The sequence below is a fragment of the Micromonospora eburnea genome (assembly GCF_900090225.1).
GTDB lineage: Bacteria > Actinomycetota > Actinomycetes > Mycobacteriales > Micromonosporaceae > Micromonospora > Micromonospora eburnea.
Genome location: NZ_FMHY01000002.1, coordinates 1 through 222,587 on the forward strand (window position 1 = coordinate 1; position 222,587 = coordinate 222,587).

Here is a 222,587-nt window from a genome sequence, read left to right on the forward strand (position 1 = left end):
CCAGAGCGCGTTCACGACCGCCTGTACGTCGCCCTGATGGACCACCAGGTCATCGTTGCTGGCGCCTTTGGGCAGGGGCTGGTCGGGCCGCCGGGTCGCGTCGTTCAGCTCGACGATGATCCCGGTGCCGGTGAGCGCGGTGAAGCCGGCCGCCTCCCGGCTCGCGGCGGCCCGGTCCCGCTGCGCCTTGATCGGGCCGTCCGTGTCGGCCAGCGCGGCGGTCTGCTCCTCGACCTCGGCGCGCAGCCGGCGGCCGTGGCCTCGCTCGCCGCGACTGTTCGCGCCGGTCCTCGATCAGCTGGGTGAGCTGGGGTCGGCGGTCCTCCCGCAGCGAGGTGCCGCCGGCGGTGGTCGCGGTCGTGGTGAAGAGTAGCCCCGCCGCGGCGGCGATCAGGGGTACGCCGAGCGACCAGCCGGGCCGGCGCTGCCGTGCCCGCCGGGGCAGCAGGACGACGACCGCGCGCCGGAGGACCTTGCGCCAGGATGCGGCGCCGGACGTGTACTCCACCGGGCGTTCCCTTTCCCGTCGTCTCGTTCCGGCCCACCACGACCCGAACCGTGGGCTGAACCCGAAAAGTCCTACCCATTTCGGTCACTCCGTGCACCGGCCTGACCCTATTCATGGCTTGGACGGTCAGTCCGGACTACGCTAGCTGTCGAACATTATTGGCCATGGACCGTCGCCCCCGCGCCCGGTTGTCAGGCCGGACGAGGTCGTACCCCCCTCTGGAGAGCGTCGTGCCCAAGTCTCAGGTCCGCAAGAAGAAGGTGTACACCCCCCGACGGACGTGCGTCCGACGGCCACGGCGGCGACGCGCAAGCCCAGCCCGGTCTGGCTGCCGATCACCGCCGTCGCCCTGATCGTCGCCGGCATCGGCTGGTTGGTGGTGTATTACCTCTCCGAGCAGGCGTACCCGGTCATGTCGTGGGGCTACTGGAACCTCGCGGTGGGCTTCGGCGCGATGGTCGCCTCGCTGATTCTGCTCTCCCGCTGGCGCTGACCCGGTCGGCGGCCGGCCCGGTTTCCCGGGCCTCGGCTCAGCGCGTCCGACGGCGCGCGGAGAGTCGAGGTCGTCGCGGAGCCGGGCCGCTGACCTGTCTCACCCCGAACGGCCGCCGCTGGGCGGTTCAGCGCCGCCCCGGACATGGACGTAGGTCACGCCCGGACGCCCCTGCCCGGCATGCGGGCTCCGGTGCACCTAAGGTGTCGGCAGGGCGGCGTGGCCAGTGCGAGATGTCTCACGTTACCGATCGGTAACCTTGCGCGTAGGCTGCACTGCATGACCGAGCGGAGCGAGGTCATCGACCGGTCGGGTCGGGGTGGCGGTAGCGGCGGAACACCGCCCGCGCCCTGAGTCGGTCCCGGCCGCCGAGCCGCTCGACCACGCAGCAGACCGGGGAGGCCAACTCGATGGGCAGCGTCCAGATCGTCACCACGATCCTCGCGGCCGCCATCACCGCGGTGGCGGTGTGGCTTGCGGTACGCGCGGTCATGAAGATGGTGGCCGTCATCCGCCTCGGGCAACCCGCGCCGGAGCGGTTCACGGACAAGGGCACCCGTGCCACCAAGATGCTGGTGGAGACCGCCGGTCACACCCGCATGTTGAAGTGGAGCGTGGTGGGGGCCGCGCACTGGTTCGTGATGGTCGCGTTCATCGTGCTGTCGCTGCTGGTGCTCGAGGCGTACTTCGAGGTGGTCACGCCCGGGGGCGAGCTGCCGATCATCGGATCCTGGACGGTCTTCGGCCTGGCCACCGAGATCATCGGCGTGTTCGGCCTGCTGGGCATCCTGGTGCTGATGGCGATCCGGTTGCGCAACCGGCCCGCCCGACCGGGTAACCGGTCCCGGTTCACCGGCTCGACCATGTGGCAGGGCTACTTCGTTGAGTGGGTCGTGCTGCTGGTCCTGATCTTCGGCTTCCTGATCCGGGGCTTCAAGGTCGCCACCGGCCACTTCGAGTACCCGGTCTGGGCCGCCCCGGTCAGCCACGCCCTCGGCAACGCCCTGCCGGCGTGGGCGGCCGGCGTCAGCGTCGCCGCCCTCATCAAGATCATCATCTCGATGACCTGGCTCATCGTGATCTCGTTGAACGTCACCATGGGCGTCGCCTGGCACCGCTTCCTGGCGTTCCCCAACATCTTCTTCAAGCGCGACCCGGAGAAGGCGGCCGGCTCCGGCCTCGGCCCGCTGCGGCCGATGATGAGCGACGGCAAGCCGCTCGACTTCGAGGAGGCCGATCCGGAGAAGGACCAGTTCGGCGTCGCCCAGGTTGAGCAGTTCACCTGGAAGGGCCTGCTGGACTTCAGCACCTGCACCGAGTGCGGCCGCTGCCAGTCGCAGTGCCCGGCGTGGAACACCGGTAAGCCGCTGTCGCCGAAGCTGCTCGTGCTGAGCCTGCGCGACCACGCGTACGCGAAGGCCCCGTACCTGCTGGCCGGCGGCGGCAAGGACCTGACCGGCGAGGAGAAGGCCAGCCAGGAGCAGCTCGCCAACGTCGACGTGCTGGCCCTCGCCGAGGCGGACCGGCCGCTGATCGGCACCGCCGAGGAGGGCGGTGTCATCGACCCGGACGTGCTCTGGTCCTGCACCACCTGCGGCGCCTGCGTCGAGCAGTGCCCGGTGGACATCGAGCACGTCGACCACATCGTCGACATGCGCCGCTACCAGGTGCTGATCGAGTCGAGCTTCCCGTCCGAGGCCGGCGTCATGCTGCGCAACCTGGAGAACAAGGGCAACCCGTGGGGCGCCCCGCAGAACACCCGGGAGGACTGGACCAAGGGCCTCGGCTTCGAGGTGCCCCGGGTCGGCGAGGTCGAGGACTTCGAGTACCTGTTCTGGGTCGGCTGCGCCGGCGCGTTCGAGGACCGGGCCAAGAAGACCACCCGCGCGGTCGCCACGCTGCTCAACGAGGCGGGCGTCTCCTTCGCCATCCTCGGCGAGGGCGAGACCTGCTCCGGTGACCCGGCCCGCCGGATCGGCAACGAGTTCGTTTTCCAGATGCTCGCCCAGCAGAACGTCGAGACGCTGAACGAGGCGTTCGAGGGTCGGGAGAAGAGCAAGCGCAAGATCGTCGCCACCTGCCCGCACTGCTTCAACACCCTCGGCAACGAGTACGGCCAGCTCGGCGGCGAGTTCGAGGTGGTGCACCACACGCAGCTCCTGGCCCACCTGGTCGCCACCGGCAAGCTCACCCCGGTGCAGCCGGTCGACGGCGGCCTCACCTACCACGACCCCTGCTACCTGGGCCGGCACAACCGGGTCTTCACCCCGCCGCGCGAGGTCCTCGGTGCCGCACTCGGCTCGGCCGAGATCACCGAGATGCCGCGGAACAGCGAGCGCTCCTTCTGCTGCGGCGCTGGCGGTGCCCGGATGTGGATGGAGGAGAAGATCGGCAAGCGGATCAACGTGGACCGGGTCGAGGAGGCCATGTCCACCGGGGCGAAGACCATCGCGGTCGGCTGCCCGTTCTGCTCGACCATGCTCAGCGACGGGGTCAACGGCAAGGGCGCCGGGGAGCAGGTCGAGGTGATCGACGTGGCCAGCGTGCTGCTCCGCTCGGTCAAGCCGGAGGCCCCGGCGGGCGACAAGGAAGCCGAGCCGGTCGCCGGCTGAGGCGTACGCCGGGCTGCCTGACCCGCGGCGGTGGCACCTCGTTGGTGCCACCGCCGTCCGCGTCGGTCAGGTACTCGCCACGAAGGCGGCCGTGGTGGCCGCGGTGGTGGCGATCAGCAGCGCGGCCTGCGTCTGCTCGATGGCCTTCTTCGCCGCAGCGGAGGCCCAGTCGCCGGCGGCGATCTCGTCGAGGCGGGACTTGAGTCGGTCCTTCGGCACCTCGGGGAAGAGGCGGCGGTGCAGCCCCACCGCCCGGGTCAGCGCCAGCAACCCCGCCGTTCGGGCGTCCACCGGGCCGTCAACCGTCAGTGCGGCCGTCATCCGCTGCCGGGCCGCCGTCTCCACCGGGGGCTCCCCGCCGTCCGGCGACGGATAGCGGGTACGCGGGAAGACCCAGAGCACCCGGTCCGCCTCCCGGCGCAGGACACCCGCCGCGACGAGACCCGCCAGCACCTCGTCGGGCAGGCCCTTGGCCAGCCGGGGGATCCAGTCCTTCGGGCTGCGTCGTCGTCGGTCCGCGCCGATCGTGGCGAGAGCGGCGTCGAGCAGCGGGTGCCCGGTCGGGGCGGCGTCGCGGACCACGAGCCGGTCGTCGACCAGGTCGACGCGTCGGGCGAGCGCCAGTTCGACCAGCACCGCGCCGGCCAGGCCGTGGTCGAGGGCAGGGCTGCCGAGCCGGTTCACTCCGGCGTCGTCGTACGCGAGCAGGACGAGTTCGTCGGCGAGGGTGAGCCTTTCCATGCCGACCACGCTACGTCCGGGTCGCCAGGGCGCCCACCGACGCACTCGTGCCCCGGGCGGACCCGTGAAAGAATCCCGTCCGAGGTGAGGCGATCATCGATGCCCTGTTGGTCACCACGGTGTTGCCCCTGGTCGGCTTCGTCCTGCTGACCACCGGCAACGCGTTCTTCGTCGCGGCCGAGTTCGCCCTGGTCACCGTGGACCGCGCGGAGATCGACCGGCGGGCCGGCGAGGGGGACGGCCGGGCCGTCACGGTACGCCGGGCCCTGCGCGAGCTCTCCTTCCAGCTCTCCGGCGCCCAACTCGGCATCACCATCACCGCACTGCTCACCGGCTACCTCGCCGAGCCGGCCCTGTCCCGGATCTTCGCCCCGCTGCTGCGCCCGGCGGGCGCGGACCGGTTCGGCGGGCTGCTCGCGCTGGCCCTGGCCACGCTGATCTCCATGCTCTTCGGCGAGCTGGTGCCGAAGAACCTGGCTCTGGCCCGGCCGATGCCGGCCGCGCTCGGCACGGCCGGCCCGATGCGCGCCTTCGCTCGGGCGTTCGGCTGGCTGATCAGGTTGCTGAACGGCGCGGCGAACCGGTTGGTCCGCCGGCTCGGGGTGGAACCGCAGGAGGAACTGGCCAGCGCCCGGTCCCCCGAGGAGCTGGGGCTGCTCGCCGCGATCTCGGCCCGCGCCGGCGCGCTGCCGCCCGACACCGCGATGCTGCTGCGCCGCACCATCCGCTTCGGCGACAAGCGGGCCGCCGAGGCGATGACCCCCCGGGTGGACGTGGTCGCGCTGCGCGCCACCGCCACGGTCGCCGAGCTGCTGGACCTGTCCCGGGAGACCGGCCATACCCGGTTCCCCGTCTACGAGGAGACGCTGGACCTGGTCACCGGCGTCGCGGGGGTGCCGGACGCGCTCGGTGTGCCGCTGGCGCTGCGGGCGGCGACGACCGTCGCCGCGGTCGCCCGCGAGCCGGTGTTCGTCCCGGAGAGCCTCGACCTCGACGGCGTGCTCGCGGCGCTGAAGGGCGCGGGCGCGGACCTCGCCGTGGTGGTCGACGAGTACGGCGGAACCGACGGGGTGGTGACCGTGGAGGACCTGGTCGAGGAGCTGGTCGGTGAGATCGCCGACGAGTTCGACCCGGACGCGGTGGACGACCTCGGGCCGGTCGAGCTGACCGTGCCGGGCGGTGAGCGGACCATCCTGGTGGACGGCGTGCTGCGCGCGGACGAACTGGTCGAGCAGACCGGCTTCCGGCTGCCCGAGGGGCCGTACGAGACCCTGGGCGGGTTCCTGATGGCCCGACTCGGGCACATCCCCGCCCCCGGCGAGACCGTCGAGGAGGGCGGGTACGAGTTCACCGTCGTCGAGGTCGACCGGCACCGGATCGAGCAGGTTCGGGTGGTCCGCCCCGAGGAGCCCGACGACGATGCGTGAACTGCTGGTCGCGGTCCTGCTGCTGCTCGGCAACGCCTTCTTCGTGGGCAGCGAGTTCGCCCTGATCGCCTCCCGGCGTACGGTGATCGAGCCGCTCGCCGCGGGCTCCAAGCGCGCCCGGTGGGCGCTCGCCGCGATGAACCAGATCCCGCTGATGATCGCCGGGGCGCAGCTCGGCATCACGGTCTGCTCGCTCGGTCTCGGCGCGATCGCCGAGCCGGCGCTGGCCCACCTGCTGGAGACGCCGTTCGAGGCGCTCGGGCTGCCGGCCTCCGGGGTGCACCCGGTGGCGTTCGTGATCGCCCTGGGCGTGGTGGTGTTCCTGCACACCGTGGTCGGCGAGATGGTGCCGAAGAACATCACGCTGGCCGGCCCGGAGCCGTCGGCGCTCTGGCTCGGCCCGGCGATGCTGGCGTTCTGCCTGGCCACCAAGCCGCTGCTGCTGGCCATGAAGTGGTCGGCCCGGCAGGTGCTACGGCTGTGGCGGGTCGAGGCGACGGACGCGGTGAAGACGGTGTTCACCGCGGAGGAACTGGCCGGCCTGGTCTCCCAGGCGCGTACCGAGGGGTTGCTGGACGCCGAGGAGCACGCTCGGATCACCGGTGCGCTGGCCCTGCACAGCCGTACCGCGGCGGACGCGCTGCAACCCTGGTCGACGGTCACCACCGTGGCCGAGGACGTCTCTCCGGCCTCGCTGGAGGTGCTGGCGACCCGTACCGGCCGGTCGCGCTTCCCGGTGGTGCAGCGGTCCACCCGTCGGGTCCTCGGCTTCGTCCACGTGAAGGACGTGCTCGGGTACGCGGGCGCGAGCCGCCGGACGCCGGTGCCCGCCGAGTTCTACCGGCCGCTGGCGGTCGTGCCGCCCGACCGTACGCTGGCCGACCTGCTGCTCTCGATGCGCCGCGAGCGACGGCACATGGTCCTGGTGAGTGACGGCCGCCGGCCCCTGGGCGTGGTGACTCTCGACGATGTATTGACGGCTATTGTTGGCAGCTGAATGAATACCCTTGGTATTCAATTGATTGCGCACATGTGATTGAGTGATACCTCGCCTTGATTCCACCCGGTCGTCTTCCCTAATGTGGGGCACCGACCGCTGTGGTCGTCTGCCTCGACCTTCCCTCTCGCGAGGCGCCCAGCGGTCGGTTGCAAAGGAGTCCGTGCCGGTGGCAACCATGCCTCCTGATCGTCACGCCCGGCGCCACCCCCCGCTTCGACCCACCGGAGCGCGCCGGATCGTACGTCGTCTCCTCACCCTGGTCGCGGCCGCCGCGGTCGGCGCCGGGCTGCTGGCGGCTCCGGCGCACGCGGCGCCGTCGGTGGACGAGATCGACGCACAGATCGACAAGCAGTGGGAACAGCTCGAACCCACCATCGAGAACTACAACAAGGTCCGGGCTCAGCTCAAGGTCAACAAGAAGAAGTCGGCGGACCTCGAGAAGAAGATGGTGCCGCTGGAGCTGGAGTCGGCCCTGGCGATGAACCGGGTCGGTGACATCGCCGCCCGCTACTACATGACGGGCCCCTCCCAGGAGATCGGCGCCCTGCTGGTGAGCACCAAGCCGGGCACCCTCGGCGAGCAGCTCGTCATCCTCGACCGGCTGGCCCAGCAGCAGCGCAAGCAGGTCGCCGGCGTGCTCGCCATCCGCGACAAGTACAACGCGCAGAAGCAGAAGCTGGACGCCCTGATCGCCACCCAGACCAAGCAGGAGCAGGAGCTGGCGGCGAAGAAGAAGGAGATCAACGCCGAGATCAAGCGGCTGACCGCGATGCTGCCGAAGACGTCGATCCGGGTCGACGGCTGCCCGAGCGTCGACGGCGTGGTGAGCAGCGCCGCGCGGACCGCGATCAAGACGGCCTGCGCCCAGGTCGGCGACCCGTACGTGTGGGGTGCCACCGGCCCGAACGCGTTCGACTGTTCCGGCCTCACCCAGTACGCCTACAAGGCGGCGGGCATCTCCCTGACCCACTTCACCGGCGCGCAGTGGAAGGAGGGCAAGGCGGTGAGCCGCAGCGAGGCTCGCCCCGGTGACCTGGTCTTCTTCTACAGCGACCTGCACCATGTCGGGCTCTATCTCGGCGACGGGCTGATGGTGCACGCGCCACGGACCGGCAAGCCGGTCCAGGTGACCCAGATCAGCTACATGCCGGTCGCCGGCTTCCGCCGGCCCTACTGACCGCCGGCTTCCGCCGGCTCCGACCAGCACGAAGGCCCCCCGTCCACCCGGACGGGGGGCCTTCGCCTCGTTCGGGTTGCCGTTACCGGGGCGCGCCGACCGCCCCCGGCTGGATCAGCACGTCGTCGAGGTTCACGTACATGATCCGGTGGCCGAACTGTACCTGCACGTACTGGTTCTCGCCCCGGACGACCGTCCGGTCATCCGGCGCCGAGCCGTCGAACGAGACGGCCCGGTAGTACTCGCCCGGCAGAACGCCGCCGACCGCGTACCGCTGGCCCGCCGGGAAGGTGTACTGCAGCGGGGCGATGGCCTGGTACGGGATGGTCGACGGGTACGCCGCCTGCTCCGGGTAGGCGCGCCCGTACACCGGGATGGTGGCCTTGCCCGGCTTGGGGGTCACCACGAAGCCGTTCGCCCACTTCGCCGTCGGTGCCGAGGCCGGGTTGTGGAACCACGCCTTCTGGCCGAGGTACCAGATCGCCGTCCAGTCGCCCTGAACACCGGCGAGGGCGTACGTCTGACCGGCCGAGGCACGGGCGCCGTGGTCGGAGATGTACATGGTGTTCGGCGCGCCGTTCGGCTGCAGCCCCCGGTCGTTGACCAGCGGCGCGTCGATGCTCGGCGCGGTGCGCAGGATGACCGAGGAGGAGCCGCGCAGCGGGCAGGGCTGGATCGGCGGCAGCGGACTCGGGACGCCCGGCGGCTGCCGGTTGCAGCCGGTGAAGGCGGGCTGGTTGCTGGCGTAGTCCGGGTCGATGGTGACCAGGCCGGTGTGCGGGGTCCCGGTGCCCTTGAACGGCGCCTTCATCAGGTCGAAGTAGTGCGACCAGTCCCAGTACGGACCCGGGTCCCAGTGCATCCCGGCCACGTTCCCGGGGAGAATGCCGGGCACGTTGTCGTGGCCCAGGATGTGCTGCCGGTCCAGCGGGATCTGGAAGCGCAGCGCCAGGTGCCGGACCAGCTTGGCCGAGGTGCGGTACATCGCCTCGGTGTACCAGGTGCCATGGCCGGCGAAGCCCTCGTGCTCGATGCCGATGGACTTGGCGTTGACGTACCAGTTGCCGGCGTGCCAGCCCACGTTCTTCGCCTTGATGTGCTGGGCGACGTAGCCGTCCACCGAGCGCAGCGTGTAGTGCCAACCCAGGTAGGTCTTGTCCTGGACCAGCCGCACGCTGGGGCCGAAGTAGCCCTCGGTGTCGTGGATGATGATGTACTCGATCTTTTGCTGGGCCGGCCGGTCGGCGAGGTCGTGGTTGCCGTAGTCGCCGGAGCCGGGGCCGTACTGCTCGTAGGGCGCGGGGATCCACTCGCAGGCGAGGCGGACCGGGCACTCCAGGCCGTCCGGCCGCTCGGCGCGGCGCAGCCCGAGCTTGTGCAGCCCGGACTGGTCCGGCGTCACCGCCGCGGCGGCGAGGGTCACCTGCTGGCCGTCGTCGGTGGTCCGGCTGGCGCCCTGGCTGATCTGGTCGTACACCTCGTCGGCGAAGGCCGCCGCGGCGTCCTCGGTGTCCGCGCCGGAATACCGGGCCACCGCGCCGTACCAGGCCGCCGGGTCGCTGCCGGCGCCGACCGGCCCACCCAGCTCCTCCTGGTACGAGGCGAGCAGCGCCGCGCCGCCCCGGATGTTGGCGACGGCGTCGCTGCGCAGCGTCTCCTTCGACTCGCCGGTGAGCTCGGCGGCGGCGTCGAGGGTCTGTAGCGAGGCCTGCGGCAGCACGTCACCGCTCGGCCGGGCCGCGGTCGCCGGGTCGAGCGCGAGCGGCCGGGAGTCGTCGCCGCGCGGGTCCTCGTCCTCGTCCACGTGGGCGCTGGAGGGCGTCGAGGCGACCTGGGCGGCGTCGGTCAGGTGCATCGGGCCGTAGCCGCCGCTGGTGCTCGGCTGGCCCGGGTGGGTGTCCCAGCGGGACTCCAGGTAGGAGACGCCCAACAGGACGCTCTGCGGCACACCGTACTCCGCCGCCGCGGCGGCGTACTGCTGTTGGCGGTCCGGGTTGTCGGTGGTCGCGCCGGTGAGGGGCGCCGCCGCGGTGGGACCGCTGGTCGCGAGAGCGGTGGCCGCCGCTACGGCGGCGGCCAGCAGTATCCGTCTGCGCGACGGTAGGGCTGAGAGGTGCATCGAACCTCCAGATCGGGATGGGGGTCACTGCGTCCTCACCCTCGCTCCGCGCATGGCTCCTGGTCAATACCTTTCCAGGAAACGGTGTCTCCCGTAAGAAACCTTCACGCACCGCCGGTCGTGGCCGCGAATTCGGATACGGAGTGTCACGGCGTCGTGGGTTGCGGATTGATAACGACGATCTCTACTCTGGTCAGTCGTCGACCGGTAGGTTCACCGCCCAGCCCGGGTGGTGGCGGTCGGACACCGCCGAGTCGCCTCCGGGCGAGCCGGGGACCCAGGTACCTGGGGTGAATCCGCGCCGTGGTGCGGTAGGGCGGCTCCCTTCCCGCCCGAACCCGTCAGCTAACCCGGTAGGCGGTCCAGGAAAGAAGGAGTACGGAGCCCGGTGGCACACCATGCCCCGCGGCGACCGTCGGTCCGGTCGTTCGGCCGGTCGACGGCTGCGCCGCGTATCCGCTGGTCCCGCTTCACCACCGCCCTCGCCGCCCTGGTCGGCGCCGCCGTCGTGCTGACCGGCGGCCCCACGGCGGTGCACGCCGAACCGTCGGTCGCCGAGATCGAGCGCCAGATCGACGAGGACTGGAACAAGCTCGAACCGATCATCGAGCAGGTCAACGCCACCCGCGAGGAGCTTGCCGCCAAGCGCAAGCAGGCCGCCGCGCTGGCCAAGCAGATCGCGCCCTTGCAGGCTCGGGTCGACGAGGCCCTCGGACAGGTCGGCGGGCTCGCCGCCGACGCGTACAAGGGCAACAACATCTCCACGGTCAACGCGCTGCTGGGCAGCCGGTCGCCCGGCGAGATCGTCGACAGCCTCGAGTTGCTCGACCGCTTCGCGCACCGCCAGCAGCAGCAGGTGCAGGCCGTGGCCGAACTGCGCGACCAGTTGGCCGCGAAGAAGAAGCCGCTGGACGACATGGTCGCCCAACTGGCCCGCACCGAGGCTCAGCTCGCGGCCAGGAAGAAGCAGATCGACGCCGAGATCGCCCGGCTGCAGAAGTTGCGGCTCAAGGTGTACGGCAACGGCGGCGGTGGCCCGCTACGCCCGGCGCCCTGCCCCGCCGGCTACCCGGGTGGCCCCGCCGGGGTCGCGGTCAAGTTCGCCTGTGCCCAGATCGGCAAGATCTACGTCTGGGGCGCCGCCGGCCCGGACCACTACGACTGCTCCGGCCTGACCATGGCGGCCTGGGCCAAGGCGGGCGTCTCACTGCCGCACAACGCCCGGCAACAGCACGACGTCACCAAGCGGGTGAGCCGCGACCAGCTACGCCCCGGCGACCTGGTCTTCTACTACGGCGACCTGCACCACGTCGCGATGTACGTCGGCGGTGGCTGGGTGGTGCACGCCTCCCAGTCGGGCAAGCCGATCACGATGAAGCGCGTCGAGGACGGCCAGATCAACAGCTACGGCCGCCCCGGCTGATGTGAAAGGAGGGGCCCCTTCTTAACGCCTGAGGTAGAGGAAGGGGCCCCTGTTAACACCCGGTTGATGCGGTCAGCGGGTCGGCCAGGTGCGCCAGTTCTGCCACGACCGGCTCGGCGTGGGCCCGCGCTGCCCCTGGTAGCGCGAGCCGTAGACCGCCGAGCCGTACGGGTGCTCGGCCGGCGACGAGAGCCGGAAGATGCAGAGCTGGCCGATCTTCATGCCCGGCCAGAGAGTGATCGGCAGGTTCGCCACGTTGGAGAGCTCCAGCGTGACGTGCCCGGAGAAGCCCGGGTCGATGAAACCGGCGGTCGAGTGGGTGAGCAGACCGAGCCGGCCGAGGCTCGACTTGCCCTCCAGCCGCCCGGCGAGCTGGTCGCCGAGCGAGATCACCTCAAGCGTGGAGGCGAGCACGAACTCGCCCGGGTGCAGTACGAACGGCTCGCCCTCGGGCACCTCCACCATCGAGGTCAGGTCGTCCTGCTGCACGGCCGGATCGATGTGGGTGTAGAGGTGGTTGTTGAAGACCCGGAAGAGCCGATCGAGGCGTACGTCGATGCTGGACGGCTGCACCAGCGCGGGCTCGAAGGGCTCCAGCGCGAGCGTGCCCGCCTCGATCTCGGAGGTCAGGTCGCGGTCGGAGAGCAGCATCGGAACACCATAGCGACCGGTACGGGTGACCTGCGTGTCGGACTGCGTACTCGTACACGTGTTCGATAGAATGTCCGCATGGCTTCCTGGTCCGAATTCGCCGCCGACGAGCCCCGACTCGCCGACGAGATCCGCCTTCTCCTGCAGCAGTACGGGCCGGGCTTCGGCTACCTCGCCACGGTCCGGGCCGACGGCGGTCCCCGGGTCCACCCGGTCTCCCCGGTCATCACCGACGAGGGGCTCTACTGCTTCGTGATCGAGTCGCCCAAGCGCCGCGACCTCGAACGCGACGGCCGCTACGCACTGCACTCGTTCCCGCCCGAGGACCGCGACGACGAGGCGTACGTCGCCGGCCGGGCCCGCCCGGTGACCGACCCGGCCACCGTGGCCCGGGTGGCCGCGCACGGCCGGGCCGCGTCACAGGTCGACTGGTGGCTGTTCGAGTTCACCGTCGACGTGGCGATGCTGACCCGGCGTGACCAGGCGACCCAGCTTGGCGCGGGTCGGCCGCAGGTGCGGGTCTGGCTCGATCCGCGGGCGACCGACCCGACGCGGCATTCCGACGTCGCGTCGCCCGAGGTCCGGCGTGGCCGCCACGGGTTCGACACCCGCCGCCCGGCCGCCTGAGCCCGCAACAGCCGGTGCCGGCCCCGTCGTCGGACGGGGCCGGCACCGTTTGCCGTGCTGTGGCTGCTACGCCGCGCGGTAGGCGTTCCACGCGGTCAGCATCCGGCTGGCCTGCCCGGGGGTGAACTCGGACATGCACGAGTCGTAGGTGTAGTCCATGAAGTTGTGGATCGGGTCCGCGCCGGGCGCGGTGCAGGTGTCCCGCCCGGTCGGGCACTGGTAGGCCGGCGACGCCTCGGCGGGGGTGTCGCTGACCTGGTCACCCTGGCCGGAGCAGCCGCCCTGGAAGGTGTGGTAGAGGTTCAGCCAGTGGCCGATCTCGTGGGTGCCCGTGTCGCCCTGGTTGTAGTTGGTGGCGCTGCCGCCCGGCAGTGACTCGTTCAGCGCGACCACGCCGTCCATCTTGTCCAGCGTCTTCTTCGGGAAGGTCGCCCAGCCGAGCAGGTTGTCGCTCAACTCGCCCAGGTACATGTTCAGGGTGTTCTTGCCGCCCTCGCGCAACGTGGTCTTCATGGACCGCTCGGCGGAGGAGCCCGAGACGATCGGATACCAGGACGGGTTGGTGACCCGGTTGATCTTCTGGAGCTGGAAGCTGAAGGCGGTCGGGGCGCCGCCGGTGCCCCCGCTGTAGGCCTGGTTCAGCACGCTGATCTGCTGGGTGATCATCGAGTCCGGGATGTTGCCGCCGGCCCGGGTGCTGTCCCGCTGGATGACGTGGACGACGACCGGGATGGTCACGGTCGCCAGAGGCGCGATCCCGGCGTCGACGCGGAGCCTGGACCGCTCGGCCAGGACGGCGGCGAGATCCGCCTCCCGCTCCCGCACCTGCGCGGCGGTCAGCTCGTTCGGGTCGTGCTTGGCGTGTGCTCCGGCCTTCACCCGGGCGCCCGGGTGGACGTCGGCCGGCTCGGCGCAGCTTCTCGTCGGGGCGGCGGAGAAGGCCGATGCGGCCGGGACGACCCCCACCGCAGCCGTGCTGAGCAGCAGCGCGAGGGTCGTCGACGCGACGCCGGCGGTACGCCGGGTCAGCAGGTTGGGACGGAGTCCCATGGGCCCACCTCTTTCTGGCGGCGTGACAGGGGGTGTGTCACGCCGTGGCTGAGAACGTGGAGCAGACGTTACAGCCGATTGATAAATTTGAAAACGCCCATGGATTGCGGTGGGGAAACCCCTCGCCCGGTCGACGGCATGGTGGTGGCCCAAGATCGTGCCGGGGTGATCTCGCGGGGGCGGGAGGCGCGCCGCGGGGGTACCTGGATGCACGACGGCGGTGACCTCAGGTACAGTGGTGCCGCCTGCGGGTGTAGTTCAATGGCAGAACATCAGCTTCCCAAGCTGACAGTGCGGGTTCGATTCCCGTCACCCGCTCCACGCGAAAGGCCCTGATCAGGACGCAAGTCCTCGGTCAGGGCCTTCGATGTTCCACGGGCCGCCAGCGCCCGACGGCCCAGCCGCGGGCCATCAGCCACGCTTTCTTGCCGGCCGCCCTTGCCCTTGTCCGTGGGGCCGGGCCGCCGACTTTCACCGCTGCTTGCGCGGCCGTACCCGTCCCGGCCGGTCGAGATCGTGCTCAAACACGGAAGTAGTGGCCGCGTAGGCGATGGGAGGCCACTACTTCCCGGATCGAGCACGATCTTGGGCGCCCGTGCGTGGCCGAGCGCGAGCGCCAACCTGGCTCGCCACCTCGCCAGTCACCCTCAGTTCAGCGCCCGAGGCTTCCGACTCACCAAGCGGGCCACCTCGGACGAGTCAGGAAAGGTATCGGACGTGCCGCAGGCCGGGCTGTCCGCCGACCAGAACCTCGCCGACCGGGACGAACCCGGTACGCCGCAGCACCGCGAGCGAGGCCGGGTTCGCCAGCGCGGCCGACGCGACGAGCTGGCGTAGCCCGTACTCGTCGCGGGCGAGGTCGCAGGCGCGGCGGACGCCGTCCTGGGCCACGCCCCGCCCGGTCGCCCGCTCGGCGACCCGGTAGCCCAACTCGGCGCTGCCGTCGGCGACGTCGACCAGGTTGAACCGCCCCAACACGGCACCGTCGTCGTCGACGAGAAGGTGGAAGTGGCACTCGCCGGTGGCCTGCTCGGCGAGTAGCTCCGCGTGCCGGGCGGCGAACTCGGCGAAGTAGTCGTCGCCCCGATCCGGCACGAATCGCGCGAAGTACGCCCGATTCTCCTGCTCGAAGCGGAGCAGCGCGGGGGCGTGACGGGCGTCGAGCCGCTGCAGTTCGGGCATCGCGCCACGTTAGCAACGGCCCGGTGCCCGGCGACAACGGCTATTGCGGATACCAGCGCAGCTCGACAGTGTTGCCGTCCGGGTCGCGTACGTAGATCGAGGTGGCGGTGCCCCGTGCGCCGAAGCGCGGCACCGGGCCGATCAGCACGGTGAACACTCCGGAGTCGATCACCTGTTGCCAGTCGAGCGGCTCCACCACCAGGCAGATGTGGTCGACGTTCGACCCGGTCGGCTCGCCGCGTACCAGGTCGATGATGGTCTCCGGGCTCACGCGCGCCGACGGGAAAGGCACCTCGCCGGCCCGCCAGCGGTCGACCCGTACCGGCTCCAGGCCGAGGGTGCCGCAGTAGAAGTCGAGGGAACGTTCCACGTCGGCGACGGTGAGGACCAGGTGGTCGAAGGCTGTCACCCGTACCGCGCTCATCGTGCCTCCAGGGCGTACGCCTGCCGGAGCCAGCCGGTGAACAGGTCCGGGTCGATCTCGTCGAGGGTGCGCAGCTTGACCGAGGCCATCCGCCGCGCGCCCGGGACGAGCCGGCCGGAGGCGTCGTCGACGTCCTGTCCGCGCCACAACCCGAAGGTGACGTACGACGAGTACGCCTTGACCAGGCAGACCGGCGTGCGCCCAGGCTGGTCGCCGAGGCCCCAGACGGGGTGGCCGTGCCACACCGCGGCGGTGGCCTCCGGCAGCGCGGCGTCGACGACGGTACGGATCTTCTCGCCGACCTCGCGCAGTGGGACGTCGAGACCGGCCAGATAGTCGGTGACGTGATCCATCGTTGCTCCTGTCCTCGAAGGGGTCGCCATCCAGCCTCGTCCTGGCCGTGCCGTGGACCAAGACGCGATCGGACTACGATCGTTGACTCGGATTCAACGGTGGGGGTCGACGTGCTGGAGCGGTACGAGGTCGAGACGTTCCTGACCCTGGCCGAGGAGCTGCACTTCGGGCGTACCGCCGAGCGGCTGCGGGTAACCACCGGGCGGATCAGTCACGTGGTGCGCAAGCTGGAACGCCGGATCGGCGCGCCGCTGTTCGAGCGGACCAGCCGGGTCGTCCGGCTCACGCCGATCGGCGCCCGCCTGGCCGACGACCTGCGCCCGTTGGCGGCCGGGATGGCGGAGGCCGTTCAGCGCGCGGTCGAGGCCGGGCGGGGGCTGACCGGGGAGCTACGGGTGGCGTTCGTCGGTGAGTCGACCGCGCCGGTCCTGCTCCGCGCCGTCGCCCTGTTCTCCGAGCGTCATCCGGACTGCGTGGTGCACGTCCACGAGGCGCCGCTGGCCACGACCCGGTCGAGCCTGCGGGACGGCACGATCGACGTGCTCATCGCGTCGTACCCCTTCGACGGCATGGCGAACGGCCCGGCGCTGCTGCACGAGCAGCGGGTGCTCGCGGTGGCCGCGAACCATCCGCTGGCGGGCGCGGAGTCGGTGTCGCTGGAGGCGCTGGCCGAGCATCCGGTGGTTCAGTACCCGGCGGTGACCTCGGCGGAATTCAAGCAGGACCGTACCCCGGACCGGACGCCGTCGGGCCGGCCGGTGCCGAAGGGCCCGTCGGGCGACACCTTCTCCGAGATGCTGTCGCTGGTGGCGATGGGCCGGGGGGTGCTGCCGGTGGGCGAGCAGACCCGGCGCTACTACCCCCGGCCCGACCTGGCGTACGTGCCGATCCGCGACGCGCCGCCGATCCGGCGCGGTCCGGTGTGGCTGGCCAGCAACTCCACCGCCCGGGTACGCGAGTTCGTCCGCGCCGCGGTCGACGCCAATCCCGCGCCCGTGGACTGAGCGACAGCCGCGAGCCTCAACCGGCGTTGACGATCAGCGGCCGGAGGTCCCTGCGGGGGATCAGCGCGACGACCAGCAGGGCCAGCGCGCAGGCGGCGCCGACCAGGAACAGCAGCGAGCAGGTCGGCTGCCCGAGCCACTCCCAGAGCGGGTGCCAGGTGGGGTGCGGCTCGCCGAGGTGATGAGGGAACAGTGACGCCGTGGAGAGCAGCGCGGGCGCCCACCACAGGAAGAGGGCGATGGCGAGCAGGGCGGCCACGCCCCGGCGGCCCTCGGTGCGCCGGCTCGCCCAGGCGAACACCAGCCAGGTGAGCACGCCCCCGGCCAGGCCGGCCAGCACGGCGGCGGGCAGCACCGCCGGCGGCGTCGCCCGCTGCATCTCCACCCCGAGGTACGAGTTGTAGGACGCGTCGTGGAAGGTCGCCCGGAGCACGGTGTCGTCCCGGTGAGCGATCAGGGTGGTCTGGACCGGCTGGCTCGCCCGGTGGCAGGTCGCCGAGGCGCACACCTCAAGGACCTCGGTGGCCGGCGCGTACACCTGCCAGCCGCCGGCCTGGAGGCGCTGCCGGGCGGTTGCCAGGGCCTCCGCCTCCGACATCGGTGCGGGGCCGGCCGCCGACGCGACGGCCATGCCCTCCTGGTATTCGCCGCCGTCGCCGAACAGCACCGGCTTTAGCGACCGCCACGTCAGCGGATTGTTGTAGAAGACGAAGAGCGCCGGGGCGGTCATGATGTCGTCGTCGAGCTGATGGCCGGGGAACGCCTCGGCGAAGACCGCCGCGACCTCGTCCCGGTCCGGCTGCGGCCGGGACGTCTCCCAGGCGATCCGGGCGGCCAGCGACGCGGTGAACAGGCCGCAGATCAGCGCGGTGAGGACCGCCCAGGCGCCGACGCTGGTGCTGGCCGGCCGGCCGAGGCGGCAGCGTAGGCCGCCACGGACCAGGTCGAACGCCTCCCGTACGGTCGGCCGGGTCCGCCCGGCGGGTGCGGTGTCGAGCAGCAGGCCGAGGATCTCCTCGCCGCGTTCCCGCCGGTACGCCCTGGGATAGGCGAGCAGTAACCAGCGGTAGTAACGGGTGAGCGACATGGTCTCCCCTTCGTTCGGGAGCGCGGGCGGGCGGCGAGCGGGTCAGGCGGTGTGCGGGCGCAGAGCGCGCAGCCGGGTCTCGGCCGCGGTGGCGAGCTGGCGCATCCGGGCGGTCTCGGCCTGTAGGGCGTCGAGCCCACCGGGGGTGAGCCGGTAGTAGCGGCGCAGCCGCCCGTCCACCACCTCTTCCCGGTCCGGCTCCACGAGTCCCTGCGCGGTCAGCCGGTCGAGCGCGGTGTAGAGGGTGCCGGGCAGCAGGGTGCCGCGCCGCCCGGAGAGCACGGCGACCTCCTGGATGATCCCGTAGCCGTGCCGGGGGCCGGCCGCGAGCGCGGTGAGGATCAGGAACGTCGGCTCGCGCATCTGGCTCACGCGGACAACATATATAAGTGATCGATACATGGGCAACACCTTGACCCTTACCTTGGGGCAAGGCCGAGCGTGGTCCGTGCCGGTCGCCGTGACCGGCACGAGGAGGATGCGTCCGTGGAGCTGCTGACCATCGGGGCGTTCGCCCGCGCGGCGCGACTGACGCCGAAGGCGCTACGGCTCTACGACGAGTTGGGGCTGTTGCCGCCCACCGCCGTCGACCCGCACACGGGCTACCGCTACTACGAACCGGCGCAGCTCGGCCCGGCCCGGCTGATCGCCGCGCTGCGCCGGGCCGGGATGCCGCTCGCCGACATCCGGGCCGTCTGCGCCCTGCCGCCGAGGGCAGCGGCCGAGGCGGTCGACGCCTGGTGGCGGCGGGTCAGCGCGGACACGGCGGCCCGCGGTCGGGCCGTGGCGCTCCTCGTCGGTCAGCTCGCCGAGAGGGAGTCCACCATGTCCGAAACCACCTTCCGGTACGCCGTCCGCTGCGAGACCGGTGCGGTCCGGGATTCCAACGAGGACACCGCGTACGCCAGCCCGAACCTGCTCGCCGTGGCGGACGGCATGCGCGGCCCCGGTGGCGCCGCCGCCAGCGCCGCCGCCGTCGAGGCGCTCCGGCCGCTGGAGCTGACCGACGTGCCGGCCACCGAGCTGCTCGCCACGCTGGCCGACGCGGTGACGTCGGCCGACCGCACGGTACGCGCCGCCGCCACCGAGGGGCACCAACCGGTCACCACCCTCACCGCGATCCTGCGCCGCGGGTCGCAGCTGGCCCTGGTGCACGTCGGGGACACCCGGGCGTACCTGCTGCGCGGGGGCGAGCTGTTCCGGCTCACCCAGGACCACACGTACGTGCAGTCGCTGGTCGACCAGGGCCGGCTCAGCCCGGCCGGGGTGGCCGGGCACCCACAGCGGGCCCTGCTGGTGCGGGCGCTCGGGGCCGGTGCTCAGGTCGAGGCCGACCTGGCGCTGCGTACCGCCCTGCCCGGCGACCGCTACCTGCTCTGCTCCGACGGGCTCTCCACGGTGCTCGAACCGGCGGCGCTGCACGGCGCGCTCGCTGCCGACGACCCGGAGACCGCCGTCGGGCGCCTGGTCGACCTCGCCTACGCCGAGGGCGCGCCGGACAACGTCGCCTGCGTGGTCGCCGACGTGGTGCCCGCGTAACCCTAGCCACTGCTTCCCTGTTCGAGCACGACCTTCACGTCACGGTCGTACGCCTGGTCGTACTCTGGCGATCATGCGGATTGGCATCGTGATCCTGCCCGACCAGCGCTGGTCGGAGTCGCGGCGGCGCTGGCAGCAGGCGGAAGAGTGGGGCTTCGACCACGCCTGGACGTACGACCACCTGGGCTGGCGGGATCTGGTCGACGGCCCCTGGTTCGACTCGACGACCACGTTGACCGCCGCTGCGACGGTCACCTCGCGGATCCGCCTCGGCACGCTGGTCGCCTCGCCCAACTTCCGGCATCCGGCGGCGTTCGCCCGGCAGGTGACCGCCCTGGACGACGTCTCCGGCGGTCGGCTGCTGCTCGGCCTCGGCGCGGGCGGCATCGGCTTCGACGCCACCGTACTCGGCGGGGAGACCCTGCCGCCGGGGCGGCGGGTCGACCGGTTCGCCGAGTTCACCGAGCTGCTGGACCTGATCCTGCGCGAGGACGGCACCACGTGGCGCGGCGAGTGGTTCGCCGCCGTGGACGCCCGGAACAACCCCGGCTGCGTGCAGCAGCCCCGGGTGCCGTTCGTGATGGCCGCGAACGGGTCCCGCTCGATGCGGCTGGCAGCCCGGTTCGGGCAGGGGTGGGTGACCACCGGCCTCGGCGGCGACGACCTGGAGAGCTGGTGGTTGTCCGTCGAGGACCTCTCCGCCCGGATGGACGTGGTCCTCGACCGGGCGGGCCGCGATCCGGCCACCCTGGACCGCTACCTGTCGCTCGACTCGGCGCCGGCCTTCTCGCTCACGAACGTGGACTTCTTCGCCGAGCAGGTCGCTCGGGCCGCCCGGCTCGGCTTCACCGACGTGGTGACGCACTGGCCCCGCGCCAGCAGTTGGTACGCCGGTGACGAGGCGGTGCTGGTGGCGGCGGCCGGTCTGCTGCCCGAGCTGCGGCGGCTCTGACGCGGCTCGGCTCTTGGTGGTTAAGAAGGGGCCCCTGCTCTACCGGAGGCGTTAAGAAGGGCCCCCTCCTTACACCTCAGGTGCCGAGGTCGCCGGTGCTGATGCCGCCGTCCCCGGCGGAGACCAGGCGGAACCGGATGCAGACCACCTGCGAGTCGTCGTCGACCGGAAAGCCCACCGAGGCCCAGAAACGGCGGTGCCCCTCCCGCCACTCCTCGATGGACCGGTCACCCTCCCCTTCCGAGCGGGCGAAGTCCCAGGACACGTCGGCGAACCGGACCACCTCGACGCCGGTGACCTCGACCACGCCCACCAGTGCGTCGTGGTCGTCGACCAGCACCAGCCGTTCGCCGACGTGTTCCAGTTCCTCGTTCTCGTCGGCGTACTCGGAGGTGAGCAGGCCGGCGGTGGCGGTCTTCACGCCGGCCAGCACGAGGGTGTTGAGGTTGGTGCGCAGCTCGCCGGGTGAGCCGAGGGCGAGGGTGCGAAGTCCTCCGATGCGGGGCCACATCCTGCCGAGGCTAGTAGCCGGCCGTCCGCCCGTCGCGGGATTTCGTCCGCCCCCCGGGACAGCGCCTCGACCGCCATCGGCCCGCGGTCGGACAGCCCGTCCCGGTATTCCGGGCCGGTACGGTGCAGCCGCTGTTACGCCTCGTCCAGGATGTCGTCCGCCATGTGGCGATCCTCGAAGTTGAACCGACCTTCAGGTCAACCCGGCGTCGCACGTTCGAGGTCGTCTCCGGTGAGCAGGGCGCGTAGCCGGAGCCGCTCGGCGACGTACGGCGGGCAGGTCGCGACGAGCGCCGCCGTACCGACCAGCTCCGCCCCACTGGCCTGGACCAGTCGGACGAGCGCGTCCAGTTGGGCGCCGGTGGCCACCCAGTCGTCGACGAGCAGCACCCGGTCGCCGGGGCCGAGCCGGTGGCCGTCCACTCCCAGCCGTAGCCGGCGGCCCCGGTAGTCCGGTGTCGTCTCGGTCCAGCGCATCGGGCCGACCCGCCGGCGCTGGCCGCCCTCCTTGTACGCCGGCAGGAAACCGGCGCCGGCGGCCACCGCGACCAGCGGGCCGAGCAGCAGCCCGGTCACCTCGGGCGCGACCACCACGGTCGGCCGGGCGGCCGGGAACAGGCCGGCCAGGGCCGGTCCGATGCCGGCCAGCACCTCCGGATCCCGCCACCAGCCGGAGGCGTCGCTGACCAGATGACTGCTGTCCGGGCCGGGGTCGACCCAGCGGAACAGCTCGACCAGGCGTCGGCTCAGCACGACACCCATCCTCGGACACCGCCGCCAGTCGATCTCCGCATGGTCAGTGGCCAGCGCTCCTTCCTCCGTTCGGATGAGCAAATTTCACACGAGTGGATAGACGTATCAGGGTAAATGTGAGCATAGCACCATGATCACGTTGACTTCGGAAGTGCTTCTCTCGTTACGGTCCGAGCCGGTTTGTTCAGCTGACGAAAGGACCGGTCGGTGGCTGGTAGGCATCTCCGTACCCGCAAGCTCTCCTCGCCCGCCGGCATCGCCGCCACCGCGGCCGTCGGCGTGCTGCTCGCCGTCGGCGGCACCGTCGGCGCGGTCCAGCTCACCTCGGGCGAGCCGGCCGCCGACTCCGCTCTCGCCGAGCCCAGCGTCGTCGCGGCTCCGCCGAGCACCCTCGCCCCCAGCCCGGCCTCCCCCTCCGCCTCGCCCAGCGCGTCCACCTCGCCGAGCCTCAGCCCGTCGCCGAAGGTCACCCCGAGTCCGAAGGCGACCCGGACCCAGGCCGCCTCGCGGAGCATGCCGCGCACCACGAGCCCGAAGCCGAAGCCGACGGCGACGAAGACCACCCCCGCGGCGAAGGTCGTCGACAGCGGCTCCTGCGGCGCGTCCTTCTACGACGAGGGGCAGATGACCGCGAACGGGGAGACCTTCAACCCGAACGCGCTGACCGCCGCGCACAAGACCCTGCCGTTCGACACGAAGGTCCGGGTGACCAATCCGGCCAACGGCAAGTCGGTGGTCGTCCGGATCAACGACCGCGGCCCGTTCATCGCCGGCCGGTGCCTGGACCTGTCCCGCGCCGCCTTCGCGGCCATCGCCGCGACCAGTTTCGGTGAGGTGACCGTCCGGTACGAGGTGCTCGGCTGATCCCGTGACCGGCGGCGATCGGGCCAGGAAGGCGATCCGGCCGGGCAGAACGTCCTCAGACGACGGGCCAGGTTCATTCACCGGTTCACCTCCATCAGGCATGCTGTCCGGTATACGCACGCAACCCTTCCAGCCGGGCCGTGGCCCGCTGAGCCCCGGATCCCGCGCCGGCCTCGGCGCGGCCCTCGCGCTGCTCGCCCTGGTCTCCGCCATGGAGTTGGCCGACGGGTCGAACGCGCACTACATCGCGCTGATGGTGACCGCCCCGTTGCTCGCCGCCGCGCTGGGATCGTGGCGGGTGGTGCTCGGGGTGGGGGTCCTCGCCACGGCGATCGGGGTCTCCTTCGCCCTCACCGAGCAGCCGCTGTCCCTGGTATCCGCCGTCAACGTCACCGGCGTCGCGCTGGCCACCGGGATCGCCGGCGCGGTGGCGGCGGTACGCCAGCGCCAGTCCGAGAAGATCGCCGAGCTGTCCCGGCTCGCCTCGGTCGCCCAGCAGGCGGTGCTCCGGCCGATCGGGCCGCAGGTGGGCACCCTCGCGGTGGCCGCCCGCTACATCTCCTCCACGGCCCGGGCCGAGATCGGCGGCGACCTGTACGAGGCCATGGACACCCCGTACGGCGTTCGCATGATCATCGGTGACGTGCGGGGCAAGGGGTTGGACGCGGTCCGGCTCGCCAGCATCGTGCTCGGCTCGTACCGGCACGTCGCGTACGAGCGGGCGGACCTGCGCGCGGTGGTGACCGATCTGGATCGGGCGGTGGCCCGCAACGTGGGCGACGAGGACTTCGTCACCGCCGCGCTGGTCGAGGAGCGCGGCGGCACCCTGACCATCGTCAACTGTGGGCACCCGCCGCCGCTGCTGCTGCGCCGGGGCGCGGTGATCCCGCTGGAACCGCCCGCGCCCGCGCCGCCGTTGGGTTTCATGCCGGTGGTCCGCCCCCGGGTGGAGCGGCTGGAACCGGGCGACCGGCTGCTGCTGTTCACCGACGGGCTCGGGGAGGCGCGCCGGGACGGCGAGTTCTTTCCGACGGCCGAACGGGCCTGGCAGCTGCTCGGCCACGGCACGGTCGCCGACGGCCTCGCCTCGCTGGAGACGGCCCTGGTCGAGTGGGTGCACGGGCGGCTCGACGACGACATCGCGCTGGTCCTGATGGAGTACACCGGCCCGCGTAGTGAGGTGACGGCCGCCGTGCCGAGCTGGGAGGTCGGCACGGCGGAGAGCTGAGCCTCCGGTCGGTCGTCGCTGAACCGGTGTAATGGCTGTCACTTCCGGGATCGGCTTGTGATTGCTACCGACGAGTAATACAGTTTGGGTTACTGATCGGTAACAGCTGTTCGGAAGCGGGGCCAGCGAGCATGACCCACTACAAGAGCAACCTTCGGGACCTTGAGTTCAACCTGTTCGAGGTCTTCGGGGCGGACCGGACATTCGGCCAGGCGCCGTACACGGATGTGGACGCCGACACGGCCCGCAGCTTCCTTTCCGAGGTCGACCGCCTGGCCCGCGAGGACCTGGCGACCAGCTACGCGGACAGTGACCGCAACCCGCCGATCTTCGACCCGGCGACGCACACCGCGCCGCTGCCGGCGTCGTTCAAGAAGTCTTACCAGGCGTTCATGGACTCGGAGTTCTGGCGGCTGGACCTCCCGGAGACCCTCGGCGGCACCAACGCCCCGCGCGCCCTCTGGTGGTCCCTCGCCGAGCTGGTGCTCGGCGCCAACGCGCCGATCTGGATGTACGCCTCCGGCCCCTCGTTCGCGCACGTGCTGCACGTCGAGGGCACCGAGCGGCAGCGGGAGTGGGCCAAGCTCTTCATCGAGAAGCAGTGGGGCTCGACCATGGTGCTCACCGAGCCGGACGCCGGCTCGGACGTGGGCGCCGGCCGTGCCCGGGCCATTCCGCAGCCGGACGGCTCCTGGCACATCGAGGGCGTGAAGCGCTTCATCACCTCGGGTGAGCACGACCTCTCCGAGAACATCGTCCACTACGTGCTGGCCCGCCCGGTCGGCGTGGAGGGCGTCGGCGGCCCGGGCACCAAGGGCCTGTCCCTCTTCGTGGTGCCGAAGTACCACTTCGACGAGGAGACCGGCGAGCTGGGCGAGCGCAACGGCGTCTTCGCCACCAACGTCGAGCACAAGATGGGCCTGAAGGTCTCCAACACCTGCGAGATGACCTTCGGCGAGCACGGCGTCCCGGCCAAGGGCTGGCTGCTCGGCGACAAGCACGACGGCATCCGGCAGATGTTCATGATCATCGAATACGCCCGGATGATGGTCGGCACCAAGGCGATCGCCACCCTCTCCACCGGCTACCTCAACGCCCTGGAGTACGCGAAGAACCGGGTGCAGGGCGCCGACCTGATCCAGTCGACCGACAAGACCGCCCCCCGGGTGACCATCACCCACCACCCGGACGTGCGTCGCTCGCTGCTCATGCAGAAGTCGTACGCCGAGGGCCTGCGCGCGCTGGTCTGCTACACCGCGAGCTGGCAGGACAAGGTCGCGATCGCCGAGGCGGCCGGCGACGAGAAGGCCACCAAGCTCGCCAAGCGGGTCAACGACCTGCTCCTCCCGCTGGTCAAGGGCGTCGGCTCGGAGCGGGCGTACGAGCTGCTCGGCCACGAGTCGCTGCAGACCTTCGGCGGCTCCGGCTTCCTCCAGGACTACCCGCTGGAGCAGTACGTCCGCGACTCCAAGATCGACACCCTGTACGAGGGCACCACGGCGATCCAGAGCCTCGACCTGATCTTCCGGAAGATCGTCCGGGACAACGGCAAGGCCCTGCTGGCCGTCGCCGGTGAGATCCAGGAGTTCATCACCTCCGAGGCGGGCAACGGCCAGCTCAAGGAGGAGCGGCAGGCGCTCGGCAAGGCGCTTGCCGAGATCCAGAACATGCTCGGCGTGATGACCGGCTGGCTGGGCGAGGCCCAGGGCGGCGAGCCGCGGGCCCTCTACAAGGTCGGCCTGAGCAGCCGCCGGTTCCTGCTGGCGGTCGGCGACCTGGTGGTCGGCTGGCTGCTCCAGAAGCAGGCGGACGTGGCGCTGAAGGCCCTGGCCGGCGAGGTCTCGGCCGCCGACCGGGGGTTCTACACCGGCAAGGTGGCCGCCGCCCGGTTCTTCGCCCGCGAGGTGCTGCCCCGCATCGGCGCCGACCGGCGGATCATCGAGGGCGCCGACCTGGAGATCATGGACCTCCCGGAGGAGGCATTCTGACCCCCGGTGGGGTTCGAACCTGACGACGGCGGCCGGCGAGCAACAGCTCGCCGGCCGCCGTCGTGGTTTGCCCCTGAAGCGTGTGCTGTGGGCGGGTTGCGGCAGGGGGCGGTGTCCGGGCGGGCCGATAGCGCAACGTGCCGCAACCGGGGGCGGAGTCCGGGGAAATGGCGGGGCGGAGCGGGTAGGCCGGCTGTGTGACGGGTAACCGTCGCGGACCACGACAAGGGCACGCCCAACGGCCACCGCACGAGGGAGTGCAGCGCACATGGGCATTGGTAGTGGAATCTTCCTTATCGCGCTCGGCGCGATCATGACCTTCGCGATCCGGGCCAACGTCTGGTGGATCGACCTGCGCGCGGTCGGCTGGGTGTTCATCCTGGCCGGGCTGGCCGTCCTACTCACCACACTCTGGTTCTGGCAGGACCGGCGCAAGCGGGCACGCACGCTGATCGTGGAGGAGAACCGGCTCTCCCACCCGACGGCGATGATGCCGCCGCCGCCCGACCCGCCGCCGCCCACGGCACCGCCGTCCTGACCGCGTTCCTCGCCCGAAGGGCCCTTCTTCGCGGCTGAGGTGTTAGGAAGGGACCCCTCCTTCGCTGAGGCGTTAGGAGGGGTCCCTTCCTTGCACCTCAGCCGCGGGCGGTGTGCCGGGCGGTGATGGGGGCGGCGGCGGGCGCGAGGGCGCCCCACCGGGTGGTCGGGCGGTGTACCACCAGGTCGCTGGTGCGCAGCCCGTCCGGATCCGCCCGCTGCGGATCGAGCAGGCCCGAGAGCAGCGAGACACCCGGGTTGTGGGCGATCAGCAGGATGGTGCCGGTGTCCGGCGCGACCCCGCGGACCAGCTCCAGCAGGTCGTCCGGCTGCGCCTCGTAGACGGCCGCCTCGTAGCGCACCATCGGGGCGGATCCCGCCGGTCCCCCCTCCGGCGGGGATCCGGTCATGCCCAGCGCCACCCCGTGCCAGGTCTGCCGGGTGCGCCGGGCGGTCGAGCAGAGCACCAGGTCGGGGAGGAGAGCGTGCCGGGCCAGCCACGCGCCGGCCGCCGCCGCGTCGGCGTGCCCCCGCGCGGTCAACGGGCGTTCCGCGTCCGGTACGTCCCGGTACTGCTCGGCCTTGGCGTGCCGGAGCAGCACCAGTGTCCGTTGCTGGTTCCTGCCGTCCGTCATGGGCACAGCTTGCCTGATTGGCGATCGGAGCGCCTGGGTAAGTCAATGGTGCCGCTACCTCATCCATGGCCGCGGCGGGTGGGAAACGCCAGCAGAAAGCCAAGGAGGCGACGTCATGGGCATCGGTGCCAGCATCTTCCTCATCGCGCTGGGCGCGATCTTCGCGTTCGCCGTCGACGCCAACCTGGGATGGCTGAACCTGAACGTCGTCGGTTGGGTGCTCATGCTCGCCGGCGTCGTCGGCCTGATCACCACGCTCTACTTCTGGAACAGCCGGCGGCGTACCGTGGTCGCCCCGCCGGTGCGCGAGCAGGTCGTCGCCGAGCCCGTGGTGCCGGCGCAGGACGACCGGGTCGTGCGCGAGGAGTACCGCGAGGTACGCCGTCCCGGTTACCCGGCCTGAACCGGCGGCCGGATCGATGTCGAGGGCCCCGCGACCGCGGGGCCCTCGAACCGCCGCCGGCCATCAAGACCGGTGCTGGTCAGCCGGCGGGCGCGGCCGTGGTCAGGCGAAGAGCGCGAAGTAGATCGCGATGTGGTGGCAGATCGCCGCGAGCAGGGTGCAGGCGTGGAAGAACTCGTGGTGGCCGAAGATGGTCGGCCACGGGTTCGGCCGGCGCAGCGCGTAGAAGACCGCGCCGACGCTGTAGATCGCGCCGCCGACGATCAGCAGCACCAGGGCGGTGACCCCGCCGGAGCGCAGGATCTGCGGCAGCATCGCCACCGCGACCCAGCCGAGCGCCAGGTAGAGCGGTGCGGACACCCAGCGCGGCGCGTGCGGCCAGATGAGCTTGAGCGCCACCCCGGCCAGCGCCCCACCCCAGACCAGGCCGAGCATGATGGTCGCCTGCCGGGTGTTCAACAGCAGGGAACAGAACGGGGTGTACGTGCCGGCGATGAACAAGAAGATCATCGAGTGGTCCATCCGGCGCATGATCTGGTAGCCGCGCTGCGACCAGACCCGGCGATGGTAGAGCGCGCTGGTGCCGAAGAGACCGCACACGGTCAGGCTGTAGATCAGGCAGCTGACCAGGGGCGCCAGGCCGGGCCGGACGGCGGCGATCGAACAGAGCACGATGCCGCAGACGAGTGCGACGAAGAACGCGTAGGTGTGCAGCCAGCCGCGCATCCGGGGTTTACCGATGTCGACCGGCTTGAGCCGAAGCGGTGCGGAGGTGGTCACGGCAATAGGCTACGGCACCGTAGGTTACCTGTAGGTAGTGTCCACTGTCACGACTTCGAAACGGCCGGAGGACCCTGGTCAACGGCTCGGTCCACGAGTATGGCGGGCCGCTGACCACCCGCCGGCCCGGCGCGCCGGACGGTGGGCCCTGCCCCGTGCCGGCGAACTCGTGGCATCCGGTAATCGGGGTGGTGGACGACCACGTGACTCCGCTCGCGCCGGCCCGCCCGGGACTACGGTGACCTTTCATGGACCTCAACGCTGACCTCGGTGAGGGATTCGGCATCTGGCGGCTCGGCGACGACGAGGCACTGCTCGACCTGGTCACCTCGGCCAACGTCGCCTGCGGCTTCCACGGCGGCGACCCGTCCACCATGCACCGGGTCTGCGCCGGTGCCGCCGCGCGTGGGGTCGCGGTCGGCGCCCAGGTCGGCTACCGGGACCTCGCCGGCTTCGGCCGGCGGCACATCGCGTACGGCTTCGCCGAGCTGCGCGACGAGACGATCTACCAGCTCGGGGCGCTCGACGCGTTCTGCCGGTTGTTCCGCACCCGGGTCCGCTACCTCAAGCCGCACGGCGCGCTCTACCACGCGGCGGCCGGCGACGAGGCCCAGGCCGCCGCGCTGGTCGCCGCCGTCAGCGCGTACGACCACGAACTGCCCCTGCTCTGCCCGCCCGGTTCGGTGCTGGCCCAGCTCGCCGTCGGCGCCGGGCTGCGGGCGGTCGCGGAGGGCTTCGCCGACCGGAACTACCTGCCCAACGGCACACTGGTGCCCCGGAGCGCGCCGAACGCGCTGGTCACCGACCCGGACGAGGTGGCCGTCCGGGCCGTCCAGATGGCCACCGAGGGGACCGTGGTCGCGGTCGACGGCAGTGTCGTCCCGTGCGTGGTCGAGTCGATCTGCCTGCACGGCGATACCCCGGGCGCGGTGCGCTGCGCCGAGCTGGTCCGGGCCGCCCTCATCGACGCCGGTGTCAGCCTCACTCCGTTCGGCTGAAAGGAAGGGCCCCTTGTTAACGCCTGCGGTATAGGAAGGGTCCCCTCCTAACACGCTGCGAGGCCGGGGTCAGGACTCGTCGAGGCCGCGGAGGATGAGGGGGAGGCGGGTGGCGCCGGCGGCGACCACGCGGATCGGGACGCCCCAGTCCTGCCGGGTCAGGTGGCAGGCGGCGTGCTCGACGTCGGCGTCGCAGGTGGCCGCCTGGGCGGTCACCTGGAGCACGCCCTGCGCCACCGCACCGTTGACCACCAGGCGGCGGGACAGCTCCGTGCCCGTCCCGGCCCCCTCGACCAGCAACTCGGGCGGGGACGCCGAGACCACCAGCCGGGTGGACGGCCCGTACGTCTCGTCCAGCTTCTGCCCCGGCGCCGGTGCGAAGATCACGTCGAGGGTCAGCTCGCCCGCCGCCACGTCGGTCGGCTTGCGTTCCAGCCTGTGGCGGGGGCCGTCCACGGTGCTCGCGCCCGCCGCGCTGAGCGCGCCCGGGGCCAGTCGGGTCAGCCGGTGGGCGGCCGACTCGACCACGAACACCTCGCCCGCACCGGTGAGCACCACGTCGCTCGGCTCGGCCAGCCCGTCCGCCACCGTGGCCACCTGGTCGGTCGCCGGGTCGAAGCGGCGCACCGCCCCGTTGTACGTGTCGGCGATCAGCACCGAGCCGTCGGGCAGCGCGCACACCCCCAGCGGGTGCTGGAGCAGCGCCCGGTCGGCCGGGCCGTCGACGTGCCCGAAGTCGAAGAGCCCCTGACCGACGGCGGTGTGCATCATCCCGCCCTCGACGTACCGGATCGCGCTGGTCTCGCTGTCGGCAAGCCAGAGCCGGGAGCCGTCGGCCGAGACGGAGAGGCCGGAGGGCTGGGCCATCCAGACTTCCGGCAGCGGGCCGTCCTTCAGCGCCTCGACCGTGGTGCCGGCGTACATGCCGGCGGTCCGCTTGATGGGGTCGAACCACCAGAGCTGGTGGATGCCGGCCATCGCGACGACGACCCTGCCGTCGTACCAGGCGACGTCCCACGGGGAGGAGAGGTCGATCGAGCGCGCGTCGTGCGGGTGGTCGTCGACCGTCGACCGCCACTGCCGCCCGGTGCCGGCCACGGTGACCACCTCGCCGGTCGCCAGCTTCACGCCGCGCAGCAGATGGTTGACGGTGTCCGCGACGACCAGGTCGTACCCGGCCACCTCGGCGACGTGCGCGGGCAACAGGCAGAGCCCCTGCGGCTCGGAGAAGGTCGCGACCTCCGCCGGGCCGTCGGCGTGGCCGCGGGTGCCCGCGCCGATCCGGCGCAGCACCTTCTCGCCGTCGGGGGCCAGCTCGACCAGACTGTGCCGGGCCGAGTCGGAGACCAGCAGATTGCCGCCGTCGAGCACCACGGCCTTGCCGGGGAAGCGCAGCGTGGTCTCCGGTTCCGCCGGCGGGACGTACGGGCCGTCGCCCCGGTGCAGGGTGCCCTTCGCCTCGTGGGTCGCGATCAGCTCGTCGATCAGCCGGGCCAGCCCCTCGGCGTGCCCCTCGCCGGCCATCGAGGCGACCACGTAGCCCTCGGGGTCGACCACCGACAGGGTCGGCCAGGCCTTCGCCGCGTACTGCTGCCACATGTCCAGCTCGGGGTCGTCGAGCACCGGGTGGTGCACCCCGTACCGCTCGACGGCCGCGGCCAGCGCGTCCGGGTCCTTCTCGTGCTCGAACTTGGGTGAGTGCACGCCGATGACCACGAGCACGTCGGCGTACCTCTCCTCGAGCGGGCGCAACTCGTCGAGCACGTGCAGGCAGTTGATGCAGCAGAAGGTCCAAAAATCTAAGATGACGCAGCGGCCTCGAAGATCCCGCAATGTCAGGTTTCGTCCGCCTGTGTTGTGCCAAGCGCGGCCACGAAGCTCGGGCGCGCGGACGCGGGGTGAAGCGGTCATAGGGCAAGCCTGTCACGGCGTCGCCGAGTGCCGTCCGGCGACGTCCTAGCCCGCGTCGTCTACGAGGTCGCGCCGGTGCTCGGATTTCCACGCCGTGGCTTCGACTCTTTGCGCGTCCGGATCATCTTGGCCGAGGGCGAGCACGACCCAGAGGGCTAGGCGTGTAACGACCACGCCCGAGGCTCAGCGCCGCGCCGAGATCGCGGCCGAGGAGGCATCTTGAACATGTAACGCGTAAAAGCCCAACCCGGCGAGATCCGGACGCGCTTCTGGTATCGCCAATCAGGTTTCTAAATGTCCTCGACTGTTGCCTGCAAGCTAATCGGCTCGCTCTGCGTGCGAACCTCATCCATGGACTCCACGGCAGTGGCTAGCGCGGCGAAGGCACGTTCTGGCGACGACTGAATCTCTGGGAATCGCTCAAGTGCCCGGACCTCCATTTGGGACAGGTTCCGAACGAGGATGACCGACTCGCCCACAGCCTGATACTTGACGATAAAGATGGACCCCACACGCATGCAGGCGCGAGGGATGTCCTGAAGCGACTCAATCAGCTTGTGAACTGCTTCCGCCTCAGTGCTGTCGTAGGCGGCTTGCCGGCTGTCTACGACCGTCAGCTCAACTGCCCGCTCCAGCTTCACAAGCCGGTCTTGAACCTCGCGGGAGGAAAAGGCCCGCCGTGCGGCTGCCCGGGACCGTCGAAAAATCGACCCCCAGCGGATCTCGACGTTCTCTTCGGGGCCGAATCCTGCAAGCTGGCGAAGGGCATCCACCCGTTCAAGCGTGCGAGCGATGGACTCCTTGTCGTCGGTATCGAGATAAACGACAACCGAGATGTCGTCTAGGTCTCGCTCTTCTTGACTCAGCGACTTTGGCCAGGGGCTGCCGACATAGAACGTCGTCCGCGTCCTGGAGGTTGAGGCGCGAACCCTCGGCGAGCGCAGCGACTTGTCGGAAGAGACAACGGAGGGCTTTCCCGAGTATCGCACCAGGTCAACGAGCGGCTGATGCATGGACGAAGACCTCGGCTTCGCCCTGCGCTTGTCGTCGGCGGCGGCCTCGCGGGCCCTCCTCTCCGATTCAGACTTAGCTGCCCGTCGGGTGAGTTTCCGCTTGACGTATTTTCCCATCTGAGCGCTTCGCTGCCCGATGATCCGTTGACCCCGCGCCTTGCGTGCCGCTGCCCTTCCGGGAGCTGGGCCCTGAGGCAGCGCCCTCGTCCGCGTGATGGGCGTTCTCCGGATTCGTCACACCGCCAGGTTACATCGCCGGTCATCGTTGGCCTGCTGGCTGAACGGTCCGTCGCGTTTCTCCACTCGGCGGCGTGACACAGCCGACGCGGACGCCACGGGGCGGCGCGTGGGTAGCTGGGCCGAAATGGGGCGACCCTTCAGGGCGGGCATCACTCTGCGTAGCGCAAACCCGGATGGCGAGGCCGCTCTGCGACCCCTATGCCCGTACAGAGGCCGCGGCTCTATGCCGCTTCGGTGACGGGGTTCAGCCCGAGGGGTTCACCCCCAGGGGTCACGAAGCGTGAGTACATTCAGCGTCACAGTCGCCGGGCCGCCGGTTGGGCCGTTGCAGTCGCCTTTCCGGGGTCCGCCTTATTTGTTGTCAGGGCGGGGTCTGTCAGGCGTCCAGGGGCGCGGGGTCGGATTCATGGGCCCACGTGAAGCGAAGGCGGGCGTGCGGGTCGAACCGGTAACCCCGGCGGCCGTTCGCGGGGAGAACCGTCACGGCGTTCAGGGCCAAGCGGAGGAGGTCGCGGCGGTCAGGGACGGTTGCGACCTCCCACACCTCGCGAGATAGGACCGGGTCGAGTAGCGGGGAGATATCCGCCTCGGGTAGCGGGAAGTCGGCAAGGTTGCGGCGTAGCCCGGCGACGCGGGCGGTCAGGCGTTCGTGTAGGCGGGTCCATCGCTGAACCGCCTCGGGTCCGACGAACTCGCCGCGCAGGTACCGGGCGTCTTCCAGGTCGGCGAGGGCGGCATTCGCGTCGTCCAACGCGGTGGTGATCGTGTCGCGCTCCCGGACGACCTCGGGGTCGTGTCGGGCTACCCACCGTTTGGCGACGGCCTCTAGCAGCGGGTCGCCGGGCTCGGTGGCGGCCAGGCGGGTAATGAACCCGTCGGCTACGGCGCGGTCTACAGCAGCGACAAGCGCCGTGGTGTGCGCCGGGCACGGGTGGCCGAGGCGGCGAGCCTGACACACGTAGGACTTCCCGAGCGCCGACATGCGCCCGCCACAACCGCCGCACCGGAGAAAGCCGGTCAGGAGGTGCGAGACCTGGGCGCGGACGCCCCGGGCGCGGCCGAGCGGGTCGGTGGCGGTGCGCTCTTCAAGGACTCGCACGATTTGCAGTTGTTCGGCGGGTGTGATGATTCCCCGGCCTATCACGACCGTCTCGCCCGTCTCGGGGTCGCGCCACGGGACAACCTTCGTTGTGTACTTTCCGTCTTTCTTGACCGTCTCGGGCAACAGCCCGGCGAACGCGGGAGACTTGAGCACTTGCGACAAGGTGCCGACGCTCCACTTCCCGCCGCGCGGAGACGGAATCTCCCGGGCGTTCAGGTCGCGGGCGATACGAACCAGCGGCTCACCGTCCATCGCCCGCTCGGCAATCTCCCGTGCGGTTGGCGCGGTGTGCGGATTGTGATCAAGCCGGCCGTCCTCGGCGACCGCCAGGCCGTACGGCGGCTGACCGCCGATCCACTGGCCCCTGCTGCGAAGGTGTGCCTTCGCCGAGGCGACGCAAAGGCCGATGTTGGCCGATTCGCTGCGGGCGACCTCTGACAGCAGCGCCAGAACGAGGCGGGATTGCTGATGCGACGTGTCTAGGCCGTCCTGCACGAAGACAATCCGGCCGCCGACCTTCTCGACCTGATCGAGGACCTGGCCGACCTGGCCCATTCCGCGCCGGGAGAGGCGGTCGACCTTCCAGACGACGAGGGTCCCGACAGTGCCGGTCGTGAGGGCGGAGATCGCGGCATCGAACCCGGCGCGGTCTACGGCTTTGTAGCCGGACCTGCCCCGGTCAATGTGGACCGAGCGGACTTCCAGCCCGTTGCGGGCAGCCCAGGCCCGGCAATCGGCCTCCTGGCGCTCGATCGCGGTCTTGCCCTCGCGGTCGAGGGATAGACGTAGGTACAGGTCTGCTAGGTGCTCATGGTGGGACATGCCGAGGACGGTAGATGCCGCGGCCGGCGAGTTGCAAGCCTCTTCTAAGACTTCCAGAAGTCCAGCAATACGATCTTGCCCCGCAGGTCGGCCAGCGTGACGGCCTTCCCGCCGGTGTTCAGCCAGCTCCGGCCTGGCCCCGGCGCGGGGAGGATCACATCCGAAACGTACGACGGCGGGGTCACGGACCGCCGTGACCCCGCCGCTGCGGACTGCTACTTGTCGGCCGGCTTGAGGCAGAGCCAGCGGTTCCCCTCGACGCCCTGAAGCTCAACGCTCGGCTGCGCCGGGTCGGCGCACTTGTCCTTGCCCTCGGCCTTCGAGACGACCTTGAACGCGCCCGGCTCGGCGCAGTCGGCCTTGGCCGCGCTGTTGCCGGACTGCTTGACGCAGGAGCCCACGGCCGGGTTGAACGGAGCCGGCTCGTTGTCGTCGCCACCGATCTTGCCGAGCAGAGTGAGCAGGCCGAGCGGGATGGCCAGGATCAGCACCGCCGCGACCAGTACGGCGATCAGCACCCGGCCGTTGCGGACCTTGGGGGTGGGCGCCTCGGCCTGCGGCTCGGCCTCCGGCTTGAACGCGTCGAAGCGGCCCTGGTCCGGCCCGTTGGCCTGGCCCTGCGACCACTCGGGCGGCGCCGGTTGGGCCGGCGGCGGGAAGCCGCCCTGGCCCGCCTCACCCATCGCCCCCGGCCCAGGTACGCCGACGGACGCACGACCGCCACCAGCCGCGCCGAACGGGTCGGCCTGGCCGCCGGGACCGCCGAAGGGGTTGGGCTGGCCGCCGGGCCCGCCGAAGGGGTTGGGCTGGTTGCCGGGACCGCCGAAGGGGTTGGGCTGGCCGCCGGGCCCGCCGAAGGGGTTGGGCTGGTTGCCGGGACCGCCGAAGGGGTCAGGCTGGCCACCGGGCCCGCCGAAGGGGTCAGGCTGACCGCCGGGCCCACCGAAGGGGTCAGGCTGGCCACCGGGCCCACCGAAGGGGTCAGGCTGACCGCCGGGCCCACCGAAGGGGTCAGGCTGGCCACCGGGCCCACCGAAGGGGTCAGGCTGGCCGCCGGGCCCGCCGAATGGGTTGGGCTGGCCGGCGGGACCGCCGAACGGGTCGGGGCGAGCGTCGTTCTGTGGGTGCACCCCGTTGACCGGCCGGTTGTTGCCGGCCGGGTCGACGAAGTTCGGCACGCCAGGCGGGAACGGCGGCGGGCCGGCGGGGGAGGACGGCACCGCGGGGGCCTCGGCGTAGGCGTTCGGGCCTGCGGGGTGGTCCGGCTCGTCGAAGCGGGCCTGCGGGCCGGGCTCGTCGAAGCGCGGGCCGGACTCGGAGAAGCCGTTCGGGGCGTCCTGGCCGGGGGGCTCCTCCGGTTCGGGGCGGGTCGGCCGCCCGTACACCCGCGGCTGCGGGGCCGGTACGCCGGCCGGGTGCAGGGGCTGGTCGGTCGGCGGCGTCACCCGGCTGCTCATCGGCACCGAGGCGCTGGCCGAGACGGCACCGGCCGCGCCGGAGTCCGGCGCGGTACGCGGGCCGGGCACCACCGGCCCGGCCGGCGACTGCGGCTCCTCGCGCGCCGGTTCCGGCGTGCCCCAGCCGGCCTGCTCCGGCTCGTACCCCTGGGCGGCCGGCTCGAACTGCGCCGGCGGCGCGTAGTCGGTGGGCGGCGAGGCGGCCAGGGCCGCACCCGGCACCCGCTGCTCCTGCTGGGGCAGCGGCACCGCGTTGGCCGGGGAAATGCCGGGGCCCGGGGCGGGCTGGTAGATCGGGGACTCCTCGGCGCGGGCTGGCTCCCAACCGTTCGACGGCGGCTCGTCGGGGCCGGGCTCGGCGGACCGGCCCCACGCCTCACCCGGTGCCCACGGCTCGGCGTCCGGGATGGCGGGGCGCTCGGGCGTCCACTGCGCCGGGTTGTCCTGGTTGCCGGGCCGGGCCGACGGGGCGTCGGCGGCGGGCACCGAGACACTGGCGCGGGCCGAGGCCCGGCCGGCCTGCGCCGGCTCGTCCGCCGGTCGCCCCTGGTCGTGCTGCTGGGCCGCGTCCCACGCGGGGCGCTGCTCGTCCGGCGCGCCCCACGGCTGGGCGGCTTCGGGCTGCCCGGTGGCCCAGCCGCCGGACCGATCCGGCTCGTCCTGGGCGGCCGGCCAGCCGCCGTCGGCCGGTGCGCCCGGCACCGACACCTTGGCGGCGGCGCGGGCGGTCGGCTCGGCCGAGGCCCAGGCCGGCGCGGCTGCCTCGGCCGGCTGGCCCCAGGCTGGCGGGTCGTCCTGCGGCGGCCCGCCCCAGCCGCCGGACCGGTTCGGGTCGTCCTGCTGCTGGGCGCCGGCACCGGCGGCCCAGCCGCCGGAGTGGTCCTCCTGCGGGCCGCTCGCGGCGGGCCAGCCGCCCGACCGTGCCGGGTCATCGGACTGCGGACCGTTCGACGGGTTCCAGCCGCCGGTATTGGCCGCGTCCTGCTGGCCGGCGTTGGCTGCCCACGGCTCGTGCGGCGCGGGAACCTGGGCGGCTCCCCGGGCGCTCGGCTCGCCGGGCTGCGCCCAGGCCGGCTGCTCGCCCTGCGCGGCGGCCGGCGCGGGGGCGGCACCCCACGCGGACCCGGCCTGCTCGGCCGGCGTCGACCAGGCGGGCTGGGCCGGTTCGGGGGAAGCGTTCGGCGGGGCGGCGGCCCACGCGGGCGGCGACTGCTCCCCGGACGCCGCCGGTGGGGCGGCGGCCCAGGCGGGCGTCCCCTGCTCCGGCGCGCCCCAGGCCGGCCCGGCCTGCTCGGGCGCGCCCCAGGCGGGCTGGGGGGAAGCGGCCCACGGGCCCGGCTCACCGGCCGGCGGCACCTGCACGGAGGCTCGCGCGGCGGCGGGCTGGCCGCCCTGCTCCGCCCACGCGGGGCGTTGGTCGTCGGGGGTGGCCCAGGCGGGGGCCGGCTGGGCGGGTGACCCGGCCGGCGGGGGTGGGGCCCAGCCGAGGTCGGCAGCGCCGGGGTGCCCGTTGTCCTGCTGCGCCGGGCGGTCGCCGTACGGCGCCGGTCCGCCGGCGCCCGACGACACCTCGCCCGGCTCTTGGCCAGGTCGGTGCGGGGCCTCGGACGTCATGGGTGCGCCTCCTCCATCACATGTCGGCCGCCGATGCCGCTCGGGACCGTCGGCCGGGGTCGCCGGCGGGTACCGGCCGTGCGGGCTCCCCGCACCGTATCGGGTGGCCGCCGGGGGCGCCCGGGGGGAGCACCGGTCGTCACTCGCCGTCACCGGACGTTGTCGATCGGTTTTTGTCGGCGCGATCGATCCGGGGGGCGGGCGGGTGGCGACCGAGCCCCACCGTACCGGGCGTCGCTGCGAGGTGGAATCCCGGTGTCTATCGACGTGAGACGCCGAAGACCCGCCCGGTTGAACCGGGCGGGTCTTCGGACTGGAGGAGGTGAGAGAGGTATGGAGGCGTCAGCCGAGGTGACGCTGGGCGATGACGAGAAGCTCCTCGCGGACCGCGGGGGAGTTGGCGGAACGCAGCGCGTGCTCGATGGCGCGGGCGCGGCGGTTGGCGTCGCGACGGTTGCGGATTCGCTCGATCATGCTCATCTGGGTCTCTCCTCCTGGCTATTCGGTTGTCAGCCCCTTGATGTCTCTATTGAAGCGCATAACGCGGCCAACTTCCATCGATTGTTAGGTGAGCTGAACCACGTACCTAAGGATCGTAGGCTGAGGGCCTTGTTGAGCCGAAGATCTGTCCCCCAACGGCAACGGCCGGTGTGCCGGGCGTTAACCCCTGGCACACCGGCCGTCGCCGGGTGTCGTGGACCGTCAGGTCCAGGCGAGCAGCGCCGCCTCCGGATCGGCCAGGAAGTCCCCGATGTCGCGGAGGAACTTCGAGCCGAGTTCACCGTCGATGATCCGGTGGTCGAAGGAGAGGCCCAGCGTGGTGACCAGGCGCGGCTTGACCTTGCCCTTGTGCACCCACGGCAGCTCCCGTACCGCGCCGAAGGCCAGGATCGCGGACTCGCCCGGGGGCAGGATCGGCGTACCGGTGTCCACGCCGAAGACGCCGACGTTGGTGATGGTCAGCGTCCCGCCGGACATGTCGGCCGGAGAGGTTTTGCCCGCCTTGGCGGTCTGCACCAGCTCGGTCATCGCGTCCGCCAGCTCGCGCAACGAGAGCCGGCCGGCGTCCTTGATGTTCGGCACGATCAGGCCGCGCTCGGTGGCCGCCGCGATGCCCAGGTTGACGTACTCCTTGACCACGATCTCGTCGCCGGCCCAGGTCGAGTTGACCATCGGGTGGCGCTTGACCGCCAGCAGCACCGCCTTGGCGACCAGCAGCAGCGGAGAGACGCGTACGTCCCGCCACTCGCGCCGCCCACGGAGCCGGTCCAGGGCCTTCATCGCCCGGGTCACGTCGACGGTCAGGAACTCCGTCACGTGCGGGGCGGTGAACGCCGAGCGGGACATGTTCTCGGCGGTGAGCTTGCGTACCCCCTTGACCGGGATGCGCTGCTCGCGGTCGGCGCCGAAGCTCGCGGCCGCCGTGGCCGGGGCCGTGACCGTCAGCGGCTCGGCCGCCGCCGGGGCCGAGGCCGCCCGCTGTACGTCCTCCCGGGTGATCGAGCCCAGCGGACCCGAGCCGGTCAGCGTGGCCAGGTCGACGCCGAGGTCCTTGGCGAGCTTGCGTACCGGCGGCTTGGCCAGCACGAGCCCACCGGACCGGCCGGTGCCGTTCACCGCCGGCGTGGCCTGAACCGGCACCGGAGCGGCCGGAGCGGCCGGCACCGGAGCGACCGGCACCTGCGGCGGGACGCCGCCCTTGCGCGGGCGACGCTTGGCCGCCGTGGTCCGCGGGCCGTAACCGACCAGCACGGCGGTACGCCCACCCGGGGCGACGCCCCCGATCAGGCCCGGCTCGACCATGCCCTCCTCGGGCGCGACCTCGACGGCGGCCAGCGAGGCCGCCGACGGGGCGGGCCGGGACTCCTCGATCGGCCCGGCGCCCGGGTCGGTGTCGATCGCGATGATCGGGGTGCCGACCTCGATGGTGGCGCCCTGCGGGTGGAAGATCGCGTGCACCTGGCCGGCCCACTTCGCCGGGATCTCGACCGCCGCCTTGGCGGTCTCCACCTCGACGATCGGCTGGTTCAGCTCGATGACGTCGCCCACCTCGACCAGCCAGGCGAGGATCTCGCCCTCGGTCAGGCCCTCGCCCAGGTCGGGGAGGTTGAACTCCTTGATCCGTGACATCCCACTCACCAGCCGAAGGTGCGGTCGACCGCGTCGAGCACCCGGTCGAGGTCGGGCAGGTACTCCTCCTCGACCCGGGCGGCCGGGTACGGGGTGTCGTAGCCGGTGACCCGCAGCACCGGGGACTCCAGGGAGTAGAAGCACTCCTCGGTGATCCGGGCCGCGATCTCGGAGCCGAGGCCCAGGTTGCCCGGGGCCTCGTGGACGACCACGCACCGGCCGGTGCGCCGCACCGACTCGTACGCGGCGGAGAGGTCCAGCGGGGAGAGCGAACGCAGGTCGATGACCTCCAGCTCCTTGCCGTCCTCGGCGGCGGCGGTGGCCGCGTCCAGGGCGGTACGCACCATCGGCCCGTACGCCAGCACGGTGACGTCGGTGCCCGGCCGGGCGACCCGGGAGGAGTGCAGCGGGTACGCGTCGGACAGCGGGGCGTCCAACTCGACCGGGCCCTTCTCCCAGTAGCGCCGCTTGGGCTCCAGGAACACGATCGGGTCGTCCGAGGCGATGGCCTGCTGGATCATCGAGTACGCGTCCTGCGGGTTCGCGCAGGTCACCACCTTCAGGCCGGCGGTGTGCGCGAAGTACGCCTCCGGCGACTCCGAGTGGTGCTCGACCGCGCCGATGCCGCCGCCGTACGGAATCCGGATGACCATCGGGATCCGTACCTTGCCCTGCGAGCGGTAGTGCATCTTCGCCACCTGCGACACGATCTGGTCGTACGCCGGGTAGACGAAGCCGTCGAACTGGATCTCGCAGACCGGCCGGAAGCCGCGGATGGCCAGGCCGACCGCGGTGCCGATGATGCCGGACTCGGCGAGCGGGGTGTCGATCACCCGCTGGTCGCCGAAGTCCTTCTGGAGGCCGTCGGTGATCCGGAAGACGCCGCCGAGCTTGCCGACGTCCTCGCCCATGATGACGACCTTCGGGTCGTTCTCCATGGCCTTGCGTAGACCGGTGTTGAGGGCCTTGCCGAGGGTGAGCGTCTCCGTGGCCATCAGTGCGCGCTCCCCTCGAACGACGCCATGTACTTGTTGAACTGCGCCCGCTGCTCGTCGAGCTCGGGCGACCCGTTCGGGTAGACGTGGTCGAACATCGTCACCGGCTTCGGGTCGGGCATGGCGAGCACCCGCTCACGCAGGTGCACGGACTCGGCGCGGGCCTGCTCGTCGACCTCGGCGAAGAACGACTCGTCGGCGAGCTGCTGCTTGGTCAGGAACGCCTTCATCCGGGCGATCGGGTCCTTGGCCTGCCAGGCCTCGACCTCGCTGGCGATCCGGTAGCGGGTGGGGTCGTCGGAGGTGGTGTGCGCCCCCATCCGGTAGGTGTACGCCTCGATCAGGCTCGGCCCCTGGCCGTGCCGCGCGTTGTCCAGCGCGTGCCGGGTCACCGCGTACGACGCGAGCACGTCGTTGCCGTCCACCCGGACACCGGGGAAGCCGAAGCCGCCCGCACGCTTGTACAGCGGGACGCGGGTCTGCCGCTCCAGCGGTTGGGAGATGGCGTACTGGTTGTTCTGGCAGAAGAACACCAGCGGGGTGTTGAAGACGCTGGCCCAGACGAACGACTCGTTGACGTCACCCTGGCTGCTGGCGCCGTCACCGAAGAAGGCGATCACCGCCTCGCCGTCGTCGCCGCCGGTCTTGCCGTCCATGGCGACGCCCATGGCGTACCCGGCCGCGTGCAGGGCCTGCGCCCCGATGACGATCGTGTACATGTTGAACTTGAACTCGTTCGGGTCCCAGCCGCCCTGGTCGACGCCGCGGAACAGGCCGAGCGGCATGATCGGGTCGATGCCCCGGCAGTAGAGGACGCCGTGCTCCCGGTAGGTCGGGAAGGCCATGTCCTGCGTACGCAGGGCCCGGCCGGCGCCGACCTGCGCCGCCTCCTGGCCCAGCAGGCTGGCCCAGAGGCCCAGCTCGCCCTGGCGCTGCAGGGCGGTCGCCTCGGCGTCGAGCTTGCGGACCAGCACGAGGTCGCGGTAGAGCCCGCGGTACTCCTCGTCGGTGAAGTCGACGCGGTATTCGGTCCCGTCCGGGCCGAGCGCGCTTTCGATCCGCTCGCCCTCGGGCGTGAGCAGTTGTACGAGTTCCGGCTCGCCTGCCGCGGCGGCACGCTTGGAACGGGGTGCGGCCCGCCGGCCGCGGCTGGTGACCCCGGGGTCGCCCTTTGCCATCCGTCTCTCCCTGTCTGGTCTGCGCCGGCGCCGGGGGTGACCCGTGCCGGCGCACATCATGCGCCGCCCGGCTTGAGCCGGGCTGGTTCCTGGCGGCCGCGCCTAGCCCCGGTGAGGGTTGCCGCGCGGCGTGAGCCGGGTTCATGGAGCGACCCGGCCCGGGAGCGCCGGCGCCGTTCCGCACCAGCCGCAGGGTGCGCGGAGGTGGCGGCTGCGTTGCCGTCGTGCCTGAATGATTGCAGAGGTGGTGAGGGGTCCCACAGTATGGCCTCCCCCACCCGTGGGTTTCCGTCTGGTTCGCGACGCATGGAGGTTTTGTCGCTTGAGTCGGCCCTCGACGACGGACAACAGGTGTGTCGACACGCTGTGGCGCCTGGTGAACTGAGGGTTACTGGGGCAAGCTGCTGGTGTCGATTCTGTCCCTTTAGGGCGGAATGCCTGTTGACGTACGAGGAGTGGGTGCCGGTGTCCGAGCCAGCGGGCGATCCCACAGCGTCCGTCCCCGGCCGCCAGCGGTCGGCGCCACCGGGTGGCTATCGCCGGGTGATCGGGGCGCACCGCGCGGCCGGCCTGGGCGGCCCGAGCCGCGGCTATCTGTTCACCGTCGCGCTGCTGGCCGGCACCGCGTCCATGCCGATCCTGACCGCGATCAGCACCGGATCGGCCACCGTGGGCCACAGCGCCCTGCCGGACAACAGCACTCCGTTCATCCCGACTCCCTCGGTCGGCCCGGTGCTGGTCCCCCTGCCCAACGGGACCCAACCCCCGCTCCCGCCCAGCCGGACCCCCGGCGCCACCGGCACGTCGTGGCCCGCCCGGGTGCCGGCACCGGGCGCCCCGGCGCTGCCCGACGACGGTGACCTCGGCGGGCGCCGGAGGCCCCGGCCGGCCGAGCCGGTGTCCACCCCGGGCCCCGTCCGCACCACACAGACCGCCGCGCCGCGCCCGCCACGCGACTCCCCGCCGCCGCCGTCGGCCTCCCAACCGGCCACCCCAATGCCGTCACCGAGCCCCACGGGCGAGCCGACCAGCACCTGCCCCGGGCCGGCGGGCGGTCCCCCGACGACCAGAGATGGGCGGCCGCCGCCGACCGGCCCCGCCGGCTCCCCACCGTCGGCAGGCGCGTCGACGGACCGCCCGCTCAGGCCGGGTCGTCGGTGAGGCGGTGCCGGTTGGCCTCGATCCAGGCGTCCAGCGCGGCCGGGTCGTCCGGATCCACACCGTCGGCCATGAGCTGGGCGACCGCGGCCGTGGCCGGGCTCCGCCGCTCTCCGGTGCTGTAGAGCCGGGCGAACTCGGGGATGATCTCCTCGATCGCCTCGTCCGTACGCCGGGCCGCCGCCGCCGGCAGCCCCCGCTGGCGGGCCGCGTACGCCGCCCAGCCGCGCAGCACCCTGGGCAGCAACGCGGCGTCGTCCATGTCCAGCACGGCCCGGCGGTGCACCCAGTCGAGCAGGAACAGCTCGGCGACCGTGGGGCTCCAGCGCATCGGATCGGCGTCCGGGAAGCTCGCCGCGTGGTCGAGCAGCAGGCCCAGGCAGAAGTGCAGCGAGGCCAGGTCCGCGTCGGCCACCGCGTCCAGGCCGAACCGGGCGGCCTCCGGCGAGCCGAGGAAGGCCCGGACCAGCCGGGTCCGCTCCTCGTCGGTGGGCGGCGGAACCTCCCGCGCCCCGGCGGCGACGGCCCGGCCGGGCAGGGTGGCCAGCCGCGCGCCGACCAACGCCCGGTCGGTGGCCAGCGAGCCCTGGGCGGGCAACTCCCCGAGGTCGTCGGTGACGCCCAGGTGGCGGCTCACCTCGGTGTGCATCCGGGCCGGGTCCTCGGTCCGGAACCAGGTGAACTCGTCCTCGGTGCAGATCTCCCGGGCCTGCTCCACGATCCGCCCGGCCGGTCCGCCGACGAAGACGTCCTTGGTGATGCCGATGTTGTGGTCGACCAGGGCCACCACGGCGTGCTCCGGCCCACCCTCGTCATCGTCGTAGGCGAAGGTGGCCAGGTAGGAGGTCTGGTCCCCGTAGACGTCCCCGTACGCCCAGGCGCCGGTGAGGTGCACCCGCCCGAGCTGCCCGGCCCAGGCCGGGGAGTATGCGCCGGGGCGGACCCGGGCGGCGCCCTCGGCGTCCGGGACCAGCGCGGCGAAGACGGCGCGGATGGTGGTCGCGGTGGCGCTGCGCCGGCGCGACGTGGCGGCGAGGAACCCGGCGACGAACTCGCGGACGGCGGTCTCCCGGTCGGTCTCCGCGACGGCGTAGACACTGCCCAGCAGCGCGGCGCCGAGCATCTCCGCGTCGAGGGCGGAGTCGAGCCTCGTCACGTCGCGAGCGGCGTGCAGCACCGCCTCATAGGGGGTCTGTGGCGTGGCCATGCCCCGACCCTACGCCGCTCGGCCGGCCCGGGCACTGCACAGCACGCCGGGCTCAGCGCCGGGCTGCCTCCCGCAGCGAATCCCGGGCCTCGGCGTACCGGGCCAGCACCGCCCAGACCGGGTCCAGCACGTACTTCTCGCCGACGCTGCCCACCGAGGTCGTCAGCCGGCGTTCGGCCCGCTGCCGGGCGCGCCGCGCCGCCCACCCGCTCACCGGCCGGGCCACCGCCGCGACCAGCAACCCGGCGAGCAGGCCGCCGACGAGCAGCACGGTGGGCCACGGCACCTCGCCGAGCCGTGGGTACGCCAGCGCGGGCAGTCCGAGCGCGCGCAGCACGTAGCCGAGCACCAACCAGCCCAGCCCGGCCACCGCGGCGACGGTGACCAGCCACTGGAGGCCGCCCACCACCCGCCACCAGGCCGGGCGCCGGGCCATGCCCAGATCGGTGGCGGCCACCGCGTGGTCCAGCGCGTCCGGCAGGTCGGCCAGCCGGGACCGGGCCGCGGCGGTCACCGCAGCCGGCCAGGGTGCCGGCAGGTCGGCGGCGCAGCGGTCGGCCACCGCGCTGATGGCCAGGTTGAGCGCCGAGCGCTGCGCGGCGGTGGGATCGGGTACGGAGGTCGCCGCGACGAGGCTCTCCGCCGGCGCGTCGGCGCCCCCGGAGGTGAGGTGCAGCCGGCGCAGCGGGTCCGGCCGGAGCCGCCGCCAGCCGCGTACCAGTGGCCAGCCCGTCGTCCCGCCGGCCCGGTGCCGGTACGCGGCCTCGACCGCCTCGGCCACGGTCGGCACCCCGGCCGCCCCGGCCAGCGCGGCGGTGAGTTCCCGCGCCGAGGCGTCACCCGGGCCGGTACGGGGCGCCTCCGGCCCGACCAGCGGGTCCAGCCCGGCCACCACGGTGTCCACGTCGCCGGCCAGCCGACGCAGCGCGGCCTGCCGTTCGGCGACCGTACGCTCCAGCTCGGGGCGGAGCCCGTCCAGCCCGGCCGGGTCCACCGCGACCGTGGGCAGCAGCGGCACCCCGGCCAGCCCGTCGGCGTCCAGCAGCCGGCGCAGGTCGTCGAGGACCCGGGGCAACTCGGCCGGGGGCAGCCGGTCGGCCTGGTTGAGCACCACCACCGTCACGTCCCGGTGTCGGTGGAACTCGCGCAGGTAGCTGTTGTGGATCACGCGGTCGGCGTACTTCTGCGGGTCGACCACCCAGACCACCAGGTCGACCAGCCCGAGCAGCCGGTCCACCTCCAGCCGGTGGCCGCGCTGCACCGAGTCGAAGTCGGGCAGGTCCAGCAGGACCAGGCCGCGCAGGGTCGCCTCGTCCTCGCCGTCGAGGGCGCTCTCCCGGACGAACCGGTGCCGGGGCAGCACCCCGATCCAGTCGAGCAGCCGGGACGCCCCGTCCAACGGCCCCCACACGCAGGCGTGCGCCACCCCGGTCGTCGGCCGGCGTACGCCGACCGGCGAGAGGTCCAGCCGGGCCAGGGCGTTGAACAGGCTCGACTTGCCGCTGCCGGTCGCCCCGGCCAGGGCAACCACGGTGTGGTGCCCGGAGAGGGCGAGTCGGCTGCCGGCCCGTTCGACCACGGTGTGCGCGGCGACCAGTTGGGCGTCGGGCACCTGGCCGTCCACCGCCTGAAGGAAGCGCTGGAGCGCCCGCAGGCGCGCGATCAGATCGTCCGGGTCGACGCGCTGCTCGCCCCGGAACGCCTCCCGGATCCGGTCGGCGATGTCGCTCACCCCCGCACACCTTCGGATGAAAGGAAGGGCCCCTTGTTAACGCCTCCGGTAGAGAAGGGAACCCTTCTCACCCCGGGTAGCTGTGGTGTGGTCAACGGGCGCCGCCGGGGTTGATGGGGGGTGGTGTCGGGCGGCCCGGGTGGGTCAGGCCGCTGCGGTGGCGGGCCTTCTCCACCGCGCCGGCGGCTCGGTGCAGGGTGGCGCCGGTCTCGGCGGCCGGCCGGGCCGCCTCGGTGCGGGCGAGGAACCGGGCGGCCTCCTCGGCCAGCAGCGCGCCGATCCGGTCGAGCAGGTCGCTTCGGGCCTTGGTCGCCAGGTTTCGGACCGCCTGGTCGCCGAAGATCGCCTGGAGGACCGCCTGCCCGGCGACCGCGGTGCCGGCGCCGGTGGCGACCTCCAACCCGGTGGGGATGAACGCGGTGGAGGCGAAGACCGCGATCATGACGGCCAGCCCGGTGGCGTTGACCGCGTACGCGGCCGTGCGGGCCATGAAACGGCGGTCGCCCCCCTCGCTCTGGACCAGCTCCAGCACCGTCCGCTGCCAGTCGCGGACCAGCCGCTCGGCACGCCCGGGCAGGTCCTCGGAGGCGTGGGCGAGCTCCGGTTCGAGCAACTCCGCGCCGGCCGGGTGCGCCTTCCACCCGGTGTACGCGTTCTCCGCCGCCTCGGCGGCCACCCCGCGCAACAGCGTCACGAGCTGGGACTCGATCGCCGTACGCAGCTCGGCGGCGGGGGCCGGACGCCCGGTGACCGCGGCGACCACCCGGTCGCGCAGCCGGCCGATCCGCGCCTCCAGGGTGCGGAAGAACTCGCCGGTGCCGACGAACTCCTGCCAGCGGGCCAGCACCTCGCCGCGGAGCAGCCGGCCGTCCCTGAGCCCCTGGTCGACGGTCCGCTCCGCCGCTCGGTACGCCGCCCGTACCCGCTCGTCCAGCGCGTCGGCGGCGGCGACCTGCTCGTCGGCGGCCCCGGCCAACTCCAGCACGGCGGGGTGCAGGGCGCCCAGCGCACCGTCCAGCGTCTGCCGGACCACGGCGGACCGGGCCTCGACGTCCGCGGCGAGCCGGGCGAACCAGGCGCTAAGGGGGGCAGTGACCCGCTCGGGCAGCAGCCCCTGCCCGTCGACCCGGGTCTCCGGCAGCACGAAGAGCGGCGCGGCGGCCAGGTCCTGGGCGGCGAGCATCTCCGACAGGTGGGCGGTGATCTCGTCGATCGCCTCCGGGGGCACCCGGTCCAGGACCATGGCGATCACCGTGCCCCGGGCCCGGGCGCCGCGCAGCAGCTCCCAGGGGACGGCATCGGCGTACCGGGCGGCGGTGGTGACGAAGAGCCAGAGGTCGGCGGCGGCCAGCAGCTGCCCGGCGAGCGCCCGGTTGGCGTCGACCACCGAGTCGATGTCGGGCGCGTCGAGGAAGGCCAGCCCGGCCGGCAGCGCGGGCGCGGTGACCAGGTGCAGGCTGCTCGGGTCCTCGCTCGGCTCGTTGGTCCGGGTCAGACCGGGCAGCAGGTCGCCCTGGCGGAACCAGGAGGCATCGGCCGGGTTGCAGACCAGCACCGGCGAACGGGTGGTGGGGCGCAGCACCCCGGCGGCGCTCACCCGCGCCTGGACCAGGCTGTTGACCAGGGTCGACTTGCCCGCGCCGGTCGAGCCGCCGACCACCACCAGCAGCGGGGCGTCGAGCCGGGCGAGCCGGGGCAGCAGGTAGTCGTCGAGCTGGTGCGACAGGCTGGTGGCGGCGCGTCGGGCCGGCTCCGCCGAGGGCAGGGCCAGCGGGAACCGGGCCGCCCCGATCGCGGCCCGCAGGCCGGCGAGCGCGCCGGGCAGACCGTCCGCGTGGGTGGCGGGCGGGTCGTCCCCGGTGGCGGGTCCGATGCGGGCTGCGACGGCGGGCGTGCCGGTACGGGTGGCGGAATCGCCATGCGTCGTCACGGCTAAAGCGTGCCCGACCGACGCAAGTTAAGACAACCAGACGGTAATAACGACCAGGTTGCGTCGGGTCGACTCAACCCCGACTTGCGCTTTGCCGGCGGCGTGGCACTATTGAGTCAAGTTCACTCAACTTGTGGTGCGGTCGCTGCGGGCGGCCCGCCGGGGCAGGCCCCTGACCTGCTCACCCGTTACGAAGCGAGGAAGCGAACATGGCACGTGCGGTCGGCATCGACCTCGGCACGACGAACTCCTGCGTCAGCGTTCTCGAGGGCGGTGAGCCCACCGTCATCGCCAACGCTGAGGGCTCCCGGACGACCCCCTCGATCGTCGCGTTCGCCCGCAACGGCGAGGTGCTCGTCGGTGAGGTCGCCAAGCGTCAGGCGGTGACCAACCCCGACCGGACCATCCGCTCGGTCAAGCGGGAGGTCGGCACCAACTGGACCGTCGACATCGACGGCAAGAAGTACACCCCGCAGGAGATCTCGGCCCGTACGCTGATGAAGCTCAAGCGGGACGCCGAGGCGTACCTGGGCGAGCAGATCACCGACGCGGTGATCACCGTCCCCGCCTACTTCAACGACGGCCAGCGCCAGGCCACCAAGGAGGCCGGTGAGATCGCCGGCTTCAACGTGCTGCGGATCGTGAACGAGCCGACCGCGGCCGCCCTGGCGTACGGCCTCGACAAGGGTTCCAAGGAGCAGACCGTCCTGGTCTTCGACCTCGGTGGTGGCACCTTCGACGTGTCGCTGCTGGAGCTGGCCGAGGGCGTCATCGAGGTCAAGTCGACCAGCGGTGACAACCTCCTCGGTGGTGACGACTGGGACCAGCGGATCATCGACCACCTGGTGAAGACCTTCCGCGGCGAGCACGGCATCGACCTGTCGCAGGACAAGATGGCCATGCAGCGGCTCAAGGAGGCGGCCGAGAAGGCCAAGATCGAGCTGTCCGCCGCCACCACCAGCAACATCAACCTGCCGTACATCACCGCCGGTTCGGCGGGTCCGCTGCACCTCGACGTGACCCTGACCCGCGCCGAGTTCCAGCGGATGACGCAGGACCTGCTGGACCGCTGCAAGGGCCCGTTCGAGCAGGCCGTGAAGGACGCCGGGATCAAGGTCTCGGACGTCGACCACGTCATCCTGGTCGGTGGCTCGACCCGTATGCCGGCCGTGACCGACCTGGTCAAGCAGCTCATCGGCAGGGAGCCCAACAAGGGCGTCAACCCGGACGAGGTCGTGGCCGTCGGCGCCGCCCTCCAGGCCGGTGTGCTCAAGGGCGAGGTCAAGGACGTCCTGCTGCTCGACGTGACCCCGCTGAGCCTGGGCATCGAGACCAAGGGCGGCATCTTCACCAAGCTCATCGAGCGCAACACCACCATCCCGACCAAGCGCTCCGAGGTCTTCACCACGGCGGACGACAACCAGCCGTCGGTGCTGATCCAGGTCTTCCAGGGCGAGCGGGACATCGCGGCCTACAACAAGAAGCTCGGCACGTTCGAGCTGACCGGCCTGCCGCCGGCGCCGCGTGGCGTGCCGCAGATCGAGGTCACGTTCGACATCGACGCCAACGGCATCGTCAACGTGCACGCCAAGGACCTGGGCACCGGCAAGGAGCAGAAGATGACGATCACCGGCGGCTCGTCGCTGCCGAAGGACGACATCGAGCGGATGCGCCGGGACGCCGAGGAGCACGCCGAGGAGGACAAGCGCCGGCGTGACGACGCGGAGACCCGCAACGTGGCCGAGGCCCTCCAGTGGCAGACCGAGAAGTTCCTCGCCGAGAGCGGCGACAAGCTGCCCAGCGAGAACCGCGACCAGCTCAACGATGCCCTCGGCGAGCTGCGCAGCGCCCTCGGCGGCCAGGACATCGACAAGATCAAGGCCGCGCACGAGAAGCTGGCGCAGGTCTCCCAGCAGGCCGGCTCGCTGCTCTACTCGCAGCAGGGCGAGCAGGCTCCGGGGGCGACCGGGCCGGGCGAGGGTGCGACCGGTGGCAAGCCGGCCGGCAGCGCCGACGACGTGGTCGACGCGGAGATCGTGGACGAGGACAAGAAGTGACGTTCGGTCCCGGACACGTTCGCACGGCAGAGGGACGAGGTAACACATGACGGAGAAGCCACGAGCCGCTGACCCGGCTGCCGCCGGGTCGGCGCCGGGTGGCTCCGCGGGCGCCGGGCAGGACGCCGGCGAGGAGCCGCGGGTCGTCATCCGCGACAAGCGCAAACTCAAGACCGGGGAGCGGAGCGGGGCGGCCGCCACCGCGGCCGACGCCGCCGCCGACGCACCGGCCGAAGGGCTGGTCGAGGAGACCGAGGTCGTGGTCGACGAGATCGAGACCGAGGCCCCCGTCTCCGGCCCGCCGGTGGTCGATGCGCCGGCCGAGCCGACCGAGGAGGCGGCCAAGCCGGAGGCGCCGCTCGGCGCCGAGCTGGAGGGGGTACGCGCCGAGCTGGAGGAGCGGACCCGCGACCTCCAGCGGGTGACGGCCGAGTACGCCAACTACCGCAAGCGCGTCGACCGGGACCGCAACCTGGTCCAGGAGCAGGCGATCGGCACGGTGCTGACCGCGCTGCTGCCGATCCTCGACGACCTGGACCGGGCCCGCGAGCACGGCGACCTGGTGGGCGGGTTCGGCTCGGTGGCCGAGCAGCTCACCACCGCGCTGGGCAAGTTCGGCCTGACCGCGTTCGGTGAGCAGGGCGACCCGTTCGATCCCACCCTGCACGAGGCGGTGGCCCACCAGACCTCCGCCGATGTCACCGAACCGACCTGTGTGCAGGTCATGCGCCGCGGTTACCAGCTCGGCGATCGGCTGCTGCGGCCGGCCATGGTCGCGGTCGCCGACCCGGAGTAGTGCCGACCCGTGCCGTCCCGTCCGCCCGCACCGGGCGGGCGGGACGACCGGGGTACGTCCCGTGGAAGGGGGTGGACGGATGAGTTCCAAGGACTGGATCGAGAAGGACTACTACGCCGTGCTGGGCGTGGAGAAGTCCGCCTCCTCCGACGAGATCAAGAAGTCGTACCGGAAACTGGCCCGGGAATCACACCCGGACCACAACCCCGGTGACCCGAAGGCCGAGGAGCGGTTCAAGGCCGTCTCCGAGGCGTACGCCGTGCTCGGCGACGAGAAGAAGCGCCGCGAGTACGACGAGATGCGTTCGCTGTTCGGCTCGGGCGCGTTCCGCCGCAACGCTCGTGGCGGGGCCCAGCCGGGTGGCATGCCGTTCGACGTCTCCGACCTGTTCGGCGGGGCGGCCGGCGGTGAGGGCCGGTTCGGCGGCGGCGGTCTCGGCGACCTGTTCGGTTCGATCTTCACCGGCGGCGGTGCCGGCGGTGCGGCCCGCCCTCGTGGTCCGGCGCGCGGCCGGGACGTCGAGACCGAGGTGGCGCTCGACTTCACCGACGCCGTACGCGGGGTGACCCTGCCGTTGACGCTGCGCTCCGCCGGGGTCTGCGAGACCTGCCACGGCACCGGAGCCAGGCCCGGCACCCAGCCGAAGGGCTGCCCGGTGTGCCACGGTGCCGGGGTGACCACCCGCAACCAGGGCTCGTTCAGCTTCTCCGAGCCGTGCCGCAACTGCCAGGGCGTCGGCACCGTCGTCGAGGACAAGTGCCCGGAGTGCCAGGGCAGCGGTGGGGTCACCAAGACCCGTACCCTGAACGTCCGCTTCCCCGCCGGGGTGGCCGACGGCCAGCGCATCCGGCTCGCCGGCCGGGGTGAGCCCGGCGAGCGTGGCGGGCCGGCGGGCGACCTGTTCGTGCAGGTGAAGGTCCGCCCGGACGAGCTGTTCGGGCGCACCGGGGACGATCTCACCCTGACCGTGCCGATCACCTTCGCGGAGGCGGTGCTCGGCACCGACCTGCGGGTGCCGACCCTGGACGGCACGGTGACCCTCCGGGTGCCGCCGGGTACGCCGGGCGGCCGGGTGCTGCGGGCCCGGGGCAAGGGTGTCGTACGCAAGGACGGCCGCGCCGGTGATCTGCTGGTCACCCTCGATGTGGTGGTCCCCGCGAAGCTGTCGGACGAGGCGCGGGCGGCGCTGGAGGCGTTCACGGAGCACACTCCGCCCGCCGCACGGGAACATCTCGACGCACGGGTGCGTCGTTTCAGTTGACCGGTGAAAGGCAGCGGAGGTGAGCGGGGATGTCGGACGAGTTCGTCGGCTCGGGTGACCCGGCCTACGAGGCCAAGGTCCTGATGATCTCGGTGGCGGCACGGATGGCGGGGATGCACCCGCAGACCCTGCGCCAGTACGACCGGCTGGGCCTGGTGCAGCCGGGCCGGGCGGCCGGTGGCGGCCGCCGGTACAGCGTCCGGGACGTGGTGCTGCTCCGCGAGGTGCAGCGACTCAGCCAGGACGACGGGATCAACCTGGCCGGAGTCAAGCGGATCATCGGCCTGGAACGGCTGCTGGAGGAGGCCCAGCAGCGGGTGGCCCGGCTGGAAGCGGAGCTGGACGCCGCCTACCGGCGGATCGCCGAGCTGGAGTCGCTGGGCGGCTTTCCGCGCGGCGACCTCGTACCCACCAACCGCACCTCGACGGCGCTGGTCGTCTGGCGCCCCCGCCGCTGACCGGCTCCCTGCCCCCTCCCTCGAAGATCTTGGTAGGAAGCGGCCCCTGGCCGGCCGAACGCTGCCAAGATCTCGGGGCGGTGGCGCGGTGGATTGGGGAATTCGGGGGTGTGGGAGGCGGCGGCTCGCTAGCCTCTGAATCAGGGCCAACCAGCTCAATCCGGACTCCGAACCTGGCAGGGGGAGCCATGGCGGAATCGGCGAAGAAGGTGGCGCACACGGCGGAGGACCGGCTCGAAAAAGTGGCCGAGAACGTCCGCGAGCGATTTGCCCGGATCATCGACGCCACCTTCACCGACAGGATCAAGGACGGGCTCTTCCTCGACCAGGTGGACCACGGCATCGACCGGGCCAGGGCCGACGAACGGCGCCGGAAGCAGGGCGGATCGCCGAGCTGACGATCCGTCGACGTGCGGGCCGGGACTCACGGGGGGTCCCGGCCCGTTCGCCTGCCGACGACGTGCGGGCCGATACGCGGTGAGGCCGTGAGGGGTCCCAGGGCCGGGACGGCGGACGCTAGAGCCGTCGGTTCTCGCGGACCAGGCCGCCCTCGCACCAGTCGCGGTAGACGAAGAGGTCCGGGCGGGCGAGCAGCACCCGGCCGTTGTGTGCCCAGTTGCGCATCAGCTCGTCGCCGGCTCGCTCGGCCTGCTCGACCAGCTTGCGGAAACGGCGCTTCGGGTGGGCCCGGAAGTTCGTCCGGATGCCGTCGGCGGCGTAGATGTAGAGGCAGTGCAGGGCGAATCGGCGGGCCGGGCAGGTGGTGTCCATGGCCAACTCGAAGAGCGTCCCCACCAGGTGGTCACCGGAGACCAGCAGGTCCCAGTCCGGGGGCATCGAGGTGAGCGGCACGGAGTTCGGCTGATAGGCCCACGTACGTAGCTCTGCCGGCGACGGATCGACCGGATTGGCGAAGCCGCGGAACGTCTCCTGCTGCACGCTCACCGGCCAACCTTCCGTATCCGCTGGCGGGGGCGTTGGGCATCCCCGCGGAACTGGCTGCTGGGGCGAAACGGTAACGCTGTTTCGCGTATCGGCGGTAGACCTTCCCGGAACCAATTCGGCAACCGTTGGCCGGGCCGGGTCGACCATAAGGCCGACCCGGCCCGACGAGCTCAATCGGTGGCCGGCACCGGTGCGGGCGGCTTGGCGGCAGCGCGACGGCGCAGCCAGCGCTTGAACCAGGCCATGTCGGGCAGCCGGGCCAGCAGCGGCCCGGCCACCACGGTGATCAGCACGTACGCGGTGGCGAGCCCGGCCAGTTTCGGCTCCACCGGGTGCGCGGCGGCGACGGCGAGCCCCGCGATGACGATGGAGAACTCGCCGCGCGGGGTGAGCGCGAAACCGGCCCGCCATCGACCGGGTTCGGCGATCCCGGCCCGCCGGGCGGCCAGGTAGCCGGTGAGCAGCTTCGTGCCCATGGTCACCACGGCCAACGCCAGCGCCGGCAGCAGCACCGGGGGCATGTCCCTCGGGTCGGTGACCAGCCCGAAGAACAGGAAGAACACCGCCGCGAAGAGGTCCCGCAGCGGCGACAGCAGTTCGGTGGCGTGGTGCGCCACCGGCCCGGAGAGGGCGATGCCGACCAGGAACGCGCCGACCGCCGCGGAGACCTGGAGCCTGGCCGCGAGGCCGGCGACCAGCAGGGTCAGGCCGAGCACCCCGAGCAGCAGCGCCTCCGGGTCCTTCGCGGAGAGCGCCGCGGAGATCAGGTGGCCGTACCGGATGGCGACGAACAGCACAGCGACCACGGTGAACACCGCGACGCCGAGCGCCAGGCCGCCCTTGATCAGGCCGATCCCGGCCAGCAGCGCGGTGAGCAGCGGCAGGTAGAGGGCCATCGCCAGGTCCTCGATCACCAGGACGGAGAGGATCACCGGGGTCTCCCGGTTACCGACCCGGCCGAGGTCGCCGAGGACCTTGGCGATCACCCCGGACGAGGACACCCAGGTGACGCCGGCGAGCACCACGGCGGCGAGCCAGCCCCAGCCGAGTATCAGCGCGAAGGCGAAGCCGGGCAGCGCGTTGAGCACCGCGTCGATCAGGCCGGCGGGGGCCGCCGCACGGAGGTTGCCGACCAGTTCGCCGGCGCTGTACTCCAGGCCGAGCATGACCAGCAGCAGGATCACGCCGATCTCCGCGCCGACGGCGAAGAATTCCTCGCTGGCGTTGAGCGGCAGGATGCCTCCGGTGCCGAAGGCGACGCCGGCGAGCAGATAGAGGGGGATGGGCGAGACACCGAAGCGGCGGCTGAGCCGGCCGAGCAGGCCGAGCAGGAGCAGCAGCGCCCCGACCTCGATGAGCAGAGTTGTGGTTTCGTGCATCCGCGCCTCAGCCGTCCGGGTCCGCTTCGGCGAGGATCGCGCTCACCCCGTCGAGGCCCTGCCGGGTGCCGACCACGACCACCACGTCACCGGCGGCGAAGCGGAAGGTGGGGTCCGGCGAGACGATCACCTCGCCGTGACGCAGCACCGCGACGATGGAGGCTCCGGTCCGGGTACGCGTCTGGGTCTCGCCCAACTGCCGGTTGACGTACTTGGTGCCGGCCGGAATGGCGATCTGCTCGGTGAGCAGCCCGGCGGCCTGCTCGCGCAGCCCGGAGAGTTGGCTGAGCATCAGGGACGCGCCGAGGATGTCGGCGAGTGCTTCCGCCTCGTCGTCGGTCAGTGGTATGTCTGCCTGGCAGGCGTCCGGATCGTCCGGATCGTAGAGAACCAGATCGCGACGGCCGTTGCGGTGGGAGACCACGCCGAGCCGGCGGCCGGATTCCGTCACCATATCGTGACGTACGCCGATCCCCGGTAAGGCAGTCTGTTCAACACGTACTCGCACGCGGGCGAGGCTACCTTGCGTTGGAGGTGTGGTGAACCGGCGATCGGGCTGGGTGGCGGTGCTGTTGCTGACCGTACCGGTGCTGCTGGCCTGTTCGGTCGGGGATGTCCGGCGTCCGCCGCCGGACCGGACGTCCCCGTCGTCCGGAGCGGTCGCCACCGTTTCGGCCCGGCCGACGGCCGCCGACGTCCACGAGTCCCGCATTGTCCGGGTCGCCGTACCCGACCGGTACGATCCGCCGTTCATCGAGTTCGTCGACGCCGAGCAGGCGTACGCCCTCTTCGCCACCTGCGACGGCCGGCCACCCGGCCGGGACTGCCCGGCGTTGCTCTTCGCCACCCGGGACGGCGGGCGGTCCTGGCGGGCGGTGCCGCATCCCCGGCCGGTCGCGGAACACCACCAGCTCTTCGCCGCACCGGGCCTGCTGGTGCTGGCCGCCGAACCCTTCGCCTGGTACGCCTCGACCGACGGCGGCGTCACCTTCACCCACTACCCGGGGGACGCGCCGCCGCCGGTGCTAACCGGTGCCGGCGGCCGGTTCCAGGTGGCCGAGGACATCGGCAAGGTGGCGCGCTGGGACGGTCAACGGCTGCGCCCGCTGCCGGCCCAGCCCGACCTGCCGGCCGTGAACACGGTGCGCGAGGCGGGGGACCTGCTGGTGGCGGCCGGCGCGGCCGGCGGGCGGCCGTACGCCGCGATCTCGACCAACCAGGGGCGGAGCTGGCAGCGGAGCCCGGTGCCGGCACCCGACGGCGAGGTGGGGGTGCTGCGGGTGATGGTGGCGCCCGACGGCGAGGCCTGGTTGATCGGGGAGCGCCCGGACCGGACAGGTTTCCCGGCGCTCTGGATCTATCGGGGTAACTGGGAACTGGTGCGGGCCGCCGGCCACCCGGACGAGATGCGTTCGGTGGCCCCGGTCGGCGCCGGGCGGGTGGCGGTCACCGGACCGCACGGCGTGGGTGTGGTGGCGATCGGCCGGTACGAGCGGGTGAGCTGGCCGGTCGGCCCCGAGCATTACCTTGCCCTGCTCGATGACGGCACGCTTGTGGCCAGAGGTCCGGGCGAGGTCGTCCTCGCCGTCGGCCCGGTCGGTGCCCGTCAGTGGATCAGGGTGGCCCTGGTCGGCGACTGACGCCCGGCGGCCAGCTCTTGATCGACTCCGTGTGCGGGATGTGGTGGTCTCGACGGTGCTGCCAACCGCCGTTTGCGCGACATGGAGTGCACCACCGGAGTTCACGACCGCAGGTGAGTTTGACTGGCGCTGGAAGCAGTCGAAAGTGAGCTAGGTCACATCGCTGGAGTTGAGCGGAATAGACTCAACTCTGGTTGTGTCGGTTCCAGTGGACACGCCGATCCGGGGGAGCCCATGAACACGGAACGCCTCACCACCAAGAGCCGCGAGGCCATCACCGGTGCCGTCGCGCTGGCGAACCAGCGCGGTCACGCCACCGTGGAGCCCTGGCACCTGCTGCTGTCACTGCTGGACACCGAGGGATCGACCGCCGCGGGCCTGCTGCGCGCCGCCGGGGCCGACCCCGCCGAGCTGCGTCGGGTCGCCCAGCGCTCGGTCGACGCCCTGCCCGCCGCGCGCGGCTCCAGCATCGCCGAGCCGACCCTGGCCCGTGAGTTCGTCAACGCCATCGGCGCGGCCGAGCAGATCGCCCGGCCGCTGGGCGACGAGTACACCTCCACCGAGCACCTGCTCGCCGGGCTGGCCCGGGTGGGTGGCGCGGTCTCCGTCGCGCTGAAGAACGCCGGCGCCACCGAGGAGAACCTGGTCGCCGCCTTCCCGACCGTCCGCGGCGGGGACCGGCGGGTCACCACGGCCGACCCCGAGCAGACCTACCAGGCCCTCGCCAAGTACGGCGTGGACCTGACCGCCAGCGCCCGCGAGGGGAAGATCGACCCGGTCATCGGCCGGGACTCCGAGATCCGCCGGGTGATCCAGGTGCTGTCCCGGCGTACCAAGAACAACCCGGTGCTGATCGGCGAGCCGGGCGTCGGCAAGACCGCCATCGTCGAGGGCCTGGCCCAGCGGATCGTCGCCGGTGACGTGCCCGAGTCGCTGCGCGACAAGAAACTGGTCTCGCTCGACCTCGGCGCGATGGTGGCCGGCGCGCAGTACCGCGGCCAGTTCGAGGAGCGGCTGAAGTCGGTGCTGGAGGAGATCAAGAACTCCAACGGCCAGGTCATCACCTTCCTTGACGAGCTGCACACCGTCGTCGGCGCCGGCAAGGGCGAGGGCTCGATGGACGCCGGCAACATGCTCAAGCCGATGCTGGCCCGCGGCGAGCTGCGAATGGTCGGCGCGACCACCCTCGACGAATACCGCGAGCACATCGAGAAGGACCCGGCGCTGGAGCGCCGCTTCCAGCCGGTGGTGGTCGGCGAACCGACCATCGAGGACACCATCGGCATCCTGCGCGGCCTCAAGGAGCGTTACGAGGTGCACCACGGCGTACGGATCACCGACGCCGCGCTGGTCGCCGCCGCGGCCCTCTCCGACCGCTACATCACCGACCGGTTCCTGCCCGACAAGGCGATCGACCTGGTCGACGAGTCCGCGTCCCGGCTCCGGATGGAGATCGACTCCCGCCCGGTCGAGGTGGACGAGATCGAGCGGGCGGTGCGCCGGCTGGAGATCGAGGAGATGGCGCTGGCTAAGGAGCCGGACGCCGCCTCCGCCGAGCGGCTGGAGCGGCTGCGCCGGGAGCTGGCCGACAAGCGTGAGCAGCTCACCGCGCTCTCCGAGCGCTGGCAGCTGGAGAAGGGCCACATCACCAAGCTCTCCACGGCCAAGGAGGAGCTGGAGCGGCTCGGCGGCGAGGCCGAGCGGGCCGAGCGCGACGGCGAGCTGGAACGCGCCGCCGAGCTGCGGTACGGCCGTATCCCCGCACTCAAGGCCGAGCTGAAGCAGGCCGAGGAGGAGCTGGCGCGGCTCCAGGCCGACGGCGCGATGCTCAAGGAGGAGGTCGGCGCGGACGACATCGCCGCCGTGGTCGCCTCCTGGACCGGCATCCCCGCCGGCCGGCTGCTGGAGGGCGAGACGGCCAAGCTGCTCCGGATGGAGGAGTCCCTGGCCGCCCGCGTGGTCGGCCAGTCCGAGGCGGTCGCCGCGGTCTCCGACGCGGTCCGCCGCGCCCGGGCCGGCGTCGCCGACCCGGACCGCCCGACCGGCAGCTTCCTCTTCCTCGGCCCGACCGGCGTCGGCAAGACCGAGCTGGCCAAGGCGCTCGCCGAGTTCCTCTTCGACGACGAGCGGGCCATGGTCCGCATCGACATGAGCGAGTACGGCGAGAAGCACTCGGTGGCCCGCCTGGTCGGCGCCCCGCCCGGCTACGTCGGCTACGAGGAGGGCGGCCAGCTCACCGAGGCGGTGCGCCGCCGGCCGTACTCGGTGGTGTTGCTGGACGAGGTGGAGAAGGCCCACCCGGACGTCTTCGACGTGCTGCTCCAGGTGCTCGACGACGGCCGGCTCACCGACGGTCAGGGCCGTACGGTGGACTTCCGCAACGCGATCCTGATCCTCACCTCGAACCTGGGCTCGTCGATGACCAGCGAGCTGACGCTGACCGAGGAGCAGCGCCGGGAGGGCGTCCTCGCGGCGGTCCGGTCGCATTTCAAGCCGGAGTTCCTCAACCGCCTCGACGACATCGTGGTCTTCGCCGCCCTCCTGGGCGAGGACCTGCGGGCCATCGTCGACATCCAGCTCGACCGGATGCGGAAGCGACTCGCCGACCGCCGGTTGGCGCTGGTGATCAGCGACTCCGCCCGGGCGTGGCTCGCCGAGCACGGATACGACCCGATCTACGGTGCCCGCCCGCTGCGGCGGCTGGTGCAGTCGGCGATCGGCGACCAGCTCGCCAAGGCCCTGCTCGCCGGCCAGATCCGCGACGGCGACACGGTCCGGGTGGACCTGGCCGACAGCAAGGAAGCGCTCACCGTCACCGCGGCCTGACCAACTCCCGTCACCCGGCCGGATCCGCACCGGCGGATCCGGCCGGACCCGTCACGCAGGACCGTTCTCTGCGCGAACCCCTCGATCGACAGGTATCGGGGCGACGCCGGTGGGGAAACAATGGGGCATGGCGGAGATCGGGAAGTGGGAGCGGCAGTTGGACGCGGACGTCCGGGAGATGGCGAAGGCGGACACGCTCGCCTTCGGCGGGGTGGGGATCGTCGGGACGCTGCTGCCCGCGACGGAGGCGTACCACCGGGTGGAGCGGGCGCTGGACGAGCACCCGGCGGAGGCCCGGCAGCAGGTCGACTGGTTGCTTGAGCACGGCTCACCCGCCGGAAAGGCGTACGCTGCCGCGTTGCTGGGCACCGTCGACCGGGCGGTCGGTCGGGCGGCCTGGCGCCGGCTGCGCGCCGACGGCGGGGAACTCACCACGTTCACCGGCTGCCTGATGGACCAGACCACGCTGGGCGCGTACGCCGCGGAGCGGCTCGCCGACGAGTGATCCCACTTGGCATGGTGGTCGATCCGTTCGACTCTGCCGGCGGTGGCGGGCAGCCCGTACCTTGCCAGCCATGACCTCCCCCGCCGTCGCCGCCCGGCCTGCCCGGCCCGCCGTCGTCACGGTCGCCTTCTGGTTGCAGATCGCGACCGTCGCCGTCCTGCTCGTCCTGGTCGGCATCGTGGTCTTCGCGGCGGTGCGCTACAACGCCCAGATCGACGAGGCGGTGCGGCGGGTCCCCGACGCCGATCCGGCGGAGGTGTCGGGCGAGCGCTCGGGCAACGTCTTCACGGCGGGGACCCTCGGCGCCCCCGCGCTGCTGCTGGCGGCCTGGCTCGCCGCCACCGCGTTGCCCCTGCGCGGTGGCAGCAATCCCGCCCGGATCCTGGTCTTCGTCGCCGCCGGGGCGCAACTGCTGCTCTGTTTCGTGCAGAGCTGCGGCGGCCTGCTGGTGATCCCGCTCATGCTGGGACTGGGCGGTCCCGACTACGACCCCGCCCTGGACCCCGAGTTCGACGGCACCGACTGGGAGCAGTCGAAGTTCCTCGACGCCCTCTACGACCAAGGAGATCCGGAGGCGTTCTTCGCGATCGGCGGTATCGGACTGGCGCTGGTGCTGGCGCTCACCCTGGCGGTCGTGGTGCTGCTGCTGGTCCCGGAATCGGGCCGCTGGTTCCGTCCGGCGTCGTCGGCCCCCGTGCCGCCCGTGCCCTACGGCTACTGGCCGGGCCACCCGGCCGCCTACCCGTCGGGCTATCCCGCGGCGGCATACCCGCCGGGCCACCCCGCCGCCGCATATCCGCCGGGTTATCCCGTGGCGGGCTATCCGCTCTGCCCTGATCCGGCCCTGCACCTGGCCCAGCCGCCCGCCGGCCCGTGGACGCCCGCCCACCCGCCCGCCGGCCCGTGGACGCCCGCCCAGCCGCCCGCCGGCCCGTGGGCACCCGCCCAGCCGCCCGCCGGGCCGTGGGCGGCCGCGCCGGGCGCCGGCCCAGCGGGCCCGACGCCGGGCGGCGGTCCGTCCGTGGAGCCGGCCAGGGACGATGCCGGCCAGCCGGGCGGGAACGACGCCGCCCCGGACGCCACCGGGCCGTCCACCGACCCGGGTTCCGGTACGCCCGGTAGCTGACCGTTGACTCAGCGGAGGAGTTGTTCGGCGAGGTGACCCGGGTTGTTACCGTCTCCGCCGACGCACGTGGGGAGGCGGCCTGTGAACAGTTCGATGGCATATCTGGTGGCGGCGCTGGGGTGCCTGGTCGCGGTGGGCGGTGTGGTGATCGCCGTGGTGGCGCTGCGCAAGGCCCGCTCCGGGCCACGCCCGCAGCCTGCCGGTGACCCGTTCCGGGACCGGGACGCCGACGTCCTGCGCGGCGACCCGCGCCGGCTCAAGCCCGGCGACATCGTGGAGATCCGCCAGGTCCCGTACACCGTCCGCGGCTCGGTGCACCTGGTCGAGGGTGGCTGGAGCTGGGCCGAGCACCTGCTTGACGACGCGGGTGGGGTCAAGCGCTGGCTCTCCGTCGAGGAGGACCCGGACCTGGAGTTGGTGCTCTGGACCGGCGAGCCGTCCGCGACCGTCACCCCGGGCGCACCCACTCTGGACGTCGCCGGCCGCCAGTACACCTGGGACGAGTCCGGCCAGGCGCGCTACACCGCCACCGAGGGCACCGGCCTCGACCCGCGCGGCACCATGCGCTACCACGACTACCAGGCTCCCGGCGGGGCCCGGCTCTCCTTCGAGGCGTACGGGGAGGCCGGCTGGGAGGTGGCGCTCGGCGAGAAGCTGCTCCGCGCCGAGGTGATGATCTACCCGCAGGGCGGCCCGGAGCAGGTGTCCTGAGCGTGTTGGTCGTCCTGGACGCCCCGTACATCGACACGCGCGCCGCCGACCTGAGCCTCGCCCTCGACAGCCCCGAACGCCCGGCCCTGCACGTTCGGGAGCTGGCCCTGCCCGGCGGTGTCCGGCTGCGGCTGCGCCTGCTCGGCGCCTCGCACCAGGTGGTCTGCGGAGACGTCACCGAGACTGTCGCCTGCCTGCCGGGCCACCCGCCACACCTGCCCCGCACCCTGCACGACGAGAGCGTCGGCTACCGGTTCACCGCCACGGTGCTCCGGCCGGACGGCGACGGCCTGCGTACCCGGGTCGCCGCGCTCCGCGCCGAACTGGCCGACGACCCGTACGCGCTGGTCGGCGTCTTTCCCGGCGACGCGGACGCGATCACCGCGCTCTCCGTACGCCCCGACCCGCCGGACGGCTCGGTGGCCTGGCGCACCTGGCACGCGTATCCCCAGACCAACGAACTGGTCCTGACCGAGACGGTGGTGGCGCGATGACGTACCGACGCTGGTTCGTGGTGGGGTTGGCCGTCGCCGTGGTCGGCGTGCTGATCGCGGCCTTCGCCATCTTCTACGGAAACTTCTCCCCGCGCGGTTACGTCCAGGACCGCTACACCCGGGCGGCCAGCCGGGACGTCGGCCGAGACGCCCTGGCCTACACCTCGACGCGTACGCCGAATCAGGTCGCCAAGGAGATCACCGACGCCTGGAAGCCCGCCGACCGGTACGTCGACGGCAGCGGGGTCTACCTGCGCTACGACGACGACTCGGTGGTGATCCTGCCGATCGCGGCCGGCTCGCTGATCCTGCTCGAACGGATGACCACCGCGTACCCCCGCTACCACAGCGTCGTCGGCAACAGCTGGGGCTGGGGCCGTGGTAGCACCGTCCGGGGCGGCGGCCCCGGCGCTGGGAAGTAGCCCGTCCGACCCCTCACCCTGGAGTTCCCTGTGCGGCACCTTGTCACCGATCTGCTGGTCACCCTCGCCTACGGTGTGGTCGGCGTCATCCTGATGGGCATCGGCTACCTTCTGGTCGACCTGGCCACCCCGGGCCGGCTCAACCAGCTCATCTGGACCGAGCGCAACCGCAACGCGGCACTGCTGCTCGTCTCCAACCTGGCCGGGGTCGGCGTCATCGTGGTCGCCGCGATCGTCGCCAGCGCCGACGACTTCGTGCTCGGCCTGGTCGGCGCGGCCGCGTACGGGATCCTCGGTCTGGTCATCATGGCGGCCGCCTTCGTGCTGCTGGACGTGGCCACCCCCGGCAAGCTCGGCGAGCTGCTGGTCGACGCCGAGCCGCACCCGGCGGTCTGGGTCTCCGCCATCGTGCACCTGGCCACCGGCGCGATCATCGCCGCCGCGATCATCTGATGCCCGGCGGCGAGCAGGCGGTCGGGCCCGCGCCCGAGCCGACGTACCCGGGAGAGGGCGTGACCACCGACGTGCCGGCGCGGCCGGGCTGGCGGCCGGCCCGCGCGGCGGTACTGCTCGCGGTCTTCGTCTGCGCGGCCTGCGGCCTGGTGTACGAGCTGGCGCTGGTCGCCCTGGGCAGCTACCTGATCGGGGACGCGGTCGGCCAGGCGTCGATCGTGCTCGGGGTGATGGTCTTCGCGATGGGCGTCGGTGCGCTCGTCGCCAAGCCGTTGCAGTCCCGGGCCGCCGCCGCGTTCGCCGCGATCGAGCTGGCCCTGGCCCTGCTCGGCGGGCTGTCCGTGCTCGGTCTCTACGCCGCCTTCGCCTGGCTCGACCTGTACGGGCCGGCGCTGGTCGGCACCGCGTTCGTGCTCGGCCTGCTGATCGGCGCGGAGATCCCGCTGCTGATGGTGCTGCTGCAACGCATCCGCGCGCAGTCGGCCGGCGACGCGGTGGCCGACCTGTTCGCCGCCGACTACGTCGGCGCGCTGCTCGGCGGGCTGGCCTTCCCGTTCCTGCTGATGCCGGTCTTCGGCCAGCTCAAGGGTGCGCTGGTGGTCGGCGCGGTGAACGCCGTCGCCGGCCTCGCGCTGGTCTGCACCGTGTTCCGGGCCGACCTCGGCCGCCGGGCGCGGCTCGCGCTGGGCGCCGGCTCCGTGGTGGTCGCCCTCTGCCTCGGGTACGCCTGGATCACCGCCGCCGACTTCGAGGTGACCGCGCGGCAGCAGCTCTACCGCGACCCGGTGGTGCACGCCGAACGCAGCCGCTACCAGGAGATCGTGTTGACCCGGTCGGTGCGGGAGATCGGCCATTCCGACACCGACCTGCGGCTCTTCCTCAACGGCGACCTCCAGTTCAGTTCCGTCGACGAGTACCGCTACCACGAGTCGCTGGTGCATCCGGCGATGCGGGGCCCGCGCGGCGAGGTGCTGCTGCTCGGCGCCGGTGACGGGCTGGCGCTTCGGGAGATCCTCAAGTACCCGGACGTGCGCCGGGTGACCCTGGTCGACCTCGACCCGGCGGTGGTGCGGCTGGCGACCAGCGAGCCGCAGCTACGCGAACTCAACCACCACTCGCTCGCCGACCCCCGGGTCCGGGTGCTCAACCTGGACGCGTTCGGCTGGCTGCGTACCGCCACGGAACGCTTCGACGTGGTGATCGCCGACCTGCCCGACCCGGACGAGACGGCCACCGCCAAGCTCTACACGATCGAGTTCTACGCGCTGGTCCGCTCGGTGCTCGGCGAGGGCGGGCGGCTGGTGGTGCAGTCCGGTTCGCCGTACTTCGCGCCCCGGGCGTACTGGTCGATCGAGCGGTCGGTACGCGAGGCCGGCTTCGCCACCGTGCCGTACCACGTGGACGTGCCGAGCTTCGGCGACTGGGGGTTCGTGCTCGCCGCGCCCGGTGTCAGCGCGCCGCCGCTGGAACTGCCCGCCGACGCCCCGCCGCTGCGCTTCCTCACCCCGCCGGTGCTGGCCGCGGCGGCCAGCTTTCCCGCCGACCGGGCCCGGCTGGACGTGCCAGCCTCCACGTTGTTGCAGCCCAGGGTGCTGGAGTATGCCCGCGCGGAGTGGCGCGGGTACTGACCGGACCGGCAGAGTGTCCACGTGTTCTACGACGGTGTGACTCTCCGTCGGGCCGCGCGGCGGGTCCGGTTCTCGTGCCGTGCCCACCTCGTCCGCGCTGGCTACGGTGGTCGTGTGATCTAGGGAAGGAGAATCATGGTCGATACCTCGGGAGGGCCGCCGCCCCGCGTCCGTCCGGGCGTGGTGACGGCCTCCAGTTGGCTGCTCATCGTCGTCGCCGCCACCCAGGTGGTGAATCTGATCCTGACGTTGTCCACCATCGGCACGCTTCGGGAAGCGCTGCGAGAGGCATACCGGGGCACCAGCGCCGAGCCGGCGGCTGATTTCGCCGCCGGGATCGCGATCGCCGGGGGTGTCATCTCCCTGCTGATCGCGATCGGGCTCGTCGTCCTCGCCCTGCTCAACAACCAGGGGAAGAACGGCTCCCGGATCACCACCTGGGTGCTGGGCGGCATCCTGTTCTGCTGCATGGGCTTCGGCCTGGTGGGCAACGCGAGCGGCGGGCTGGCGAACGGCAGTTCGACCAGCGGCGACCTGCCGAGCAGCCAGGAGGTCCAGCGCCGGTTGGAGGAGGCGCTGCCGTCCTGGTACGGCCCGCTCACCACCGCGATCAGCGTGCTGGCCCTGCTGTCCGTGCTGACCGCCCTGATCCTGCTGGCCCTGCCGAAGTCGAACGAGTTCTTCCGCAAGCCGCAGCCGGTTTGGGAGCCCCCGGTGCCCGGCGCCGCCTACCCGGGCTACCCGCCGGCGCCCGGCTATCCACAGACTCCGGGCTACCCGCAGACCCCGGGCCAGCCGCCGGCTCCCGGCTACCCGCCGGCCGGCGGTCAGCCGGGTCAGCCCGGTCAGCCGGGTCAGCCGGGTCAGCCCGGTCAGCCCGGTCAGCCGGGGCAGCCGGGGCAGCCGGGACCCGGCGGGCATCCCGAGCCGCCCTCGGGAAGTTGACGCTCCGATAACAGCGACGCCGACGATCCCTCCGAGTAGGTTGCAAGCCGACGCCTACCGGAGGGATCTGTCGTGTCGTATCCCGTTCAGGCACCGCCCCGCCGCCCGGGGGCGGTCGTCTCGGCAGCGGCGGTGCTGCTGCTGATGGCGGCCGGCGCCGTGGCGTACGCGGTCGCCAACCTGCTCATCACGGGTGGCACGGTGGACCGGTTCCGCGCGGCGGCGTCCGGGACCGGAGCCGACGGCGGCGAGATCGACACCGTCGTGTCACTGCTGCGCGCCTCCACCACGCTGGCGGCCGTGCTCGGCGTGCTCATCGCGCTGGTGCTCGTCGGGCTCGCCCTCGGCCTGCTCTCCGGCCGCTCCGGCGCCCGCACGACCACCTGGGTCGTCTCGGGGCTGGGCCTGTTCTGCGGCTGCTGCGGCCTGGCGATACTGGTCGGTCAGCGGGCCGCCCCGCTGCGTCTCGGCGCCGACGAGCAGGTCACCGCCGATCTGCTCGCCCTCGTCGGCGAGGCGTACCCGGCCTGGTGGATTCCGCTGAACGCGGCCGTGTCGGTGGCGCAGCTCCTCGGGTACGTGGTGGTCGCCGCGCTGCTGGCCCTCCCCGCGGCCGGTGCGTTCTTCCGTCGCCCCGCGCCCGCCGCGCCGCCCTCCGGCCCGATGCCTCCGGCCGGCCCGATGCCTCCGGCCGGTCCCATGCCTCCGGCCGGGCCGACCAACGTCGGAGCCGGTCCGGGCTACGGTCCGTCGGCTGCCGCCTCGGCCCCGCCGTCCTACGGCCCGCCGTCGGGCGCCACTCCGCCGGCCTACGGGTCCCCGTCGCCCTGGGCGGCCCCGCCCGGGTCGCCGGGCACCCTTCCGCCCACGTCGACCCCACCCCAGGAGGACCGGCCGTGACCGATGCGACCCGATCCGCCCCGCACCGCGCGTTGATCACCGGTGCCAGCCTCGGCATCGGCGAGGCGTTCGCCCGTCGGCTCGCCGCGGACGGGTGGGACCTGGTCCTGGTGGCCCGGGATGCCGGCCGGCTCGACGCCACCGCCGCCGAACTGGACGCCCGGTACGGCTGCCGGGTCGAGAGCATCGCCGCCGATCTGTCCACCGAAGACGGCTGCGCCACGGTGGAGCGCCGGCTCGTCGCCGATCCGCCGATCGGCCTGCTGGTGAACAACGCCGGGACCAGCCTCAACACTCCGTTCGTCCGGTCGACCGTCGAGGATGAGGCCCGGCTGATCCGGCTGAACGTGCTGGCGGTGCTGCGACTGACCCATGCGGCGCTCGAACCGATGATTCGGCGAGGCAACGGGGCAGTGATAAATGTCTCTTCCGTTGCAGGTTTCGGCGTGCCGATGCCGGGTTCGACCTACTCGGCCAGCAAGGCGTGGGTCACGAATTTCAGTGAGTCGATCGGCCAATCGGTGGCGCCGCTGGGGGTGCGGGTGATGGCCCTGTGCCCCGGCTACACCCGTACCGGCTACCACGAGCGCGCCGGCATCGACATGTCGCGTACGCCGGCCTGGATGTGGCTGCGGGCCGACGACGTGGTCGACGAAGGGCTGCGTGACCTGCGAAAAGGCAAACTGGTCAGCGTGCCGAGCTGGAAGTACAAGGTGGCCGTCGCGGGTCTGCGGCACGCGCCCCGACGGCTGCTGCGCGGCGTCTCCCGGGACACCAGGGGGCGGGTCGCGGGCGACGCCGACTGACCCCGGGGCGGGTCGGATGTGCTTCGCGGCAACGGTGTCGGCCGGCGCGACCCGGGTGGACGGTCGCACAGCGTAGTCGGATATAGCCACCCTTCGGTCGCCCGCAGGGTTGACCCACGGCGGACCCGACACACACCTCCCAGAGTTGCGCAGTACCCTCTATCGCCATGGGGGACCACGACGACCTGCGTAAATTCATCACCGACCTGGCTGTGGTCCACGGACGCGTGGTGCTCTCATCGGGCCGTGAGGCGGACTGGTACGTCGACCTGCGTCGCGTCACGCTCCATCACCGGGCGGCGCCGTTGGTCGGCCGGGTGATGTGTGACCTCACCGCCGACTGGGCACACGACGCGGTCGGTGGACTGACCCTCGGGGCCGATCCCGTCGCGGCGGCGATGCTGCACGCGTCGGCCGAGACCGACCGGCCGCTGGACGCGTTCGTGGTCCGCAAGGCGGGTAAGGCGCACGGTCTCCAGCGGCGTATCGAGGGGCCGGACGTGGCAGGTCGCCGGGTCCTGGCGGTCGAGGACACCTCGACCACCGGCGGCAGTGTGTTGGCCGCGGTCGAGGCGTTGCGTGAGGCCGGGGCCGACGTGGTCGGAGTGGCGGTTATTGTTGATCGAGGCGCCGGCGACGCGGTGCGAGCCGCCGGCCTGCCGTATCGGGCAGCCTATACGTTGGCTGACCTCGGCCTTGTGGCGTAAAAGTTTGCCGATTCGGATCTGCTGATATGCAGGCGGATCGATGCTGCTGGTGGAAGGATGGAATACGTGGGAACTGCGTTGGCTGAAATGACCATGCCTCAGATCTCGCCGCTCGCCGGCGAGCCAATCGAACGGGCCGATGCCGAGCGGCTCGCGGGGGTGCTGAAGGCCCTCGCCGACCCCGCCCGGCTGCGGCTGCTCAGCCTGATCCAGTCGGCACCCGAGGGAGAGGCGTGCGTGTGTGACCTCACCGCACCGCTCGGCCTTTCCCAGCCGACGGTCAGTCACCACCTGCGCATCCTCACCGAGGCCGGCTTGCTGGAGCGGGAGAAGCGCGGTGTCTGGGCGTACTACCGGCTGGTGCCGACCGCGATCGCCACGATCGCGGACCTGCTCACCCCGCCGCGAAAGCGGGCCACCAAGAAGGCCCGCTGAAACCGGACGCGCCCGAGGTCCGGTTGGCTGACGGGTGGCGTACCAGGGGTGGCGCCACCACTGGACGGTGACGGCTGTCCGTCATCCGTGCCATCCGTAGATCGAAAAGCCGTTGCTGATGGCCGGTCCCACATCAGGGGACCGGCCATCAGCGCTGTCGGTAGAGGCCCGTACGGGCCCTGAATCAGCGGCGGTGCTGGCCGCGCCGGCCGCGCCGCGGGTCGTCGTCGTCCCCGGACTCCCGCCGGATCGCCTCGGCGGTGCCGGCCGCGCTGGCCGCGGCGACCACCGTGACCGCCTCGCCGCGCTTGCGCGCGCGCCGGTCACGGAGGAACTCGAAGAAGATCGGCAGTACCGAAATCACGACGATCAGGGCGACCACCGGCAGGATGTACCGGTCGATCTTGTCGCCGATCGCGTTGTAGATCTGGTCGGCGAGCAGGTAACCGACCAGCAGGATGCCGTCCACCCAGAGGATCGCGCCGACCACGTTCCAGATAAAGAACTGCCGGGCCGGCATGCCGAGCACGCCGGCCACCGGGTTGAGGAAGGTCCGCACGATCGGAATGAAGCGGGCCAGCACGACCGCCTTCGCCGGGCCGAACTTCTGGAAGTAGTACTCGGCCTTCTCCACGTACTCCCGCTTGAACAGGCGGGAGTTGGGCTTGTCGAACATCTGCCGGCCGTACCGGGCGCCGAGCCAGTGGCCGAGCTGGGCACCGGCGATCGCGCAGAGCGGCCCGCCGATCAGCAGCGCGATCAGGTTCAGCCGGGTGCCGGCGCCGAAGATCGCGTCCGCCACCGGCGAGGCGGCCACCCCCGCCAGGAAGAGCAGCGAGTCACCGGGGAAGAAGAAGCCGACCAGCAGGCCGGTCTCGGCGAAGAGGATCGCCCAGACACCGAACAACCCGAAGGTGTGGATCAGGTCCTTCGGGTCGAGCGGGTTCAGGGCGACACTCTCGGAGAGCAGCCGGGTCTTCTCTGCTGTGTCCACGGCCACAAAGGGTACCCGGGTCCGGTCCGGCGCCACGCCGGACCGGACGTACCGGTCACAGCCGGGGGTCGACCGGCTCGGACTCGCAGGCCAGGATCGCGAAAACCAGCTCGTGCCGTCGCCAGAGCGGGGCGTCCTCGGCAAGCGCGTCCAGGGCGGCCAGGCCGAGGCCGTGCTCGCTCAGGGCCAGCCCGCGCTTGCGGCCCAGTGAGCGCTTACGCAGCGCGGCGAGCTGCCCCGGTTCGGTGTACCCGGGACCGTAGATGATCCGCAGGTACTCCCGGCCCCGGCACTTGATACCCGGCTGGAGCAGCGACCCCTTCGGTGACCGGGCGGCGAGCCCGGCGTACGGCTTGACCACCATGCCCTCGCCGCCGGCCGCGGTGAGCGCCAGCCACCACTCGGTCGCCGCCGCCACCGCCGCCTCGTCGGCCAGGTCGACCACCTGCCGGCGGGTCGGCGTGAAGAACTCCGGGTCCGCCGCGCACAGCCGGTCGGCCAGGCCCAGGTGCCAGCCGTGGTCCCGGTCGGCGTAGCTCACCCCGGCCCCGGCCAGCACGGCGAACGGGGCGAGAGTCACCCCGCGTAGCCCTTCGGTCGGCCCGACGTACGACCGGTACGCCACCGAGTACGCCTCGATCTCGGCGCCCCGGTCGGCCAGCCGGTCGCGCAGCTCCCCGACCGGCAGTCCCCGGCCGGCGGCGGCCTCCAGCGTGGCGAGCGCCGCCGGCAGGGCGGCCCGGCCGGCGGCGCCCACCCCGGCGTACTGCTCGCGGATCAGGCTGCCCGCCTTCGCCGACCAGGGCAGCAGCTCGCAGTCGAGCAGCAGCCAGTCGGTGTCCAGCTCGGCCCAGAGCCCGGCCGCGCCGATCGCGGCGCGGACCCGGGCCAGCAGCTCGTCGTCGAGCGGCGGGCCGAAGAACGGCCGGCCGGTACGCGTGTGCGCCACCCCGCCGCCGAACCGTCCTGGCTCCCGCTCCACCAGCACCACGGCCCGCGAGCCCATGTGTTTCTCCTCGCAGACCACCCGCTCGACACCGGCCGAGCGGTAGTCCGCGAACGCCTGCGCCGGGTGCTCCAGGAACCCGTCGACGGTCGACGTCGAGCAGGGCGCCATGGTCGGCGGCAGCCAGACCAGCCGGCCCGGGTCGACCGCGTACCGGCTCATCACCTCCAGCGCGGCGGCGGCGTTCTCGGCGGGCACGGTCAACGTCCCGTACGCGTGGCTGAGGTGCCGCCGCCCGGTGACGTCGGCCAGGTCCAGCACCGTGTCCGGGCGGGTCGGCGTGGGCGCGACCAGCGGGCGGGCCGGGGCGTACCACTCCTTCACCGCCGGGACGGAGACCAGCTCCTTCTCCGGGTAGCGCAGCGCGGTGAGCCGGCCGCCGAAGACGCAGCCGGTGTCGACACAGATGGTGTTGTTCACCCACTCCGGCTCGGGGGTGGGGGTGTGCCCGTACACGACCATGGCCGAGCCCCGGTAGTCGCGGGCCCACGGGTAACGCACCGGCAGGCCGTACTCGTCGGTCTCGCCGGTGGTCTCCCCGTAGAGCGCGAAGGCGCGGACCCGGCCGGACGCCCGGCCCTGGTACGCCTCCTTGAGGCCGGCGTGCGCGACCACCAGCCGGCCGCCGTCCAGCACGTAGTGGCTGACCAGGCCGTCGACGAAGGTCGCCACGTCCGCGACGAACTCCGCCGGCTCCGACTCAAGCTGGGCCATCGTCTCGGCCAGGCCGTGGGTGAGCCGCACGTCCCGGCCGCGCAGCTTGCGCAGCAGCTTCTGCTCGTGGTTGCCGGGCACGCAGATCGCGTGGCCGGCCGCCACCATGCCCATCACCAGGCGGAGCACGCCGGGGGAGTCCGGGCCGCGGTCCACCAGGTCACCCACGAAGACCGGGGTACGCCCGGCGGGGTGCACCGCGTCCACCGGGCGGCCCGCGTCGTCGTGGCGCAGCGCGTAGCCCAGCCGGAGTAGCAGCGCCTCCAGCTCCTCCCGGCAGCCGTGCACGTCGCCGACGATGTCGAACGGCCCGGTCAGCTCGCGCCGGTCGTTGAAGAGCTTCTCGTAGCGGATCTCGGCGGCGTCGATCTCGTCGACCCCGCGCAGCACGTGCACCTTGCGGAAGCCCTCCCGGGCCAGCCGCCCGTACGACTGCCGCAGGTCCCGCTGCATCCGGGCGAGCACCTGCCGGCCGTGCGTCCGGTCGGCCCGACCCTGCGTACGCTCCCAGGCCAGCGCCTCCGGCACGTCCAGCACGATCGCCACCGGCAGCACGTCGTGTTCGCGGGCCACCCGTACCAGGGCGGCCCGGGCGTGCGGCTGGAGGTTGGTCGCGTCGACCACGGTGAGTCGGCCCCGGCGCAGCCGCAGCCCGGCGACGTGGTGCAGCGCGTCGAACGCGTCGCCGGAGGCGGATTGGTCGTTCTCGTCGTCCGCCACCATGCCCCGGAAGGTGTCCGAGGAGAGCACCTGAGTGGGCGCGAAGTGCCGACGGGCGAAGGTCGACTTGCCGGAGCCGGAGACGCCGACCAGCGCCACCAGGGCCAGCTCGGGAATGTCCAGGACGGTCATGCGCTGATCTCCTCCTTCCGGGCCGAATCTTCCGTTCTGGTGAACACCGCGAGCTGTGTGGGGCTGCCCACCTCGGGATCGTCGTCGCCGACCCCGGCAAGGGTGGCGGTGTAGCCGTGGGCCGCCGCCACCCGGTCGACCCAGGCGGGGAACTCGGCCCGGGTCCATTCGAACCGGTGGTCGGCGTGCCGGAACCGGCCCGTGCCCAGCCCCTCGTACCGGACGTTGTACTCGGCGTTCGGGGTGGTCACCACGACCGTTCCCGGCCGGGCATGCCCGAAGACCGCGTCCTCCAGCGCCGGCAGGCGCGGCGGGTCGACGTGCTCGATCACCTCCATCAGCACCGCCGCGTCGTATCCGCGCAGCCGGTCGTCCCGGTAGGTCAGCGCCGACTGCCACAGCTTGATCCGGTCCCGCTGCCGCTCCGGCAACCGGTCCAGCCGCAGCCGCCGAGCGGCCAGGGCGAGTGCCTGACTGGACACGTCGGTGCCGACGATCTCGGTGAACCGCCGGTCGGCGACCAGCGCGGTGAGCAGCGCCCCGCCACCACAGCCCAGGTCCAGCACCCGGGACGCCCCCGTGTCGCGCAGCGCGGCCAGCACCGCCTCCCGCCGGCGTACGGCCAGTGAGGCGCGCTTACCGTCCGTCTCCTCCGTCGAGCCCACCGGCTCCACGCTGTCGTCGACAGGTGCCTCGTCGGCCAGCCGCAGTTCGGCCAGGCGGGCCAGCGCCTCCCCGGCGAGGGCCCGGCGGTGCGCCAGGTAGCGGCGCGTGATCAGGGACCGTTCCGGGTGGTCGGCCAGCCAGCCGGCCCCGGCCCGGAGCAGCTTGTCCACCTCGTCCGGCGCCACCCAGTAGTGCTTGGCGTCGTCCAGCACGGGCAGCAGCACGTACAGGTGGTTGAGCGCGTCGGCGACCCGCAGCGTGCCGGTGAGCGTCAGGTCGACGTAGCGGCTGTCGCCCCACTCCGGGTACGCCTCGTCGAGCGGGATCGGGGTGGCGGTCACCGCCCAGCCGAGCGGGGCGAAGACCCGTACGGCCAGCTCGGCACCGCCCCGGCAGCGCAGCACCGGCACCCGTACCGCCAGCGGGATCGGGGTGGCGGCCAACTCCGGTCGGTCGCGGGACTCGCCGCGCAGCGCCGACCGGAACACCTTGGCGAGCGCCGAGGAGAGCAGGCTGGACGCGGCGTACGGGCGGTCGTTGACGTACTGCCCGAGGATGAAGCTGTCCGGGGTGGCCGCCTGCCTGCGGCCCCGGCCGCTGCCCAGCTTGAGCGGCTCGATCTCGACCAGCAGTGCCGCCGTGCACCGCTGCTCGTCCGCCTCGGGGTAGAGCACGTGCGCGGTGCCCGCTGGCAGGTCGAAGCTCTGCACGCGGTCCGGGTGCTTGACGAGGAGGTGGCCGAGGTCGGTCGCGGGGCGGTGGGTCGTGGTCAGGGTCAGCAGCACCCGTCGATGGTGTCAGTTGCGTCGATCATGCGTCGTCCGGTTTTCCCAGCGGGACGGCATGACGTCGCGCAACGGCGACGCCCCGCCGACCGGTGCCGGTCGGCGGGGCGTCGGGTGGTGCTGTTGTTACCGGTCAGGCGACGAACCGGGTCTTGCGACGGCGGGCGATCACGTAGCCGCCCACGCCCGCCGCCAGCAGCAGCGCGCCGATCCCGGCGATCAGCCCGGTGGCGGTACCGGTGATCGGCAGCGAGGTCGGCTCCGTTTTGGCCGGTGACCTCGACCCGCATAAGCCGCTCCGCTGTCCCGGTTGCCCGGTCGGTGCGCCGGACCGGATGGAAGGCTGATCGACCGGTCGTGCAATCTTCGGCTGTCCTCAGCCCGTCAACAGGGCGGGACACCGGGAGGTGCAGTGACGTACGAGGAGTTCGCCGATACCCGGCTGGGCGCCCTGCTGCGGTACGCGGTCATGCTGACCGGGGATCCCCACCAGGCGCAGGACCTGGTGCAGGAGACCATGGTCAGGGTCCAGCTCAACTGGCGGCGGGTGGCCCGCAGCGACGTGCCGGAGCGGTACGTCCGCCGGATGCTCACCAACCAGTACGTCGACTGGCGGCGCGGCTCGTGGGCACGCCGGGTGCTGCTCCGTGGCGAACCGGACGAGGTGCCCGCGTCGACCGACCACGCCCAGTCCGCGGTGGACCGGGACGAGCTGTGGTCCTGGCTGTCCCGGCTGCCCCGCCGGCAGCGCGCCGCGCTGGTGCTCCGCTACTACGAGGACCTGCCGGATGCCGAGATCGCGGAGGTCCTCGGCTGCGCCGTCGGCACGGTCCGGTCCTGCATCTCCCGCGCGCTGGCCACCCTGCGAGCCGAGTACGTGGAGGTCTGCTCATGATCGAGGACGACCTGCGGGCCGCCTTCGCGCGGCTGGAGGTGCTGACCCCGCCCACCGGTCCGATCCGCGCCGCCATCGAGCGGGCCGCGGGCCGCCGTCGGCGCCGACGCTTCCGGCTTCGGCTCGGTGGTACGGCGTTGGCGCTGGTCGCCGCCGCGGTGGCCGGCTTCACGGCGATCGCGCCGACGCCACCGGAGGCCACGCAGCTGCTGGGCGAACCGTCGCCGCCGTCGGCACCCACCGGCGCGCTGAACGTGCTGTTGGTCGGCATCGACTCGACGTCGGATCGGCGCCTACCGCTGGCCGACTCGGTGCTGCTCGTGCACATTCCCGCCGATCGCAGCCGGCCGTACCTGGTCTCGCTCCCGCGTGACCTGGAGGTCGACATCCCCGGGGTGCAGCGGGACAGGCTCAACGCCGCCTTCTACTTCGGCGTCAGGTCCGGCCCTCTCGACCTGAGCCGGGGCTACGAGCTGATCCGACGGACCGTCGCCGGTCTGACCGGCGTACGCCTCGACGCCGGCGCCGTCCTGACCTACCCGGCGCTGCGGAAGGTGACCGACGCGCTGGGCGGGGTGGAGGTCTGCCTGCCGCAGAAGATCACTTCCGTCCACACCCGCCGGGTCTTCCCGGCCGGCTGCCAGCACCTCGACGGACCCGCCTCGGTCGACCTGCTGCGGCAGCGGCTAGGGCTGCCCGACGGCGGCCTGGACCGGGAGCGCAACGCCCAGCGCTACGCCGCCGGCCTGGTCCGGCGGGCCGGAGCGCAGGACATGCTGCGCGACCCGTTGCGGCTCTCCCGCCTCGTCGCCGAGGTGGGCCCGGACCTGACCATGGCCGGCGGATCGGCGCTGGACCTGCTGCGGGTGGTTCCGGAGTTGGCCTCGGTCGAGCCGGTCGGGCTCAACCTGCCGATTGAGCCGTCGGGGGGCGTCAACGGGCGGGTGCGTGCGGATCCGAAGAACGCTCCGGCCTTTTTCGCCGCATTGCGGGAGGACCGGCTGGCCGAGTGGGCGGCGGCGAACCCGGACCAGGTCACCCCGGTCCGCTGACCGGCAGCGCTGCCCGGCGTGACCGGCCGGGCAGCGCGTACCCGGAGCGCGGCACGCCTTCGGGGCGGGTGTGCCTGCCGCCGAAACGGCGTCAGCGGTAGTCGTCCTCGTCGGCGACGATTACCCGGGCCTGTTCCATCGCGTCCCAGTCGGCGACCTCCAAGCCGCGGTGCGGCTCGGTCTCCCCGTCCTCAGGGTTGATCACCGCCGCCTGCTCGACGGCGTCGGCCGGCTCCGCCTCCAGGTCCCGTTCCTCCGGAGCGAGGTGGTCGCTCGGGGCGAAGTCCTCGTCGGGCTGACCCATCGTCCCTCCCTGAATCTCGGTACGGACGGTCACCACACACCGTACGGGCTGGTTCCGGTCCCCGCTCGGTGCCGGGCCCAACGGCGTGGGTCCCGGCGGAGTCGGCTGATCGCCCCTCCCGGCGAAGTGACCGGTGCCAGGATGGTGGGGTGGGCTTCCTGATCCGGCTGGCGATCACCGCGATCGCGCTGTGGATCACCACCCTGATCGTGCCAGGAGTGGAGGTGACCGGCCGTAACACCACGGACACGGCGGTCACCCTGCTCGTGGTGGCGCTCATCTTCGGCGTGGTCAACGCGGTGCTCAAGCCGGTCATCAAGGTGCTCGGCTGCGTGTTCTACCTGCTCACCCTCGGTCTGTTCGCGCTCGTGGTCAACGCCCTGCTGTTCCTGCTCACCGGCTGGATCGCCCGGCAACTACAGCTGCCGTTCCAGGTGGACGGCTTCTGGGCCGCCTTTTGGGGCGCGATCGTGATGGCCGTGGTGAGCTGGCTGATCAGCATCGTGGTGCCGGACCGGCGGGAGGCCCGGTGAGAGCCGTTCCCGGGTCGGTTGTGCCCGTCGCCGCCTTCTACGGGATACTGCCGGCGGTGGACAGCGCGGTCCGGCGCACCAAGGAAGACAGCGGCCTGCACGGCCGAGAGCGGTAAGTAAGGAGCGTTCGACATGCCCATCGCTTCCCCCGAGGCTTACGCGGAGATGCTGGACCGGGCCAAGGCCGGCCGGTTCGCGTACCCCGCGATCAACGTGACCTCCTCGCAGACCCTGAACGCGGCGCTCAAGGGCTTCGCCGACGCGGAGAGCGACGGCATCATCCAGGTCTCCACCGGTGGGGCGGAGTACCTGTCCGGGCCGTCGGTCAAGGACATGGTCACCGGTGCCGTCGCGTTCGCCAAGTACGCCCACGAGGTGGCGAAGCACTACCCGGTGAACATCGCGCTGCACACCGACCACTGCCCGAAGGACAAGCTCGACAAGTTCGTCCGGCCGCTGATGGCCATCTCCCAGGAGCGGGTCAAGGGTGGCGAGGAGCCGCTGTTCCAGTCGCACATGTGGGACGGCTCCGCCGTGCCGGTGGCGGAGAACCTGGAGATCGCCGAGCAGCTCCTCACCGAGGCCGCCAAGGGCAAGATCGTCCTTGAGATCGAGGTCGGCGTTGTCGGCGGCGAGGAGGACGGTGTCGAGAACGCCATCAACGAGAAGCTCTACACCACCGTCGAGGACGGCCTGGCCATGGTCGACGCGCTCGGCCTCGGCGAGAAGGGCCGCTACATGGCGGCGCTGACCTTCGGCAACGTGCACGGCGTCTACAAGCCGGGCAACGTCAAGCTCCGCCCCGCGGTGTTGCACGACATCCAGGTGGCCGTCGGCGCCAAGTACGGCAAGGAGAAGCCGCTCAGCCTGGTCTTCCACGGCGGGTCCGGCTCGCTGCTGTCGGAGATCCGCGAGGCGCTGGACTACGGCGTGGTGAAGATGAACATCGACACCGACACCCAGTACTGCTTCACCCGGCCGGTGGCGGACCACATGTTCCGCAACTACGACGGCGTGCTGAAGGTCGACGGCGAGGTCGGCAACAAGAAGATGTACGACCCGCGCGTCTGGGGCAAGGCCGCCGAGGCCGGCATGGCCGCCCGCGTCGTCGAGGCCTGCGAGGCACTGCGCTCCACCGGCACCAAGATGAAGTGACGCTGTGAAAGGAGGGGCCCCCTATTAACGCCAGGCGTTAACAGGGGGCCCCTCCTTTCATTCGGTCAGCAGGCGGACCGCCTCGTGCACGTCGTCGGTCAGGTGCACGGTGGTCGACAGGTCGCCGAAGGGGGACGCGGCCAGCAGCGGGCGCAGCAGCGACTCGACCGGCAACTCCGTGGTCCAGTACGCCCGGCCCAGGAAGACGTACGCCCCGCTCGCGCCGTCCGTGCCGTAGTAGGTCTTGGTAGCCGCCTGGAACACCTCCTGCACGGTCCCGGCCCGACCGGGCGCGAAGACGATCCCGCCCCGGGCCAGCCGCAGGATGGTGTCCTCCCGGATCGCGTTCGAGAAGTACTTGGCGATCCGCCCGGCGAACAGGTTCGCCGGCTCGTGCCCGTACAGCCAGGTGGGGATGGCCAGCCCACCCGAGCGGGCCCACTCCGTACCGGCCGCGGCCGGCCGTGGCGTGGGCAGCCCCGGGCCGGCCGAATACCGTTCCCGGACCCGCAGCGCCACCTCTGTGTAACGGTCGTGGTCGGTGAAGTCGGGCGCGGTGGCGAGCAGGTCGATCGCCGCCGTCAGCTCCTCCGCCGGCCAGGCCGCGAGGAAGGCGCCCAGGTTGGCCGCCTCCATCACGCCGGGGCCGCCGCCGGTCACCACCAGCCGGTCGGCTCGCGCCAGCTCCCAGCCCAGCACCGCCGCCATCCGGTACGCGTCGCTGCCGCGCGGCACCGCGTGCCCGCCCATCACGCCCACCACGGACTGCGGCCCGTGCACCGCCAGCCAGGCGCGGGTGGCGTCCGCCAGGGCGTTGTCCACCCCGTGGTCGTGCAGCCGCTGGCCGAGCGCCTCCCGGACGTCCGGCAGCGCGCCGCCGTGCGCGCGGAAGTGCGCGTACACCCTGGTGTCGTACATTCCGGCGAACCCCGCCTCCGCGAAGCCCGCGGCCAGGTCGTCCGCGCTGTAGAGATGGGCCGGCTGGGTCGGGTAGGGCAGCCCGGAGAAGGGCGGGACCACGTTCGCGCCACGCCGGACCAGGTCCGCGCCGACCTCGCGGCCGGCGAACCGGCAGCCCACGAAGAGGGTTCCGGAAACCTCGACGCCGCGCAGGTCGGGGACCGGATCGAGATCGAGGCGCAGCCCCTGCACGGTCAGGCCGGCGAGGGTCCCCTCGGCGAGCCGCCGATCGAACTCGGCCCGGGTCTCGATCTCGTGGATGCTGGTGTCGTGCGGCTCGATGACGTCCGCGGGAGGTGGGGTCGGCACGAGATCATCCTGCCCGGGCCCGGCAACCCCCGAACCCGACGGAACGGACCCGGTCGACCCGGCAAAGCGGGCAGGAGCCCGGCGGCCAGGCCACCGAGCTCCTGCGTATCCGGTCCTGGGGAGGCTCCGGACCTGTAGTTGTAGCGGAAAACATCGCACCCCGGCATGGGCCGCCGGTATCCGCGCCGGCACCGCAGGCGTGACGAAACCCTCAGCCGTTCAGCCCAACCGGCTCGCCGACCCTCTCGCGCACCCGGCCGAGAAGCGGGTTGAATGGGGCGATGCAGAACCTGTTGCCTGAGCCACCGGCCACCCTTCTGCCCGCGCACTCCGACGCCGATGCCGCGCTGGCCGCTGCCGCCGAGCAGGACACCGACGAGGCGTACGCCGAGGTCGCGGCCAGCTTCCCCAGCCACAGCGCGGCCTGGGCGGCGCTCGGGGCCCGGGCGCTCGCCGCGGGCCAGGTCATCACGGCGTACGCGTACGCGCGTACCGGTTACCACCGGGGCCTGGACCAGTTGCGCCGTAGCGGGTGGAAGGGGCACGGCCCGGTGCCCTGGTCACACGAGCCCAACCAGGGCTTCCTCCGCTGCCTCTACGTGCTCTCCCGCGCGGCGGGCGAGATCGGCGAGGCGGACGAGGCGGCCCGCTGTGCCCAGTTCCTCCGCGACTGCGATCCGGCTGCCGCGGACGCCCTGGCCAGTCACTGATCCGTCAGCGCGCCCTCACCGGGTGGTCGCTGGCAAGATCGCGCTGAACCCGTGCAGTAGTGGCCTCCCACCGACTGGGAGGCCACTACCGCGGCGTGAAGCACGATCCTGGTGAACGGCGTTTCGCGTCGTCGAACAGACAGCTCCCTAGAGCCCTTCGGCGACCGCTGCGGCGATCTTCAGCCAGGCGTCCCGGGTCGCCGAGGAGAGCTGGCCGTACCGGATCGGCTCGCCGGTGTCGATGAGCCGCTCGTACGGCGCCAGCAGCACCGCCCGGGTCCGGGCCGCGAAGTGCTGTTGGATCGCCGGCAGGTCGATCTCCTTGCGCGACGGCGGCATCGACACCACCGTCACCGCCTGGCGGACCAGCCGCTGCCGGCCGCTCTGCTCCAGGTGGTCGAGCATCCGGGCGGCCGTCTCCGCCGAGTCGTTCCGGGCCGACATGGTGACCACCAGTTGGTCGGTGGCGTCCATCGCGGCCTGCCAGTTCTGGGCCCGGACGTTGTTCCCGGTGTCCACGAAGATCAGCTTGTAGAAGCGGCTGACCACCTCGCGGATCTCGGCGAACGCGGCGGCGGTGAGCATCTCCCCACCGGTCGCCGACTCATCCGAGGCGAGCACGTCGAACATTCCCTCGCCCTGCGAGCGGACGTACTGCGACAGGTCGCCGACCCGGCCGTGCGGGCCCTGGAACTGCCCCAGGTCGCGCAGCATGTCCCGGACCGTACGGGAGTGGAAGTCCTGCTGGGCCCGCATGCCCAGGGTGCCCTGGGTCTCGTTGTTGTCCCAGGCCAGCACGTATCCGCCGCGCTTCTGACCGAAGGTCATCGCGAGCAGCAGAATGGCGACGGTCTTGCCCGCGCCGCCCTTCGGGTTGACCACGGTCACCTGGCGCAGCCCGCCGAAGTTGCGCCGGACCATCTCGATGTCCCGCCTCACCTCCTGCTCGTGCCGTCCGGGCGGAAGCCGGACCAGTCCCATCCGGTTCACCACCGCCCGGACGCCCATGGTGGCCACCGGGTCGGCCGGTCTGGCCTGGCGGCGGCGGGCGAAGTCCTCGGCCGTCGGAGTGGCCCCGCTCTCCGGGGTCCAGGCCGGCGCCGGATACGCGGCGGCGGGCACCGGCTGCTGCGCGGCAGGCGGGCCGGGCTGCTGCGGTACGGCGAAACCCTGCTGCGGCCACGCCGTCGGGTACCGGTCCGGCGGTGGGGCGGACCCGCCCGCCTGCGGTGGTGGCGGGTACGCCGACGTCGTCGGGTGCCCGTACCCGACCGGTCCCGGCGGATACGCCGTGCCGTCCCCGTACGGCGGCTGCATCGGTACGCCCGGCGCGGGCGGGAACGGCCCGAGGCGCGGCGGCGATCCCCCGTCGCCCGCCGCGGTTGCGGCCGGCCGGCCGTCCGGCCCGGGTGGGGGCGCCTCGGCGGCGGGAGGCATCACCGGGTCGGGTGCGGTCATGTCGGCGGCCGGAGGCATCACCGGCCCGGGCGGGGGCGCCTGGGTGGCCGGAGGCGTCACCGGGGCGGTGGTGGCCTCGGCCGGTGGCGAGGTCGGGGTGCCACCGGACGGTCCGTTCGCCGAGTTGGAGAGCCGCTGCGGCGGCTGCGCCCACGGCGACTCGTTCCGGCTGCCCGCCGTCGCCGTGGCGTCACCGCCCCGGCCAGACCCGCCCGCCGCCTCGTCGGCCGTGGGCGGGACAACAACCGTCGTCGCGTCGGCCGTGGGTGGGACAACCGTCGTCGCGTCGGACGTGGGCGGAACAACTGTCGTCGCTTCGGCCGTGGGCGGGAGCCCGGCCCCCGCCTCGCCAGCCGTAGGCGGAGTGGTCGCCGTCCCGTCGGCCGCGGGTGGAATGACCGCCTCTGCGGCTGCGAGCGGGACGGCAGCCTCGGTTGCCGGCCCGTCGGGCGTGGCCGGGACGGCAGCTCGGGACGAGCCCGCCGCCCGGCCGTCAGGGGCGGCCGGCGGGTGGTCGAGGGTGAACGGCAGGTCCAGGTCGACCGAGGGCTGCACCGTGCGGGCCACGGCCGTCCCGTTGCCGGTGTTCGACGGGATCCGGTCCGGCGGTGGCCCGTCGGCCGGCTCGACCGGCTGTGGCGGGGCCGGTGGCCAGGCGGCCGACGCGGGCGGGGTGGGCCAGGCCGGCGCGGCCGGTTGGGGTGCCGCCCACGGCGGGGCGGCGGCGTCCGGGTCGGTCGGATCCGGCGGCCAGAGCGGTTCGATGTCCCGCTCGGGTACGTGCGGCTGGCCCGGTACGTGGGCCCGGTCGGCGTTCTCGTGCACCACGGTTCCTCCCCATTCCTCCCGCCGAGGATAGGCCGTCCGGTTCGCCGAGGAGCCCGACCGAATCGACGGAGGTCAGGCTGTCCAGACCGCCCAGGCGTCCGGCTCGACCCACCAGGACCGCTTACGGCTCAGCTCGCCCTCGACACCGTCGTCGAGGAAGGGCACCTTCTCGTCGCGCGGTACGACCGCCACCGCCCGTCCCCGGGCCCGGCGCACTTCGAGGCGTACCCGCTTCCGGCCCAGCGCGGATCGGGTGACCACGGGCACGGCGACCGCCACCTCGACCCGGCCGTCGGTGGGGTCCGGGTCGGCCAGCAGGGTCACGTCGTCCAGCCGGGCGTACCCGCCGGCGTTGCCGATCGCGCAGGCCAGGATCGGCTCCTCGCCGTCGGAGAGGACGGCGCTGTCGACCTCCACCCGGGCCCGCCAGCGCAGCGGTCGGCCGGCGTCGTCGGCCGCGCCGAGCAGCGCGCCGTCCAGGGTCACCGAACCGCCGTCGTTGCGCAGCAGGTCGAGCCGGCGGGCCGTGCCGTCCAGCACCGCGGCGGCCACCGCCGCCGGATCGCGGGGCAGCCCGAGCTGCGCGGCCAGGTCCCGCGCCGTCCCGCTCCGGGCCGGGTCGAGCGGGAGTACGCCGACCGGCGGCAGATCGGGGACGGTGCGGTTGCCGGCCAGGTCGGCCGGACGGCGGCTGGGCGGCGGAGCGTACCGCCGGACCAGCCGGCGCAGCACGGCGCGCAACTGCCCGTCGCTGGCCGTGGCGATTACCAGCCGGGTCTTGGTGTCCGGATCCGGCCAGGTGAGGCCGTCGGGGCGCGGCGGCCCGTCGAGGCGGGCGAGCACCTCGTCGATCTCGGCGTCCGAGCGCGCGGTCACCGTCTCCACCCGGGCACCTCTGGCGGTCAGGGCGTCCGCGCAGGCCAGCACCGGTACGCGCGGCGTCTCGCAGCGCTCCGCGGGCATGGCGTCGGGGGCGGCCTCGTCGGCGCCACCGCAGCAGGCGCCGCCGCTGCCGCAGCCCCCACCGGACCCGTCCCGCTCCGAGCCGAGGGTGAGCAGCACCACGTCGTACACGAAGGAGCCTCCTGCTTCTCGACGAACCCCTGCCGGTCCCGCCGTCCTTACTTGTTAGCCTGACACCCCGGGCTCGCCAACCGGTCGCCACCTGGCACCCGAGCCTTCTGGAGGCGGAGAAGATGCCAGCGATCGTGCTCATCGGTGCTCAGTGGGGCGACGAGGGCAAGGGCAAGGTTACCGACCTGCTGGGCGGGCGGGTCGACTACGTGGTGCGCTACTCCGGCGGTAACAACGCCGGCCATACGGTGATCACCCCGGACGGGCAGAAGTACGCGCTGCACCTCATGCCGTCCGGCGCGCTTTCGCCGAGCGCGATGATCGTCATCGGCAACGGCGTGGTGGTCGACCCGAAGGTGCTGCTGGAGGAGATCGACGGGCTCGCCGAGCGGGGCGTGGACGTCTCCCGGCTGCGGATCTCCGGCGACGCGCACCTGATCATGCCGCACCACCGGGCGCTGGACCGGGTGGTCGAGCGCTACCTCGGCTCGTCCCGGATCGGCACCACCGGCCGGGGCATCGGCCCGGCGTACGGCGACAAGGTCGCCCGGATGGGCATCCGGCTCCAGGACCTGCTCGACCCCGGCATCCTGCGCAAGAAGCTGGAGTTGGCGCTCCGCGAGAAGAACCAGGTGCTGTTCAAGGTCTACAACCGCAAGGCGATCGACGTCGACGCGACGATCGAGGAGTACCTGGGTTACGCCGAGCGACTCACGCCGTACATCGCGGAGACCCGGGCGATGCTCTGGGACGCCCTGGACCGCGGCGAGATCGTGCTGCTGGAGGGTGCCCAGGCGACCATGCTCGACATGGACCACGGCACGTACCCCTTCGTCACCTCGTCGAACCCGACGGCCGGCGGGGCGTGCGTGGGCGCGGGCATCCCGCCGACCGCGATCACCAGGGTCATCGCGGTGAGCAAGGCGTACACCACCCGGGTGGGCTCGGGTCCGTTCCCGACCGAGCTGTTCGATGACAATGGCCAGCACCTGCGCAAGGTCGGCCACGAGTACGGCACCACCACCGGCCGGGAGCGCCGCACCGGCTGGTTCGACGCCGTCGTGGCCCGGTACGCCTGCCGCCTCAACGGCGTCACCGACCTGGTCATCACCAAGCTGGACGTGCTTACCGGCCTGCCGAAGGTGCCGATCTGCGTCGGGTACGAGATCAACGGCAAGCGTTTCGACGACATGCCGATGACGCAGACCGACTTCCACCACGCCACTCCGATCTACGAGGAGCTGGACGGCTGGTGGGAGGACATCACCAAGGCCCGGACCGAGGACGAACTGCCCGAGAACGCGCGCCGCTACATCGCGAGGATCGAAGAGCTCACCGGCACCCGGGTGAGCGTCGTCGGGGTGGGCCCCGGCCGCGACGAAAACGTCCTCCGCCACCCCCTCCTCCCCGCCTAAGCCTGGTTGATCAAGGAGTTTGCGTCTGGATTCGCTGCCGAACAGACGCAAACTCCTTGATCAACGTGAGCGGTGGGCGAGGTTGTCCACAGGGTTATCCACAGGGGTGGTGGCAGGCTCCGGATCAGGCAGAACCGCCTGGTCAACGCCGGCTGGACGATCCTCCGCTTCACCTGGTCCGACACCCTCCGCCCCGACTACATTCCCGCGACCGTCAAACAGGCCCTCCGCCACCGTCTGAGTTGATCAAGAGGGTTCGGTCGTCCGGAGCCGAAAGTGAGACGCGAACTCCTTGATCAACGAGGCGCGGTGGTGGGGCCAGTAGGATGCGGGCCGTGCGGGTTCTGGTTGTGGGTGGTGGGGGGCGGGAGCATGCGCTCGCGCTCGGGTTGGCCGCGGATCCTTCCGTCGAGGTGTTGGTGGCGGCACCGGGTAATCCCGGGATCGCTGCCGTCGCCTCGCTGCGGGAGGTGAACGCGAACGATCCGGCGTCCGTCGCGGCGCTCGCGGTCGAAATGGGCGCCGACCTGGTGGTGATCGGGCCGGAGGCGCCGCTGGTGGCCGGGGTCGCCGACGCGGTACGCGCCAAGGGCATCCCCGTGTTCGGCCCGTCGGCGGAGGCGGCCCGGCTGGAGGGCTCCAAGGCGTTCGCCAAGGACGTGATGACCGCGGCCGGGGTGCCCACGGCTCGCGCGTACACCTGCACCGACCCGGAGAGCACCGCAGGGGCGCTGGACGAGTTCGGGCCGCCGTACGTGGTGAAGAACGACGGGCTGGCCGCCGGCAAGGGCGTCGTGGTGACCGACGACCGGGCGGTCGCCGAGGCGCACGCGGCCGAGTGTGGCCGGGTGGTGATCGAGGAGTACCTGGCCGGGCCCGAGGTCTCCCTCTTCGTGGTCACCGACGGGGAGGCGGCCCTGCCGCTGCTGCCCGCCCAGGACTTCAAGCGCGCCGGCGACGGCGACACCGGGCCGAACACCGGCGGCATGGGGGCGTACGCGCCGCTGCCCTGGGCGCCGCCCGGCCTGGTCGACGAGGTGATGCGCGACGTCGTGCACCCGACGCTGGCCGAGATGCGCCGCCGGGGCACCCCGTTCGCCGGCCTGCTCTACGTCGGCCTGGCGATCACCGCCGCCGGCCCCCGGGTGATCGAGTTCAACGCCCGCTTCGGCGACCCGGAGACCCAGGTCGTCCTCGCCCTGCTGGAGACGCCGCTCGCCGGGCTGCTGCACGCCGCCGCCACCGGCACCCTCGCCGCGCACCCGCCGCTGCGCTGGCGGGACGGCGCGGCGGTCACCGTCGTGGTCGCGGCCGAGGGATACCCGGCGGCGCCGCGTACCGGCGACGTGATCTCGGGTGCGGACCGTGCCGGGGTCATCCACGCCGGCACCCGCCGGGACGCCGACGGCATGCTGCGCTCCGCCGGGGGCCGGGTCCTCTGCGGTACGGCCACCGGCCCCGACCTCGCCGCCGCACGGGACGCCGCCTACGACCTGGTACGCGGCATCGAGCTGACCGGCTCGTACCACCGCACCGACATCGCCGCCGCCGCGGTGGCGGGCCGGGTCACCGTGCCGTCCTGACGGGCCCTGTCGTGCCACCGGGCGCCGTCCCGCTGGCACGACAGGACAGGTCGAGCCGGAGCGCGGCGGATCAGGGCCGGGCCGGTGCGGTGGGAACGCCGCCCGACGAGCGAGCGATCATCCGGTCGAGCACGTTGGCGGTGGCCCGTTCGATCCGCGCGTCCCGGAGTCCCGGCCGGTTCAGCGCCATGGTCCAGCCGAGGGTGCCGGTGGCGAAGACCACCGCGCCCCGCGGCGTCTCGTACACGTGGGTGTTCTGTACGCGGCTTCCGCCCTGCCGCGCCTGATACGGCGACGCGCTGAGGACGGCGGCGTCGACTCCGGTGGGTCGGGCCGTCCTGGCGATGAGGCCGTCCGCCTCGCCGGCGACGACCTGGGGGATCCGGTCGCCGTCGGCCACCCCGGTTCCGGCCCACACCCAGTGGTGCGCCGACCGGACCACCAGCGGCTTCGGGGACCGGACGATGCCGTTGTACTGCACGCCGAGCAGCGCCTGCTCGGGCTGCAGGGCCCTGCGCCAGGTCACCGTCGGGCCGGACCCGTCGTCGCCCGGGTCCGGCGACGTCTTGGCGCAGGCGAACACCCGGTCGGGCCGGCCGTCGCCGGTCGGGCGGACCCGGATGCGCCAGTAGACGCTGTTCGCGCCGAAGTAGGCGAGGCTGGTGCCGTGGGCCAGCGCCGCCTCCGCCGCCCGGCGCATCTCCGGGGACCAGTACTCGTCGTGCCCGCAGAACACCAGCCCGAGGTGCCGCTGTGGGTCGAGCCGCCCCGAGTGCAGGTCGAAGCTGGTCGCGTAGCTGACGTCGTAGCCGTTGCGTTCCAGCCACTGGATCGCGTCGTGGTCCCGGATGAAGTGGCTGGGCTGGCCCGCGTTGGCGTACGGGCGGTCGAAGGAGACCTCCCGCGCCCGCAACGCCGAATCCCGCCGCCCGGTGGCGTCGTACCCGTTGTAGAGGCTCTTGCCGGTCACCGCGTTCTCCGGCCACTGGTTGTACGCCTGCCAGGTGGTCACCGGCAGCACGACGCAGAGCGCGGCGGCCCGCCGGTCGTCGCGTACGACGAAGGGGGTGCACGCCCGCCAGCCGGCGGCCGAGGTGAACACCGCCTGGTAGAGGCCGGAGGCCCAGCCGTCGGGCACCCGAAGGGTCCAGGACACCGGCCAGCGGCAGGCGATCATCCCGGTCGCCGGGTCGGCGGGCGGCACCGGCTGCGGCACCCCGGCCAGGTCGGGGCTGGCCAGCATGGTGCGCGCCCCCGCGCCGCCATACCAGCCGAGGCGGTGGATGGTGATCCGGAAGGGGCCGGCCGGGTTGACCGCGACGTGGAAGTCGATGGACTCGCCGGGGGCGACGCTGGTCGCCGAGGCGTACCCCTGGATCTGCCGCCGGCGATCGTCGGACGGGCGGCCACCGACCGGCGGCCACCAGGGCTCGCCGGCCGCCTGGTTCTCCACCTTCACCGGCGAGGAGGACTGGTGGCGGGTCAGGGTCGCGGCACGGTGCCGCCCGAGGCTGGGCTCAACGGTGCCGAGCGCGCTGGCGGAGACTCCGCCCAGCAGGAGGCCGAGTGCCCAGCGCCGGCGAAGTCGGACCATCGGACTGCTCCCGGTCGAGTGAACGAACCTGCCGGGACAGCCGGCGCTGGAAAGGTACCACCGGGGAATTGGTCCCGTCCGTCCCCTGTGCCGTCGGCGTCAGCCGTAGTAGCGGCGCAGTTCGCGGTTGAGGACCTTGCCGGTGGCGTTGCGCGGCAGGTACTTCACGAAGACCACGTCCCGGGGCACCGAGAAGCGGGCCAGGTAGCGCCGCACGTATTCGCGGACCGCCTCCGCGTCGAGCGTCTCGCCGGGACGCAGCGCCAGGAACGCGGCGAGCCGCTCGCCGTACTCGGGGTCGGGTACGCCGATCACCGCGACCTCGCGGACCTGGGGCAGCCGGGCGATCAGGTCCTCCACCTCGGACGGGAAGACGTTCTCACCACCGGAGACGATCATGTCGTCGACCCGCCCGTTGACGAAGAGCAGGCCGTCGGCGGTGAGCCGGCCCAGGTCACCGGTGTCCAGCAGACCGTCGCGGCGCTCCCGGCCCGCCCCCGAGGTGTATCCCTCGAAGAGCATCTCGTTGCCCACGAAGATCCGCCCGACCTGGCCGTCGGGCACGGGGTTGCCGGCCTGGTCCAGGATCTTCAACCGGGTGCCGTGCGGGGGCCGGCCGGCGGTGTCGGGCGCCCGGCGCAGGTCGGCCGGGTCGGCGATGGACGCCCAGGAGACCTCGGTCGAGCCGTACAGGTTGTGCAGGACATCGCCGTAGCGGCCCATGAACGCGGTGGCCAGCCCGCCGGGGAGCGCGGAGCCGCTGACCGCGACCACCTTCAGCGGCGGGCGGGGGTCCGGCGGCGGCACCTCCATCAGCCGTTGCAGCATCACCGGTACGGCGAACAGCGCGTCGCAGGGCCGCGCCGCCAGGGCGGCCAGCGTGGCGGCCGGGTCGAACCGGCGGTGCAGCACGATCGTGGCGCGCAGCGCGAAGGCCACCTGGAGGGCGGCGTATCCCCAGGTGTGGAAGATCGGCGCGGCGATCATGACGGTGTCCCGGACGTGCAGCGGGATCCGGTCGATGATGGACACCAGCGGGCCGAAGCCGTTCGGTGTGGGCCGCCGGGCGCCCTTGGGCGCGCCCGTGGTGCCGGAGGTGAGCACGATGGCCCGGCCGTCCCGCTCCGGCGGCTGGAGCTGGTCGCCGGGGAGGGCGGCAGCGGTCATCTCCTCGCGGCCGCGTTCGTCGATCCGCAGCACGTCGGCGGGGAGGCCGAGGAGACGCTCGGCGAACTCGTCGTCGTGCACCAGCACCCGCAGCGCCTGCTCCTCGGCCACGGTGGCGAGCTGCGTCGCGGAGAGCCCGGTGTTGACCAGTACGGCGTCCGCGCCGAGCAGCATCGCCGCGACGATCGACTCGATCAGTCCGTGGTGGTTGCGGCACAGCATGCCGATCCGGTCGCCGGCCCGGACGCCGAGCCCGGCCCGCATCGCGCGGGCCAGCCGCTCGGCCCGGTCCAGCAGTTCCTGGTACGTCAGCGTGCCGCCGTGCTCGTCGACCACGGCGGTACACCCCGGATCACGCGCGGCGGCCTGGCGCAGCTCGCCGGCGAGGCTCCAGCCCCACCTGCGTAGCGCGCCGAGCTGGGCGGCGACCCGGATGGGCCGGCCCGGGGTGAGCAGTCCACGGCGGGTCAGCGTGGCGACGACGAACGGCAGGTCCATGCCGCAGCCCTCCTTCGCCGACCGCCGGTCAGCGGATCTGCATCCCGGAGACGGCCCGGGAGATGACCAGTCGTTGGATCTCGGAGGTGCCCTCGAAGATGGTGTAGATCTTGGCGTCTCGGTACCAGCGCTCGACCGGGTGGTCGCGCAGGAAGCCGGCGCCGCCGAGCAACTGGACCGCCTTCTCGGTGACCGAGACCGCCACCTCGCCGGCCTTGAGCTTGGACATCGAGCCCTCGCCCGCGGTGAATGGCCGGTTGTTGCGTCCCATCCAGGACGCCCGCCAGACCAGCAGCCGGGCCGCGTCGATCTCCATCCGCATGTCGGCGAGCGCGAACGCGACCGCCTGGTTCTCGATGATCGGCCGGCCGAACTGCACCCGTTCCCGGGCGTAGTCCAGGGCGTACTCGTACGCGGCGCGGGCCACGCCGAGCGCCTGCGCGCCGACGGTCGGGCGGGACAGCTCGAAGGTGCGCATCGCCGCCTGGCCGGAGGCGCGCTGCCCGGAACGCGCCCGGTCGAGCCGGGCCAGCAGGGCGTCCCGCTCGCCGAGCAGGCACCGCCCGGGCACCCGTACGTCGTCGAGGAAGACGTCGGCGGTGTGTGACGCGCGTAGCCCGAGCTTGCGTAGCTTGCGGGTGGCGGTCAGCCCCGGCGTGCCCGGCGGTACGACGAACGCGGCCTGCCCACGCGAGCCCAGCTCCGGCTCGACCGAGGCGGTGACCACGTGCACCCCGGCGATCCCGCCGTTGGTGGCGTACGCCTTCTGCCCGTTCAGCACCCACTCGTCGGTGGCCTCGTCGTAGACCGCGCGGGTACGCATGGCTCCGACGTCGGAGCCGGCCTCCGGCTCCGTGGTGCAGAACGCGGCGACGGCGGGCTGGTCGGCGTCGCCGAAGCACTGCGGCACCCACTCGACGAGCTGGTCGGGCGTGCCGGCGCCGTAGATGGCGGCGACGGCCAGCGAGGTGCCGAAGATGCTCAGCCCGATGCCGGCGTCGCCCCAGAACAGCTCCTCGCTGGCGATCGGCAGGGAGAGGCCGGTGGGGTCGGCCCAGCAGGTGGCGAGAAACTCGAAGCCGTACAGGCCGACCTTCGCCGCCTCCTGGATGATCGGCCAGGGGGTCTCCTCGCGGGCGTCCCACTCGGCCGCGGCGGGGCGCACGACGTCGCTGGCGAAGCCGTGCACCCAGTCGCGGAGGTCCCGCTGTTCCTCGTTCAGGTCGAGCGAGAACTCGGCCATGTCAGGCCTTGGGGATGTCGAACAGGTTGGCGATGTTGGCGGCCAGACCCAGGTCGCCCTTGGCCTTGAGTTTGCCGGTCATGAACATCATGACCGGGTTGCCGCCACCGGAGACGATCTTCAGGAAGTCGACCGGGCCCATGGTGAGGCTGAGCTTCGGGTCCCGCTCCGGGGCATCCGAGACGGCGCAGGCGCCGTTCTCGATGACGATCTCGTAGGTGTCGGTGCCGCCGTCGGCGCGGCCGGTGATGTTCCAGTGGATGACCGCGTTGGTGGAGCCGGCGCGGTCGGCCCGGAACAGCGACGGCATGCGGCCGAAGACCTCGCCGAGGATCTTGCCGCGCATGTCGCCGGACATGACCTCGGCGATCTTGTCGTCGGGGGTGGACTTGACCAGCTGCGCGAACTCCTTCGGGCTGACGTTCGCGAAGTTGGCCGGGTCGAAGTCCGTCATGGGGTTGCACCTCTCGGGGCGGGCCAGCATGGTTACTCAGGCGTAACCCTACGCAGGAGTAGGTATGCTCGCAAGGTGTCCGGCACCCCCGCCTTCAAGCGCCTACCCCGGGCCGTACGCGAGCAGCAGATGCTGGACGCGGCGGTCAGAGTGTTCTCACGCAGGGGTTTCCATGCCGCCAGCATGGACGAGATAGCCGACGACGCCGGCATCTCCAAGCCGATGGTCTACGCGTATCTCGGCACGAAGGAAGAGCTCTTCATCGCCTGCCTGCACCGGGAGGGCGCCCGGATGACGGCGGCCATCGCCGGGGCGGCGGCCCCCGACCTGCCCGCCGACGAGCGGCTCTGGCGCGGGTTGCGGGCCTTCTTCGGCTTCGTCGGGGGGCACCGGGACGGCTGGGCGGTGCTCTATCGGCAGGCCCGTGGCTCCCAGCCGTTCGCCACCGAACTGGCCGCCATGCGCAACCGGCTGGTCGAGGTGGTCGCCGGCATGCTCGACCACGCGCTGCGGGCCAGGGGGCGCGAGGTGAGCGCCACCGACCTGGAGGTCGTCGCGTACGCCCTGGTGGGCGCGAGCGAGTCGCTGGCCGACTGGCTCGCCGACCACCCGGAGGCCGACCCGGAGCGGACCGCCGGCCGGATGATGAACATCGCCTGGCTCGGCGCCGACCGCCTCCTGCACGGCGCTAGCTGGGAAGAAGGAAGGGCCCCCTCATAACGCCTGCGGTAGAGAAGGGAACCCCTCTAACGGGCGTGGGGCGTTTGTGTTCGGCGGTGGGGCCGTGGGAGGTGAGTAGGAGTGGGGAGGCCAGCTCGGTTTCGATCGTTGTGGGCCAGTTGGTGGGTGGGGTGTCGTAGAGCGGGCGGGCGCGCAGCAGGCGGGCGGTGAGCGCGGCCTGCCGGTCGAGGTCGCCGGCCGGGCCGGGCACCAGCCGGTCCAGGATGTCGTAGCGGCGGCAGATCCGCAGCTCCGGGCCGGCCAGGTCGAGGTGGGTGAGCGCCAAGCCGTCCACCCCGCCGACGACGTCGAGGGCGTACCGGTGGGCGACCGCGTCGAAGTGGCCGAACCGGAACCGGCCCTGCCAGGGGTTGGTCGGGTTGCGCGGGTCCGCGTACGGCAGCGCCGGGTCCTCGGTGACCAGCGGCCCGGGCCCGTGCCGGGTGGTCGTCACCCGCAGCACCCCGAGCCGGCTGGCGGCGCCGGCCAGGCCCGCCTCGGCGAGCAGCGCCTCCGCGTTGGCGAAGGTGGTGGTGCTCCACGTCGTGTACGGGTGGAAGCCGTGCCACTCGTCCAGCAGCACCCCCTGCGCCCCCTCGAAGACACAGGTCCCCGCCCGCAGCACCCCGGCCAGGTACGCCCGGTCCACGATCGCCACCCGCTCGGCGAACCCGGCGTACGCGGGCAGGCAGTCGGCGACCGGCGGCGCGTCCAGCGGGCCCAGTTCGGCGGTGAGCCGGTCCCGCAACGCGGCGAGCCGACGGCGCAGCACGGTCGGGCGGCGGCAGTCCGCCACCCTGGGCGCCTCGTCGGGGTGGGTGAGGCCGTACGCGACGGCCTCACCCACCCCCAGCCCGCAGGAGCCGTGCCGGTCGGCTCCCCGGGCGATCTCCCGGGCCCGGTTCGCGGCCCGGTGGTACGGGGTGGCAAGCAGCGCCTCGCCGTCCACGGTCAGCCGGTCGAGCGCGTCGGGCACGCCGACCTCCGCGAGGTGGTCGGCCTCGGCGGCCAGCGCCAGCGGGTCCACCACCACGTGCCGCGACAGGTGCGTACGCACCCCGGGGCGGAACGTCCCGGCGCCGAACTGCGCGAACGTGTGGTGTCGTCCGTCGCGCAGCACGACGTTGTGCGCCGCCTGCGCGCCCCCGTTGAACCGGACCACCGTGTGCACCGGCCGGGTCGCGCAGAGCCAGTCCACGACGGTGCCCTTGCCGGCGTCGCCGTAGCCGAGGTCGACCACCATCACGTGCCTCACAGCCGGGTGACCCCGCTTCCGCCGGTCGGGGTGAACGGCAGCGTCGCCGCCGACGTCCGCCGGCCGCCGCCCAGCCTCGCCAGCGCCTTGGAGACCGTCCGGCCGGCGGTCGAGCCGGCCCGGTCCAGGTCGCGCAGCCCCTCGTCCAGGTCGATGGCCTGCTCACCGAGGCCGACGGTGAGCGCGATGGTCTCGCAGACCGCGTCCAGGTCGTCCAGCTCGACGGCGTTCTGCCCGAGCAGGCCGCGCCAGAAGTCCAGCACCTTCCGGCTGCCGGCGTACGCGCTGCCGGCCGGGAGCAGATAGTAGGTGTCCCAGCGCCGGGTCACCTCGTCGACGATCTGCCGCAGCGGCACGCTCTCGTGCAGGTCGTCACCGATCAGCCGGGCCACCTGTCGCCGGTCCACCCGCTGGTACGCCAACTCGTCGCCGATGATGAACAGGTAGCCCCGGCGCCCCCGCTTCTCCCAGCAGTCGGTGACCGTGTGCCGGGCCATGAAGTACATCGCCAGCTCGTACGACTCGGTCATCTGGCCGCCACCGCCGCCCTCCAGCACGATCCGGCCGAGGTCGTCGTCCATCCGGTTGTCCGACTCGAACTGCCCGATCTGCAACGGCACCCGGTCGCAGGTGGCGTCGCCGATCGCGCCGAACATGAGCTGCGGGTCGCGGGCGTACCCCTGGCGCAGCAGCAGCCCGAGCAGCTGCGGCAGCTTGGTCTGGAGCGCCCGGGGGACGTGGCCCATCGAGCCGGTCACGTCGAACAGCACCGCGATGGCGGTCGACTGCGGGTGCTCGTCGGAGTCGCGGCTCTCCCGAACCGCCCCGCGCGGGTCGAGCGCCGGGTGCACGGTCCGCGCTCCGCTGTCGCTGTAGGAGAAGGCGCTCGCGCCGGTGGCCCGCCGGTAGCGGTCGGCGGCGTCGTACACGTCGGTGGACCAGATTCCGCTGCCCATGGCAGCCTCCCTAGGGGTTGAGGGTGAAGGGCCGGAAAATGCGGGGGCCGTAGAGCCGCTCCAGCACCTCGTCGAGTTCGCCGAGCAGCCGCCACGCGTCGTCGGGCCGGGCGGCCAGCTTCGGGCGCTGGCAACCGGCCGCGAAGGCGCGCAGCTCGCGCGGGGCACGGTCGGCCATCAGCCAGGTCAGGCAGCGGGCGGCCAGCGCCAGGTCGGTGCCGGGGCCGCAGGACCGACGCCCGGTCACCTCCGGCGGGTACCAGTCCTCGTCGCCGGGGGCCAGTGCCGGGACCACTCCGCCGTCGACCATCGAGAAGCACCAGTCGACCAGCACCAGGCCGTGCGCGTCCGGCTCGATCAGCACGTGCCGGGGGAGCACCGCGCCATGCACCACCCCGGCGCGATGGGCCAGGCCGAGGGCGACCAGCAGCCGCCGCCACATCCAGGCCGCGTCGCGCGGGTCCAGCCCGTCCGGGTACGCCCGGCGTACCTCCTCCAGGCTGTGCAGCCCGGGCGCGGCGGCCAGCACGTTGGCCAACCGGTCCGCCCCGGTCGCCGCGTCCCGGATCCGGAGCGAGTCGACCAGCCGGGGCACGTACGGCAGGTAGCGCGGGTCGCCCCGCTCCGCGATCACCCGCAGGGCGCGCGCCTCGCGGGCCATCAGGTCGTTGTCGGCCGGGTCCCGGGGCAGCTTGAGCAGCCGGTCCGCCCCGACGTCGTACAGGTCGGCCAGGTCGCCGGCGTACGCGAGCCGGCGGAGCGCGTAGTCACCGAGCATGGTGCCGCCTCCTCCCCGCCATCGGGTGGTGACCTCGATCAGCGCGTCGGTGGCGGCGGCGCGTACCGCCGGGTCGGCCGCGCCCAGCCGGTCGGGGTGCAGGGCCGCGACCAGCCTGCGATAGCGGTGGGTGGACATGTCGGCGCCGAACAGGTCCGCGTCGGTGCGCGCCTCCGTGACCAGGCGGATCGCCTCCTCGGTCCTCACCGGACCGTCTCCTCGCGGGCGGGACGCAGCAGCGCCGGGTGGAGCAGCCGGGCGTCGCCGGCGCGGTAGAGCTTGGCCCGGGGCCCGCCGCGCGCGCCGCCGCGCTCGGTGCTGGCCCCGGTGCTCTCCACGAAGCCGGGCACCGAGAGCACCTTGCGGTGGAAGTTTCCGGCGTGCAGCGGGTGCCCCCAGACCGTCTCGTAGACGGCCCGCAGCTCGGTGATGGTGAACTCGGGTTCGAGGAAGCGGGTGGCCAGCGGGGTGTATTCCAGCTTGGACCGGGCCCGCTCCAGCCCGTCGTCGATGATCCGGGCGTGGTCGAAGGCGAGCTGCCGGCTGGTCAACGCGGTCACCGGCAGCCAGACCGCGTCCTCGGCGTCGGTGCCGGCGGACGGGTCGGGCAGGTCGGGGGCGAACGCCAGGTGGGCGATCGAGACGACACGCATCCGGGGGTCGCGGTCGGGAGCGCCGTAGCTGCCGAGCTGCTCCAGGTGGACGCGGCGCAGCCGTTCGCCGCCGAGCCCGGTCTCCTCGGCCAGCTCCCGGCGGGCACCGGTGGCCAGGTCCTCGTCCGGGTGGACGAAGCCGCCGGGCAGCGCCCAGTGCCCCTCGTACGGCGGGGCGCCCCGGCGGATCAGCAGCAGGTGCAGCGCGCCCTCGCGGATGGTCAGGGCCACCACGTCGACGGTGACCGCGACCGCCGGATAGTCCCGAGGGTCGTACGCGGCGAGGAAGTCCTGCTCGTTCACGGCGTCTCTCTCACTATGAGAACAACTCAATGTGAGAACAACTTAGCGTACGAGGGGTCGACTGCCAACCCCCTTTCCTCCTCAGCGGACGGTGCCCACCAACTGCGGCGCGCCGGACCGCGCGTCGTGCAGGGCGAAGTCCCAGGCCCCGCCCGTAGCGGTGGCGCCGAAGGCCACCGTGGACGGCAGCGGCACCGGCAGCTTGAACGCCACCTCCACCGTGTACGCCTCCGGCAGTCGGCCCTCCAGCGCGGCCAGGCAGCGGGCCTTGCTCCACATTCCGTGCGCGATCGGGCGGGGGAAGCCGAACAGCCGCGCCCCGAGCCGGGAGGTGTGGATCGGGTTGTGGTCGCCGGAGACCCGGGCGTATTCGGTCCCCACCCGGGGGGTCACCTGCCATCGGGCCGAGGTGGCCGGCGGGGCCGGACGGTCGCCCCGGTCGCGCCGCGGGCCGCCGCCCGCCGTCCGCTCCCTCCCCAGGTACGTCGAGACGCCGCGCCACACCTCCTCGCCGCCGACCGAACCGATCAGCACCACGTCGAGCTGCCGACCCCGCTCGTGCGGGCGCAGGCGCTCCGCGTACGTGCGGAAGTCCAGGGTCTCGCCGGCCTCGACCGGCCGGTGCACGGTGATCCGGTTCGCCACGTGCACCACCCCCGTCAACGGGATCGGGAACTCCGCCGCGGTCATCAGCCGCAACGCCAGCGGGAAGCCCAACACGTGCGGGTACGTGGCCGGCAGCCGGTCGGCGAGCCGGAACCCGCAGACCCGGTCGTAGTCGGCCAGGTGCGCCCGGTCCACGGCCACCCCGCTGACACCGAGCTCCACCTCGGGCAGGCCCGGCCCGCGCCGCCCGCCCGTCCCGGGCAGCGCCCCGAGCAGGGCACGCCGGTAGAGCGCCCCGGCCGCCGGCATCCGGGGCAGGTCGATCCGGACCCGCTCCCCGGCCGCTGGCCCGGCGACCGCCGCCGGCTCCCGGGTGACCGCCGCGGCCGGCCCGGACAGGTCCCGGGTGACCGCCGCGGCCGGCCCGGACAGGTCCCGGGTGACCGCCGCGGCCGGCCCGGACAGGTCCCGGGTGACCGCCGCGGCCGGCCCGGACAGGTCCCGGGTGACCGCCGCGGCCGGCCCGGACAGGTCCCGGGTGACCTCGGCGGCCAGGCCGGAGAGGTCCTGGGTCTCCTCGGCGGCCAGGCCGGAGAGGCCCGCGGTCTCGTCGGGCGACCGCCCCGGGCCGCCGCCCGCCGCCGCGACCGCGTTCCGGGCCGCGGTGAGATCCTGGGTCGGGCCCTCGATCAGCTCGTGCACCGACAGCTCCTCGGCCGGCTCATCCGCCCGCCGCTGCTTCCGCCGCGCCATCACGCCCCCAGCAGACTCTGGCCGCAGACCCGGATCAGGTTGCCGGTGACCGCGCCGGTCGCCGGCCAGGCCAGCCAGCCGATCGTCTCGGCCACATCGACCGGCAGGCCGCCCTGGGCCATGCTGTTCATCCGCCGGCCCGCCTCGCGCAGCACGAGCGGCATCCGGGCGGTCAATCGGGTCTCGATGAACCCGGGCGCGACCGCGTTGAGGCTGATGCCGCGCTCGTGCAACACCGGGGCGAGCGAGTCGACCAGGCCGATCACGCCGGCCTTGCTGGTCGCGTAGTTGGTCTGCCCCCGGTTGCCGGCGATGCCGGCGATCGAGGAGACCGAGACGATCCGCCCGCCCGTCGGGATCAGGTCGCGTGCCAGCAGCACGTCGTTGATCCGCTCCTGGCTGGAGAGGTTCACGTCGATGACCGAGTCCCAGCGGTCGGCGTCCATCCGGCCGAGGGTCTTGTCCCGGGTGATGCCGGCGTTGTGCACCACCGCGTCGACGTGCCCGTGCCGGCCGGCCAGGTGCTCGGCCAGTCGATTCGGGGCGTCCGGGGCGGTCAGGTCGAGCTGCACCGCGCTGCCGCCGATCTCGTTGGTGACCGCGGCCAGCGCGTCCCCCGCCTCCGGAACGTCCAGCGCCACGACCCGGGCGCCGTCCCGGGCGAGCACCCCGGCGAGCGCCGCGCCGATGCCCCGCGCGGCCCCGGTGACCAGGACGACCTGCCCGTCCAGCGGCCGGTCCCAGTCGGCGGGCACCGTGGCGGTGCCGGCGCCGACCCGGACCACCTGCCCCGACACGTACGCGGACCGGCCGGAGAGCAGGAAGCGCAGGGTGGCCTCCAGGCTGACCGGGGTGCCGGCGCCCCCGGCCGCCGTGACGTACACCAGTTGGGCGGTGACGCCCCGGCCGAACTCCTTGCCGATGCTGCGGGTCAGCCCCTCCAGGGCGCGCTGGGCGGTCGCCTCGCGGGGCGAGCCGCATTCGGCCGGCGGGGTACCGAGCACGACCACCCGGCCGCTGGACCGCACGGCCCGGGCCTGCGGGTGGAAGAAGTCGTAGAGCTGACGCAGCTCGGTGGAGTCGGTGATGCCGGTGGCGTCGTACACCAGGGCGGCGAAGCGCGACGTGGCACCGGGGGTGGTGGTCGGGTCGGCCAGCTCGACCCCGGCGGCGGTCAGGATCTTGCCGACCGGCTCGGCGAGCCGGCCCCCGGTCGCGGAGCCGAGCAGGACCGGCCCGGGAACGAGCGGGTCGCCCGGCGTGTGCCGGCGCAGTCGAGGCGGATCGGGCAGCCCGAGGCGCTTGACCAGCGCGCGACCGGCCCCCGATTGGACGAAGCTCGCGTACCTGTCGGTCATAGGCGTAGCCTACTGGCGAGTAGTTCCACCCTCGCCCCCGTGATCGGGCCCGAGTAGCAGCCAGAGGTAGTCGCACCCGCTCGCCGTGCTGATCTGCTTAGCGATCACCGTGATCCGGCGCGGCGCCCGGTTGTCGCGCTCCCAGTTGCGCCATGAGTCGACTGGGAGGCCGCACGCTTTCGCCGCCTCGGCGATGTTCCCCCAGCCCATGCGCTGTCTGACCAGGGCCAGGCGAGCGCCGAACGTCGAGTCATCGGCGATCCACCCTGTGGACTGCCGGACCGTCGTAGCCATCGTCATGTCCGGAAGCGTAGCGGCACCGCGCAAAGATCGCCATATCGCGCATTGATTGACACGCGGACGGGTTTCTGACGGAAGAGCGCGCGAGTGACGCTTGACGGCACTTCCGTCCGTGGCTACGGTCTGCCGCATGGCGTCAAATCGAACGTTGCTAAGCATTCCCGAGGCATCTGCGCGTCTGGAGGTCTCGCCGTCGACCGTCCGCCGCTGGGTGAGGGCCGGCAAGCTCCGGTCCGTACCCATGCCGGGCGGGCGTGCCAAGGTCCGCGCAGACGACGTGACCGCGATCCTCAGTGGATCGCAGCCCGAGGCGGTGGCGTCTTGAGCCAGCGCGACATGTTCCCGGCGGCCGCGCGTCCGGCCGACGAGCCGCACCCGCCGTCGTGCCCGTGCCTGCCGTGCATTGACGCGCTGATCGCCGACGTCACCCGGCCCCTGGTGATGCCCGAGCCGCGTACCGACCCGGCCGCCGGCGACCGGAAGGACGCCGCGTACGGCGACTGGCTGGCCAACCGGCCGAACCTGCCCACCGCCGGCGGGCCCGTGCCGGAGCCGCGTACGGAGTACGTCGACGACGTCACCCGGCACGACATCTGGCCGGACGGGTGGCGGCCCGGCGTCGGCTACGTCGAGCCCGAGGCGAACCGGGGCACCCGCGGCCCGGGTACGGGTGGCGGTGCCGGCCGGCGTCCGTCCGGGCCCGGCCGCCGGCGTACGCCCGGCACCGCCGGCGGTGAGGGCCGGCCGGGCGGCTGCGCGTCCGCCACCACCGCGCTGGTTGCGCTCGTCCTCGTCGCCATGGCGGCCGCGGCCGGCCTCGTCTGGCTGGCCGCCCACTGATCCCCGGCGGCCGGCCGTGACCACCACAATCCGGCCGGCCGCCGGGCGCGTACGCGCGCGCCGGGCCCGATACGGCCCACGTTCAGCCGTGCTTCCCCCGGGCCCGGCGCGCGCCCTCATCTCTGACTCAAGGAGTGATCATGACGTATCCGACACCGACACCGGACAACCCCCTGCTCTCCGGCGAGCTGACCGCAGCCGATCGTGACCTACTCGCCGCGGTGCACTGCTGGGCCCGCACGCACGGCTGGACCGCGCACGACTGGATGGGGTGGATCAACGCCGCCGACTCCAGCCAGGCGACCGCCGGCGTACGTATCGAGCGGGTGGGCGGGTGCGGTGTGTCCGTGTTCACCCGCCCGACCAAGGACCACCCCTGGCCGGTCCGGGCCATATTCCGTCCGGTGCGCAGCGTCGGGGAGGGCGTCGACGCCTTGATCGACCTCGGGGTTCTGCCGCCGTTCCCGTGGGACACCGGCACTCGCACGCCTCGCTACTGGCCGACCGCCGCGGCGTACACCGCGCTGGGGGCGTGACCGATGTCCGCCACGCTGCTGATTTTCGTGTGGACCGCGGCCGCGACCGCCGGCGCGTACCTGGTCGGCTTCGCCGCCGGGCGGTGGTCCAAGGCATGACCCCGGTCCGCTGCCGGCTCTGCGGCCGGCTGTGCACGTCGCCGACGTCCAGGGCCCGCCGCATCGGCGACAAGTGCTGGCGCAAGCTGCGCCGCCAGCACCACGTCCAGGACGAGTTGCTGCCCGTCGTCGACGTCCATGTGCCGGGGGTGAGCTGATGGCGCGCACGATCGGCCGCGCGATCGGCCTGGAGGTGTGGGCGCATGGCACCTGGGACGAGATCGCCCAGCTGCGCGCCCAGCTGGCCGCGATGGGCCTGATCGTCGTGCCCGAGCCGGACTCGACGGACACCCAGGCGTGCCGGACCGACCCGATGCCGCCGACCCCGATCGCCGGCGAGCGGGGCCGCTACCGCTGGTATGGGCGGGTCCGTGTCCGCAAGGCCTGAGCAGCACCACCCAGCGCAACCCGCACAACTCCAGGAAGGCACCGCCCCGTGTGGCTCCGCATCGACGACAAGCTGATTACCTCGGTCAAAATCCGTGGCCTCGTCGATGACGGGGCCACCGGCGTACGCGCCACAGAACAGCGATGCGCCACGATCGGCCATTGGCTTCAGATCGTGACCTGGGTGGCCGGTGCCGGCACTGACGGGTTCGTCCCGGCCGACGTCGTCGACGAGTACGGCACCAAGGCCACCACGGCGCGGCTGCTGCGCGCCCGGTACGGCCGGGCGCCGCTGCTGCACGTACGTAACCCGGACGGAACGACGCCGGCGTGTCCGTGCCTCGACGGCCGCACCTGGCACGCCGACTACGCCTACGCCGTACATGACTACCTCGACCGCAACCCGAGCCGCAGCGAGAACGACGTCCACCGCGCGAAGAAACGCGAGCTGCGCGACGCCAAGCTCAAGCGGCAGGTACGCGACCGCGACCGGGACCGGTGCCGCTACTGCGGCCGCCTGTGCAAGCACAGCGACAGGATCACCGACGAGGGCATGACGTTCGACCACGTTGACCCCGAGGTGGCCGCCGGGATGGACAACCTTGTCGTGGCGTGCCGCGGCTGCAACAACCGTAAGAACCGGCGCACGCCCGAGCAGGCGGACATGGTGCTGTTGCCCGTACCTACCACCGACCAGACCAACGACGGAACCTACGACGGACCTACGACAGAACCTGCGACCGTCGCAGGTCCGGTCACAGGTGCAGTCGCGTGTCCGGTCACCGGTGTGCGCGCAGATCTACGCCCAGACCAGGGACGGTCACAGGAGCGGACCTCTCCCGGACGGGACGGGGCGGGCATCGTCACAGGTTCATCGACGAGGCTCGGGCCTCCCGATACTGTCCGACCAGCCGGCAGGGCATCCCCGTACCTGCGCCCCCGCGTACCCAAGGCCGGGCATCCCCCGGACGTTCCTCGCCCTGGCATGGATGAACCGTGACCGGATACTTGGATCATGTCGGCAAGCTGGGCGAGCGGGAGCACCAGGCGGTGGAGAACCGTGCGCGCGTTCGTGCTCTGGCGCGACGGCTACCGGTGCCGGGCGCACGCGGACGGCTGGTGCGATCGGGTGCCCGGGTCGCATCGGTGTACGGGCCGGGCCGAGTTGACCGGGCCGAACGCGGGGCACGCGCACCACACGCGCGGCCGCGCGGTGACCGGCGATGATCCGGCGTACATCGTGGCCAGCTGCGCGGCGTGCAACCTGCATATCGGTGACCCGACCGAGCACGTCGACCCACCGAACAGGCCGGTGACTCGATGGTGAGATCTCGCTTCCTAGGACGCGATGCGCGTTCGTGCACGCGGTCGACGCCGGCGCGAGCGCGACCGCGCAGCGCGGCGCGAAAAGTTCGGAGCCTGACCCCAGGGACACCCGCGCCCTGTCCTTTTCTCTCCCCCCGGGCCTCCGGAGGCCCCGGTTTTTCGCCAGAGCGGGGCAATTCGTGACGATTTCCAGCAAACTTCGCCTTGCGTTGCAGGAAACGCCCCGGTTGCCTCGGGATGCCGCCACGGTGGAGCTCGCGTTGACGTACGCCCGCCAGTTGGACCGGCTGATCAAGCGGTTGGGCGAGGAAGAGGCGATCGACTCGCCGGTGCACCACAAACGGGTGATCACCGAGGTCGACATCATCGGTCGCAGGCTTGAGGCCACGCTTGACCGGTTGGGGATGAGTCCGGGCGCCCGGCCGGCGGTGCGTGGTGGAGGACAGGAGGCCGGCGGTGACCCTGCAAGCGGTCAGCTCGACCAGCTGCGAGCCGACGCCGCCGCCGGCGGAGGTGGTGCCGCTGGGCTCGATTACACCGAGGCTGTGGACCCGGCCGTTACGGCCGCTGACGCCGGAGACTAGCTACGGCTTCCGGGTCATCTGGTTCGCCCGGGAGATCCTGCGTCAGCCGTTGGACCCGTGGCAGCAGTGGTGCGTGATCCACCTGGGCGAGTTGCTGCCCGACGGGCGGCCGCGGTTCCGCCAGATCCTCATCATCGTCGCCCGCCAGAACGGCAAGACGCACCTGTGCAAGGTGTTGGCGTTGTACTGGATGTTCGTCGAGCGGCAGGCCATGGTGTTCGGCACCTCAACCGACCTGGAGCAGGCCAAGGAGGCGTGGGAGTTCGCCGTCGAGCTCGCCCAGCAAACGCCGGCGCTCGCCGCCCGGGTGCGCTCCGTCCGGATCGGCAACGGGCAACAGGTCCTGTCGACCACCGACCGCTGCGCGTACAAGATCGGCGCGGCGACCCGCAAGGGCGGCCGCGGCAAGACGATCCGCCGGGCGATCGGTGACGAGCTGCGCGAGCAGCACACCTGGGAGGCGTACAACGCGGTCACGTTCGCCACGAACGCGGTGCCGGAAGCCCAGATCGTCTACATCACCAACCAGGGCGACGTCCGGTCGGTGGTGTTGCGGGCCCTGCGTACCGCCGCGGTGAAGTTCGTCGAGACCGGCGAGGGCGACCCGCGGCTGGGCATCCTGGAGTATTCGGCCCCGCCCGGTACGCACATCACCGACCCGGCCGGCTGGGCTGCGGCCAACCCGCAGCTGGGCCGGCGGATGGACCCGGACGTCATCGCCGGCGCCGCCACGCGCCTGGCCATGCCGGGCGCCGACCCGGAGGAGGTCGCCGGGTTCGTCACCGAGGTCCTGTGCATGTCGGTGCCGAAGCTGAATCCGGCGCTCGACCCGACCGGCTGGGGCGAATGCAAGGTGCCCGGAACCCTCGACGACGCCCGGTCCCGGCTCGCGCTGTGCATCGACCTGTCCCCGGACACCACGCACGCCGTCCTTGCCGCGGCGGCCGTTCTCGAGGACGGCCGGGTCCGAGTGGAGACGGTGCACGAGTGGACCGGGCCGGCGGCCGCGGCCGCCATGGAACGCGAGCTGCCCGGCTGGGTGGCCAAGCTGCGGCCCCGGGTGCTCGGCTGGTTCCCGACGGGCCCGGCGGCCGCCGTGGCGGCCCGGGTCGCGGACCGCCGCAAGGCCGGCGTGCGGGACTGGCCGCCGCCCGGCGTGACCGTCGCCGGGATCCGAGGCGAGACGTCCGCCGTCTGCATGGGGCTGGCGAAGGAGGTCAACGGGCGGACGGTGGTGCACTCCGGTCAGGACATGCTCGACGCCCAGGCCGAAGCCGTCGAGAAGAGCCCCGGTGACGCCTGGGTGTTCGTGCGCGCCGGCGGCAGCGCCGCCGCGGTGTACGCCGTCGCCGGCGCTGTCCACCTGGCCCGCACGCTGCCGACGCCCCCGCCGCCCCTCGCGGTGGTGACCGCGCGCCGGTGACGCGATCCTCAATTCCGGAATTCGATCACACGAGATACCCTTCCGGTTATGGGGTGGAGGTTGTGGCGTCGCCGGCGCCCGGCGCAAGCGCCGAGTGACCTGGTCAGCATCTCTGACCCCGCGCTGGCCGAGTATTTCCGGATCGGTGTCGGCAACTACTCGGGCGTGCCGGTGGGGGAGGCCACCGCGCTGGGCCTGTCGGCCATGTGGCGCGCGGTGAACCTGGTGTCCGGGACCATCGCCATGCTGCCGATGCCCACTGTCCGCGAGGTCGACGGCGTGGTGACCCGTGTCCGGTCGGTGTTCGACGATCCCGGCGGGGTGGTCGGCATGACGCCGTTCGAGTGGAAACAGACCGTGATCGCGCATCAGATGATGCACGGTGCCGCGTGTCTGGCCCACGTGTACAACGTGGGCGGTGCCCTGGCCGGCCTGGTGCCGATCCACCCGGGAAGCGTGCAGGTCGACCCGCCGCCGAAACAGGCGGCCAGCGAGCTGTCCACGCCCTACCAGCGCACGTATACGGCGTTCTTGCAGGACGGGTCCCGGCGCGAGTTCACCGACAAGACCATGACGTACTGCCCGGCCCTGTCGTTGGACGGCCGCCGCGGCGTCGGCCTGCTCCAGGTCGCCGCCAACAGCCTGGGCATCGCCGTGGCGGGGGACCGGGCCGCGGGCAAGATGTTCTCCGACGGCGCCCTGATGTCCGGCCTCGCCACCCCCGAGGAAGGGGAACAATGGGGCCCGGACGACGCCCAGCACATCAAGCAGGACCTCGACCTGAAAACGGCCGGGTGGGAGAACGCCTCCGGGATCGCGGTGATCAACCGGCGGATCCACCTGCAGAAGTGGCAGATGACCAACGAAGAGGCGCAGTTCCATTCCTCCCGCCAGTTCCAGATCGAGGAGATCGCACGCTTCACCGGCGTGCCGCCGCATCTGCTGATGCAGACCGAGAAGCAGACCAGCTGGGGCACCGGTGTGGCCGAGCAGAACCGCGGCTTGTCCCGCTACACCCTGGCCCACTGGACGGCACGCCTCGAACAGCGGCTGTCCCGCCTGCTCGCCGCGCCCCGGTCGGTGCGGTTCGACTACCACGAGTGGGAGAGGCCGACCCCCGAGCAGGAGATCGACCTGCTGATCAAGCAGACCGGCAAGCCGATCCTCACCGTGAACGAGGCTCGTGCCCGGCTCGGTCTGCCGCCCATCGCCGGCGGTGACGTGTTGGCGCTGCCGTCGCCGCAGCCCGGCCAGCAGCCCCAGGAGGTACCGGCGTGACCGTCCGCGAGCTGTTGCCGCCCGAGCTGCTGTCCCGCTGGTCGACCGCGGCCGGCCGTACGCAGCGCGGCGCCGGCGGCTGGTACACGATCCGCAACGAGGCCGACCGCGCCCTGGTCGAGCTGTACGACGTGATCGGCGAGTGGGGCATCTCCGCGCGCGAGTTCGTGCGTGACCTACGCGGCATCACCGCCCCGGTCATCGACCTGCGGATCAACTCCCCCGGTGGCCTGATTTACGACGGGTTCGTGATCTACAACGCGCTGCGCGACCACCCGGCGCGCGTCGAGGCGACCGTTGACGGCCTGGCCGCGTCGGCCGCGTCGTGGGTCCTGCAAGCCGCCGAGCATCGCGTCATGAACCGGCACAGCGAGCTGATGATCCATGACGGTCTGGCGCTCACCATAGGCAACGAGGCCGACCACCTGGAGACCGCGGCGCAGCTGGGCCGGCTATCGGACAACATCGCGTCGATCTACGCCACCCGCGCCGGCGGCAGCGCCGACGACTGGCGGGCCGCGATGCGGGCCGAGACCTGGTACACCGCCGCCGAGGCGGCCGCCGCCGGCCTGGCCGACGAGGCGATCGACGACGAACCCGCATCCAACATCCTGCCGCGTACGCAGCTGGTCACAGCTCGGGCGCGCGCCCACCTGGAAAGGACACCCGCCCGATGACCGACGCCCCGACCCCGGCCGCCGAGGACACCCCCGACCGGCCGCGTACCGCACCGAAGCTGCCCGACCAGGCGACCGCCGACGTGGACGACTGGGAGCAGTTCCAGCAGGTCTACGCCGGCTGGGTGGAGAGGGCCACCGACGACGAGCTCCTGGCCGAGATGGCCGCGCTCCCCGTCGACGGCCGCCCGCTCAGCCCGGCCGAGGCGTGGATGTACCACCAGTGCGAGCTGCGCCGCCGCCGCCCGACCAACCAGCGGGCCGCCGCTGGCCGTAAGAGGGGATGACACCGATGGACCCGAAGGCGACCCCGCTGGACGTGGCTCGCTTCTTCAACCGGGCGCCCGCCCGCCCGCCGGCGCCGCCGGCGAACCGGCCGGCTCCGCCGGCGGCCGGCGACCCCGCGGCCGCCACCCAGCCACGCGACGAGCCGATCCCCGCCACGATCGACGAGATCATGGACGAGATGTCGGCGATCGCGGCGAACACCGACACCCGCGCGCTGACCGACGCCGAGGCCAACCGGTACGAGCGGTTGGAATCCGCGCTTGCCGGCGCCCGCCGGTCGGAGAACATCCGCCGGCGCCAGGAGGCGTACGAGACGCCCGTCCCTGGGGACCTGGCCGTCGCCGCGTACGCGGGCACCGCACGCCGCGACGACACCTACAACCAGGCGTTCAACCACTACCTGCGCTCGGGCAAGCCCAACTCCGACCTGATGAACGCCCAGCAGGTCGGCACCGACAGCGAGGGCGGCTACCTGGTATCGCCGCAGTTCCGGCAGAAGCTGGTGGAGGCGCAGAAGTCCTATGGCGGCCTGGCCGCCGAGGTCGACGGCTTCGCCACCGACCGGGGCGGCGAGGTCGAGTACCCGTCGGTGGACGACACCGCGTCCGAGGGTGCGATCACCGCGGAGGAAGCGGCATTCGCTGGCGGTGCCGACCTGGCGTTCGGCTCCGTCTCGCTCAAGGCGTACAAGTACACCTCGACCGGGGCCGACCCCAACGCCGGCCTGCGCGTCTCCGTCGAGCTGATTCAGGACGCCGAGTTCGACATCGAGGCGCTGTTGGCTCGGGCGCTCGCCACCCGTATCGCCCGCAAGCAGGCCCGGGACTGGGTGACGGCCGACGGATCCGGCAAGCCGTACGGCATCGCGCACGCCGGCCTCACCGCGGACGTGGTGCTGGCCGCCGGCAACGCGATCACCTATCAGAAGCTGCTCGACATCGAGTCCGCGCTTGACCCGGCGTACGAGCAGTCCGCGAAGTGGGCGTTCAGTAAGAACACGTGGCAGCGCATCCGGGCGCTGGTCGACAGTGCCGGCCGGCCCCTGGTCGACCCGCAGCAGAGTTCGGGCATCGGCGGCCGGCCGGCCCGCGAGCTGCTCGGCTACCCGGTGGTGATCGACCAGGGTTTCCCCAACATGACCACGCTGAACGCGCGGTGGGGTGTGCTCGGCGACCTGCGGGAGGCGTACACGATCCGCCGCGTCGCCAACTTCACGATGATCGTCAACCCGTACTCGCGGGCGAACTACGGCCAGGTGGAGTACGTCGCCTGGGAGCGGGCGGACGGCAACGTGCAGAACCGCAAGGCGTACGCGCTGGCCCAGGCCAACGCGGCCTGACGGTGGGGGGAGTCGGCCGCGATGGTCTGGAAGCCTGACTACGTCACGTTGGTGCAGTTGCGGGACTTCTGCACCCGCTCCGGTGTGACCGCTGACGACGAGTTCCTGACCATCGCGGCCGGTGCCGCGTCCCGCGCCATCGACACGCACACCGGCCGGCAGTTCGGCAAGGTCGACGCTCCCCAGACGCGCCGGTACACCGCCGTGTGGGATCGCCGCCGCCGGCGGTGGGTCGTCGCGATCGACGACCTGTACGACGTCGACGGCCTGGTCGTCAACGTCGACGCCGGCCCGGTCGATCCGGCCGACCTCGACCTGGAACCGGCCAACGCCATGCAGGACGGCATGGTGTACGAGCGGTTGTTGATCAAACCGGGGTACCCGATCGTGGGCCGGGCCGAGTACGGGGTGACCGTCACTAGCGGCAAGTGGGGCTGGCCGGAGGTCCCCGTACCGGTGGTGCAGGCCGCGCTGTTGCAGGGCTCCCGACTGGCGTGGCGCCGCGATGCGCCCGCCGGCGTCGCCGGATCACCCGACCAGGGATCCGAGATCCGGCTACTCGCCCGGCTGGACCCCGACGTCGCGGTCAGCCTGGCCGGCCTCGTGCGCTGGTGGGCGGCAGGGTGAACCTTGCCGCAGTGATGGACGAGGTCGCCGCCTGCATGGGCCAGGTGGACGGCCTGCGCGCGTACGGGTGGCCGGTGGGGAAGGTGTCGCCGCCGGCCGCGGTGGTCAACTACCCGACCAACGCGAGCTACCTGATCGACGGCGCGAACTGGCGCATCACCCTGCAGTTGGTGATCTCCTTCGGTCCCCCGAACGAGCAGCAGACACGGGACCGGCTGGCGGCCTACCTCAACGCCTCGGGACCGGCCAGCGTGTACGCGCTGGTCGAGGCGTACGCCTGGACGTCGTGCGACGAGGTGACGTGCACAGAGGGCGACGTCGACGTCGTCACGATCGCCGGCGTCGACCAGCTGGCCGCCCTGTTCACCCTCGACGTCATCGGTTCGAAGAAGTAGGAGCGTGATCCCATGAGCGCGGTTCACGGCAAGCACACCGTGGTGACGGTGGCCACCAAGGACATCTCCGCGCACTGCAAGACCTCGTCGTACGAGGGCTCCGCGGATGTGCACGACACCACCGGGTACGGCAAGAAGGCCAAGACCAAGTCCGGCGGCCTGCTTGACGGCAAGTTCACCTGCGGCGGCACGTACGACAGTTCCGAGACCACCGGGCCGCGCGCCGCGATCAAGCCGCTGTTGGGCGAGACGGTAGCCGTGGTGCGCAAGCCGGAGGGCACCGGCGCCGGGAAGCCTCAGGACAAGTTCGACGCCGTCGTGTCCAAGTACGTGGAGACCAACCCGGTCGACGACATCGTCAGCTGGTCGGCCGAATTCGAGATCTCCGACGAGGTCGACGACACCCCCCAGGCGTAAGGAGAGCACGACCCATGGCACACCTGACCCGTGACCAGATCCTGGCCCGCAAGACCGGCCGGGGCGTCGCCACGCTGCCCGACGGATCCACGGTGGCGGTCCGGGCGCTGACCCGCGACGAGGTCCTGGCCGCGCAGGACGGCCGGTCGACGGCCGACCGCGACACGTACTACATCGCCACGGGCATGACCGACCCGAAGATGACCGAGGACGAGGTAGCGGCGTGGGCGGCCGCCGGCGACGCCGGCGACCTGGTCGCCGTGTCCGACGCGATCGCCGAGCTGTCCGGCATGAAGCCGGGCGCCGGCAAGGAGGCAACCAAAAGCACTTCTCGACGACGATGACGATCTGCATTTCGAATTCTTCCTGGCGCAGAAACTGTCGATGACCGTCGCGGAATTGCGGCAGCGGATGAGTCAGGCGGAATTCCTGTACTGGTCCCGGTACTACGCGCTGAAAGCGCAGCGGGAAGAACTCGAACGGGCGAAAGCGGGGCTGTGATGGTCGCGAAGATCCACGTATCGGGGCTGCGAGAGTTTCAGGCGCAGCTTCGGGCGATGGACGCTGGCCTGCCCCGGCAACTGCGCCTGGCGCTCAACGCGGCCGCCGAGGAGATCATCGACTATGCGGAGCCCCGGTTTCCCCGCCGGTCCGGTCGGGCCGCCCGGTCGCTCAAGGCTCGCTCGACGCAGCGGGTAGCGCGTATCGCGCTGGGCGGCCGCGCGGCCCCGTACGCGCCATGGCTGGACTTCGGTGGCGAGGGCCGGATCAAGGGCCGGCCGTCGAAGCGTCCGTTCATCCGGGAGGGCCGGTACGTGTACAAGGGCCTGGAGGTGCGCCGGGATCGGGTCACCGAGATCATGTCCGATGCGCTCGCCCAGCTGGCCCGTGACGCCGGGCTGGAGGTCAGCTGATGCCCAACCAGGTGACGTTGACGTTCGCCGGAGAGACGAAGGGCGTCGAGGACGGTTTCTCCCGGGTCGGTGGTGCCGCCCGGGACATGTCCGCGAGGTCGACGGCGCCGCGGCGGGGTTCGACCGGGCCGGCGAGGCCGCGGACTCCATCGACACCAAGGCGATGGGGTTCCGCGACACGATCACCGGTCTGCATGATCTGCGGCTCGGCTTGAAGGGCGTCGACGAGGAAGGCAAGAGCCTCGGTCTCGAAGAGCAGCTACTGATGATCGGATTCGGTGTCGGCGACCTCGCGTCCGGGTTCTACAACCTGCTGATCCCCCAACTGAAGTCTGCCGTCGGGTGGTTCGCGCAGACCCGGGTAGGCGCCCTGGCGGTGGCGGCCGCGCAAAAGGCCTGGGCCGGCGCTCAGGCGCTGCTCAACCTGTCGCTGTGGACGTCGCCGATTACGTGGATCGTGGTGGGCGTCATCGCGTTGATAGCCGTGATCGTGCTGATCGCCACCAAAACCGACTGGTTCCAAAAAGCCTGGCGCGCGTCGTGGGGATGGATCAAGTCGGCCGCGTCGAGCACGTGGGATTTCATCAAGAAAATCCCGGGCTGGATCGGGTCGGCATTCTCGCGGATCGGTGACGCGATTTCGCGGCCATTCAAGGCGGGATTCAACGCGGTGGCCACCGGCTGGAACCGCACGGTAGGCCGGCTCAGCTGGACCGTACCGTCGTGGGTGCCGGTCATCGGTGGCAACTCCATCAGCGTGCCGCACCTGCCGACCTTCCACGCCGGCGGCCGCGTACCGGGCGCTCCCGGCCAGAACGTCTTGGCCATGTTGCAGGCCGGCGAGACGGTCAACTCGGCGGCCGGCAGCGCCGGCGCGACGCTGACCATCGACACCGCCGGCTCACGCCTCGACGACCTCCTGGTCGAGATCCTGGCCCGGGCCATCAAAAAGCGCGGCGGCTACGTGCAATACGTGCTCGGCGGCCGCGCATGAGCAAGCTGTTCCGGACCAAGGTGGAGCTCCACCTTGGCCCGGTGCTGGGCTGGGTGGATATCACCGCCGACGTCCGCGGCCCGGTCACGATCACCCGCGGCCGCACCAGCGCCGGCGGCCGCGCCGAGTACGGTCGCTGCTCGCTGCGCCTGAACAACCCGGACCGGTACGCGCCGCGCAACCCGACGGGCCCGTGGTACGGGCTGATCGGCCGGAACACCCCGCTGCGCGTGTCCGCCGGCCCGCTCGCCGGCCCGCTGGTCGCCCGGTTCGCCGGCGAGGTGTCGGAGTGGCCGCCGCGGTGGAACCTGCCCGGCACCGACCGGTACGTCGACGTCGAGGCGTCCGGGATCCTGCGCCGCCTCGGGCAGGGTGAACAGCCGAAGCTCTCGCCGCTGCGCCGCACGGTGGCCGCGTCCGCCCTCGCGTACTGGCCGCTGGAGGACGGCGCCGGCGCGTCCGTAGGCGGGTCGGCGCTGTCCGGCCAGTCGCCGATGCGCGTCGCCGGGACGGTGGCCTGGACGGACATCACCAACGTGGTGACCGGCGCGACGGTGCGGCGGGGCACAGACCGTATCGCCGACGTGTCCGCCGGCGCGTCCCTGGTGGGCGACGTGCCCGCCAGCGTCACCGCGTCGACGGCGGCCGGCTGGTCGGCGATGGCCGCGGTCGAGTTGACCGACATCGCCGCGATCACCGGCGACGTCGTCCTCCTGGACATCACCACGCCGGGCGGCACGTACGTGCGGTGGCAGCTGACCGCCAAGATCGTGGGCGGCCTCGACATGCGGCTGGTGGCCTACAACGCCGACGGCGCGGCCACGTTGGTCACCACCGGGTTCGGTGTCGTCACCAGCTTCTACCTGGCCAACGTGTCCGTCTGGCAGAACGGGAGCAACATCTCCGCCGGCGTCCGCTGGGCCGGGGCGAGCTACATCGAGGGGACCGGGTCCGTCGCGGGCACGCTCGCCGGCGTGACCTCCATCGGGGTGAACACCCGGCGCGCGACGTCGACCAAGCCCCTCGGCTTCGGGCACGTCGCGGTGTGGGCCGGCCGCCCGTTCCCGATCGGCGGCAGTCTGGTCGACTACCCGTCGCTGCCGCCCGGGTTCCGGCTGGGCCCGCTGGACGGCTACTGGTACGAGACGGCCGCTGATCGGTTGGTGCGGGTCGCCGGCGAGGAGGGCGTTCCCGTCACTGTGATCGGGTCACCGGCGGCCGGCCGGCTGGGCTACCAGGCCACGGCGTCGCTCAGCGAGCTGGCCGATCAGTCCGTCGACGTCGACGGCGGCTACCTGTACGAGCAGCGTGACGTCCTGGGCCTCGTGTACCGCACCTGCGCCAGCCTCTACAACCAGACCCCGACTCCGATCGCCTACACGGGCCAGCTGGCCCCGCCGTTCGAGCCGATCGACGACGCCGACGCGGTCCGCAACGACGTCGTCGTGAAGAGGCCCGACGGCAGCTCGGTCCGGGCGGTGCAGACGACGGGCCCGCTGGCCGCGGTGCCGCCCCCGGCCGGCGTCGGTGTGTACCGCACCGAGGTAGAGCTCAACTGCGCTGGCGACGATCAGCTGGCCGATCAGGCGTCGTGGCGGCGGCACCTGGGCACCGTGGACCGCCCCCGGTACGAGGCCCTGTCGGTGGAGCTGAGTTCGCCGGAGTGGCAGGCCGCCCCGGCCGCCATGGCCGCGCTGCTCGCCGTCGACGCCGGCGACGTCCTGGAGGTGACCGGCCCGCCGGCGTGGGCCGCCGGCGACATCCGCACGCTGGCGCTCGGCTACACCGAGACGATCGCCGAATACACGTGGAAGATCACCTTCTCAGGGGTGCCCGCCCAGCCGTACGACATCGCCGTCGTGGACGGCCCGGCCCGGGTGGGGATCGTGGGCGCAACCCTCGCCGCGCCCTGGAACGGCGCGGCCACCATGCAGCTGGCCACCACCGCGGCGTCCGGCCGGTGGACGACCAACCCGGCCGCCTTCCCCCTCGACCTGCGCGTCGGCGAAGAGCGGGTGCGGGTGTCCCTGATCACCGGCGCGGCGTCCCCACAGACCGCCACGGTGGCGGCCCGCGGCCTCAACGGCGTCACCGCGGCGTGGCAGGCCGGCACCCCGGTAGATGTGTGGCTGCCCGCGGTTCCCGGGCTGTAGGGAGGAGACAGCATGGCTGGTGGGTTCCTAGCTGGGGAGACGATCACGGCGCCCAGGTCGAGGATGATCCTGACGGGGTGGTCCGGGGTGGTCCCGGTGTCGTTCGTCGGGGCGTCGAGTGCCACCGCGGCGATTGTGTTTCCAGCGCCGTTCGCTGCGCAGCCGGTGATCGTTACCCAGGTGGTGACAGGGGCCGGGGCTGCGGTCAAGTCCACGGTTCTGGTCTCGGTGCTCTCGGCCGCCGGTGCGACGGTCCGGGTGGACCTGACCGCGGCACAGACCATGACCTTGAACGTGCACTGGGTCGCGGTGGAAGCGTCGTGAGCGCGCCTCCGTACCTGGCGCCGGCGTTGACGGTGCTGCGCGACGAGATCAACCGGCGGTGGCCGCGCCGGGACCGGACCTCGGACGGGTGGATCGGCGACGCCCGGCACCAGGCGACCCGATCGGACCACAACCCGAACGAGCGCGGGTCGGTCGACGCGATCGACGTCGACGAGGACGGCGTCGACTTCCCGACGATTTTCGCAGCGATCAAGCGGCATCCGTCCGCCCGCTACGTCATTTATGAGCGGCGTCTCTACCACCGGCTACGCGGCTGGAAATCCGAGCCGTACGACGGGGTGAACCCGCACGAAAAGCACTTCCACCTCTCGATAGACCAGACGCGCGAGGCGGAGCAGGACACCCGACCATGGGGACTCTTGGAGGACACAGACATGCTCGACAGGGCAACGGACACCCCGATCATTCAGGCCGCCCTGCACAACACGATGATCGGCCGATCCGGCGTCACGGTCGGCGTGGCCCTCGACCAGCTGCGCGCCGTACCGGCGGCAGTGGCCAAGCTGGCCACCCGCGTCGACGAGCTCGCCGCGCGGCCGGCCGGCGGTGCCATCGACTACGACCAGCTTGCGGACGCGATCGTCCGCCGGGTGCTCACCGGAGGGCCCGCGTCGTGAACCCGCGTTTCATGTGGGCCGCCGTGGTGCTCGCCGGCCTGGCCGTCGCCGCGGCCGCCGTCATGGCCATCGCCGGGGTGTCGACGGACACGATCGTGGTCGTGATGTCTCTGCTCGTCGTGCCGGTGCTGACCGCGATGGTCGCCGCCCAGGTCGCCGATGTGAAGAGCACGACCAGCCAGGTCGCCCAGCAGACCAACGGCAACGTCACGCGGCTGATGGAGATCATCGCCGAGCAGTCGCGGCAGCTGGCCGCGTCCAAGCCGGTCACCCCCGACCCGGCCCCGGGCCAGTCGAACACACGTACAGAACTTCCTTAAAAGCTGACCGGCCCGGTCGCTATCGTGCGACCGGGCCGGTACCGTCGGTGGTGCTATCTGGGGCTCTCGTCGGGCTCTTTGGTAACCGGAGTGGGCAGTGATCTGATGGCTAGTCGGCGCTGCCCGCTCCGTACCTTCGTGTAGATCTGGGTCGAGCTGACGGACTGATGTCGCATCGACTCCTGGACCTCCCGCATGCTGTTCCCGGCGTCCAGCAGCGCCGTACCGAACCAGTGCCGGAACCGGTGCATGTGTACCCCGGGCATCTCGATGCGGCGGAAGTGCGCCGCCTGGTGCTGCGACAGCCACCGGCCCGTGATGGTCTGCCCGGACGGGCCGCGCACGAGCCGGCCGGGCGGCCGGTCCCGTACGTGCGCCCAGATGACCGGGTGCGTGTACACGGCCTCGGGGTCGCCGCCCTTGCCCACCAGGCGAATGATTTCCTCGGTCACGTCGGCCCGGTCGAGTCGGGCGATCTCGCTGACCCGTAGGCCGGCGTGAGCGGCGAGCAGGATCGCCGTGTGCCACGGGTCGGCCGACCGCGCGAGGGCCTGGACGAGTTCGTCGTCCGTGACCGGGTTCGGCAGGCACTTCGGGTTGCGGGGCTTGGCCATGTCCGCTGTCGGGTCGCCGTCGAGGTGCCCGGCCGCCGACGCCCACCGGTAGAAGCCGCGGATGTGCATCGCGTACGTGGCCCTGGTCCACCTCGACCAGGCGGGGTTGCCGCCGAGCCAGGCGTCCAGTTCGTCGGTGGCCGCGTACGCGAGTCCGTACGGCAGTTCGTGATGGAGACGGCGCAGCAGATCTGCGCGCGCCTCGACCGTCCTTCCGCTCTTGGCACTGGCGCGTAGGTGCGCCAGATGCAGATCGATCAAGTAGCTCATTGCTTGAGGATCGTTGCTATCTGAAGCAATTTGCAAGGTGGTAAATCCCATGGTCACCCCACGTATATGAAACCAGCGAGATTGATTCGAACGTTTGTGCGAAGAGTGATGTGCCGTCCAGGGCTATGGGACGGACTGGTCACATGTTGGACGCGCCGCGCACGCCTCCAACACGTCCGCCAGGTGGTTGACCTCCCACTGGCGTTCTTCCGCCTCGGTCGCGGGCCGGATGTGCTGGACCCGGTGCGCCGGCGCGGGCGTCGACGGCTGGGTGACACCGGCGACGATCAGCGCCCCGCCGATGCACACCGTGATGACCAGCTGGAGCACGGCGGCCGCCGTCTCCGCGCGCCGGCCCATCACCGGACACCCCGGCCGGCCGCGCGATCTCGTTTGTCTTTCAGCAGCGCGCGCACTACCGCCTGAATGTCCGCCCCGGGCATGTTGATTAGCTCCAGGACGCTTTCCAGCGAGTCGATCCCGCCGTGCAGTAGGCCGAGTTCGTACCGGTCGATCGGCGGCGTGGCCGCGGTCGTCGTGGTGTCGGTCCACCGGCCTTCCGACATCATGCCCATCACCGGATCGCCTCGGCATAGAGGGCGTCGAGCAGCCGCCGCAACGCCGCCGTCTGCCGCCGTGCGGCGCGAAATGCCCGGTCGGACTTATCCCGGTCGTCCCCCAGGTGCCGCGCGTTGTCGTAGTTCGAGGCGGCGAGCCGCATCGCCATCTTCTCCGCCGAGGACCGAAGGGCGTTGAGCCGTTCTTGCCGCGCATACTTCCGGTCGATCGCCCGCCAGCGTCGTTCCTTGGCCGTGAGTGTGCTCATGCCGCCACCGCCGTCCGCGGCCTGGTGCTGCCGGACGGGCGTCGCGGCTGGGTGCGCCGCACGGGCCTGCGGCTGGACGGCGCGGCCGGGTCAACAGCGGCGACGAGGCGTGCCGGCTGGAAATACTGGCGAGTAGGGTACGGGCAACAGCTTCGAGGAGGCCGATCGTGCAGACTGTCCGGCGGGTCGCGGTCATCGGCGGCAACCGCATCCCCTTCGCCCGGTCCAACTCCCACTACGCGCGGGCGTCCAACGCCGACCTGCTCGGCGCGGCGCTCGACGGCCTGGTCGCCCGGTTCGGCCTGGCCGGGCAGCGGATCGGCGAGGTGGTCGCCGGCGCGGTACTCAAGCACTCCCGGGACTTCAACCTCGCCCGCGAGGTGGTGCTCGGCTCGAAGCTCGACCCGCACACCCCGGCGTACGACATCCAGCAGGCCTGCGGCACCGGGCTCGAAGCCACCATCCTGGTCGCCAACAAGATCGCCCTCGGGCAGCTCGACGTCGGCATCGCCGGTGGCGTCGACACCACCTCGGACGCGCCACTGGCCCTCAACGAGGACCTGCGCCGTACGCTGCTCCAGCTCAACTCCGCCCGGACCGTCGGCGAGCGGCTGAGAATCGCCGCGCGGCTGCGCCCGCACCAGCCGTTCAAGCCGGAGATCCCGCGCAACGCGGAACCGCGTACCGGGCTGTCCATGGGGGAGCACGCGGCGCGGACGGCGCTGCGCTGGCACATCGACCGGCAGGCCCAGGACGAACTGGCGCTCCGCTCGCACCAGCGGCTCGCCGCCGCGTACGAGAAGGGGTTCTTCGACGACCTGATGACCCCCTACCTGGGGCTGACCCGGGACCAGAACCTCCGCCCGGACACCAGCCTGGAGAAGCTCGGCTCGCTCAGGCCGGTCTTCGGCACCAGCGGGCCGGACGCCGAGCAGGCCACCATGACCGCCGGCAACTCCTCCCCGCTCACCGACGGCGCGTCGACGGTGCTGCTGGCCAGCGAGGAGTGGGCGCGGGAGCACCACCTGCCGGTGCTGGCCCGGTTCTCCTGGTCGGAGACGGCCGCGGTCGACTTCGTGCACGGCGACGAGGGGCTGCTGATGGCCCCCGCATACGCGGTGCCCCGGATGCTGGCCCGGGCCGGCCTGACCCTGCGGGACTTCGACTTCTACGAGATCCACGAGGCGTTCGCCTCGCAGGTGCTCGCCACCCTGGCCGCCTGGGAGTCGCCGGAGTTCTGCCAGGAGCGGCTGGGCCTGGACGCGCCGCTCGGGCCGATCGACCGGGACCGGCTCAACGTCAACGGCTCCTCGCTGGCCGCCGGGCACCCCTTCGCGGCCACCGGCGGCCGGATCGTGGCCACCCTGGCCAAGCTCCTCGCCGAGCGGGGGAGCGGGCGCGGCCTGATCTCCATCTGCGCCGCCGGCGGTCAGGGCGTGACCGCGATCCTGGAGCGCTGAGCCGGCGGGGCGCTGTCTGCCTTCTCGCAGATCCGGCAGGTGCGCCCCACCGGGGCAGCCTCCAGGTCCACCACGACGCGCGGGTGGTCCTGCTGTCCCAGGAGGTTCCCGTCTGGCACCCGGAGCACACCGCCTACCGGGCCTATCAGGCGCACGTGGACCGGCTCCAGTCCCGTGGCCTGAAGGGCATGCGCCCTCGCTCAGCGGGCTGGGCCTGCTGGACGCGACCACGCTGCGCACCCCGGTGGGACGTATGTCCCAGGGCCAGCAGCGGCGCCTGGAGCTGGCTGGGCCGAAGCGGGAGTGAGCGCTCCCGCCCCAGGTGCCACCTGTCCGGCTCCCGGACACGCGGCGGCCCGGTCGGCCTCCACCGACCGGGCCCGCAGCCGGGCTGTTGGGCGCGGCGCAGGGTGGTCCGGGTGTCACGTGTGCCGGGCAACCCCCGACCGGTATTCGTCCGTCCCATGGGCATGAGGCGAACGAGGGATTCCGGACCGTGAATCGGGCCGACGAGGACGAGTACCAGCAGTTCGTGGTCGCCCGGCTGGAGGCGTTGCGCCGCACGGCTTACCTGCTCTGCCGCGACTGGCACACGGCCGACGATCTGGTCTCCATCACCATCGGCAAGCTCTACCGCCACTGGCGGCGGGTCCGCGCGGCAGAGAACGTCGATGCGTACGTGCGGGGGATGCTGACCAACGCCTGGTTGGACGAGCAGCGCCGGCCCTGGCGGCGTGAGCGGGCCACCGACGAGGTGCCGGAGCAGATCGACTTGGCGTTGCCGCAGGCGGCCCTGGCCGACCGGCAGGCGCTGCTCGACCTGCTGGGTCAGTTGCCGGCGCGGCGGCGGGCGGTGATCGTCTTGCGCTTCTACTGCGACCTGTCCGTGGAGGAGACCGCCGAGGCGTTGGGGATCAGCCCCGGCACCGTGAAGAGCCAGGCGGCCCGCGGCCTCGACACGCTCCGCGTCCTCGGCACCAACGCGTCGGGCCGACCCATGGAGGAGTGGGCATGAGCTACCGGCAGCTTCTGGACGAGGCGATCGGCGACCCGCCGGCCTCGGCCATCGACATTGAGCAGGTGATCGGGCGGCAGCGACGCAAGCGCAGGTTGCGCCGCTGGGGGGTCTGTGGTGGCGCGGCGGTGGCGGTGCTGGGCGTGGCCGCCACGGTAGCCCTCGTACTGCCGCCGGCCGGACGGCTGCCAGCCCCCGCAGGGCCTCCCCGGATCACCACCGTGGCGGGCACCCCGGAGGACGTCGCGCGCCTGGACGCCGCGGTCGCCGCAGCGGTGACCCACCAGGCGCCCAAGGTGAAGTGGAAGGACGAAATCTCCCCCGGCCGGCCACGGTGGCATCACGGCGGGGAGTCCGGCACCGAGCTGCCGAACACCATCGACCACTACTTCGCGCAGGGGGGGATCGCGGTCGACGGGAACGAGGCGCACCTCATGGTGCAGATCGAACGGTTCGCGAGCCGGCGAACGCGGATGTGTCCCTACACGTCCCCGTCGTACACCTGTCAGGACAGTGTGGGACCGAACGGCGAGCGGATCGAGGTGCTGACCGGCGGCCGGACCGACCAGGGATCGGCCGGCTCGATCCGGACCAGCTCGCAGGACGTGCGGGTGGTCCGGCCGGGCGATCTGCTGGTGTCGGTGACCTTGATTAGTTGGTCGCACCTCTTCGACGGCGCGCTGCCGCTCACCGTCGAGCAGCAGACCGCGATCGCGCTCGATCCGGCCATCGCCCTGGCCCCGGTACCGCCAGGAGTGGCGGTGACCCTGCCGCCGGTGCCCTCGGAGGCGCCGTCCGCGCCGCCGTCGAGCCCTTCCCCACCCAGCGGCCGGTTCGACGCGGCGCAGCAGCAGCGCATCGACAACGCGGTGTTCGCGTCGCTGCGTAGGCAGGTGCCGGGGGTCAAGGCTGTACACGGTGCCGGCACGACCCCGGCCGACCTGGCCTCGGTCTGGACGGACGATGGTCGTGGGAACACCGCCGACGAGTACTGGGGGAAGGGCCGGCTCCTGGTCGACAAGGCGACGGGGCTGTTCTCGGTGCAGATCTGGCGGACCGACCCGGGCTTCTACGGCGATCTGACCTGCGCGAAGCCGACCAAGGTCTACAAATGCACGGCGGGGGTCGGGCCGCACGGCGAGAAGTACCGCACCGTCACCAATACCGGCGGCTCGGCCGAGCGGGAGGTGAACGTCCGGCGCGCGGACGGCTCCTGGCTGTCGGTGACCCTCGCCGGCGACGGGGGCAAGTTCCCTCTGACCCCGGCGCAGCAGCAGGCCATCGCATTCGATCCGGCGATCGCTCTGGCACCGGTGAAGTAGTGAGCAGACCGGGGCGGGCGGCGCACTGCCCGCCCCGGGGCCTCGTCGGCCCGGCACTGCCGATGGTGCCGCTCGCCGCTACGGGCGACCGGTCAGGCGGTGGCGCCGCCGTCGACGGCGATCGCCGCCCCGGTGATGTGCCGGCCACCCTCGCCCACCAGGTGGCTGACCGTCGCCGCCACGTCGTCCGGCGTCCCGTACCGGCCGAGGGCGATGTGTGACCGCTGCTTGTCCGAGGTGGCGCTGTCCGACCGGTTCATGTCGGTGTCGGTGGAACCGGGGAGGACCAGGTTGACGGTGATCCCGCGGGGGCCGAGTTCGCGGGCGAGGGCCCGGGTCAGGCCGTTGACCGCGGTCTTGGTCATGGCATAGACGCTGACGCCCGGGTCGGGGACCCGGTTGGCGAAGCTGCTGCCGATGTTGACGATCCGCCCGCCGTCGCCCATGTGCCGCACCGCCGCCTGGGTCGCCAGGAACGCCCCGCGTACGTGCACGGCGATGGCCAGGTCGAGGTAGTCGAGGCTGACCTTGTCGATCGGCCCGGCCGAGAAGACTCCCGCGTTGTTGACCAGGATGTCGAGCCGTCCCAGCTCGGCGACGGTCCGCTCGACCGCGTCGACCACGGCCGTACCGTCGGCGCTGTCGGCCCGGATCGCCAGGCCGCTGCGGCCGTACGACTCGATGTCGGCGACCACGGCCTTCGCGCTGTCCTCCGCCGAGCGGTAGGTGAACGCGACGTGGGCTCCGTCCTCGGCCAGCCGGCGTACGACGGCGGCACCGATCCCGCGGCTCCCGCCGGTGACAAGGGCAACCCTGCCGGTAAGTCTGGACACGCTTCCCCGATTCTGTCGGTCGACTTAGGAGCGTGGTCACCCTATCCGCCTAGCCGGGCCGACCGAGGGGTCCGTCCCCGCACCCACCGCGATGATCCGATGCCGGTGGGGCGGCGACCGGCGGGTACGGGAGAATACGGGGCGTGACGACGATCCCGAACGTGCTCGCCCACCGGTACGCCTCGCCCGAACTGGTCGCCCTCTGGTCACCCGAGGAGAAGGTACGGATGGAGCGGCGGCTCTGGCTCGCCGTGCTGAAGGCCCAGCGGGACCTCGGTGTGTCGGTGCCGGACGGGGTCGTCGAGGCGTACGAGCGGGTCGTTGACGACGTCGACCTGGCCTCGATCGCGGCGCGGGAGCGGGTCACCCGGCACGACGTGAAGGCGCGGATCGAGGAGTTCAGCGCGCTCGCCGGGCACGAGCACGTGCACAAGGGGATGACCTCCCGGGACCTCACCGAGAACGTCGAGCAGCTCCAGGTCCGCCGCTCGCTGGAGCTGATCCGGGACCGGGTGGTCGCCACCCTGGTCCGGCTCGCCTGGCACGCCCACGAGTATTCCGGCCTGGTGATGACCGGCCGGTCGCACAACGTCGCGGCGCAGGCCACCACGCTGGGCAAGCGCTTCGCCTCGGCGGCCGAGGAGCTGCTGATCGCGTACGAGCGGCTGGAGGACCTGATCGACTGGTACCCCCTGCGCGGCATCAAGGGCCCGGTCGGCACCGCCGCCGACCAGCTCGACCTGTTCGACGGCGACGCCGACAAGGTGGCCGAGCTGGAGCGCCGGGTCGCCGAGCACCTCGGGTTCAGCCGGGTGCTGGACAGCGTCGGCCAGGTCTACCCGCGCTCGATCGACCTGGCGGTGCTCTCCGCGCTGGCCCAGGTGGCCGCCGCGCCGTCGTCGCTGGCCACCACGATCCGGCTGATGGTCGGCCAGGAGCTGGTCACGGAGGGCTTCAAGCCCGGCCAGGTGGGCTCCAGCGCGATGCCGCACAAGATGAACACCCGCTCGTCGGAGCGGGTGAACGGCTTCGCCGTGATCATCCGGGGCTACCTGTCGATGGTCGGCGAGCTGGCCGGCGACCAGTGGAACGAGGGGGACGTCTCCTGCTCGGTGGTCCGCCGGGTCGCCCTGCCGGACGCGTTCTTCGCCGCCGACGGGCTGTTCCAGACCTTCCTCACCGTGCTGGACGAGTTCGGCCCGTACCCGGCGGTGATCAACCGGGAGCTGGAGCGCTTCCTGCCGTTCCTGGCCACCACCAAGATCCTGGTGGCGGCGGTGCGGCGGGGGGTGGGCCGGGAGGTGGCGCACGAGGCGATCAAGGAGCACGCGGTCGCCGTGGCGCTGGCCATGCGGGAGCAGGGCGCGGCCGAGAACGACCTCTTCGACCGCCTCGCCGCGGACGCTCGCCTCGGCCTGACCCGCGCCGACATCGACGCCCTGGTCGCCGACCGCAACGCCTTCGTCGGCGCCGCCGGAGCCCAGGTCGATCGAGTGACGGCGCGCATCGCCAAAATCGCCGAAACCCACCCCCAAGCCGCCGCCTACTCCCCACCCCCCATCCTCTAACCCCACCCCACCCTTTCGCCGGTTGATCAAGAGGTTTGCGTCTGCGAGGAGATCAACTCGGGCGCAAACCTCTTGATCAACTGGGTGTGGGGCCGGGGGCTAGGAGTTGCGGGTGGGGGTTTCGGCGGCGGAGGAGAGGTTGGGGGCGCTCGCGGGCTCGGCGATGCCGCCGGGGGCGGACGCGATCTCCGGGTCCTGTGCGGTGTCGGCCGCGACGATCGGCTGGTCGGGGGGCATCACGTCCGGCATCTTGGGTACGACGATCACCGCTGTCCCGTACGCGCAGATCTCCATCCACATCTCGCCGCAGTCCCGGCTGTCGAAGCGCATGCCGATCACCGCGTTCGCGCCGAGCCGGCGGGCCTCCTCGCCCAGCCGCGCCACCGAGTCGGTACGCCAGCGGGTGAGGTTGTCCGGTGCCATCGGGTCGTATGCGCCACCGCGGAGGTTCTTGACCCCCTCGCGGTAGGGGTTACGTGTCCTCGCCATCGAGGAGACCACTTCGCCGAGGATCTGGCGGATCTCGTAGCCGGGTAGTTGATCCGTCGTCACGACCAGCACGGTTCCGATGCTGTCAGTCGGGCGGCGACCCGAACGTCGGCCGTGGCCACCTGATCGGATGCTGCGAAACGGGTCGGCGCGGACGGCCGGTGCACCACCGACCATCCGCGCCGCGACCGGCGCTAACCGTCAGACACCGGCCACCGAGGTGATCCAGGACCGGTTGTACGCGACGCTGGCGTAGTTCTGGATGCTCGATCCGTCGGCGGTCGAGGCGACGCCGACCTGGAGCCCGTTGTAGAACTGCGGGCCGCCCGAGTCGCCCTTCCAGGCGTTGCCGTTGATCCGGCTGCTGCGGATGGCCTGGCCGCCGTACGCGTCGGTGGCGCTGTTGCTGGTCACCTGGACGGTGGCGGTCTTGAGCTGGCTCGACGGGTTGCAGCCGCTGTAGCAGGTCATGCCCCAGCCGTAGATCGAGTTGGTGGAGCCGATCGGCGGATTGCTGCTGGCCAGCGAGACGGTGGAGGTGGTCACCGCGCTGGAGAGCTGCATCAGCGCGAGGTCGTTGCGGGTGTAGGTGGCACTGACGGTGCGGGTGGTGCCGCCCGAGGCGTAGTAGACGCTGCCGATCCGGACGGACATGGTGCCGCTGATGCAGTGCCGGGCGGTGAGCACCCACGACGACGCGATCACGCTGCCGGAGCAGGTGAACGAGCCGTTGCTGAAGACCGCCGCGGCCCAGGGGGCCGAGGAGACGGTGCCGCCGCCGATGATGTACGGGCTCACGGGGGCGGCGACGGCGCCGCTGGTGGCGCCCAGCACGCCCACGAGGGCGGTGCCGAGCACGGCGAGCAGGGAACGGATGCGCATCGGGGAACACTCCTTGCCTCACGGACCCGGGATCGCCGGGTCGATCGAGCCGATGGGGGTTGCGGGTCGCCCGGTCGGCAGGCATTGGGACTTGTCGATGTAGAGTAGGTGTGACCAGCGGCCATGGCAAGGGTTTGATCGAGCTGAGTGGATGTAACGATTTGGCCTCCCTCGGCGCGGCGAAGTCCCTGCTCGGGGGACGTTTCGGCAAAGCGCGGACATCCCGCGTTCCCGCACCCCGTCGGTCATGCCGATCACTGCCCGGACTGTCCCCGGCCGGTTCGGTCGGGGCGGAATCTGCCAGGTAGGCTGGCTGCGCTCGCCCGTTGTGGGCCGGCACCCAACTGCGTACACAGTCAGGAGTGCCCAGTGCCTCGCGTCGTCGTCGACGTCATGCTCAAGCCCGAGATCCTCGATCCTCAGGGCCAGGCCGTCGCAAACGCGCTGCCCCGGCTCGGCGTCAGTGACGTCGCCTCGGTCCGGATCGGCAGGCGGATCGAGATCGAGTTCACCGGTGAGCCGGACCTGGACCGGGCCCGGGAGATCGCCGACAAACTGCTCGCCAATCCGGTCATCGAGGACTACACCGTCCGACTGGTCGAGACCGACGAGACCGTGGACGCGCGCCGGTGACCGCCCGGGTCGGTGTGGTGACCTTCCCCGGCTCGCTCGATGACGGGGACGCGGCCCGGGCCGTCCGGCTCGCCGGCGCCGAGCCGGTTCGACTCTGGCACGGCGACCCGGGGCTTTACGGGGTGGAGGCCGTGGTCCTGCCCGGCGGCTTCTCCTACGGCGACTACCTGCGCTGCGGGGCCATCGCCCGGTTCGCCCCGGTCATGGAGACGATCGTGGACGCCGCCCGGGGCGGCCTCCCGGTGCTCGGCATCTGCAACGGCTTCCAGATCCTCTGCGAGGCCCACCTGTTGCCCGGGGCGCTCACCCGCAACCAGCACCTGCACTTCCGTAACCGGGACCAGTTCCTCCGCATCGAGACCGTCGGCACCGCCTGGACCAACGCGTTCCAGCCGGGCCAGGAGGTGCTGATCCCGGTCAAGAACGGCGAGGGCTGCTACGTCGCCGACCCGGCGACGCTGGACCGGCTGGAGGCCGAGGGGCGGGTCGTCGCCCGCTACCTCGGTGGCAACCCCAACGGTTCGCAGCGCGACATCGCCGCGATCACCAACGAGGCCGGCAACGTGGTCGGCATCATGCCGCATCCCGAGCACGCGGTGGAGGCGCTCACCGGCCCCTCCCTGGACGGTCTCGGGTTCTTCACCTCGGTGCTCAAGCACCTGGTGGGGGCCCCCGCGTGACCGTTCGCGGCGGGATCATCGGTCGGCTCCCCCGCCCGTACGGCGGCGAGCGCAGCGAGGAGAGGTCATGACCACCCATCCGGACCCGGCCCTGCGGGAGACGCCGGGCGCCTTCCCGGCCGACCCGGCGGAGCCGCGTACGGCTGCCGTGCTGCCGCAGGCCGGCCCGGCCGACGACTGGGCCCCGGGCGTGGACACCGTGCCCCGGGCCACCGGTACGCCGGAAGAACTCCAGCCGTACGCGGAGCTGGGCCTCCGTGACGACGAGTACGACCGGATCCGGCACATCCTCGGGCGCCGGCCCACCCAGGCCGAGCTGGCCATGTACTCGATCATGTGGAGCGAGCACTGCTCCTACAAGTCGAGCAAGGTGCACCTGCGCCAGTTCGCTGAGAAGGCCCCGCCGAGCGACCGGATGCTCGCCGGCATGGGGGAGAACGCCGGTGTGGTCAGGGTCTCCGACGAGCTGGCGGTGACCTTCAAGGTCGAGTCGCACAACCACCCGAGCTTCGTCGAGCCGTACCAGGGCGCGGCGACCGGCGTCGGCGGCATCGTCCGGGACATCCTCGCCATGGGCGCCCGCCCGGTCGCGGTGATGGACCCGCTGCGTTTCGGTGCGGCCGACCACCCGGACACCGCCCGGGTGCTGCCCGGCGTGGTCGCCGGGGTCGGTGGCTACGGCAACTGCCTCGGCCTGCCGAACATCGGCGGCGAGGTGGTCTTCGACCCCTGCTACCAGGGCAACCCCCTGGTCAACGCGCTCTGCCTCGGCGTGCTGCCGGTCGACCGGCTGCAGAAGAAGGAGGCCGCCGGCCCCGGCAACGTCGTGGTGCTGATGGGCGCGAAGACCGGCCGGGACGGCATCGGCGGTGTGTCGGTGCTGGCCAGCGCCACCTTCGACGACGAGAGCCAGCAGCGCCGTCCGTCCGTGCAGGTCGGCGACCCGTTCATGGAGAAGCTGCTCATCGAGGCGTGCCTGGAGCTGTACGACGCCGAGCTGGTCGTCGGCATCCAGGACCTCGGCGGCGCCGGCCTGACCTGCGCGCTCACCGAGACCGCCGCGGCGGCCGGCACCGGCATGCGGGTGTGGCTGGAGCGGGTGCCGCTGCGCGAGCCCTCGATGGAGCCGCACGAGATTCTGGCCAGCGAGTCGCAGGAACGGATGCTGCTGGTTGTCGCCCCCGACAAGCTGGACGCGGTGCTCAAGATCGCCGAGAAGTGGGGCGTCTGGGCCACCGCGATCGGTGAGGTGACCCCGCCGAGCATCGACGGGCAGCCGGGCCGGCTGGTCATCACCTGGCGCGACCAGCTCGTGGTGGACGTCCCGCCGGGCTCGCTGGTCGACGACGGTCCGGTCTACGCCCGCCCGATGCGTGAGCCGGCCGACCTGATCCTGCTCCAGGCCGACCGGGCGGAGACGCTGCCCCGGCCGAACAACCCGGAGGCGCTCCGGGAGACCGTGCTGCGCATGATCGCGTCGCCGAACCTGGCCGACAAGACCTGGGTCACCGAGCAGTACGACCGGTACGTGCTGGGCAACACCGTGCTCGCCCAGCCGGAGGACTCCGGCGTGATCCGGATCGACGAGCGGACCGGCCTCGGCGTCGCCCTCTCCGTCGACGGCAACGGCCGGTACGCCCGCCTCGACCCGTACCAGGGGGCGAAGCTCGCGCTGGCCGAGGCGTACCGGAACGTGGCCGTGACCGGCGCGAAGCCGATCGCGGTGACCGACTGCCTCAACTTCGGCTCGCCCGAGGACCCGGGCGTGATGTGGCAGTTCGCCGAGGCCGTCCGCGGCCTGGCGGACGGCTGCCTGGAGCTCGGCATCCCGGTGACCGGCGGCAACGTCAGCTTCTACAACCAGACCGGCCCGGCGCCCATCCACCCGACCCCGGTGGTCGGCGTGCTGGGCGTGCTGGACAACGTCGCCGACCGGGTGCCGATGGGCTTCGTGCCACGCCCGGCTGGCGACCACGACCAGCTGTTCCTGCTCGGCGAGACAAACGTCGAGCTCTCCGGCTCGGAGTGGGCCTGGGTGACCCACGAACACCTGGGCGGCATCCCGCCGCGGGTCGACCTGGCCCGCGAACGGCAGCTCGCCGAGCTGCTGGCGGCCGCGGCCCGGGTGGGGCACGTCAGCTCCGCGCACGACCTCTCCGACGGTGGCCTCGCCCAGAGCCTGGTCGAGTCCTGCCTGCGGCGTGGCGTCGGTGCCCGGGTGGCGCTGCCGGAGCACTTCGCCGCCGGGACGATGCCGTTCGTCTTCCTGTTCAGCGAGTCCGCCGGCCGCGTGCTGGTCTCGGTCCCGCGCGGGCACGAGAAGGCGTTCACCGCCCTCTGCGCCGAGCACGGGGTGCCGTGGGAGTTCATCGGGGTCACCGACCCGGCCGGCGGTGCGCTGGAGGTGCACGGCCAGTTCCGGATCGGCCTTGACGAACTGCGCGCCGCGCACAGCGAGACCCTGCCGCGCCTCTTCGGCGGCTCGGCGGCGGCCCCGCTCGGCGCCCCGGCCACCGTCGAGCAGCCGGTGGACGTCGCGGTCGACGACCCCGCGACGGAAGCGGTGACCGACCCGGCAGCGGCCCCGACCGCTCCGGCGGGGGCCGCGGACACTCCGGCGCAGAGCGTGGACAGCTCGGCGGGGGTCGTGCAGCCTCCGGTGGAGGCCGCGGCCGCCGCTGCGGCGCAGGCCGGTTCGGTGAAGCCGTCGACGCAGGATGCGGGCGTCCCGGCGGAGGCCACGGGGAGCATGCCCGCCGGTCCCGTCGAGAGCGCCGAGACGGTGTCCGACCCGGGGGAGGTGGCGTCCGAGGCGGCGTCCGCTCCGGCCGAGGCCGGGCCGGCGGCTGCCGGTGACCCGGATCCGGCGCCGGATCGGCGCTGAGGCCCTGGCCTTGGCCGTTTTCGCCCAGCCCGGTTCCGGTGCCCGGTTCGACTGGGGGCTGACCGGGGCGGCGGAACTCGGCCGAGTCTGTGCCGCCCTGGTGGTGGTGGACGTGCTCTCGTTCACCACCACCGTCGAGGTGGCGGTCAGCCGGGGCATGCGGGTGCACCCGTTCCCGTGGGGGGAGCAGGCGGCCGACTACGCCCGCCGGGTGGGTGCCGTTGCCGCGGTCGGCCGCCGGCAGATGACCCCGGAACACCCGTGGTCGCTCTCGCCGGCGGCGTTGCGGACCGCGCCGGTCGTCTCCGACCTGGTCCTGCCGTCCCCGAACGGCTCGGCGATCAGCGCCGCCGCGAGCGCCACCGGCCTGCCGGTGGTCGCGGCGTGCCTGCGTAACGCGCGCGCCGTCGGGCAATGGCTGTGCGCCGAGGGGTACGGCTCGAACGACGCCCCGGTCGGGGTGGTGGCCGCCGGGGAACGCTGGCCGGACGGTTCACTACGCCCCTGCGTCGAAGACCAACTCGGGGCGGCCAGCGTGCTGGACGCCCTGTCCGGCGTACCGGGCGGACTCTCGGTGGAGGCGGCGATGGCACTGGCCGCCCTGGCCAGCACGCCCGACGTGCCGGCAGCGGTCCGCGGATGCGTCTCCGGCAGGGAACTCGTCGAGAGCGGGTTCGCCGCAGACGTGGAGGTCGCCGTCCAGGTGGACGTCTCCGACGTGGTGCCGGTGCTACGCCAGGGCTACTTCGTCGCCGGCTGACGAGATCGTGCCTGACCCTGGAAACAGTGGTCTCCAAGCGGCTGCGAGGCCACTACTTCCGGAACTGAGCACGATCTTCCGAGGCGCGCCCGGATCTGCTCGACCAAGCGAAGTGGCCGCCCGGTTCCTCCGGGCGGCCACTGTCGATGAAGGCGATCGCGGTCAGTCGTCCAGCCAGTCGAGGCGACGACCGCGCTCCGGCGAGCCCTCCTGGCGACCCCGACCGGCCTGGGCCGGGTCGTTGTAGTAGCCGCCCTGGTCGTAACCCTGGTTGTCGTAGCCGCCGCTGCGTTGCTGCGGCGGCTGCTCCTGGCCGTAGCCGCCCTGCTGCGGCTGGCCGTAGCCGTCGCCACCGCCGTAGCCGCCGCGCTGGTCGTAACCGTCGTAGCCCTGCTGCTGGCCGCCGTCGTAGCCCTGCGGGCGGCCGTCGTAGCCGGCGCCCGGCCCATTGTTGTAGCCGCCAGCGGGCCCGTTGTCGTAACCGCCGGACGGCGCGCCGTAGCTGCCGCCCGAGCCGTAGCTGTCGGCCTGTTCCGCGCCGCGCCCGTACTGGCCCTGGCCGGGCTGGTCGTAGCCGCGGCCCTCGTCCGGCTGGTAGGTGCTGGTCGGGTACGGGTCGGCCGGCGGCGCGTACTGGGTGCTGTCGCCGGTGTACCGGCCGGTTGGCTCGTCGTAGCGCTCGTTGCCGTACCCGCCGCCCTGGGCGGGCGGGTAGCCGCCGGCCCCGGCCCCGGCGCCGTATTCGCCCCGGCGGTCGTAGCCGCCGTCTCCGTAGGAGGCGTTGTCGTAGCCGCCGCCGGAGGAGGGGGCGTTGCCGTAGCCGCCACCTGAGGAAGGCGCGTTGCCGTAGCTGTTGCCGCCGTAGCCACCCTGGCCGGGCGCGTCGTCGCCGTATCCGTAGCCGCCCTGGGGGCCGTTGCCGTACGCGGGGCCGGGCGGCGCGCCGTACGGGTCCGGCGGGACGTCGTCTACGACCGGGCGGTGCATCATGGTCGGCGCGTCGCTGAGCGAGGTCCCACCGACCATCGTCGGCGCGGCCCCGGCACCCATGCCGTTCACCACCCGGGTCTGCTCGTCCACGCCCCGGTAGGCACCGCGGGAGGCCGGCCCGGCAGCGCCGCCCGGACCGCCCGGGCCGCCCGGACCGGTCGGGTCGTCCCCGTCGGCGTCGTCGCCCTCGTTCTTGCGTCGCAGGTAGAGCAGCACGATGGTGCCCACGCCCACGGCGACGAAGAGACCGCCGAGCAGGATCAGCAGCCAGTTGCCCATGCCGCCCGAGTCCTCGTTCGCCGCGGCCTGCGGGTTGGGGGTCGCCGCGCTGGCGCCCGTGTCGTCCTCGGTGGCCGGGTCCTCCTCGACCGCCTCCTCGGTCGGAACGGCCTCAGCGCTCTCCGACGGGGTGGCGCTCGGGGTGACCTCGACCTTCACCGGCACGCTGATGCGCACGCCGGTCACGGCCTCACCGGCTTTTGCGTTGATCGACTTGGTGCCGGGGGTGGCGTCGCCCTTGCTGGCGCCAAGGTCGATCATGCCGGGCGCGATCGGGTCCGAGGTCGAGCCGGTGAAGCGGAAGTTCCCGCTACCGTCGCTGGTGGTCTGGCGCGGCTTGCCCTTGGCGTCCCGCAGCATGACGATGGCGCCCGAAATCGGTTCGTTGTTCGCCGCGATGACGACCTTGCCGGAGATCGACTTAACCGTCTGCACCTGCTCCTGGGTCGGCGACGGCGGCGTCTTGCCCACGATCGAGACCGAGACGGAGGCGCTCTCGGTCTGCTTGTTCGGCCCGTTCGCGTCGGTGGCCTTGATCGTGATCGTCGCGGAACCGTCGGACGCGTCGGGCGCGGCCCGGAAGGTGGCGTCGTAGGTGCCGTCCTGGTTGACGCGCCCACGCGAGCAGCCGTCGATGCAGTTGAGCTTCGAGTTGCTGGACGTCACGGATATGTCGGCGGACGACAAAGGGTCCGTGAAGTTCAGGCTGAAGGTGACCTTGACCGTGCTGCCCGCGTCGACGGAGTTCGGTGACGCCGAGACGTTCCCGATGCTGGGCGCGGCCTGTGCGGGCGCGGCGGGGACGGTGAGCAGCGCTCCGACGACCAGCGCTACGACCACACCCGCCCGCTGCTGCCAGGCACGTCGGTGTGTTGACACGTCCACCGCCTTCCGGGTCTGACCTCCCCGCCGACCGGTGTCGGGCCGGGGAATGATCACTCACGGTACGAATACGCCGTCGGCAACTATGCCTTGTCTGGGCGGAACATCTCTACCCAGGGCCGGCGTCGACCGAAATGCTGTCGGATCGTATCGTCCCTTCGTGTCCTCTCCGCACACTAAGTCCGCCTCGGTTGCGGCGGCGCTGGCAGCGCTGGATGAGGGGCGCGCACCTGAACGGTCGGTGCTCCGAGAGGCGGTCCGTGCGCTCTTGGCCGTCCTCGCGGAGCGTGCCCCCGGCCGATCGGTGGAGGTGCGGGTTCCACCCTACGGTGCCGTGCAGTGTGTGGCCGGGCCGCGACACACCCGAGGGACGCCCCCGAATGTGGTGGAAATGGACCCGGCTACCTGGTTGGCCCTGGCCGTCGGGCGTTTGAGCTGGGCAGACGCGGTTACCGAGGGTCGCGTACGGGTGAGTGGGACCCGCGCGGACATTTCCGGGCATCTCCCGCTCTAGCTCGGCGGACGCCGGAGGCTGTGTCACTCTGGGCAGGCTTATCGTGACTGTCGGTGTCGGCCTGGGTTCGCGTACACTGTCAGGCGACGAGGTCCTGGCCTGACGTGCGGAGCTGCCCCCCGACTCCGCCGGGCCGGACCAGACCAGCAAGGGAGCGGCAGGTGCCCCGAGGCGATGGCCGGCTGAGCCACGACCTTGACCCCCAGCGGCCCGGCCCGCAGGACGCGTGCGGCGTCTTCGGCGTCTGGGCGCCGGGTGAAGAGGTCGCCAACCTCACCTACTTCGGGCTTTACGCCCTCCAGCACCGTGGCCAGGAGGCGGCCGGCATCGCGGTGAGCGACGGCTCGGGCGTGGTGGTCTTCAAGGATCTCGGCCTGGTCGCCCAGGTCTTCGACGAGCCGACCCTGGCCAGCCTGCGCGGGCACGTCGCGATCGGCCACGCGCGCTACTCGACGACGGGCGGCTCGACCTGGGAGAACGCCCAGCCGACCATCCGGGCGACCAGCGCCGGCACCACGATCGCGCTGGCCCACAACGGCAATCTGGTCAACACCGCCGAGTTGCAACGCGAGGCGGCCGAGCGGCGGCTCGACTTCGATGGCGCGACCAACGACACCTCGCTGGTCACCATGCTCCTGGCCAGCCGGCCCGACCTCTCCGTCGAGGCGGCCGCCCTGGAGGTGCTGCCCCGGCTGCGGGGCGCGTTCAGCTTCGTCTTCATGGACGAGTCGACCCTCTACGCGGCCCGCGACCCGCACGGCGTGCGCCCGCTGGTGCTCGGCCGGCTGGAGCGCGGCTGGGTGGTGGCCAGCGAGACCGCCGCGCTGGACATCGTCGGCGCGAGCGTGGTCCGCGAGGTCGAGCCGGGCGAGCTGATCGCCATCGACGAGGACGGGCTGCGTTCCACCCGGTTCGCCGCCCCGGAGCCGAAGGGCTGCCTCTTCGAATACGTCTACATCGCCCGCCCGGACGCCACCATCGCCGGGCGCAACGTGCACTCCGCCCGGGTGCAGATCGGCCGTCAGCTCGCCCGGGAGCACCCGGTCGAGGCCGATCTGGTGATCCCGGTGCCGGAGTCCGGCACCCCCGCCGCGATCGGCTACGCCGAGGAGTCCGGCATCACCTACGGCCAGGGCCTGATGAAGAACCCGTACGTCGGGCGCACCTTCATCCAGCCGTCCCAGACGCTGCGCCAGCTCGGCATCCGGCTCAAGCTGAACCCGCTGCGGGAGAACGTCCGGGGCAAGCGCCTGGTCGTGGTGGACGACTCGATCGTCCGTGGCAACACCCAGCGGGCCATCGTGCGGATGCTGCGCGAGGCGGGCGCGCTGGAGGTGCACGTCCGGATCTCCTCCCCGCCGGTCAGCTGGCCCTGCTTCTACGGGATCGACTTCGCCACCCGGGCGGAGCTGCTGGCCAACGGGCTGGACAACGACGGCATCCGGCGGTCGATCGGCGCTGACACGCTGGGTTACGTCTCGCTGTCCGGTCTCATCGCCGCGACCGAGCAGCCGAAGAGCCGGCTATGCCGGGCGTGCTTCGATGGGGAATATCCGATCGAGCTGCCGGCCGGGCACCTGATCGGAAAGCACGTGCTCGAAGGAGTGGGCCGCCGGGTCGCCGCCGAGGCGTCCGGCGCCACCGCCGCCCACAACGACAACCCCAGCTCGGCTGACGGCCACAACTCGGCCTCCGCGCTGAGCGGCACCACGGACCGAATGACGGCCGGTCTGACGCCGTCGGCCGCCACCCAACGCCGGTAGCACCACCGACGCGGGTCCGGCCCCACCGGGACGGCCCCGCGAGAAACACAAAGGGGAGAACCGTGACGCACGTGTCCGAGCGCAGCGGCGCAGGAACCAGCCCGACAGGCGCCGGCGGCGACCGCCAGCCCTGGTCGGCCGGCAGCAGCCGTACGGCGCGCAAACGCTCGGTCTCCTACGCCGACGCCGGGGTGTCGATCGAGGCCGGCGACCGCGCGGTCGAGCTGCTGAAGTCCAAGGTCAAGCAGACCCGGCGCCCGGAGGTCATGGGCGATCTGGGCGGTTTCGCCGGCCTGTTCCGGCTGGACACGCAGAAGTACAAGAACCCGATCCTCGCCTCCTCCACGGACGGGGTCGGCACCAAGCTGGTGATCGCCCAGCAGCTCGACATCCACGACACGGTCGGCATCGACCTGGTCGCGATGGTGGTGGACGACCTGGTCGCCTGCGGCGCCGAGCCGCTGTTCCTGCTCGACTACATCGCCACCGGCGAGGTCGTGCCGGACAAGGTCGCCGAGATCGGCGCGGGCATCGCCGACGGCTGCCGGTACGCGGGCTGCGCGCTGCTCGGCGGCGAGACCGCGGAGCACCCGGGCGTGCTGCGCCCGGACGAGTACGACATCTCCGCCACCGGCGTCGGGGTGGTGGAGGAGAGCGAGATCCTCAGCTCGGAGCGGGTCGAGGTGGGCGACGTCGTGATCGCGATGCGCTCCTCCGGCCTGCACTCCAACGGCTACTCCCTGGTCCGGCACGTGCTGCTGGGCGCCGGCCGGATGCGGCTGGACGTGGTGATCGACGACTTCGGCCGGCAGCGGACCCTCGGCGAGGAGCTGCTCACCCCGACCAAGATCTACGCGCAGGACTGCCTCAAGCTGATCGCCGAGGCCGAGGTGCGGTCGCTGGCCCACGTCACCGGCGGAGGCATCCCGGGCAACCTGGTCCGGATTCTGCCCGAGCACGTCGACGCGGTGGTCAACCGTTCCACCTGGAAGCCGCAGCCGATCTTCGACCTGATCCAGTCCAAGGGCCGGATCGAGGACCCGGAGATGGAGGCGACGTTCAACATGGGCGTCGGCATGTTCGCCATCGTCTCCGCCGAGGACGCCGACCGGGCGCTGGCCACCCTGACCGGGCGTGGCGTGGACGCCTGGCAGGCCGGCGAGATCATTGAGGGCACCGGCAACGTGCAGATGGTCGGCCACCACACCCGGGGATGATCACATTCTGTTGATCATCCGGCCACCTGATCGGGGGTTCACCCGAGTGGCCACCGCCGCCTAGCCTGAAGGGCACTTCGGCTGACGGGGGAGGGTTGATGGCCGCTCGTACGCACTCCGGGATGCGGGGCATCGCCGCCGTGCCCTCGTACGTGGTGATGCAGCCGACAACCCTCTGTAACCTCGACTGTGCCTACTGCTACCTGCCCCTGCGGGCGGCGGACCGGCGGATGCCGGTCGAGGTGGCCGAGGCGGTGGCGGCTTCGGTGAACCCGTGGGCGGCAGCGGGGCGCTTCTCCGTCGTCTGGCACGGCGGGGAGCCGCTGGCGGCCGGGCAGGAGCACCTGGCGGCCCTGCTCGCCCCGTTCGGGCCGGAGGTGGAGCACCACGTCCAGACCAACGCCACGCTGATCGACGACGCCTGGTGCGCGTTCTTCGTCGAGCACGGCGTACGGGTGAGCGTGAGCGTGGACGGGCCGCGCGAGCGCAACGCGGAGCGGGTCACGCGGGGCGGCCGGGCCGCGTACGACCGGATCCTGGCCGGGGTGACTGCGCTGCGCCGGCACGGGCTGCCGTTCTCGGCCCTCGCCGTGGTGTCCCGGCCCGGTCCCGGTCTCGCCACGGAGCTGTACGACTACTTCCTCGACCTGGGCTGTGACGTGCTCGGCGTCAACATCGAGGAGACCGAGGGGGTCAACACCCGCAGCAACGCCCGGGACGCGGCCGCGGTGACCGGGTTCTGGGCGGAGCTGGTCGGCGCGTGGCGCCGGGATCCGCGTATCCACCTGCGCGAGGTGGAGTGGTCGCTGCGGTACGCGGGTGCCGTGCTGGCCGGCACGGCGGAGGAGTTGCTGCCCCGCCGGCTCGACCCGATCCCCACCGTCGCCCACGACGGCTCGGTGGTCGTGCTCTCCCCGGAGCTGGCCGGCTTCACCCACCCCCGGTACGGCGACTTCGGCAGCGGCAACGTGCTGACGACCCCGCTGGCCGAGATTCTGGCCGGGGCGGGGCGGACTCCCTGGGTGGCGGAGTTTCTCACCGGCGTCGAGGCGTGCCGGTCGTCCTGCCCGTACTTCGGCTTCTGCGGTGGTGGCCACGCCGCCAACCGCTACTTCGAGCAGGGGCGCTTCGACGGTACGGAAACCGAGCACTGCCGCAACAGCAAGATCCGCCTACTGGAGGGAGTGTTGGAGCATGCCCGAGAGCACCAGTCACCGGCAGTCTGAGCGCGTCGGCGGAGCCGGCCCGGACCCGGTCGTCGAGCGGGTACGGGAGGCTGCCGCGGGGTTGACCGCTCTGCTTCACGAGGCCGAGGCCGCGCGGCTGCTGCGGGCGGAGGTGTCGGGCGGCGACGGGGCCAGCGCGGTGTGCGCGTGGAACCACTTCGAGAACATCCCGACGTTCTACAACTGGAACAATCGCCCCCGCTGAGGGGTACGACTCCGCGATCAAGGACCTGCCGGGCGCGTTGGGGTGTCCCGTCGGTGCGGCAGGTCCTTGATCGTCGGTCGTACGCCGGCTTCCGCAGAGCACATGCGTGAGCACGCGGGGCTTACCGCGTGCTCAGATGTGCGCCCGGTGGTCAGCGGGCCGGACGGGCCCAGGTGCCCGGGTCCTCGTCCGCGTGGTCCTCGTCATCGTCGTCGACATACTCTTTGTAGTCGTCGTCGAAGTCGCGGTCCGACTTGCCGCTGCCGCCGAGTTCTCGCTGCAAGGCGGCGAGGTCGGTGTTCGGGGAGTGGTACTTCAACTCCCGGGCCACCTTTGTCTGCTTGGCCTTAGCACGGCCGCGCCCCATGGCTCGACCCCCTCGCACAGAATGCGGGGCAGCCCGAAGGCGGGCCCCGATGACGTCAGGCATCTCTCGTGGCTCTTACGGTACATGGGGATGCCACCGTTCGGCACCTCGGGTTACCGTCAGCCGGCCCTGCGCGTCGCAGTGATCCGGCCGTCACAAAGTGTACCCGGTAAGGGGTGGGTGCCGTGAGCGGCCGTGACAGCGGTCAAATCGGCCTTAAGCTCCCCAATTTCCAGCGTAACGCCAGCCGAGCCGCCGCATCACGTCGGGGGCGGAGTCGGCCCCCGCCCCCGACGTGATGTTCACCGCACGCGGATCGTGCGCAGCCGGCCGACCTCGGCCATCCGCCGCTCGGCGAGCCGGTCCGCGGCCACCGCGGGCGGCACGCCCTCGTCGTCGGCGAGCCGCAGGATCTCCCGCGTGGTGTCGTAGATCCGGGTGGCGCGCAGCTTGGCCCGCTCGAAGTTGAAGCCCTCGATCTCGTCGGCGACCTGGATCACGCCGCCCGCGTTCACCACGTAGTCGGGGGTGTAGAGGATGCCCCGGTCGGCGAGGACCTTCTCGATGCCCGGGTGGGCGAGCTGGTTGTTCGCCGCCCCGGTGACCACCTTGGCCCGCAGCGCCGGCACGGTGTCGTCGTTCAGGGCGCCGCCCAGCGCGCACGGGGCGTACACGTCGATGTCGGCGGCGATCAGGGCGGAGGGGTCGTCGACCAGCTCGACCTGCGGGTGGTTGGCGCGCGCCCACTCCAGGGCCTTCGGGTTGAGGTCGGTGGCCACGACCTCGGCCCCGTCCTCCAGCAGGTGCCCGGTCAGGTACCTGCCGACCTTGCCCAGGCCGGCCACACCGACCCGCCGGCCGGACAGCGTCGGGCTGCCCCAGACGTGCTCGGCGGCGGCCCGCATGCCCTGGAAGACGCCCCAGGAGGTCAGGATCGAGGAGTCGCCGGCACCGCCGTGCTCCAGGCTGCGACCGGTGACGTACCGCGTCTCCCGGGCGATCACGTCCATGTCGGTCACGTAGGTGCCGACGTCGCAGGCGGTGTAGTAGCGCCCACCCAGCGACTCCACGAAGCGGCCGTACGCGCGCAGCAGCGGCTCGCTCTTGATCTGCTCCGGGTCGCCCCAGATGACCGCCTTGCCGCCGCCGAGGTCGAGGCCGGCCAGCGCGTTCTTGTACGCCATGCCGCGGGAGAGGTCGAGCACGTCGGCAAGAGCCGCTTCCTCGCTGGCGTACGGGTAGAACCGGGTGCCGCCGAGCGCGGGGCCCAGTGCGGTGGAGTAGATCCCGATGATCGCCTTGAGACCGGACTGCTTGTCCTGGCAGAACACGACCTGTTCGTGGCCGGTGGATCCCGGGTCGTCGGTGGTGGCGAATACGCCCATGGCTGACTCCTGTGACGGTGTGCGCCCTTGTGGGGCGCGGACCTGGTGACGCGCCGGCGGGATGCTGCCGGTGCTGCTGAGCCTAATATCGGCCGAAGCCGTACTGTCGCGCACGCCACGTCCCCATGTCACGCCGGCAACGTACGGTTCCCGACTCGTGGGAGGATCGCGCCGTGCCGTCGCTCTTCGCTTCTTACCTGCGCGTGTACGAGCCCCTGACCGCCTTCGACCGGGACCGCCAGTCGTTCTGGCGCCGTTACGTCGACGAAGGCCGGGCTGTCGCGCCGTTGGAGGGGCCGGTCCGACAGCGGGCCGCGGTGATCGAGGCGCTCGGCGCGGGCTGGACCCGGCTGCCGGACCTGCCGGACGAGGCGTACGTGCTGGAGACCGACGACTCGCTGCTGGTCTGCCCGTGGAACCTGCGGATCCGGGTGGCCGAGGCGGCGCTGAGCGCCCGCGACGGCGTGCCCACGGTGCTGGCCGACGCGTTCGTTCCGCCGGTCCTGGCCGGCCAGGCCAAAGCGGTGGTGGAGGACTGGCGCAGCGGGGCGCGGGTGCTGGAGCGCGGGGTGCCGCGGGTGCACGAGCAGATCGCCACCTGGGGGGTGCCGCTGCGCTGGTTCGTGCTCTTCGACGCGCGGGAGCGGCACCTGGTGACCGCGCCGGACCGGCGGGCGCTGCGCTACCGGACCGAGATCTCGAAGGCGCGCCGACGGTCGTCCCGGGCGCTGTCCGTGTTGCGCAAGTCGGTCGGGGAGGCCCCGATCACCGAGGCGGTCGAGGAGGCCGCCCGCTGGCTGGAGGAGTTCCACCCGCGCTCGGTCGTCGAGCTGGACTACGGCGGCCTGGTCCAACTACTGCCGGACGAGACGCTGCTGGCCGACGACTCGCCCGATCTGGTCGCGACCGGGCTGGCGGGGCTCTCCCGCGGCGAGGCCGACGAGGCATCGGCGGCGTACGACAAGTTGGTCGCGCGGTGGCGGGCGGTGCAGCTGCTGGAGCGCTGCAATTAGCCGGAATTATCCGGCCAAGACGCCTTCAACACGAGAGTGTCTCGTAGTTGATGCATCACGACCCGTGATCATGAGTCCGAATAAGGTACTTTCTGCCGCATAAAAGTCGTAAAAATCGGGCATGGTTCATCCGTCCGTCTAGGGACCTTCAGCCGTTCGGCCCATGTCGGACATCGGGGACTAGCCGGACCATGGGAGACGCGTCGGCCGGCGGGACCCCGGCCGATGTCTATACATGTGGAGGAGTGACCCCGATGGCATCGCGAACGCATGAACCAGAGCCGCTACTCACACCGGCCGAGGTGGCGTCGATGTTCCGTGTCGACCCGAAGACGGTGACCCGGTGGGCCAAGGCCGGCAAGCTCAGCGCGATCCGGACCCTGGGCGGACACCGCCGTTACCGCGAGTCGGAGGTTCGGGCCCTGCTGCAGGGGCAGATCCCCCAGCAGCGTCAAGGGGACTGACGACCCGGACGTTTCTCAGGCGTTCCGATCAGGGGCGGCCGGACGTACGCGACAGCGACGATCCGCCGCCCTTAGTCGTCTCCGGGGGTCGCTCGTGCCACCCGATCCTCCAAGACGATCCGCAACCCCACCGTGCCGCTCTCCCCCCGGCGCAGCCGGCTGCCCAGCAGGCCCAGCCGGCCGATCAGCCGGTACTTCTGCTTCACCAGCCCCCGGACCCGCCGGGTGCCGACCAGGTCACAGACCGCCGCGCGCCCCGGCACCGCCGCCCCGCGCGGCCGGCCGCGTACGTCGCACGGGGCCAGCGTCACCCGGCCGTTCCGCCGGATCCGCTTGACCTTGCCGCTGTCCGACGCGGTCCACACCGCCAACGCATCCCCGTCCCGCACCGCCCAGACCGGCGTCGGCACCGCCCGGCCGTCCTTGCGGAACGTCGTGAGCAGCACGTACTTCTCCGCCGCGAGGCGGTCCAGGTCGGTCACGCCGCCCAGGATAAGGCCGCGACAGGCCGGCCATGCCCGGTTAGCGTGATCGCCGTGACCAGCGAACCCGCGATCGGCGACGTGTTCGGCGAGATGATCCGTGACGCGTACGCCGTCGCCACGGGCGTCGGGCCCCGGCCGCTGGCCGGCGGGCGGTTGCCCCGGCCGGTCATCGAGATCATCGAGCGGGACGACGGCCTGATCAACGGTGCTCCCGCCGGGCACTACCTGGACCCGCCGGAGGCGTGGCAGCCGTACGACCACCGTGCCGTGGACCGGGTACGCGGGCACGCGCTGGACGTCGGCGTCGGCGCCGGCCGGATCGCGCTGCACCTCCAGCAGCGCGGGATGCCGGTCACCGGCCTGGACACCTCGGTCGGCGCGCTGCGGGTCTGCCGGCACCGGGGCGTACGCGACCTGGTGCACGGCACGATCGACCAGCACGTCGCCGACGGCCGGCGGTACGACACCTTCCTGCTGTTGGGCAACAACCTCGGGCTGATCGAGGGGCGGGAGCGGGCCGCCGACTTCCTGGCCGCCCTCGCCGCGTTGGCCCGTCCGGGGGCGCAGGTGATCGCGCACGGCACCGACCCGTACGGCACCACCGATCCGGTGCAGGTCAGCTACCACGAGCGCAACCGGCGGCGGGGCCGGCTCGGCGGTCAGCTCCGGCTGCGGCTGCGCTACCGGCAGCTCGGCACCGAATGGTTCGACTACCTGGTCTGCTCGGCCGACGAACTGGCCGGGCTGGTCCACGGCTCGCCGTGGCGACTGGTCGACGTGGACGACCGGGACCACCCCTACTACCTGGCCACCCTGGAGCTGGCCTGAGCGCCGGCTCGGGGGTTTGGAAGGGCACCCTGCAATCGCCAGGCGTTAACAAGGTGCCCTTCCTTCGGCTCAGACCTGGACGGTCGGGGAGTGCTGCTCCGGTGGGAGGCCGCCGTCGCCGTCGACCACCTCGTCCGGGGTTCCGTCCTCGTCGATGTCGACCATGGTGATGTCCACCCGGCCGTCACCGTCGGTGTCGAACTGGAACACGTCGGCCTTCCCGTCGCCGTCGGTGTCCACCACCCACACGTCGGTCTGTCCGTCGTGGTTGGTGTCCGCGCGGAGCAGGTCCACCCGCTCGTCGCCGCGCGTCTCCACGGTCTCCGCGTTCTCCGCCTGGCTCATCTCGATCCTTCCCTCGGCTTGACCGTCGTCTGTACCCGGTGCGCCGCGCCCCCACGCACGCCACCCCGGCCGGCCCTGCATAGGGTCGCATCCAGGAACGAGCGGAGCGGGCGGCCGGGCGCGGCGGAGACCCCGTGCGCCACCGCACGCGGCGAGAGGACGTCATGAGTGGTCGTTTTGTGGTCGTCGGGGCCGGCACCATGGGCCTCGGCATCGCGTACGTGGCGGCCGGCGCCGGTTACGCGGTCGAGCTGGTCGAGGTGGACCCGGCGCGCGGCGACGCCGCCCTCCGGCGTCTCGGTGAGCTGTGGGAGCGCGGGGTCCAGCGCGGCAAGCTGACCGCAGAGGAGGCGGCGGCGAACCGGGAGCGGGTCATCCTGCGGGCCGGGCTGGCCGAGGTCGCCGAGGGGCCCGACGTGATCGTGGAGGCGGTCCCCGAGCGGCTCGAACTCAAGCGGTCGGTGCTGCGCGAGGCCGAGGCGCGGCGTCCCGCCCTGCTCGGCAGCAACACCTCCAGCATCCCGATCGCCGAGCTGGCCGAGGGGCTGGCGCGCCCGGCCGACTTCCTCGGGCTGCACTTCTTCAACCCGGTCTGGGCGATGGCGCTGCTGGAGATCGTGGTCGGCCCGGCCACCGCGCCGGGGACCACCGAGGCGGCCGTCGCGCTCGCCGGCCGGCTGGGCAAGGACCCCGTCGTGGTACGCGACATGCCCGGCTTCGCCACCTCCCGGCTCGGGGTCACCCTCGGGCTGGAGGCGATCCGGATGGTCGCCGACGGGGTGGCCAGCCCCGGCGACATCGACAAGGCGATGGTGCTCGGCTACCGGCACCCGATCGGGCCGCTGGAGCTGACCGACCTGGTCGGGCTGGACGTCCGGCTCGACATCGCCCGCGCCCTCCAGGCCGCGTACGGGGACCGGTTCGCGCCGCCTCCGCTGCTGGAGCAGCTGGTCGCCGAAGGGAAGCTCGGCAAGAAGTCCGGCCAGGGCTTCTACACCTGGGAAGGCGGGGTCAAGCAGTGAGTGGCGTGAGCGGGCTGCGGGTCGAGGAGTTGCCGGACCGGCTGGTGGTCACGCTGGACCGGCCGGAGAAGCGCAACGCCATCGACGCCGACCTGATCGCCGAGCTGCACGCCGTCTGCGCCGAACTGGAGGCGCGGCCCCGGCTGCTGCTGCTCACCGGCGGGACGGAGGGAATCTTCGCCGGCGGGGCGGACATCGGCCAGCTCCGCGAGCGCGGCCGGCTGGACGCGCTGGCCGCGATCAACCAGGCCGCCCTCGCCCGGATCCGGGCACTGCCGATGCCGACCGTGGCCGCCGTTGACGGCCCGGCGTTGGGCGGCGGCGCCGAGTTGGCGTACGCCTGCGACCTGCGGGTGTGCACGGCGCGCGCGGTGTTCGGCCAGCCCGAGGTGCGGTTGGGCATCCTGGCCGGCGCGGGCGCGACCCACCGGCTGCCGGCGCTGGTCGGCGAGGCCCGGGCCAAGGAACTGCTCTTCACCGGCCGGCGGGTGGACGCGGACGAGGCGCTGCGGATCGGCCTGGTCAACCGGGTGGTGGCGGAGCCGGCGGAGCTGCTGCCCGCCGCGCACGGTCTGCTCGACGAGATCGCCAAGGGTTCGGCGCTGGCGGTGCGGCTGACCAAGCTGGCGGTGGACGCCCCGCCCGCCGCCCACCCGCAGCTCGACCTGCTCAGCCAGGCGGTGCTCTTCGAGGACGAGGAGAAGCACCGGCGGATGACCGAGTTTCTGGAGCGTCGCCGGTCCCGCTGACCCGGGCCGGACGCGACGAGGGCCGCACCGGTGCGCCCGGTGCGGCCCTCGTCGTCGGTTCAGTGCCGGAGCGTCACCCCGGCGTCGGCCAGGTCGGTGATCACCTTCAGCGACTCGCCGAAGCCGATTATCAGCACGGCGTCCGCCCCGTAGGTCTTGATCTCCTGGGCACTGGCGGAGAAGTCCACCGCCTGCGTGTCGGCCGGCGGCTCGTACGTGAGCAGCCTGACCCGGTCGGCGCCGAAGCCGGCCCGCTCCAGCTCGGCGCGGACGTTCTCCTGGAGGCCCTCGCCGTAGGAGTCCTTCCGGGCCACGATGGCGACCTTGCGTGGCCCGTCCCGCAGGATCACGTCGGCCAGTGCCCGCCCCTGGAGGCTGTCCGGCGGCGCGGTGCGGAAGTAGAGGTTCTTGTCGTCCACCGTGGTCAGCCCGGCGTCCGTGTTGGACGGAGAGAACAGGATCCGGCCGGCGGCCACCACGTCGGGCAGCACGGCCCGGGAGATGCCGGAGGCGGCGGCACCGATGATGACGTGCACACCGTTGGCGACGTGCGAGGCCACCGTCGCCTTCGCGGTCTCCGGGTTGGTGCCGTCGTCGCCGTCGACCCAGGCCACCGGCTCGCCGAGCACGCCACCGGCGGCGTTGATCTCGCGGATGGCCAGCGCCGCGCCAGCGGCCAGCGGCGGGTACGCCAGCGCCAGGTCACCGGTCTTCGGCAGCAGGCCGCCGATGACCAGCGGGGCGCCGTCCCCCTTCTTCCCGGCGCGTGGCTTCCGGCCCCGGGGCGGCTCCTTGGTGCTCGCCCCCGACTCGTCGCCCGCGCCGACGAACTCGGTCTTGCCGTCGTCGATCTTCTGGTCACCGAAGTGGAGGGTGGCGTAGCTGGCGGTCGCCGGCTCGCCGGCGTCGGTGAACCCGGCCCGGTTGAGCGACACGCCCCGGTATTCGATGTCCTGGCCGGCGCGGGCGAGCCGCAGGCAGGTGTTCGGGTCCTCGCAGCGCTCGCCGCCCGTGGTCACCCCGACGATCTGCTTGGCGATCTCGGTCGGCTCGGTGGTGCCGGCCAGCTGGGCGGCCAGCGCGCTGATCACCACCGCGTCGTACGTCTCCGCGGAGTAGAGGTAGTCGGTCAGCTTCGGGTCTACGGTCCGTAGCCGTTCCTTGAAGCTCTCCGGCAGCGGGGTGAGCGGGATGGTGCCCTTCATACCCTTGAGTAGGCCCGCACGCTCCCTCAGCTCGACGGCGTAGGCGGTCTGCATGTTGCCGTCGGTGCCGTAGAGGCGCACCTGGGTGTCGGTGTTCGCCTCCTCGGGCTGGTCGCTCCCGCAGGCGCTGGTAGCCAGCAGGAGCACCGCGCTGGCCGCGGCGATGGCGGCGCGCGACGCGCGTGAAACGAGCATGGTCGTCCTTCCTCCGGCGAAGGTCCGCTGCGCACATTAGCGTGCCGTCGCGGGTAGCGGGGCCGTGGAGGGCGCTCCGTCAGCAGCTTGACTGCGGATATCACTTACGGTGACGGCCGGGCTGTTTCGGGGTCACCGCTTGACCCTCCGTCCTACTGTTCGGCAGGTGACCGACGAAGCACAGCAGACGCTGGACGACGCGACCGCCGTGCTCCGCTCGGCCCTCGCCGGCGACGGGGACGGGGTGGTGGGCACCTTCGACGCCGTGGTGGACCGCGCCGGCCTGGCCGGGGCGTACGGGGTGGCGTGGTGCCTGGCCGCCACCATGGTCGGCGACGACGCCCCGGGCGGCGGCTGCGCGCTCGACTTCCCCGGCATCGACCAGGCCGACTACGACACCCGCTGGGTGGCCCGCTTCGTCAGCGCGTACGCCAACGACGACGCCGACACGGGGGAGGCGCTCTTCGGGGCCGCGGCGGCCGACGGGTTGCTACCGGACTGCCTGCTCACCCTCGCCGGGTCGACGGTGGCGACGCTGCGCAGCCGGGCGTACTGACCGCTTGACGGATCCGGGCTGTGATAGCTCTGGAGCATGTCCGAGGTGATGCTGAGCAAGGTCCGCAAGCTGCTCGCCCAGGCCGAGGACCCGGCCTGCACACCCGCCGAGTCGGCGGCCTTCATGGCCAAGGCGACCGAGCTGATCGCCCGCTACGGCGTCGACCGGGCGCTGCTGGCCGCCCGGGAGCCGGCCACCGACCCGGTCGGCGACCGGGTGGTCGAGGTGGTCGCCCCGTACGCCCGGGACAAGGCCGGCCTGCTCGCGGCGGTCGCCGACCCGCTGCGCTGCCGGTGCGTACGCCGCCGGCAGGGCACCGGCTTCGCGATGCACCTGTTCGGCTTCGCCAGCGACCTGGAACGGGTCGAGCTGCTGTTCACCTCGCTGCTCGTACAGGCCGCGCACGGGCTGGCCGGCGCATCCGTGCCGGCCGGGGAGCATCCGGCCGCGTTCCGTCGTAGCTGGCTGGCCGGCTTCGCCCATACCGTGGCGGACCGGCTGCGGGCGGCCGAGGCCGACGCGGTCGCCGGAGCCGGTGCGCCCTCGACGGCGCTGGTGCTGGCCGACCGCTCCGACCGGGTCCAGCGCCGGCTCGCCGAGGTGTATCCGCGGCTGCGTACCGCCCCGCCTCGCCGGCTCGCCGGCACCGGCTTCGGCTCCGGGGTGGCGGCCGGCCGCCGGGCCCACCTGGACGGCACCTCCGTGACCGGACGCGGGGCCGTGGCGCGGGGCATCGGGCGATGACTCCTCCGCGGGTGGTGGGGCCGGACGGGCTCTTCCATGCCGCGCAGTGAGACCGGACGGGGCTCTTCCATGCCGCGGTGAGGCCGGACGGCGCGACGCACCCCACCGTGACCCGATCAGGTCGCGTCGGGTGTCACGCCGGGCACCCGAATGCCGGTGTGCCGCTGCTCAGCAACCGCTGCGGGCGACCGTGGCGAGGTAGCGGCAGAGGAGTTCGTGCCAGCCGGCGGTGAGCGCCTTGCGGTAGCCCTCGGCGGCCGCGCCGTGCCGGTCGAAGTGCCGGTGCTCGACCTCGACCCGGGTACGCGTCGGCCCCTCGGGTAGGAAGAGCACCTCCACCTCGCTGGCCTGCGCCGGGTCCGGCACCGGCACCCGGTCCGGCCCGATCTGCCAGCTGAAGACGAACCGGCGCGGCGGGTCCCAGGTCAGCACCCGGCCCCAGTCGCTGCGGAAGCCGTACGGGCCGATCTCGTAGAGCATGCCGCCGGCCCGGGGTTCGACCCCCAGTTCGGCCAGCGCCGCCGGTCCGGACCAGGTGTATTCGGGTACCCACCAGTCGGTCAGCGACCCGGTGAAGACCGCGAACGCCCGCTCGGCGGAGGCGGGGACGAAGAGCTTGCTACGGAGGCAGAAACGGTCGGATTCCTGGCGGACGTCGTCCGCATCGGCCATCCCCTGTCCCATAGGCCCGGACCCTACCGGCTGCTGCCCCCCGTTGCAGCCTGAGAACCTTGCATTACCAGCAGCGAATAGGGGTTGCCTCCCGCTCCGGCAGCTCCGTCGGGGACGCGTCGGATCCGTGCGGCAAGGAGCCCGGTGGGATTCAGGGTCAACGGCGGCCAGACCGGACAGTCAGGCTTCCCGGGCACAACGCAGAGCGCCGACCGGCGTTTCCGCTGGTCGGCGCTCAGGTAGCCCGGCGAAAGGCTATGTGGCCAGGGGCGGGGTCGAACCGCCGACCTTCCGATTTTCAGTCGGACGCTCGTACCAACTGAGCTACCTGGCCGTGGTGCTCGGCTCATGCTACCGCACGGGCCGATACGCAGAACGCCGCGCGAAGGGGCGCGGCGTCAGCGCTTGCGGTCCTGACGGGACTTGAACCCGCGACCTCCGCCTTGACAGGGCGGCGAGCACTCCGACTGCTCCACAGGACCTAGCTGATGTTGCATCCGGCTGAGCCGGACCGTGCCCCCAACGGGATTCGAACCCGTGCTACCGCCTTGAAAGGGCGGCGTCCTGGGCCGCTAGACGATGAGGGCGGCCCCGCCATCATTGCACATCGCAAGTTCTGGCGGACTTGCTCCCATCCGGCCCCGCCGGAGGCATGAGAAGCATATGTCATGCCCCGGCGGACAACCAAACCGGTATCCCCCCGCTCGACTCGGCAGGCGAAACCGCAGGTCAGGGGCCGGGTCAGCGGAGCCGGGAGATCCCGTACCGCTTCTTCAGCTCGGGAATCAGCTGCCGGCAGGCGGCCATGGTCTGCTTCCGGTCGCCGCCCCCGTCGTGCATCAGCACGATCGAGCCGGGGCGGACGGCCGCCTCCACCCGGTTGATGATCGTCTTGGCGTTGGGATGGTTCCAGTCCTGCGGGTCGACGTCCCAGTGCAGCGGGCGCATGCCGAGCTTGCGCGCCACCTCCACCTCCTCCGCTGTCCACCGGCCGCCGGGCTGGCGGAACCAGGTGATCTCGGCGCCCGGTGCGGCGTCCCGGATCACCCGGTTCGTCCGTGCCAGGTCGGCCTTGATGTCCGCCACCGGCCGCCGGCCGAGGTTGAGGTCGTGCCGCCAGCTGTGGTTGCAGAGTTGGTGGCCCTCCCGGACGATCCGCGCCACCAGCTCCGGGTGGCGCTCGGCCTGCTTGCCGATCAGGCAGAACGTCGCGGTGACGTGGGCCGCCCGCAGCTGGTCGAGGATCTGTGGCGTCCACCGCGGATCCGGCCCGTCGTCGAAGGTCAGCGCCACCGCCTTGTCGCCGCTGCCGCGGTGCAGCCCGGCGGGAAGGGTCTTCGGCAGCGGGCGCAGCTTCGGCTTCGGCGGGGTGGCTCGGCTGGCCGTCGGGGTGGGCGTCGGGGTCGGCGGCGCCGGGGTGGGTGAGGCGGAGGCGGGTGGGCTGGCCGCCTGGGTCGGGGTTTTGCCAGCTCCGCCGCAGCCGGTGAGAAACAACACCAGGCCGAGGGCAAGCGCCAGCACGGCGCGAGAACGCATCGTCGCTCCCGAGAGGGGTCGGGGTACGCGGACTTCCCGACGGTAGTCGAAGCGGGTCAAAAGCGGGAGAGGTGGTCAGGCCGTCGGCGAGGGACCCTGCGAGTCGCGTACGGCCACCGCCAGCGAGACCGCCTCGGCGAGGTCCACCGGCCGGACCACGCCGGCCGGCAGCGCGTCGGCCTGCCAACCCGGCCCGGCGGCGAGCACCAGCAGGGGGCGGCGGGGGACGGCGAGCAGTGCGGAGAGCTGATCCGGGTCGGCGGTCTCCCGGGTGTGCGACCAGAGTACGACGGCCGCCGGCCCGGTCCGGGTGACCGCCTCGACCAGTGCCGGTACGGGCACCCGGGCGCCCAGCATGCGATAGCTCACCCCCGACTCGGTGAGGGCGGCACCCAACGCCTCCAGCGGCAGCGTGTGCTGCTCCTCGTCGGCGCAGGAGAGCAGGATCCGGGCCGGCCCGACGGCCGGGCGTGCCCGGGCCGCCGTGGCGAACGCCTCGGACACGCACCGGGACAGCAGATGCTCCACCTCGATCAGCCCGGCGGTGACGGCGTGCCGTTCGCCGATCCCGGCGAGCACCGGCCGGAGCAGCGCGTCCCAGGTCGCCACCACACCGTCGGCGGCGAGCGCGTGCGCGATCGTCTCGCCGATGGCCGCCGAGTCCAGCCGCATCGCGGCGCGGGCCAGCCCGCGGGCGGCCGGTCCGGCCCGGCCGACCGGGATGGTCGTCCCGCCGCCGGCCCGGGTGCCGTCCGGCCGGGTCGACCGGCCGGCCGCAGCGGTGATCGCGACCGTCTCGTCCGTCGCCCTGCCGGTGTCGGGACGCTCGGTTGCGGCCGGTGCCGGCATCCGCCGGGCCCAGCGGGCGGCCTCCGCGGGGTTCACCCCCTCCGCGGTGAGCCGCCGCATGATCTCCAGACGGGAGAGGTCGGTAGAGGTGTAGCGCCGGTGCTGCCCCGGTACGTGCCCGCTGGGGCCGAGACCGTAGCGCTGGTGCCAGGTGCGCAGCGTGGTGACCGCGATGCCCAGCGTGCGCGCGACGGCACCCGCGCTCAGCGCCTCATCGGCCACCCGGCCGCTCCGGAGCCTCATCGGCCGGCACGCCGGACGAGATCACCCCGGCCGAGACGGCGTCGCCCGAGGTCCTGCCGGCCGGGGGCGCGCCGGACCTGTCGGCGGCGGGAACTGTCGGACGCAGCAGCCGGTCCACCACCCCGCGCAGCCACGGCGCGTACGCCTCGGGGGTGACGTCGAGGTCGGCCGCCAGTTCGCGCGGGTCGACCCAGCGCAGGGTGGCGACCTCGGCCGGGTCCGGCCGGGTGGGCAGGTCGGCCGGCACGTCGGCGCGCAGTACGTGGTCGTACTCGAACTCGACGCGGCCGGTGGTCGGGTCCTCGGCGCGGTAGCGGTGCACCCCGACCTCGGTGAGGTCGACGGGGGCGACGCCCAGCTCCTCGGCCAGCCGGCGGTTGGCGGCCTCGGCCAGCGGCTGACCCGGCAGCGGGTGGCCGCAGCAGGAGTTGGCCCAGCGCAGCGGGAAGCGGGTCTTCACGGCGGCCCGCTGCTGGAGCAGGATCCGCCCGTCCGGGTCGACCAGTAGCACCGAGAACGCGCGGTGCAGCCGGCCCGGCGGCCGGTGGGCGGCGGCCACGGTGTCCTCACCCAGCACCTGCCCGGCGTCGTCGACCAGCTCGACCAGATGCCCTTCGCGGGAGGTCACGGCATCGGCCCTTCCTTCGGGATCGCGTTGCTCCGCGGCGCTCATCGGGTGGCCCCGGTGATCCGCGAGGCGGCCAGCTTGCCGCTGATCAGCACCATCGGCACGCCCACCCCGGGCTGCGTGCCGGAGCCGACGAAGACCACGTTGCCGAGCGTCCGGTGCAGGTTCGACGGGCGGAACGGCCCGGTCTGCCAGAAGCTGTGTGCGGCGGCGAACGGGGTGCCGGCGGCCATGCCCTGCTCCGCCCAGTCGGCCGGGCTGACCGTACGCAGCACTTCGACGCCGTCGCCGAAGCCGACGTAGCCCCGCTCCTCAAGCGTCTCGACGAGCTGGTCGGCGTAGTGGCGGGTCAGGTCGCCCCGCCAGGGCAACGGCGCCCGGTCGAGGTTCGGCACCGGGGCGAGCACGTAGTAGGTGTGCCGTCCGGCCGGGGCGACCGCGGGGTCGGTCCGGCTCGGGTTCGTCACCAGCAGCGAAGGGTCTGTCATCAGCTCGCCGCGCCGGATCACCTGGTCGAACGTGCCCCGCCAGGACCGCCCGAAGTGGATGTTGTGGTGGGCGATCCGCGAATAGCCCTGCGTCGACCCGACGTGCAGCACCACGCAGGAGGGCGAGTAGGTGAGCCGGCGCTGCCGCCCGGCGGGTAGCAGGTCCCGGTAGGCGACCGGCAGGTCCGGGTTGAGCACCACGACGTCCGCGGGGACGAACTCGCCGTCGGCGGTCACCACGCCGGTGGCCCGGCCGTTGGCCGTCTCCACCCGGGTCACCGTGGTGCCGTACCGGAGCTGCACGCCGTGCTTCTCCGCCGCGCCGGCCATCGCCCGGGAGACCGCGTGGACGCCGCCGCGCGGGAAGGACACCCCGGCCACCGAGTCGAGGTACGCGATGACCGCGTAGATGGCCAGCGCGTCGTGTGGCGCGAGGCCGGCGTACATGGCCTGGAAGGAGAAGATCCGCTGGGTACGCGGGTCGCGGAAAAACTGGTTGATCTTCGTTTGAAGTCGCCGGAACGCCCCGTTGGCCAGCAGCTTGACCAGGTTGGCGGTGAGCAGGTCGGTCGGCGCGTCCAGGTTGCGTTCGATGAAGTCGGCCCGCTCCCAGCGCCACAGGTCGCGGGCGTAGTCGACGAACCGCAGGTAACCGTCGGCCTCGCGGGGGCCGCAGACCCGGGCGATCTCGGCCGCCATCCGGGTGGTGTCCGTGATCACGTCCAGCGTCGACCCGTCCGGGTAGTACGCCCGGTACGCCGGGTCCAGCGGGGTCAGGTCGAGCCAGTCGGTCAGCTCCTCGCCGACCGCGGCGAGCGCCTCGGCGATCAGGTCGGGCATGGTGAGCACGGTGGGGCCGGTGTCGAACTCGTACCCGTCGACGCTGAGCCGGCCGGCCCGCCCGCCCGGTGCCGCCTCCCGTTCCAGGACGGTCACCTGCCGGCCGCTGCCGGCCAGGTGCAGTGCACAGGCCAACCCGCCCAGGCCGGCGCCGACGACGACCACCCGGTCCGTGCGTCCGGTCACGATCCGCACGGGACCACCTCCTCACCAGGGCCAGCGCGGTGCGGAGCGCCTCAGCGTGACCGCGCCGTTGGCCAATGGGGGCGAGCGTACCTTAGGGTTACGAATTGCGTCGATTGCTGCGTCGAATCTGGGGGGAAGCCCGGTGGACACCGATCTCACGGCTGCCTACGACCGCTGCCGCGAGCTGCACCGACGCCACGGCCGGACCTACTATCTCGCGACAAGTTTGCTGCCCGCATGGAAACGGCGGCATGTTCACGCGTTGTACGGATTCACCCGCTACGCCGACGAGATCGTCGACCGGACCGAGGAGTTGCCGCCGGCCGAGCGCGCCGCCCGGCTGCGGGAGTGGTCCGCCCGCCTCGCCGCCGGGCTGCACGGTGAACCGGTCGACGACCCGCTGCTCCCGGCGGTGCTGCACACCATCGCCGTCTTCGACCTGGACCACGCCGACTTCACGTCGTTCCTGCGCAGCATGGCGATGGACCTGACGGTCGCGTCCTACCCGACCTACGCCGACCTGCTCGACTACATGGAGGGCTCGGCCGCCGTCATCGGCACCATGATGCTGCCGATCCTGGGCAGTTCCGACCCGGCCGCCGCCCGGGAGCCGGCCCGCCAGCTCGGCCTGGCGTTCCAGCTCACCAACTTCATCCGGGACGTGGCCGAGGACCTGGGCCGGGGTCGGACGTACCTGCCCGACGAGGACCTGGCCCGGTTCGACGTCACCCGGGACGACCTGTTCGCGGCCCGGGCGGCCGGGTACGCCACCCCGAAGATCCGCGAGCTGGTCGAGTACGAGGTGACCCGCGCCCAGGCCCACTACGCGGCCGCCGCGCCGGGCATCCCACTGCTGACCGCCGCCTCACAGTCCTGCATGCGCACCGCGTACGCGCTCTACGGCGGGATCCTGGACGAGGTGGCCGCCCAGGACTACGACGTCTTCGTGCGGCGGGCCCGCGTACCCGGGCCGCGGCGGCTGGCGGTGGCCGCGCGGTCCCTGCTCACCCCGGCCGGCACGCCGGTCGCGGTCCCCGGCCCGGTCGAAAGGAAGGGCCCCTTATTAACGCCTGGCGTTGTATAGGGGCCCCCTCCTAACTTACGTCAGAGGCAGGAGTGCAGGGCATCGACCAGTTCGTCCAGCCGATCGTGGTCGGCCAGGCGGGACGTCACGTACGCGAGGGTGTAGCCGCGCTCCGGATCCGCCCAGGCGCTGCTCCCGCCGATCCCGCCCATGCCCCAGCTCCCGTCCGGCTCCCACTGCATGCCCAGCGTCCAGTACGCCCGCCGGTCCAGCACCAGGTCCGGCCCGTCGTACTGCACCCGGGTCGCCTCGGCGACCAGTTCCGGAGCGAGCAGGCGTACCCCGTCGAGGGTGCCGCCGGCGAGCAGGCCCGCGTAAAAGCGGGCCAGGGCGGTGGCCGTGGCGTGCAGGTTCACCGCCGGCACCTCGGCGCCCCGCCAGAGTGGGCTGTTCACCACGGCCAGGTCCAGGCCGCCGGCCGGGTTGCCGAGTGCCCGGGCCCGCAGCGACCCCGGCTCGCCCAGCATCCGGGTCGGCCAGTCGGGATCGGCGTACGACAGGTCGGCGCAGCGCCGCTGGTCGGCCGGGCCGAGGCCGAAGCCCAGGTCGAGGCGCCACGGCCCGGCGATCTCCTCGGCCAGGAACCGCCCCACCGGCCGCCCGTCCACCCGGCGGACCAGCTCGCCCACCAGGTGCCCGTACGTCCAGGCGTGCTCGCCCGCGACGCTGCCCGGCGTCCACTCGGGCGCGGCGGTGGCCAGGTCGGCGCAGAGCAGCGTCCAGTCGGCGACCGCCTCGGCGGGCCGGGGCACCGGAAACGCCGGCAGCCCCGCGGTGTGGCTGAGCACCTGCCGCACGGTGGCCGGGGTGCGGAACTCCGGCCAGTACGCGGAGACCGGCGCGTCGAGGTCGACCCGCCCCCGGTCGACGAGCATGAGCAGGCAGAGCGCGGCCACCGGCTTGCCGACCGAATAGACGTTGACGAGGGTGTCCGGTCGCCACGGGTCGGTGGCCGCTGCCGCCGGTACGACCGCGCCGGGCGCGACCGCCGAGCGGGTCCCGCCGACCAGGTCGACCACCGGCTCACCGTCGTACCGGATGGTCAGGGCCGCGCCGGTCTCCCGGCCGGCGGCGAACAGGTCGTGGAAGCAGTCCCGGACCGGGGCGAAGCGCGCGTGCACCCGGCCACGGTAGGTGGTCGGTCCGGGGGCCGGCGCGGGAATTCCGGCGCGGCCGGGTCGCGACGTACGCCGGGGTGCGGAATGCTGGCGGGATGGCGGAGCCGGAACTGGTGGACGTGGTCGTGGTCGGGCTCGGCGTCGGCGGCGAGGAGGTGGCCGGGCGGCTCGCCGAGGCTGGCCTCACGGTCGTCGGGATCGAGCGGGAGCTGGTCGGCGGCGAGTGCCCCTACTGGGGCTGTGTGCCGAGCAAGATGATGATCCGGGCGGCGAACGCCCTGGCCGAGGCGCACCGGGTCAATGACCTGGCCGGTTCCGCGCAGGTCCGGCCGGACTGGGCGCCGGTGGCCAAACGCATCCGTGAGGAGGCCACCGACACCTGGGACGACCGGGTGGCGGTCGAGCGGTTCACCGGCAAGGGCGGCCGGTTCGTCCGGGGCAGTGGCCGGCTAGACGGCCCGGACCGGGTACGCGTCGGCGACCAGGTCTTCCAGGCCCGGTACGGGATCGTGCTGGGCACCGGCACCCGCCCCTCGATCCCGCCGATCGACGGTCTGGCCGACACCCCGTACTGGACCAACCATCAGGCCATCGAGGTCGAGGAACTGCCGGAGTCGCTGCTGGTGCTGGGTGGGGGCGCGATCGGGCTGGAGCTGGCGCAGGTCTTCGCCCGGTTCGGCGTACGGGTGACCGTGATCGAGGCGGCCGACCGGGTGCTCGCCATCGAGGAGCCGGAGGCGTCCGAGGCGGCCGCCACGGCGCTGCGCGCCGACGGGGTACGGATCGAGACCGGGGTACGGGCGCGGCGGGTCAGCCACGACGGCACCACGTTCACGGTGCAGGCGGACGGCAGCACGTTCACCGGCGAGAAACTGCTGGTGGTGACCGGTCGCAAGGCGCACCTGGAAGAGTTGGGGCTGGACACCGTCGGCGTGGACGCCGCCCAGCGCTACCTGCCGGTTGACGGGCGGATGCACGTCACCGAGGGGATCTGGGCGGTCGGCGACCTGACCGGCGAGGGCGCGTTCACCCACATCGCCATGTACCAGGCGGCGATCGTCGTCGCCGACGTGCTCGACCACATGCGACGGACCAGGGGCGGCCCGGACGCCAGCGGCACCGCCAGTGTGGTCGGTGGCGCGGCCGGGGTGGTCAGCGCGGTCGGCGGGGCGATGAGCGCCGGCGGGTCGACCGCCGCGCCGGGCAGCGTCCCGCACGCCGACTACCGGGCATTGCCCCGGGTCACCTTCACCGACCCCGAGGTGGGCGCGGTCGGCCTCACCGAGCAGCAGGCCCGCGAGCGCGGCGTCAACGTCCAGGTCGGGTACGCGGACCTGACCGCCTCCGCCCGGGGCTGGATCCACAAGGCCGGCAACGCGGGCTTCGTCAAGCTGGTCGCCGACGCCGACCAGGGCGTCCTGATCGGTGCGACCTCGGTCGGCCCGGCCGGTGGCGAGGTGCTGTCCGGGCTGGTGGTGGCGGTGCACGCGGCGGTCCCCGTCAGCCAGCTCCGGCACATGATCTATGCGTACCCGACCTTCCACCGAGCGATCGAGGACGCGCTGCGCAACCTGCGTGAGTAGTTACGCGGTAACCGCCGGAGGCCCCGGCGCGCATGCGCCGGGGCCTCCGCGTGAGATGTCGGGTCAGCTCAGGCTGGACCAGAACGCGTACTGGTGGTCGCGGATGAACTCAGTCGACTGCCAGCGCCCGGAGGTCAGCGACTGCACGTGCGGGCGTCGCTCGGTGAACCGCTGCCAGCCGCCGTCCCCGCCGCCGTTCGGGTCGCCGTCCTCCGCGAACCGGGTCCACCCGCCGATCATCCGATCGGCGAGCCGGTCCTGCTGCCGCGTCCGCGGCACGAAGAGATCCATGTCGAACAGGTACGCCAGCTCGGCCATGTGCTGCGCCCGCCACGGGAAGCTCGGCTCGCCGTAGCCCACGTACCACGGCGTCTGCTCCTCGGCGAACTCGAACATGTACGTCCTCGTCCACCTCGACAGCAGTTTCGCGGTGTCGTAGGTCGGCGTCGCCCAGTTCCGGTCGGTTCCGATGGTCGACAGGGCCAGCCCGGCGGAGTTGTCGTGGCCGGACAGGGGATAGTGGGCCAGGATCGCGTCGGCGTCGGTGCCGTACTCCTCGCGGACCGCCGGCTCGTAGCCCTCCGCCGGGATCGGCGTCCCACCCGAGTTGAGTTCCAGCCCGGCGTACCGGCCGTTCTCCTCGTCGTGGTTCACGCCGACGAGCACGGGGACGCGGTGGAACCGGCCGGTGCGGAACGCCTCGGCCGGGCTCAGCGGCAGCAGCGGCGTGCCGGACACCGGGCGCGGCTCGCCCCACGGCCCGTACGCGGCCAGCAGGTCGGCGACGGTGGTCTCGGACGACCGCAGGCAGGCGGCCACGTCGGCGGCGTCGTCGCAGCCGACGGCCTTGATCACGCCGGCACTGTCGGCCTCCGCCTCGGCGCGGGTGCGGGCGCCGCCGGTGGCGCAGGGCGCGCTCTGGATGATCGCGCGGTCGAACAGGCCCGCCGACATCGGTGAGGCGAGGTGGTCGCAGACCGCGTACCCGCCGCCGGACTGGCCCATGATCGTGACGTTGTCGGCGTCGCCGCCGAACCGGGCGATGTTGGCCCGCACCCAGCGCAGCGCGGCCTGCTGGTCTTCGAGGGCCAAGCTGCCCGAGCCGTACGCCGAGCCGCCGTCGAGCGACGGGTGGGTGAGGAAGGCCATGACGCCGAGGCGGTAGTTCATCGACACCACGACCGCGTTGGCGGCGAGGCGGTCCGGCCCGTACATGTCGCCGGTGCCGAACATCATGCTGCCGCCGTGGATCCAGACGATCACTGGCAGGTCGTCGCCCTTGCGGCCGGGCGTGGTGACGTTCAGATACAGGCAGTCCTCCGCCTCGCTGGGCACGCCGATGGGCAGGCCGACCGGCTGCGCGCAGGCCGGGCCCGGGCGGGTGGCGTCGCGTACGCCGGACCAGGGTGCGGTGGGCTCGGGTGAGGTCCAGCGGCCGGGCGGAGCGGCGTACGGGATGCCCTGGAACGAGCGGAGGCCACCGTGGACGGTGCCGCGGACCGCGCCCTTGTCCGTGGTGACGACGGCGGGGTCGCCGGGTGCGGCGACGGCCGGCGGGACGACGCCGATCGCGGTGGCGGCCAGCGCGGCGGCGGCAAGGCACCCGAGGGTGCGCTTCCGAAATCGGCCGGGGGTGTCCATGGTGGCTCTCCTGTCGGTGGACGGGGACCGGAAGTGGTCGTGCCGGGAACCGTAGATCAGATTTGGGCGATCGCGCAAGACGATTGCCTAAGGCGATCGCCTGAGACACTTGCTCAACGGGTTGCTACCATGCCGACCATGGGAAACCGCGAAGCGCTCCTCGCCGGGGCCAGGACCTGCCTGCTCGACAAGGGCTTCGACCGCACCACCGTGCGCGACATCGCCACCACGGCGGGGGTCAGCATGGCCGCGATCGGCTACCACTTCGGTTCGCGGGAGAACCTGCTGTTCCAGGCCCTGTTCTCGATCCTCGACGAGTGGGGTGACGTCGCCGGGCGTGCGCTCGTCCCCGCCGACGAGCCCGACACGAACCCCGCCGAGGCGTACGAGCGGATGTGGGACGAACTCCTCGCGCAGGCTCGTACCCACCCGAAGATGTGGCTCGTCTCCGTCGACCTGTTCCTGCGGGCGCAGCGGCAGCCCGACCTGCTGCCTCAGCTCACCGAGGGCATGCGGCAGGGACGCAGCGGCACGGCGGCGATCCTGGAGAGCGTCCCCGAGACCGAGGTGTCGGAACGGTCCGTACGCACGCTCGGCATGGTCCAGCTCGCGCTGATGTCCGGCGTGATCATGCAGACGCTCTCCGACCCCGACAACCCCGTCACCGGCGCCGACGTGGTCGCCGGGCTGCGCGCGCTGGCGAAGATCACTGGTTGACGGCCGGCCCTTCCCCGCCTCGCGCCGTCACTCGGGCGCGGTGCCGTGCCGGCCCGCGCCGGCGGTGAACCGGTTGGCTCCCTTCACCCCGTCGGTGATCAGGGACTCCATGCCGAAGGCCAGCTCGGTGGCCATCGCCTCCGGCTCGGGCAGGCCGACGCCCGAGAGCAGCGCCGCCCGGTCATTGCGCAGGCAGGTCCGCGGGTGCCGGGCGATCTCGGCGGCCAGCCGCTCGGCCTCCGCCCGGGCCGTACCCGGCTCGACCAGCCGGTTGACCAGGCCCATCGCGTACGCCTCATCGGCGGGCACCGGCCGGCCGGTGAGGATCAGGTCCATGGCCCGGCTCTCGCCGATCAGTCGCGGCAGCCGGACCGTCCCGCCGTCGATCAGTGGTACGCCCCAGCGCCGGCAGAACACCCCGAGCGTCGCGTCCGACTCGGCGATCCGCAGGTCACACCAGAGCGCCAGTTCGAGGCCGCCGGCCACGGCGTACCCGGAGATCGCGGCGAGCACCGGCTTGGACAGGCGCATCCGGGTCGGCCCCATCGGGCCGTCGCCCTCCGGTTCGACCCGGTTGCCTCGGGGCGTACCGATGGCCTTGAGGTCGGCTCCCGAGCAGAACGTGCCGCCAGCACCCCAGAGCACGGCGACCGCCGCGTCCGGGTCGGCCTCGAACGCGCGGAACGCGTCCGCCAGGGCCCGAGCGGTCGGGCCGTCGACGGCGTTGCGGGCCTCCGGCCGATCCATGATCACCGTGGTCACCGGCCCGGCGTGCTCGACGCGTACCCCCATCGGGTCAGCATGCCCTCGGCGGCGGCACCGCGCCAGGGGATCGGCGCGGTGCCGCGCGGCCCGGGTCAGGTGCGGGTGGGTGGTTGGGTGAGGAAGGTGCGCCAGGCGGTGGGGGTGAAGGTGAGGGTGGGGCCGGTCGGGTCCTTGGAGTCGCGGACGGCGACCAGGCCGGGGAGGTTGTCGGCGACCTCGACGCAGTTGCCGCCGTTGCCGCTGCTGCGGCTGCTCTTGCGCCATCGGGCGCGGGTCAGGTCCATGCCCCTGTGCCTCTCGTGACGTGTGGCCGCTCTGCCGGATCGCGCGCCGTGGCCCGCGCTCCGGTGGGCCGCTGAAGGTCGGGTCAGGCGCGGGTGGGCGGTTGGGTGAGGAAGGTGCGCCAGGCGGCGGGGGTGAAGGTGAGGGTGGGGCCGGTCGGGTCCTTGGAGTCGCGGACGGCGACCAGGCCGGGGAGGTTGTCGGCGACCTCGACACAGTCGCCACCGTTGCCGCTGCTGCGGCTGCTCTTGCGCCACCGGGCGTCCGTCAGCTCCATGTCTCCGCCACTTCCCTGATTAGATCGACCGACTGCCAGTGGGAGAGCGCCTCGCCGCGCACGTTCTCCCAGGCGGCCATTATCGCCGCCAGGTCATCGACATCGCTAACCACTTGTCCCTCAAGCTGGTTGTCGAGGTAGCCGGCGATCCGATGATCCGGGCAGGTGGCGAGCACGAACGGGCCGTTCAGCCCGGCGTAGGCGCCGACCGGGGACGGCACGACGTGCACCCGGACATGCGGCTCCGCGCAGGCGGCCACCAGGGAGAGCAACTGCTCGCGCATGGTCTCCCGGCCGCCGACGGGCCGGCGGAGGATCCCCTCGTCGATCACGGCGGTGAACTGGGGCGGGTCGTCGCGCCGCAGCACACCCTGGCGGGTGAGCCGGGTCGTGACGTGCCGCTCGATGTCGGCCCGGGGGAGCATGCCGGCCCCGGTGAGCACCGCCCGGGCATACGCCTCGGTCTGCAACAGGCCCGGCAGCACCACGGACTGATAAGAACGCAGCGCCACCGCCTCGCGCTCGATCTCCTGCCAGGGACGGAACCAGACCGGGTCACGACGTCTCGAAGTGTCGGGCCAGATGTCCCCCACGTCCCGGCCGAGCGCCTCGGCCGCCGCCACCCGATGCCGGGCATGCGGGATGCGATTCTCGCTCAGCCAGCGGCCCACCGTCTTCGGGTCCACGCCCACCCGTTCGGCAAGCGACTCGGTGGTGTACCCGGTCTCGTCGAGCGCCACCCGTAGCGCGTCGTTCACGGTCCCTCCCCATTGGACGTCTCGAATATCTGCCGACCATATCGCTACGCGGTGTACCTGTCCGGCCACCCTCGGCAGCGTGTCGCGTAGGACGGCGCGGCCGGTGGAGGCGAAGGAGCCCGGCGGTCAGCGTCCAGCGCGGGCCGCCCCGCCAACGACGTCGGGGCGGCCCATCCATCGGTGACGGAGGGAGAGACATGCGTATCCGGTTCTGGCGGCAGCGACCCGAGGCGGCGCTCCGCGTACCCCGGCAGCGGCCCGAGGCGGGGCTCCGCGTACCCCGGCAGTGGATCGTCAAGAACGAGCAGCCGACGTGGGCGAGCCAACCGACGGACGTCTTCCCCACCGACGAGCCGGGGCGCGCGGGCAACCTCACGCCGGCGCAGCGGTGGCGGGCCGGCGGATGGCGGCGGAACGGCGGCGCGCGATGAGCCGGGCGTCCCGGCCGCACCTGCCGATGCGTCCACTGTGGCGGTGCCGGCGCTGCGGCGCGGAATGGCCCTGCCAACCGGCCCGGCTCGCCCTGCTGGTCGAGTACCGGGCCGACCGGACCGCGCTGCTGGTCTACCTGAGCACCCTGATGGCCGAGGCCGGCGCGCAGTTGTCGCAGCTCAACGGGCACGGCGCACCGGCGGATCTGACCGACCGCTTCCTGTCCTGGGCCCGCGCCCGCTGACTGGCCATGACCCCACCGGCGGCTGACACCAGCAGGGGCCGAGCCACCCGATGGGGTGATTCGTGGGGGCCGCCCGGTTTGACCCCTTGCCTGCCGGGAAGTCGGACACCGTGCGCGGATTTGTGAACAACCTCGAACAGGCATCCCGGCTCGACCGGATCGGCGACCGGCTCCAGCGGGCCGTCCAGGGCACCCTGCGCGGCCAGCGGGTCCGGGACTTCCTGCACGGCGTCTGGTTGGGGCACCCACTGCACCCGGCGATGGTGCAGGTGCCCGTCGGTGCCTGGATCAGCGCCGCGGTGCTGGACCTGATGCCCGGTCAACGCCGGGCCGCGACCACCCTGATCAGGATCGGCACGCTGAGCGCCCTGCCGGCCGCCGTCGCCGGGCTCAACGACTGGGCGGCCCTCTCCCGCGACCAGCGCCGGGTCGGTCTGGTGCACGCCACCGCGAACGTGATCGGTCTGGCCTGCTACACCGGCTCGCTGATCGCCCGGCGCAACGGCCGGCACGGGACGGGCCGGGCGCTGGCGTACCTCGGGCTCTCGGCGGCCAGCGGCGGGGCGTACCTGGGCGGGCACCTCGCGTACAAGCAGGGGGCGCAGGTCAGCCAGAGCATCTCCGAGATGCACCGGATGAGTGAGGGCTGGCACCCGCTGGGGGACATGTCCACGCTGCCGCAGCGGCAACTCGTCACCCGGGAGATCGACGACGTGTCGGTGATCCTCTACCGGCACGGCGACGACGTCACCGTGATGCTGGAGCGCTGCCCCCACCAGAGCGGCCCGCTCGGCGAGGGCCAGGTGCAGCAGGTCGACGGCCACGACTGCGTGGTGTGCCCGTGGCACGGCAGCACGTTCCGCCTCAACGGCGGCGAGGTGGTGCACGGCCCCGCCGCCAACGATCAGGTGATCCTGCCGAGCCGGGTGGTCAACGGCCGCCTCGAAGCCCGCCTCCCCTGAGTTCCCCTCCCGAGATGTTGGTAGGAAGTGGCCCCTGGAGGGGCCGAGGTCGGCAGTGATCAGGGTTTGCGGTGGCGACCGGTCGGTAGCGCCTCGGGGGTTGGGCGTCGGCGGAGGCCGAGGACGGCACCTATCTGGGCGCCGACGATGCTCGCCACGGCCAGCACCGCCGAGATCGCCAGTGGCCGGTTGATCCGGTCCTCGACGGTGGGCCGGGACGCGCCGGCCGCCAGCGCCGGTGGCTGCCCAGCCGGTTCCACCACTGCGGCCGGCCTTGGAGCGCCGGTCACCTGCGACGACGGCATCGGCGTGGTCGTCTGTGCGGACGGCCTCGGCGTGGAAGCCTGCGAGGGCGGCCTCGGCGAAGGAGACCGCAGGGACGGCTTCACCGTGGGCGCCGGACCCATCGCCTCGACCCCTCGGCCCGGTGCCGCGATGCCCGTCGTGCCCGGTGTTGTCGCGCCTGGCGTCGTCTTGCCCGGAGCCGTCGTGTCGGGTGCCGTCACGCCAGGTGTTGTCGTGCCTGCGCCGCCGGGCACGGCGGGGCGGGTAGCCGGCGTGCGCGGAGCGGGCACCGGATGGGCCGGCGGCGTGCCGACCAGTCGCCCGGTGGCGTGCCGGCGCGCCCCGTCGTCCACCGCCCCCTCAGGCAGTTTGAGTAGCTGGCCCGGGCGGATCCGATCCGGGTCGGCGAGCCGGTTCAACCGGGCCACCTCCCGATAGCGCTCGAAGTCGTCCAGGTAACGCTCGGCCACCTCGCCGAGATAGTCGCCCTTCGCCACCCGGTACACGGCCGGGTCGGCCACCGCCGAGACGGGTTCGGCCTGGAGCGGGACCGATCCGGCTTGGACCGGCGACGCGGCGACCCGTACCGCCGGGGCGGCGACCACGGTCGAACCGACCGCCGTGGCACCGACCGCAGGGGCGGCGGCCGGGTGTGGTGCGGCCAGGGTGGCGGCGCTCGCCGCGGCCGGGCTCGCCGCCAGGATCAGCGCCACCGAGCCGACCAACGCGGCCGCCGCCCGCTGCTGCCGGCTCATCCCGGGCAGCCGGGGGGCCGGCCGGCGCAGCGCCGCCGCCAGCAGTTCCACCAGTACGGAGAAGGCGAACGTCGCCCAGCCGAACCAGCCCACCACGGCCAGCACCCGCAGGAAGAGTTGCCCGTCGTCCCGGCTGGTCAGCGCCGTACCCAGCTCGGCAAGGGTGGGCAGATGGTCGGGGAGGGGATTGCCGGCGAAAGCGAGGAGGGCGATCGGCCCGCCGGCCAGCACCGCGCAGAGCACGACGAGGGCGCCGAACCCGGTGAGGACCTGGCCGGTCCGCCGGACGGCGGAGCTTCGGGGTGCGGCCATGGCTGCCTTCCCTTCCTACGGTGCCCCGGTGAGCGCCCGTGCGGTGGCCTCACCGGTGACGGTGACGGAGTTCTTGAAGCCGAAGAGGCCGAGCAGGTCCCGGCGGTAGGTGACGCGCACCCGTACCCGGATCTGCTTCTCGCCGCCGACCACCGGGAAGCTCACCTGGTGGCCGCTGACCCCGCCGGCGGCGCGCAGGTAGTCCGCGACCGCGACCCGGGCACCCGCCTCGTCGATCTCCTTCGGGCCACCCTCGATGGCCCGGGCCCGGTCGATGACCTGGCCACCACTGCGGGCCGCCTCGGCGGCGAGATTGTCGGCGCGCTGCAACGACCGCAACTGCCCGGCACCGTCGTACGCCAGGCCGATGATGGCGAGCACGCCGGTCATCGCCACGGCGAGGAAGAGACTCACCCGGCCGCTTTCCGGCGTACGCCAACCGGTCATCCTCGGCTCCGGTAACTGTCCAGCGGAGACGTGAAGCTCGCCGAGATCCTCCTGCTGCCCGGCACTCCGGGCAGCCCCGGTGCCCTCAGATCGGCGAAGGAGACCGTGCAGGTCACCGTGACCGTGACGGTCGCCGGCACCCCGGGCGCGCTGCCGTACGCCTTGGCGAAGGTGGTCGCCGTCCCGCGTACCGACCCACGGAAGGTCAGTGCCGGCGGGGCGACGCAGTTCAGCCCCGACCAGTCGAGCTGGCGCTGAGCCGCGTCGGTGGCCGCGGCCCGGCCGGCACGCGCGTCCCGGGCGATCGAGGCGGCCCGGGCGGCGTCATGCGCGGCCGACTCCACCGCCTCGGCGGCCACCGCCGTCCGCCCGGCGACCCCGGCCAGCACCATCAGCCCGATGAAGGCCGGGGCGAGCACCGCGACCTCGATCGAGACGGAACCCCGTTCGCGCACCGGACTCACCCCGCCGTCCAGCGTTCGACCGGCCCGTGCGCGGTCTGCCGGACCGGGAAGTGGACCCCCGGGATCACCGACAGGCTGCGGCCGGTGACCGTGCAGGTGACCTCGGTGGCGGTGGCGTTGGTCGTGCAGGTGGGGGCCGGCCAGTCGACGAGCCAGTCACCGGCGGCACGCAGGAAGCTGGTGGCCCGGTCCCGGCCCGCGCCCGGCGGAGCCTGGTACGCGCGCTGGGCGTTGACCCCGCTCTGCGCCGCGTTGAGGGCGGTCGACCGGGCGACGAACCAGACAGCGAGCTGGATCGAGCCGAAGAGCAGCACCAGGATGGCCGGCATCACCACCGCCAGCTCGACCGGGTTGGCCCCCCGCTCCGCCCCACCCTCGGCGAGCCGGCCACGGACGGCCGCCGTGATCCGCCCCGGGCCGCGCAGACCGGCGACCCGGTCGGCGGCTGCCGGCCGGCTCCGGTCCGTACGGGTGGGGCGGGGCATCACGGTGCCTTCGGTGCCGTGTTGCCCGGAATGGCGTCCATCCAGTCCTTGGCCTTGGCCAGCGCGAGCCCGGTGACCGCCATGGCGACGGCGACCAGGCCGAAGATGATCACCGCGGTCGGCACCGGGCTGTCGCCCTGCTCGGGGTCCCGCCGCAGCTCGGCCAGCCGGCTGCTCACCGCGGCGTAGAGGTAGATGTAGAGGCGCATCGGGGTTCTCCTTCTCGCGGGTGCTTCACAGGCGGGCCAGGAACGGATAGACGGCGAAGCCGAGCAGCACGAAGACCAGCAGCGAGCCGGGAATGTCCAACCGGCTGGTCACCCCCTCCGCCCGGGTCAGGTTGTCGGTACGGATCTGGTCGCGCAGCGAGTCGGCGCGGCTGCGCAGCGTCTCGTGCACCTGGGCGCCCTCGCTGCCGGAGGCGCGCATGATCGCGCCCACGTCGCCCAACTCCGGGATGCCGATCCGGTCGGCCAGCTCCTGAAGCTCGTCCCAGGGCGAGTGCATCTGGAGCTGGGCGATCCGCAGCGCCTCGCGGATCCGGTCGAAGACCCAGCCGTCGCAGACCGCCGCCGCGCGTTCCAGCGACTGCACCGGGCCGTGCGCCGCCGAGAGCTGCAACGCCACCAGGTCCAGGTAGGTGCAGACCGCCTGGCGGAACTCGTCCCGCGCGGCGTTCGCCTTCGCCAGCACGTCGTGGTGCGCGACCAGGCCGGCGACCAGCGCCAACCCCAGGCTCCCCAGCACCGGTACGACGACCGGCAGCGACACCCCGCCCAGGAAGAGCACGGCCGACACCAGGGCCGGCGTGGCGAACCCGATCAGCGCGGAGAGCAGCACCGACAGGGCGTACTGCTCCGGGGTCCGGTCGAGCAGGGCGAGCTGCCGGTGCGGCGGGCGCAGCCAGCGGGAGAAGCCGCCCAGCCAGTCCGGCCCGCCCCGGCCCGCCACCGCCTGACCGGGCGGCTGGTGCAGCCGGCGCAGCGCCGGGCCGAGCGCCGGGGTGGCCGGCAGCGCCTCGCGTACCACCAGGAACAGGCCGAGGCCGACGACCGCCCCGCCCAGCACCGCGATCGCGAGCTGCCAGTTGACGATCACGCGATCACCTCGTTCGGGTCGGGGGCCGGCAGGAAGCGCGCCGGCCGGGGCGGCTGGCTCATCGAGCGCACCCAGACCAGCAGCCCGATGAACGCGGCCCCGAGCACCGCCATCACCAGCTGGCCGAACGGCGTCCGGTACGGCTGGATGTACTCGGTGTTGACCAGCCCGTACGCCAGGGCGGCCAGGGTCATCCCGGTGAGGAAGCGGACCGCGAACCGGGGCTGCGTACGCTTCGCCTCGATCTCCCGGCGGGTGGCCACCTCGGCGGACGCGGCCGAGGCGATCGAGCCGAGCACGTCGCCGAGCCGCTCACCCCGGTCGGTCAGGTGCAGGATCAGCGCGGCCACCACCTGGTCGCAGACCGGATCGCCGATCTCGTCGGCGAAGGCGAGCAGGGCCGACCGCGCCAGCCAGCCGGCCTGGAGCCGGGCGGCGAGGGTGCGTACCTCCTCCTGGATCTCCTCCGGCGCGGTGGCGATGGTGCCGATGATCGCCTGTTGCAGACCCTGGCCGGTACCGCAGATGTCCTTCAGCCGGCGGGTCCACTCGCCGACCGCCTCGACCCGGGCGATGGCCCGCTGCTCGGCCTGGCCGACCCCGAACAGCCACGGCACCCCGGGCACAGCCAGCGCCACCAGCAGCCCGACCACCGGCAGCCCGGTCAGCAGGAAGGCCAGCGCGCCGGCCACCACCGCCGCGCCGAGCAGCACCTGATATCTGCGCTGCTCCCGCCGGCCCGCGCCGGAGCCGGTCCAGAGCCGGCGTACCCCGGGTCGCGCGCCCGGCCCGGGTCCGGCGGGCCGGCGGGTGCCGACCAGCGCGACCACGACCAGCACCAGCCCGGCCACGAAGGCCGCGCCGGAGAAGAGTGCGATCAGCTCGATCATCGACATGGGGTCACCGCCGTCCGAGCCGGGTGTTCCGGGGCCGGCGCCAGGCCCCGGCGCCGGCCTCGATGAACCGGGTCAGCAGCCGGGCGTCGTAGCCGACCCGCAGGAGCTGGTCGCGGATCCGCTCGGGCAGGTGCCGGGGGACCGCCCGGCCGTCCGGCCCCGGCCCGAAGACCGTCGTGGTGGTGATCCGGTTGCCCTCGCCGACCCCGATCACCTCCTCGACGTGGGAGACGAAGCGGTGCTTGCGACCGCCGATCGCGGTCTCGTCCTCGACGGTGACGTAGACGATCAGGTCGAGCGCGTTGCCCGCCATCCGGCGGGCCTGGTCGACCGTCATCTCCCGGCCGTGCGAGAGCGCCAGCTCGATGATCCGTTCGCTCACCCCCGCCGGGGTACGCGCGTGAATGGTGCACATCGACCCACGACTGGTCGTCATCGCCTGGAGCATCGGCACGATCTCGCGGGACCGGACCTCGCCGACGATGATCCGCAGCACGCCCATCCGCAGCGCGACCGGGATCAGGTCGGCAATGCTCACCTCGCCGGCCGGGCGGCCGTCCAGCCCGCGCTCGCCGTGCCCCTCCCGCGACTCGAAACTCATCACCGCCCGGTGCTTGTGCCCCTGGCGGGCCGGCAGCAGCTCGCGACTCTCCTCCAGCAGCACGTACGGCTCGTCGGCCGGGATCTCGTCCATCAGGGCCCGGATGACCGTGGTCTTGCCGGCCCCGGCCAGCCCGGCGACCATGATGTTCAGCCCGGCCCGCAGGGATGCGCGCAGGAAGTCGCGCAGCAGCGGGTCGAGCATCTCGTCCAGGTCGGGCCGGCCACCGGCGATGTCCTCCAGGCTCACCGCGAGGGTGTTGTGCTTACGGATCACCGCGTACGGGCGGTGGCTGACCAGGAACACCGCGGCGAGGCGGCTACCGTCGGGCAGTTGCAGGTCGAGCGTCGGCTTCGAGGTGGACAGCGAACGTTCGGTGGCCCCCGCCCGGCGAGCCGCCGCCTGGAGGATCTCCACCAGCTCGTCGTCGCTGTCGGCGATCGGCTCCGCCCAGTCCACCCCGCCGCCGTGCCGCGTGATGCGTACCTGGTCGCAGCCGAGGATGTGCACCTCCTCGATGGTCTCGTCGACCAGCAGCGTCTGGAGCCGACCCAGCCCCACCAGCTCGGCGGTCACCTGGTCGAGCAGCAGCCGTTCCTCGTCGGCGGCCATCGGTGTGCCGGCCCGGCGCACCGAGTCGGCGTACGCCGAGACCACCGCGACGGCCAGCCGCGCCCGCTCCACCTCCTCGGCGTCCGCGTCGAACTCCCGGCCGCGCTGCCAGAGCGTGAGCCGTTCGCTCAGCTCCCGGCGCAGCTCGCGGACCACAGCGAAGTCCACCCGGGCGCGCGGCGGGAGCACCGTCGGCGCGGGAGGCAGCACGGGCGGACCCGCCGGGTTGCGGTGCCCGTTCGGCGGGGCCAACGGCGGCACGGTCGAGGTGGCGCCGGGCTGCTGCCCGCGCGGGTCGTGGGAGACCGGCTCAAACCGCACCGGACACCCCCGGCGCGGTCGGCGCGGTCACCGCCGGCGGCTGTGCCGCGCCCGGCCAGGCCAGCCGGGCCTGCCGTCGTTCCAGCAGCGCCCGGATCGGCACCTCCAGGCCGCCGGCCGCGCGCATCAGCGGCCGGCCGGAGCGTACGGTGCCGCCGAAGCTGAGCACCGCCGCGGTACGCGGGTCGTGCGGCAGCCGCGCGATCACCGGCAGCCGCAGCGCCCTGCTGATCTCGCTGGTGCCGTGCCCCTCGCCGACCACCAGCAGCCGCAGGGTGCCCGGCGGCACCCGGTGCTCGGTGAAGTCCCGTTCGATGGCCCGGACCGCCGACCGGGTGGCGGACAGGTCGGGCAGGTGGGCGCGGGTCACCAGCAGCACCACCGCGGCGGCCCGCAGCACCGGCCACGGTGGAGCGGCCACCTGGAGCCGGCCGCAGTCGGCCAGCACGTCGTACGGGGGGACACCCTTCTCCAGGCCGGTGAAGAAGTCGGCGAACCGCTGCCAGAGCGGCGTCACGCTGCCGGCCTGAGCCGGGTCGACGACGCCCGGCAGCAGCAGCCGCTCCCGCCTCGGCGCGTCCAGGTCGACGAGCTGCGACCAGAACGCGCTGTCCAGATTGCCGTCGCGCAGCTCCCCGACGGCCAGCTCGCCGATGCCCCGGGGACCGTCCAGCGCCCCGCCGAGGTAGCCCGCCATGATCGAGCCGCCCGCCGGGTCGCACTCGGCCAGCACCAGGCGCCGGTGCCAGCTCAGCGCGGCGGCCAACGCGGAGGTGGTGACGCCGGGCGAGCCCTTCGCCGAGACCAGGGCGATGACCGCCATCAGGCCGCCTCGGTGAGCACGAGCGCGATCCGGTCGTCCGCCGCCAGCACCACCACCGCCGGCACGTCCCGTACGGCCAGGGCCAGGTAGACGACAACGTCGTTGTTTTCCGGGGTGGCGGTGTCGATCACCGTGGCCTGGAACCGGGTGCCCCCGCCGCGCGCCCCGCCCTCGGCGCTCGCGCGGCTGTCCGGGGTGCTGATCAGCAGGACCTTGTCGCCGGGGTGGAGCGTACGGGCCGGCACCTGGCTCGGCTTGAGCCCGAGCGAGATCTGCTGCTGCCCGGGGCCGAGCAGGGGGGCGTCGGTGAGCTGGGACGTGCTCAGCAGGGTGCCCGGAACCAGCCGCACCGCCGCCCGCAGGTCCAGCACCTCCTTCAGTCGCCGGCTCGGCACCGGCTGGAGCCCCTGGCCGCCGGAGACCCGTACCGTGACCAGGTCGTCGGCGCTGAGCTGCTGGCCCACCTCGACCGGGCGGGCCACCGCCAGGTAGCTGCCGGTGGACCGGACCGAGGTGACCGCGAAGGCCGCACCCAGCCCGCCGAGGGCGATCAGCAGCACCGCCAGGCCGAGCAGCCCGGGGCGTACCCGCCGCTGCCGCACCACCCTGGGCGGCGCCACCGGCGCGTCCACGTCCACCACCGTCCCGTTTCGGGTCGCCACACTCACCGCGCCACCTCCGTTCGCGACTGTGGGGCTCGCAAACCCGGCTCACTCCTCGCGCTCACCGGGCTGGTCTTCGTTCGCGACTGCGGGGCTCGCAGACCCGGCTCACTCCTCGCGCTCACCGGGCTGGTCTTCGTTCGCGACTGCGGGGCTCGCAAACCCGGCTCACTCCTCGCGCTCACCGTGTCACCACCTGAAGCTCGTTGATCTGCACCGGGATCGTGCCGCTGACCCGGCTCTGCGCGATGTCGCCGCTCTGGCCCCCGCCCCGCCAGTGCACGTTCCAGTACGTGGTGGCGCTGACCTGGTAGGTGTCGGCCCGGGCGTAGCCGCGGTCGTAGCCGCAGTCCGGGGAGGTCTGTCCGGCCCGCCGGCCCTTCGCGTCGTACGGGGTGCCGGGCCCGGTGCAGGTGATCTCCGTACCGTCGTCCATGGTCCAGACGATCCGGGTCACCCGGGCGGTGATCCGGACCGTCAACCCCCGGTCCGAGGCGGACGCCCGCAACGGTCCGAAGTAGGAGGCTCCCGGGCTGGCCCACATCCAGACGGGCAGGCCGACCAGGCCCGGCCCGTTGCTCCGCCGGGGCGCGACCGCGATCCGGGGCGGCAGCAGCGTGATCGAGGCGAGCGCGCGGCGGGCCAGCTCCTCCGGGTCGGGCGGCGCGCCGTATCCGGGTGGCGGGCCGTCCAGCAGGACCTCGGTCTGGGCACCCAAGTCCCCGCCGTTGCATGTCCGCAGGTACCACTGCTTGCCGTCCGGCGCGTCCGGCTGCGGCTCCTCCAGCTTGTAGTAGCAGCCGTCGCCGTTGTTGAACCAGCCCAGGTATTCGTCGTAGCAGGGGAGCGTACGGCCGTTCCACTGGCACTTCGGGGCGGCGCCATCGTTGTTCCCGCCCCCGCCGTTGTTCCCGCTCCCGCCGTTGTTGCCGCTACCCGGTACGGGCGGGTCGTCGTCCCAGACGTTGCAGTCGTACTGCTCCGGCGTGCACTCACCGCCGGGGCCGGCACCTCGGGCGGGGGCACCGGCCAGCGCGAGCAGCAGCGCCAGGCCGGCGGCGAGCAGCAGCCGGCGGGCCGCCCCGGCCCGGGTCGGGTGGGCCGGGGCGCCCCTGTCTCCCCAGATCAGCACGGCTGGTCCCGATGTGCGGCACCGGCGTTGATCAGCCACCGGCCGTCCGGATAGCGGGTCGCGGTGGCCGTCGCCAGGTAACGTCCGCCGCGCGTACCGGGCACCACCCGGTGATCCTTGGCGTAGACGAGTTGGTAGCCGGTGGCGTCCAGGCAGTCCTGGATCTCCACGCTCGGCGGGTCGGCGGCCAGGTCGACCGATACGACCGCGGGATCGGACACGAGCCGCCCGGTACGGATCGCACCGTGCTCCTTCGCGTCGCGAATTGCCACCCGTACCCGGGTCAGCAGCGGATCCGCCAGGAAACGGGTCAGCTCGGGATGGCCGGGATCGCTTCGCGCGCTCGCCACCCGGGACGCTGCCAGGTATCCGGAATAGGCCGAGAGCGCCGCTTTACCGGCCGCCTGTTCGTCGGCTGTGGAATGGCCGGCCGGTGCGGCGTCGGACCCGGTCAGCGGGCGGACGTCCGCCTCCGGCTCGGTGCCGCAGCCCGCGTTCGCGACCAGCAGGGCCAGGCTGAGCAGGCAGATTGTCCATCGGCGGGAACGCCGTGTTCGCAACACCGTGCCCTCCTCGGTGCCGACCCGGAGCGGTTGCGAAAGCGTGCCCCGGGCATGCGGAAGCGCGCCCGGATGTGATCACCCGGGATCCGGCTGGCTACCGCTGCATTTACCTGTGCGGATCTTCAGTTGATTCGAAGCGTGATGTCTCCGGTCGGCCTCCGACGCCAATTGATCGGGGTTGCGTCGTACCCAAGGGGCGAGCATAGGCTGACGTTCGCCAATGCAACAGAGGTAATTCAACCGAACACGCTCAGTGATGACTGGTGGTGGTGGCCGATGGTTGTCCGCATGACGACGGATGCTCGGGCCTCGGCGGGGCCGGCGGCGGGAGTGTGCTCGTCCTGTCAAGTGGCTCGGAGCATCGGCTGGCGTTCGCCGGGTGGCGGAATGGCCAGAAATGACAGCTATAGTCCGCTCCGGTCCGTCGGCGTTAGTGTCGGTCGGGCCCGGTTGATCGCCGAACGCCGGCCCGTCGGTCCGGCTCCTGGAAGCGCCGTTTTCCGCGCCATCCGTCATGCGCCGGCCCGATCGAAATCACTCTTCGTGTTCCAGAGTGGAACGGTCCGCAACCGTGCCGGCGGGCCGACGTGACCACCGCGCGGCTCCGGACCGCCCCGGAGCGGGCCCACGCCCGACGTCCGCTGGTACGCCTGCTGGCCGCCCTGACACTCGTACCGCCGATGCGGCTGGGTGTCGCCCGGTACGCCGTACCCCCGGGGTCGGCGGACCGGACCGGGTGCGACGGCTGCGGCGCGCCGATCGGCCTGGACCAGCCGCTGCCGGCGCTCGGGCCGGCGGCCCGGTGCCCGATGTGCCGGGCCCGGGTCGGCGCGGCACCCGGCACGGTCGAGTTGGCGCTGGTCGCGGCGGTGGCGGCGGTCGCGCTGGCCGACGGCCCGCTCGGCGTGCGGCTGGCGGTGACCTGGTGGCTCGCCTGGGCGGTGCCGCTCGCCCTGGTCGACGCCGCGGTGCACCGGCTGCCGGACCGGCTCACCTACCCGGCGGCGGCCGGCGTCTCGGCGTTGCTCGGCGTGGCCGCGCTGGCCGGCCCCGGCCCGGCGCCCTGGCTGCGCGCCACCATGGCCGGACTCGCCCTCGGCGCCGGCTTCGCCGGGACCACCCTGCTGCTCGGCCGGCGCGGGTTCGGGCTCGGCGACGCCAAGCTGGCGCTCGGAGCCGGCGCGCTGCTCGGCTGGTACGGCTGGGCGGTGCTGGTGGTCGGGCTGCTGCTGGCCGTCACCCTGTCCGGGCTGGTCGGGCTGGCGCTGCTGGCGGCCCGCCGGGTCCGTTGGTCCAGCCACCTGCCCTTCGGCCCGTTCCTCATCCTCGCCACCGCCGTGACCCTCATCCTCGCCACCTGATCCGGGTGGTCGGGGCGGACTTCTCGCCACCTGGCCCGGGTGGTCGGGGCGCGCTCCCCGCCACCTGGCCCGGGTGGTCGGCGCGAACTCATCGCCACCTGGCCCGGGCGCTCCGGTCGGAGCGAGGAGCGCGGGATCACGGGGCCGGCGGCTCGGCGGCGTCGGCCGGCCGGCGCGGGGCCGGCTGGGCGCGTCCGCCGGTCATTCGCTCGACGACCTCCTCCAACGACTCGAAGGTGTACGCCCAGTTGTGGCACTTGAAGCTGCGCAACCCCTCGATGGGACTGCGGCAGTCGGAGCAGTACACGCCGGGGATCGCGTCCGGCACCTCGGTGTTGACGTACTTGCGGTCGCCGAGGATGACGCGGGCGATCATCGCCGGTTCGTGCACCCCGTGCAGGGCGGAGGCGACGATGTCGTACCAGCTCATCCGGCGACCACACTTGGGACAGTCCGGCTCGTCGCCGCTGACCCAGAGCGGGGCGCCGATGCTGCGCGGCGGCATGTTCAGCAGCTTCTCCAACCGGCGTACGTCGTGCTCGGGCGTGGTCCACCGGTGCCGGCCGGGCAGCGAGGCCGGCGAGTCGTAGACGGCCCGGAACACCACCGGGTCGACCTCCGTAGTCTCCCGTCCGCTGGTCATCGGGTACCTCCTCGCCGTGGATGCGCCACACCGTCGTACCAGGTGGACAGCGTCCGCAGCCGGATCACCGACCCGGCCGGCCGGCGGCGTGTCGCGTACCGGGCCGGGTCGCGGTGCCGGCGACCCGCTGGCTCTCGGCTGGCATGGCGTTGTCGACCCGCCACCAGAGCCGCCGGACACCGGGGGTTTGGCACTCCTTGCGTGCCTGGGCAACGCTGGACGGAGACAACCTGCCTGGGAAGGGGCGGCTCGTGGAAGTCACCGGTATCTTCACCGCGATCATCATCGGTCTGATCATCGGCGCGTTGGGCCGGCTGGTCGTGCCCGGCAAGCAGAAGATCTCGATCTGGCTCACCCTGCTCATCGGGATCGTCGCCGCGCTGCTCGGCACCCTCGTCGCCGGAGTCTTCGGCGTCGCCGACACCCGTGGCATCGACTGGATCGAGCTGGCTCTGCAGGTCGGCTTCGCCGCGATCGGCGTCTCGATCGCGTCCGGCGCCTCCGGCCGCCGCTGACCCGAGGCCCGGCCGCCGGCCCGCTCCCTGCCGGGCGGGCCGGCCGTGCCCGATCCGGGCAGGTGGCCGAATCCCGGGGTAGGCGCGGTGTGGGCTGCTGGTGACTCCCAACGGCAGCGGCACTCGCGGTATCCGTTGGTGGCCCAAGACGTACTGGGAAAGCCGTGCGCCGAGCCGGCACGGGCTCGGGTAGCCTAGTGCCTCGGCGGGCCGCTAGCTCAATAGGCAGAGCTGAGGACTTTTAATCCTTAGGTTCGGGGTTCGAGTCCCCGGCGGCCCACGTTTGAATTGGGAAAATAGCCAGGCATCACTACTTCCATCCGTTCGCTTGCGAAACACTTGTCGGGTTTGGGCTAGCGGTGTGGGAGCACCCGCCGAGCACCCACCTCGGGACTGACGCCTGGCGACCTCGCCCGCCACCGCTGGCCAACGACGCCGATCGGTGCGTCACATGTCGCCGCACCAGCCGACGACGCTCCTGGGACATCCTCGACGTCGGTCGCGGAGTCACCGACTCCCTCGACCCCGCCGTCGCCGAGCGGGACCTCGGCGCGTGCGGTCATGGCGACGAGCCTGTCGGCAAGGTCGGCAGCTTCGGCCAAGGTACAAGGTGAACCACACTTCGTCGGCCCAGCGGTCGCGGTGAAACTGGACGGCGGGCTCTGCCGCGGTGAGGCGCTGGACGAGTTTGACATGGAGTCGAGCGGGGTCGTACCTGCGTTCGGCGGAAGTTTGGGGCCGTGGTCGTGTGCTTCGGCCAGTGACAGACGCAGTTGGCAGGCGAGGCCTTCATGGCGGCGGTCGGCGAGCGTGTCGTCGTTGAAGTGGCCGAAGACGCACCAGGCGGGCTCGCGGCCGATCATCCAGAAGGACCGGAAGGCTCCTGCCGGCGCGGGCAGGTCGATCGGGTCCGCAGCCAGGGCCAGGTTCGGGGGTGTCACTGCGGCGAGCGCATCAGCCGCCGCAGTGGTCGGCCCGACCGGACCACGGCGGATCGGGGAAGGTGGCTGCAGTGTACGAACTTCGCGAATTTTCGGGTTGGCATTCCGCCGGCCAGTGCTCTTCGACATTCCGCTTCCTCTCGGGATCAGAGCGCGACAGCGCACGAGGCACGCCCACCTCCGCCTGTTGAGCGCGAGACGCGGTCAACTCTTCGTCCTGCGACAAGACGTTTGCCGGACAAAAAGTGCGTTTAGCGCATATCGCCTCCGGGGGTGGCGAGGGCTTCGCCGCCTCAATTGACGACGAGGCGGCCGCAGGCGCCAGCTGGGTAGTGTCGCCAGCGCGGGCCACATGGCCGCGGGATGAGTAGGCTGCGTCCGTGGCCGAGCTACCGGAGACGCGGAGTGTTCCGGTCGTGCGTGCGGACTTCAGCGACGATGTCGTCTGGAAACACGTCAAGGAGAAAATCGTCGAGCCGACGGAAGAGGGCTTCGGCGCTGACGTGGAGTTCGTTGAGGACCGAGCGCTTACCGGCCTCGACGAAGCGGAAATCGCCAATGGCTACCGGCGTGCCTACCCGCACGACTACAGGCACCCGATCCTGTTCGTAGTCGACGCTGTCGCCGTGGCTGTGCCCGAACAGCCCGTCCTGGTTGTCAACCTCAACGTGCGGATCGACGCCGGGCCGTTCAGAGCTCTGCCCCGGCAGGTGCAGTCGATCCAAGACAACCTGTCACTCGCGAACATGGACTACCTCGAATTCGCGAGATCAACAGACACGGACGGTGTCTTCCGCGGTTTCTGAGCGCAGGAAGCTCGCGCGACGCCGAGGGATATGCCCTCAGCCGCCGCGACAAGCACCAGGGCGGCAGGCGACAGGTCGCGAGACCTGTCCATCGCTGCCAAGAGCGGCGCCGAGAAGGGTGAAAGTCGGCCAGGGACGCCCTGCCGGTGTCCCCACCGGTGGGTTTCCCTGACCGCCTCCCGAACCGGACGTGCGCTTCTCAACGCATCCGGCTCTCCGCAAGTACCGTCAGGGCACAGCGTTTTCATCATCGGACTGGACCACGGAGTGGGGATGGCTGATCCCACCATCCACCGCCGCAGTAGCGGCGACGGAGTTCCTTCCAGTTGCTCTTGGGGTGCTTACGACGGATCCAGGCCCATACGCGGCGGCGCCAGGTGTCGGCGAGGAAGCCGAACTCGTTCATGATGCCGACGACGCTGCGATTAGCCGTCGGTGCGATCCGCCACTGGCGCATCTGGTCGACCTCGGCGCGGATCACCAGGTCGGGCACGCTGTAAGCGGCGAGCGCCGCGCCGACCTGGTCGGCGACCCGGGCCGGCATGGTGGCGGCCGGCGCGAGGGGCATAAGCGCCGGCAGTAACGTGCGCTCGTTGACGAGTAGCGCGACCTGCGGCACGGCTGCCGTGCTCGGCGAAGTGATGTCGAGCCGTGTCAGATCAATCGGAGAGCAGACGGATGGCATCGTCCGCTGCCTCGACATGGTCCTCCGGCCGCTTGGTGTACCGGACGAGTTCGACGCGGTTGATCAGCTCGTTGAGCTCTGGGGGCAGTTGCCGCCCTTCGTACGGCGCTCCGCTGATGGCCAGCTCGAAGGACAGGTAGTAGCCGTCGATGTCCAGCTCGCCGCGCCGTAGAGCATCTCGCAGTTCTACTAACTGGCGTATCGTCCGGTTGAGGCTCATTGGGCGATCACGGTTACCACCGGACCCTCCTGGCTGACGATGACCTGGAGCATGCCAAGAAAAATTCCCGCGCAGATGCCCATAGCGGGGCTGGTCGCAGTGTGGCGCTCCGGCCTGCCACAGGGCATTCAGGACAATCCGTTGGAACGAAGCATCAGGCGAGCGCGGAAGCGCGCGGGCGGCGGGTGGTCGACTTCACAACGAGATCACTGCGGGCTCCAAGCCCGCGCCGAGGGGTCCCAGACGCCAATCGCTGTTGCATCGAGCACGGGATCGAAAATCTGGCTCGCGAGGCTTATGGCGGTGTCGTAGTCCGGGACGGTGCCGGGTGCCTCTGCTGCGATTCTCGGGTAGCGTGCGCCCCAGCCGATAGTGTCGGGAACGACGAATCGTTCGGGAAGCTCGATCTTGCGCATCGCCGCGTTGCTGACGACAGCGGTGCGCAGTGCTTCGGCGCTGAAGGCGTGTGTGATGGCGATGATCGCGATGTCGACAAGGTCCTTGACCCGGCTGCTGCTCGCCGGCTGCCCGTCTCGGGCGTAGGTACCGATGGTCGCGCAGAGCTTGTCGGCCATATGGTCCGCGATCGGAAAGACGCGATAGTTCGGCCGAACGAGTCCCTCGATGTTCAGTGGCGTCAGCGGAGCGACGACGTCTGGTGTGCCTGTCATGACGGTGCCGACAACAACATCGATGTGGAAGCCGGCAAACGACGTCGGGCCGAGTCGCGCGTTGACGTGTACGCGGGCTCCTTTGGCCTCTTCATGGAGGGGAGCGACGCGTGTGACGTCGAAGGCGAAGTGATCGCCGAGGTCGATCCGGAGCGCGGCGCGCAGTGCGTCGACGGCGTCGTTGACATCGGCGTCGGTGGCGTCGAAGAACACGTCGACGTCCTTGCTGTGCCGGGCCGTGGCGAGCCGGGCCAACAGCGCCCCGGCGCCCTTGAGCACCCACCGATCGGCGTCGTCGGATCTGAACAACCGGGCGAGTGTCCGGTCGTAGGCGAACTGACGCTGGAGTTCGTCGAGCCGATAGCGCCGGTCAACTCGCGCGATCTGCCCGAAGCGTTCCTTGAGTGCTGTCCTGAACGCCGAAGGCGTCTCATACCGGAACGTGGATCCGCTCATCTACGCGTCTCCTCGCCGACGAGTACCCGGACGAACTCTGCCGGGTCGGAGTGGCCGTAGGCGGCCGCTTGTGGCGCGACGATGGCCTTGAGCGCGTCTTTGTGCAGAAGGCCCAGAGCGAGGGCGTCATGCACGACCTGTGCCACCGCGGACTCGTCCTCCCCGTCGGCGAGCAGATCGTCGATGATCGCTGGCACGGTCCGTACCGGCAGTCCACCCCAGACCTCCCAACTATCCGGGGCGATCTGCGAACGGACGCGCAACTTGATGTCGTTGCGGCGAGGTCGCAGCCGGGTGGTGGCGTAGAACTCGTGCTGATGCGGAATCAGGTCACCGAGGCCGCGCAGATGCGCGGCGCTGCGGTGGCTGACGATGGCATCGGGGGCGGCGATGCGCTCGTGCCACGACTTGGCGCCCCCGAGTTGCAGCCAGGCCGCGCGTAGCGGATCCAGCTCTGGGTCTTCGGGCACGCCCGTGAGCCGGTACACGCGTGCGGCCTGATCCGCGATGGCAAGCGTCCCGTCGTCGACGAGTCGTTTCAGGTCCTGCCGGGACACATCAAGACGGCGAGCTTGTCCCGCGGTGATCATGCCCCATTGCTCGCTGGCCACCGGGCTGATCGCAGCCAGCGCCGTACGCCTCGACATGGAGCGAGCGTAACAGTATTGCGACGATCGCTCCATCCGGGCATTGCAGTGGTGGTGGACCCCCGGGTCGCGGCGGAACGGGCAGCGAGCGGACCGCACCGGCGTCACGGGTGCTCCACGGGTGCTCGGATGTTCCGATGCCCGGACGGATTTACGGCACGACTCCCGGATTCGCGCCTCTGCCAGCCACTCACCGCGGCGTCGATCTCGATAGGCACGCCGCAGGCCAGCATCAACGAGGCCGGACGACGCGCCCGGAATCCGGACGGCGCGCGAACGGTAGCACTCTGTCCTCTTCCGAGGACTTTAATCCTTAGGTTCGGGGTTCGAGTCCTCGGCGGCCCACGTTTTAACTGGGAAAATAGTTAGACATCACTGTCTTTTTCCGCTCTCGGCGCGGGCATCTATCGGATTTGGGGCTTTGGTGTGCGAGCACCCACCGAGCACCCAGCGATGGAATGACGCCAGGCGACGTCGCTCGCCGCTGCTGGTGGAGCGCGGCCCGGTGCTGCGGGGCGGCGCACTCGGCAGCGACGGCGTGGGCCGCCTCTGCCCTTTGGTCAGGCCACCTGCTGGCGTCGGTGTTGGGTGCGTGGGCGGAGCGCCGAGGTGTGGCTCCGGCGATAGGTGAATGCGGTGCGGGTGTCTGGGTTGTGCGAGGTAGCCGGCCGGATGCGGTCGAGCGCTCTGGTGTGTCGGCCGCATCCGGCGTCGCGCACCCATCGCGAACGCGAGTGTTACGGGCGCTACGCGGTTCGTCCACGTCCTTGGCGGCGGGGGACGAGTTTGGCGGCGGCGCGGTTCTCCGCATGGCGTACCTGTCGCCTCCAGACAGAGAGGGCGTCGTAGGTTGGCATGGTGCAGTCCCTCGCCGCTCATCTTCGTACCCTGACCCAGGAGCAGCTCACCACTCTGGTCGCGAAACGTCGCGACGCGACCATCGAGCCTGCGCCGAAGACCGCCGAGCAGCTCGCCGTACGGCTGCTTCACCCGTCGTCGATGGCGGCTGCCTGTGCGTTGCTTACCCTGCCGCAGCTCCAAGTGGGCGAGGCCGCGGCGGCGCTGGGCGACGGGTGGGCCACCGCGCGGCTGGCGGCCCTGTTGGGCGTACCGGAGGGCGACGCGGACCTGGCCGCGGCGCTGCGCCGCCTCACCGAGCTCGCCCTGATCTGGCCGTACGCCGACGGCTTCGCGGCGGCACATCTGAGCGCGGTGTGGCCGCACCCGCTGGACCTCGGGCCCGGCGCCGCCGAGCTGTTCAACACCCGGAACATGACCGAGCTGCGCAGGCTGGCGAAGGTGTACGGCATCCCCGTTACGGGCCGCGGCAAGGACGAGTTGATCGTTGCGCTGGTCGGCCGGCTGGCGCGGCCGGAGAACGTGCGCCGGCTCGTGGCGCAGGCCCCCGCCGACGTTCGCGTCCGGCTCGCCGCGCTCGCCTCGCGGCCGGCACAGCCCGTCCATCTGCGAGGGATCATGTTCGGATCGGCCGGGGTGGCGCTGCCGTGGGCCGCCGAGCGTGGTCTCGTCGTCGGCTCCGCATGGGGCGTCGAGGAGATGCCCCGCGAGGTCGCCCTCGCGCTGCGGGAGGGCTACGTCGCTGCGTTCGACCCGCAGCCGCCGGCCGTGCCTACCACCCCGGTCGAGCCAAGGGACGCCGAACGGGAGGCCGCAGCCGCCGCCTCGGAGACCCTCGCCGCGATCACCGCGATCGTCGGAACCATGAGCGGCGGCCCGGTGTCTCTGCTCAAGACGGGCGGCCTCGGCGTACGCGAACTGCGCCGGATCGCCAAGTCGTCCGGCCAGGACGAGGATCCTGCCCGCCTGACCATCGAACTGCTCGCCGCGGGCGGCCTCACCGAGGCCTCGGACACCGGTCTCGCCCTCTCGGTGGCCTATGACGAGTTCGCCGCCGCCGAACCTGCGGACCAGCTGGTCGACATCATTCAGACCTGGCTGACGATGCCCGCGTGCCCGCTCGCCCCGGCCGACTCCACTGCGGTCTCCTCCCGCGCCCTCTACTGGGACGAGGGCGAGGAGATGACGTTGACGGCTCTGCGCGCCCTGACCTTGCGCACTCTCGCCGACGTCTTACCCGAAGGCCACGCCACCGACCCCGGCACGCTGGCCGACCGGCTGGCCTGGCAGAGCCCTGTCCTGACCGACCAGGCCGACGAGGATCTGCACCGATACGTCACCGGCATCTGGCGGGAAGCCCACCAGCTCGGTCTGCTCGCTCACGGAACAGCGACCAGGCTTTGCCGTAGCCTGCTTACCGGTGACGCTGACGCGACTCACCGGCACGCTCAGGCCATGCTGCCCCGGTCCCGCGACACGGTCCTGTTGCAGAACGACCTCACCGCGGTGGTGACCGGCACCCCCTCGGCAAACCTGCTGGCTCTGCTGGACGGCACGGCCACGCCAGAGTCCCGCAGCGGCGCCTGGACCTGGCGCTTCTCGCCGGCCAGCATCCGCGGCGCACTCGACGCCGGAAACACCCCGGCCGGCCTGCTCGCCCGGATCACCGAGGTGGCCGAAGGCGGCCGCGTGCCGCAGACACTCACCTACCTGATCAACGACGTAGCCCGCCGATACGGCCGCGTTCAGGTACGCCCAGCCGGCTGCTGCCTGTGCAGCGACGACGAAACCCTGCTCACCGAGATCCTCAACACCCGCTCGCTGCAGGCCCTGCACCTGGTCCGGCTCGCCCCGACCGTGCTCGCCAGCGCAAAATCGCAGGCCGAAACCCTGGCCGCACTGCGCGCCGCCGGCCACGCCCCGGCCGGCTTCCGCCTCGACGGCAGCCCAGCGATCGAGATCCCGCGACGACGCCGCGCCGAGCCATCACCCACCGAGCCGGACAGCGGTGACATGTTCCCGCTGCCACGCCTGAGCGACCCGGCCGACGTCGCACGGACCCTGCTCGGCAACCGCTGACGAGCGAGGCTCGGGACGGTCCGGCGCTCAGGCCGGGCGCCGCCATCGTTCGAGGACCTGATCGATGTCGTCCTGGACGCGTTCCCGGGCCTGCTCCCGTGGCACACCGGCCATCAGCAGCTCGTCGTACGCGGTGTCCTCGTGCCGCACGGAGGCGACCACGGCCCGGGTCACGGCGTCCGGGCCAAGCGCCCGACCGGCTGCGCTGCGCCCCCACCCGGCCGCTGCCGCGGGTGCCGGTGTGTCGGCTGATCGCCGCCGCCCGCATCGGCGGGCAGCTGGGAACCGCCGGCCGATCTGTTCGGCCAGATCCTGCTGGAACCGCTCGTCCGCGACCTCCCGCCGCTGCCGGTCCCGCTCGCGGCGGCGAGCACGGGCCTCCTCGTCGGACAGGCACTGCTGCTCGGCCTGCTCGACCGCGGCCTCTCCGACCAGCAGCCCCCTGCACGGTGTCGCGGCCAGCCGCAAAGGATCTTGTTGCCTTCGGGCCTACCTGCGCCTGCTGGACCACCCGGAGGAGGACGTCCGAGCGACCGCGGCGATCTGCCTCGGCCACCGGGCCCGCATCCACCGCCGACTCGACACCGACCGGGTCATCCCTGGGCTGCGCTTGAACTGGGAAAATGGGTCGGCACCACTGCCATTCTCCGCCCCTCGCGCGGCACTTGTCGGATTCTGGGTGGTGTGCGGTGTCGTGGGGCGTGGTGGCGGCCGTTCAGGCAGTTTCGATGATCCGGTTCTCCCATGCCCAGACGGCGATCTCGGTGCGGTTACGCAGGCCGAGTTTCGTCTGGATCGTCGACACGTGGCTCTTGACCGTGCTCAGGGAGATGAACAGCTCGGCGCCGATCTCCAGGTTGGTCCGGCCCCGTGCGATCTCCCGTACCACCTCGATCTCGCGTTCCGACAACGACGGTAGCGACTTGTCGGGTTTCGCTGCCGGCGTGGTCAGGTGACGTAGAAGTCGCACGGTGACAGACGGGGAGACGAGCGCGTCTCCGTTGTGGGCCGCGCGGACCGCCTCGACGAGCAGGGCTGGACCGGCGTCCTTGAGGATGAAGCCGACCGCGCCGCCACGCAGGGCCCCGTACACGTACTCGTCGAGGTCGAATGTGGTGACCACGATGACCCGCATCGGGTTGGGTACGCCGGGCCCGGCCAATGCCCGGGTCACCTCGATGCCGTCGAGCCGGGGCATCCGGATGTCCACCAGGCAGACATCGGGGCGCAGCCGGCGGGCCTGCGCGATCGCATCGACGCCGTCTGACGCCTCGGCGATGACGTTGATGTCCGGTTGGTCTTCGAGGATGAGCCGTAGGCCACCGCGGATCATCGCCTGGTCGTCGGCGAGCAGTACGCGGATCGTCATCGCGGCCGTCCATCCTGCGTCGGCAGGGTGGCCAGGACCGACCAGCCGGCGTCGGGGAGGGGGCCAGCGTGCAGCGTACCGCCGAGTGTTTCGACGCGTTCACGCATGCCGATGAGGCCGTATCCACCGCGATTCGCGACGCGGGTCGGGCCCGGTTGCGCGTCATCGATCACCTCGACCCTGACACCGGAGGGATCCTGGTCGACGGTGACGGCGACGCTGTGGGCGTGCGGCGCGTGGCGGGCCACGTTCGTCAACGCCTCCCGGACGACCCGGTACACGGTGTTGGTCACCTCCGGCGGCCACGCCGCGCTCTCGTCGGGTACGCGCAGGCGCACCGGCGGGCCTTGCCGACTGAAGCGCTCGACGAGTACGTCGAGCTGTTCCGGCCCGGCCGAGGCGGGCGGCGCGTCCTCGGTGTCGCGCAACAGACCTACCACGCGACGCATCGCGCGCAGCGCCTCGGCACCGGCGGCCTCGATCCCCGTCAGCGACTCGGCCACCTGCTCCGGGTTCTTCCGCGCGACGAGCTGAGCGGCCTGCGCCTGGATCAGCATGCCGGTGATGTGGTGGGCAACCACGTCGTGCAGCTCCCGGGCCAGCTCCAGCCGCTCGTCTCGGCGTACCTTCTCGCCGGTGGCCGCCGCCCGTTCGTCGAGCAGGCGCAGCGCCAGTCCGACCCCGACCGCGCCGAGCCAGGCCGCCGCGTTGATCACCCAGACCCCCGTGGCGCCCGAGGGGTGCGGCCGGGCGGCGAGAAAGGCGCCGCAGAACAGCACGAGCCATCCGGTGGCAAGTCCACCAGCCGGTACGGGAGGCAGCGTGCGCACGGCCGAGCCGACGAGCACGGCGAGCGCCAGCGCCATGGCCGGCCCCGGCTCGGTCGGCAGGTGGAACACCCGGGCTGCCGCGACGGCCAGTCCAGCGATCACGAGACCGGCGACGGCCGTCAACGCCCGCTGCCGCCGTCGTACCAGCGCCAGCGCACAGACCACGACGGCGGCCCCACCGCCCGCGAGCCAGTACCGGGCGCCCCACGTCTGGGCGAACGCCACGAACTGGGTGCCGATCACGGCGAGGAAGAGCACGGCGAGTCCCGCCGTGGTCACGGTCCCGAGCCGCCGGTCCCAGATGTTCACCCTGGTCACGCTACGAGAGCCGCCCGACGATCCGCATGGTGAGCCCAAGCGCCACGGCGACCAGCCAGGTGACCGTGTTCAGGACGGTCACCGGGGTGAAGCCCATCGCGTCCGGGAGTGCCGTCAACCAGGTGCCCACCGCCACCGCGAACCCGCCCGCCGCAACAGCCGCGGCCTGCGGCCCCGGCAGCGTCCGGACTCCCGCGCCGACGAGCACGGCCAGCGCCAATGCGGTGACCGGTCCCGGCTCCTGCGGCAGGTCGGCGACGCGGGCCACGACGACGGCCACCGCAGCGGTCGCGATCCCGCCCGCCACCGGCCAGGTCCGCCGCGGCCCACGCAGCAGCGCGAGCACGCCCGCCACCACCCCGGCGAAACAGTCGAACAGCCAATAGGGGCTGCCCCAACTGGCCTCGATCAGATACGCCGTGAGCCCGAGCCCCGTGACGAAGAGCAGCCCCAGCACAAGGTTCGTCGCGGTTCGGTACGTCGTGTTCATAGCGAGGACGGTAGAAGATCAGCGAGCCGCACGAACCGGCCAAAAGTAGGGCCCTCCTCCGTGCCTGCCCCTGCTTTGGACCGATGCCGGCCCGGCCCGCCGTTCACAGGATGAGCCCATGGAAACACCACTCGTACTGCACGCCGAGCGGCTCACCAAGCGGTACGGCCGCCGTGTGGCACTGGCCGACTGCGATCTCATGATCCCTCGCGGGCACATCGTCGGGCTTGTCGGCCCGAACGGCGCCGGCAAGTCCACCCTGCTGCAACTGGCCTCCGGCCTGATCGGCCCGACCTCCGGCACGTTGTCCGTCCTCGGGTCCAGACCGGCAGCCAACGCGGCCCACCTGGCCCGGGTCGGCTTCGTTGCCCAGGACACCCCGCTGTACGCCTCGCTCAGCGTGGCCGACCACCTGAAGATGGGCGCGTGGCTGAACCCCTCCTGGGACCTGGCGCTGGCCGAGCGGCGGATCGCGGAGGTCGGCCTGGACCCCGCGCAGCAGGCGGGCCGGCTCTCCGGCGGCCAGCGGGCGCAGCTCGCGATGACCATCGCCGCCGCGAAGCGACCCGAGCTGCTCATCTTCGACGAGCCCGCCGCCGCGCTGGACCCCCTGGCGCGCAGGGGCTTCATGCACAGTCTCGTGGAGTTCGTCGGTGAGTTGGGGGCCAGTGCCGTGCTCTCCTCACACTTGTTGAGCGATGTGGAGCAGGTCTGCGACTACCTCGTCGTACTCTGCGACTCGCGTATCCAGGTCGCCGGCCCGGTGCGGGAACTGCTCGCCTCGCACCACAGGGTCATCGGCGATCCGGCCACGATCGCCGGGGTCGAGGTCATCTGGGCGGAGCACGGCCGCGCCGTGGTTCGGGGTGACGCAGCGGTACGGGCCAGGGACGCCGGGCCGGTCACGCTGGAGGAGTTGGTCCTCGCCTACATGTCGCGGTCCGCCGTAACGGGTGCCGTGTCCCGCGAGAGCGCGGCGGTGGCGCGATGATCCGGATGAGCCTGCGGCAGCTCCGTGTCCAAGCGCTCGTCGGAGCGATCCTGTTGGTCCTGGCCGCCACCTACCTGATTCGCCTCGGCGGGGACATCCGTGCCGTGCGCGACGCATCCCAGCTTCCCGGCCAGTACCGGCAGACGATGCTGTTCCTTGCCGCCGGTTTCGGGCTGGTACCCGCGCTCATCGGTGCGTTCTGGGGCGCGCCGCTCGTCGCCCGGGAACTGGAGACCGGAACCCATCGACTCGTGTGGAACCAGAGCGTGCCCCGCCGCCGCTGGCTCGCGGTCAAGCTGGCGGTGCTCGGCCTCGCCAGCATGGCCGTCGGCGGTGTCCTCAGTGCGCTGTTGACCTGGGCGGCGGACCCGGTCGACCAGGTGGCCGACGACCGGTTCAGCGCGATCCTTTTCGGTGCACGCGGCATCGTGCCCATCGGGTACGCCGCCTTCGGCTTCACCGCCGGCGCCATAACCGGGCTGCTGGTACGGCGCACCCTGCCGGCGATGGCGTTGGTGTTCCTGGCCGTGATCGCGGTGCAGGTCGCTGTGCCGAACCTGCTTCGGCCGCACTACATGCCCGCCGAGCGGATCACCGTACCGATGAGTGCCGACGCCATCAACCAGGCCCGGTCGCTGGGCAGCATCACCGGCGGGCCGGTCGTCGGAGGATTGGCGGTACCGAACGCCTGGGTCACCGACACCAGCGCGTTCCTGACACCTGACGGGCGCCAGCTCTCCGACACCGCGTTCAACGAATGCTTCGACAACGCCCCGGAGACCGGCGCTACCGGCACGTTCGGCGACACCGCGGTATGTCTCGGCGAACTCGACCTCCATGTCGATCTGGCCTACCAGCCCAACCAGCGCTTCTGGTCCTTCCAGTGGATCGAGCTGGGGTTGTATCTCGGGCTCAGCGCGCTGCTCGCGGCGGTCGGCCTCTGGCGCGTCCAGCGCCGGGTCAGCTAGCGGCGTCGGAGGTACGTGCCGGCTGGGGCGCTCCCGTCTTCGGGCCACCTACGGCGTCGATGCCGGCCGCGTAGGGGCAGGGCGACGAGGGCGATAACGGGTTGCGGGTGCCTGGGTTGCCCAGAGTGGCCGGCCCGCCGCGGTCCAGGCCGGCACAAGCCGGGTTCCGCGCGCGCGGCGGGCAGCGGGCCGGGAGGCCTGGCGGTAGTCTTCGACGGATCGTTTGCCGCCGGGGTCACCCCTGCCGCAGGCAACCAATCGTCGACCCCGCGTCTTGTCGAGTGTTCGCGAGAAGCAATCGAGTTAGGGGTACCAGTGCGAAGGCTACCGTCACTGTGCGTGCTCGCGATGGTTGTGGCCGCCGCTGCGGGCTGCAGCGAGCCGAGCGCGCAGGCGGAGACGCCTGGTCTAGCGGCTCGGGGCACGACGATGACCACGGTGCAGCCCACCCGCCAGGACCTCGCGAACAAGCTGAGCCTCTCCGGGAAGGTGACCGTCAACCCGGTGTTCGGGATCGTGGCCCCGGTCGCCGGGCAGGTGCGGTATCTCGATGTCAGGACGCCGCAGAGTACGCCGACCAAACCGACGAGGGTGGCCAGCGTCTGGGCGTCCGGCAAGGCGCACCGCATCGAGGTTCCGGCGGGCGCGGTGTTCGCCGGCCGACTGGTGGACCACGGCTCCAAGGTGCCCGCCGGAATGCCCATCGTCTCGGCAAAGAAGATCGGCTATGGGCTCGTCGCCGACATCGACGGCGCTCAGGCTTACCAGATCTCGGACACTCTCACGACGGTCCAGGCCCAGATCAAGAACGGCCCCGGGCCTTTCCCGTGCAAGGTGCTCGGCACCATCGCCGCACTGCCCGCCGGCACCATCCCGGATCCGCCGGCCGTGGAGCCCACCGCCGGCCCGTCTGGCCAGCCGTCCGCCTCGCCGGTCGTCCAGGCGCCCCCACCCCAGCAGGACAGGACCGAGCCGTCTGAGGCGACCGGGATGCGCCTGGTCTGCACCGCACCCGCCAACGTGAAGCTGATCAACGGAGCCAGCGCCACGATCGAGGTGGTGACCGCGCGGGCCGCCAAGGCGCTGGTGCTCCCGGTCGAAGCGGTGGCCGGCAGGCAGGGCCGGGGCAAGGTGGACGTGGTCAAGCCGGACGGTAGCCGGGAGACCAGGGATGTCGTGCTCGGGCTCAGCGACGGCAAGGTCGTGCAGATCAAGTCCGGTCTCACCGGCGATGAGACGGTCGCCGTCCCCGGCCCCGACCTGCCACCCGCCAAACCAGGCGCAGAGGGCGACCCGTCCGCTCCAATGGGTGGAAAATGACGGCGCTGTTGCAGCTCCAGGGCATCACGAAGACGCTGAAGGGCCAGAAGGCACCGCGCACCATCCTCGACGGCACCGACCTGGCCGTCGACAGTGGCGAGAGTGTGGCCATCGTCGGCCGCTCGGGATCCGGCAAGAGCACCCTGCTCAGCCTGATCGGCCTCTTCGACCGGCCAGACGGTGGGCAGTATCTGCTGGATGGTCGGGACATCACCCGGCTGCCGGAACGTAAGGCGGCGGCCCTGCGCAGCGCCGAGTTCGGCTTCGTGTTCCAGCGGTTCTTCCTGCTCAAGCACCTGACCGCCGCGCAGAACGTGGCGATGGCCCTGGTCAACGGCCAGGGCTGGCTGTCGCGCCGCAGACGCCGGGCCCGGACCCTGGAGGCCCTCGACCGGGTCGGCATCGCGCATCTCGCCAAGCACCGGCCGGCCCGCCTGTCCGGCGGCGAGCAACAGCGGGTGGCGATCGCCCGGGCGCTGGTCCGGGAGCCGCGTCTGCTGTTGGCCGACGAGCCGACCGGCGCGCTGGACACGGAGACAGGCAACCTCGTGATCGAGGTGTTGCGCTCGGCGACCGACCGGGGCTGCGGCCTCATCCTGGTCACCCACGACTGGGACCACGCCAACAAGATGCAACGCGTGCTACGCCTCAGCGACGGGGTGCTCCAACCGGCCACCGACACCAGGAGCGTGCCTCAATGAGCCGGCCAGCACAGCAGGTCGCAACGGCGCGCGCCGATGCTGGACACGGCGGGGTGGCCGCGTGATCCGGTTCTCCGGGCGGTTCCGCTCGGCTCTGATCATCGGCGGTCAGGGCATCCGGGCCCGCAAGACCCGTACCCTCCTGTCGATGGTGAGCCTGTTCCTCGGGGTGATGGCCGTGGTTGTCGTCCAGGTCGGTGCCGAGACCGCCAAGAACGCCCGGCTGGCCGATCTGGAACTGCACATGGGCAAGGACGGCACCCGGCAGAGCTACCTGCCGGGCAACGCCGACACCATCCAGATCAGCCAGGACACCCTGAAGGGCCGCAAGGACGCGGTCGCGGTCTCCGCCACCCAGGCGATCATCGGGGAGCCGGGCGTCAGCCCGGTCAACCCCGGCGGAGGACCGTTCGACCAGCCCGGCGGTGGACAGTACGTAGGCCCCGGTGGCGGCGACATGTACTGCGACTCCCGCGGCCACTGTCAGCCCATCGGGCCGGCCGACGATGCCCCAGCCGTTCCGGTTCCCGGCAAAGCCATCGAGCTGAGCCTCTACGCGCTCACCGGCGACATCCGCCAGTTCCGACCCTTCCGGCCGGTGTCCGGCCAGTGGCTGGACTTCGCCTCCGATCCATCGCTGTCCCCACGGATCGTCATCAACCGCGAGGCCGCCAAGGGATTCACCCGCCACCAGGTGCCGGCCGAGATGCGCGTCGAGGGAGCCACCGCCGACCCGACACCGCGCATCATCGGCGTCATCGACGACGGCAACCCGCAGCCCACCGCCTACCTCCGAGCCGACGAACTGCAGAACTGGATGCCCCGCGCGAGCAACAACGGCGACTACGGCGTAGGACTGCAAGTCATGCTCGCGCCCACCGCAGGCGACCTGGAGCAACTGCTACGGATCCGCCTCACCGCGAGCGGGATACCCGCCGAACAGATCTACTTCGAGACGATCCAGGCGCGGAAGGACATCGCCAAGGAACTGGCGCTCCTCCGTTGGATCTTCCTCGGCATGGCCGGCCTGGTCCTCCTCATCGGCGTCGCCGGCATCCTCAACGTCGGACTCGCAACCGTCGGCGAGCGAGTCGAGGAATTCGCACTACGGCGCGCCGTGGGCACCTCACGGTCACTGCTCGCCGGCATCGTCCTCGCGGAGACACTCCTGACCGGCCTCCTCACCGCAGCCGCGGCAATCGGACTGTCCGCCCTCGCCCTGACCGCGATCAGCGCACTGTTCGGCGACCGGGAACCGCTCCTGCAGGACCTCGTGTTCCCCTGGCAGGCAGGGGTCGCAGGAGTCATCGCCGGGCTCATCGCCGGACTGCTCGGCGGCCTCATTCCGGCCATCCGCGCCGCCCGTATCCCGATCGCCACCGTCATGCGCGCCTGAATCCACGCGGGCAAGCGTTGGGCATGGCGCGGCCGGGCCGGGGAACCGGTCCGCCATGAGACTGAGCAGCACTCCCGCGGTGGCCGCGTCGAGCGAGGTGACCGGCTCCGACGGGGTACGCCGACCCGGCGGCGAGGTGCACGCCTGGCTGCCGGGGCAGAACCAGACTGTCTGTGGGCTGCCGTTGAGCCGTACCCGGCTGCGTCGCTTCCCGCACGTGCCGTTCGACTACTCGTCAACGGACGTGCTCACCGGAGCCGACCCGGAGGGGTACCTCTGCCCGCGCTGCCTGGCCGCCACGCAGGGCCGCCGGAGGCAGGAGAAGAGCTGGGTACGCCGCTCGCCCCGGCCCTGAGGCGGGGTTGGTGCCCGCCGCAACGGGTACGGCACCGGCCATGCGCATCGTGATCGTGGGGGCGACCGGCAACGTGGGCACGGCGGTGCTGCGGCGGCTACGCCGGGAGGCGGGGACGGAGCTGGTCGGGGTGGCCCGCCGGCTGCCCGGACCGGACGCGGGTGAGCCGTACGACGGGGTGGCGTGGCGCTCCTGCGACATCGGCAGTCCGGGGGCGGCCGAGCGGTTGGCGGCGATCTTCGCCGGGGCGCGGGCGGTGGTGCACCTGGCCTGGCAGATCCAGCCCAGCCACGACCGGCGGACGCTGTACCGGACCAACGTCGGCGGCAGCCGGGCGGTGCTCGACGCGGCCGTCCGGGCCGGCGTACCCGCCCTGGTGTACGCCTCGTCGATCGGCGCGTACGCGCCCGGGCCGAAGGACCACCCGGTCAGCGAGCGCTGGCCGGCGACCGGGGTGGCGGGATCGTCGTACAGCCGGGACAAGGCGGAGGTGGAGGCGTTGCTCGACACGGTCGAGCGGGAGCACCCGGAGCTGCGGGTGGTCCGGCTGCGGCCGGGACTGATCTTCCAGCGCGACGCCGGTACCGAGATCAGCCGCTACTTTCTCGTGCCCCCTGGTCCCGGTGCGGTTGCTCCGGTACGGCCGCATCCCGCTCGTACCCGCGAACCGCCGCCTCCGGTTGCAGGCGGTGCACGCCGACGACGTCGCCGACGCGTACGTGAGGGCGGTCCTGGGTGAGGCGCGCGGCGCCTTCAACGTGGCCGCGGACCCGGTGTTGACTCCGGAGCTGGTGGCCCGGCACTTCCACGGCTGGACGGTGCCGGTGGCGGCCCCGGTGCTGCGCGCGGCGGCGGCCCTGACCTGGGCGGCGCGACTGCAACCGGTCGACGTGGGCTGGGTCGATCTGGCCCTGAACGCGCCGCTGATGTCCAGCGAGCGCGCCGAGACCGAGCTGGGCTGGATCCCCCGGGTCGACTCGGTCAGCGCGCTCCGGGAGGTCTTCGCCGGCATGGCCGACCGCGCCGGCACCGCGTCCCCGCCCCTGTCGACGGACCCCAACCTTCCCGGCCGCCCCGCTGCCCTCCTCCGTTCCCGCCTCCCCGGTCACCCCAACCCCTACTGACTCCCGCGTCGCCCCGAGTGACGAGGCGGCAGTTTCCCTGGAAGTGCTGCCTTCGGGCGGGTGGAGGCAGCAGCTCCCCGAAAGTGCTGGGCCGGAAGCGGTGGGGTCAGAAGTCGGCGAAGAGGTAGGGGAGGGCGCGGGGGAAGATCCGGCGTAGTTCCGTGGCGGCGTCCGCCGGGATCTCGCCGAGCCCCCGGATGGTGACCTCGGCCGGATCCAGCACCCCGTACGCCAGGCCGGAGAGTCCGGCGGCGGTGAGCGTCGCGGCCGGGACGGTGCCCGCGCCGGCGGAGTCGCCGGGCAGCACCTCCAGCCGGCCGGTGGTGCCGTCGAGCAGGTGGGTGCCGGCGAGCCACCGGTCACCGACCAGCTCGACGTTGACCCGGCCGGCCCCGGCCGGCAGCCCGGCGAGCGCGTCCAGGCTGAGCAGTCGGGCCATCGGGGCGGGCGATCCGGGGCGGGACACCCGCGCCTCGACGTGCACCGCCAGGTCGGTCAGCCACAGCTCGGGCAGCTCGTCGGCGGGCAGGTGGACGCGGATCCGGTCCACCTGGTCGACGTGGCGGGCGAAGAACTGGAGCAGCGACGCGCGGGCGTACGGGTCGTCGGTGAGCAGGTCGTCGGCGATCAGCTCGCCGCCGTGGTCGTCGATGCGGTAGGTGACCGCGCCGACGGTCGCGCCGTCGCGTACGGCGGTGAGCAGCCAGCGGTCGTCCCGGTCGCGCAGGCCGACCGCCCGGAAGTCGGGGAAGATCGCGAAGCCGTGCCGCTCGTGCAGGCAGTGCTCGGTGTACGCGCGCCACGTCTCATAGCCGGCGCCGATCCGCTCCCAGGCGACCTCGCCGGGTAGTTCGGCGCGGAGCAGCGGGGCCAGGTCGGCCGGGGAGAAGACAGCGTTCCGCCGGCGGGGCAGCCCGACGTAGCCGAAGCGTTCGTAGAACGAGGCGCGGAACGGGTACAGCGCGCTCACCGTGTGCCCCTCCGCCCGCATCTCGTCGAGGAGCTGGTGCAGCAGGGTCCGGACGTGGCCGCGCCGGCGGGCCAGCGGGTGGGTCACCACCCCGCCCACGCCGGCCATCTGCAGGACACGTCCGCGCAGGTTCTGCCGCATCGGGATCGCACTGGCAGCGGCCGTCGTACCGCCGTCCTCCTCGACGACCAGCGTCCGGTTGCCCGCCTGGTACGGCAGGTACTCGCGGAACTCGTCGAGCCGGGACGCGGCCATCGGCGACTTCTCGAACGCGTACGCAAGGAGCGGGAAGCTGTGGGTCAGGCGTTCCTCGGCGGCCAACCGACGGATGATCATGTGTCCATCCCAACCTGTGGAGGCGACCGGCACAACCGGATTCACCGCAGGTCACCGGCAGGCGCAACCTGGCTGGCACAACCATCTGGTCGGGCGGAGGCCGCCCGGGTTGCGACGGGCGGCCGGGTCAGGCCGCGGTGACGTCGGACACCACGACGGTGACGTTGTCCGGCGCGCCGGCCTGGTGGGCGAGCTTGACCAGTTGCTCGCCGCACTGCTGCCGGTCGACGTACGTGGTGAGCGTGGTGGCGATGGGGGAGTCCTCCACATAGTCGGACAGGCCGTCGCTGCACAGCAGCAGTCGGTCGCCGGGTACGAGAGTGAGCACCCCGATGGCCGGCGGCGTGTCGGAACCCTGCACGGCGCGGGTGACCAGGGAGCGCTGCGGGTGGTGCCGGGCCTGGTCGGGGGAGAGCGCGCCCTGGTCGACCAGCGCCTGCACGAAGGTGTCGTCCCGGGTGAGCTGGGTCAGCTCACCGTTGCGCAGCAGGTAGCAACGGGAGTCGCCGACCTGGGCGAGGACCAGGGTTTCGCCGGCGAGCAGGCCGGCGGTCAATGTCGTACCCATGCCCTCGCGGGCCGGGTCCGCCGTGATGGCGGCCCGGATGCGCTGGTTGGCGGTGCTCACCACGGCCCGCAGCGCCTCGGCGGCCTCGTCGGGGACGGTCGGCGGGGTCAGCTCGTCGAGGATCCGGATGACGATCTCGCTCGCCACCTCGCCGGCGGGCAGCCCGCCCATGCCGTCGGCCACCGCCACCAGGCGGTCACCGGCGAGGGCCGAGTCCTCGTTGTTGGTACGGACGAGGCCGACATCGTTGCGGATGGCCGAGCGGAGGATCAGCGTCATGGGACAAGCTTGCCAAGAAGACCACCTTCCCGTCTCTACCGAGGTACCGGTCTGTGGAAAGAACCGCCGCTGTCGTTCACCAGCGGCCGAGTCACCGGGCCATCCACAGTGGCCGGTGCAGGCGGTGCCGACAGGCTCAGCGGCGCGGGTAACGCAGCAGCAGGCTCGCGCGTACCTCCTCGTCGCCGACCGCGGCGTAGCTGTGCGGCACGTCGGAGGTCCAGCGCAGGTGGCCGCCGGACGCGGCGGTCAGCGGGGCGTCCACCGGCCCGGCCCGCAGTACGCCGGCGAAGACGGTGACGTGCTCGGTCACCCCGGGATGGTGCGCGGGGGAGAGCTGGCCGGGCCCGGGGGCGACCCGCATCCGGTACAGCTCGTAGGTCGCGTCCGCCTCGGTGAAGACCTCCAGCAGGGTGGCGTGGACCGCCGTGCCGCTGACCGTGGGCTGCGCCGCCGTCGTGTTCAGCACGGCGGTGAGCGGTACGCCGAGCTGCGCGGTGACCGCGTACAGGGTCTCCAGGGTCGGGTTGCGGGTGCCGTTCTCCAGCCCGGAGAGGGTGGCCTTCCCGACACCCGCCAGCCGGGCCAGCGTGGAGAGGGACATGCCGCGCTCCTCGCGGAGGGCGCGGACCTGGCGTCCGACCGCCACGGCGCCCGTGTCGGGCGTCGGGTCCCGGTCTGGTGGGGCTGCTGCCATCCGGCTATGGTGCTACATCGTGGCGTTCCGTAAACGGAACGATGTCGCCGCCGTTCGGCGGCGCGGAGGGGCAACCTGAGGAGGACGGCGTGACCGGTCGGCTCCAACCCGTGCTGGCCGGGGTCGTGACCGCCCTCGTCGGCTTCGCCAGCTCGTTCACGGTCGTGCTCGCCGGGCTGCGTGCGGTCGGCGCCGACCAGGCACAGGCGGCCTCCGGCCTGCTGGCGCTCTGCGTCGCCACCGGCTGCTGCGCGGTCTGGCTGGGGCTGCGCCACCGGCTGCCGCTGGCGATCGCCTGGTCCACCCCGGGCGCGGCGCTGCTGGTCGCCACCGGCCCCGTACCCGGCGGCTGGCCGGCAGCCGTCGGCGCGTTCCTGCTCACCGGCCTGCTGATCGCCGCCGCCGGACTGGTCCCGGCGCTCGGCCGGGCGGTCGCCGCGATCCCCGGCCCGATCGCCAGCGCCATGCTCGCCGGGGTGCTGCTGCCACTGTGCACCGCGCCGGTCCGGGCCCTGGTCGAGGTGCCCCGGCTGGCCGGGCCGGTGGTGCTCGCCTGGCTGGTGCTGCACCGGTTCGCCCGCCGCTGGGCGGTGCCGGGCGCACTGGCCGCGGCGGCGGTGGCGATCGCGTTGACCACGTCCGGGCCGGTCCGGGCGCACCTCGCCCCGACCGTCGCGCTGACCGCGCCGACCTGGACGCTGTCCGCGGTGGTCGGGCTCGCGCTGCCGCTGTTCCTGGTCACCATGGCCGCGCAGAACGTGCCCGGGGCGGCCGTCCTCGCCGGCTACGGCTACCGGGCCCCGCTGGGCTCCGCGCTCCGGGTGACCGGGCTCGCCACCGCGCTCGGCGCCCCGGCCGGCGGGCACGCGGTGAACCTGGCCGCGATCACCGCGGCCCTCGCCGCCGGCCCGGACGCCCACCCCGACCCGGACCGGCGCTGGATCGCCTCGGTGACCGCCGGGATCGGCCTGGCGCTGCTCGGGCTGGGCGCCGGCGTGGCGACCGCACTGGTGCTGCTCTCGCCGCCGGTCCTGGTCGAGGCGGTGGCCGGGCTCGCGCTGCTCGGCGCGCTGGCCGGCGCGGTCTCCGCAGCCGTCGCCGAGCCGGACGCCCGCGAAGCGGCGGTGGTCACCTTCGTGGTCACCGCCTCCGGGGTGAGCCTGCTCGGGGTGGGCGGCGCGTTCTGGGGTCTCGTGGCCGGCTGGTTGATGCTGCTGCTATTCCGCCGCCGCCCCGCCGCTCCGGCCACCACGCTCCCGGCGACGGAGACCGAGCGTGATCTGGCCGGATCCCGCCACTGATCCACTCGTGCTGCGGCAGGTCGCGGCCCTTCGGGTGCGCCGAGATGCCGCAACCCGGGTCGAGCGTCATGCTCAGGCGGTGCCCCCCGCCTCCACGCCGATCTCCATGAGCCGCAGGCGTACGCCGGAGACGTTCTGTTCGATCATCCGCTTCAGGGCCCGGGCGTCGTCGAGCGTGTCGAGGACGACCAGCGCGTGGGTGAGGCCGGGATCGTCGCCGTCTGTGCCCCACCAGCCCCGGACAAAGCCCGGGCTCTGCCGGGTCACCTCGGCCATGTGCGCGAACTGGGCGGCCCGTGCCGCCGGGTCGGCGGCCGTGCCGCCCTGCTCCCCGATCACCATCCACATGGCCTCCACCATAGGCAGCCCCCGCCGTCGCCGCCTGCCCTGGAGACTTACCGGTCCCGCCGGACGGGAGCTCGCCAAGATCTGAACGCGGCCGGCTCACTCCTCCTCGGGTAGCTGTGCGGCGGGGACGTCGAGGCGTACCTCGGCGTCGGTGACGGTGGCGATCCGGTCGGCCAGCACGTAGACCGCGCCGGTGTGGGCCAGTTCTGTGGAGACCTTCAGGTAGCCGCTGCGCAGCAGCCGGGCGGCCAGATCGGCGGGGACGTCCGGTTCCTCGACCGCCGCCGACTCGATCAACTCGTCCAGGCTGCCGCCCGGGTCGACTCCGGCGGGCGCCTGCACGGTCACCGCGTTCGGGTCGCCGCGCTGGACGAGATCCACGGTGCCGACCTCGACGCCGGTCGAGTCGACCACTCGCATGCCGGTGGTGACCCGGGAAATGACCTGCTGGCTCATGCAGTCAGCGGTTCCCGGAGCGCCCCGGCGCTAAACGGGCGGGGTCCAGCCGCTCGGCGGGCGGGGGGAGAGCTCGCGCCAGGTGTCCGGCCCCTCCATCAGCGCCCGGACCGTGTCCTCCGCCTCCTCCACGCTGTCGTACTCGTAGAACCGGGAGACCCCCTCGGCGCCGCCGGCGCGCTGCTCGACGTGCCAGCGGTCGCCGTCCACGCGCAGGAAGACGTCCCGCCGGGCCAGCCGCCCCCATTTCCCGTTCCACCAGTGCCTGCGCTGCTCCATGACCCGGACTCTATCGAACACGTGTTCGACACGAGTCGGCCCCCGTGGGATTCCCAACGGGGGCCGGTGCGGGCGGTACGTCAGCGCGCGGCGGGCGGCTCCTGCCGGTGGCCCAGTACGTCGTCCAGCGCGCCCCGCTGGGCCGGCGTCGCCTGGTGGCCGGCGAGCAGCGCGTCCCGGATCTCGGTGAGCAGCCTGATCTCCTCGCTCGGGGCCTTCGGCGGCGGCTCCTCGCCGCGCCGCCGCCGCTCGGCGAGCTTGTTCATCGGAAACACCACGAGGAAGTAGAGCGCCGCCGCGGTGAGCAGAAAGGTGATCACCGCGTTGACGAAGGCCACCCAGTCGAACGGGATGCTCCGGAACGTGGGGGTCGACCCGGTGATCCCGTTCTTGCTCCCGGTGATCAACGCGATGAACACCCGCACCAGTGGTTCCAGGAACGATTTGGTCAGCTGGGTGACCACGCCGGTGAAGGCGGCGCCGATGACGACACCGACCGCCAGGTCGATGACGTTGCCGCGCATGATGAAGTCTTTGAAGCCCTTGAGCATCCGCTCTCCCGTGCTGTCCGAATCGTCCGGGGCAACCTATGCCCCGGAGGGGGGCTCCAGGAAAGCACCGGCCTCGATGGCCGCCCGCGCCGGGTCGCCGTCCCGGATCGCGTCGACCAGCCGGCCGTGGTCGACGTACCGCTCGGGCTCCAGCGCGTCGCCCATCGCCTGCGCGACGGTGCTGCGCAGTGCGGCGCCGACCGACGCGTACAGCTCGGCCAGCATGCCGTTGTGGGCGGCGGCCACGACCGCGCTGTGCAGCGCGGCGTCCGCCTCGACGAACTCGTCCACCCGGCCGGACCGCCAGGCGGCCTCCCGGGTGGCGAGCGCGGTGTCGAGCGCCGCCAGGTCCGCCGGGGTACGCCGCAGCGCGGCGAGCCGGGCCGCCTCCACCTCGAAGGCGCGGCGGACCTCGACCACCTCGGCCATTCGGTCGTCGGTGAGCCGGCGGGCCACTACCGGGGCCAGCTCGTCGGTCGACACCACGTACGTCCCGGAGCCCTGGCGGCACTCCAGCACCCCGGCGTGCACCAGTGCGCGGACCGCCTCCCGGACCGTGTTGCGCCCGACGCCGAGCGCGGCGACGAGCTGCGGCTCGGTGGGGATGCGCCCGCCCACCGGCCACTCACCACCGAGGATCCGGGCCCGGAGCTGTTCGATCGTCTGGCGTACCCGGTGGCCGCGCGGGGGCACGGCGACGGAGTCGAGGGCACGTGTCACGGGTTACAACTCCTCCCGAAATTCATCCCATGATTGTAGGTTGGAGGTCATGACTCCGCCAACCAGCAGCACCGACGCGCCCGGCGCCGACGGGACGACCCTGACCGTGGCGCCCGGCCCGGCCCCGGCGGTGGCCGCGCCCACGCGTCCGGCCGCCGGCGGCGTGCTGGTGCTGCTCGGCATGCTGCTGGTCGCGCTCAACCTGCGCATGGCGGTGACCAGTCTGGGTGCCCTGCTCGACGAGATCCGCAACGGGCTGGGCCTCTCCGGCACCATGGCCGGGCTCGTCACCACCCTGCCCACCATCGCCTTCGCCGGGCTCGGCGCGCTCACCCCGTGGCTGGTCCGCCGCTGGCCGGCCGCCCGGGTGCTGGTGCTCGCCATGCTGGCCCTGACCGCCGGGCAGTTGCTCCGGGTGATCACCGACTCGGCGGCGGTCTTCGTACTCACCAGCGCGCTCGCCCTCTCCGGCATCGCGATCGCGAACATCCTGCTGCCGATGCTGGTCAAGCAGTACTTCCCGCACCGCACCGGGCTGGTCACCGGGGCGTACACGATGTCGCTGACCCTGGGCACGACGGTGGCCGCGGCCTCGGCGGTGCCGGTGGCGCACGCCTTCGGCTCCTGGCGGGCCGGGCTCGGCGTCTGGGCCGGGCTGGCCGCCGTGGCCGTACTCCCCTGGGTGCCGCTGGCGCTGCGCGCCCAGGCGACGCGGCGGACGGCGAGCCCGGCGGCGGTCGCCGCGGCCCCCGCCCGGGTACGGCCAGCGCGCACCCGGCTCGGCTGGGCCATGGCCGTCTACTTCGGGGCGCAGTCGCTCAGCGGGTACGCGATCATGGGCTGGCTGGCCCAGCTCTTCCGGGACGCGGGGTACGCGCCCGAGGCCGCCGGGCTGCTGCTCGCCGGGGTGACCGCGCTCGGCGTGCCGGTGGCGCTGCTGATGCCGGCCCTGGCCGGCCGACTGGGGACGCTGCGCCCGCTGGTCCTCTCGCTGACCGCCTTCTCCACCGCCGCGTACCTCGGTCTGGCGGTCGCGCCGCACGGCCTCGCGCTGCTCTGGGTGCTGCTGCTGGCCCTCGGCCAGGGCGCGTTCCCGCTGATCCTGACCACCATCGGGCTGCGGGCCCGGACCGCCGAGGGCACGGTCGCGCTGTCGGCCTTCGCGCAGAGCACCGGGTATCTGATCGCGGCGCTCGGTCCGCTGCTGGTCGGCATCCTCTACGAGACGACCGGGGGCTGGACCGCGCCGATCGGCTTCCTGCTGGCGGCTCTCGGCGTGCAGACGGCGGCGGGCCTGGTGATCGCCCGTCCCCGCTACATCGAGGACGAGCAGTTGACCGGCGACGGTCAGGAGGAGGCCGGCGTGGGATCGCCCGCGACCGCCTGCTCGACGGTCGGATAGGTGTGCAGCACCTCGACGAGGCCGCTGACCTCCAGGATGCGCAGCACACCGCGCTGCGGGGCGCCCAGCCGGACCACACCGCCGGTGTCGTCGCAGCTGTTCTTGGCCCGGACGAACACCGACAGCCCGGTCGAGTCACAGAACGACAGCTCCGCCAGGTCGAAGACGAGACGGTTGCGCCCCTTGTCCAACAGGTCCGTGATCTGGTCCTGAAGCTGCGGTGCCGTGGCCATGTCCAGCTCGCCCGCGACCGACACGACGACGACGTCGCCGCGCTGTTCCGTGTGCACCGTCAGGGACATTCGCCGACCTCCCGTGTTCGGTGGAACGGTATCCCACAAAGCGGGTGATACGCAGAACGGGACCGGCAGCGACGCCACGATCATTTCTTTGTCATGAGGCAAGGAGTGCGGCCCGCTCCGGTGATAGAGTCCGCCCCGGCCGAAGTTCAGGGAGGTCACCATGGCGGGCGAACAGCGGGACCTGATCGGCCGCCCCGGCCTCACCAGGCCCGGTCGGGGCAGCACCGGCACGGTGACCCTCTCCTCGGGCGGAGCGTGACGGTGGAGGACGGCACGGCCCAGCGGCGGGCCGAATTGCTCGCCGAGCGACTGGCCGCGCTGGCCGACGCCACCGTGCGGATGCACGCCACGCCGAACTTCGTCCGGCTGCTGGAATCGGCTGCGGCCGGTGCGGCGCGGATCTTCAAGAGCCCAGCGGCGGTGGCCGCCGAGACCTCCGACGGACAGCACCTGGCCGGGGTGGTCGCCGGGCCGGACGCGACGCCCGCGGTGGTGCCCTGGACGGTGGACGACAGGGGAGCGTCGATCGGCACCACGGTCCGGGTGGACGGACCGAGCAACTGGGACCTGGTCGGCTGGCCGGCCGGGGACACCGTCACGGTGGCCGCCGCCCGGCTGCGCGAGGACCGGCCCCCGCTCTACGTGGCGGTGCCCACCGCCACCCAGACCGTCCGGACGCCGGTGCTGGTGCAGCTCGCCCAGGCCATCGCCTCGGCGGTCGAGGCCCAGCGCTCCTTCGACGAGGAGCACCGGATCGCGGTGACCCTCCAGCGCAGCCTGCTGCCCCGCCGGCTGCCCGAGATCGCCGGTCTCGACCTGGCCGTCCGGTACGAGCCGGCGAGCGCCCGGACCGAGGTGGGCGGCGACTTCTACGAGCTGGTGATGCTCGACGGCCAGCTGCTGATGGCGATCGGCGACGTGGCCGGGCACTCGTTGCACGCCGCCACCGTGATGGCCGAGCTGCGGCACGCGGTGCGGGCGTATGCGGTCGAGGGGCATCCGCCGGGGGTGATCCTGGAGCGGGTCAACGAGCTGATGCGCGTCCTGCTGCCGAACGAGCTGGCCACGATCTGTGTGCTGCTGCTCGACCCGGGCAGTGGGCAGATCCGGCTGGCCAGCGCGGGGCACCTGCCGGCGCTGGTCAGCGACGCGGGGCGGGTGCGGTTCGTGCCACAGAGCGCCCCGCTGCTCGGGGTCCGCGCGCTCCGCCCGCCGGACCTGGAGTTCGTGCTGCCGGCCGGGGCGACGCTGGTCCTCTACACCGACGGCCTGATCGAGCGCCGGGACGCCACCATCGACGAGGGGATCGCGGCGTTGGGCGCGATCGCCGTGCGGGTGGACGACGACCTCGACCGGTTCTGCCAGCGGCTGCTGGTCGAGCTGGCGCCGCCGGAGAACAGCGACGACGTGGCGGTGGTCGCCGTCCGCCGCCGCTGATCCGGGTCGGCGGCGGCCGTCACCCGCCGCCCGGACCGGCGAGCGAGCGGGCGTACGCCGCGGGGGAGACCCCGGCGACCGCGGTGAACTCGCGGACCAGGTGCGCCTGGTCGGCGTACCCGAGATCGGCGGCGACCCGCGACCAGTCCACCGGCCCGACGGCGGCCTGCTCGATGGCCTCCTGGAGCCGGTACCGCCGGATCACCCACTTCGGGCTGACCCCGACGTGGTCCAGGAAGAGCCGCTGGAGTCGCCGGGTCGAGACGGCGTGCCGCCGGGCGAAGTCGTCCACCCGCAGGATGCTCCGGTCGACGCGGATCTCCTCGACCAGCGCGGTGGCCTCGGCGGCGACCGGGTCCGGCACCGGTCCCCAGGCGGTGAGCAGGTCGTCCAGCCGGCGGCACCGCTCGTCGTCCGTGCCGGCGCAGTGTTCACCCTCGACCGGCGGCCCGACCTGGGCGAGTGGCCGACGCAGCCCGGTCAGCTCGCGGACCGGCCGACGCCAGAAGGGCCGGAAGCCGCCGGGGCGGAACTGGATGCCGCTGGCCCGGCCGGTGCCGTGCAGCGTGACGGTGAACAGCTCGATGCCCACCCCGGCGACCTGCCCGATCTCCGGGCCGCCGGCCTGGGCCTGGAACACCACGTTGACCGCGGGGTGCGGTACGACGTGCTGGTCGAAGGGCTCGGTCAGCGCCCAGTCGACCAGCCAGTAGTGCTCGACGTACGGGCGCAGCGCCGGGGCGGGCAGCCGGCGGCGGAAGCGGACCTGCCGCCGCAGCCGGCCGGGGTCGAGGATGCCCCGGCTGTCCTGCCGCGGTTCGTGTCGCATTTCTTCAAGCCTGCCCTCATACGCTGGCCCTATGACCACGAAGACTAGTGAGCTGCTGGCCGTCGCCGCGCCCGGAACGGTGGCGGTGGTCCAGGGCATCTCCGACGATCAGCTCGACCTGCCCACCCCGTGCCCCGAGTACACCGTGCGCGGCCTGCTCAACCACCTGTTCGACGTGGTGGTCAACTTCCAGGCGCTGGCCCGCCGGGGAGAGGCCGACTGGTCGGGCAAGACCGACCACGTGACCGAGGGCTGGCGGGACCGGTTCGCCGCGGAGGCCGTACGCCTGGTTGAGGCGTGGTCGGACCCGGCGGCGCTGGAGGGCGTCTCGCCCGGCATGGGGTTGCCGCAGGAGACGGTCGGCGACATGGCCCTCATCGACCTCACCGTGCACGGCTGGGACCTGGCCCGCGCGACCGCGCAGCGGATCGAGGTCGAACCGGTGGTGCTCGCGGCGGGACACGCCTTCATGGACCGGATGGGGGAGACCGGCCAGCGGATGGGCGCCTTCGGCGAACCGGTGCCCACCGCCTCGGACGCCGCTGACCTGGACCGTCTGCTCGGTCGGACCGGCCGAGATCCGGCCTGGACGCCCTGACAACCCCCGGCCCGCGTGGCACCACGCCGCGCGGGCCGTTCTTGACATCACTATTCGCTGAATGAATAGTGGCCCCTGTGTCCACACAGCACGTCCTGCTCGGGCTGCTCGCCGGCGGTGCCCGGCACGGCTACGAGCTGAAGCGCGCCCATGACGAGCGGCTGCCCCGGGCCCGCCCGCTCGCCTTCGGGCAGGTCTACGCGACCCTCGCCCGGCTCCAGCGAGACGGCCTGGTGGTGCCCGCCGGGCAGGAGCGCGAGGGCGGCCCCGACCGCACGGCGTACGCGCTGACCGGCGAGGGCCGGGCCGCGCTGGACCGGTGGCTCGGCACCGTCGAGCCGCCCATGCCCCACGTGGCGAGCACCCTCTTCGCCAAGGTGGTGGTCGCGCTGCTGGTCGCCGACGCCGACCGGGCCCGGTCCTACCTCATCGCCCAGCGCCGGGCGCACACCGAACGGCTCCGCGAACTGACCGCGGTGAAGGCCGCCCCCTCGGCCAGCCTGGACGACGTGATCGCGGCCGACTACGCGATCAACCATCTCGACGCCGACCTGCGGTGGCTGCACACCACCCTGGATCGGGTCGCCGACTGGCACCGGGAGGTGCACTCGTGACGTACCTGGAAGCTCGTGGCGTGGTCAAGGCGTACGGCCGGACACCCGCGCTGCGTGGCGTGACGCTCGACGTGGCCGAAGGGGAGGTCGTCGCCGTCACCGGGCCGAGCGGTTGCGGCAAGTCGACCCTGCTGCACTGCCTCGCCGGCATCCTGCGCCCCGACGCCGGGCAGGTCACCTGGCGAGGTGAGCAGATCGACACCTGGTCCGAGGCGGCCCGATCCCGGTTGCGCCGTACCGACTTCGGGGTGCTCTTCCAGTTCGGTCAGCTCGTCGCCGAGCTGACCGCAGCGGAGAACGTCGCCCTTCCGCTGTTGCTCGCCGGCACGGGGCGGCGAGAGGCGCGGACGGCGGCGCTGGCCTGGCTGGAGCGGCTGGGCGTGGCCGAGGTCGCCGACGTCCGGCCGGGCGAGATGTCCGGCGGGCAGCAGCAGCGCTGCGCCACCGCCCGGGCGTTGGTCACCGAGCCCCGGGTGCTCTTCGCCGACGAGCCGACCGGCGCACTGGACACGCTCACCGGCGAGCAGGTGCTCACCCAACTGGTCCGGCTCGCCCGCGAGCAGCACACCACCGTCGTGCTGATCACCCACGAGCCGCGCATCGCCGCGTACGCCGACCGCGAGGTGACCCTGCGGGACGGGATCGTGGACCACTCGGGTCTGGGGCTCGACGCGCCACTGCCGGGCGGCCAGCGGTGAGGCCCGGCGCCCTCCTCCGGCTCGCCCTGGCCGGCACCCGGACCGACCTGGCCCGGGTGGCGCTGACCGCACTGAGCGCCGCCCTCGCGACCCTCGCCGGCCTGGCCGCGCTGACCGTGCTGGCCATCCGCAAGCCGCCCGGGGACGCGTACACCGAGTCGGAGCAGTACGCCAACGCCCTGCTGCGGGAGCCGGGGCTGCGCGGCGGCACGGCGTTCGCCCTGCTGCTGCTGGCCATCCCGGTGCTGGCGTTGGCCGGGCAGTGCGCCCGGCTCGGTGCCCCGGCCCGGGACCGCCGGCTCGCCGCGCTCCGGCTGGCCGGGGCCACCCCCGGCCAGGTCACCGGGGTCGCCATGGTGGAGACCGGGCTGGCGACCCTGCTCGGCACGCTGGCCGGCCTGGCGCTCTATCTGGCCGGCCACCGGTTGCTGGACCGGCCGGACGAGCGCGGTCAGCTACCCCTGCCCACCGACGTGTATCCGTCGACCGTCGGGGCGGCGGTGCTGGTGCTCGGGCTGCCGGTGGTCGCCGCGCTGATCACCGCGCTGATGCTCCGCCGGGTGGCGACCACCCCGTTCGGCGTGGTCCGGAAGGTGCGGACCCGGGGCCCCTGGCCCTGGCCCGGCCTGCTGATCATTCTGGGGCTGGCCGCCTTCGCCGTCCTCCGGCCGATGTCGATCTGGTACACCCGCCAGTACGGCAATCCACCGACCTGGCTGCCGCCGGTGCTGCTGGTCGGCGGCGGGCTGGTCGCCATGGTCGGCGTGGTCACCGGCACCGGCTGGATCTCCCACACCGCCGGTCGGCTGCTGCACCGGTACGCCCGGCGGCCCGCCGCCCTGCTGGCGGCGCGCCGGCTGATGGCCGATCCGTGGGCGGGCAGCCGGACCTTCGCCGCGCTTCTCGCCGCGCTCATCTTCGGGGCCGGGGCCGCCGGGTTCCGCGCCTACTTCCTGGCGAACGTGGAGGTCGGCCGCCGGAGCAGCGACATCGTGTCCACTCAGAACGACTTCTATCTCGGCACCATGGATCTGGTCGACCTGGCGGTGGCGGTGGCGCTCACGATCGCGGCGGGTGGGTTGCTGGTCGCCCTGGCGGAGGGGATCATCGCCCGCCGCCGCCAGTACGCGGCGCTGGTCGCGGCCGGGGTGCCGCGCGGCACGCTCGGGCGGTCCATTCTCTGGCAGTCGCTCGCGCCGGCGGTGCCGGCGATCGCCATCGCACTGACCACCGGCCTCCTGCTCGCCCGGGGCCTGCTCGGCTCGCCGAGCAGTGGCATCATCTCCCGGCAGATCTGTGACGCGGATGAGGCCATCTGTGCCGACCCGGCGACGGCCGCCCCGTACCTCCGCGTCGAGTCGACGCCGGAGATAACCGTGGCTCCAGGCGTACCGGTGGAGCAGCTGGCGTGGCTCGCGGGCGGTGCCCTGGTCGCGGTGCTGGCGATCGTCGGCGTCGGCCTGCTCTTCCTGCGGTCCAGCACGGCGGTGGAGGAGCTGCGGACGACCTGACGTGACGCGACGGCGGGCTCAGCGGCCGCCGAAGAGGCCGACGGACCAGGAGACCACCAGGCCGATCACCGCCGAGCAGCAGCAGACGAGCAGGGCGGCGGCGACCACCCCGAGGATCACCCAGGTCGGCCCGCGTCGGCCCGCCCCTGTCGGCTCTCCCTCCTCCGCCTCGCTCACCCGGGCAGTCTAGGCGTGCGGAGGGGGATTCCACTCGATCGCGCGGCGGTGGCCGCCATGCCACGGAGATGAGCGTGTTTCCAGGATCGAGGGGCGATCTTGGCGGACGGCGGGACGGCGGAACGGCGGGCAGGATGGGGGGGATGGAGCTGATCTCGATCGAGGACGTCCGAGCCGCCGCCGCCGATGTCGCCGCAACGGTGGTGCGTACCCCGCTGTTGCCGATGCCCTGGGACGACGGCCTGTGGGTCAAGCCGGAGAGCCTGCAACCGGTCGGGTCGTTCAAGCTGCGCGGGGCGACCCACGCGGTGGCCCGGCTCGACCCGGCCGTCCGGTCCCGGGGCGTGGTGACCCACTCGTCGGGCAACCATGGGCAGGCCCTCGCGTACGCGGCGCGGGCCGCCGGAGTCCCGTGTACGGTGGTCGTCCCAGAGGGGGCGCCGCAGGTCAAGGTGGACCGGATCCGGGCGCTCGGCGCCGAGGTGGTGCTGGTCCCGCCGGCCCGCCGGCTGCCCGAGGCGGAGCGGGTCGCCGCCGAGACAGGTGCCACCCTGGTGCCGCCCTTCGACGACCCGCGGATCATCGCCGGGCAGGGCACCATCGGGCTGGAGATCGTGGCGGACCTGCCCGACGTCGACGTGGTGCTGGTGCCGGTGGGCGGCGGTGGGCTCTCCTCGGGGGTCGCCACGGCGGTGAAGGCGCTGCACCCGTCGGCCGTCGTGATCGGGGTGGAGCCGGCGCTGGCCGCCGACGCCCGCGACTCGCTCGCCGCCGGTGAGGTGGTGGTCTGGGACGTCGAGCGGACCTACCGGACCAGCGCCGACGGGCTGCGTACCAACCTGTCCGCGTTGACCCTGGCCCACCTGCGGGAACGCCTCGACGGCATTGTCACGGTGACCGAGGAGGAGATCAGGGCGGCGATGGGCCGGCTGGCCCGCGAGGCCCGACTGGTGGTCGAGCCGAGCGGCGCCGTGGCGGTCGCGGCCCGCCTGTTCCGCCGGGACGAGCTGCCGTCGGGGCGTACCGTCGCGGTGGTCACCGGCGGCAACCTCGACCCGGCGGCGCTGGCGTCGGTGCTCGCCGACTGAGTGTTAGGAAGGGGCCCCTGCTATACCGCAGGCGTTAACAGGGGCCCCTTCCTTTCAGGCTCGGCCGAGGCGGTCGAGGATCCAGGCGTTGATGAACGCCTCCTCGCGCCAGGCGTCGTACCGGCCGCTCGGGCCGCCGTGGCCGGCACCCATCTCGGTCTTGAGCAGGTAGTCGCCCTGCGGCGCGACAGCCCGCAACCGGGCGATCCACTTGGCCGGCTCGTGGTAGAGCACGCGGGTGTCGTTCAGGCTGGTCACCGCGAGGATGGCCGGGTAGTCGACCGGGGCCACGTTCTCGTACGGGGTGTACGACTTCATGTACGCGTATACCTCCGGGTCGTCGAGCGGGTTGCCCCACTCCTCCCACTCGGTGACGGTGAGCGGCAGCGACGGGTCGAGGATCGAGGTGAGCGCGTCCACGAAGGGCACCTGCGCGACGATCCCGGCGAACGCGTCCGGGGCGAGGTTGGCCACCGCGCCCATCAGCAGGCCGCCGGCCGACGCGCCCCGGGCGACGAGGCGGTCGCCGGCCGTCCAACCGGCCTTGACCAGGTGCCGGGCGCAGGCCACGAAGTCGGTGAAGGTGTTCCGCTTGGCGAGCAGCTTGCCCTGGTCGTACCAGCGGCGGCCCAGTTCGCCACCGCCGCGGATGTGCGCGACGGCGAAGATGACGCCCCGGTCGAGCAGACTGAGCCGGGCGATCGAGAACCAGGGGTCCATGCTCGCCTCGTACGAGCCGTAGCCGTAGATGACACACGGGGCGGAACCGTCGCGCGGGGTGTCCTTCCGGCAGACCAGCGAGATCGGCACCCGGGTGCCGTCGTCGGCGAGCGCCCACTCCCGGTGCTGCTCGTAGTCCGTCGGGTCGTACGCCCGCCCGTCCGGCCCCGGCCGGACCGGCTTCTGCTTGCGGAGCACCATCTGCCGGGTGACCAGGTCGTAGTCGTAGATCGAGTCGGGGGTGACCAGCGACGTGTAGCGCAGCCGAACCTCGTTGGTGCGGTACTCCGGGTTGGCGTCCAGCCCCACGCTGTAGATCGGCTCGGGGAAGCCGATGTCGTACGGGTCGCCGCCGCCGATCGGCAGCACCCGCAGCCCGGTCAGCCCGTTGCCGCGCAGCGAGACGACCAGGTGGTTCTCGAACGCGTCGACGGCCTCCAACCGGGTGCCCGGCGAGTGCTCGATCAGCGGCGTCCAGTCGCCGGGTGCGTCCGCCGGGGTGAACGCCAGCGCGAAGTCCTCCGCGCCGTCGTTGTGCAGGATCAGGAACCGGTGCCCGTGGTGCTCCACCGAGTATTCGACGCCCTGCCGGCGGGGGGCGATGATCGCCGGCTCGCCGGTCGGGTTGGCGGCCGGGATGACCCGTACCTCGCTGGTGATCTTGCTGTGGATGTCGATGACCACGAACCGCTCGGAGCGGGTCAGCTCGACGCCGACCCAGAACCGCTCGTCGTCCTCCTGGTGGACCACCACGTCCTCGCTCGACGGGGTGCCGACCGCGTGCCGCCAGACCCGGTTCGGCCGCCAGGCGTCGTCCACGGTGACGTAGAAGAGCGTCGAGGCGTCGGTGGACCAGGCGGTGCCGTAGAAGGTGTCCGGAATCTCGTCGGGCAGCACCTCGCCGCTGCCCAGGTCCTTGATCCGCAGGGTGAACCGCTCGTCCCCGGCGAAGTCCGTCGAGTAGGCCAGCCAGCGTCCGTCCGGGCTGACGTCGAACGCGCCGAGGGCGAAGAAGTCGTGCCCCTCGGCGAGTTGATTGCCGTCGAGCAGCACCTCCTCGCCGTCCAGCGGGGCGCCGTCGGCGCTGATCGGGGGCGTGGTCTCGCCGTCCCGGACGGCCCGGCGGCAGTGCACACCGTACTGCTGGCCCTCGACCGTGCGGGTGTAGTACCAGTAGCCGTCCTTGCGGGTGGGCACCGACAGGTCGGTCTCCTGGGTGCGCCGGCGGGTCTCCTCGAACAGCTCCGCGCGCAGCCCCTCCAGGTGCGCGGTGCGCGCCTCGGTGTACGCGTTCTCCGCGGTCAGGTGGGCGATCGTCGCGGGGTCGTCCTTGGCGGCGAGCCAGGCGTACTCGTCGACGACGGTGTCGCCGTGGTGGGTGCGTTCGGTCGGGACGCGCTTGGCGACGGGTACGGGTGTGGTGGTCACGGCGTCACGTTACCGGCCGGGCGGGCACCGTCGGGCGGGCGCGCCAGCGGAATCGCCCGACGTCCCTGCTTGATCCACTCAAGATGCGGCATGTGGGTGTATCCGGCCTCCGGAAGACCACAACTTGCCGCATCCCGCGTCGCCTCAACGAGAACCGCCGCCAGCGCTTTCGAACATGTGTACGATGACCGGTATGGCGGCTGCTGCGAGTTCCACCGATCGACCCGGAGCCCTGGAGATCACCCGGCGACTGGCCCGGATCTGCGGCTCGCCGTTCGCCCGATTCGCCGGTCCGGCCGACGAGGTGGCCGGTCGAACGGCCCGCTGGGTGGCGGTGCCGGGCGGCCCACGCGCTGCCGCCGAGGTGCTGCGGCTCGCCGCCGCGCACGATCTCACGGTGGTGCCACGCGGCGCCGGCACGAAGATCGACTGGGGGGCCGCCCCGGCGCAGGTCGACATCATGCTCGACACCGGCCGACTCGCCGGGGTCTGGCACGAGCCGCAGGGCTCCCCGGTGGCCGAGATCGGCGCCGGCACCCCGTTGCGGGCGGCGCAGGCGAGCCTGGGCCGCACCGGTCAGCGCCTGCCGGTCGACGCGCCCTCCCCCGGGGCGACCCTGGGCGGGGTGCTCGCCGCCGACGAGGCCGGCCCGCTGCGGCACCGGCACGGCACTCCGTGCGCCCAGCTCGTCGGGGTCCGCTACCTGGACGCCGACGGCGAGCTGGTCAGCATCGGCGAGTCCGGCACGGCATCGCTGGGCCGGGCCGCGCCGACGGCTCGCGACCAGGCGGGCAGAGGCGGGGCGGCGTCCGCCGGCCTGGTGGACGGTGACGGCGCCGGGCCGGGTGGCGGTGCCGGGCCGGGTGGCGGTGCCGCGGCGCTCTTCGGCGCCGGCGACCTGCCAGGGCTGGACGTCGCCCGGCTGCTCTGCGGCTCGCAGGGCGGCCTGGGGGTGTTGGTTTCGGCGACCATGCGGGTGCAAACCGTGCCGGCCAGCCGAGTCTGGGTGTCCCACCCGGTCTGGACCCCGTTGGAGGTGCACGACCTGGTCCGGGCCGTGCTCACCGCCGGGCTTGATCCGGCGGCCATCGAGCTGGACCTGCCGGTGCCGGTGCCGTTGCCACGCCGGCGGGTGCACCCGTCGCACCCGTCCGTGTTCCGACGGCCCGACCATCCGGCCGTGGCCGGGCGGCCGGCCGCGGCGGGCAGCCTGGTGGTGCTGCTGGAGGGCGGCCCGGCCGACGTCGCGGAGCGGGTCGAGCGGCTCACCGCACTGCTCGGGGGCGACGCGGTCGCCGGGCACACGGCGCCGGAGTGGTGGGGGCGCTATCCGTTCGCCCCGGGTGACACCGCGTTGCGGATCGAGGTGCCCATCAACGACCTGCACGCGGCGGTCTACGCGCTGCGTGACGCGGCGGGCGGCCCGGTGCCGGTCCGGGGCTCCGCCGGGGTCGGCACGGTGCACGCCGCCCTGCCCGGCTCGCTGGCGCCCGACCGGGTGGCCTCGATCCTGGCCGCAGTCCGGGGGGTGCTTCTCGCCCGGCAGGGCCGCTGCGTGGTGGTGTCCGCCCCCGGCCCGGTCCGGCGGGTCGTCGACCTGTGGGGCGAGTTGCCCGCCCTGCCCGGCCTCCGCACGGCGAAGGCGCACCTGGACCCCCACCACCGCCTGGCCCCCGGCCGCCTCCCCGGCGGCCTCTGACCCCCGGTCCACCCCTGCCCGGGTTGATCAAGAGGTGCGTCGGGATCGAGCTCGTGCCAGACGCGACTCTCTTGATCAACGCGGCGGGCCCGGCGGACCCGGGGTGGGTGGGATCAGAGGGAGTCGTTGCGGAGCACCAGGATGGCGATGTCGTCGCGGGGGGCCTCCACCGAGAAGCCGATCGCCGTGGCGCGCAGTCGGGCGGCCACCACGTCCGCCGAGTAGCCGGCCAGCGGGGCCGCCGACCCGCGCAGCCGTTCGGTGCCGAAGAGTTCCCGGCCGCGCCGCCGCTCGGTGACCCCATCGGTATAGAAGATCAGCGAGTCGCCGGGGTCGAGCGGGAAATCGGCTGTCGGCGTGGTGATCGAGTCGAGCAGCCCGAGCGCCGTACCACCCGTGCCGACGAAGGCTGCGCCACCGCCGCCGTGCAGCAGCACCGGGCGGTCGTGCCCGGCCAGGTGCAGGGAGACGTCGAGCTGGTCCCCGTCGCCCGGCCCGACCGCCGCCAGCGCCAGCGTGCAGTAACGGCCGCTGCCCCGCTCGACCAGCGTCTCGTTGAGCCGGACCAGCACCTCCGGCAGCGGCTTGCCGTCACCGGCCAGCACCCGGATGACGTCCCGGACCAGGCCGGTCACCGCCGCCGCCTGCACGCCCTTGCCCGAGACGTCCCCGATTACCACCAGCCAGCGGCCGTCCGGCAGCGGCACCACGTCGTAGAAGTCGCCGCCGACCTCGGCGTCGCCGCCGGTCGGGACGTACTCGGCGGCGAAGCCGATGCCCTCGACCACCGGGAGCACCGGCGGCAGCAGGGACTGCTGGAGCGTGTGGGCGACCCGCCGGCGCTCGGCGTGGATGCGGGCGTTCTCGATGGCGAGCGCGGCCCGCCGGGCCACGTCCTCCAGCACCGAGACCTCGTCCGGATCGTGCCGGTGCCCCTGGTGACGGCCGACGGCCAGGGTGCCGAGCCGCTGCCCGCGGGCGATCAGCGGTACGGCGAACCCCTCCATCGGCCCGCTCAGCGGCACCTGCGCCGCGCTCCGCGACGCCTCGCGCAGCCGGGCCTGGATCGAGTCCGGCCCGGTCTCCCTGAGCACCCGGTGCAGGTGCGGCAGCACCGACTCGTCGGCGTGGCTGGACGCGGCGAGCCGCAGCCGGCCCCACTCGTCGGTGGTGTGCACCGCGCACCACTGGCCGAGCCGGGGCACCACCAACTGCGGGATGAGCGCCATGGTCAGCTCGACGTCCAGGGACTGGGCGAGAAGTTCGCTCGCCTCGGCGAGGAAGGTCAGCCAGGTCGACCGGCGGACGTCCGCCCGACGCAGTCGGTCGTTCTCCAGGTGCAGCGAGAGCCGTTCGGCGGCCAGCACCGCCAGCGGCTGGGCGTACGCCGAGGGTGCCGCGTCCAGCTCCAGCTCACCGGTGTACGGGCGGTGCACGGCGAGCGGGACCCGGAGCAGTTCGTTCCCCTCGCGGGGGTGCCGGCCGTACCGGGCGAGCAACTGGCTGCCCTGCCCGTCGCCCCGGTCCAGCCGGACGACGCCGCCGGCCGCGCCCACCATCTCGGCGAGCCGGGTCAGCAGCCCGGTCGCGAACTCCGGCAGCGGGTCGTCCGCGTACGGGTCGGGGTTGGTCTGCATCAGCTCGCTCATCGCGGCAGCGCTCGGGGTGCCGTCCCCCGCCCCACCCGGGTCGACGGCGGTGGTGGGCCGCTCGGCCGTGACGCTACGGGCGGGGGGTGCCACGTCGTGCCGGTCGAGTCGGAACCAGATGCCCTTCCCGGTGGGCAGGTAGGTGGTGCCCCACCGGCTGGCGAAGTGGTCGACCAGCAGCAGCCCGCGCCCCCGCTCGGCCACCTCGGTGATGTCGGCGGTGACGTTGCGTACGCCGACCACCAGGTCCTCGACCGGGCCGGCCGCGAAGTCGGTGACCGTGACGGTCAGTCCCCCCGTGTCCGCTTCGACCTCGATGTCCAGCTCGGTGCGCGCGTGCTCCACGGCGTTGGTGGTCAGCTCGGTGGTGAGCAGCAGCGCCTCATCGAGCAGTTCGTCCAGGTTCGCCTCGGCGAGCACGGACCGGACCAGCGCTCGGGCCGCGGCCGGGGTACGCCGGTCCGCAGGGAGCCGGACCCGCCGGACGTGTTCGTCCGCGCCGCCGTTCGTCGCCGGCCCCGCCTCCGCTGACACCTTCGTATCCTCCACCGCCGCCGCCCCGGGTGCCAAACCCTCCGCCGATCGCGGCTCTCCGGAGCACGGTTCCCGGAAGCGGCGGAGCGTGGCGGCCGGCTCCCGGGAGCGCGGCGCTCGGGCGTGGCGTGCGCTCGTCGGCGGTCACCTCGACGGGATGCGGGCAGAATGGTGGGATGGCCACGTGTCGGCACGAGCCAGACGGCCCCGAGCTGAGCGAGGAATGATGACCACGGCGAGACAGTCGGTAGCCGCGGATTCGTCCGCTTCCGATCACGAGGTGCTCCTCGGCGAACTGGTGGAGGCGTTGTGTCGGGTGCGACGCGGCGACCTCAAGGTCCGGTTGCCCCGGCGGGCCGGCCTGGCCGGCGAGGTGGCCGACGCCTTCAACGACGTGGTGTCGCTCCAGGAGCGGCAGCACCTGGACCTGCGCCGGATCAGCCGGATCGTCGGCCGGGACGGCCGGCTCACCGAACGCCTCGACGACGAGGGCCTGGACGGCTCGTGGGCGGAGGGGCAGCGGGCGATCAACTCGCTGATCGACGACCTGGGCCGGCCGGCCACCGAGATCGCTCGGGTGATCGTGGCGGTGGCCGACGGCGACCTGTCCCAGCACATGGCGCTGGAGATCGACGGCCGCCCGTTGCGTGGTGAGTACCTGCGCATCGGCCGCACCGTCAACACCATGGTCGACCAGCTCTCGTCCTTCTCCAACGAGGTGACCCGGGTGGCCCGCGAGGTGGGCACCGAGGGCAAGCTCGGTGGCCAGGCCGACGTACGCGGGGTCGCCGGCACCTGGAAGGACCTCACCGACTCGGTGAACACCATGGCGTCGAACCTGACGTACCAGGTGCGGTCGATCTCGCAGGTGGCCGCGGCGGTGGCGAAGGGTGACCTGTCCCAGAAGATCACCGTGTCGGCCATGGGCGAGGTGGCCGAGCTGGCGCACACCTTCAATTCGCTCACCGACACCCTGCGGCTCTTCGCCGAGCAGGTGACCCGGGTGGCCCGCGAGGTGGGCACCGAGGGCAACCTGGGCGGCCAGGCGGAGGTGCCGAACGTCGCCGGCACGTGGAAGGACCTGACCGACAGCGTCAACTCGATGGCGTCGAACCTGACGGCGCAGGTACGCAACATCGCCCAGGTCTCCACCGCGGTGGCCCGGGGCGACCTCTCCCAGAAGATCACGGTGGCCGCCCAGGGCGAGATCCTGGAGCTGAAGGACACCGTGAACACGATGGTGGATCAGCTGTCGTCGTTCGCGGACGAGGTGACCCGGGTGGCCCGTGAGGTGGGCATCGAGGGGAAGTTGGGCGGCCAGGCCCAGGTACGCGGCGTCTCCGGCACCTGGCGCGATCTCACCGAGAACGTCAACCAGCTCGCCGGCAACCTGACCAGCCAGGTGCGGAACATCTCGCAGGTCTCGACGGCGGTGGCGAAGGGTGACCTGTCGCAGAAGATCACGGTGGACGCCCAGGGCGAGGTCCTGGAGCTGAAGAACACCGTGAACACGATGGTGGATCAGCTCTCGTCGTTCGCGGACGAGGTGACCCGGGTGGCCCGTGAGGTGGGCACCGAGGGGAAGTTGGGTGGTCAGGCGCAGGTCAAGGGGGTCTCCGGCACCTGGCGGGACCTGACCGACAACGTGAACTCGATGGCGTCGAACCTGACGTCGCAGGTGCGCAACATCGCCTCGGTGACCACCGCCGTGGCCAAGGGTGACCTGTCGCAGAAGATCACCGTCGACGCCCGGGGCGAGATCCTGGAGCTGAAGTCCACGGTCAACACGATGGTGGATCAGCTCTCGTCGTTCGCGGACGAGGTGACCCGGGTGGCCCGTGAGGTGGGTACCGAGGGCAAGCTCGGTGGCCAGGCCCAGGTACGCGGGGTCGCCGGCACCTGGCGGGACCTGACCGACAACGTGAACTCGATGGCGTCGAACCTGACCAGCCAGGTGCGCAATATCGCCCAGGTCTCGACGGCGGTGGCGAAGGGTGACCTGTCGCAGAAGATCACGGTGGACGCCCAGGGGGAGATTCTGGAGCTGAAGAACACCGTGAACACGATGGTGGATCAGCTCTCGTCGTTCGCGGACGAGGTGACCCGGGTGGCCCGTGAGGTGGGCACCGAGGGGAAGTTGGGTGGTCAGGCGCAGGTCAAGGGGGTCTCCGGCACCTGGCGGGACCTGACCGACAACGTGAACTCGATGGCGTCGAACCTGACGTCGCAGGTGCGCAACATCGCCTCGGTGACCACCGCCGTCGCCAAGGGCGACCTGTCGCAGAAGATCACCGTCGACGCCCAGGGCGAGATCCTGGAGCTGAAGAACACCGTGAACACGATGGTGGATCAGCTCTCGTCGTTCGCGGACGAGGTGACCCGGGTGGCCCGTGAGGTGGGTACCGAGGGGAAGTTGGGTGGCCAGGCGCAGGTCAAGGGGGTCAGCGGCACCTGGCGGGACCTGACCGAGAACGTGAACCAGCTCGCCTCGACGCTCACCACCCAGCTCCGGGCGATCGCCCAGGTCTCCACCTCGGTGACCCGGGGCGACCTGACCCAGCGGATCGCCGTCAAGGCACAGGGCGAGGTCGCCGAGCTGAAGGACAACATCAACCAGATGATCGTCACGCTCCTGGAGACGACCAAGAAGAACGCCGAGCAGGGCTGGTTGGACTCCAACCTGGCGCGGATCGGCGGGCTGCTTCAGGGCCAGCGGGACCTCGGCGAGGTCTGCCGCATGATCATGATGGAGGTAACCCCGCTGGTCGACGCGCAGCTCGGCGCGTTCTTCCTGGTGGACAGCTCCGAGGGGAGTATGCGACTGCGGCTCACCGCCTCGTACGGGTACGTGGCGCGGGGGCATGACGTCACCTTCGGGCCGGGCGAGGGGCTGGTCGGGCAGGCCGCCCTGTCCCGGCGGACCATCCGGGTCAACACCCAGCCCGACGGGCGTCTGGTGTTGCGCTCCGGCCTCGCCGAGACGCCCCCGGCCGACCTGGTGGTGCTGCCCGTGCTGTTCGAGGGCGAGCTGCTCGGCGTGATCGAGTTCGCCGGCGTGACCACCTTCTCCGAGTTGCACCTGTCGTTTCTGGAGCGGCTGGTCGGCACGATCGGCATCGCGGTCAACACCATCCAGGCCAACCGGCGTACGGAGGAGCTGCTGGCCCAGTCACAGCGGCTGGCGCACGAGTTGCAGGCGCAGTCGGCGGAACTCCAGCGCACCAACGCCGAGCTGGAGGACAAGGCCAAGCTGCTGTCGGAGCAGAAGGCCAACATCGAGACCCAGAACCGGGAGATAGAACTGGCCCGGCTCGGCCTGGAGGACAAGGCGCAGCAGCTCACCCGGGCCTCGGCGTACAAGTCGGAGTTCCTGGCGAACATGAGCCACGAGCTGCGTACGCCGCTGAACTCGCTGTTGCTGCTGGCCCGGCTGCTCGCGGAGAACCCGGACCAGAACCTCACGCCGAAGCAGACCGAGTTCGCCCGCACGATCCACAGCGCGGGGTCGGACCTGCTCTCCCTGATCGACGACATCCTCGACCTGTCCAAGATCGAGGCAGGCCGGATGGACGTGGAGCCGACCGAGGTCCGGTTCTCGGAGATCCGCGGCTATGTCGAGCAGGCGTTCGCGCCGCAGGCGGAGGAGAAGGGCCTCGACTTCCAGGTACGGATCAGCAAGGACCTGCCGCCGGCGCTGGTCACCGATGCCCAGCGGTTGCAGCAGATCCTGCGTAACCTGCTCTCCAACGCGGTGAAGTTCACCGACAACGGTGCGGTGACGCTGCGTATCGCGCCGGCCGCCGAGAACGCGGTCTTCGACGTGCCGGCGTTGACCAACGCCCGGCGGGTCATCGCGTTCACGGTGATCGACACCGGCATCGGCGTCTCGGACGACAAGCTGTCGCTGATCTTCGAGGCGTTCCAGCAGGCCGACGGCACGACCAGCCGGCGGTACGGCGGCACCGGGCTGGGCCTGTCGATCAGCCGGGACCTGGCCCGCCTGCTCGGCGGCACGATCACCGTGTCGTCGGCGCCCGGGCAGGGCTCCACCTTCACTCTCTTCGTACCGGACGTGCTGGCACCGGACGCGGTGGTGGCGCCGGCGACGCCCTCGCCGAGCCGCGCGGGCCTGCCGTCGTCGCTGCTCATGCCGATGGAGCTGCCCCAGCCGCAGGAGACTCCGGCGACCCGTCGGCTGGAGGGCGTGACGGTCCTGATCGTCGATGACGACGTCCGCAACGTCTTCGCGCTCACCTCAGCGTTGGAACTACATGGGATGACCGTGTTGTACTCGGACAACGGGGCGGACGGCGTCCGCCAGCTCGCCGAGCATCCGGAGGTGGACATCGTGCTGATGGACGCGATGATGCCGGACCAGGACGGGTACGAGACGACCCGGCAGATCCGCCGTAACCATCGCTTCACCGACCTCCCGATCGTCTTCCTGACCGCGAAGGCGATGCCCGGTGACCGGGAGTCGGCGATCACGGCCGGCGGCAGCGACTACATCACCAAGCCGGTGGACCTGGACGAGCTGATCGAATTGATGGCGTCCTGGATCGGCCGAAGCCGAGGCGAGGAGATCTCGTGACCCAGATGGCCAAGGCGCTGCTGGTGGACGACCGGCGGGAGAACCTCATGGCCCTGGAGGCGATCCTCCAGGGGCTTCCGGTGCAGTCGGTCGCCGTGGAGAGCGGCGAGGCGGCGTTGAAGCAGCTCCTGGTCGACGACTTCGCGGTGATCCTCCTCGACGCCCAGATGCCCGACATGGACGGCTTCGAGACGGCCACCCACATCAAGCGGCGGGAGCGGACCCGGCACGTACCGATCATCTTCCTCACCGCAGCGGACCGGGACGCCCAGCTCGCGCTGCGCGGCTACGCGGTCGGCGCGGTCGACTACCTGACCAAGCCGTTCGACCCGTGGGTGCTGCGTGCCAAGGTGTCGGTCTTCGTGGAGCTGTGGGTGAAGACCCGCCGGCTCGCCGCCCAGTCGGACCTGGTGCGGGAGCGGGAAACCCAGTGGCGGGCGCTGACCGACGCGGTGGACGAGGCGACGGCACTGCTGCGCGCCGACGACGGCCCGGAGTCCCGGGACCGCGCGGTGGACCTCCTGGAGCAGGCCCGCTGGGGCAACCCGGCCTGATCGCTCAGCCGGCCCAGCCGCCGTGCCCGGTCGCGGCCCGGCGGGCCCGCCACCGCTCGCCGAGTCCGTCGATCTCCTCCTGTACGAAGAGGAAGAAGTCCCGCATCTCGGACACCCGCTCGCCGGCCGGGGTGTCCCGCCCGAGCAGCGCCTCCACGCCGCCGTTGGCGATGTCGATGAAGTTCTTGTACAGGCCGGTCTTGGTGATGGTGGCTTCGTACCAGGGGTTGTCCGGCACCCGGTAGCGGTCCCGCCGGGAGCCCTTGACCGGCTCGCGCACCAGCATGGCGAACTGGGTCAGGTAGCGGACCGCGCCGGAGACGGCGGCCGCGCTGACCCCGAGCCGCTCGCCGATCTCGGCGGCGGTGAGCGGCTCGTCCGCGCTCATCACGGTGAAGAGCACCCGGCCGGCCATCCGGGGAAAGCCGACGTCCGCGAAGGCCATCGCCATCCGTTCGACGAAGAGGTGGACCTCCTCCTCGTTCCGGTCCGGGCGGCGCTCGTCAGGCATCGGTGATGGCTCCTCGCGTTAAAAAGGCGTGAAAGTGATGGTGCACCAACCATCACTATCTTCACAAGTTTGTGAAACGAGCGTAGCTTCCGAAGTATGGAAACCCCCATTGAGGTGTCCGGCCTGGTGAAGAACTTCGGCCGGACCCGGGCACTCGACGGACTCGACCTCACCGTCCGCGCCGGGGAGGTGCACGGCTTCCTGGGCCCCAACGGCGCCGGCAAATCGACCACCATCCGGGTGCTGCTCGGTCTGCTGCGGGCCGACGCGGGAACCGTCCGGCTGCTCGGCGGCGACCCGTGGCGCGACGCCGTCGCCCTGCACCGCCGCCTCGCGTACGTCCCCGGCGACGTCACCCTCTGGCCGGCCCTCACCGGTGGCGAGGTGATCGACCTGCTCGGCCGGATGCGCGGCGGGCTCGACCCGAAGCGCCGCGCCGAGCTCCTGGAGTCCTTCGAGCTGGACCCGCGCAAGCGGGGTCGGGCCTACTCGAAGGGCAACCGGCAGAAGGTCGGCCTGGTCGCCGCGCTCGCCTCCGACGTCGAACTGCTGATCCTCGACGAGCCGACCTCGGGGCTGGACCCGCTGATGGAGGAGGTCTTCCAGCACTGGGTGCGCCGGGCCAAGCAGGACGGCCGCACCGTACTGCTCTCCAGCCACATCCTGGCCGAGGTGGAGGCGCTCTGCGACCGGGTGACGATCATCCGCAACGGCGTCGCCGTCGAGTCCGGCACCCTCGACGAACTGCGCCACCTCCAGCGCACCTCGATCGAGGCCGAGATCGTCGCCCCGCTGGACGGGCTGGCCGACCTGCCCGGCGTGCACAACCTGCGGGTGGACGGCAACCGGGTGCGCTTCGACGTGGACGCCGCCGCGCTGGAGACCGCGCTGCGCCGGCTCACCGACCTGGGCGTACGCAGCCTGGTCAGCCAGCCGCCGACGCTGGAGCAGCTCTTCCTGCGCCACTACGGGTCGACGCCCGCCGAGGTGCCGGCATGACCACGCTCACCGGCACCGGTCACCTGGCCCGGCTGATCCTGCGCCGGGACCGCGTCGCGCTCCCGCTCTGGGTGCTGCTGCTCGCCGTCCTGCCGGCGACGTACGCGGCCAGCTTCTTCGGGCTGTTCCCGACCGAGGCCCAGCGGGCCGCGTACGCCACCGGCACCGCCCGCAACCCGTCGGTCGTCGCGCTGCTCGGCCCGGTGTACGGCGACAGCATCGGCGCGTTCACCGCCCAGCGCGCCGGGTTCCTGCTGGTGATCGTCGCGCTGGCCAGCCTGCTCACCGTCATCCGGCACACCCGGACAGAGGAGGAGGTCGGCCGGCGGGAACTGCTCGGCGGCACGGTGCTCGGGCGGCACGCCGGGCTGACCGCCGCGCTGCTCGTGACGTACGCGGCCGACCTGCTGCTCGGCCTGCTCGCCGCGGCCGGGCTGGTCGCCTCCGGGCTCCCGGCGGCCGGCTCGTACGCGTACGGCCTCGCCGCCGCGCTGACCGGCATCGTCTTCGCCACCATCGGCGGGCTGGCCGCCCAGCTCACCGAGACGGCGGGCGGGGCGCGGGGGATCGCGCTCGCGGTCCTCGGGGCCGCCTTCGGGCTCCGGCTCGTCGGCGACACCGCCACGCACGACTGGCCGAGCTGGCTCTCGCCGCTGGGCTGGGCGGCCCGGGTGCGGGCGTACGAGGGGGAGCGCTGGTGGGTGCTGGCGCTGCCGCTGGCCGCGACGGTGCTGCTCGCCGCGCTCGCGTACCCGCTGTCGGTGCGCCGCGACCTGGGCGCCGGCCTGCTGCCACCCCGCCTGGGGCCGGGGACCGCCGGCCGGGCCCTGTCCGGGCCGTTCGGGCTGGCCTGGCGGCTGCACCGGGGGCAGATCCTCTGGTGGTCGGTCGGCTTCGGTCTGCTCGGGCTGATCCTCGGCGGGGCGGCGCAGGCCGCCGGCCGGTCTCTTGAGGGCAACGCCCAACTGGAGGAGATCATGTCCCGGATCGGCGGGGCCTCCGGCGTGGCCGACGCGTACCTCGGTGTGACGTTGAGCCTGGCCGGCCTGGCGGCGGCCGGGTACGGCGTGCAGGCCGCGCTGCGGATGCGGTCGGAGGAGACCGACGGGCGGGCCGAGCCGCTGCTGGCGACCGGGACGCACCGCTCGACCTGGCTGCTGTCCCACGTGGTGTTCGCGCTGCTCGGGCCGGTGGTGGTGCTGGCCGTGGTGGGCCTCGCCACCGGCCTGACCTACGGGCTGAGCGTGCACGACGTGCCGCGCGAGCTGCCCCGGATGGTCGGCGCCGGGCTGGCCCAGGTGCCGGCGGCCTGGGTGCTGGCCGGGCTCGCGGTGCTGCTCTACGGTCTGCTGCCCCGGCTCGCCTCGATGGCCTGGGCGATCCTGGCGGTCTGCGTGCTGCTCGGCCAGCTCGGCGCGGTGCTGAAGCTGAGCCAGTGGCTGCTGGACGTCTCCCCGTTCACCCACACCCCGCAGGTGCTCGGCCCGCGATGGAGCGCCACCCCGCTCTGGGCCCTGGCCACCCTGGCCCTGGCCCTGGCGGCGACCGGCCTCACCGCCTTCCACCACCGCGACCTTCCCACCACCTGACCTCGGCGTTGATCAAGAGGTTTGCGTCAGGAACCGCACGTCGGCAGACGCAAACCTCTTGATCAACAAATGCGGGCGGGGGTGGGGTGGGGGTGGGGGTGGTTTAGGGGGTGGGTTCGTTGCGGATCATTAGGGCCGAGCGGAGGCCGGTGATGTCCAGGACGCGGAGCAGGAAGTCGCCGACGTTGCTCAGGACCAGCAGGCTCTGCGCGTGGCTGGCCTTGCGGCTGAGCACCACCAGGGTGCCGAGGCCCTGTGAGTCGCAGAAGGTCACCCCGCCCAGGTCGAGCACGATGCGCGGTGGAGGATCGGCCAGCACCTCATTGACGACAGTCGACAGCTGGGTGGCCGTGAGCATGTCGATCTCACCGGCGAGGCGAAGCACGGCTTCGTCGCCCGTCCGGTGTACCGTGATGGACAGTTCGGCACGATCCACCCGGTCAGCCTATCGCGATCTCGACCACCCGGCCCGCCGAGCCACCGCCCCCTGCCGTGCCGCGCCGGAGCGGCCAAACGGGCCGAGCGTGAGCCTGGTAACCCCCGAAGCGGGGTGGCTGCCGGTCAGCCGCCCGACGCTGACACAATGGCGGCATCGTGAGCGATACTTTTTCCGCCGGATCCGGCCGGTACCCGGCCGGCGCTCCGGCCTCCGAGGCCCTGTTCGACCGCGCCAAGGCCATCGTGCCCGGCGGGGTGAATTCTCCTGTGCGCGCGTTCCGTGCCGTCGGCGGCACCCCGCGTTTCATGGTGCGGGGGGAGGGTCCCTGGCTGTTCGACGCGGACGGTCGCCGCTACGTCGACCTGGTCTGCTCCTGGGGGCCGCTGGTCCTCGGCCACGCCCACCCGGCGGTGGTCGAGGCGCTGCGGGAGGCCGCCGCGCTCGGCACCAGCTTCGGCACCCCGACACCGGGTGAGGTCGACCTGGCGGAGGAGATCATCGCGCGGACCCCGGTGGAGCAGATCCGGCTGGTCAACTCGGGCACCGAGGCGACCATGTCGGCGATCCGGCTGGCCCGTGGCTTCACCGGCCGCGCCAAGATCATCAAGTTCGCCGGCTGCTACCACGGGCACTCGGACGCGCTGCTCGCCGCCGCCGGCTCCGGCGTGGCCACCTTCGGCCTGCCCGACTCGCCCGGCGTGACCGGCGCCGCCGCTGGCGACACCATCGTGCTGCCGTACAACGACCTCGCCGCCGTGGAGGCGGCCTTCGCCGCCGAGGGCCAGCACATCGCCGCGATCATCACCGAGGCGGCCGCCGGCAACATGGGCGTGGTCGCCCCGCGTGACGGCTTCAATCAGCACCTCGCCCGGATCGCCCACGCGTACGGCGCGCTGCTCATCGTCGACGAGGTGATGACCGGGTTCCGGGTCTCCCGCGCCGGTTGGCACGGCCTCGACCCGTCCGACGCCGACCTGTGGACGTACGGGAAGGTCATGGGCGGTGGCCTGCCCGCGGCGGCGTTCGGCGGGCGCGCGGAGATCATGGCGAAGCTGGCCCCGGCCGGCCCGGTCTACCAGGCCGGCACCCTCTCCGGCAACCCGCTGGCCTGCGCCGCCGGCCTGGCCACGCTCCGCCTCGCCGACGACGCGCTCTACCGGAAGCTCGACGAGACGGCCGCCGTGGTGAGCAAGCTCGCCGCCGACGCGCTGGCCGCCGCCGGGGTGCCGCACCGCATGTCGTACGCGGGCAACATGTTCTCGATCTTCTTCACCGACGCCGACGTGGTCGACTACGACAGCGCCCGCACCCAGCAGGTGCCCGCGTTCAAGGCGTTCTTCCACGCGATGCTCGCCGCCGGGGTCTACCTGCCGCCGAGCGCGTTCGAGGCGTGGTTCGTGTCGGCGGCGATCGACGACGCCGCCCTGGAACAGATCGCCGACGCCCTGCCGGGTGCGGCGACGGCGGCAGCAGCGGCGGGACACGGGGGGTAGCGGTGAGCGTGAGGAGCGAGCCGGGTCTGCGAGCCCCGCAGCCGCGAACGAAGGGAACGCAGTCGTGAGCGAGACGGTGGTCCACGTGCTGCGGCACGGCGAGGTGCACAACCCGGACGGCATCCTCTACGGCAGGTTGCCCGGTTTCCGTCTCTCCGAGCTGGGCGTCCAGATGGCCAAGGCCGCCGCCCAGGCGCTCGCCGACAAGACCGTGGTGCACGTGGTGGCCAGCCCGCTGGAACGCGCGCAGCAGACCGCCGAGCCGATCGCCGGGCACTTCGGCCTGCCGGTCGGGGTGGACGAGCGGCTGATCGAGAGCGCCAACTGGTTCGAGGGCAAGAAGGTCTCGCCGGGCGACGGCTCGTTCCGCGACCCGCGTAACTGGTGGGTGCTGCGCGACCCGCTCACCCCGTCCTGGGGCGAGGCGTACCAGGCCATCGCCGAGCGGATGTTCGCCGCGTTGCACGCCGCCCGGATCGCCGCCGAGGGGCGCGAGGCCGTGCTGGTCTCCCACCAGCTCCCGATCTGGACCCTGCGCCGGTACGTCGAGCGTAAGCGGCTCTGGCACGACCCGCGTAAGCGGCAGTGCGGGCTGGCCAGCCTCACCTCGTTCCATTTCGACGGCGCCAAGATCGCCGGCATCGGCTACTCCGAGCCGGCGGCCCACCTGATCGCGATGTCGGCGACCGCGCGGACGGCCAAGGGGGCCTGATGCGCAGCCGGAGGAGCCTGACCGCACTGCTCGCCGCCGCCACCGCCGGTGCGGCGCTGGTCGGCTGCTCCTCCGGCAGCCAGGAAAGCCGGTGCACGAGCGACGGCCTCACCATCACCTGCGCCCCCGACCAGCGGTCGAAGACTCCGAAGGTGAGCGGTGAGCTGCTCACCGGCGGCAGCTACGACGTCTCCCGCGACCGCGGGCAGGTGGTCGTGGTCAACTTCTGGGGCTCCTGGTGCGCGCCGTGCCGGGCCGAGGCAGACGACCTGGAGGCCACCTACCAGGCCACCAAGGCGTCCGGGGTGACCTTCCTCGGCATCAACGTGCAGGACGGCAAGGACAAGGCGATCGCCTTCGAGGAGGGCCGGGTCACCTACCCGAGCATCTTCGACCCGGCCAGCCGGCAGGCGCTCAACTTCGACATCCCGCCGAACACCACCCCGGCGACGGTCGTGCTCGACCGGGACGGCCGCATCGCGGTGGTGATCCGCAGGGCCGTCACCCAGGACGAGCTGCGACCGATCGTCGAGCGGATCGCCGCGGAGCAACCGGCGCCCCACGGATCCCGCTGATGGGCGAGACGTTCCGCCAACTCGCCGAGTCCGGCCCGCTGCTGCTGGCCGTCGGCGCGGCGGCGCTCGCCGGGCTGGTCAGCTTCCTCTCGCCCTGCGTGCTCCCGCTGATGCCCGGCTACCTCTCCTACGTCACGGGTCTGGCCGGCGCCGACCTCGAAGGCCGGGCTGCAAGGAAGGGCCCCCTGTTAACGCCTCCGGTAGAGGAAGGGGCCCCTGCTAACACCAACGGGAGTGGCGGAGTCGCCGTCGCCGCGCCCCCGGCCCGGCCGCCGGCCGCCGTGAAGGGCCGGGTGCTCGCCGGCACGCTGCTCTTCATCGCCGGCTTCACCGCCGTCTTCGTCACCACCGCGATCCTGGTCTCCGGCATCAGCCGGGTGTTCTTCCAGCATCAACGCACGCTGGAAATCGTCATCGGCGTGCTGATCGTGGTGCTCGGGCTCAGCTACCTCGGGGTGATTCCCGGCCTGCAGCGCGAGTTCCGGATCCAGCGGCTGCCCGCCGCCGGCCTGCTCGGCGCACCGGTCCTCGGCGCGGTCTTCGCGCTGAGCTGGGTGCCCTGCACCGGCCCGACGCTCGGCGCGGTGCTCGGCATGGCGGCCGCGGAGGGCAAGACCGACCGGGCGGTGCTGCTCGCCGTGGCGTACTGCCTGGGGCTGGGGACACCGTTCGTCGTCTTCGGGCTGGGCTTCCACCGCCTGCTCGGGGTGTTCCGCGCGGTCCGGCGCAACAGTCGCTGGGTCACCCGGATCGGTGGCGTGCTGTTGATCCTGATCGGCCTGGCGCTGGTCACCGGCGGCTGGCAGGACTTCGTGATCTGGTTGAAGACGCACGTGGGCCCGGGCGAGGTGAGCATCTGATGACGACGGTGGACGACCGGCCCTCCGCGCCGCCCGCCGGAGCGCCCCGGCGACGGGTCAACCCGGTGCTCGCCCTGCTGCGCAACTCGTGGCGGCAGCTCACCAGCATGCGTACCGCGCTGATCCTGCTCTTCCTGCTCGCGGTCGCCGCCATCCCGGGCTCGGTGCTGCCGCAACGCGGGGTCAACCCGGAGAAGGTCAACCAGTGGTTCCTCGACCACCCCGACCTGGCCCCCCGGCTCGACCAGCTCGGCATGTTCGAGGTGTTCGGCTCGGTCTGGTTCTCCGCGATCTACCTGCTGCTCTTCACCTCGCTGGTCGGCTGCATCCTGCCCCGGGCCCGGGACCACGTCCGGGCG

225 protein-coding genes, 5 tRNA genes, 4 pseudogenes and 1 riboswitch (1 of these 235 running past the window's edge) are annotated in these 222,587 nt (G+C 72.4%); of the genes and pseudogenes, 122 read left to right on the top strand and 112 right to left on the bottom strand.

The genetic code is table 11. The features are described from left to right. Window positions 1-508, bottom strand: a pseudogene (locus tag GA0070604_RS34070) (DUF881 domain-containing protein); the annotation flags it as partial. Window positions 509-738: 230 nt separating this feature from the next. On the opposite strand from GA0070604_RS34070, the pseudogene GA0070604_RS00145 reads away from it, so the two are divergent. Continuing rightward, window positions 739-1,001: pseudogene (locus GA0070604_RS00145) on the top strand (cell division protein CrgA). A gap of 298 nt (window positions 1,002-1,299) precedes the next feature. On the opposite strand, the gene GA0070604_RS33850 reads toward GA0070604_RS00145, so the two are convergent. Continuing rightward, entirely contained in the window at window positions 1,300-1,434 is a 135-nt protein-coding gene (locus tag GA0070604_RS33850) for a hypothetical protein (RefSeq protein WP_279615664.1), read from the bottom strand. Here GA0070604_RS33850 and GA0070604_RS00150 point away from each other — a divergent pair. Beyond that, window positions 1,412-3,613, top strand: coding sequence for a (Fe-S)-binding protein (locus GA0070604_RS00150; RefSeq protein ID WP_091112164.1), 2,202 nt, complete (start codon window positions 1,412-1,414; stop codon window positions 3,611-3,613). The two genes, GA0070604_RS33850 and GA0070604_RS00150, sit on opposite strands and share 23 nt — an antisense overlap. Before the next feature lie 66 nt (window positions 3,614-3,679). On the opposite strand, the gene GA0070604_RS00155 is transcribed toward GA0070604_RS00150, so the two are convergent. Then, window positions 3,680-4,354, bottom strand: coding sequence for a GOLPH3/VPS74 family protein (locus GA0070604_RS00155; RefSeq protein WP_091126806.1), 675 nt, complete (start codon window positions 4,352-4,354; stop codon window positions 3,680-3,682). A 122-nt stretch (window positions 4,355-4,476) separates the two neighbouring features. Between GA0070604_RS00155 and GA0070604_RS00160 the strand changes: the two genes are divergently transcribed. From GA0070604_RS00160 to GA0070604_RS00170, 3 genes are all read left to right on the top strand, one after another. Next, on the top strand, window positions 4,477-5,781 hold the full coding sequence (locus GA0070604_RS00160) for a hemolysin family protein (protein WP_091126807.1): 1,305 nt from the start codon (window positions 4,477-4,479) through the stop codon (window positions 5,779-5,781). Then, on the top strand, window positions 5,774-6,778 hold the full coding sequence (locus tag GA0070604_RS00165) for a hemolysin family protein (protein ID WP_091112167.1): 1,005 nt from the start codon (window positions 5,774-5,776) through the stop codon (window positions 6,776-6,778). The genes GA0070604_RS00160 and GA0070604_RS00165 overlap by 8 nt, the downstream gene beginning before the upstream one ends. A gap of 178 nt (window positions 6,779-6,956) precedes the next feature. Next, window positions 6,957-7,958, top strand: a complete 1,002-nt coding sequence (locus GA0070604_RS00170) for a C40 family peptidase (RefSeq protein WP_091112170.1) — start codon at window positions 6,957-6,959, stop codon at window positions 7,956-7,958. Between the two features lie 82 nt (window positions 7,959-8,040). Here GA0070604_RS00170 and GA0070604_RS00175 read toward each other — a convergent pair whose 3' ends face one another. Next, on the bottom strand, window positions 8,041-10,077 hold the full coding sequence (locus tag GA0070604_RS00175; RefSeq protein WP_091112174.1) for an N-acetylmuramoyl-L-alanine amidase: 2,037 nt from the start codon (window positions 10,075-10,077) through the stop codon (window positions 8,041-8,043). Between the two features lie 237 nt (window positions 10,078-10,314). Next, a riboswitch (cyclic di-AMP (ydaO/yuaA leader) is annotated at window positions 10,315-10,452 on the top strand. A gap of 13 nt (window positions 10,453-10,465) precedes the next feature. Between GA0070604_RS00175 and GA0070604_RS00180 the strand changes: the two genes are divergently transcribed. Continuing rightward, window positions 10,466-11,500 carry a C40 family peptidase gene (locus tag GA0070604_RS00180; protein ID WP_091112178.1) on the top strand — a complete coding sequence of 345 codons (1,035 nt, stop codon included), beginning with the start codon at window positions 10,466-10,468 and terminating at the stop codon, window positions 11,498-11,500. 72 nt (window positions 11,501-11,572) lie between these two features. Here the strand turns inward: GA0070604_RS00180 and dcd are convergent, their stop codons facing one another. Beyond that, window positions 11,573-12,151, bottom strand: a complete 579-nt coding sequence (dcd, locus tag GA0070604_RS00185) for a dCTP deaminase (protein ID WP_091112182.1) — start codon at window positions 12,149-12,151, stop codon at window positions 11,573-11,575. A 78-nt stretch (window positions 12,152-12,229) separates the two neighbouring features. On the opposite strand from dcd, the gene GA0070604_RS00190 reads away from it, so the two are divergent. Further along, window positions 12,230-12,778, top strand: coding sequence for a pyridoxamine 5'-phosphate oxidase family protein (locus GA0070604_RS00190; RefSeq protein WP_091112185.1), 549 nt, complete (start codon window positions 12,230-12,232; stop codon window positions 12,776-12,778). A gap of 66 nt (window positions 12,779-12,844) precedes the next feature. On the opposite strand, the gene GA0070604_RS00195 is transcribed toward GA0070604_RS00190, so the two are convergent. Beyond that, window positions 12,845-13,828 (bottom strand): zinc metalloprotease, encoded by a 984-nt coding sequence (locus GA0070604_RS00195; RefSeq protein ID WP_091112188.1) that lies wholly within the window; start codon window positions 13,826-13,828, stop codon window positions 12,845-12,847. A 247-nt stretch (window positions 13,829-14,075) separates the two neighbouring features. Between GA0070604_RS00195 and GA0070604_RS00200 the strand changes: the two genes are divergently transcribed. Then, window positions 14,076-14,149: transfer RNA gene (locus GA0070604_RS00200), tRNA-Gly, on the top strand. 378 nt (window positions 14,150-14,527) lie between these two features. On the opposite strand, the gene GA0070604_RS00205 is transcribed toward GA0070604_RS00200, so the two are convergent. The 3 genes from GA0070604_RS00205 to GA0070604_RS00215 are packed head-to-tail and all read right to left on the bottom strand — an operon-like array spanning window position 14,528 to window position 15,787. Beyond that, entirely contained in the window at window positions 14,528-15,010 is a 483-nt protein-coding gene (locus GA0070604_RS00205) for a GNAT family N-acetyltransferase (protein ID WP_091112191.1), read from the bottom strand. Between the two features lie 40 nt (window positions 15,011-15,050). Beyond that, the gene (locus GA0070604_RS00210; RefSeq protein WP_091112195.1) at window positions 15,051-15,434 is read right to left on the bottom strand and encodes a VOC family protein; all 384 of its coding nucleotides are present in this window, start codon (window positions 15,432-15,434) and stop codon (window positions 15,051-15,053) included. Further along, window positions 15,431-15,787, bottom strand: coding sequence for a DUF1801 domain-containing protein (locus tag GA0070604_RS00215; protein WP_091112198.1), 357 nt, complete (start codon window positions 15,785-15,787; stop codon window positions 15,431-15,433). The genes GA0070604_RS00210 and GA0070604_RS00215 overlap by 4 nt, the downstream gene beginning before the upstream one ends. Window positions 15,788-15,898: 111 nt before the next feature. Here GA0070604_RS00215 and GA0070604_RS00220 point away from each other — a divergent pair, with 111 nt between their 5' ends. Next, on the top strand, window positions 15,899-16,792 hold the full coding sequence (locus tag GA0070604_RS00220; protein WP_091126808.1) for a LysR family transcriptional regulator: 894 nt from the start codon (window positions 15,899-15,901) through the stop codon (window positions 16,790-16,792). A 16-nt stretch (window positions 16,793-16,808) separates the two neighbouring features. Here GA0070604_RS00220 and GA0070604_RS00225 read toward each other — a convergent pair whose 3' ends face one another. After that, window positions 16,809-17,879, bottom strand: a complete 1,071-nt coding sequence (locus GA0070604_RS00225; protein WP_091112202.1) for a hypothetical protein — start codon at window positions 17,877-17,879, stop codon at window positions 16,809-16,811. A 42-nt stretch (window positions 17,880-17,921) separates the two neighbouring features. After that, entirely contained in the window at window positions 17,922-18,242 is a 321-nt protein-coding gene (locus tag GA0070604_RS00230; RefSeq protein WP_091126809.1) for a PadR family transcriptional regulator, read from the bottom strand. A gap of 123 nt (window positions 18,243-18,365) precedes the next feature. On the opposite strand from GA0070604_RS00230, the gene GA0070604_RS00235 reads away from it, so the two are divergent. After that, a complete protein-coding gene (locus tag GA0070604_RS00235; protein WP_091112206.1) occupies window positions 18,366-19,418 on the top strand; it encodes a MerR family transcriptional regulator in 1,053 nt (350 codons plus the stop codon). Between the two features lie 73 nt (window positions 19,419-19,491). After that, window positions 19,492-20,370, top strand: a complete 879-nt coding sequence (locus tag GA0070604_RS00240; RefSeq protein ID WP_091112209.1) for an LLM class flavin-dependent oxidoreductase — start codon at window positions 19,492-19,494, stop codon at window positions 20,368-20,370. A gap of 76 nt (window positions 20,371-20,446) precedes the next feature. Here GA0070604_RS00240 and GA0070604_RS00245 read toward each other — a convergent pair whose 3' ends face one another. Together GA0070604_RS00245 and GA0070604_RS00255 are read right to left on the bottom strand one after the other, a co-directional pair. Further along, window positions 20,447-20,881, bottom strand: a complete 435-nt coding sequence (locus GA0070604_RS00245) for an ASCH domain-containing protein (protein WP_091112213.1) — start codon at window positions 20,879-20,881, stop codon at window positions 20,447-20,449. A 197-nt stretch (window positions 20,882-21,078) separates the two neighbouring features. Continuing rightward, complete coding sequence (locus tag GA0070604_RS00255) at window positions 21,079-21,642, bottom strand: phosphoribosyltransferase family protein (RefSeq protein ID WP_208601951.1); 564 nt, start codon at window positions 21,640-21,642, stop codon at window positions 21,079-21,081. Window positions 21,643-21,840: 198 nt separating this feature from the next. On the opposite strand from GA0070604_RS00255, the gene GA0070604_RS00260 reads away from it, so the two are divergent. The 4 genes from GA0070604_RS00260 to GA0070604_RS00275 all read left to right on the top strand — a co-directional run bounded on the left by GA0070604_RS00260 (window position 21,841) and on the right by GA0070604_RS00275 (window position 26,251). After that, entirely contained in the window at window positions 21,841-22,497 is a 657-nt protein-coding gene (locus tag GA0070604_RS00260) for a septal ring lytic transglycosylase RlpA family protein (RefSeq protein ID WP_091112216.1), read from the top strand. 100 nt (window positions 22,498-22,597) lie between these two features. Beyond that, window positions 22,598-23,725 (top strand): PP2C family protein-serine/threonine phosphatase, encoded by a 1,128-nt coding sequence (locus GA0070604_RS00265; protein ID WP_091112219.1) that lies wholly within the window; start codon window positions 22,598-22,600, stop codon window positions 23,723-23,725. Between the two features lie 131 nt (window positions 23,726-23,856). Beyond that, window positions 23,857-25,713 carry an acyl-CoA dehydrogenase gene (locus GA0070604_RS00270; RefSeq protein WP_091112222.1) on the top strand — a complete coding sequence of 619 codons (1,857 nt, stop codon included), beginning with the start codon at window positions 23,857-23,859 and terminating at the stop codon, window positions 25,711-25,713. Window positions 25,714-25,981: 268 nt separating this feature from the next. Further along, window positions 25,982-26,251, top strand: coding sequence for a DUF6458 family protein (locus GA0070604_RS00275; RefSeq protein ID WP_067300694.1), 270 nt, complete (start codon window positions 25,982-25,984; stop codon window positions 26,249-26,251). Window positions 26,252-26,348: 97 nt separating this feature from the next. On the opposite strand, the gene GA0070604_RS00280 is transcribed toward GA0070604_RS00275, so the two are convergent. After that, complete coding sequence (locus GA0070604_RS00280; RefSeq protein ID WP_091112226.1) at window positions 26,349-26,885, bottom strand: SixA phosphatase family protein; 537 nt, start codon at window positions 26,883-26,885, stop codon at window positions 26,349-26,351. 115 nt (window positions 26,886-27,000) lie between these two features. On the opposite strand from GA0070604_RS00280, the gene GA0070604_RS00285 reads away from it, so the two are divergent. After that, the gene (locus GA0070604_RS00285; RefSeq protein WP_091112230.1) at window positions 27,001-27,288 is read left to right on the top strand and encodes a DUF6458 family protein; all 288 of its coding nucleotides are present in this window, start codon (window positions 27,001-27,003) and stop codon (window positions 27,286-27,288) included. 102 nt (window positions 27,289-27,390) lie between these two features. Here the strand turns inward: GA0070604_RS00285 and trhA are convergent, their stop codons facing one another. Then, entirely contained in the window at window positions 27,391-28,068 is a 678-nt protein-coding gene (trhA, locus tag GA0070604_RS00290; protein WP_091112235.1) for a PAQR family membrane homeostasis protein TrhA, read from the bottom strand. Between the two features lie 248 nt (window positions 28,069-28,316). Between trhA and GA0070604_RS00295 the strand changes: the two genes are divergently transcribed. After that, a complete protein-coding gene (locus GA0070604_RS00295) occupies window positions 28,317-29,066 on the top strand; it encodes a LamB/YcsF family protein (protein ID WP_091112240.1) in 750 nt (249 codons plus the stop codon). Between the two features lie 69 nt (window positions 29,067-29,135). Here the strand turns inward: GA0070604_RS00295 and GA0070604_RS00300 are convergent, their stop codons facing one another. The 11 genes from GA0070604_RS00300 to GA0070604_RS00350 all read right to left on the bottom strand — a co-directional run bounded on the left by GA0070604_RS00300 (window position 29,136) and on the right by GA0070604_RS00350 (window position 47,555). Continuing rightward, a complete protein-coding gene (locus GA0070604_RS00300) occupies window positions 29,136-30,977 on the bottom strand; it encodes an NHL domain-containing thioredoxin family protein (RefSeq protein WP_091112244.1) in 1,842 nt (613 codons plus the stop codon). A gap of 290 nt (window positions 30,978-31,267) precedes the next feature. Then, window positions 31,268-32,107, bottom strand: a complete 840-nt coding sequence (locus GA0070604_RS00305) for a hypothetical protein (protein WP_141721194.1) — start codon at window positions 32,105-32,107, stop codon at window positions 31,268-31,270. Between the two features lie 499 nt (window positions 32,108-32,606). Continuing rightward, complete coding sequence (locus tag GA0070604_RS00310) at window positions 32,607-34,154, bottom strand: recombinase family protein (protein WP_091112250.1); 1,548 nt, start codon at window positions 34,152-34,154, stop codon at window positions 32,607-32,609. A 215-nt stretch (window positions 34,155-34,369) separates the two neighbouring features. Beyond that, the gene (locus tag GA0070604_RS00315) at window positions 34,370-37,225 is read right to left on the bottom strand and encodes an LppU/SCO3897 family protein (RefSeq protein ID WP_091112254.1); all 2,856 of its coding nucleotides are present in this window, start codon (window positions 37,223-37,225) and stop codon (window positions 34,370-34,372) included. A gap of 342 nt (window positions 37,226-37,567) precedes the next feature. Further along, the gene (locus tag GA0070604_RS32200; RefSeq protein WP_167363376.1) at window positions 37,568-37,705 is read right to left on the bottom strand and encodes a hypothetical protein; all 138 of its coding nucleotides are present in this window, start codon (window positions 37,703-37,705) and stop codon (window positions 37,568-37,570) included. A gap of 222 nt (window positions 37,706-37,927) precedes the next feature. Beyond that, on the bottom strand, window positions 37,928-39,355 hold the full coding sequence (locus tag GA0070604_RS00320; protein ID WP_091112259.1) for a dihydrolipoamide acetyltransferase family protein: 1,428 nt from the start codon (window positions 39,353-39,355) through the stop codon (window positions 37,928-37,930). Window positions 39,356-39,360: 5 nt separating this feature from the next. Then, window positions 39,361-40,350, bottom strand: a complete 990-nt coding sequence (locus GA0070604_RS00325) for an alpha-ketoacid dehydrogenase subunit beta (RefSeq protein WP_091112262.1) — start codon at window positions 40,348-40,350, stop codon at window positions 39,361-39,363. After that, a complete protein-coding gene (gene pdhA, locus GA0070604_RS00330; RefSeq protein WP_091112266.1) occupies window positions 40,350-41,528 on the bottom strand; it encodes a pyruvate dehydrogenase (acetyl-transferring) E1 component subunit alpha in 1,179 nt (392 codons plus the stop codon). The genes GA0070604_RS00325 and pdhA overlap by 1 nt, the downstream gene beginning before the upstream one ends. Window positions 41,529-42,669: 1,141 nt before the next feature. Beyond that, window positions 42,670-43,893, bottom strand: coding sequence for a hypothetical protein (locus GA0070604_RS00340; RefSeq protein WP_091112273.1), 1,224 nt, complete (start codon window positions 43,891-43,893; stop codon window positions 42,670-42,672). A 52-nt stretch (window positions 43,894-43,945) separates the two neighbouring features. Next, window positions 43,946-45,625 (bottom strand): GTPase, encoded by a 1,680-nt coding sequence (locus GA0070604_RS00345; RefSeq protein WP_091112275.1) that lies wholly within the window; start codon window positions 45,623-45,625, stop codon window positions 43,946-43,948. Between the two features lie 91 nt (window positions 45,626-45,716). Continuing rightward, a complete protein-coding gene (locus GA0070604_RS00350; protein WP_091112278.1) occupies window positions 45,717-47,555 on the bottom strand; it encodes a GTPase domain-containing protein in 1,839 nt (612 codons plus the stop codon). Window positions 47,556-47,764: 209 nt separating this feature from the next. On the opposite strand from GA0070604_RS00350, the gene dnaK reads away from it, so the two are divergent. The 5 genes from dnaK to GA0070604_RS00375 all read left to right on the top strand — a co-directional run bounded on the left by dnaK (window position 47,765) and on the right by GA0070604_RS00375 (window position 52,525). Further along, window positions 47,765-49,612 carry a molecular chaperone DnaK gene (gene dnaK, locus GA0070604_RS00355; RefSeq protein WP_091112283.1) on the top strand — a complete coding sequence of 616 codons (1,848 nt, stop codon included), beginning with the start codon at window positions 47,765-47,767 and terminating at the stop codon, window positions 49,610-49,612. A 46-nt stretch (window positions 49,613-49,658) separates the two neighbouring features. Next, window positions 49,659-50,408: a nucleotide exchange factor GrpE gene (grpE, locus tag GA0070604_RS00360; protein ID WP_091112287.1), complete on the top strand. Its 750-nt coding sequence runs from the start codon at window positions 49,659-49,661 to the stop codon at window positions 50,406-50,408. Window positions 50,409-50,487: 79 nt separating this feature from the next. Continuing rightward, entirely contained in the window at window positions 50,488-51,669 is a 1,182-nt protein-coding gene (dnaJ, locus tag GA0070604_RS00365; protein ID WP_091112291.1) for a molecular chaperone DnaJ, read from the top strand. Between the two features lie 29 nt (window positions 51,670-51,698). Continuing rightward, window positions 51,699-52,127, top strand: a complete 429-nt coding sequence (locus GA0070604_RS00370) for a heat shock protein transcriptional repressor HspR (protein WP_091112295.1) — start codon at window positions 51,699-51,701, stop codon at window positions 52,125-52,127. Window positions 52,128-52,315: 188 nt separating this feature from the next. Further along, a complete protein-coding gene (locus tag GA0070604_RS00375; RefSeq protein ID WP_091112298.1) occupies window positions 52,316-52,525 on the top strand; it encodes a hypothetical protein in 210 nt (69 codons plus the stop codon). 118 nt (window positions 52,526-52,643) lie between these two features. Here GA0070604_RS00375 and GA0070604_RS00380 read toward each other — a convergent pair whose 3' ends face one another. From GA0070604_RS00380 to GA0070604_RS00390, 3 genes are all read right to left on the bottom strand, one after another. Beyond that, window positions 52,644-53,072, bottom strand: a complete 429-nt coding sequence (locus GA0070604_RS00380) for a hypothetical protein (protein ID WP_091112302.1) — start codon at window positions 53,070-53,072, stop codon at window positions 52,644-52,646. 170 nt (window positions 53,073-53,242) lie between these two features. Continuing rightward, window positions 53,243-54,451, bottom strand: a complete 1,209-nt coding sequence (locus tag GA0070604_RS00385) for a cation:proton antiporter (RefSeq protein WP_091112304.1) — start codon at window positions 54,449-54,451, stop codon at window positions 53,243-53,245. Window positions 54,452-54,458: 7 nt separating this feature from the next. Beyond that, a complete protein-coding gene (locus GA0070604_RS00390; RefSeq protein ID WP_091112306.1) occupies window positions 54,459-54,959 on the bottom strand; it encodes a cation:proton antiporter regulatory subunit in 501 nt (166 codons plus the stop codon). Between the two features lie 31 nt (window positions 54,960-54,990). On the opposite strand from GA0070604_RS00390, the gene GA0070604_RS00395 reads away from it, so the two are divergent. The 14 genes from GA0070604_RS00395 (at window position 54,991) to GA0070604_RS00460 (ending at window position 68,049) form a co-directional block, all read left to right on the top strand. Further along, the gene (locus GA0070604_RS00395; RefSeq protein WP_091112310.1) at window positions 54,991-56,091 is read left to right on the top strand and encodes a beta propeller repeat protein; all 1,101 of its coding nucleotides are present in this window, start codon (window positions 54,991-54,993) and stop codon (window positions 56,089-56,091) included. A 234-nt stretch (window positions 56,092-56,325) separates the two neighbouring features. Beyond that, window positions 56,326-58,917: an ATP-dependent chaperone ClpB gene (gene clpB / locus GA0070604_RS00400; protein WP_091112314.1), complete on the top strand. Its 2,592-nt coding sequence runs from the start codon at window positions 56,326-56,328 to the stop codon at window positions 58,915-58,917. Window positions 58,918-59,044: 127 nt separating this feature from the next. Next, window positions 59,045-59,422, top strand: a complete 378-nt coding sequence (locus tag GA0070604_RS00405) for a hypothetical protein (protein ID WP_091112317.1) — start codon at window positions 59,045-59,047, stop codon at window positions 59,420-59,422. Window positions 59,423-59,492: 70 nt separating this feature from the next. Beyond that, window positions 59,493-60,548 (top strand): hypothetical protein, encoded by a 1,056-nt coding sequence (locus GA0070604_RS00410; protein WP_091112320.1) that lies wholly within the window; start codon window positions 59,493-59,495, stop codon window positions 60,546-60,548. An 81-nt stretch (window positions 60,549-60,629) separates the two neighbouring features. Further along, window positions 60,630-61,259, top strand: a complete 630-nt coding sequence (locus tag GA0070604_RS00415; RefSeq protein ID WP_091112324.1) for a DUF4178 domain-containing protein — start codon at window positions 60,630-60,632, stop codon at window positions 61,257-61,259. 2 nt (window positions 61,260-61,261) lie between these two features. Then, window positions 61,262-61,753, top strand: coding sequence for a DUF2617 family protein (locus tag GA0070604_RS00420; protein WP_091112328.1), 492 nt, complete (start codon window positions 61,262-61,264; stop codon window positions 61,751-61,753). Beyond that, window positions 61,750-62,175 carry a DUF4247 domain-containing protein gene (locus tag GA0070604_RS00425; protein WP_091112331.1) on the top strand — a complete coding sequence of 142 codons (426 nt, stop codon included), beginning with the start codon at window positions 61,750-61,752 and terminating at the stop codon, window positions 62,173-62,175. Before GA0070604_RS00420 ends, GA0070604_RS00425 begins: the two co-directional genes overlap by 4 nt. A gap of 30 nt (window positions 62,176-62,205) precedes the next feature. Then, window positions 62,206-62,628 carry a DUF350 domain-containing protein gene (locus tag GA0070604_RS00430; RefSeq protein ID WP_091112333.1) on the top strand — a complete coding sequence of 141 codons (423 nt, stop codon included), beginning with the start codon at window positions 62,206-62,208 and terminating at the stop codon, window positions 62,626-62,628. A 59-nt stretch (window positions 62,629-62,687) separates the two neighbouring features. Continuing rightward, window positions 62,688-64,256, top strand: a complete 1,569-nt coding sequence (locus tag GA0070604_RS00435) for a polyamine aminopropyltransferase (RefSeq protein ID WP_091126811.1) — start codon at window positions 62,688-62,690, stop codon at window positions 64,254-64,256. 135 nt (window positions 64,257-64,391) lie between these two features. Continuing rightward, window positions 64,392-65,201, top strand: a complete 810-nt coding sequence (locus GA0070604_RS00440) for a hypothetical protein (RefSeq protein ID WP_091112337.1) — start codon at window positions 64,392-64,394, stop codon at window positions 65,199-65,201. Between the two features lie 72 nt (window positions 65,202-65,273). Then, window positions 65,274-66,101: a hypothetical protein gene (locus tag GA0070604_RS00445; RefSeq protein ID WP_377592397.1), complete on the top strand. Its 828-nt coding sequence runs from the start codon at window positions 65,274-65,276 to the stop codon at window positions 66,099-66,101. Further along, on the top strand, window positions 66,098-66,907 hold the full coding sequence (locus tag GA0070604_RS00450) for an SDR family NAD(P)-dependent oxidoreductase (RefSeq protein ID WP_091112340.1): 810 nt from the start codon (window positions 66,098-66,100) through the stop codon (window positions 66,905-66,907). Before GA0070604_RS00445 ends, GA0070604_RS00450 begins: the two co-directional genes overlap by 4 nt. Before the next feature lie 167 nt (window positions 66,908-67,074). After that, window positions 67,075-67,614 (top strand): orotate phosphoribosyltransferase, encoded by a 540-nt coding sequence (gene pyrE / locus GA0070604_RS00455; protein WP_091112343.1) that lies wholly within the window; start codon window positions 67,075-67,077, stop codon window positions 67,612-67,614. A 57-nt stretch (window positions 67,615-67,671) separates the two neighbouring features. Continuing rightward, the gene (locus GA0070604_RS00460; RefSeq protein WP_007073957.1) at window positions 67,672-68,049 is read left to right on the top strand and encodes an ArsR/SmtB family transcription factor; all 378 of its coding nucleotides are present in this window, start codon (window positions 67,672-67,674) and stop codon (window positions 68,047-68,049) included. 184 nt (window positions 68,050-68,233) lie between these two features. Here GA0070604_RS00460 and GA0070604_RS00465 read toward each other — a convergent pair whose 3' ends face one another. The 4 genes from GA0070604_RS00465 to GA0070604_RS34075 all read right to left on the bottom strand — a co-directional run bounded on the left by GA0070604_RS00465 (window position 68,234) and on the right by GA0070604_RS34075 (window position 73,430). Continuing rightward, a complete protein-coding gene (locus GA0070604_RS00465) occupies window positions 68,234-69,049 on the bottom strand; it encodes a DedA family protein (RefSeq protein WP_208601952.1) in 816 nt (271 codons plus the stop codon). A 49-nt stretch (window positions 69,050-69,098) separates the two neighbouring features. After that, a complete protein-coding gene (locus tag GA0070604_RS00470) occupies window positions 69,099-71,615 on the bottom strand; it encodes a polynucleotide kinase-phosphatase (RefSeq protein ID WP_091112351.1) in 2,517 nt (838 codons plus the stop codon). Further along, window positions 71,612-73,066, bottom strand: coding sequence for a 3' terminal RNA ribose 2'-O-methyltransferase Hen1 (locus tag GA0070604_RS00475; RefSeq protein ID WP_091112355.1), 1,455 nt, complete (start codon window positions 73,064-73,066; stop codon window positions 71,612-71,614). Before GA0070604_RS00475 ends, GA0070604_RS00470 begins: the two co-directional genes overlap by 4 nt. 133 nt (window positions 73,067-73,199) lie before the next feature. Beyond that, window positions 73,200-73,430, bottom strand: coding sequence for an LPXTG cell wall anchor domain-containing protein (locus GA0070604_RS34075; RefSeq protein ID WP_091126812.1), 231 nt, complete (start codon window positions 73,428-73,430; stop codon window positions 73,200-73,202). A 48-nt stretch (window positions 73,431-73,478) separates the two neighbouring features. Here GA0070604_RS34075 and GA0070604_RS00485 point away from each other — a divergent pair, with 48 nt between their 5' ends. Beyond that, window positions 73,479-73,961: a SigE family RNA polymerase sigma factor gene (locus tag GA0070604_RS00485; RefSeq protein ID WP_091112358.1), complete on the top strand. Its 483-nt coding sequence runs from the start codon at window positions 73,479-73,481 to the stop codon at window positions 73,959-73,961. Next, window positions 73,958-75,013, top strand: coding sequence for an LCP family protein (locus tag GA0070604_RS00490; protein WP_091112361.1), 1,056 nt, complete (start codon window positions 73,958-73,960; stop codon window positions 75,011-75,013). Before GA0070604_RS00485 ends, GA0070604_RS00490 begins: the two co-directional genes overlap by 4 nt. 91 nt (window positions 75,014-75,104) lie before the next feature. Here the strand turns inward: GA0070604_RS00490 and GA0070604_RS00495 are convergent, their stop codons facing one another. Further along, entirely contained in the window at window positions 75,105-75,317 is a 213-nt protein-coding gene (locus tag GA0070604_RS00495) for a hypothetical protein (RefSeq protein ID WP_091112365.1), read from the bottom strand. 149 nt (window positions 75,318-75,466) lie between these two features. Between GA0070604_RS00495 and GA0070604_RS00500 the strand changes: the two genes are divergently transcribed. Together GA0070604_RS00500 and fbaA are read left to right on the top strand one after the other, a co-directional pair. Beyond that, the gene (locus GA0070604_RS00500) at window positions 75,467-75,850 is read left to right on the top strand and encodes a phage holin family protein (RefSeq protein ID WP_091112369.1); all 384 of its coding nucleotides are present in this window, start codon (window positions 75,467-75,469) and stop codon (window positions 75,848-75,850) included. A gap of 132 nt (window positions 75,851-75,982) precedes the next feature. Next, window positions 75,983-77,005, top strand: a complete 1,023-nt coding sequence (gene fbaA, locus GA0070604_RS00505) for a class II fructose-bisphosphate aldolase (protein WP_091112373.1) — start codon at window positions 75,983-75,985, stop codon at window positions 77,003-77,005. A gap of 57 nt (window positions 77,006-77,062) precedes the next feature. On the opposite strand, the gene GA0070604_RS00510 is transcribed toward fbaA, so the two are convergent. Continuing rightward, window positions 77,063-78,274: an LOG family protein gene (locus GA0070604_RS00510; protein ID WP_091112377.1), complete on the bottom strand. Its 1,212-nt coding sequence runs from the start codon at window positions 78,272-78,274 to the stop codon at window positions 77,063-77,065. 281 nt (window positions 78,275-78,555) lie between these two features. Here GA0070604_RS00510 and GA0070604_RS00515 point away from each other — a divergent pair, with 281 nt between their 5' ends. Next, entirely contained in the window at window positions 78,556-78,984 is a 429-nt protein-coding gene (locus tag GA0070604_RS00515; protein WP_091112380.1) for a DUF3151 domain-containing protein, read from the top strand. A 147-nt stretch (window positions 78,985-79,131) separates the two neighbouring features. On the opposite strand, the gene GA0070604_RS00520 is transcribed toward GA0070604_RS00515, so the two are convergent. Continuing rightward, on the bottom strand, window positions 79,132-81,270 hold the full coding sequence (locus tag GA0070604_RS00520) for a MinD/ParA family ATP-binding protein (protein ID WP_091112385.1): 2,139 nt from the start codon (window positions 81,268-81,270) through the stop codon (window positions 79,132-79,134). A 72-nt stretch (window positions 81,271-81,342) separates the two neighbouring features. Next, window positions 81,343-82,344: a diacylglycerol kinase family protein gene (locus GA0070604_RS00525; protein WP_091112390.1), complete on the bottom strand. Its 1,002-nt coding sequence runs from the start codon at window positions 82,342-82,344 to the stop codon at window positions 81,343-81,345. A 122-nt stretch (window positions 82,345-82,466) separates the two neighbouring features. Here GA0070604_RS00525 and GA0070604_RS00530 point away from each other — a divergent pair, with 122 nt between their 5' ends. Next, window positions 82,467-83,759 (top strand): adenylosuccinate synthase, encoded by a 1,293-nt coding sequence (locus GA0070604_RS00530; protein ID WP_091112393.1) that lies wholly within the window; start codon window positions 82,467-82,469, stop codon window positions 83,757-83,759. A gap of 335 nt (window positions 83,760-84,094) precedes the next feature. Then, complete coding sequence (gene purD, locus GA0070604_RS00535) at window positions 84,095-85,342, top strand: phosphoribosylamine--glycine ligase (RefSeq protein WP_091126813.1); 1,248 nt, start codon at window positions 84,095-84,097, stop codon at window positions 85,340-85,342. Between the two features lie 70 nt (window positions 85,343-85,412). On the opposite strand, the gene GA0070604_RS00540 is transcribed toward purD, so the two are convergent. From GA0070604_RS00540 to GA0070604_RS00555, 4 genes are all read right to left on the bottom strand, one after another. Continuing rightward, the gene (locus tag GA0070604_RS00540; RefSeq protein ID WP_091112396.1) at window positions 85,413-86,936 is read right to left on the bottom strand and encodes a N,N-dimethylformamidase beta subunit family domain-containing protein; all 1,524 of its coding nucleotides are present in this window, start codon (window positions 86,934-86,936) and stop codon (window positions 85,413-85,415) included. 99 nt (window positions 86,937-87,035) lie between these two features. Next, window positions 87,036-88,601 carry an AMP-binding protein gene (locus tag GA0070604_RS00545; protein ID WP_091112398.1) on the bottom strand — a complete coding sequence of 522 codons (1,566 nt, stop codon included), beginning with the start codon at window positions 88,599-88,601 and terminating at the stop codon, window positions 87,036-87,038. A 28-nt stretch (window positions 88,602-88,629) separates the two neighbouring features. Continuing rightward, window positions 88,630-89,844 carry an acyl-CoA dehydrogenase family protein gene (locus GA0070604_RS00550; RefSeq protein ID WP_091112401.1) on the bottom strand — a complete coding sequence of 405 codons (1,215 nt, stop codon included), beginning with the start codon at window positions 89,842-89,844 and terminating at the stop codon, window positions 88,630-88,632. 1 nt (window position 89,845) lies between these two features. After that, window positions 89,846-90,298, bottom strand: a complete 453-nt coding sequence (locus tag GA0070604_RS00555; protein WP_091112404.1) for an SCP2 sterol-binding domain-containing protein — start codon at window positions 90,296-90,298, stop codon at window positions 89,846-89,848. Window positions 90,299-90,373: 75 nt separating this feature from the next. On the opposite strand from GA0070604_RS00555, the gene GA0070604_RS00560 reads away from it, so the two are divergent. After that, window positions 90,374-91,018, top strand: a complete 645-nt coding sequence (locus GA0070604_RS00560) for a TetR/AcrR family transcriptional regulator (RefSeq protein ID WP_091112407.1) — start codon at window positions 90,374-90,376, stop codon at window positions 91,016-91,018. Here the strand turns inward: GA0070604_RS00560 and GA0070604_RS00565 are convergent. From GA0070604_RS00565 to GA0070604_RS00595, 7 genes are all read right to left on the bottom strand, one after another. Further along, entirely contained in the window at window positions 90,987-92,273 is a 1,287-nt protein-coding gene (locus GA0070604_RS00565) for an adenylosuccinate synthetase (RefSeq protein WP_091112410.1), read from the bottom strand. The genes GA0070604_RS00560 and GA0070604_RS00565 overlap by 32 nt on opposite strands. Next, complete coding sequence (locus GA0070604_RS00570) at window positions 92,270-93,229, bottom strand: hypothetical protein (RefSeq protein WP_091112414.1); 960 nt, start codon at window positions 93,227-93,229, stop codon at window positions 92,270-92,272. Before GA0070604_RS00570 ends, GA0070604_RS00565 begins: the two co-directional genes overlap by 4 nt. Window positions 93,230-93,239: 10 nt before the next feature. Then, window positions 93,240-94,214, bottom strand: coding sequence for a BUD32 family EKC/KEOPS complex subunit (locus tag GA0070604_RS00575; protein ID WP_091112418.1), 975 nt, complete (start codon window positions 94,212-94,214; stop codon window positions 93,240-93,242). Then, window positions 94,211-94,963 carry an NUDIX hydrolase gene (locus tag GA0070604_RS00580; protein WP_091112421.1) on the bottom strand — a complete coding sequence of 251 codons (753 nt, stop codon included), beginning with the start codon at window positions 94,961-94,963 and terminating at the stop codon, window positions 94,211-94,213. The genes GA0070604_RS00575 and GA0070604_RS00580 overlap by 4 nt, the downstream gene beginning before the upstream one ends. Window positions 94,964-95,044: 81 nt before the next feature. After that, window positions 95,045-95,878, bottom strand: coding sequence for a MaoC/PaaZ C-terminal domain-containing protein (locus tag GA0070604_RS00585; protein ID WP_091126814.1), 834 nt, complete (start codon window positions 95,876-95,878; stop codon window positions 95,045-95,047). 443 nt (window positions 95,879-96,321) lie between these two features. Then, window positions 96,322-97,680, bottom strand: a complete 1,359-nt coding sequence (locus GA0070604_RS00590) for a 3-oxoacyl-ACP reductase (RefSeq protein ID WP_091112425.1) — start codon at window positions 97,678-97,680, stop codon at window positions 96,322-96,324. Window positions 97,681-97,689: 9 nt separating this feature from the next. Then, a complete protein-coding gene (locus tag GA0070604_RS00595) occupies window positions 97,690-97,980 on the bottom strand; it encodes a helix-turn-helix domain-containing protein (RefSeq protein ID WP_141721195.1) in 291 nt (96 codons plus the stop codon). Between the two features lie 130 nt (window positions 97,981-98,110). Here GA0070604_RS00595 and GA0070604_RS34195 point away from each other — a divergent pair, with 130 nt between their 5' ends. The 22 genes from GA0070604_RS34195 (at window position 98,111) to GA0070604_RS00705 (ending at window position 113,539) form a co-directional block, all read left to right on the top strand. After that, on the top strand, window positions 98,111-98,305 hold the full coding sequence (locus GA0070604_RS34195; RefSeq protein ID WP_091112122.1) for a helix-turn-helix domain-containing protein: 195 nt from the start codon (window positions 98,111-98,113) through the stop codon (window positions 98,303-98,305). Then, complete coding sequence (locus GA0070604_RS00605) at window positions 98,302-98,820, top strand: hypothetical protein (protein WP_141721191.1); 519 nt, start codon at window positions 98,302-98,304, stop codon at window positions 98,818-98,820. Before GA0070604_RS34195 ends, GA0070604_RS00605 begins: the two co-directional genes overlap by 4 nt. 140 nt (window positions 98,821-98,960) lie before the next feature. Continuing rightward, window positions 98,961-99,356: a hypothetical protein gene (locus GA0070604_RS00610; RefSeq protein WP_141721192.1), complete on the top strand. Its 396-nt coding sequence runs from the start codon at window positions 98,961-98,963 to the stop codon at window positions 99,354-99,356. A 95-nt stretch (window positions 99,357-99,451) separates the two neighbouring features. Next, the gene (locus GA0070604_RS32205) at window positions 99,452-99,613 is read left to right on the top strand and encodes a DUF6011 domain-containing protein (RefSeq protein ID WP_167363362.1); all 162 of its coding nucleotides are present in this window, start codon (window positions 99,452-99,454) and stop codon (window positions 99,611-99,613) included. Further along, on the top strand, window positions 99,613-99,843 hold the full coding sequence (locus GA0070604_RS00615) for a hypothetical protein (RefSeq protein ID WP_091112133.1): 231 nt from the start codon (window positions 99,613-99,615) through the stop codon (window positions 99,841-99,843). Before GA0070604_RS32205 ends, GA0070604_RS00615 begins: the two co-directional genes overlap by 1 nt. 48 nt (window positions 99,844-99,891) lie before the next feature. Then, window positions 99,892-100,842, top strand: coding sequence for an HNH endonuclease (locus tag GA0070604_RS00620; protein WP_091112135.1), 951 nt, complete (start codon window positions 99,892-99,894; stop codon window positions 100,840-100,842). A gap of 505 nt (window positions 100,843-101,347) precedes the next feature. Continuing rightward, on the top strand, window positions 101,348-101,752 hold the full coding sequence (locus GA0070604_RS00630; RefSeq protein WP_141721193.1) for a terminase small subunit: 405 nt from the start codon (window positions 101,348-101,350) through the stop codon (window positions 101,750-101,752). Then, window positions 101,685-103,175 (top strand): terminase, encoded by a 1,491-nt coding sequence (locus GA0070604_RS00635; RefSeq protein WP_091112145.1) that lies wholly within the window; start codon window positions 101,685-101,687, stop codon window positions 103,173-103,175. The genes GA0070604_RS00630 and GA0070604_RS00635 overlap by 68 nt, the downstream gene beginning before the upstream one ends. A gap of 48 nt (window positions 103,176-103,223) precedes the next feature. Then, entirely contained in the window at window positions 103,224-104,453 is a 1,230-nt protein-coding gene (locus GA0070604_RS00640) for a phage portal protein (RefSeq protein ID WP_091112149.1), read from the top strand. Then, window positions 104,450-105,130 (top strand): head maturation protease, ClpP-related, encoded by a 681-nt coding sequence (locus tag GA0070604_RS00645; protein WP_091112152.1) that lies wholly within the window; start codon window positions 104,450-104,452, stop codon window positions 105,128-105,130. The genes GA0070604_RS00640 and GA0070604_RS00645 overlap by 4 nt, the downstream gene beginning before the upstream one ends. Continuing rightward, window positions 105,127-105,417 carry a hypothetical protein gene (locus tag GA0070604_RS00650; protein WP_091112154.1) on the top strand — a complete coding sequence of 97 codons (291 nt, stop codon included), beginning with the start codon at window positions 105,127-105,129 and terminating at the stop codon, window positions 105,415-105,417. The genes GA0070604_RS00645 and GA0070604_RS00650 overlap by 4 nt, the downstream gene beginning before the upstream one ends. 5 nt (window positions 105,418-105,422) lie before the next feature. Beyond that, window positions 105,423-106,757 (top strand): phage major capsid protein, encoded by a 1,335-nt coding sequence (locus tag GA0070604_RS00655; protein ID WP_167363363.1) that lies wholly within the window; start codon window positions 105,423-105,425, stop codon window positions 106,755-106,757. A gap of 21 nt (window positions 106,758-106,778) precedes the next feature. Continuing rightward, a complete protein-coding gene (locus GA0070604_RS00660) occupies window positions 106,779-107,384 on the top strand; it encodes a hypothetical protein (protein ID WP_091112435.1) in 606 nt (201 codons plus the stop codon). Then, complete coding sequence (locus GA0070604_RS00665; protein WP_141721187.1) at window positions 107,381-107,779, top strand: hypothetical protein; 399 nt, start codon at window positions 107,381-107,383, stop codon at window positions 107,777-107,779. The genes GA0070604_RS00660 and GA0070604_RS00665 overlap by 4 nt, the downstream gene beginning before the upstream one ends. Window positions 107,780-107,791: 12 nt before the next feature. Next, window positions 107,792-108,196 carry a hypothetical protein gene (locus GA0070604_RS00670; protein WP_091112438.1) on the top strand — a complete coding sequence of 135 codons (405 nt, stop codon included), beginning with the start codon at window positions 107,792-107,794 and terminating at the stop codon, window positions 108,194-108,196. Window positions 108,197-108,210: 14 nt separating this feature from the next. Then, window positions 108,211-108,540 carry a hypothetical protein gene (locus GA0070604_RS00675; RefSeq protein WP_091112077.1) on the top strand — a complete coding sequence of 110 codons (330 nt, stop codon included), beginning with the start codon at window positions 108,211-108,213 and terminating at the stop codon, window positions 108,538-108,540. A 213-nt stretch (window positions 108,541-108,753) separates the two neighbouring features. Beyond that, window positions 108,754-109,110, top strand: coding sequence for an HK97 gp10 family phage protein (locus tag GA0070604_RS00680; protein WP_244161701.1), 357 nt, complete (start codon window positions 108,754-108,756; stop codon window positions 109,108-109,110). 163 nt (window positions 109,111-109,273) lie between these two features. Then, window positions 109,274-110,104 (top strand): hypothetical protein, encoded by an 831-nt coding sequence (locus GA0070604_RS00685; protein WP_244161702.1) that lies wholly within the window; start codon window positions 109,274-109,276, stop codon window positions 110,102-110,104. Beyond that, window positions 110,101-112,257 carry a hypothetical protein gene (locus GA0070604_RS00690; RefSeq protein ID WP_091112443.1) on the top strand — a complete coding sequence of 719 codons (2,157 nt, stop codon included), beginning with the start codon at window positions 110,101-110,103 and terminating at the stop codon, window positions 112,255-112,257. The genes GA0070604_RS00685 and GA0070604_RS00690 overlap by 4 nt, the downstream gene beginning before the upstream one ends. Window positions 112,258-112,353: 96 nt before the next feature. After that, window positions 112,354-112,581 (top strand): hypothetical protein, encoded by a 228-nt coding sequence (locus GA0070604_RS00695; RefSeq protein ID WP_141721196.1) that lies wholly within the window; start codon window positions 112,354-112,356, stop codon window positions 112,579-112,581. Next, complete coding sequence (locus tag GA0070604_RS00700) at window positions 112,578-113,219, top strand: hypothetical protein (protein ID WP_091112097.1); 642 nt, start codon at window positions 112,578-112,580, stop codon at window positions 113,217-113,219. The genes GA0070604_RS00695 and GA0070604_RS00700 overlap by 4 nt, the downstream gene beginning before the upstream one ends. Further along, entirely contained in the window at window positions 113,216-113,539 is a 324-nt protein-coding gene (locus GA0070604_RS00705) for a hypothetical protein (protein ID WP_091112101.1), read from the top strand. The genes GA0070604_RS00700 and GA0070604_RS00705 overlap by 4 nt, the downstream gene beginning before the upstream one ends. Window positions 113,540-113,592: 53 nt before the next feature. Here the strand turns inward: GA0070604_RS00705 and GA0070604_RS00710 are convergent, their stop codons facing one another. The 4 genes from GA0070604_RS00710 to GA0070604_RS00725 all read right to left on the bottom strand — a co-directional run bounded on the left by GA0070604_RS00710 (window position 113,593) and on the right by GA0070604_RS00725 (window position 115,249). Beyond that, entirely contained in the window at window positions 113,593-114,423 is an 831-nt protein-coding gene (locus GA0070604_RS00710; RefSeq protein ID WP_141721188.1) for a site-specific integrase, read from the bottom strand. A gap of 123 nt (window positions 114,424-114,546) precedes the next feature. Continuing rightward, a complete protein-coding gene (locus GA0070604_RS00715; RefSeq protein WP_141721189.1) occupies window positions 114,547-114,783 on the bottom strand; it encodes a hypothetical protein in 237 nt (78 codons plus the stop codon). Beyond that, window positions 114,783-115,001 (bottom strand): hypothetical protein, encoded by a 219-nt coding sequence (locus GA0070604_RS00720; protein WP_091112111.1) that lies wholly within the window; start codon window positions 114,999-115,001, stop codon window positions 114,783-114,785. Before GA0070604_RS00720 ends, GA0070604_RS00715 begins: the two co-directional genes overlap by 1 nt. Further along, window positions 114,998-115,249 carry a hypothetical protein gene (locus GA0070604_RS00725; RefSeq protein WP_091112115.1) on the bottom strand — a complete coding sequence of 84 codons (252 nt, stop codon included), beginning with the start codon at window positions 115,247-115,249 and terminating at the stop codon, window positions 114,998-115,000. Before GA0070604_RS00725 ends, GA0070604_RS00720 begins: the two co-directional genes overlap by 4 nt. A 167-nt stretch (window positions 115,250-115,416) precedes the next feature. Between GA0070604_RS00725 and GA0070604_RS00730 the strand changes: the two genes are divergently transcribed. The 3 genes from GA0070604_RS00730 (at window position 115,417) to GA0070604_RS00740 (ending at window position 119,046) form a co-directional block, all read left to right on the top strand. After that, window positions 115,417-116,709, top strand: a complete 1,293-nt coding sequence (locus GA0070604_RS00730; protein WP_091112451.1) for an acetyl-CoA C-acetyltransferase — start codon at window positions 115,417-115,419, stop codon at window positions 116,707-116,709. 496 nt (window positions 116,710-117,205) lie between these two features. Continuing rightward, window positions 117,206-117,724, top strand: a complete 519-nt coding sequence (locus GA0070604_RS00735; protein ID WP_091112454.1) for a SigE family RNA polymerase sigma factor — start codon at window positions 117,206-117,208, stop codon at window positions 117,722-117,724. Continuing rightward, window positions 117,721-119,046: a hypothetical protein gene (locus GA0070604_RS00740; protein WP_091112458.1), complete on the top strand. Its 1,326-nt coding sequence runs from the start codon at window positions 117,721-117,723 to the stop codon at window positions 119,044-119,046. Before GA0070604_RS00735 ends, GA0070604_RS00740 begins: the two co-directional genes overlap by 4 nt. A 92-nt stretch (window positions 119,047-119,138) precedes the next feature. Here GA0070604_RS00740 and GA0070604_RS00745 read toward each other — a convergent pair whose 3' ends face one another. Further along, window positions 119,139-119,879, bottom strand: a complete 741-nt coding sequence (locus GA0070604_RS00745; RefSeq protein ID WP_091112461.1) for an SDR family NAD(P)-dependent oxidoreductase — start codon at window positions 119,877-119,879, stop codon at window positions 119,139-119,141. Between the two features lie 143 nt (window positions 119,880-120,022). Between GA0070604_RS00745 and purB the strand changes: the two genes are divergently transcribed. Further along, on the top strand, window positions 120,023-121,447 hold the full coding sequence (gene purB, locus GA0070604_RS00750) for an adenylosuccinate lyase (RefSeq protein ID WP_091112464.1): 1,425 nt from the start codon (window positions 120,023-120,025) through the stop codon (window positions 121,445-121,447). Between the two features lie 99 nt (window positions 121,448-121,546). On the opposite strand, the gene GA0070604_RS00755 is transcribed toward purB, so the two are convergent. Together GA0070604_RS00755 and GA0070604_RS00760 are read right to left on the bottom strand one after the other, a co-directional pair. After that, on the bottom strand, window positions 121,547-122,113 hold the full coding sequence (locus GA0070604_RS00755) for a YbjQ family protein (RefSeq protein WP_091112467.1): 567 nt from the start codon (window positions 122,111-122,113) through the stop codon (window positions 121,547-121,549). 24 nt (window positions 122,114-122,137) lie between these two features. Further along, complete coding sequence (locus GA0070604_RS00760; protein WP_091112471.1) at window positions 122,138-122,818, bottom strand: S1 family peptidase; 681 nt, start codon at window positions 122,816-122,818, stop codon at window positions 122,138-122,140. 369 nt (window positions 122,819-123,187) lie between these two features. Here GA0070604_RS00760 and purS point away from each other — a divergent pair, with 369 nt between their 5' ends. From purS to GA0070604_RS00780, 4 genes are all read left to right on the top strand, one after another. Continuing rightward, window positions 123,188-123,451 (top strand): phosphoribosylformylglycinamidine synthase subunit PurS, encoded by a 264-nt coding sequence (purS, locus tag GA0070604_RS00765; RefSeq protein ID WP_091112474.1) that lies wholly within the window; start codon window positions 123,188-123,190, stop codon window positions 123,449-123,451. Continuing rightward, the gene (gene purQ, locus GA0070604_RS00770) at window positions 123,448-124,131 is read left to right on the top strand and encodes a phosphoribosylformylglycinamidine synthase subunit PurQ (RefSeq protein ID WP_091112477.1); all 684 of its coding nucleotides are present in this window, start codon (window positions 123,448-123,450) and stop codon (window positions 124,129-124,131) included. Before purS ends, purQ begins: the two co-directional genes overlap by 4 nt. Before the next feature lie 67 nt (window positions 124,132-124,198). After that, window positions 124,199-127,015 (top strand): phosphoribosylformylglycinamidine synthase subunit PurL, encoded by a 2,817-nt coding sequence (purL, locus tag GA0070604_RS00775; RefSeq protein ID WP_091112481.1) that lies wholly within the window; start codon window positions 124,199-124,201, stop codon window positions 127,013-127,015. A 10-nt stretch (window positions 127,016-127,025) separates the two neighbouring features. Beyond that, complete coding sequence (locus tag GA0070604_RS00780) at window positions 127,026-127,775, top strand: 2-phosphosulfolactate phosphatase (RefSeq protein ID WP_091126815.1); 750 nt, start codon at window positions 127,026-127,028, stop codon at window positions 127,773-127,775. Window positions 127,776-127,937: 162 nt separating this feature from the next. Here GA0070604_RS00780 and GA0070604_RS00785 read toward each other — a convergent pair whose 3' ends face one another. Beyond that, on the bottom strand, window positions 127,938-129,983 hold the full coding sequence (locus tag GA0070604_RS00785) for a peptidase associated/transthyretin-like domain-containing protein (protein ID WP_377592365.1): 2,046 nt from the start codon (window positions 129,981-129,983) through the stop codon (window positions 127,938-127,940). Window positions 129,984-130,086: 103 nt separating this feature from the next. On the opposite strand from GA0070604_RS00785, the gene GA0070604_RS00790 reads away from it, so the two are divergent. From GA0070604_RS00790 to amcA, 5 genes are all read left to right on the top strand, one after another. Further along, a complete protein-coding gene (locus GA0070604_RS00790; protein ID WP_091112485.1) occupies window positions 130,087-130,440 on the top strand; it encodes a sterol carrier family protein in 354 nt (117 codons plus the stop codon). Between the two features lie 161 nt (window positions 130,441-130,601). Next, on the top strand, window positions 130,602-132,203 hold the full coding sequence (gene purF / locus GA0070604_RS00795; protein WP_091112488.1) for an amidophosphoribosyltransferase: 1,602 nt from the start codon (window positions 130,602-130,604) through the stop codon (window positions 132,201-132,203). A gap of 62 nt (window positions 132,204-132,265) precedes the next feature. After that, on the top strand, window positions 132,266-133,420 hold the full coding sequence (gene purM / locus GA0070604_RS00800; RefSeq protein ID WP_091112492.1) for a phosphoribosylformylglycinamidine cyclo-ligase: 1,155 nt from the start codon (window positions 132,266-132,268) through the stop codon (window positions 133,418-133,420). Between the two features lie 122 nt (window positions 133,421-133,542). Continuing rightward, on the top strand, window positions 133,543-134,646 hold the full coding sequence (amcB, locus tag GA0070604_RS00805; RefSeq protein WP_208602206.1) for a cyclophane-forming radical SAM peptide maturase AmcB: 1,104 nt from the start codon (window positions 133,543-133,545) through the stop codon (window positions 134,644-134,646). Continuing rightward, entirely contained in the window at window positions 134,615-134,851 is a 237-nt protein-coding gene (amcA, locus tag GA0070604_RS00810; protein ID WP_091112498.1) for a multiple cyclophane-containing RiPP AmcA, read from the top strand. Before amcB ends, amcA begins: the two co-directional genes overlap by 32 nt. A 151-nt stretch (window positions 134,852-135,002) precedes the next feature. Here amcA and GA0070604_RS00815 read toward each other — a convergent pair whose 3' ends face one another. Together GA0070604_RS00815 and GA0070604_RS00820 are read right to left on the bottom strand one after the other, a co-directional pair. Then, entirely contained in the window at window positions 135,003-135,218 is a 216-nt protein-coding gene (locus GA0070604_RS00815; protein WP_091112499.1) for a DUF3073 domain-containing protein, read from the bottom strand. A gap of 302 nt (window positions 135,219-135,520) precedes the next feature. Further along, window positions 135,521-136,603 (bottom strand): Glu/Leu/Phe/Val family dehydrogenase, encoded by a 1,083-nt coding sequence (locus GA0070604_RS00820; RefSeq protein ID WP_091112502.1) that lies wholly within the window; start codon window positions 136,601-136,603, stop codon window positions 135,521-135,523. Between the two features lie 173 nt (window positions 136,604-136,776). Here GA0070604_RS00820 and GA0070604_RS00825 point away from each other — a divergent pair, with 173 nt between their 5' ends. Together GA0070604_RS00825 and GA0070604_RS00830 are read left to right on the top strand one after the other, a co-directional pair. Further along, a complete protein-coding gene (locus GA0070604_RS00825) occupies window positions 136,777-137,616 on the top strand; it encodes a DUF8083 family protein (protein ID WP_091112505.1) in 840 nt (279 codons plus the stop codon). A 254-nt stretch (window positions 137,617-137,870) separates the two neighbouring features. Further along, window positions 137,871-138,080, top strand: coding sequence for a BldC family transcriptional regulator (locus tag GA0070604_RS00830; RefSeq protein WP_007073996.1), 210 nt, complete (start codon window positions 137,871-137,873; stop codon window positions 138,078-138,080). Between the two features lie 71 nt (window positions 138,081-138,151). On the opposite strand, the gene GA0070604_RS00835 is transcribed toward GA0070604_RS00830, so the two are convergent. Beyond that, the gene (locus GA0070604_RS00835) at window positions 138,152-138,562 is read right to left on the bottom strand and encodes a PPOX class F420-dependent oxidoreductase (RefSeq protein ID WP_091112508.1); all 411 of its coding nucleotides are present in this window, start codon (window positions 138,560-138,562) and stop codon (window positions 138,152-138,154) included. A gap of 54 nt (window positions 138,563-138,616) precedes the next feature. On the opposite strand from GA0070604_RS00835, the gene GA0070604_RS00840 reads away from it, so the two are divergent. After that, window positions 138,617-139,393, top strand: coding sequence for a class I SAM-dependent methyltransferase (locus tag GA0070604_RS00840; RefSeq protein WP_091126817.1), 777 nt, complete (start codon window positions 138,617-138,619; stop codon window positions 139,391-139,393). Window positions 139,394-139,462: 69 nt separating this feature from the next. On the opposite strand, the gene GA0070604_RS00845 is transcribed toward GA0070604_RS00840, so the two are convergent. Continuing rightward, window positions 139,463-139,738, bottom strand: a complete 276-nt coding sequence (locus tag GA0070604_RS00845; RefSeq protein WP_091112511.1) for a hypothetical protein — start codon at window positions 139,736-139,738, stop codon at window positions 139,463-139,465. A gap of 164 nt (window positions 139,739-139,902) precedes the next feature. Here GA0070604_RS00845 and GA0070604_RS00850 point away from each other — a divergent pair, with 164 nt between their 5' ends. Then, window positions 139,903-140,760 carry a 3-hydroxyacyl-CoA dehydrogenase family protein gene (locus GA0070604_RS00850; RefSeq protein WP_091112514.1) on the top strand — a complete coding sequence of 286 codons (858 nt, stop codon included), beginning with the start codon at window positions 139,903-139,905 and terminating at the stop codon, window positions 140,758-140,760. Window positions 140,761-140,765: 5 nt separating this feature from the next. Further along, complete coding sequence (locus tag GA0070604_RS00855) at window positions 140,766-141,509, top strand: enoyl-CoA hydratase/isomerase family protein (RefSeq protein ID WP_091112518.1); 744 nt, start codon at window positions 140,766-140,768, stop codon at window positions 141,507-141,509. A gap of 59 nt (window positions 141,510-141,568) precedes the next feature. Here the strand turns inward: GA0070604_RS00855 and GA0070604_RS00860 are convergent, their stop codons facing one another. After that, window positions 141,569-142,909, bottom strand: a complete 1,341-nt coding sequence (locus GA0070604_RS00860; RefSeq protein ID WP_091112522.1) for an ABC transporter substrate-binding protein — start codon at window positions 142,907-142,909, stop codon at window positions 141,569-141,571. A gap of 166 nt (window positions 142,910-143,075) precedes the next feature. On the opposite strand from GA0070604_RS00860, the gene GA0070604_RS00865 reads away from it, so the two are divergent. Beyond that, the gene (locus tag GA0070604_RS00865) at window positions 143,076-143,465 is read left to right on the top strand and encodes a hypothetical protein (RefSeq protein ID WP_091112526.1); all 390 of its coding nucleotides are present in this window, start codon (window positions 143,076-143,078) and stop codon (window positions 143,463-143,465) included. A gap of 36 nt (window positions 143,466-143,501) precedes the next feature. Continuing rightward, entirely contained in the window at window positions 143,502-144,209 is a 708-nt protein-coding gene (locus GA0070604_RS00870; RefSeq protein WP_091112529.1) for a DUF2786 domain-containing protein, read from the top strand. A gap of 168 nt (window positions 144,210-144,377) precedes the next feature. Here the strand turns inward: GA0070604_RS00870 and GA0070604_RS00875 are convergent, their stop codons facing one another. From GA0070604_RS00875 to crtI, 8 genes are all read right to left on the bottom strand, one after another. After that, window positions 144,378-144,893 carry an SRPBCC family protein gene (locus GA0070604_RS00875; protein WP_167363377.1) on the bottom strand — a complete coding sequence of 172 codons (516 nt, stop codon included), beginning with the start codon at window positions 144,891-144,893 and terminating at the stop codon, window positions 144,378-144,380. 248 nt (window positions 144,894-145,141) lie between these two features. Next, window positions 145,142-145,215: transfer RNA gene (locus GA0070604_RS00880), tRNA-Phe, on the bottom strand. Window positions 145,216-145,289: 74 nt separating this feature from the next. After that, window positions 145,290-145,363, bottom strand: a tRNA-Asp gene (locus tag GA0070604_RS00885). Between the two features lie 32 nt (window positions 145,364-145,395). Further along, window positions 145,396-145,468, bottom strand: a tRNA-Glu gene (locus tag GA0070604_RS00890). Window positions 145,469-145,622: 154 nt separating this feature from the next. After that, window positions 145,623-146,417, bottom strand: a complete 795-nt coding sequence (locus GA0070604_RS00895; protein WP_091112532.1) for a polysaccharide deacetylase family protein — start codon at window positions 146,415-146,417, stop codon at window positions 145,623-145,625. A 75-nt stretch (window positions 146,418-146,492) separates the two neighbouring features. Further along, window positions 146,493-147,488, bottom strand: a complete 996-nt coding sequence (locus GA0070604_RS00900) for a MerR family transcriptional regulator (RefSeq protein WP_091112535.1) — start codon at window positions 147,486-147,488, stop codon at window positions 146,493-146,495. Continuing rightward, window positions 147,478-148,137, bottom strand: a complete 660-nt coding sequence (gene idi, locus GA0070604_RS00905) for an isopentenyl-diphosphate Delta-isomerase (RefSeq protein ID WP_091112539.1) — start codon at window positions 148,135-148,137, stop codon at window positions 147,478-147,480. The genes GA0070604_RS00900 and idi overlap by 11 nt, the downstream gene beginning before the upstream one ends. Before the next feature lie 41 nt (window positions 148,138-148,178). Further along, window positions 148,179-149,660 (bottom strand): phytoene desaturase family protein, encoded by a 1,482-nt coding sequence (crtI, locus tag GA0070604_RS00910; protein ID WP_091112544.1) that lies wholly within the window; start codon window positions 149,658-149,660, stop codon window positions 148,179-148,181. 133 nt (window positions 149,661-149,793) lie between these two features. Between crtI and GA0070604_RS00915 the strand changes: the two genes are divergently transcribed. Then, complete coding sequence (locus GA0070604_RS00915; RefSeq protein WP_091112548.1) at window positions 149,794-150,735, top strand: phytoene/squalene synthase family protein; 942 nt, start codon at window positions 149,794-149,796, stop codon at window positions 150,733-150,735. 20 nt (window positions 150,736-150,755) lie between these two features. Here the strand turns inward: GA0070604_RS00915 and GA0070604_RS00920 are convergent, their stop codons facing one another. Next, window positions 150,756-151,856 carry a serine hydrolase domain-containing protein gene (locus GA0070604_RS00920; RefSeq protein ID WP_091112552.1) on the bottom strand — a complete coding sequence of 367 codons (1,101 nt, stop codon included), beginning with the start codon at window positions 151,854-151,856 and terminating at the stop codon, window positions 150,756-150,758. Between the two features lie 92 nt (window positions 151,857-151,948). Between GA0070604_RS00920 and GA0070604_RS00925 the strand changes: the two genes are divergently transcribed. Then, complete coding sequence (locus GA0070604_RS00925) at window positions 151,949-153,436, top strand: dihydrolipoyl dehydrogenase family protein (protein ID WP_091112558.1); 1,488 nt, start codon at window positions 151,949-151,951, stop codon at window positions 153,434-153,436. Between the two features lie 63 nt (window positions 153,437-153,499). Here the strand turns inward: GA0070604_RS00925 and GA0070604_RS00930 are convergent, their stop codons facing one another. Continuing rightward, window positions 153,500-155,077 (bottom strand): carboxylesterase/lipase family protein, encoded by a 1,578-nt coding sequence (locus GA0070604_RS00930; RefSeq protein ID WP_091112560.1) that lies wholly within the window; start codon window positions 155,075-155,077, stop codon window positions 153,500-153,502. Between the two features lie 138 nt (window positions 155,078-155,215). On the opposite strand from GA0070604_RS00930, the gene GA0070604_RS00935 reads away from it, so the two are divergent. Next, window positions 155,216-155,794: a TetR/AcrR family transcriptional regulator gene (locus GA0070604_RS00935; protein WP_091126818.1), complete on the top strand. Its 579-nt coding sequence runs from the start codon at window positions 155,216-155,218 to the stop codon at window positions 155,792-155,794. Window positions 155,795-155,821: 27 nt separating this feature from the next. Here the strand turns inward: GA0070604_RS00935 and GA0070604_RS00940 are convergent, their stop codons facing one another. The 4 genes from GA0070604_RS00940 to GA0070604_RS00955 all read right to left on the bottom strand — a co-directional run bounded on the left by GA0070604_RS00940 (window position 155,822) and on the right by GA0070604_RS00955 (window position 157,876). Then, complete coding sequence (locus GA0070604_RS00940; RefSeq protein ID WP_091112563.1) at window positions 155,822-156,586, bottom strand: crotonase/enoyl-CoA hydratase family protein; 765 nt, start codon at window positions 156,584-156,586, stop codon at window positions 155,822-155,824. Window positions 156,587-156,651: 65 nt separating this feature from the next. Next, window positions 156,652-156,843 carry a DUF397 domain-containing protein gene (locus GA0070604_RS00945; protein ID WP_091112566.1) on the bottom strand — a complete coding sequence of 64 codons (192 nt, stop codon included), beginning with the start codon at window positions 156,841-156,843 and terminating at the stop codon, window positions 156,652-156,654. Window positions 156,844-156,926: 83 nt separating this feature from the next. Then, the gene (locus GA0070604_RS00950; RefSeq protein WP_091112570.1) at window positions 156,927-157,118 is read right to left on the bottom strand and encodes a DUF397 domain-containing protein; all 192 of its coding nucleotides are present in this window, start codon (window positions 157,116-157,118) and stop codon (window positions 156,927-156,929) included. After that, the gene (locus GA0070604_RS00955; RefSeq protein ID WP_091112573.1) at window positions 157,109-157,876 is read right to left on the bottom strand and encodes a helix-turn-helix domain-containing protein; all 768 of its coding nucleotides are present in this window, start codon (window positions 157,874-157,876) and stop codon (window positions 157,109-157,111) included. Before GA0070604_RS00955 ends, GA0070604_RS00950 begins: the two co-directional genes overlap by 10 nt. 197 nt (window positions 157,877-158,073) lie before the next feature. Between GA0070604_RS00955 and GA0070604_RS00960 the strand changes: the two genes are divergently transcribed. The 3 genes from GA0070604_RS00960 to GA0070604_RS00970 all read left to right on the top strand — a co-directional run bounded on the left by GA0070604_RS00960 (window position 158,074) and on the right by GA0070604_RS00970 (window position 159,514). After that, window positions 158,074-158,307: a hypothetical protein gene (locus tag GA0070604_RS00960; protein ID WP_091112577.1), complete on the top strand. Its 234-nt coding sequence runs from the start codon at window positions 158,074-158,076 to the stop codon at window positions 158,305-158,307. Continuing rightward, window positions 158,304-158,552: a flavin reductase gene (locus GA0070604_RS00965; protein WP_091126819.1), complete on the top strand. Its 249-nt coding sequence runs from the start codon at window positions 158,304-158,306 to the stop codon at window positions 158,550-158,552. Before GA0070604_RS00960 ends, GA0070604_RS00965 begins: the two co-directional genes overlap by 4 nt. A gap of 110 nt (window positions 158,553-158,662) precedes the next feature. Further along, complete coding sequence (locus tag GA0070604_RS00970) at window positions 158,663-159,514, top strand: Rieske (2Fe-2S) protein (protein ID WP_244161703.1); 852 nt, start codon at window positions 158,663-158,665, stop codon at window positions 159,512-159,514. A gap of 59 nt (window positions 159,515-159,573) precedes the next feature. On the opposite strand, the gene GA0070604_RS00975 is transcribed toward GA0070604_RS00970, so the two are convergent. The 12 genes from GA0070604_RS00975 to GA0070604_RS01030 form a co-directional block, all read right to left on the bottom strand. Continuing rightward, window positions 159,574-160,866, bottom strand: coding sequence for a LysM peptidoglycan-binding domain-containing protein (locus tag GA0070604_RS00975; RefSeq protein WP_091112584.1), 1,293 nt, complete (start codon window positions 160,864-160,866; stop codon window positions 159,574-159,576). Window positions 160,867-160,881: 15 nt separating this feature from the next. Then, window positions 160,882-161,313 (bottom strand): pilus assembly protein TadG-related protein, encoded by a 432-nt coding sequence (locus GA0070604_RS00980; protein WP_091112588.1) that lies wholly within the window; start codon window positions 161,311-161,313, stop codon window positions 160,882-160,884. After that, window positions 161,310-161,789, bottom strand: coding sequence for a TadE/TadG family type IV pilus assembly protein (locus GA0070604_RS00985; RefSeq protein WP_091112591.1), 480 nt, complete (start codon window positions 161,787-161,789; stop codon window positions 161,310-161,312). Before GA0070604_RS00985 ends, GA0070604_RS00980 begins: the two co-directional genes overlap by 4 nt. Further along, window positions 161,774-162,262, bottom strand: coding sequence for a TadE/TadG family type IV pilus assembly protein (locus GA0070604_RS00990; protein ID WP_091126820.1), 489 nt, complete (start codon window positions 162,260-162,262; stop codon window positions 161,774-161,776). Before GA0070604_RS00990 ends, GA0070604_RS00985 begins: the two co-directional genes overlap by 16 nt. Continuing rightward, window positions 162,262-162,471 carry a hypothetical protein gene (locus tag GA0070604_RS00995; protein WP_091112595.1) on the bottom strand — a complete coding sequence of 70 codons (210 nt, stop codon included), beginning with the start codon at window positions 162,469-162,471 and terminating at the stop codon, window positions 162,262-162,264. Before GA0070604_RS00995 ends, GA0070604_RS00990 begins: the two co-directional genes overlap by 1 nt. A gap of 25 nt (window positions 162,472-162,496) precedes the next feature. Then, window positions 162,497-163,357, bottom strand: a complete 861-nt coding sequence (locus GA0070604_RS01000) for a type II secretion system F family protein (protein WP_091126821.1) — start codon at window positions 163,355-163,357, stop codon at window positions 162,497-162,499. Then, the gene (locus GA0070604_RS01005; protein WP_091112600.1) at window positions 163,357-164,256 is read right to left on the bottom strand and encodes a type II secretion system F family protein; all 900 of its coding nucleotides are present in this window, start codon (window positions 164,254-164,256) and stop codon (window positions 163,357-163,359) included. Before GA0070604_RS01005 ends, GA0070604_RS01000 begins: the two co-directional genes overlap by 1 nt. A gap of 4 nt (window positions 164,257-164,260) precedes the next feature. After that, window positions 164,261-165,790: a TadA family conjugal transfer-associated ATPase gene (locus tag GA0070604_RS01010; protein ID WP_091112605.1), complete on the bottom strand. Its 1,530-nt coding sequence runs from the start codon at window positions 165,788-165,790 to the stop codon at window positions 164,261-164,263. Beyond that, entirely contained in the window at window positions 165,780-166,613 is an 834-nt protein-coding gene (locus tag GA0070604_RS01015; protein ID WP_091112608.1) for a CpaE/TadZ family protein, read from the bottom strand. Before GA0070604_RS01015 ends, GA0070604_RS01010 begins: the two co-directional genes overlap by 11 nt. Beyond that, entirely contained in the window at window positions 166,613-167,281 is a 669-nt protein-coding gene (locus tag GA0070604_RS01020) for an SAF domain-containing protein (protein WP_208601953.1), read from the bottom strand. Before GA0070604_RS01020 ends, GA0070604_RS01015 begins: the two co-directional genes overlap by 1 nt. A gap of 175 nt (window positions 167,282-167,456) precedes the next feature. Continuing rightward, a complete protein-coding gene (locus GA0070604_RS01025; protein ID WP_091112616.1) occupies window positions 167,457-168,407 on the bottom strand; it encodes a hypothetical protein in 951 nt (316 codons plus the stop codon). After that, window positions 168,401-168,967, bottom strand: a complete 567-nt coding sequence (locus GA0070604_RS01030) for a hypothetical protein (protein ID WP_091126822.1) — start codon at window positions 168,965-168,967, stop codon at window positions 168,401-168,403. Before GA0070604_RS01030 ends, GA0070604_RS01025 begins: the two co-directional genes overlap by 7 nt. 683 nt (window positions 168,968-169,650) lie before the next feature. On the opposite strand from GA0070604_RS01030, the gene GA0070604_RS01035 reads away from it, so the two are divergent. Then, complete coding sequence (locus GA0070604_RS01035; RefSeq protein WP_091126823.1) at window positions 169,651-170,331, top strand: prepilin peptidase; 681 nt, start codon at window positions 169,651-169,653, stop codon at window positions 170,329-170,331. Between the two features lie 136 nt (window positions 170,332-170,467). On the opposite strand, the gene GA0070604_RS01040 is transcribed toward GA0070604_RS01035, so the two are convergent. Beyond that, window positions 170,468-170,974 carry a hypothetical protein gene (locus GA0070604_RS01040; protein WP_091112620.1) on the bottom strand — a complete coding sequence of 169 codons (507 nt, stop codon included), beginning with the start codon at window positions 170,972-170,974 and terminating at the stop codon, window positions 170,468-170,470. A gap of 251 nt (window positions 170,975-171,225) precedes the next feature. Between GA0070604_RS01040 and GA0070604_RS01045 the strand changes: the two genes are divergently transcribed. Further along, window positions 171,226-171,489, top strand: a complete 264-nt coding sequence (locus GA0070604_RS01045; protein WP_091112624.1) for a GlsB/YeaQ/YmgE family stress response membrane protein — start codon at window positions 171,226-171,228, stop codon at window positions 171,487-171,489. A 207-nt stretch (window positions 171,490-171,696) separates the two neighbouring features. Then, a tRNA-Lys gene (locus GA0070604_RS01050) sits at window positions 171,697-171,769 on the top strand. Window positions 171,770-171,842: 73 nt separating this feature from the next. On the opposite strand, the gene GA0070604_RS32210 is transcribed toward GA0070604_RS01050, so the two are convergent. Next, entirely contained in the window at window positions 171,843-172,559 is a 717-nt protein-coding gene (locus tag GA0070604_RS32210) for a hypothetical protein (RefSeq protein ID WP_167363378.1), read from the bottom strand. A gap of 251 nt (window positions 172,560-172,810) precedes the next feature. On the opposite strand from GA0070604_RS32210, the gene GA0070604_RS01060 reads away from it, so the two are divergent. After that, window positions 172,811-173,236 carry a DUF6924 domain-containing protein gene (locus GA0070604_RS01060; RefSeq protein ID WP_141721198.1) on the top strand — a complete coding sequence of 142 codons (426 nt, stop codon included), beginning with the start codon at window positions 172,811-172,813 and terminating at the stop codon, window positions 173,234-173,236. Between the two features lie 247 nt (window positions 173,237-173,483). Here the strand turns inward: GA0070604_RS01060 and GA0070604_RS01065 are convergent, their stop codons facing one another. The 4 genes from GA0070604_RS01065 to GA0070604_RS01080 all read right to left on the bottom strand — a co-directional run bounded on the left by GA0070604_RS01065 (window position 173,484) and on the right by GA0070604_RS01080 (window position 175,915). Next, window positions 173,484-173,921 (bottom strand): DUF6933 domain-containing protein, encoded by a 438-nt coding sequence (locus GA0070604_RS01065; RefSeq protein ID WP_141721199.1) that lies wholly within the window; start codon window positions 173,919-173,921, stop codon window positions 173,484-173,486. Further along, entirely contained in the window at window positions 173,896-174,141 is a 246-nt protein-coding gene (locus tag GA0070604_RS01070) for a hypothetical protein (RefSeq protein ID WP_091112638.1), read from the bottom strand. Before GA0070604_RS01070 ends, GA0070604_RS01065 begins: the two co-directional genes overlap by 26 nt. 206 nt (window positions 174,142-174,347) lie before the next feature. Continuing rightward, window positions 174,348-175,268: a nucleotidyl transferase AbiEii/AbiGii toxin family protein gene (locus tag GA0070604_RS01075; RefSeq protein WP_091112642.1), complete on the bottom strand. Its 921-nt coding sequence runs from the start codon at window positions 175,266-175,268 to the stop codon at window positions 174,348-174,350. Further along, on the bottom strand, window positions 175,265-175,915 hold the full coding sequence (locus tag GA0070604_RS01080) for a hypothetical protein (protein WP_141721200.1): 651 nt from the start codon (window positions 175,913-175,915) through the stop codon (window positions 175,265-175,267). Before GA0070604_RS01080 ends, GA0070604_RS01075 begins: the two co-directional genes overlap by 4 nt. Window positions 175,916-176,770: 855 nt before the next feature. Here GA0070604_RS01080 and GA0070604_RS01085 point away from each other — a divergent pair. After that, window positions 176,771-178,852, top strand: coding sequence for a helicase-associated domain-containing protein (locus GA0070604_RS01085; protein ID WP_091112649.1), 2,082 nt, complete (start codon window positions 176,771-176,773; stop codon window positions 178,850-178,852). A 27-nt stretch (window positions 178,853-178,879) separates the two neighbouring features. Here the strand turns inward: GA0070604_RS01085 and GA0070604_RS01090 are convergent, their stop codons facing one another. The 4 genes from GA0070604_RS01090 to GA0070604_RS01105 all read right to left on the bottom strand — a co-directional run bounded on the left by GA0070604_RS01090 (window position 178,880) and on the right by GA0070604_RS01105 (window position 181,859). Next, window positions 178,880-179,320, bottom strand: coding sequence for a DUF2293 domain-containing protein (locus GA0070604_RS01090; RefSeq protein WP_208601954.1), 441 nt, complete (start codon window positions 179,318-179,320; stop codon window positions 178,880-178,882). A 247-nt stretch (window positions 179,321-179,567) separates the two neighbouring features. Further along, window positions 179,568-180,221 carry a response regulator gene (locus tag GA0070604_RS01095; RefSeq protein WP_091112652.1) on the bottom strand — a complete coding sequence of 218 codons (654 nt, stop codon included), beginning with the start codon at window positions 180,219-180,221 and terminating at the stop codon, window positions 179,568-179,570. Next, window positions 180,218-181,360, bottom strand: coding sequence for a sensor histidine kinase (locus GA0070604_RS01100; RefSeq protein ID WP_091126824.1), 1,143 nt, complete (start codon window positions 181,358-181,360; stop codon window positions 180,218-180,220). Before GA0070604_RS01100 ends, GA0070604_RS01095 begins: the two co-directional genes overlap by 4 nt. Before the next feature lie 10 nt (window positions 181,361-181,370). Continuing rightward, window positions 181,371-181,859 (bottom strand): hypothetical protein, encoded by a 489-nt coding sequence (locus tag GA0070604_RS01105; RefSeq protein ID WP_091112656.1) that lies wholly within the window; start codon window positions 181,857-181,859, stop codon window positions 181,371-181,373. A gap of 118 nt (window positions 181,860-181,977) precedes the next feature. On the opposite strand from GA0070604_RS01105, the gene GA0070604_RS01110 reads away from it, so the two are divergent. From GA0070604_RS01110 to GA0070604_RS34080, 7 genes and pseudogenes are all read left to right on the top strand, one after another. Then, complete coding sequence (locus GA0070604_RS01110) at window positions 181,978-182,850, top strand: ABC transporter ATP-binding protein (protein WP_091112659.1); 873 nt, start codon at window positions 181,978-181,980, stop codon at window positions 182,848-182,850. Next, window positions 182,847-183,818 (top strand): transmembrane transport protein, encoded by a 972-nt coding sequence (locus GA0070604_RS01115; RefSeq protein WP_091112663.1) that lies wholly within the window; start codon window positions 182,847-182,849, stop codon window positions 183,816-183,818. Before GA0070604_RS01110 ends, GA0070604_RS01115 begins: the two co-directional genes overlap by 4 nt. A 348-nt stretch (window positions 183,819-184,166) precedes the next feature. Continuing rightward, entirely contained in the window at window positions 184,167-185,138 is a 972-nt protein-coding gene (locus GA0070604_RS01120) for an efflux RND transporter periplasmic adaptor subunit (RefSeq protein WP_091126825.1), read from the top strand. Then, a complete protein-coding gene (locus GA0070604_RS01125; RefSeq protein ID WP_091112669.1) occupies window positions 185,135-185,839 on the top strand; it encodes an ABC transporter ATP-binding protein in 705 nt (234 codons plus the stop codon). Before GA0070604_RS01120 ends, GA0070604_RS01125 begins: the two co-directional genes overlap by 4 nt. Window positions 185,840-185,900: 61 nt before the next feature. After that, entirely contained in the window at window positions 185,901-187,235 is a 1,335-nt protein-coding gene (locus GA0070604_RS01130; RefSeq protein WP_091112673.1) for an ABC transporter permease, read from the top strand. Window positions 187,236-187,290: 55 nt separating this feature from the next. After that, window positions 187,291-187,590: a hypothetical protein gene (locus GA0070604_RS01135; protein WP_091112677.1), complete on the top strand. Its 300-nt coding sequence runs from the start codon at window positions 187,291-187,293 to the stop codon at window positions 187,588-187,590. A 40-nt stretch (window positions 187,591-187,630) separates the two neighbouring features. Then, window positions 187,631-188,714, top strand: a pseudogene (locus GA0070604_RS34080) (NAD-dependent epimerase/dehydratase family protein). A gap of 106 nt (window positions 188,715-188,820) precedes the next feature. Here the strand turns inward: GA0070604_RS34080 and GA0070604_RS01145 are convergent. From GA0070604_RS01145 to GA0070604_RS01155, 3 genes are all read right to left on the bottom strand, one after another. Further along, window positions 188,821-190,020 carry a GNAT family N-acetyltransferase gene (locus tag GA0070604_RS01145; RefSeq protein ID WP_091112679.1) on the bottom strand — a complete coding sequence of 400 codons (1,200 nt, stop codon included), beginning with the start codon at window positions 190,018-190,020 and terminating at the stop codon, window positions 188,821-188,823. A gap of 127 nt (window positions 190,021-190,147) precedes the next feature. Then, complete coding sequence (locus GA0070604_RS01150; protein ID WP_091112682.1) at window positions 190,148-190,867, bottom strand: PP2C family protein-serine/threonine phosphatase; 720 nt, start codon at window positions 190,865-190,867, stop codon at window positions 190,148-190,150. 136 nt (window positions 190,868-191,003) lie between these two features. Then, a complete protein-coding gene (locus tag GA0070604_RS01155; RefSeq protein ID WP_091112685.1) occupies window positions 191,004-191,564 on the bottom strand; it encodes a helix-turn-helix domain-containing protein in 561 nt (186 codons plus the stop codon). A gap of 89 nt (window positions 191,565-191,653) precedes the next feature. Here GA0070604_RS01155 and GA0070604_RS01160 point away from each other — a divergent pair, with 89 nt between their 5' ends. Beyond that, window positions 191,654-192,865 (top strand): benzoate/H(+) symporter BenE family transporter, encoded by a 1,212-nt coding sequence (locus tag GA0070604_RS01160; protein WP_091126826.1) that lies wholly within the window; start codon window positions 191,654-191,656, stop codon window positions 192,863-192,865. Between the two features lie 72 nt (window positions 192,866-192,937). On the opposite strand, the gene GA0070604_RS01165 is transcribed toward GA0070604_RS01160, so the two are convergent. From GA0070604_RS01165 to GA0070604_RS01185, 5 genes are all read right to left on the bottom strand, one after another. Then, window positions 192,938-193,213: a hypothetical protein gene (locus tag GA0070604_RS01165; RefSeq protein WP_141721201.1), complete on the bottom strand. Its 276-nt coding sequence runs from the start codon at window positions 193,211-193,213 to the stop codon at window positions 192,938-192,940. Between the two features lie 96 nt (window positions 193,214-193,309). Next, window positions 193,310-193,669 carry a hypothetical protein gene (locus GA0070604_RS01170; protein ID WP_091112692.1) on the bottom strand — a complete coding sequence of 120 codons (360 nt, stop codon included), beginning with the start codon at window positions 193,667-193,669 and terminating at the stop codon, window positions 193,310-193,312. Between the two features lie 30 nt (window positions 193,670-193,699). Continuing rightward, complete coding sequence (locus GA0070604_RS01175) at window positions 193,700-193,948, bottom strand: hypothetical protein (RefSeq protein WP_091112696.1); 249 nt, start codon at window positions 193,946-193,948, stop codon at window positions 193,700-193,702. An 80-nt stretch (window positions 193,949-194,028) separates the two neighbouring features. Continuing rightward, a complete protein-coding gene (mscL, locus tag GA0070604_RS01180) occupies window positions 194,029-194,499 on the bottom strand; it encodes a large conductance mechanosensitive channel protein MscL (protein ID WP_091112700.1) in 471 nt (156 codons plus the stop codon). A 36-nt stretch (window positions 194,500-194,535) separates the two neighbouring features. Beyond that, window positions 194,536-195,219 carry a FadR/GntR family transcriptional regulator gene (locus GA0070604_RS01185; RefSeq protein WP_091112704.1) on the bottom strand — a complete coding sequence of 228 codons (684 nt, stop codon included), beginning with the start codon at window positions 195,217-195,219 and terminating at the stop codon, window positions 194,536-194,538. A gap of 49 nt (window positions 195,220-195,268) precedes the next feature. Between GA0070604_RS01185 and GA0070604_RS01190 the strand changes: the two genes are divergently transcribed. Then, window positions 195,269-196,621, top strand: a complete 1,353-nt coding sequence (locus tag GA0070604_RS01190; RefSeq protein WP_244161706.1) for an MFS transporter — start codon at window positions 195,269-195,271, stop codon at window positions 196,619-196,621. Here the strand turns inward: GA0070604_RS01190 and GA0070604_RS01195 are convergent. Then, the gene (locus GA0070604_RS01195; protein ID WP_091112708.1) at window positions 196,567-196,923 is read right to left on the bottom strand and encodes an anti-sigma factor antagonist; all 357 of its coding nucleotides are present in this window, start codon (window positions 196,921-196,923) and stop codon (window positions 196,567-196,569) included. The two genes, GA0070604_RS01190 and GA0070604_RS01195, sit on opposite strands and share 55 nt — an antisense overlap. A 276-nt stretch (window positions 196,924-197,199) precedes the next feature. On the opposite strand from GA0070604_RS01195, the pseudogene GA0070604_RS01200 reads away from it, so the two are divergent. Continuing rightward, window positions 197,200-198,360, top strand: a pseudogene (locus GA0070604_RS01200) (PP2C family protein-serine/threonine phosphatase); the annotation flags it as partial. Window positions 198,361-198,379: 19 nt separating this feature from the next. Here GA0070604_RS01200 and GA0070604_RS01205 read toward each other — a convergent pair. Further along, window positions 198,380-199,189: a helix-turn-helix domain-containing protein gene (locus GA0070604_RS01205; protein ID WP_091112711.1), complete on the bottom strand. Its 810-nt coding sequence runs from the start codon at window positions 199,187-199,189 to the stop codon at window positions 198,380-198,382. 31 nt (window positions 199,190-199,220) lie between these two features. Here GA0070604_RS01205 and GA0070604_RS01210 point away from each other — a divergent pair, with 31 nt between their 5' ends. The 4 genes from GA0070604_RS01210 (at window position 199,221) to GA0070604_RS01225 (ending at window position 202,610) form a co-directional block, all read left to right on the top strand. Next, on the top strand, window positions 199,221-199,787 hold the full coding sequence (locus GA0070604_RS01210) for a TIGR03086 family metal-binding protein (protein WP_091112715.1): 567 nt from the start codon (window positions 199,221-199,223) through the stop codon (window positions 199,785-199,787). Window positions 199,788-199,864: 77 nt separating this feature from the next. Next, the gene (locus GA0070604_RS01215) at window positions 199,865-200,401 is read left to right on the top strand and encodes a PadR family transcriptional regulator (protein ID WP_091112719.1); all 537 of its coding nucleotides are present in this window, start codon (window positions 199,865-199,867) and stop codon (window positions 200,399-200,401) included. Further along, complete coding sequence (locus tag GA0070604_RS01220) at window positions 200,398-201,099, top strand: ABC transporter ATP-binding protein (RefSeq protein ID WP_091112724.1); 702 nt, start codon at window positions 200,398-200,400, stop codon at window positions 201,097-201,099. The genes GA0070604_RS01215 and GA0070604_RS01220 overlap by 4 nt, the downstream gene beginning before the upstream one ends. Then, window positions 201,096-202,610: an FtsX-like permease family protein gene (locus GA0070604_RS01225; protein WP_091112727.1), complete on the top strand. Its 1,515-nt coding sequence runs from the start codon at window positions 201,096-201,098 to the stop codon at window positions 202,608-202,610. The genes GA0070604_RS01220 and GA0070604_RS01225 overlap by 4 nt, the downstream gene beginning before the upstream one ends. Window positions 202,611-202,628: 18 nt before the next feature. Here GA0070604_RS01225 and GA0070604_RS32215 read toward each other — a convergent pair whose 3' ends face one another. Continuing rightward, window positions 202,629-202,787, bottom strand: a complete 159-nt coding sequence (locus GA0070604_RS32215) for a hypothetical protein (RefSeq protein ID WP_167363379.1) — start codon at window positions 202,785-202,787, stop codon at window positions 202,629-202,631. A gap of 143 nt (window positions 202,788-202,930) precedes the next feature. Here GA0070604_RS32215 and GA0070604_RS01230 point away from each other — a divergent pair, with 143 nt between their 5' ends. After that, complete coding sequence (locus GA0070604_RS01230; RefSeq protein WP_091112731.1) at window positions 202,931-203,875, top strand: threonine ammonia-lyase; 945 nt, start codon at window positions 202,931-202,933, stop codon at window positions 203,873-203,875. 54 nt (window positions 203,876-203,929) lie between these two features. Here the strand turns inward: GA0070604_RS01230 and GA0070604_RS01235 are convergent, their stop codons facing one another. Then, on the bottom strand, window positions 203,930-206,023 hold the full coding sequence (locus GA0070604_RS01235; protein ID WP_091112734.1) for a S9 family peptidase: 2,094 nt from the start codon (window positions 206,021-206,023) through the stop codon (window positions 203,930-203,932). Between the two features lie 193 nt (window positions 206,024-206,216). On the opposite strand from GA0070604_RS01235, the gene GA0070604_RS01240 reads away from it, so the two are divergent. Then, a complete protein-coding gene (locus GA0070604_RS01240; RefSeq protein ID WP_091112737.1) occupies window positions 206,217-207,722 on the top strand; it encodes an FAD-binding oxidoreductase in 1,506 nt (501 codons plus the stop codon). Window positions 207,723-207,835: 113 nt separating this feature from the next. On the opposite strand, the gene GA0070604_RS01245 is transcribed toward GA0070604_RS01240, so the two are convergent. Beyond that, window positions 207,836-209,905 (bottom strand): SpoIIE family protein phosphatase, encoded by a 2,070-nt coding sequence (locus GA0070604_RS01245; RefSeq protein ID WP_091112742.1) that lies wholly within the window; start codon window positions 209,903-209,905, stop codon window positions 207,836-207,838. A gap of 226 nt (window positions 209,906-210,131) precedes the next feature. Between GA0070604_RS01245 and GA0070604_RS01250 the strand changes: the two genes are divergently transcribed. Then, complete coding sequence (locus GA0070604_RS01250; RefSeq protein WP_091126827.1) at window positions 210,132-214,496, top strand: HAMP domain-containing protein; 4,365 nt, start codon at window positions 210,132-210,134, stop codon at window positions 214,494-214,496. Further along, window positions 214,493-215,050, top strand: coding sequence for a response regulator (locus GA0070604_RS01255; RefSeq protein WP_091112746.1), 558 nt, complete (start codon window positions 214,493-214,495; stop codon window positions 215,048-215,050). Before GA0070604_RS01250 ends, GA0070604_RS01255 begins: the two co-directional genes overlap by 4 nt. Before the next feature lie 4 nt (window positions 215,051-215,054). Here the strand turns inward: GA0070604_RS01255 and GA0070604_RS01260 are convergent, their stop codons facing one another. Then, window positions 215,055-215,561 (bottom strand): GbsR/MarR family transcriptional regulator, encoded by a 507-nt coding sequence (locus GA0070604_RS01260; RefSeq protein WP_091112749.1) that lies wholly within the window; start codon window positions 215,559-215,561, stop codon window positions 215,055-215,057. 96 nt (window positions 215,562-215,657) lie between these two features. Between GA0070604_RS01260 and GA0070604_RS01265 the strand changes: the two genes are divergently transcribed. Next, on the top strand, window positions 215,658-216,560 hold the full coding sequence (locus GA0070604_RS01265) for an ABC transporter ATP-binding protein (RefSeq protein ID WP_091112752.1): 903 nt from the start codon (window positions 215,658-215,660) through the stop codon (window positions 216,558-216,560). Next, the gene (locus GA0070604_RS01270) at window positions 216,557-218,149 is read left to right on the top strand and encodes an ABC transporter permease (protein ID WP_091112755.1); all 1,593 of its coding nucleotides are present in this window, start codon (window positions 216,557-216,559) and stop codon (window positions 218,147-218,149) included. The genes GA0070604_RS01265 and GA0070604_RS01270 overlap by 4 nt, the downstream gene beginning before the upstream one ends. Before the next feature lie 103 nt (window positions 218,150-218,252). Here the strand turns inward: GA0070604_RS01270 and GA0070604_RS01275 are convergent, their stop codons facing one another. Further along, entirely contained in the window at window positions 218,253-218,585 is a 333-nt protein-coding gene (locus GA0070604_RS01275; RefSeq protein ID WP_091112758.1) for an STAS domain-containing protein, read from the bottom strand. 158 nt (window positions 218,586-218,743) lie between these two features. Between GA0070604_RS01275 and hemL the strand changes: the two genes are divergently transcribed. From hemL to resB, 5 genes are all read left to right on the top strand, one after another. Next, window positions 218,744-220,081, top strand: coding sequence for a glutamate-1-semialdehyde 2,1-aminomutase (gene hemL / locus GA0070604_RS01280; protein WP_091112761.1), 1,338 nt, complete (start codon window positions 218,744-218,746; stop codon window positions 220,079-220,081). Between the two features lie 64 nt (window positions 220,082-220,145). Beyond that, window positions 220,146-220,793 carry a histidine phosphatase family protein gene (locus GA0070604_RS01285; protein WP_091112765.1) on the top strand — a complete coding sequence of 216 codons (648 nt, stop codon included), beginning with the start codon at window positions 220,146-220,148 and terminating at the stop codon, window positions 220,791-220,793. Beyond that, the gene (locus tag GA0070604_RS01290) at window positions 220,793-221,368 is read left to right on the top strand and encodes a TlpA family protein disulfide reductase (RefSeq protein WP_091112767.1); all 576 of its coding nucleotides are present in this window, start codon (window positions 220,793-220,795) and stop codon (window positions 221,366-221,368) included. The genes GA0070604_RS01285 and GA0070604_RS01290 overlap by 1 nt, the downstream gene beginning before the upstream one ends. Further along, window positions 221,368-222,228, top strand: coding sequence for a cytochrome c biogenesis CcdA family protein (locus tag GA0070604_RS01295; protein WP_091112771.1), 861 nt, complete (start codon window positions 221,368-221,370; stop codon window positions 222,226-222,228). The genes GA0070604_RS01290 and GA0070604_RS01295 overlap by 1 nt, the downstream gene beginning before the upstream one ends. After that, window positions 222,228-222,587: the 5' end (the start) of a cytochrome c biogenesis protein ResB gene (gene resB, locus GA0070604_RS01300; protein WP_091112775.1), read on the top strand. It continues 1,260 nt past the right edge of the window; 360 of the gene's 1,620 nt are visible here — the first part of the coding sequence; it begins with the start codon at window positions 222,228-222,230; the stop codon falls past the right edge of the window. The genes GA0070604_RS01295 and resB overlap by 1 nt, the downstream gene beginning before the upstream one ends.

Bases quoted from the DNA above. Each gene is read 5' to 3' on its own strand.
- GA0070604_RS00875 (WP_167363377.1), bottom strand. From the start codon at position 144,893: ATGGGACAGGGGATGGCCGATGCGGACGACGTCCGCCAGGAATCCGAC.
- GA0070604_RS01040 (WP_091112620.1), bottom strand. From the start codon at position 170,974: ATGACCAGCGGACGGGAGACTACGGAGGTCGACCCGGTGGTGTTCCGG.
- GA0070604_RS00375 (WP_091112298.1), top strand. From the start codon at position 52,316: ATGGCGGAATCGGCGAAGAAGGTGGCGCACACGGCGGAGGACCGGCTC.
- GA0070604_RS01250 (WP_091126827.1), top strand. From the start codon at position 210,132: ATGACCACGGCGAGACAGTCGGTAGCCGCGGATTCGTCCGCTTCCGAT.
- GA0070604_RS00340 (WP_091112273.1), bottom strand. From the start codon at position 43,893: ATGGCCACGCCACAGACCCCCTATGAGGCGGTGCTGCACGCCGCTCGC.
- GA0070604_RS00195 (WP_091112188.1), bottom strand. From the start codon at position 13,828: ATGGGACTCCGTCCCAACCTGCTGACCCGGCGTACCGCCGGCGTCGCG.
- GA0070604_RS00570 (WP_091112414.1), bottom strand. From the start codon at position 93,229: ATGGGCAGCGGAATCTGGTCCACCGACGTGTACGACGCCGCCGACCGC.
- GA0070604_RS01145 (WP_091112679.1), bottom strand. From the start codon at position 190,020: ATGATCATCCGTCGGTTGGCCGCCGAGGAACGCCTGACCCACAGCTTC.
- mscL (WP_091112700.1), bottom strand. From the start codon at position 194,499: ATGCTCAAGGGCTTCAAAGACTTCATCATGCGCGGCAACGTCATCGAC.
- GA0070604_RS00755 (WP_091112467.1), bottom strand. From the start codon at position 122,113: ATGGTCGGTGGTGCACCGGCCGTCCGCGCCGACCCGTTTCGCAGCATC.
- GA0070604_RS01115 (WP_091112663.1), top strand. From the start codon at position 182,847: ATGATCCGGATGAGCCTGCGGCAGCTCCGTGTCCAAGCGCTCGTCGGA.
- GA0070604_RS01035 (WP_091126823.1), top strand. From the start codon at position 169,651: ATGCGGCTGGGTGTCGCCCGGTACGCCGTACCCCCGGGGTCGGCGGAC.
- GA0070604_RS00190 (WP_091112185.1), top strand. From the start codon at position 12,230: ATGGCTTCCTGGTCCGAATTCGCCGCCGACGAGCCCCGACTCGCCGAC.
- GA0070604_RS00275 (WP_067300694.1), top strand. From the start codon at position 25,982: ATGGGCATTGGTAGTGGAATCTTCCTTATCGCGCTCGGCGCGATCATG.
- GA0070604_RS00950 (WP_091112570.1), bottom strand. From the start codon at position 157,118: ATGGAGCTGACGGACGCCCGGTGGCGCAAGAGCAGCCGCAGCAGCGGC.
- GA0070604_RS00495 (WP_091112365.1), bottom strand. From the start codon at position 75,317: ATGGGTCAGCCCGACGAGGACTTCGCCCCGAGCGACCACCTCGCTCCG.
- GA0070604_RS00320 (WP_091112259.1), bottom strand. From the start codon at position 39,355: ATGTCACGGATCAAGGAGTTCAACCTCCCCGACCTGGGCGAGGGCCTG.
- GA0070604_RS01260 (WP_091112749.1), bottom strand. From the start codon at position 215,561: ATGCCTGACGAGCGCCGCCCGGACCGGAACGAGGAGGAGGTCCACCTC.
- purL (WP_091112481.1), top strand. From the start codon at position 124,199: ATGACCACCCATCCGGACCCGGCCCTGCGGGAGACGCCGGGCGCCTTC.
- fbaA (WP_091112373.1), top strand. From the start codon at position 75,983: ATGCCCATCGCTTCCCCCGAGGCTTACGCGGAGATGCTGGACCGGGCC.
- GA0070604_RS00980 (WP_091112588.1), bottom strand. From the start codon at position 161,313: ATGACCGGTTGGCGTACGCCGGAAAGCGGCCGGGTGAGTCTCTTCCTC.
- GA0070604_RS00870 (WP_091112529.1), top strand. From the start codon at position 143,502: ATGTCCGAGGTGATGCTGAGCAAGGTCCGCAAGCTGCTCGCCCAGGCC.
- GA0070604_RS00725 (WP_091112115.1), bottom strand. From the start codon at position 115,249: ATGAGCACACTCACGGCCAAGGAACGACGCTGGCGGGCGATCGACCGG.
- GA0070604_RS01070 (WP_091112638.1), bottom strand. From the start codon at position 174,141: ATGAGCCTCAACCGGACGATACGCCAGTTAGTAGAACTGCGAGATGCT.
- GA0070604_RS00685 (WP_244161702.1), top strand. From the start codon at position 109,274: ATGGGGTTCCGCGACACGATCACCGGTCTGCATGATCTGCGGCTCGGC.
- GA0070604_RS00240 (WP_091112209.1), top strand. From the start codon at position 19,492: ATGCGGATTGGCATCGTGATCCTGCCCGACCAGCGCTGGTCGGAGTCG.
- grpE (WP_091112287.1), top strand. From the start codon at position 49,659: ATGACGGAGAAGCCACGAGCCGCTGACCCGGCTGCCGCCGGGTCGGCG.
- pdhA (WP_091112266.1), bottom strand. From the start codon at position 41,528: ATGGCAAAGGGCGACCCCGGGGTCACCAGCCGCGGCCGGCGGGCCGCA.
- GA0070604_RS00830 (WP_007073996.1), top strand. From the start codon at position 137,871: ATGGCATCGCGAACGCATGAACCAGAGCCGCTACTCACACCGGCCGAG.
- GA0070604_RS01270 (WP_091112755.1), top strand. From the start codon at position 216,557: ATGACCACGCTCACCGGCACCGGTCACCTGGCCCGGCTGATCCTGCGC.
- GA0070604_RS00440 (WP_091112337.1), top strand. From the start codon at position 64,392: ATGGTCGATACCTCGGGAGGGCCGCCGCCCCGCGTCCGTCCGGGCGTG.
- GA0070604_RS00815 (WP_091112499.1), bottom strand. From the start codon at position 135,218: ATGGGGCGCGGCCGTGCTAAGGCCAAGCAGACAAAGGTGGCCCGGGAG.
- GA0070604_RS00655 (WP_167363363.1), top strand. From the start codon at position 105,423: ATGGACCCGAAGGCGACCCCGCTGGACGTGGCTCGCTTCTTCAACCGG.
- GA0070604_RS00295 (WP_091112240.1), top strand. From the start codon at position 28,317: ATGGACCTCAACGCTGACCTCGGTGAGGGATTCGGCATCTGGCGGCTC.
- GA0070604_RS00310 (WP_091112250.1), bottom strand. From the start codon at position 34,154: ATGTCCCACCATGAGCACCTAGCAGACCTGTACCTACGTCTATCCCTC.
- GA0070604_RS00680 (WP_244161701.1), top strand. From the start codon at position 108,754: ATGGACGCTGGCCTGCCCCGGCAACTGCGCCTGGCGCTCAACGCGGCC.
- GA0070604_RS00585 (WP_091126814.1), bottom strand. From the start codon at position 95,878: ATGCCGGCGGCCGGGGCGCTCTACCGGCGTGCCCTGCTCGGGGCGCTG.
- GA0070604_RS01085 (WP_091112649.1), top strand. From the start codon at position 176,771: ATGGTGCAGTCCCTCGCCGCTCATCTTCGTACCCTGACCCAGGAGCAG.
- GA0070604_RS00215 (WP_091112198.1), bottom strand. From the start codon at position 15,787: ATGGATCACGTCACCGACTATCTGGCCGGTCTCGACGTCCCACTGCGC.
- GA0070604_RS01005 (WP_091112600.1), bottom strand. From the start codon at position 164,256: ATGTCGATGATCGAGCTGATCGCACTCTTCTCCGGCGCGGCCTTCGTG.
- GA0070604_RS00590 (WP_091112425.1), bottom strand. From the start codon at position 97,680: ATGACCGACAGGTACGCGAGCTTCGTCCAATCGGGGGCCGGTCGCGCG.
- GA0070604_RS00860 (WP_091112522.1), bottom strand. From the start codon at position 142,909: ATGCTCGTTTCACGCGCGTCGCGCGCCGCCATCGCCGCGGCCAGCGCG.
- GA0070604_RS01165 (WP_141721201.1), bottom strand. From the start codon at position 193,213: ATGTGGATGGTGATCGGGGAGCAGGGCGGCACGGCCGCCGACCCGGCG.
- GA0070604_RS00175 (WP_091112174.1), bottom strand. From the start codon at position 10,077: ATGCACCTCTCAGCCCTACCGTCGCGCAGACGGATACTGCTGGCCGCC.
- GA0070604_RS01195 (WP_091112708.1), bottom strand. From the start codon at position 196,923: ATGTCCCTGACGGTGCACACGGAACAGCGCGGCGACGTCGTCGTCGTG.
- GA0070604_RS32205 (WP_167363362.1), top strand. From the start codon at position 99,452: ATGACCCCGGTCCGCTGCCGGCTCTGCGGCCGGCTGTGCACGTCGCCG.
- GA0070604_RS00280 (WP_091112226.1), bottom strand. From the start codon at position 26,885: ATGACGGACGGCAGGAACCAGCAACGGACACTGGTGCTGCTCCGGCAC.
- GA0070604_RS00410 (WP_091112320.1), top strand. From the start codon at position 59,493: ATGACCTCCCCCGCCGTCGCCGCCCGGCCTGCCCGGCCCGCCGTCGTC.
- GA0070604_RS01210 (WP_091112715.1), top strand. From the start codon at position 199,221: ATGACCACGAAGACTAGTGAGCTGCTGGCCGTCGCCGCGCCCGGAACG.
- GA0070604_RS01125 (WP_091112669.1), top strand. From the start codon at position 185,135: ATGACGGCGCTGTTGCAGCTCCAGGGCATCACGAAGACGCTGAAGGGC.
- GA0070604_RS00305 (WP_141721194.1), bottom strand. From the start codon at position 32,107: ATGGGAAAATACGTCAAGCGGAAACTCACCCGACGGGCAGCTAAGTCT.
- GA0070604_RS00210 (WP_091112195.1), bottom strand. From the start codon at position 15,434: ATGAGCGCGGTACGGGTGACAGCCTTCGACCACCTGGTCCTCACCGTC.
- GA0070604_RS00690 (WP_091112443.1), top strand. From the start codon at position 110,101: ATGAGCAAGCTGTTCCGGACCAAGGTGGAGCTCCACCTTGGCCCGGTG.
- GA0070604_RS01135 (WP_091112677.1), top strand. From the start codon at position 187,291: ATGAGACTGAGCAGCACTCCCGCGGTGGCCGCGTCGAGCGAGGTGACC.
- GA0070604_RS00610 (WP_141721192.1), top strand. From the start codon at position 98,961: ATGACGTATCCGACACCGACACCGGACAACCCCCTGCTCTCCGGCGAG.
- GA0070604_RS00540 (WP_091112396.1), bottom strand. From the start codon at position 86,936: ATGGTCCGACTTCGCCGGCGCTGGGCACTCGGCCTCCTGCTGGGCGGA.
- GA0070604_RS00315 (WP_091112254.1), bottom strand. From the start codon at position 37,225: ATGACGTCCGAGGCCCCGCACCGACCTGGCCAAGAGCCGGGCGAGGTG.
- GA0070604_RS00760 (WP_091112471.1), bottom strand. From the start codon at position 122,818: ATGCGCATCCGTTCCCTGCTCGCCGTGCTCGGCACCGCCCTCGTGGGC.
- GA0070604_RS00205 (WP_091112191.1), bottom strand. From the start codon at position 15,010: ATGCCCGAACTGCAGCGGCTCGACGCCCGTCACGCCCCCGCGCTGCTC.
- GA0070604_RS00850 (WP_091112514.1), top strand. From the start codon at position 139,903: ATGAGTGGTCGTTTTGTGGTCGTCGGGGCCGGCACCATGGGCCTCGGC.
- GA0070604_RS00740 (WP_091112458.1), top strand. From the start codon at position 117,721: ATGAGCTACCGGCAGCTTCTGGACGAGGCGATCGGCGACCCGCCGGCC.
- dnaJ (WP_091112291.1), top strand. From the start codon at position 50,488: ATGAGTTCCAAGGACTGGATCGAGAAGGACTACTACGCCGTGCTGGGC.
- GA0070604_RS00995 (WP_091112595.1), bottom strand. From the start codon at position 162,471: ATGCGCCTCTACATCTACCTCTACGCCGCGGTGAGCAGCCGGCTGGCC.
- GA0070604_RS01075 (WP_091112642.1), bottom strand. From the start codon at position 175,268: ATGAGCGGATCCACGTTCCGGTATGAGACGCCTTCGGCGTTCAGGACA.
- GA0070604_RS34195 (WP_091112122.1), top strand. From the start codon at position 98,111: ATGGCGTCAAATCGAACGTTGCTAAGCATTCCCGAGGCATCTGCGCGT.
- GA0070604_RS00895 (WP_091112532.1), bottom strand. From the start codon at position 146,417: ATGCGTTCTCGCGCCGTGCTGGCGCTTGCCCTCGGCCTGGTGTTGTTT.
- GA0070604_RS01170 (WP_091112692.1), bottom strand. From the start codon at position 193,669: ATGAGCCAGCAGGTCATTTCCCGGGTCACCACCGGCATGCGAGTGGTC.
- GA0070604_RS00990 (WP_091126820.1), bottom strand. From the start codon at position 162,262: ATGCCCCGCCCCACCCGTACGGACCGGAGCCGGCCGGCAGCCGCCGAC.
- GA0070604_RS00935 (WP_091126818.1), top strand. From the start codon at position 155,216: ATGGGAAACCGCGAAGCGCTCCTCGCCGGGGCCAGGACCTGCCTGCTC.
- GA0070604_RS01205 (WP_091112711.1), bottom strand. From the start codon at position 199,189: ATGCGACACGAACCGCGGCAGGACAGCCGGGGCATCCTCGACCCCGGC.
- GA0070604_RS00640 (WP_091112149.1), top strand. From the start codon at position 103,224: ATGGGGTGGAGGTTGTGGCGTCGCCGGCGCCCGGCGCAAGCGCCGAGT.
- GA0070604_RS00530 (WP_091112393.1), top strand. From the start codon at position 82,467: ATGCCAGCGATCGTGCTCATCGGTGCTCAGTGGGGCGACGAGGGCAAG.
- GA0070604_RS00715 (WP_141721189.1), bottom strand. From the start codon at position 114,783: ATGGGCCGGCGCGCGGAGACGGCGGCCGCCGTGCTCCAGCTGGTCATC.
- GA0070604_RS32210 (WP_167363378.1), bottom strand. From the start codon at position 172,559: ATGTCGAAGAGCACTGGCCGGCGGAATGCCAACCCGAAAATTCGCGAA.
- GA0070604_RS00370 (WP_091112295.1), top strand. From the start codon at position 51,699: ATGTCGGACGAGTTCGTCGGCTCGGGTGACCCGGCCTACGAGGCCAAG.
- GA0070604_RS00150 (WP_091112164.1), top strand. From the start codon at position 1,412: ATGGGCAGCGTCCAGATCGTCACCACGATCCTCGCGGCCGCCATCACC.
- GA0070604_RS00710 (WP_141721188.1), bottom strand. From the start codon at position 114,423: ATGAGCTACTTGATCGATCTGCATCTGGCGCACCTACGCGCCAGTGCC.
- GA0070604_RS01110 (WP_091112659.1), top strand. From the start codon at position 181,978: ATGGAAACACCACTCGTACTGCACGCCGAGCGGCTCACCAAGCGGTAC.
- GA0070604_RS01095 (WP_091112652.1), bottom strand. From the start codon at position 180,221: ATGACGATCCGCGTACTGCTCGCCGACGACCAGGCGATGATCCGCGGT.
- GA0070604_RS01120 (WP_091126825.1), top strand. From the start codon at position 184,167: ATGGTTGTGGCCGCCGCTGCGGGCTGCAGCGAGCCGAGCGCGCAGGCG.
- GA0070604_RS01155 (WP_091112685.1), bottom strand. From the start codon at position 191,564: ATGGCAGCAGCCCCACCAGACCGGGACCCGACGCCCGACACGGGCGCC.
- GA0070604_RS01265 (WP_091112752.1), top strand. From the start codon at position 215,658: ATGGAAACCCCCATTGAGGTGTCCGGCCTGGTGAAGAACTTCGGCCGG.
- GA0070604_RS01175 (WP_091112696.1), bottom strand. From the start codon at position 193,948: ATGGAGCAGCGCAGGCACTGGTGGAACGGGAAATGGGGGCGGCTGGCC.
- dnaK (WP_091112283.1), top strand. From the start codon at position 47,765: ATGGCACGTGCGGTCGGCATCGACCTCGGCACGACGAACTCCTGCGTC.
- GA0070604_RS00490 (WP_091112361.1), top strand. From the start codon at position 73,958: ATGATCGAGGACGACCTGCGGGCCGCCTTCGCGCGGCTGGAGGTGCTG.
- GA0070604_RS00675 (WP_091112077.1), top strand. From the start codon at position 108,211: ATGGCACACCTGACCCGTGACCAGATCCTGGCCCGCAAGACCGGCCGG.
- GA0070604_RS01240 (WP_091112737.1), top strand. From the start codon at position 206,217: ATGGCGGCTGCTGCGAGTTCCACCGATCGACCCGGAGCCCTGGAGATC.
- GA0070604_RS00405 (WP_091112317.1), top strand. From the start codon at position 59,045: ATGGCGGAGATCGGGAAGTGGGAGCGGCAGTTGGACGCGGACGTCCGG.
- GA0070604_RS00460 (WP_007073957.1), top strand. From the start codon at position 67,672: ATGGAATACGTGGGAACTGCGTTGGCTGAAATGACCATGCCTCAGATC.
- GA0070604_RS00170 (WP_091112170.1), top strand. From the start codon at position 6,957: ATGCCTCCTGATCGTCACGCCCGGCGCCACCCCCCGCTTCGACCCACC.
- GA0070604_RS00930 (WP_091112560.1), bottom strand. From the start codon at position 155,077: ATGGACACCCCCGGCCGATTTCGGAAGCGCACCCTCGGGTGCCTTGCC.
- GA0070604_RS00975 (WP_091112584.1), bottom strand. From the start codon at position 160,866: ATGGCCGCACCCCGAAGCTCCGCCGTCCGGCGGACCGGCCAGGTCCTC.
- GA0070604_RS00285 (WP_091112230.1), top strand. From the start codon at position 27,001: ATGGGCATCGGTGCCAGCATCTTCCTCATCGCGCTGGGCGCGATCTTC.
- pyrE (WP_091112343.1), top strand. From the start codon at position 67,075: ATGGGGGACCACGACGACCTGCGTAAATTCATCACCGACCTGGCTGTG.
- GA0070604_RS00165 (WP_091112167.1), top strand. From the start codon at position 5,774: ATGCGTGAACTGCTGGTCGCGGTCCTGCTGCTGCTCGGCAACGCCTTC.
- GA0070604_RS00595 (WP_141721195.1), bottom strand. From the start codon at position 97,980: ATGACGATGGCTACGACGGTCCGGCAGTCCACAGGGTGGATCGCCGAT.
- dcd (WP_091112182.1), bottom strand. From the start codon at position 12,151: ATGCTGCTCTCCGACCGCGACCTGACCTCCGAGATCGAGGCGGGCACG.
- GA0070604_RS01290 (WP_091112767.1), top strand. From the start codon at position 220,793: ATGCGCAGCCGGAGGAGCCTGACCGCACTGCTCGCCGCCGCCACCGCC.
- GA0070604_RS01230 (WP_091112731.1), top strand. From the start codon at position 202,931: ATGGAGCTGATCTCGATCGAGGACGTCCGAGCCGCCGCCGCCGATGTC.
- GA0070604_RS00845 (WP_091112511.1), bottom strand. From the start codon at position 139,738: ATGAGCCAGGCGGAGAACGCGGAGACCGTGGAGACGCGCGGCGACGAG.
- GA0070604_RS01190 (WP_244161706.1), top strand. From the start codon at position 195,269: ATGACTCCGCCAACCAGCAGCACCGACGCGCCCGGCGCCGACGGGACG.
- GA0070604_RS00385 (WP_091112304.1), bottom strand. From the start codon at position 54,451: ATGCACGAAACCACAACTCTGCTCATCGAGGTCGGGGCGCTGCTGCTC.
- clpB (WP_091112314.1), top strand. From the start codon at position 56,326: ATGAACACGGAACGCCTCACCACCAAGAGCCGCGAGGCCATCACCGGT.
- GA0070604_RS00255 (WP_208601951.1), bottom strand. From the start codon at position 21,642: ATGGGTGTCGTGCTGAGCCGACGCCTGGTCGAGCTGTTCCGCTGGGTC.
- GA0070604_RS00515 (WP_091112380.1), top strand. From the start codon at position 78,556: ATGCAGAACCTGTTGCCTGAGCCACCGGCCACCCTTCTGCCCGCGCAC.
- GA0070604_RS00425 (WP_091112331.1), top strand. From the start codon at position 61,750: ATGACGTACCGACGCTGGTTCGTGGTGGGGTTGGCCGTCGCCGTGGTC.
- GA0070604_RS00615 (WP_091112133.1), top strand. From the start codon at position 99,613: ATGGCGCGCACGATCGGCCGCGCGATCGGCCTGGAGGTGTGGGCGCAT.
- GA0070604_RS32200 (WP_167363376.1), bottom strand. From the start codon at position 37,705: ATGAGCATGATCGAGCGAATCCGCAACCGTCGCGACGCCAACCGCCGC.
- GA0070604_RS00230 (WP_091126809.1), bottom strand. From the start codon at position 18,242: ATGCGCGAGCCGACGTTCCTGATCCTCACCGCGCTCGCGGCCGGCCCC.
- GA0070604_RS00550 (WP_091112401.1), bottom strand. From the start codon at position 89,844: ATGGCCGAGTTCTCGCTCGACCTGAACGAGGAACAGCGGGACCTCCGC.
- GA0070604_RS00820 (WP_091112502.1), bottom strand. From the start codon at position 136,603: ATGGGCGTATTCGCCACCACCGACGACCCGGGATCCACCGGCCACGAA.
- GA0070604_RS01295 (WP_091112771.1), top strand. From the start codon at position 221,368: ATGGGCGAGACGTTCCGCCAACTCGCCGAGTCCGGCCCGCTGCTGCTG.
- GA0070604_RS00945 (WP_091112566.1), bottom strand. From the start codon at position 156,843: ATGGACCTGACCCGCGCCCGATGGCGCAAGAGCAGCCGCAGCAGCGGC.
- GA0070604_RS00300 (WP_091112244.1), bottom strand. From the start codon at position 30,977: ATGACCGCTTCACCCCGCGTCCGCGCGCCCGAGCTTCGTGGCCGCGCT.
- GA0070604_RS01105 (WP_091112656.1), bottom strand. From the start codon at position 181,859: ATGAACACGACGTACCGAACCGCGACGAACCTTGTGCTGGGGCTGCTC.
- GA0070604_RS00660 (WP_091112435.1), top strand. From the start codon at position 106,779: ATGGTCTGGAAGCCTGACTACGTCACGTTGGTGCAGTTGCGGGACTTC.
- GA0070604_RS00925 (WP_091112558.1), top strand. From the start codon at position 151,949: ATGGCGGAGCCGGAACTGGTGGACGTGGTCGTGGTCGGGCTCGGCGTC.
- GA0070604_RS00670 (WP_091112438.1), top strand. From the start codon at position 107,792: ATGAGCGCGGTTCACGGCAAGCACACCGTGGTGACGGTGGCCACCAAG.
- GA0070604_RS00155 (WP_091126806.1), bottom strand. From the start codon at position 4,354: ATGGAAAGGCTCACCCTCGCCGACGAACTCGTCCTGCTCGCGTACGAC.
- GA0070604_RS00940 (WP_091112563.1), bottom strand. From the start codon at position 156,586: ATGGGGGTACGCGTCGAGCACGCCGGGCCGGTGACCACGGTGATCATG.
- GA0070604_RS00265 (WP_091112219.1), top strand. From the start codon at position 22,598: ATGCTGTCCGGTATACGCACGCAACCCTTCCAGCCGGGCCGTGGCCCG.
- GA0070604_RS00555 (WP_091112404.1), bottom strand. From the start codon at position 90,298: ATGACGGACTTCGACCCGGCCAACTTCGCGAACGTCAGCCCGAAGGAG.
- amcA (WP_091112498.1), top strand. From the start codon at position 134,615: ATGCCCGAGAGCACCAGTCACCGGCAGTCTGAGCGCGTCGGCGGAGCC.
- GA0070604_RS01080 (WP_141721200.1), bottom strand. From the start codon at position 175,915: ATGTCGAGGCGTACGGCGCTGGCTGCGATCAGCCCGGTGGCCAGCGAG.
- GA0070604_RS00960 (WP_091112577.1), top strand. From the start codon at position 158,074: ATGCGTATCCGGTTCTGGCGGCAGCGACCCGAGGCGGCGCTCCGCGTA.
- GA0070604_RS00650 (WP_091112154.1), top strand. From the start codon at position 105,127: ATGACCGACGCCCCGACCCCGGCCGCCGAGGACACCCCCGACCGGCCG.
- GA0070604_RS01015 (WP_091112608.1), bottom strand. From the start codon at position 166,613: ATGGCGGTCATCGCCCTGGTCTCGGCGAAGGGCTCGCCCGGCGTCACC.
- GA0070604_RS01150 (WP_091112682.1), bottom strand. From the start codon at position 190,867: ATGACGCTGATCCTCCGCTCGGCCATCCGCAACGATGTCGGCCTCGTC.
- amcB (WP_208602206.1), top strand. From the start codon at position 133,543: ATGCGGGGCATCGCCGCCGTGCCCTCGTACGTGGTGATGCAGCCGACA.
- GA0070604_RS00325 (WP_091112262.1), bottom strand. From the start codon at position 40,350: ATGGCCACGGAGACGCTCACCCTCGGCAAGGCCCTCAACACCGGTCTA.
- GA0070604_RS00270 (WP_091112222.1), top strand. From the start codon at position 23,857: ATGACCCACTACAAGAGCAACCTTCGGGACCTTGAGTTCAACCTGTTC.
- GA0070604_RS00965 (WP_091126819.1), top strand. From the start codon at position 158,304: ATGAGCCGGGCGTCCCGGCCGCACCTGCCGATGCGTCCACTGTGGCGG.
- GA0070604_RS00545 (WP_091112398.1), bottom strand. From the start codon at position 88,601: ATGGACCTGCCGTTCGTCGTCGCCACGCTGACCCGCCGTGGACTGCTC.
- GA0070604_RS00470 (WP_091112351.1), bottom strand. From the start codon at position 71,615: ATGACCGTCCTGGACATTCCCGAGCTGGCCCTGGTGGCGCTGGTCGGC.
- GA0070604_RS01065 (WP_141721199.1), bottom strand. From the start codon at position 173,921: ATGCCATCCGTCTGCTCTCCGATTGATCTGACACGGCTCGACATCACT.
- GA0070604_RS00225 (WP_091112202.1), bottom strand. From the start codon at position 17,879: ATGTCGCTCACCCGTTACTACCGCTGGTTACTGCTCGCCTATCCCAGG.
- GA0070604_RS00245 (WP_091112213.1), bottom strand. From the start codon at position 20,881: ATGTGGCCCCGCATCGGAGGACTTCGCACCCTCGCCCTCGGCTCACCC.